This is a genomic window from Pseudomonas sp. JQ36 (assembly GCF_053851495.1).
Map to the genome: position 1 here is coordinate 5,808,015 of NZ_CM132642.1, position 226,497 is coordinate 6,034,511.

Sequence of the window (226,497 nt, forward strand, 5' to 3'; positions counted from 1 at the left end):
GCAAGGATTTCGTCCTGCACCTCGACCCGATCTTCGCCAAGCCATGGCAATACATTCAGGCCAATGCCCGACTGACGTGGAAGCTCGACAAAGAAGGTTTCACCCTGATCGCGCCCTACCTGAAAGTGCTGGGCGAAGAGGGCAAGATTGCCGGCGACTTCCTGATCCGCCTGCATTTCGATCATAGCCAGGAAGACTACATGGACCTGCGCGTCGGGCTGGTCGATGGCGACGGTCGCTACACCACCAAATACCTGCCCGAAGTCTTGAGCCCGGCCCTCGACGAGTGGCTGCGTACGGCGATCCTCAAGGGCGCCGTGGATCAGGGTTTCTTCCAGTACCAGGGGTCGCTGAGCAAAAACGCCAAGGACTCGGATCGCAGCATCAGCCTGTTTTTCAAGGTGCATGACGCCGAGCTGGCGTTCCAGCCGGGTTGGCCGCACGTGAGCAAGGTCAGCGGCGACGTGTTCATCGAAGACAGCGGCGTGCGCATCGTGGCCGAGAAGGGCCAGTTGCTCGACACCCAGGTCAGCAATGTTTTCGTCAATATTCCCCATGTGCCAGCCGGGCAACCTACCCACATGTTCCTCGACGGCGGGTTTGCCGGCGGGTTGGGCGACGGGCTGAAGATTCTGCAGACTGCGCCGATTGGCACGGGCGAAACCTTTGCTGGCTGGGAAGGTGAGGGCGATCTGCAGGGCAAGGTCAAACTCGACATTCCGCTGGAAAAGGGCGATCTGCCGAAGATCCTCGTTGACTTCAAGACCGCCAATGCGCGCTTGAAACTGGCTGAGCCGAAGCTGGAACTGAGTCAGCTCAAGGGCGATTTCCGCTTCGACAGCGCCAAGGGTTTGAGCGGGCAGAACATCGCCGCCAGGGCTTTCGACAAGCCCGTGACCGCACAGATTTTTGCCGATGGCAGCGCCAATAAAATCAAGACTCGGGTCGCGGCTTCCGGGCAGGTCGAAGTCAAGAAACTCACGGACTGGCTGGGCGTGACTCAGCCATTGCCGGTGTCCGGGACCCTTCCCTATCAGTTGCAGGTCAACCTCGACGGCACCGACAGTCAGCTCATCGTCAGTTCCAGCATGAAAGGCGTCGCGGTGGATCTGCCGGCGCCGTTCGGCATGTCGGCCGAGCAGGGTCGTGACACGGTGTTCCGCATGACGCTGCAGGGACCGGAGCGGCGTTACTGGGTCAACTACGATCAACTGGCGAGCTTCATCTTCGCCGCGCCGCCGAGCAATATCGCCGATGGTCGCGGTGAGCTGTTTCTAGGAACCGGCGACGCCGTACTGCCGAATGCCAAGGGCTTGCGCATTCGCGGTGTGCTGTCGGAGCTGGACGTCGCGCCGTGGCAGGATCTGCTCGGCAAATACGCTGGCAACGATCCGGGCGGCAGTGCCAAACAACTGCTCAACAGTGCCGACTTCAAGGTGGGCAAGCTCACCGCATTCGGCTCCACGCTGGATCAGGCCGCGGTTCAGGTCTATCGCAAGCCGTGGGCGTGGAATCTGGCACTCGATAGTCAGCAGGCCAAGGGTTCGGCCAGCCTGCCCGATGTCAAGGGCGCGCCGATCGCGGTCAATCTGCAATACGTGCGCTTGCCGGCGCCGGATCCGACGGTGCAGGCGGACGAGAATTCGCCTGATCCGCTGGTTTCGGTTGACCCGACGAAGATTCCCGCGCTGGATATCACCATCAATCAGTTGTTTCTGGGCCAGGATCTGGTTGGCGGCTGGTCGCTGAAGGTGCGACCGACGGCCAAAGGCATCGTCCTGAATAACCTCGACATGGGCCTCAAGGGCATCCTGTTGCAGGGCAATGGCGGCTGGGAAGGGGCGCCGGGTTCGACCAACAGCTGGTTCAAGGGCCGGATCAGCGGCAAGAACCTCGCCGATGTGCTCAAGGGCTGGGGCTTTGCGCCAAGCGTGACCAGTGAAGAGTTCCACATGGACGTCGATGGCCGCTGGCCGGGTTCGCCGGCATGGCTGGCGACCAAGCGTTTCTCCGGCACGCTGGATGCTTCGCTCAACAAAGGTCAATTCGTTGAAGTGGAGGGCGGCGCGCAGGCGTTGCGGGTGTTTGGCCTGCTCAACTTCAACTCCATCGGCCGGCGCCTGCGTCTGGACTTCTCCGATTTGTTCGGCAAGGGCCTGAGCTATGACCGGGTCAAGGGCCTGTTGGTGGCCAATAACGGCGTGTATGTCACCCGCGAGCCGATTCGTCTGACCGGTCCTTCGAGCAATCTTGAGCTGGACGGTACGCTGGATCTGGTCGGCGATCAGGTCGATGCGAAATTGCTGGTGACCTTGCCGGTGACCAACAACCTGCCGATTGCTGCGTTGATTGTCGGCGCGCCGGCGGTCGGCGGGGCGTTGTTCCTGATCGACAAGCTGATCGGCGATCGTGTGGCGCGCTTCGCCAGCGTCAAGTACACCGTCAAAGGCCCGTGGAAAGAGCCGAAAATCACCTTCGACAAGCCTTTTTGAGTAGCATGAGGCTTCCCCCGTGTAGGAGCTGCCGCAGGCTGCGATCTTTTGATCTGGTTTTTAAAAGCAAAATCAAAAGATCGCAGCCTGCGGCAGCTCCTACAGTGATAAGTGGACTCCCTGTCAGGAAGCGGCCATGTCTTTAGCGGTGATTCAAATGGTCAGCCAGAGCGATGTGCTGGCCAATCTGGCGCAGGCTCGGCGCCTGCTCGAACAGGCTGGGGCCAGCGGCGCGAAGCTGGCAGTGCTGCCGGAAAATTTCGCTGCCATGGGCCGTCGCGACATCGCCGATATCGGTCGCGCCGAAGCGCTCGGCGACGGGCCGATCCTGCCATGGTTGAAACAGACCGCACGCGACCTCAAGTTATGGATAGTGGCCGGCACGTTGCCGTTGCCACCGCTCGGGCAACCGGACGCCAAGTCCCACGCCTGCTCGCTGCTGGTCAACGATCAGGGTGAAACCGTGGCGCGGTATGACAAGTTGCACCTGTTCGACGTCGATGTGGCGGACAATCGCGGGCGGTACCGTGAATCCGATGACTATGCTTATGGCAGTGGCGTGGTGGTCGCGGACACGCCGGTTGGCCGGGTTGGCCTGACCGTGTGCTACGACTTGCGCTTTCCGGAGCTGTACAGTGAATTGCGCGCTGCCGGGGCCGAGTTGATTACCGCCCCATCGGCCTTCACTGCAGTGACCGGTGCGGCGCATTGGGACGTGCTGATTCGCGCCCGGGCCATCGAGACCCAGTGTTACGTATTGGCGGCAGCACAGGGCGGGACCCACCCGGGACCGCGTGAGACCTTCGGTCATGCGGCGATTATCGATCCGTGGGGCCGGGTGCTGGCGGATCAGGATCAAGGCGAAGCGGTGTTGTTGGCCGCTCGCGACAGTGATGAACAAGCGTCTATCAGGGCGCGAATGCCGGTGACGAATCATCGGCGGTTTTTCTCGCAGGGCGCCCAGCGGCCTGCTTCAGAACATGAATTTAAGGCGTAAACCTATGAGCGAGTTGTTGTCCTCAGTCAGTGATCACCTGTTGGCGCCCGGCGGCGTGACCATCGAGAGCCTGCAAGGTGTGCTCGGCGATCTGGCCGGCCCGGGCATCGATGCTGCCGATCTGTATTTCCAGGGCCAGATCTCCGAGTCGTGGTCGCTGGAAGACGGTATCGTCAAGGAAGGCAGCTTCAACCTCGACCAGGGTGTTGGCGTGCGTGCGCAGTCCGGCGAGAAAACCGGTTTTGCCTACAGCAACGCGATCACCCTTGAAGCCCTTGGTGCGGCGGCGCGTGCTGCGCGTTCGATCTCCCGCGCCGGGCAGAACGGCACGGTGCAGGCATTCAGCACTCAGGATGTCGCACAGCTGTACGCGCCGGACAACCCGCTGGAAGTGCTGAGCCGCGCCGAGAAAGTCGAGCTGCTCAAGCGCATCGACGTCGCTACCCGCGCCCTCGATCCACGGATTCAGCAGGTCAGCGTGAGCATGGCCGGGGTCTGGGAACGGATTCTGGTGGCGTCCACCGACGGTGGCCTGGCCGCTGACGTGCGTCCGCTGGTGCGTTTCAACGTCAGCGTGATCGTCGAGCAGAATGGCCGTCGCGAACGCGGCGGACATGGCGGCGGCGGGCGAACCGACTATCGTTATTTCCTCGCCGAAGACCGCGCCATGGGCTACGCCCGTGAAGCGCTGCGTCAGGCACTGGTCAATCTGGAAGCGATTCCGGCACCGGCCGGCACCTTGCCTGTCGTCCTCGGTTCGGGCTGGTCCGGCGTGCTCCTGCACGAAGCGGTCGGTCATGGTCTGGAAGGCGACTTCAATCGCAAGGGCAGTTCGGCCTACAGCGGGCGCATGGGCGAAATGGTTGCCTCCAAGCTCTGCACCATTGTCGATGACGGCACGTTGAGCGGTCGTCGCGGTTCGCTGAGCGTCGACGACGAAGGCACCCCGACCGAGTGCACCACGCTGATCGAGAACGGCGTGCTCAAGGGTTACATGCAGGACAAACTCAACGCGCGCCTGATGGGCGTGGCCCGTACCGGCAACGGTCGTCGTGAGTCCTACGCGCATCTGCCGATGCCGCGCATGACCAACACCTACATGCTCGGAGGCGAGAGCGATCCGGCGGAAATCATCGCGTCGGTGAAGAAGGGCATCTACTGCGCCAACCTTGGCGGCGGTCAGGTCGACATCACCAGCGGCAAGTTCGTGTTCTCCACCAGCGAGGCGTACCTGATCGAGGATGGCAAGATCACCGCGCCGGTCAAGGGCGCGACGTTGATCGGCAACGGCCCCGAGGCGATGAGCCGGGTGTCGATGGTCGGTAACGATCTGGCGCTGGACAGCGGTGTGGGCACGTGCGGCAAGGACGGGCAGTCGGTGCCGGTGGGTGTCGGTCAGCCGACGCTGAAGATCGATGCGATTACCGTGGGTGGCACGGGCGCATAAATAAACCAGCTGTAGGAGCTGCCGCAGGCTGCGATCTTTGCTTTTTCAAGATCAAAAGATCGCAGCCTGTGGCAGCTCCTACAGGGCGAGTATCAACGCAGACCGCGTTGGGTATCGTCCAGCTCACGGATGTACTTGAAGATCTTGCGGCTGGAAGCAGGAGGTTTGTTTTGCGCAACCTCGTGCTGAGCCTGACGGATCAGGGAACGCAGTTGCTGGCGATCGGCGTCCGGGTATTCGACGACGAATTTCTCCAGCACGGCATCGTCACCGGCGATCAGGCGGTCACGCCAGCGTTCGAGGTTGTGGAAACGCTCGTTGTACTGACGGGTGGAGGCATCGAGTTGATCGAGCAGGACCAGAATCGCGTCAGTGTCCTGATCGCGCATCAGTTTGCCGATGAACTGCAGGTGCCGTTTACGCGCGATGTTCGCGGTGTGCTTCGGCGCATCGGCCAAGGCCCGGCGCAAAGCGTCGGTCAATGGCAGTTTTGCCTGCAAGTCGGGCTTGAGTGTTGTAAGGCGCTCGCCAAGGTCAACCAGAGCATGCAGCTCGCGTTTGACCTGAGATTTGCTTTTTTCTCCCGTATCGAGGGAGTCGTCGTAAGAATCAACCATGGTGGCAGTCCGCAAAGAAACGCCGCCATGATAACCAGTCGGGGGCCGCTTGTCCGGCCCGGTCGCTCGATGACCCCAGCCGAAAGCAGAATTTGAGTGGAGATGAGCATGAGTGCAGTTCAAAGCGTCGGCCCGCAAGCATTGCCGGCATTGCAGGAGCAGGTCGAGCAGATCATCGCCGAAGCCAAGCGTCAGGGCGCCAGCGCCTGTGAAGTCGCGGTGTCGCTGGAGCAGGGTTTGTCGACGTCGGTGCGTCAGCGTGAGGTCGAGACGGTCGAATTCAATCGCGACCAGGGCTTTGGCATCACCTTGTACGTCGGCCAGCGCAAAGGCTCGGCCAGCACCTCCGCCAGCGGTCCGGACGCGATTCGCGAAACCGTCGCTGCCGCACTGGCGATCGCCAAACACACCTCTGAAGACGAAGCCTCGGGTCTCGCCGATGCCGCGCTGATGGCCAGGGATGTGCAGGATTTCGATCTGTTCCACGAATGGGACATCACCCCAGAGCAGGCCATCGAGAAGGCGTTGCTCTGCGAAGCCGCGGCGTTCGACGCCGATGCGCGAATCAAGAACGCCGACGGCACTACCCTCAGCACTCATCAGGGCTGCCGTGTGTATGGCAACAGCCACGGTTTCATCGGCGGTTACGCGTCGACCCGGCACAGCCTCAGCTGCGTGATGATCGCCGAAGCCGATGGCCAGATGCAGCGCGATTACTGGTATGACGTCAATCGTCAGGGCAGCCTGCTGGCGGATCCGGTGAGCATTGGTCAGCGTGCCGCGCAACGCGCCGCGAGCCGTCTGGGTGCGCGTCCGGTGCCGACCTGCGAAGTGCCGGTGCTGTTTTCCGCTGAACTGGCGGGAGGTTTGTTCGGCAGCTTCCTGTCGGCGGTGTCTGGCGGCAGTCTGTATCGCAAATCGTCGTTCCTCGAAGGCACGCTGGGGCAGAAGCTGTTTCCGGAATGGCTGACCATCGATGAGCGTCCGCATCTGATGCGCGCCATGGGCAGTGCGTCCTACGACGGTGATGGTCTGGCCACCTACGCCAAACCGTTCGTCGAGAAGGGCGAGTTGGTGTCGTACATCCTCGGCACGTACTCCGGGCGCAAACTCGGCATGCCGAGCACCGCCAATGCGGGTGGCGTGCACAACCTGTTCGTCACTCACGGTGATGAAGATCAGGCGGCGCTGTTGAAGCGCATGGGCCGTGGGTTGTTGGTTACCGAGTTGATGGGCCATGGCTTGAACATGGTCACCGGCGATTATTCGCGTGGTGCGGCGGGGTTCTGGGTCGAGAACGGCGAAATCCAGTTTGCAGTGCAGGAAGTGACCATCGCCGGCAACATGCGCGACATGTTCAAACAGATCGTTGCAGTCGGTAATGATCTGGAGCTGCGGAGCAATATTCGCACGGGTTCGGTGTTGATCGAGCGGATGACTGTCGCGGGTAGCTAAAACCCGGCGGCAACAAAAAAGGCGCGCCATCCCCCCGGATGGCGCGCCTTTTTCATGTCCGCCCTGTAGGAGCTGCCGCAGGCTGCGATCTCTTGATCTTGTGTGTGAAAGCAAAATCAAAAGATCGCAGCCTGCGGCAGCTCCTACAAAGGCGCTCTTGTTTTGGTTCTCATTATCATCTAATAATGAATCTCATCTCCGAACGAGTCCCGGATCATGAGTTCTGCCTTGCACGACCAGCCATACCTCGAAAGCTGGCGCTGGATGAGTCGCCAGATCCGTTGCGCGATGGATCCCGATGAACCACGCCTGATCGAACATTACCTGGCCGAAGGACGTTATCTGGCCTGCTGCACGGCGACTTCCCCGTGGACCATCGCTGAAACCTCCTTCCGTTTGCTGCTCGACACGGCCAGCGACATCGCCTTGCCGTGGCACTGGCGCAGCCTGTGTCTCGATCAAGCCTGGCGCCCGTTGCGTGAAATGGAGCGCCTGTCGCTGTGCAACTGCCGGCTCCAGCGCTGGCAGCGCTACACCTGGCAACTGGCGACCTGCGAGTTGCAACCCTCGATTCCTCTCATTGAATTAGTCCAAGGATTTACCGATGACCAAGACACGTATTGAGCGCGACAGCATGGGCGAACTGCAGGTGCCGGTGGACGCTCTCTACGGCGCGCAGACCCAGCGCGCAGTGGATAACTTCCCGATCAGCGGCAAGCCGATGCCCACTCAATTCATCCGTGCGCTGATCCTTGCCAAAGCCGCCGCCGCGCGGGCCAACGTCGAACTCAACCAGCTCAGCGCCGGCCAGGGCAAAGCCATCAGCGATGCCGCGCAAGGCCTGCTCGAAGGCGATTTCATGCAGCATTTTCCGGTGGATATCTTCCAGACCGGTTCCGGCACCAGTTCCAACATGAATGCCAACGAAGTGATCGCGAACCTCGCCAGCCGTCTGCTTGGCGAGCCGGTCAACCCGAACGATCACGTCAACTGCGGCCAGAGCAGCAACGACATCATTCCAACCACCATCCACGTCAGCGCAGCGTTGGCCCTGCATGAACAGTTGCTGCCAGCGCTGTTGCACCTGGTGCAGGTCATCGAAAACAAAGCCGAACAGGTGCATCACCACGTCAAAACCGGTCGTACCCATTTGATGGACGCGATGCCGGTGCGCATGAGCCAGGTGCTCAATGGCTGGGCGCAGCAGCTCAAAGCCAATATCGGTCATCTGCAGGATTTGCTGCCGAGCCTGCAATCGCTGGCGCAGGGCGGTACGGCGGTCGGTACCGGGATCAATGCTCATCCGGAATTCGCTGCGCGTTTCAGCCGCCAGTTGAGCCAACTGGCGAATGTGCAATTCACTCCGGGCAAGGATCTGTTCGCGCTGATCGGCTCCCAGGACACCGCCGTCGCCGTCTCCGGCCAGCTCAAGGCCACCGCCGTGTCGCTGATGAAAATCGCCAATGACCTGCGCTGGATGAACTCCGGCCCGCTCGCCGGCCTCGGCGAAATCGAGCTGGAAGCCCTGCAACCGGGCTCCTCGATTATGCCGGGCAAGGTCAACCCGGTGATCCCGGAAGCCACCGCAATGGTTGCCGCGCAAGTTATCGGCAACGACTCGGTAATCACCATCGCCGGCCAGTCGGGCAACTTCGAACTGAACGTGATGCTGCCGATCATCGCCCAGAACCTGCTCAGCAGCATTGAGCTGCTGGCCAATGCCAGTCGTCTGCTCGGCGACAAGGCCATCGCCAGTTTCAAGGTTAACGAGTCGCGGCTCAAGGAAGCGCTGTCGCGCAACCCGATTCTGGTCACCGCGCTCAACCCGATCATCGGCTATCAGAAGGCCGCCGAAATCGCCAAGCAGGCTTACAGACAAGGGCGCCCGGTGATCGACGTCGCGCTGGAACATACCGATCTGTCCCGCAGCCAACTGGAAGAGTTGCTCAACCCCGAGAAACTCACCGCCGGCGGCGTGTAAATCCCGCAACCGCTTTGGAGGCTCACCATGGAGCACTGGAAACGCACGATCGAACGGGCCAATCGCTGCTTCATGCTCGGCGAGCTGATTGATGCCCGCGAGGCTTACCTGCAAGCCCTGGCGCTGGCGCAAGTATTGTTCGAGCGCTGGGCAGATGCCGATGAAGCGGTGGCGGCCTGCGTCATCTCCCACCACAACCTGGCGGATCTGCACTTGCGCCTGAATCAGCCGGAGGAGAGCGCCGAGTACCTCTGCGCGATTCATCAGCGGCTGTTGCAGACCATGCAGGACGAGCGCCTGCGCCCGGCCCTGCGGGAAGCGGCGTTGCGCCAGAGCAGCAAGACCTACGTCGAACTGCTGAATTTCATCAGCGAGCACGGCGAATACCCGCGCACCCAGCGCCTGCTGCACCCGGACACCGGCAACGCACGCCGCGCGTCAGCCTCACATCATCATGGAGTCCACTGAAATGGCTTTTACCTTGCCTGCCTTGCCGTACGCCTACGACGCCCTGGAACCGCACATCGATGCGCAAACCATGGAGATCCACTACACCAAGCACCACCAGACCTACATCAACAACCTCAATGCCGCCGTCGAAGGCACCGAGTACGCCGAATGGCCGGTGGAAAAACTGGTCGCCAGCGTTCAGCAGTTGCCGGAAAAACTCCGCGCGGCCGTGATCAATCAGGGGGGCGGGCATGCCAACCATTCGTTGTTCTGGGAAGTCATGGTGCCCAACGGTGGCGGCAAGCCTGACGGCGCGCTGGCCAAGGCGATCGAGGAGCAACTGGGCGGTCTCGACAGCTTCAAGGAAGCCTTCACTAAGGCCGCACTGACCCGTTTCGGCAGTGGCTGGGCCTGGCTCAGCGTCACGCCCGAGAAAAAGCTGATCGTGGAAAGCAGCGGCAATCAGGACAGCCCGTTGATGAGCGGCAATACGCCGATTCTCGGTCTGGACGTCTGGGAGCACGCCTACTACCTGCGTTATCAGAACCGCCGTCCGGAATACATCAATGCGTTCTACAACGTGATCAATTGGCCGGAAGTTGCTGCGCGCTATCAGGCTGCACTGGTTTAAGTCTTCTATAAAAACGATCCAGGGCTGACTATGGGCACTGAAACACTGGCGATTGGCGGTGGGCGCATGTTTCGTTACGCGATCGGGTCGCTGTTGCTGCTGGCGGGCATGACGTTGCTGGCGGCGCACGGGCTGGAATGGCTCGATCTGCAGCCGAAGCTGTCGCGCGCCTTGCAGGGTGGCGCGATCTGCGCCCTCGGTACGGCGCTCGGCGCGGTGCCGGTGCTGGTGATCCGGCGCATGCCGCAGAGGCTCAGCGATACGCTACTGGGTTTCGGCGCCGGCGTGATGCTGGCGGCGACCGCGTTTTCGCTGATCGTGCCGGGCATAACCGCCGCCGAAAGTCTGGGCCTGACACCTTGGGCCGCCAGCGGTCTGATCTGCTTCGGCATCATGCTCGGTGCATTCGGTTTGTATCTGGTGGATCTGAAACTGTCCGGCGCCTCACCGGAAATGCTTGTCGGCACCTTGGAACACCCAGTGATTCCGCCGCGCATCTGGCTCTTCGTCTTCGCCATCATTGCCCACAACATCCCGGAAGGCATGGCGGTGGGTGTGTCGGCTGGCGGCGGCATGCCGGATGCCGACAGTCTGGCGATGGGCATCGCCTTGCAGGATGTGCCGGAGGGATTGGTGATTGCGCTGGTCCTGGCCGGGGCGGGGATGTCGCGGGTCAAGGCGTTCTTGATCGGTGCGGCGTCAGGGCTGGTCGAACCGGTGTTTGCACTGCTCTGTGCCTGGCTGGTCAGTCTGGCGGAGCTGTTATTGCCATTGGGGCTGGCGCTGGCGGCGGGGGCGATGTTGCTGGTGGTGACTCACGAAGTCATTCCGGAATCGCGCCGCCATGGTCATGACAAGCTGGCCAGTCTTGGCTTGCTGATCGGGTTTTGTCTGATGATGGTGATGGATACCGCATTGGGCTGAAAAAAAGATCGCAGCCTCCGGCAGCTCCTACAGGGATCTGGATTCCAGTGTAGGAGCTGCCGAAGGCTGCGATCTTTTGGTCTTTTGACGATCAACCACCCTCATCGAAGTAGTTGTTGATCAACGCCACCAATGCATCCAGCGCTTCCTGTTCCTGATGGCCTTCGGTACTCAGATAGATTTTGGTGCCTTTGCCGGCAGCCAGCATCATCATCGCCATGATGCTTTTACCGTCCACCGTGTTTTCCGGGGTGCGGCCTACTCTGATGGTGCAATCGGGAAACTGGCCCGCCACCCCGACGAACTTGGCCGACGCTCGGGCATGCAGACCCAATTTGTTGATGATTTCGATTTCACGAGCAGGCATCGCGGTGTGAATCCTTTAAGTGAGGTCGCGGTGGCGAACCTGGACGTTCTTCAGGGTTTTCTGCAGGGCCTGACCCAGACGTTCAGTCAGGTAAACGGAACGGTGATGCCCGCCGGTGCAGCCAATCGCAATGGTGACATAGGCGCGGTTACTCGCGGCAAAGCGTGGCAGCCATTTGTTCAAGTAGCCGAAGATGTCCTGGAACATCTCTTCAACCTCCGGTTGTGCAGCCAGGTACTCGGCGACAGGTGCGTCGAGACCCGATTGTGCACGCAGTTCCGGTTTCCAGTACGGATTGGGCAGGCAGCGCACGTCGAACACCAGATCCGCATCCACTGGCATGCCACGCTTGAAGCCGAACGACTCGACCAGAAACGCCGTGCCCGGCTCCGGCTGGTTCAGCAGTCGCAGCTTGATGGTGTCACGCAACTGGTACAGATTGAGATTGGTGGTGTTGACCTTGAGGTCGGCCAGATCGGCGATCGGGCCGAGCAGGGCGGTCTCATCGTTGATTGCCTCGGCCAGCGAGCGATCGGCATTGCTCAACGGATGGCGCCGGCGGGTTTCCGAAAAGCGCTTGAGCAGGGTTTCATCGTCGGCATCCAGATACAACACATCGCACTGGATGTGCCGGGCCCGGACTTCTTCAAGCAGTTCGGGGAAACGCGACAGGTGGCTCGGCAGATTGCGCGCATCGATCGACACGGCCACCAGCGGCTGGGTTAGCTCGGTGTGAATCAGGGCGCGTTCGGCGAGTTCCGGTAGCAGGCCGGCCGGCAGGTTGTCGATGCAGTAGTAGCCGTTGTCCTCAAGGACATCCAGGGCGGTGCTTTTACCCGAGCCGGAACGGCCACTGACGATGATCAAACGCATGATTAATGACCGTTCTGCTCGCTCAGGACGACCTGATACAAGGCTTCGTTGCTCGGTGCGCTGCGCAGTTTTTCGCGCACTTCCTTGCGATCGAGCATGCTGGCGATCTGGCGCAGTAATTCCAGGTGGGCATCGGTGGCCGCTTCCGGGACCAGCAGAACAAACAGCAGGTCGACCGGTGCGCCGTCGATGGCATCGAAATCGATGGGGGCATCAAGGTGCATCAGCGCGCTGATAGGCGATTCGCAGCCTTTGAGGCGACAGTGGGGAATGGCGATACCGTTGCCGAAACCGGTGGAACCGAGTTTCTCACGGGCTACCAGGCTCTCGAAAACATCCTGCATGGCCAGATCCGGCACTTCTTTATGGATGAGGTTGGCAATCTGTTCGAGGGCTTTCTTTTTACTGCCGCCCGGCACGTTCACCAGGGAACGGCCGGGGGTCAGGATACTTTCAAGTCGGATCATGGGTTGGGGGTGTTAACGACCGGTTGCGCCCTGAAGGAGGCTCTGGGTCTTTTCCTTATGCTTTTTGAGTTGGCGATCCAGCTTGTCGGTCAGTGAGTCGATCGCAGCGTACATATCGGTATCTTCTGCGTTGGCGACCACTTCGCTGCCGGGTATATGCAAGGTGGCTTCGATTTTCTGCTTGAGCTTTTCGACACACATCGTGACCTGCACGTTGGTGATCTTGTCGAAATGGCGCTCCAATCGTTCGAGTTTCTCGTTGATGTAGGTGCGCAGAGGTTCGGTCACTTCCAGTTGGTGTCCACTGATGTTGACTTGCATACAGCTTCTCCTTCGTTGCCAGTGCATAAAGCGGCAGGCCGAAGAGCCTGCCACTGGAACGCTGTAACGTGGCTTACATCAACCGCTTGCGTTCGCTCGAAGGCGCGATCCCGAGGGATTCGCGGTACTTGGCGACGGTGCGGCGAGCCACCTGAATGCCTTGTGCCTCCAGTAAACCAGCGATCTTGCTGTCACTCAACGGCTTTTTCTGATTTTCCGCCGCAACCAGTTTTTTGATGATCGCGCGGATCGCCGTGGACGAGCATTCGCCGCCTTCGGAGGTGCTGACGTGGCTGGAGAAAAAGTATTTCAGTTCATAAATACCGCGCGGGGTATGCATGAATTTCTGGGTGGTGACCCGGGAAATCGTCGATTCGTGCATGCCGACCGCCTCGGCGATGTCATGCAGGACCAACGGCTTCATGGCTTCATCGCCGTATTCCAGGAAGCCGCGCTGATGCTCGACAATCTGGGTGGCCACTTTCATCAGCGTTTCGTTGCGGCTTTGCAGGCTTTTGATGAACCAGCGTGCCTCTTGGAGCTGATTGCGCATGAAGGTGTTGTCGGCACTGGTGTCGGCGCGACGGACGAAACCGGCGTACTGCGCGTTGACCCGCAGACGGGGCACCGACTCTTGGTTCAGCTCAACCAGCCAGCGCTCGTTGTCCTTGCGCACAATGACGTCGGGCACCACGTACTCGGCTTCGGTCGATTCGATCTGCGAGCCCGGGCGCGGATTGAGGCTCTGCACCAGTTCGATGACCTGGCGCAGTTCATCTTCCTTGAGCTTCATGCGCCGCATCAGTTGGCTGTAGTCGCGACTCCCCAGCAGATCAATGTAATCGCTGACCAGCCGTTTGGCTTCGTTGAGCCACGGGGTCTTGGCCGGGAGCTGACGCAGTTGCAGCAGCAGGCATTCGCCAAGGTTGCGCGCGCCGATGCCGGCGGGTTCAAACTGCTGGATGCGATGCAGAACGGCTTCGATCTCGTCCAGCTCGATGTCGAGCTCCGGATCAAAGGCGTCGAGAATTTCTTCTAGGGTTTCGTCGAGGTACCCCTGATTGTTGATGCAATCGATCAGGGTCACGGCGATCAAGCGGTCGGTGTCGGACATCGGCGCCAGGTTCAATTGCCACAACAGATGGCTTTGCAGGCTTTCCCCGGCGGAGGTGCGGGTGGTGAAGTCCCACTCGTCGTCATCGCTGCTGGGCAGGCTGCTGGCGCTGGTCTGGTAGACATCTTCCCAGGCGGTATCAACGGGCAGTTCGTTAGGAATGCGCTCGTTCCATTCGCCATCTTCCAGGTTGTCCACCGTCGGGGCGGCTTCCTGATAGGACGGTTCCTGAATGTCGGTGTTGGGTTTTTGTTCGGCGTTGTCGGCCAAAGGATCGGTATTGTCGAAGTCGTCGCCTTCTTCCTGGCGTTCGAGCATCGGATTGGATTCCAGGGCCTCCTGGATTTCCTGTTGCAGGTCCAGGGTCGACAATTGGAGCAGGCGGATGGCCTGTTGCAGCTGCGGTGTCATCGTCAGCTGCTGGCCCATTCTCAAGACTAGCGATGGTTTCATGGCAGGGGCTTAACACCTTATTCGCCGGCGCGCATGCGCCATCCACTACAGGGCGCCGGAGCGCCAAACTTAAGCAAATTATATGCCTGAAACTGTCGTGTTTGCCTAGAGCGCTGTAACAATAAAAGCGTTTTAAATCCTGCTTGAATCGATACAGCGCCCGGGCGGCTCACCGGGCACTGTTCGCTTATAGGCGGAACTCGTGGCCCAGGTACACTTCCTTCACCAGATCGTTGGCAAGGATGGTCGCCGAATCGCCTTCAGCGATCAGTTGACCGTCGTTGACGATGTAGGCGGTCTCGCAGATATCCAGGGTCTCACGCACGTTGTGGTCGGTGATCAGTACACCGATGCCCTTGGCCTTGAGGTGGTGGATGATCTGCTTGATGTCGCCGACCGAGATCGGGTCGACACCGGCGAACGGTTCGTCGAGCAGGATGAATTTCGGTGCGGTCGCCAGGGCGCGGGCGATTTCCACCCGGCGGCGTTCACCACCGGACAGGCTCATGCCGAGGTTGTCGCGGATGTGGCTGATGTGGAATTCCTGCAACAGGCTTTCCAGTTCCTTGCGACGACCGGCCTTGTCGAGTTCCGCGCGGGTTTCGAGGATGGCCATGATGTTATCGGCCACCGACAGTTTGCGGAAAATCGACGCTTCCTGCGGCAGATAGCCGATACCGGCCTTGGCACGGCCGTGCATCGGCTGATGGCTGACGTCCAGATCATCGATCAGTACGCGGCCCTGATCGGCCTGCACCAGGCCGACGATCATGTAGAAGCAGGTGGTCTTGCCCGCGCCGTTCGGGCCGAGCAGGCCAACGATCTGGCCGCTGTCGATCGACAGGCTGACGTCGCGCACAACCTGGCGGCTTTTATAGGCCTTGGCCAGGTGTTGAGCTTTCAGAGTTGCCATTACTGGGTTTTCTCGTCGGTTTTCTTCTTCGGCTGGATCACCATGTCGATACGCGGACGCGCTTCGGTGACTTTGCTGCCGGTAGCGCGACCGGCACTGGCCAGCTTCTTCACCGTGTCATAGACGATTTTCTCGCCCTGAGTGGTGTTGTTGTCCTTGTCGACAACCTTGGCCTTGTCGATCAGCACGACGCGGTTTTGCGCGGCATGGTACTGAATCGTCACACCCCAGCCCTGAACAGGCTTGGTGTCACCCTGGGTTTGCAGTTGCTCGAAGTAGGCAAGGTTGCCGACCGAAGTCACCACGTCGATGTCACCGGTCGGGGTGCGAGTGATGGTCACCGTATTGCCCTTAACGATCATCGAACCCTGGGTAATGATCACGTCACCTTTATAGGTGGCGATGCCGTTCTTGTCGTCCAGCTGGGCGTCGTCGGCCTGAATGCGGATAGGTTGCTGCTGATCGTTCGGCAGAGCCCAGGCGCTCACGCTTCCCAGTGCTGCGCCCAGACTGAGCAAAATAGGGAGGGTTTTAACGAGCCTCATACTGTCCTCTTACGTTCGATAGCAGGTGTATCCTGCTTTCCTTCAAATACGCTTTCATTCCTACACCAGTCGATACACCGCCAGCGCCGTCGATTCTAACGGGTTGCTCGGTCTGCGCATATTGTTGCTGCGGGAACACCGTCATGCGAGTGGAGGTGACCAGCAGATCGCGGTTCTTTTCGTCGGTGCGCTTGATGCGCACGGAATCGATCAGTTCGACCTGCGTGCCGTCCGGATTCACTTCGCCACGCTCACTGGTTACGTGCCACGGAAATTCGGTGCCGCGGTACATGTTCAGGTCGGGTTTGGTCACGAGTGTGATGTCCGTTGCCTTGACGTGCTCGGCCTTGTCGGAGGTCATCTCGTACTGCACTTTGCCGTCTGGCAAGTATTGCAGAGTGTGTGTGTTGGTGGCGTACCAGTCGATAGCGGTGTCTTCGACTTTGGCCACAGGCTTGTCGAGGAAGCGTTCCGGACTGATGTTCCAGTAGCCGACCGCCGCAAACATGGCGGCGATGCAGCCGAACAGCAGGAAGTTGCGAAATTTTTTGCTAAACATGGTTTGGCTCACAGGTACGCGGCGTTGGCCGCATCGAGGCGGCCCTGGGCGCGCAGGATCAATTCGCAGAATTCGCGGGCGGCACCTTCGCCGCCACGGGCCCGAGTGACGCCATGGGCGTGTTCGCGCACGAAATCGGCAGCATTGGCAACGGCCATGCCCAGACCTACGCGGCGGATCACCGGCAGGTCAGGCAAGTCGTCACCGAGGTAGGCGACCTGTTCATAGCTTAGGCCCAGTTGCGCCAGTAGACCGTCCAGAACCACCAATTTGTCTTCGCGGCCCTGAAACAGGTGCGGGATACCGAGGTTCTTCGCCCGACGTTCAACCACCGGCGTCTTGCGGCCACTGATGATGGCGGTCTCGACACCGGCATTCATCAGCATCTTGATGCCTTGGCCGTCGAGGGTGTTGAAGGTCTTGAATTCGCTGCCGTCTTCGAGGAAGTACAGGCGCCCGTCGGTGAGGACGCCGTCGACGTCGAACACCGCCAGTTTGATCGCTTTGCCGCGCTGCAGCAGATCGGTTGTCATTACATCACTCCTGCACGCAGCAGATCGGAGAGGTTGAAGGCGCCGATCGGGCGATCTTCTTCGTCCACGACCACCAGTGCGTTGATTCGGTGGTCTTCCATGATTTTCAGGGCTTCAGCGGCGAGCATCTCTGGTCGTGCGGTCTTGCCGTGTGCGGTCATGACCTGGTCGATGGTGGCGCTGCGGATGTCGATGCTGCGGTCCAGCGTGCGACGCAAGTCACCGTCGGTGAAGATCCCGGCCAGTTTGCCATCGGCTTCGACAATCGCGGTCATGCCCAGACCCTTGCGGGTCATTTCCATGAGCGCGTCCTTGAGCAGGGTGCCGCGCTGCACTTGCGGCAGCTCTAGCCCGGCGTGCATGACATTTTCCACTTTCAGCAGCAGGCGTCGACCCAGAGCGCCGCCCGGGTGCGAAAAAGCAAAATCTTCGGCGGTGAAACCACGCGCTTCGAGCAGCGCCACGGCCAGGGCATCGCCCATGACCAGCGCGGCGGTGGTCGAGGAAGTCGGTGCCAGGTTCAGTGGGCAGGCTTCGTGTTCGACGTGAACGTTGAGATTGACTTCGGCGGCCTTGGCCAGCGGCGATTGCGGATTGCCGGTGAGGCTGATCAACTGGATGCCAAGGCGCTTGATCAATGGCAGCAGGGTGACGATTTCGTTGGTCGAGCCAGAGTTGGAGAGCGCGAGGATCACGTCGTCGCGGGTGATCATGCCCATGTCGCCATGGCTGGCTTCGGCCGGATGGACGAAAAATGCCGGGGTGCCGGTGCTGGCCAGGGTCGCGGCAATCTTGTTGCCGACGTGCCCGGATTTGCCCATGCCGACCACGACCACACGGCCCTTGCTGGCCAGAATCATCTCGCAAGCGCGTACGAAATCGGCGTCGATATGGGGCAACAAGCCTTGTACGGCTTCCACTTCGAGGCGGATGGTGCGTTGTGCAGATTGAATCAGGTCGCTGGATTGGCTCATGTCAGAAATCGTATAGCCCGATGAAAAGGCGGCGATTATAGCGGTTATGTTGAAAAGCCTCACGCAAGTTCGTCGTGCTTTGTCATTCCTTGTCACCAAAACCCCGAAAAAGTGCCATCAGGCCTGTCATATCGTTGAACGCGGAGGGGCAGGGGCCTTGGGCGCTTGGCGTTTGCAGTGATATAGTTCGCCGCCAGTTCGGCCTGCCCGGGAGGTATGTGCTTTCTGCGGAAAGCCAGGCGTCCGAGTGAGAGGCTGCATCGCAAGGAGTTTAGATGAGTGCCGATAACGCCTACGCGGTCGAGCTGAAGGGAGTCTCCTTCAAGCGCGGTGCGCGCAGCATTTTCAATAACGTCGATATTCGCATCCCGCGTGGCAAGGTTACCGGCATCATGGGGCCTTCCGGGTGTGGCAAGACCACCCTGCTGCGTTTGATGGGCGCGCAATTGCGTCCTGCCAGCGGGGAAGTCTGGGTCAACGGTCAGAACCTGCCGACGCTGTCGCGCAGTGATCTGTTCGATGCGCGCAAGCACATGGGCGTGCTGTTTCAGAGCGGCGCGCTGTTCACCGATCTCGATGTCTTCGAGAACGTGGCTTTTCCCCTGCGTGTTCATACCCAACTGCCGGATGAAATGATCCGCGACATCGTCCTGCTCAAGTTGCAGGCGGTCGGTCTGCGCGGTGCGATCGAGCTGATGCCTGACGAGCTGTCCGGCGGCATGAAGCGGCGGGTCGCCCTGGCTCGGGCGATTGCGCTCGATCCGCAGATTCTCATGTATGACGAGCCTTTCGTCGGTCAGGATCCGATCGCCATGGGCGTGCTGGTACGCCTGATCCGTCTGCTCAACGATGCGCTGGGCATCACCAGCATCGTGGTCTCCCACGATCTGGCCGAAACCGCGAGCATCGCTGACTACATCTATGTAGTGGGTGATGGTCAGGTGCTGGGGCAGGGCACGCCGGACGAATTGATGAATTCGGATGAGCCGCGTATTCGCCAGTTCATGACCGGCAACCCCGATGGCCCGGTGCCGTACCATTTTCCAGCGACGGATTACCGCGCAGATCTTCTGGGGAAGCGCTGATGCGCAGAATTTCATTAATAGAACGCGTACGCCGCTTCGGCGAGGCGGCGATCGACGCCGTCGCGGTGTTTGGCCGCGCGACCCTGTTCCTGTTTCACGCCTTGCTCGGTCGCGGTGGCATCAGTGGCGGTTTCGGCCTGCTGGTCAAGCAACTGCACTCCGTTGGCGTGATGTCGCTGGTGATCATCGTCGTGTCCGGGATTTTCATCGGCATGGTGTTGGCGTTGCAGGGCTTCAGTATTCTGTCGAGCTACGGTTCGGAGCAGGCTGTAGGGCAGATGGTGGCCCTGACGTTGCTGCGTGAACTGGGGCCGGTGGTGACGGCGCTGTTGTTTGCCGGGCGTGCCGGTTCGGCGCTGACCGCGGAAATCGGCAACATGAAGTCCACCGAACAGCTTTCCAGCCTGGAAATGATCGGTGTCGATCCGCTTAAGTACATTATTGCCCCGCGTCTATGGGCCGGTTTCATTTCCCTGCCGGTGCTGGCGATGATTTTCAGCGTGGTGGGGATCTGGGGTGGTTCGTGGGTGGCTGTCGACTGGCTTGGCGTGTATGAAGGCTCGTACTGGGCGAACATGCAGAACAGCGTGAACTTCACCAGTGATGTGCTCAACGGCGTCATCAAAAGTATCGTTTTCGCCTTCGTCGTGACCTGGATCGCCGTATTCCAAGGCTATGACTGTGAGCCCACTTCCGAGGGCATCAGTCGCGCCACCACCAAGACCGTGGTATTCGCCTCGCTGGCGGTACTGGGCCTGGACTTTATTCTGACCGCTTTGATGTTTGGAGATTTCTGATGCAAAACCGCACCCTGGAAATCGGTGTCGGCCTGTTCCTGCTGGCAGGGATCCTGGCTTTGTTGCTATTGGCTCTGCGGGTCAGTGGCCTGTCTCCGACTTCGACCACCGACACCTATAAATTGTATGCCTACTTCGACAATATCGCCGGTTTGACGGTCAGAGCCAAAGTGACCATGGCCGGTGTGACCATCGGCAAGGTCACGGCAATCGATCTGGATCGCGACAGCTTTACCGGTCGGGTAACCCTGCAAGTGGACAAAAAGGTCGACAACCTGCCGACCGACTCCACAGCGTCTATCCTGACCGCTGGTCTGTTGGGCGAGAAGTACATCGGTATCAGTGTGGGCGGCGAAGACACCCGTCTGAAGGATGGTGGAACCATCCACGACACTCAGTCGTCTCTGGTACTGGAAGACCTGATCGGTAAATTCCTGCTCAATACCGTTAGCAAAGACGCCAAATGAGGAGCTTTTGAATGATCTCTACCTTGCGACGTGGCCTGTTGGTGTTGCTTGCGGCACTGCCACTGCTGGCGAATGCTGCACCTGGGCAGTCGGCACACGACCTGATTCAGGACACCACGAACCGGATGCTGGCCGATCTGTCGGCCAATAAAGAGAAGTACAAGCAGGATCCGCAGGATTTCTATGCCGCGCTGAACAGCATTGTTGGTCCGGTGGTGGATGCCGAGGGCATTTCCAAAAGCATCATGACCGTGAAGTATTCGCGCAAGGCCACGCCTGAGCAGATGCAGCGCTTTCAAGAGAACTTCAAGCGTGGACTGTTCCAGTTCTACGGCAACGCTTTGCTCGAGTACAACAACCAGGGCATCACCGTAGATCCGGCCAAGGATGAGTCAGGCGATCGCACCAGCGTCGGCATGACTGTCAAGGGCAGCAACGGCGCGATCTATCCTGTGCAGTACACGCTGGAGAAGATCAACGGCGAATGGAAACTGCGCAACGTGATCATCAACGGCATCAACATCGGCAAGCTGTTCCGTGACCAGTTCGCCGACGCGATGCAGCGCAATGGCAACGACCTGGACAAGACCATCAATAATTGGGCTGGCGAAGTGGCCAAGGCCAAGGAAACCACCGAGAAAGCTGCCGAGAAGCCAGCGCAATGAACGAGGCGGCAGTTCGTATGAGTGACGTCGACGAGCTATTGCTCAGCGGAGTGCTGGACTATCGCACAGGTCCCGACCTGCGCAAGGAAGGCCAGCAGCTGATCAAGTCCAGCCAGGCGGCATCGCTGGTGATCGATTGCTCGGCAGTGAAGAAGTCCAGCAGCGTCGGCTTGTCCTTGCTGCTGTGCTTCATGCGCGATGCTCAGGCGGCCGGTAAGGCCGTCAGCATCCGCGCGATGCCGGAAGACATGCGCGAAATCGCTCAGGTCAGTGAACTGACCGAGTTACTGGCGCACCCCTGAACCCGCATCGATAAACAAGCCCCCCGTCAGAGTCCTGCCAATGCGGGGTTCGCAGGCGCGGGGCTTTTTTGTATGATGTCCGACCCGTGCGCACAGGGCGCCGATTGAGGTTGAGCATGCAGGCCGTAGAAGTGAAGAGCTTCCTTGAAGGAAAGCTGCCAGGAACGCAGGTGGAAGTTGAAGGCGAAGGCTGCAACTTCCAGCTGAACGTGATTAGTGATGAACTGGCGGCGTTGAGCCCGGTCAAGCGTCAGCAAAGCATCTATGCCCATTTGAACCCTTGGATCGCCGATGGCAGCATCCACGCGGTCACTATGAAATTTTTCAGCAGCGCGGCCTGGGCCGAGCGCACCTGAGCCCTAGGGCGTCGAGATTCTTATGGATAAATTGATTATTACCGGTGGCGTTCGTCTTGATGGCGAAATCCGTATCTCCGGGGCGAAGAACTCCGCCCTGCCGATTCTGGCTGCCACCCTGCTGTGCGATGGCCCGGTGACCGTTGGCAACCTGCCGCACCTGCACGACATCACCACCATGATCGAGCTGTTCGGTCGCATGGGCATCGAGCCGGTGATCGACGAGAAACTCAGCGTCGAAATCGACCCGCGCACCATCAAGACCCTGATCGCGCCGTACGAGCTGGTGAAAACCATGCGTGCCTCGATCCTGGTACTGGGCCCGATGGTTGCCCGTTTCGGTGAAGCCGAAGTCGCCCTGCCTGGCGGTTGCGCAATCGGTTCGCGTCCGGTCGACCTGCACATCCGTGGCCTCGAAGCCATGGGCGCGGTGATCGACGTCGAAGGCGGCTACATCAAGGCCAAGGCGCCTGAAGGCGGCCTGCGCGGTGCGCACTTCTTCTTCGATACCGTCAGCGTGACCGGTACCGAAAACATCATGATGGCAGCCGCCCTGGCCAAGGGTCGCAGCGTGCTGCAGAACGCTGCGCGTGAGCCTGAAGTGGTTGACCTGGCGAACTTCCTCAATGCCATGGGTGCCAAGGTATCCGGCGCCGGCACCGACACCATCACCATTGATGGCGTCGAGCGCCTGGGTTCGTGCTTCTACAAAGTCATGCCTGACCGTATCGAAACCGGCACCTACCTGGTGGCCGCTGCGGTCACCGGTGGCCGTGTGAAGGTCAAGGACACTGATCCGACCATTCTTGAAGCGGTCCTGGAAAAGCTCCGTGAGTCCGGTGCGGAAATCACCTGCGGTGAAGACTGGATCGAGCTGAACATGCACGGCAAGCGCCCGAAAGCGGTCAACGTGCGCACAGCGCCGTACCCGGCATTCCCGACCGACATGCAGGCGCAGTTCATCTCGCTCAACGCCATTGCCGAAGGCACCGGTGCAGTGATCGAGACGATCTTCGAAAACCGTTTCATGCACGTGTACGAACTGCACCGCATGGGCGCCAAGATCCAGGTCGAAGGCAACACTGCGATCGTCACCGGTACTGAAGTCCTGAAGGGCGCGCCAGTGATGGCCACCGACCTGCGTGCTTCGGCCAGCCTGGTGATCTCGGCACTGGTTGCTGAAGGCGACACCCTGATCGACCGCATCTACCACATAGACCGTGGTTACGAGTGCATCGAAGAAAAACTGCAGATGCTGGGCGCCAAGATCCGTCGCGTTCCGGGCTGATTGCTGCATGCGGACACAGGGACGTGTCCACTGAATTTGTTTCGAGTCGAGCCGGTATCCGGCTCGATGTGTGTCCGGCGCCGATTGCGACCGGGCATGAGTACCTTGATAAGGACTGACGTTTCCCATGTTGACCATCGCACTGTCCAAGGGCCGCATCCTTGACGACACTCTGCCGCTTCTCGCTGAAGCGGGCATCGTGCCGACCGAGAATCCGGACAAGAGCCGCAAGCTGATCATCCCTACCACTCAGGATGACGTACGTCTGTTGATCGTGCGTGCCACCGACGTGCCGACCTACGTCGAGCATGGCGCGGCCGACCTCGGCGTCGCCGGTAAAGACGTGTTGATGGAATACACCGGCCAGGGCCTGTACGAGCCGCTGGATCTGCAGATTGCCCAGTGCAAGCTGATGACCGCCGGCAAGATCGGTGCGCCGGAACCCAAGGGCCGTCTGCGTGTGGCGACCAAGTTCGTCAATGTCGCCAAGCGTTACTACGCCGAACAGGGTCGTCAGGTCGATATCATCAAGCTCTACGGCTCGATGGAGCTGGCGCCGCTGATCGGTCTGGCCGACAAGATCATCGACGTGGTCGACACCGGCAACACCCTGCGCGCCAATGGCCTGGAACCTCAGGAACTGATCGCCACGATCAGCTCGCGCCTGGTGGTCAACAAGGCTTCGATGAAGATGCAACACGCCCGAATCCAGGCGTTGATCGATACCCTGCGCAACGCAGTGGAATCGCGACACCGCGGCTGATGTACCTGCGCGACCCCTGGTCGCGCCGTCTATCCGCCTCATAGCCAGAATTCTCAGGTGCCCAAGCGGATCGAATGATAGTTTCGGGCGCCTGAGTTTTTCGCCATTCCTATGAGGCTCTCGCTATGACCGCACCGACTGCAATTCGCCGACTCAACGCTGCTGACCCGGATTTCGCGCATCATCTGGATCATCTGCTGAGCTGGGAAAGTGTGTCTGACGACTCGGTCAATCAGCGCGTGCTGGACATCATCAAGGCGGTGCGCGAGCGCGGTGACGCGGCGCTCGTCGAGTTCACCCAGAAGTTCGACGGCCTCGAAGTCGCCTCGATGGCCGAGCTGATCCTGCCGCGCGAGCGCCTGGAACTGGCCCTGACCCGCATTACCGTGGCACAGCGCGAAGCGCTGGAAAAAGCCGCCGCGCGGGTGCGCAGCTACCACGAAAAACAGAAACAGGACTCCTGGAGCTACACCGAAGCCGACGGCACCGTGCTCGGCCAGAAGGTCACACCATTGGATCGCGCCGGCCTGTATGTGCCGGGCGGCAAGGCGTCGTACCCGTCGTCGGTGTTGATGAACGCGATTCCGGCCAAGGTCGCCGGCGTGACCGAAGTGGTCATGGTCGTGCCGACCCCGCGCGGTGAAATCAATGAGCTGGTGCTGGCGGCGGCGTGCATTGCCGGCGTTGACCGGGTGTTCACCATCGGCGGCGCGCAAGCGGTTGCCGCGCTGGCTTACGGCACCGAAAGCGTGCCGCAGGTGGACAAGGTCGTCGGCCCGGGCAACATCTATGTCGCCACCGCCAAACGCCACGTGTTCGGTCAGGTCGGCATCGACATGATCGCCGGCCCGTCGGAAATCCTTGTGGTGTGTGACGGCCAGACCGATCCGGACTGGATCGCCATGGACCTGTTCTCCCAGGCCGAGCACGACGAAGACGCCCAGGCGATTCTGGTCAGCCCCGATGCCGAGTTCCTCGACAAGGTCGCCGCCAGCATCGACAAACTGCTGCCGACCATGGATCGCGCAACCATCATCGAAACCTCGATCAATGGTCGCGGTGCGCTGATCCACGTGCGTGACATGGCGCAAGCCATCGAAGTCGCCAACCGCATCGCCCCGGAACACCTCGAATTGTCGGTGGCCGACCCGCAAGCCTGGCTGCCGCAGATCCGTCACGCCGGCGCGATCTTCATGGGCCGCCACACCTCCGAAGCGCTGGGCGATTACTGCGCCGGTCCGAACCACGTGCTGCCGACCTCCGGCACTGCGCGGTTCTCCTCGCCGCTGGGTGTGTACGACTTCCAGAAACGTTCGTCGATCATCTTCTGCTCCGAGGCCGGTGCTTCCGAGCTGGGCAAGACTGCTTCGGTGCTGGCCCGTGGCGAATCCCTCAGCGCGCACGCACGCAGCGCCGAATACCGCATCAAAGATGCAGACTTTCTGCAAGGGCAGGGGGAGTGAACATGAGTAAATTCTGGAGCCCGTTCGTCAAGGATCTGGTGCCGTATGTGCCGGGCGAACAGCCAAAGCTGACCAAACTGGTCAAGCTCAACACCAACGAAAACCCCTACGGCCCGTCGCCAAAAGCCTTGGCGGCGATGCAGGCCGAACTCAACGACAACCTGCGCCTGTACCCGGACCCGAACAGCGATCTGCTGAAAAACGCCGTCGCCAACTACTACGGCGTGCAGAGCAATCAGGTGTTCCTCGGCAACGGTTCGGACGAAGTGCTGGCGCACATCTTCCACGGTCTGTTGCAACACGAGCAGCCGCTGCTGTTCCCGGACATCAGCTACAGCTTCTATCCGGTGTATTGCGGTCTGTACGGTATCCAGTTCGATGCCGTGCCGCTGGACGCGGGGTTCCAGATCAACCCGGCGGACTACGCCAAACCGAACGGCGGGATCATCTTCCCCAATCCGAACGCACCGACCGGTTGCCTGCTGGCACTGGAAGCGGTCGAGCAGATTCTCCAGGCCAGCCCGGATTCGGTGGTTGTGGTGGATGAGGCCTACATCGACTTCGGCGGCGAAACCGCGATCAGTCTGGTGGATCGTTATCCGAATCTGCTGGTGACCCAGACCCTGTCCAAGTCGCGTTCGCTGGCCGGCCTGCGCGTGGGTCTGGCGGTGGGGCACCCGGATCTGATCGAGGCACTGGAGCGAATCAAGAACAGCTTCAACTCCTATCCGCTGGATCGCCTGGCGATTGTCGGCGCGACGGCGGCGTTCGAGGATCGCGAGTACTTCGACAAGACCTGCCGTCTGGTAATCGAGAGCCGTGAATGGGTGATCGCGCAATTGCAGGCCAAGGGTTTTGAGGTGTTGCCGTCGGCGGCGAACTTTATCTTCGCCCGGCACCCGCAACACGATGCTGCGGGGCTGGCGGCCAAGCTGCGCGAGCAGGGCGTGATCGTGCGCCACTTCAAGCAGGAGCGGATTGCGCAATTTTTGCGGATTTCGATTGGTACGCCGGAGCAGAATCAGGCGCTGATCGACGGCCTGGGCGACCTCTGAACCGCCTTCGCGAGCAAGCCCGCTCCCACATTAGGTACGCGGTTAAACTGTGGGAGCTGGCTTGCTCGCGAAGGGGACACCGCCAATACCAGCCGTCTACTCGTGATGCGGTTCGCCAAGGAACGTCAGCGAACTGAACAGCCCGCGACTGTTCACATCAGTGCTGTCCTTCACCGGCACCTCAACCTGCGCTGCAATCACGTTCAACCCTTCATTACGCACCAGCACTTGCGCACGACCGTCCTTGTCCGTCTCGGTGCTCAGGGTGTTCGGCGCATTACGATAGTCGCCAATCAGCATGACGCCCGCTGCCGGTTTGCCATCGAGCAGCACCCGTACCGGCAGTGATTTGCCCGGTCCGACGGTCAGCGGATCAACCTCCGGCAAAATCAGCAACTTGATCTGCTCGAGCTTCGGCAACTTCGCCCCCGGTTGATAAATCGCCAGGCTGTACTTGAACGTCTCGGTGGCTTCGACAGCGCCCGGCACTTTGCTGCGGCCTTCGTTGATCCATTTCTTGTCGGCGGTTTGCGACCACATGCCGTTGTTCAGTGCGACGGCCAGTACTGCCGGCGGCTTGAGAGGCTTGAGACGTGCGTGATCGGCCAGGCGTTCGACGCTGACCGGGATCATCTTGCCACCGGCATCGTAAGCCCAGGCGCCGCTGATTTTCTGCGCCTTGAAGGCATTGTCTTCGGCGCCGTGGCCGTAGATCACTTCGATGTTGCCGCGCCGTTGTTCGGTCCACAGGCCGTGGGCCGAGGCCTGAGTGGCGAACAGGGCGGCGATGATCAGCAGGGTTTTGCCGTATTGCATGGTGACGTCCTTTTACAGGTTGAGTGTCAGGCTGACGGTGAAATTGCGCGGCTCGCCGGGGTTGACCCAGTAGTTGCTGTAGGAGCGCTCGTAGTATTTTTCGTCGAAGAGGTTGTTCAGGTTCAGGCCAACCGTGACGTTGTCGCTGGCCTTGTAATGGGCCAGCAGATCGACGGTGTGATAGGCCGGCATTTCAAAATCACCGCCGGCTTCACCAGAGCGATCGCCGACGTAGGTGAACGCCGCGCCGACGTCCGAGCCGCGCAAATGGCCGTCCTGAAACTCGTAGACGCCGAGCAGGCTGCCACTGCGCTTGGCCACGCCAAGGATGCGGCTGCCGGTCGGGATTGCCGCGTCGCCCTTGGTCACTTCAGCGTCGATGTAAGCGAAGGCACCAATCACCCGCACGGCATCGGTCACTTGCCCGGTCACTTGCCAGTCGAAACCGCGACTGCGCGCCTTGCCCATCGCGCGGCTGGTGTCGGTGCCCGGGTCGAGGGCGAGGACGTTTTCCTTGTCGATGTGGAAGAAAGCGAGGGTGCTGCTCAGGCGCTCGTCGAACAGTTCGTTCTTCATGCCGATTTCGTAACCGACACCTTCTTCGGGATCGAAGGATCTGCCGGAGGCGTCGAGACCGTTATTCGGTTTGAACGAGGTCGAGGCGTTGGCGAACAGGCCGGTGTTCGGCGTCAACTGATAGAGCAGGCCGGCGCGTTGGGTGAGGGCGTCGTGAGTCTGCTGGCTTTTGGCATTGCGGGTGTGATCGTCGATGCGTTGATCAAAGTGCTCGAAGCGTGCGCCGATCATCCCGCGCAGTTTGTCGGTGAAGATGATTTGATCCTGCAGGTTCAGTGCGTGGCTCTCGACGTGTTCGAAGAAGTCAGTACCCGAGCGTGGGCCGTTGGGTTTCGGTTGGCCGTAAATCGGCTTGTAGATGTCGATGGCGTAGGGACCGCCAGCGATGGTAGTGACGCGTTCGTTCTTGCGGAAGTTCTCGTATTCGGTGCCGATCAGCAGTTCGTGCTGCCATGGGCCGAGGTCAAACAGACCGCGCAGCTCCAGTTGGGTGATGCTGTCGTGCCAGTTAGTGTCCCGTTCGCGGTAGCGTCGGTTGACGGTGTGACCATCGGCGTTCAGCGCACGACTTTCAGACGCGTCGCCCCACAGTTTGCCTTCCTTGTAGTGGCTGGCCAGACGCAGTTTCCAGCTGTCGTTGAGGTGATGTTCGAAGGTGGCCTGGAGCAGGTTGTTGTGGTTGTCGATGTTGCCGTCGTTCGGTTCACCGAGGAAGGTCGAGCGCGAAACGCCGCTCCATGTGTTGTTCGGCGCGACGATTCCTCGGTCGAACGTGGAGTTGTGCCGGACGATTTCGCTTTCCACCAACAACGAAGTGTCCGGGCTCAGTTGCCAACTGATCGAAGGTGCGACGAATACCCGCTGGCTGTCGACGTGATCACGGAAGCTGTGGTTGTCTTCGACCGCCAGGTTGATCCGCGTGAGCACATCACCCTGCTCGTCGAGCGGCGTGTTGATGTCCAGTGCCGTGCGATAACGATCCCAGCTGCCAGCGCTGGTCTGCAGAGTGGTGAACGCTTCGGGCTGCGGTTTTTTGGTGACGATGTTCACCGTGCCGCCCGGATCGCCTCGGCCATACAGGCTCGCGGCCGGGCCTTTGAGGACTTCGATGCGCTCCACGTTGGCGGCGTCCGGCGTGCTCGGATAGCCGCGATTGGCGCTGAAACCGTCCTTGTAGAACTCCGAGGTGGTGAAGCCGCGCACGCTGTATTCGTACAGCGTCAGGCCGCCAAAATTGTTCTGCTTCGACACGCCGCCGGCGAAATCCAGTGCGCGTTCGACACTGGTGCTGCCCAGATCCTTGAGCACGCTGGCCGGCACCACGCTGATCGCTTGGGGAATGTCGCGGATGGCGGTGTCGGTTTTGGTTGCGCTGGTGGAGCTCGTCGCGCGGTAGCCGCTGACCGGCCCGCTGGGGGATTCGTAATCGGAAGTGACGCTGATGGCGTCGAGTTCGAGGGGTTGCGGATCTTCGGCGAAGACCGGATCGCCCAGCAGGCCCAGAGTCAGGCCAAGCAGTGAAGCCTTTTTTCGAGACGACATGTTATGTTGTTCCAATCGCTAAATTGAAACAATATAACATGCCTATTGAGAGTGTCTTTCATTCGCGCACTTCGGCGCGAATAAAGTTTTACTCTTGTTCTTTCACCGGAGCCGGCGGCGGACGCAGGCCGATTTCTGCGGTCAGCTTGATCTCTTTGCCGTTGCGCATGACCTGAATCGTGACCTTGTCAGTCGGCTTGATCCGCGCCACCTGGTTCATGGACTTGCGGCCATCGCCGGCCGGTTCGCCGTCGATGCTCAGAATCACGTCACCCAGTTGCAGGCCGGCCTTCTGTGCCGGGCCATCGCGGAAGATCCCCGCCACGACAATCCCCGGACGCCCGGACAGGCCAAACGATTCGGCCAGTTCCTGGGTCAGCGGCTGCACTTCAATACCCAGCCAGCCACGAATCACCTGACCGTGCTCGATGATCGACTTCATCACTTCCATCGCCAGTTTCACCGGGATCGCAAAACCGATGCCCTGTGAGCCGCCGGACTTGGAGAAGATCGCCGTGTTGATACCGGTGAGGTTGCCGTTGGCATCGACCAGCGCGCCGCCGGAGTTGCCCGGGTTGATCGCCGCGTCGGTCTGGATGAAGTCTTCGTAGTTGTTCAGGCCCAACTGGTTACGCCCAGTGGCACTGATGATGCCCATGGTCACGGTCTGGCCGACGCCGAACGGGTTGCCGATGGCCAGCGCGACATCGCCGATGCGGATGCTGTCGGAGCGGCCGACGGTGATCGCCGGGAGGTTTTTCAGGTCGATCTTCAGTACCGCGAGGTCGGTTTCCGGGTCGCTGCCAATGACGCGGGCGAGGGTTTCGCGACCGTCCTTGAGCGCCACCACGATCTGATCAGCACCGGTAGTCACGTGGTTGTTGGTCAGAATGTAGCCTTCCGGGCTCATGATCACCCCGGAACCGAGGCTCGATTCCATACGCTTTTGTTTCGGCGAGTTGTCGCCGAAGAAACGCCGGAACTGCGGATCTTCAAACAGCGGGTGCGCCGGTTTGTTGATGACCTTGGTGGTGTACAGGTTCACCACCGATGGCGCAGCGATGCTCACCGCATCGGCATAGGACACTGGCCCTTGCTGCACGCTGGTGGTTTGTGGGGCCTGTTGCAGGTTGACGTCGAGGCTCGGCAGCCCGACCCACTGCGGGTAACGCTGAATAATCAACAGAGCGATAAGCACGCCGGCCAACAGCGGCCAGCCGAAAAAACGCAGCGCCTTGAGCATTAAGCACGTCCTGGAAAAGTTGCAGGCGGGGTCAGACCGCCCATAATGTCGCGCATTATACGAGGCCGCGCGCGCCTCTGAACGGGATTTTCAGGAGTCTTTCATGGCCGTCGCCCTCAGCACCCTAGTCGAAGAAGCCGACCGTTACCTCGGCAGTGCAAAAATCGCCGATTATTGCCCCAACGGCCTGCAGGTCGAAGGCCGTCCGCAAGTGATGCGCATCGTCAGTGGTGTCACTGCCAGTCAGGCGCTGCTCGACGCGGCGGTGGAGGCCGAGGCCGATCTGATACTGGTGCATCACGGCTATTTCTGGAAAGGCGAGAACCCGTGCATCACCGGCATGAAGCAGCGGCGCTTGAAGACTTTGCTCAAGCACGACATCAGTCTGCTCGCCTATCACTTGCCGCTGGATCTGCATCCGGAGGTTGGCAATAACGTGCAACTGGCGCGGCAACTGGACATTACCGTTGAAGGGCCACTGGATCCGGACAACCTCAAAATTGTCGGACTGGTTGGCTCGTTGAATGAGCCGATGACTGCGCGTGACTTCGCCCGCAAGGTTAAAGAGGTCATGGGCCGCGAGCCGCTGCTGGTCGAGGGCAGTGGGATGATTCGTCGGGTCGGCTGGTGCACCGGTGGCGGGCAGGGCTATATCGATCAGGGTGTGGCGGCGGGTGTTGATCTGTTCCTTAGCGGTGAAGCCTCCGAGCAGACCTTCCACAGCGCGCGGGAAAACGACATCAGCTTCATCGCCGCCGGCCACCATGCCACCGAGCGCTACGGTGTGCAGGCACTGGGCGACTATCTGGCGAAGCGCTTCGCTCTCGAACACATCTTCATCGATTGCCCGAACCCGATCTAAGGCTAAACCTCATTTCAGTGTGGGAACGGGCTTGCTCGCGAATGCGGTGGTTCAATCAGCGGCGATGTTGAATGACACACCGCTTTCGCGAGCAAGCCCGCTCCCACAGGAACAGCATTGCTCGGCCGAACTGGCAGGCATATTCATATGCCCTTTCGATCTAGTGGGCGTCCTGATTAGAAGAGGTCGCTGTGCTAGGATTCCCCGCTCGAACACGGCCCGCTGGCCGTTCATAAGAAAGCTTTCGTGAGTAGCCATGGTCGACAAACTGACGCATCTGAAACAGCTGGAGGCGGAAAGCATCCACATCATCCGCGAGGTGGCCGCCGAGTTCGACAACCCGGTGATGCTGTACTCCATCGGTAAAGACTCCGCCGTGATGCTGCACCTGGCACGCAAGGCGTTCTTCCCGGGCAAACTGCCGTTTCCGGTGATGCACGTCGACACTCGCTGGAAATTCCAGGAGATGTACAAGTTCCGCGACAAGATGGTCGAAGAACTGGGCCTGGACCTGATCACCCACATCAACCCCGATGGCGTGGCGCAGAACATCAACCCGTTCACCCACGGCAGCGCCAAGCACACCGACATCATGAAGACCGAGGGCCTCAAGCAGGCGCTCGACAAGCATGGTTTCGACGCCGCGTTCGGCGGCGCCCGTCGCGATGAAGAGAAGTCCCGTGCCAAAGAGCGCGTGTACTCGTTCCGCGACAGCAAGCACCGCTGGGACCCGAAAAACCAACGCCCTGAGCTGTGGAACGCCTACAACGGCAAGGTCAACAAGGGCGAATCCATTCGTGTGTTCCCGTTGTCGAACTGGACCGAGCTGGACATCTGGCAGTACATCTACCTCGAAGGCATCCCGATCGTGCCGCTGTACTTCGCCGCCGAGCGCGAAGTGATCGAGAAGAACGGCACGCTGATCATGATCGACGACGAGCGTATCCTCGAACACCTGTCCGATGAGGACAAGGCACGCATCGTCAAAAAGAAAGTGCGTTTCCGTACCCTTGGTTGCTACCCGTTGACGGGCGCGGTGGAGTCCGAGGCCGAAAGCCTCACGGACATCATTCAGGAAATGCTCCTGACGCGAACTTCCGAGCGCCAGGGCCGGGTCATCGACCACGATGGCGCAGGCTCGATGGAAGACAAGAAACGTCAGGGTTATTTCTAAGGGGTTGTCATGTCGCACGCATCTGATTTGATCAGCGAGGACATCCTCGCCTACCTGGGCCAGCACGAACGTAAAGAGCTGCTGCGCTTTTTGACCTGCGGTAACGTCGATGACGGCAAGAGCACCCTGATCGGGCGCCTGCTGCACGACTCGAAGATGATCTACGAAGATCACCTGGAAGCCATCACCCGCGACTCGAAAAAAGTCGGCACCACCGGTGATGACATCGACCTGGCGTTGCTGGTCGACGGCCTGCAGGCCGAGCGTGAGCAGGGCATCACCATCGATGTCGCCTACCGCTATTTCTCCACCGCCAAACGCAAATTCATCATCGCCGACACCCCTGGCCATGAGCAGTACACCCGCAACATGGCCACCGGTGCGTCCACCTGTGACCTGGCGATCATCCTGGTTGACGCGCGTTACGGTGTGCAGACCCAGACTCGTCGCCACAGCTTCATCGCCTCGTTGCTGGGCATCAAGCACATCGTCGTCGCCATCAACAAGATGGACTTGAAAGACTTCGATGAAGGCGTGTTCGAGTCGATCAAGGCCGACTACCTGAAGTTCGCCGAAGGCTTGAAGATGAAGCCGACCAGCATGCACTTCGTGCCGATGTCTGCTCTCAAGGGCGACAACGTGGTGAACAAGTCCGAGCGCTCGCCTTGGTACAAGGGTCAGTCGCTGATGGAAATTCTCGAGACCGTGGAAGTGGCGGGCGACCGCAACTTCACCGATCTGCGTTTCCCGGTGCAGTACGTCAACCGTCCGAACCTGAACTTCCGCGGTTTCGCCGGCACCCTGGCCAGCGGCATCGTGCACAAGGGCGACGAAGTCGTGGTACTGCCGTCGGGCAAGAGCAGCCGCGTCAAATCCATCGTCACCTTCGAGGGTGAGCTGGAGCAGGCCGGCCCGGGTCAAGCGGTGACGCTGACCATGGAAGACGAGATCGACATCTCCCGTGGCGACCTGTTGGTGCATGCCGACAACGTGCCGCCGGTCACCGACAGCTTCGAAGCGATGCTGGTGTGGATGGCCGAAGAGCCGATGCTGCCGGGCAAGAAATACGACATCAAACGCGCCACCAGTTACGTGCCGGGCTCGATCGCCAGCATCGTCAACAAGGTCGACGTGAACACCCTCGAAGAAGGCCCGGCGAGCGCGTTGCAGCTCAACGAAATCGGCAAGGTGAAGATCGCGCTCGACGCGCCGATCGCCCTCGACGGTTACGACAGCAACCGCACCACCGGCGCGTTCATCGTCATCGATCGTTTGACCAATGGCACCGTCGGCGCCGGCATGATCGTCGCTCAGCCGGTGGCTCATGGGACTGCCTCGCATCACGGCAAACTGGCTCACGTTGCCACTCAGGAACGTGCCCAGCGCTTTGGCCAGCAACCGGCCACCGTGCTGTTCAGCGGTCTGTCGGGCGCGGGTAAAAGCACGCTGGCCTACGCGGTCGAGCGCAAGCTGTTCGACATGGGCCGTGCGGTGTTTGTGCTGGATGGTCAGAATCTGCGTCACGACCTGAACAAAGGTTTGCCGCAGGATCGTGCCGGCCGCACCGAGAACTGGCGGCGTGCTGCGCATGTGGCGCGTCAGTTCAACGAGGCTGGTCTGTTGACCCTGGCTGCGTTTGTTGCGCCGAGCGCGGAAGGTCGCGAGCAGGCCAAGGATCTGATCGGCAAGGAGCGTCTGCTGACGGTTTATGTGCAGGCCTCGCCGGCGGTGTGTGCCGAGCGTGATCCGCAGGGCTTGTATGCTGCGGGTGGCGATAATATTCCGGGTGAGTCGTTCCCGTACGATGTGCCGCTGAATGCTGATCTGGTGATCGACACGCAATCGCTGTCGCTGGAAGAAAGCGTCAAGCAGGTGTTGGATCTGCTGCGTAAGCGTGGCGCGATTTAAGCTTTAGTCGGAAATTAAAGGCCCGCGGATGAGTGATCATCGGCGGGCTTTTTTATTGTGGGGCATTTGGTTTTCGGCGGTGGCGGCCTTTGGGCCGGCCATGCTTTTGGGGTTTTGGGGGTGTATCCGTTGCTGCGGTAACGGCGGCTTAGGGTTTCGCCCTTACGGCGAGTCACCTTTTCCAAACGCCGAAAAGGTAACCCAAAAGGCTTGCTCCTACGTTCGGCCCACTCGCTGGGGCTCGGGGTTCCTTCGCTGCGGGATTGATCCGGGCGCAGCGCCTCCGGTTTGCTTCGCTGCACCTCCTCTCGCTGTGTTTGGCTTCGCCAAACGGTCGCTGCGCTCCCACCCCCGGATCAATCCCTCCACTCAGCCTTCCGACGTCGCCCGTGGATCAAGATCAAGATCAAGAGCGACAGCCGAGCTTGCGCTCATCCTGGAGTGGGGCGGCATGCGCCGCGTGCGGGTTGTACTTATTTTCCCTGTAGGAGCTGCCGCAGGCTGCGATCTTTTGATCTTGATTTTGTGGGAGCTGGCCTGCGAGCGACCAATCTCCAACTGAACACACCCAATCCAACTGTAGGAGTGAGCCTGCTCGCGATAGCGGTATGTCATTCAACATTGGGAGTGGCTGATCCACCGCTATCGCGAGCAGGCTCACTCCTACAGGGGCTTAGCGTTTGTCTGGGAATTCGCGGTGCATCTGTTCCAGCAGCGCATCTTTGTCCTGCCACAGCTGGTTGATCCAGCCCTGGAATTGCAGACGATATTCGCCGTCCTGGTCGTAGTTCTTGCCGATGAAGGCCGGCGGGATTTTCAGTTCTTCAAAGTGCACCACCACGTCGCGCACGTTGCCGCACAGCAGATCCCAGAAACCCGGACGACCGCCGGGATAGTGGATGGTCACGTTGACGATCGACTCCAGTTGCTCCCCCATCGCGTCCAGCACGAAGGCGATGCCACCCGCCTTGGGTTTGAGCAGGTATTTGAACGGCGATTGCTGCTGCGCATGTTTGCCTTCGGTGAAGCGTGTGCCTTCGACGAAGTTGAAAATCCCCACCGGGTTGTTGCGGAATTTCGCGCAGGTCTTGCGCGTGGTTTCCAGGTCTTTGCCTTTCTTCTCTGGATGCTTTTCCAGATAGGCCTTGGAGTAGCGCTTCATGAACGGGAAGCCCAGCGCCCACCAGGCCAGACCGATCACCGGGACCCAGATCAGCTCCTGCTTGAGGAAGAATTTCAGCGGCTGGATCCGGCGGTTGAGGACGTATTGCAGCACCAGAATGTCGACCCAGCTCTGGTGGTTGCTGGTGATCAGGTACGAGTGTTGGTAGTCCAGACCTTGCAGGCCGCTGATGTGCCAGCGGGTGCGGCGCACCAGGTTCATCCAGCCTTTGTTGTTGCTGATCCAGGCTTCGTGGGTGTGGCTCATCAGCCACAGTGAGGCGCGGCGGGCGAGGTCGAAGGGCAGCACTTTGATCAGCGCCACGCAGAACAGGAACGAGCACAGCAGAATCGTATTGAGCGCCAACAGCAGCGCGGCGATCACGCCGCGAATCGGGGCGGGCAGGAAGTCCAGCATTTACACATCCATAGGTCGGTTGGCGGCTTGAATCGCGGTCAGGGCGATGGTGTAGACGATGTCGTCGACCTGCGCGCCGCGCGGCAGGTCGTTTACCGGTTTGCGCAGGCCTTGCAGCATCGGGCCGAGGCTGACGCAATCGGCGCTGCGCTGCACGGCTTTGTGGGTGGTGTTGCCGGTGTTCAGGTCAGGGAATACGAACACCGTGGCGCGACCGGCGACCTGGCTGTTCGGCGCCAGTTGCCGGGCGACGTCTGCGTTGGCGGCGGCGTCGTATTGCAGCGGGCCGTCGATCAGCAGCGAGTGCTGTTGCTCGTGGGCGAGCAGGGTGGCTTCGCGGACTTTCTCGACTTCTTCGCCTGTGGCCGATTCACCGCTGGAGTAACTGATCATCGCCACTCGCGGGGTAATGCCAAATGCCGCTGCGGAATCCGCGCTTTGCAGGGCGATCTCCGCCAGTTCGGCGGCGCTCGGGTGCGGGTTCATCACGCAGTCGCCATAGACCAGCACTTCCTCGGGGAACAGCATGAAGAACACCGACGACACCAGCGTGCAGCCGGGTGCGGTCTTGATCAGCTGCAGGGCCGGGCGGATGGTGTTGGCGGTGGTGTTGATCACGCCCGAGACCAGGCCGTCGACTTCATCCAGTGCGAGCATCATGGTGCCGATCACCACGGTGTCTTCCAACTGCTGTTCAGCCATCGGCGCATTGAGGCTTTTGCTTTTGCGCAGGGCGACCATCGGCTCGATGTAGCGCTCGCGGATCAGGTCCGGATCGAGGATCTCCATTCCCGGCGGCAACTCGATACCTTGCGCGCGGGCCACCGCTTCGACGTCTTCGGGTTTGGCTAGCAGCACGCAGCGGGCGATGCCGCGCTCCTGGCAGATTGCCGCCGCTTGCACGGTGAGCGGCTCGCTGCCTTCGGGCAGGACGATGCGCTTGTTCGCCGACTGCGCCCGTTGAATCAGTTGATAGCGGAACACCGCTGGCGACAGGCGCATTTCCCGTGGTGTGCCACAGCGCTGGTGCAGCCACTTGGCGTCGAGATGACTGGCGACGAAGTCAGTGATGATCTCCGCACGCTCGCGGTCATCGATGGGGATTTCCTTGTTCAGGCCGTTGAGCAGGTTGGCGGTGTCGTAGGAGCCGGTGCTCACCGACAACACCGGCAGGCCAGCCTGCAACGCGCCTCGGCACAAATCCATGATGCGTGGATCGGGCAGGGTGTCGCTGGTCAGCAACAGCCCGGCCAGCGGTACGCCATTGAGTGCCGCGAGGCTGACCGCGAGGATGATGTCGTCGCGATCACCCGGGGTCACCACCAGCACGCCGGGCTTGAGCAGCTCCACGGTGTTGCGCATGGTCCGTGCGCATATGATGATTTTGGTCATGCGCCGGGTTTCGTAATCGCCGGCGTTGAGTACCTGCGCGCCCATCAGGTCGGCGACGTCGCGGGTACGCGGTGCATTGAGTTCGGGTTGAAACGGAATGCAGCCGAGCAGGCGGAAATCACCGCTGCGTAGTAATGGCGAATGCTCTTTGAGGCGCGTGGCGAAGGCGTCCATGCTCTCGTCGGTCTTGACCTTGTTGAGGATCACGCCGAGGACTTTCGGGTCTTTCGGGCCGCCGAACAATTGCGCCTGCAATTCGACGCGGCCGGAGAGTTCGGCGAGCACTTCGTTTTCCGGCGCGGAGACCAGAATTACCTCGGCATCCAGGCTCTTCGCCAAGTGCAAATTGACCCGCGCGGCGTAGCTGGCGCTGCGGGTCGGCACCATGCCTTCGACTACCAGCACGTCTTTGCCGATGGCAGCTTGCTGATACAAGGCGATGATTTCTTCGAGCAACTCATCGAGCTGACCGTCGCCGAGCATCCGCTCGACGTGGGCCAGACCCAGCGGTTGCGGCGGTTTCAGGCCGTGGGTACGCGCCACCAGTTCGGTGGAGCGCTCAGGGCCGGTGTCGCCCGGGTGCGGCTGGGCAATCGGTTTGAAGAAGCCGACTTTCAGCCCGGCCCGCTCCAGGGTACGCACCAGCCCGAGGCTGATGGAGGTCAGACCCACGCCAAAATCGGTGGGCGCGATAAAAAAAGTTTGCATGCGGATTCTCTAAGGGTGCATGGCAATGGTGGCGATCTATACGTGACCGCCTACCGCAATTCAGTCGCCAAGGTTATCGCTAACCGAGCCTTGTGCGCACCAACCGCAGGCAAAGGGTTGGCCTATTTTTTCAATACGTTGCGCCGGGTCAAGGACCCAGGCGCGCGATTGCCATGGCGGCTGATGACGCAGGTGCTGGGTGTGGCCACAGGAAAGCTCGACGACCCAGTGACCGTCGTCGTCCTGATGGAAGCCGGCGATTGTCGAAACCCGTTTGTCCGGGTTGTGTTCGCTTTCGCGCGATTGCTTCGCTAAACTTGGCCTTTCTATATTCTTTTGCAAAAGGTCTCGCCCCATGCTGATCGCCGCCAATAAGGCTGTCTCCATCGACTATACCCTGACCAACGACGCTGGTGAGGTCATCGACAGCTCCGCCGGCGGCGCACCGCTGGTCTACCTGCAAGGCGCAGGCAACATCATCCCGGGCCTGGAAAAAGCTCTGGAAGGCAAAGCTGTTGGTGATGAGCTGGAAGTTTCCGTTGAGCCGGAAGACGCTTACGGCGAATACGCTGCCGAGCTGGTCAGCACCCTGAGCCGCAGCATGTTCGAAGGCGTTGACGAGCTGGAAGTCGGCATGCAGTTCCACGCTTCGGCGCCGGACGGCCAGATGCAGATCGTGACCATCCGTGACCTGGACGGCGACGACGTCACCGTCGACGGCAACCACCCACTGGCCGGTCAGCGCCTGAACTTCAAAGTGAAGGTCGTTGATATCCGTGACGCCAGCCAGGAAGAAGTCGCTCATGGCCACGTCCATGGCGAAGGTGGCCATCACCACTGATTTTCTGCGCTAAGCTTCGAGTACTGGAGAGGCGCCTGCGGGCGCCTTTTTAGTCCGCGGCTGTCCTTGGCGCTCTCGCCAAGTGGCTGTTTCGAGTAGAACACGGGAATCTGGAGTCCGTCATGAGTGCTTTTCACGACCTTAAGTTGACAGCCCTGGATGGTCAGGAGCTACCGCTGGCGCCTTTCAAGGGCCAAGTCGTGCTGGTGGTCAACGTCGCCTCCAAATGCGGCTTGACCCCACAGTACGCGGCACTGGAAAACCTCTATCAGCAATTCAAAGACAAAGGCTTCAGTGTGCTGGGCCTGCCGTGCAACCAGTTTGCTGGCCAGGAACCAGGTACCGAACAGGAAATCCAGGAGTTCTGCAGCCTGAACTATGGCGTGACGTTCCCGTTGTCGAGCAAGCTTGAAGTCAACGGCCATGATCGTCATCAGCTCTACCGCTTGCTGGCGGGCGAGGGCGCGGAGTTTCCCGGGGATATCACCTGGAACTTCGAGAAGTTTCTGCTCGGCAAGGACGGCCGGGTGCTGGCGCGATTCTCGCCGCGCACGGCGCCGGATGATCCAACGATCGTTCACGCGATTGAAAAAGCGCTGGGCTGAAACAGCAAAATCAAGAGATCGCCGCCTGCTGCAGCTCCCGCAGAGGACTGCTGACGCTGCGATCTTTTCGTTTCTAACCCTTGATCACCCAAATCAATAGTGCTGTTCAAGGCTTGTAACTCTCCATATTATCGCCGTCATAAAGCCATTCCCTGTGGAGCCTTCCAATGCCGGTGCAAGCCCTGTTCAAACCGTTCCACCTTGGTGCCCTCGAACTGCCGACCCGTGTGGTCATGGCGCCGATGACCCGCTCTTTTTCCCCGGGTGGCGTACCCAATTCGAAAGTGATCGAGTACTACCGTCGCCGCGCGGCGGCCGGTGTCGGTCTGATCATCACCGAAGGCACCACCGTCGGTCACATTGCCTCCAATGGCTACCCGAACGTGCCGCAGTTCTTCGGTGAAGCGCCACTGGCCGGCTGGAAAAAAGTCGTCGACGCGGTGCATGCCGAGGGCGGGAAGATTGTTCCGCAACTGTGGCATGTCGGCAGCGTACGTCGTATCGGCACCGAGCCGGACGCCAGCGTGCCGGGTTATGGCCCGACGGAAAAACTCAAGGACGGCCAGGTCGTGGTACACGGCATGACCAAACAGGACATTCAGGAAGTGATCGCCGCGTTCGCCCAGGCCGCCAAAGATGCCAAAAGCATTGGCATGGACGGCGTGGAAATCCACGGCGCCCACGGTTACCTGATCGACCAGTTCTTCTGGGAGGGCAGCAACCAGCGCACCGACGAATACGGCGGCAGCCTGGCCAACCGCTCGCGTTTCGCCATCGAGTTGATTCAAGCGGTACGCGCGGCAGTCGGTGAAGGCTTCCCGATCATCTTCCGCTTCTCGCAGTGGAAGCAGCAGGATTACACCGCGCGTCTGGTGCAGACCCCGGAGGCACTGGGCGAATTCCTCAAGCCGCTGTCCGACGCCGGCGTAGACATTTTCCACTGCTCGACACGGCGTTTCTGGGAGCCTGAGTTCGACGGTTCCGAGCTGAACCTCGCCGGCTGGACGCGCAAGCTGACCGGCAAACCGACCATCACCGTAGGCAGCGTCGGTCTGGACGGCGAGTTCCTGCAATTCATGGTCAACACCGACAAGGTCGCGCAACCGGCGAGCCTGGAGAAACTGCTGGAGCGTCTGAACAACGACGAGTTCGATCTGGTCGCAGTGGGCCGCGCGCTGCTGGTGGATCCGGACTGGGCGCTGAAAGTCCGCGAAGGGCGTGAGCAGGACATTCTGCCGTTCAGCCGTGAGGCGTTGATGACGCTGGTTTAAGTAGCACCTTTGATGGCCCCTTCGCGAGCAAGCCCGCTCCCACATTTTGAATGCATTCCAAAATGTGGGAGCGGGCTTGCTCGCGAAGAGGGCATCAGAGTCGACGACTATCTAAGGCAATGTCTGCGCATTCGGCAACACCTGCTCCCGCAGACACGCCCCACGCAAATGCTTTTCAAACTGCTCGATGATCGCCGCCCACCCCTGGCGACTGGCATGCTGGCGCGCATTCAGGCGCACGCAACGCAAGGTTTCATCCTCTTCCAGCAACCATGCCGCCGCGTCGCAGAACGCTTCTTCATCACCGGGCATCGCCAGCACGCCGTTGTAGCCGTGACGGATGTGCTGCGCTGCTGCTGCCTGATCGTATGCCACCACCCCCAGCCCTGAGGCCAATGCTTCGAGCACCACATTGCCAAACGTTTCGGTCAGGCTCGGGAACAGGAAAATATCGCCGGATGCATAGTGCGCCGCCAGCGCTTCGCCGCGTTGTGAACCACAGAAGATCGCTTCAGGCAGATCCTTTTCCAACGCAAGCCGTTGCGGCCCGTCGCCGACCACGATCAGCTTCAGCTTGCGCTGTGGATAAGTGCTGCGGAGTCTGTCGAAGCATCGCTTGAGCAAGCCCAGGTTTTTCTCCGGGGCCAGACGTCCCACGTGAATCACCGCGAGGTCCTGCTCGGACAGACCCCATTGTTCGCGCAAGCCGTTCAGGCGCTTGGCCGGGTGAAAGAGCTGACTGTCCACACCTCGCGACAGCAAGGCGAGGCGTTCGAATTGCCGGCGCTCCAGTTCCAGGCGCTGACTGACGCTCGGCACCAGGGTCATCGCCGAGCGATTGTGAAACCAGCGCAGATAATGGGTCAGCAAGCGCGTCAGCAAACTCAGCCCGTACTGGTTGGTGTACTGCTGGAAATTGGTGTGAAAACCGCTGACCACCGAGATCCCCAGGCGTCGTGCCGCACGCAACGCCGACAAGCCGAGCGGGCCTTCGGTGGCAATGTACAAAACGTCCGGGCGATGACGCTTCCAGCGCCGCAGCAGCTTGTGCATCGACGACTGCCCCCATTGCAGACCGGGATAACCCGGCAACGGCCAGCCCCGGCACAACAGCAAGGCATCGTCCTCGACCCGCTGCGGATCTCCCGCCTGGCGCGGTCGCACCAGTTCCACCTGATGCCCCCGCGCGCGCAAGCCATCGCACAAGCGGCCAAGGGTATTGGCCACCCCGTTGATTTCCGGTGGGAAGGTTTCGCTGATCAGAGTGATATGCAGAGCTGTCGTCATGACCTCAGTGTCGGCTGAGGCCATGTCGTGCTTGTGACGTTCGGATGATGGATTTGTGACCGGCTCAGCCTTGCGTGACGAGATTCTCCGCACCGCGCTCACGCACCCAGAACAATGTCGCCCCGGCTACAGCGGCCGGCATCATCAGAATGTTCACCACCGGAATCAGCAGCGCCAGATAGACGATCCCGCCAAAACTCATGCTCTGCCAGCGCTTCTGCCGCAGCCAGGCGAGCATTTCGTTCCAGCCCAGTTTGTGGTTGTCCGCCGGGTAGTCGATGTACTGGATCGCCATCATCCACACGCCGAACAGCAGCCACAGCGGGGCGGCGACGATGTTCACCACCGGGATGAACGAGAGGATGAACAGGCCGATCGCCCGCGGCAGGAAGTAGCCCAGTTTGCGCATTTCCCGGGCGAGGGTGCGCGGGACCATTGCGATCAGTTCGCCCCAGCTGAAGGCTGGAAAGTCGTCGGTGCCGCGAACCACCACTTCGACTTTTTCCGCGAGGAAGCCGTTGAACGGCGCAGCGATCACGTTGGCGAGCATCGTGAAGGTGAAGAACACCATCAGCGCCACCAGCACCACGAACAGCGGCCAGAGGATGTAGCTGAGAAAACTCAACCAGTCGGGCAGCGACGGCATCAGGCTGTCGACCCACAGGCTGAACTGATGGCCGGCCAGATAGATCAATCCGACGAACAGTACCAGGTTGATCGCCAGCGGCAGTAACACGAACAGACGCAGGCCGGGGCTGAGAACCAGTTTGAGGCCTTCGCGCAGGTATTGCGGGCCGGACAGAACAGGGGCGGGCATAAGGTGCTCCGAGCAAGGGAAAACGCGCCGACCTTACCGGCTTTGCATCACGTGCGAAAGCGCGGTAGAGCGATCGACATTCACTGTAACAAAGACGTCGATCTGGTCGGAGTCTGCGTATAGAGACCACCTATGAGCTGGATTGTTAATCCGTATTTCCTTAATCTTGCCCCCCTCGATACGCTGCACCCAACTTTTTACAGGACTGTCGAGCTCATGCCTTCCCCAAGGTTATCCACAGTCCTTTTTTATTCCCGCCGGCAGTCCGGCGTTCCGCGCCAGTGTTTCGGCCCGGTCAACAGGAGCAGGTCATGTCTGAAGTCCGTCATTCGCGAGTGATTATTCTCGGTTCCGGCCCTGCCGGTTACAGCGCTGCGGTCTACGCCGCCCGTGCCAACCTCAAGCCACTGCTGATTACCGGCATGCAGGCCGGCGGTCAACTGACCACCACCACCGAAGTCGACAACTGGCCGGGCGACGTGCACGGTCTGACCGGTCCGGCGCTGATGGAGCGGATGCGCGAGCACGCCGAGCGTTTTGAAACCGAGATCGTTTTCGATCACATCAATGCCGTGGACTTCGCCGCCAAGCCGTACACCCTGACCGGTGACAGTGCGACCTATACCTGTGACGCCCTGATCATCGCCACCGGTGCCAGCGCTCGCTACCTGGGCCTGCCGTCGGAAGAAGCGTTCATGGGCAAAGGCGTTTCCGCCTGCGCGACCTGTGACGGTTTCTTCTACCGCAACAAGCCAGTGGCTGTGGTCGGTGGCGGCAACACCGCTGTTGAAGAGGCGCTGTATCTGGCCAACATCGCCAGCACCGTGACCCTGATCCACCGTCGCGAAACCTTCCGCGCCGAGAAGATCCTGATCGACAAGCTCAACGCCCGCGTGGCCGAAGGCAAGATCATCCTCAAGTTAAACGCCAACCTCGACGAAGTGCTGGGCGACAACATGGGCGTGACCGGTGCGCGCCTGAAGAACAACGATGGCAGCTTCGACGAAATCAAGGTCGACGGCGTATTCATCGCGATCGGCCACACTCCGAACACTTCGCTGTTCGAAGGCCAACTGACCCTGAAGGACGGTTACCTGGTTGTGCAGGGTGGCCGTGATGGCAACGCCACTGCAACCAGCGTCGAAGGTATCTTCGCTGCAGGCGACGTAGCTGATCACGTTTACCGTCAGGCCATTACCTCGGCCGGCGCCGGCTGCATGGCGGCACTGGACACCGAGCGTTATCTGGACGGTCTGCAGAACGTTTCGTTCTAAATCGCAGACACAAAAAAACCGGCCCTCTGGCCGGTTTTTTTATGCCTGCATTTTCCGCTGCATCGCCTCACCCCTGTGGGAACGGGCTTGCTCGCGAAAGCAGTGTGTCAGACAAAGAAAAGTCGCCTGACCTGACGCCTTCGCGAGCAAGCCCGCTCCCACAGGGGATGGCGTTGTCTATGGGAATCAGCGGCGGGTCAGCGGCTGTGCTTCGAACTTCACACCCGCCAGACCGTGCTTGATCAGCGCGCGGATATTGCCGTGGTCGCTGCCTTCAGGTGTAGCCACGACCGAGCGGTAATGCTCGCCGAATGCCAGCAGCGCTTCTTCATCGCTCAAGCCTTCCAGCAGTGCCAGACCCAGGGTCTTGCACGAACCTTCGTTCTGCCCGGCAGCGTTCTCCACGCCTCCGTTGTTGAACGCTTGCGGCTGGTAGTCATAACCGGCGGCGATGAAGGCCAGGGTGTCGGCAAAAACGTGTTCGCCGCTCTTGAGGCTGGCGCGCAGGGTGTTCAGATCACTCATTGGGTTTTCCTTTGGCGAACGCCGCCTGTTGTTCGGCGCTGGCTTCTTGCTGGTATTGGTCTTTCCATTCGGCATAAGGCATGCCGTAAACCACTTCACGGGCATCGTCGAGGCTGACCTCGATCTGCTTCTCGTCGGCGGCGGCCTTGTACCACTTGGACAGGCAGTTGCGGCAGAACCCGGCGAGGTTCATCAGGTCGATGTTCTGCACGTCCTTGCGGCTGTCCAGGTGGGCGACCAGTCGGCGGAAGGCGGCGGCTTCGAGTTCGAGGCGTTGTTGCTCGGTCATGGGAGTCTCTGCGAGACAGCTTCAAGCGACGAGCTTCAAGCTGCAAGATGGGTGGCGTTGATACGAAGTTTACAGCTTGCCGCTTGAAGCTTGAAGCTAGCGGCTCGCTGCAAGCGTGATTGACACCGACTCGGCAAATCGCAGTGCATGCGGCTTGTCGACTTCGACTTCGGCGTACAGCACGGCGGTATTGCTCATCACCAGATCCAGCAGTTCCTGGGTCAGGCGTTCGAGCAGCGCAAAACGGTTGCCCTCGACATGGGCGATGATCGCCTTGGTGATGGTGCGGTAGTTCAGCGCGTGATCGATGTCGTTGTCGCGCACCGCTTCCTGCGCGGCGTACTGGATGGTCAGGTTGATCAGCACATCCTGCTTGTTGAGGATCTCGTCCTCGTTGATCCCGATAAAGGTGCGCAGGCGCAGATCCTTGACCCGGATGCGCGCCATTCCCGGTTGAAGTTGTGACATTTACTTGCTCCGTCCAATCAATTGCAGGAACTCCTGACGGGTGTTGCTCGAGTCGCGAAAGGCGCCGAGCATGACCGAGGTGTTCATGGTCGAATTCTGTTTCTCGACACCGCGCATCATCATGCACATGTGCCGGGCCTCGATGACCACCGCGACGCCGGCGGCATCGGTGACCTGTTGCACCGCATCGGCAATCTGCCGGGTGAGGTTCTCCTGAATCTGCAGGCGCCGGGCGAACATGTCCACCAGCCGCGCGATCTTCGACAGCCCCAGCACCTTGCCTGTCGGAATATAAGCCACATGGGCCTTGCCGATGAAGGGCAGCAGGTGATGTTCGCACAACGAGTACAGCTCGATGTCGGCGACGATGATCATCTCGTCGCTGTCGGAGGCAAACAGCGCGCCATTGACGATCTGATCCACACTCTGCTCGTAGCCGTGACACAGGTATTGCATGGCCTTGGCCGCGCGCACCGGGGTGTCGAGCAAGCCTTCGCGGTCGGGGTCTTCGCCGAGGCCGATGAGGATCTCGCGGTAATTCTCGGGCAGGGAACGGCTCATGGGTGATCCTCGCGCAGCAACTTATTTGACGTGCCGTCCGCCGTTGACGGTCAGGGTCGTGCCGGTGACATAGGGGTTGTCGAGCAGATAGCGCAGGCTCTGGTAGATCACTTCGCTGCCGGGCTCGATGCCCAGCGCGGATTTGGCCAGCGCCTTGGCACGGTACGCCGCGTCGTCGTCGGGATTGAACAATAGCAGGGCCGGCGCGATGCCGTTGACCTTGATTGCCGGCGCATAGCGCGCGGCGAAGGACAGGGTCAGGCTGTCGAGCCCGGCCTTGCTGGCGCAATAACCGATGTGCTTGCTGCTGCCCTTGCGCGTGACGTCGTCGCTGATGTGGATGATGTCGGCCGGGGTCGAGCGCTTGAGCAGGTCGGCGCAGTGCAGGTTGATCAGGTACGGCGCGAGCATGTGCACGTTGAGCATGCGCGAGAAGGCCTCGGCTTCACTGCCCGGGGTTTCCTCCAGCCATTCGGAGGCGTTGTGGACGATGGCGCGCAGGCTGTCGGTGTGGCTTTTCAGTTCATCGATGAAGGCAAGGATGGCGGCTTCGCTGGAGAAGTCCGCGAAAATCCCGATTGCGCCCAGATCCCGCAGGGTTTGCACGCCGGGACGTTCGCTGCGGTAAGTGAAGATGACCCGATGGCCGTCTTCAAGCAAACGCTGCGCGCAGTGCAGACCGACACGCTGGCCGGCACCGGTGATTAGGATCGGGGCGGAGGATATGGACATGAACGGCTCGCGTCGCGGTTGGAGCAAAAACTATAACAGCGACGCGGGTTGCCCACCTATCGCAAGACCGGTGTTGTGCTTTTGTGGGAGCCGGGCTTGCTCGCGAAAGCGCTGTGACAGGCGCGGATGCATCAACTGACACGACGCTTTCGCGAGCAAGCCCGCTCACACATGGGCTCTCAACGGTTTTGAGACACCGGTTCAACAGGCAGTCGAGGTGCTGGAACATTGTTCAGCCAACCCGCCAGCAACCGCGTCGACAATGGAATAAAGAAATACACCATCAACGGCGTCAGGCACGCCGTGCTGATCAATACCCGCGGCAGCAGGCTCATCTCGCCGAGCAGCGGCCCGAGGACAAAGTTGAACAGCAGCGACACCGGGAAGAATGCCAGCCAGATCGCCACGGCTTGTTTCCAGCGTGGTGGCCGTTGACCGGCAGCGCCGAACCAGCCCTCGATGCCGCTGACCCGATGCTCCTTGGGATGCTCGAACAGATCGCTGCCCCGCGCCAGCCACGCGGTACGCGAAACCGAGTGCTCCCAGGCGTGCAGGGTCTGCTCGTCGACGAAGCGGAAAATGATCTGGAATTCGTTGTCACCGGGTGGCGGAGCGAGCACGCCGGAACCCAGGTAACCGGGAAAGTCAGTGGCCAGTTGTTCGCCTTCGCGCAGCCAGGCAATCAGGTCCTGATAGCGGCCATCGGCGACGCGACGCGCCACCATTAGCGTGACGGGGGAAGTAGACATTGTGTATCTCCATATTTCGAGTGCGGCGCTCCGGGTAGGAGGTTTCGCATTGCGCAAGCCGGGGTAGGGGCCTGCGCTTTTCAACAAGCAAGGATTATTCCCGATTTTGATGACAGTTTCAGAGACTTTCGTCTCTGTTTATTGGGTTGAACCGACAGAGGGCATCGGATGTAGAATGGGATCCAAATTCAACGAGCGGACAAACCTGCACCATGGCTGTTATCAAGGACGCTAACCCTGCCTCGCAGGCCTCTGTCGCGCTTGAGCGCGAAGAGTTGTTCCCTATTCGGGAGGTGTCGCGGCTGACCGGCGTCAACCCGGTAACGCTGCGTGCATGGGAGCGCCGCTACGGTTTGATCCAGCCGACGCGCACCGAAAGCGGGCACCGGTTGTATTCGATGACCGAAATCGAGCGTGTACGCAGCATCGTCGACTGGATCGATCGCGGCGTGGCCGTGAGCAAGGTCGGCAAGATTCTCGCCAAGACCGAGCCGCTGAAAGTGCTGGCGCATATCATTCCTGATGATCTGGTGCAGGCTGATTACGGGCAGTGGCAGCAACAGGTGCAGGCCGCGATCAGCGCGTTCGATGACCGCGCGCTGGATCAGGTCTACAACCAGATTTTCTCTTCATACGCGCTGCCGGTGGTGTTCCAGGACATCCTCATGCCGTTGTGGCTGCAGATGCTGCAACGCCAGGATGCTTTCGGGCAGACCAGCGAGTGGCTGTTTTTCGACGGGTTCCTGCGGGCGCGGGTGTTGCAGCGGATCGTCGCGCTGCGCGGCACCCAGCCGCGCAAAGTGATTGTCAGCGCGCTGGCCGGTCAGTGTCGTGAACTCGAGCTACTGGTCGCCGCGTTGTTTCTCAGCGGCAATGATGCGGGCGTGCGGGTGCTGACCACCGGTCAGCCATTCGATGAATTGGCGCTGGTGTGCGAGCGGATCAAGCCGCAGGCGCTGGTGCTGTTTTCCAATCACGCCCCCACCGCGGATTTGCCGCGCCGTCTGAATCGACTGGCCTTGAGTCTCGACTGTCAGGTGATGCTCGCCGGCGACGCTGCCGATCTGGCACAGGACAGTCTGGCCGGATCGTCGATCGGTTGTCTGGGCAATGAAGGGGCGACGATGCGTCAGCGCATGACGCAATTTCTCGCGGGTACGCTGGATACCTGAATATCAGGTGTGCAGGGCGGGGTGGGTCAGACGGTGTTGTTGCAGGATGAACTGGCGCAGGCGTTCGGTTTCATCGGCATCGGTCTGGCTCAGCTCGTAGGCGTAAAAACCGTGCTCGGTTTCGCGCTCGAAATTGCCGCGCAGGGAGATCCGCTCATAACCTGAAGGGCTGAACCACAGGGCGAAATGCTTGGGCGGTTTGGTCTTGTTGCGCATTTCCAGCAGCACGCCTTTGTGCGACACCTCGTGCACCCACATCATGCCTGGCTGCCCTTTGGCGTTTTCCAGCGCGACCGGCTCTTCGAGGGTCAGGCGCCATGGGCGAATCATCGGACCGTCTTCGTAAATGCTCGGCACGCCCAGACGCAGGTGCAACGCGTGGAATTCGTCTTCCACCAGATGCAGCGGGAAGGTCATTTGCTGATTTTCGAAGTTGGCCTGGATGGTCACTTGCTCGTGAGCTGCCAGGCGCGTGAGCAGGTCACGGATCTGCGAGCCACCATTGACCAGCAGGCTCGACGTCGCATCCCGCACATTGAGCTGCGGGTTGTGCTGCATGGTCTGGATGAAATCCAGCTCATCCTGGGTCAGGAGGGCGTCGCGTTGCATGGCCTGGCTCGAAAGATATAGTTACAAAGTCATTGGTGATTGTAGTTAATGACACTTAGTTCGCAGATTTGTTTGCGCCGTTCGTCGCTTTCAATGCTTCCAGCTCCGCTTGCAGTGCTGCAACCTCGGCCTCAAGCTGAATTACGCGTTGCTGCGCCTTGACCTGAATCGTGACGTCTTTCTGCACGCCAACGAAATAGGTCTGGCCGTCATCGGCGTTTTTTACCGTCGATAGCGACAATTCATTCCAGAAAGGCGTGCCGTCCTTGCGATAGTTGCGCAATGTTTCGCGACACGCGCCACCGTTGCGCAGCACTTCGCGAATCCTTTCCAGGCTTGCCTGATCACGGTCACCGGATTGCAGAAAGCGGCAGTCCTGATAAAGAATTTCTTCGCTGCTGTAACCGGTCAGACGTTCGAAGGCCGGGTTCACATAGATCAGGATGTTGTCCTGCTCGCCTTCCTTCTCAGCGACGACGATTCCGTCGTTCGACGCGTTGATCACCATTTGCAGCAGACTGGCATTGATCATCTGTGAATCCTTTCAGCATTGTCGATGGCTCGCATTCTAGAAGATCAGCCGGCGCTGTCTATAGGCCATCAGTGCCCATTGAGAGCTGGTCGCAACTTCTCTGTCGGGACTGCTACTATCGCCGCTCTTTTTTTCAGCTTCAGGATCAGATTGATGAAAGTCGCCATCCTCTCCGGCTCGGTTTACGGAACGGCCGAAGAAGTCGCCCGTCACGCGCAGAACCTGCTGAAAGACGCCGGTTTTGAAACCTTCCACAACTCGCGCGCCAGCCTGGCGGACATTCAGGCGTTCGGCCCTGAAGCGTTCCTCGCGGTGACCTCGACCACCGGCATGGGCGAACTGCCGGATAACCTGCAGCCGTTGTATTCGATGATTCGCGATCAGTTGCCAGCCGCGTGGCGCGATTTGCCGGGGGCGGTGATCGGCTTGGGTGATGCCAGTTACGGCGATACGTTCTGCGGCGGTGGTGAGCTGATGCGTGAGTTGTTCGCCGAGCTGGGCGTACGCGAAGTGCAGGAGATGCTGCGTCTGGACGCCAGCGAAAGTGTGACCCCGGAAACCGACGCCGAGCCATGGCTGGCGCAACTGATCGCCACCCTCAAGGGCTGATCGCGCGTTCGCGCAGCAAGGCCAGCCAGGCCTGGGCGGCTTTCGACAGATAGGCACCCCGGCGCCAGATGAACGCGATGTCCCAGCGCAGATACTCTGGCGCGCGCAAGGTCAGGCGCACCACGCCCGGACGCTCCAGTGCCCGGGCCACCACGCTGGGCAGCAACACCACGCCTTGCCCGGCGGCTACCAGCGCCACAAGAAAATCCGCTTGCCCACTGCGCCCGCCTTCTTTCGGGGTAAAGCCCAATTGCTGGCAGGCCTGCAGTAAACGGTCATTGAGCACGAAGCTGCGTTGATACAACAGGAACGGCGTGTCGGCCAGCTCCTCCAGGCCAATCTCCCCACGTGCTGCCAATGAGTGATCCACCGGCAGCAACGCATCGAGTTTTTCATCGCAGAACGGCTGAAAATCGAACTGTGGATCTTTCGGCAACAGGCTGCCACCCAACTCCAGTTCGCCGCTGAGCACCGCCTGCTCGACATTACGGCTGCCACCCTCAAGCAATTGAATGCTGATGTTCGGATAGCGCCGCCGATACTCGGCGAACAACCCGGCGAACAGCGCATCGCTGCCCAGCAGCGGCAGACCGAGGCGCAATTCGCCGCGTGCCAGTTGGCTCAGATCATCCAGTTCGCTGAGCAATTCATTGCGCAGGCGCAACATGCCCTCGGCCCGCTGCAGCACCACGCTGCCTGCGGCAGTCAGGCGCAGTTGCGAGCCGAGCCGTTCGAGCAACGGCGTGCCGAGGCTCTGCTCCAGTTGCGCGACTTGTTTGCTCACCGCCGATTGGCTGATGTGCAGGGTTTTCGCTGCCTGGGTGAAGCCGCCCTGATGCATGACTTCGACAAAACTGCGCAGCTGTTTGAATTCCATCATCCGATTCCATTGTGGAATAGGGCTGAGTCTAACAATTCGCTTCTGGGATGACAGGCCGCTTCGTAAAATAAGCCCCTGTAAGGAGCCCATCATGAACGCCGCATCCCTCAAATACCTGTCCCGTCTATTCGCAGAACTGGCCGTGTTACTCGGTCTCTACCTGCTCGGCTGTCAGATCGCCGCGTGGCTGGCCTGGCCGATTCCCGGCGGAGTCATCGGCATGGCCCTGTTGCTGTTGGCGTTCGCGTTTGGCTGGGTCAAACCGGCGGCGCTGCAACTGGGTGCCGGATTGTTGATGGCCGAGATGCTGCTGTTCTTCATTCCGGCGCTGATGAGTCTGCTCGACTACGGCGCGCTGTTGCGCGATGACGGCTGGCGGATTTTGCTGGTGATCGGCGCCAGCACCCTGATGGTGATGCTGGTGACAGCCTTCACCGTGGAGCTGGCCGTGCGCCTGAGGCGGTCCCATGAAGCTTGAGCTGATGCCGATGTTCTGGCTCGCCTTCACCCTGTTGGCGTACCTGTTCAGTCGCTGGATTTACCGGCGCACCGGGCGTTACTTGCTGTCGCCGCTGATTCTGGTGCCGGCGCTGCTGCTGGCGCTCGCGGTGCCGCTGCACACCGCCTATGCCGAATACGCCAGCAACACGCACTGGCTGATGCTGGTGCTCGGGCCGGTGACGGTGGCCTTCGCCGTGCCGATCTGGCAGCAGCGGCGTCTGCTGGTGCGGCACTGGTCGGCGCTGCTGCTGGGCATGCTCGCCGGCAGCGCGGCGTCGATCGCTACGTCGTTCGGCCTGGCCAGGGCGCTGGCGCTGGATAGCTCGGTGACGATGTCGCTGGTGCCGCGTTCGATCACCACGCCGTTCGCCATGCCACTGGCGCAGGATCTCGGTGGCGTGCCGGAACTGACTGCCGTGTTCGTGATGTTCACTGGTGTGTTCGGCGCGATGCTCGGCGGCGTATTGCTCAAGTGGTTGCCGTTGCGCAGTGCCCTGGCGCGCGGTGCTTTGTTCGGGGTTGGCGCGCACGGTGCAGGCGTCAGTCGGGCGCATGAAGTGGGCGGTGAGGAAGGCTCGGTGGCGGGGTTGGTGATGGTGCTGACCGGGCTGCTCAATCTGTTCGCCGCACCTTTGTTGGCGTCGTGGCTTTGACATGGATCCAAGGAGTTTGCCTGGCTGACCCGCTCAGTCATCAAGCTGGCTGGCAATGCAACTACGCGATCCTCTGCGCCTGACTAGACTGCTCGTACGTGCAGAACAATAAGAACGCAGAGGTGCATACAGTGAGCGTAGCCCCCGTCCAATCGTCCCTTGATGTCAAAGACCAGGTCAGTGCTGCGGAGTGGCAGACCCGGGTCGATCTCGCCGCCTGTTATCGACTGGTAGCGTTGCATGGCTGGGACGACCTGATCTTCACCCATATTTCCGCCAAGGTGCCGGGCACCGAAGACTTCCTGATCAACCCGTTCGGGTTGATGTTCCATGAGATCACGGCATCCAGCCTGGTGAAAGTCGATCAGGCCGGCAACAAGCTCATGGACAGCCCCTACGAAATCAATCCCGCCGGTTACACCATCCACAGCGCCGTGCACGAAGTGCGGCACGATGTGGTTTGCGTGCTGCATACCCACACCGCATCCGGCGTAGCGGTGTCGGCGCAAAAGCAGGGCGTGTTGCCGATCAGCCAGCAGTCGCTGTTTGTGTTGTCGAGCCTGGCCTATCACGGCTACGAAGGCGTGGCGCTGAATCACGAAGAGAAGGCGCGCTTGCAGGCCGACCTGGGCGAGAACAATTTTCTGATGCTGCACAACCACGGGTTGCTGACCTGCGGCGGCACCGTCGCCGACACCTTTCTGATGATGTTCACCTTCCAGCGCGCCTGCGACATTCAGGTCATGGCGCAAACCGGCGGTGCTGAACTGATTGCCATCGAACCGCAGATCCTCGCGGGCGCCAAGGCGATGATCGCCGGCGTGACCAAAAGTGCTCAAGGCATGGGCGGCGCGCTGGCCTGGCCGGCGTTGCTGCGCAAACTCGATAAACAAGACCCCGGATATAAACTCTGATGCCTCTTGCCGAGATTCCTCTGTGTGTCTGGCGCAAACGCAGCCGGACGTTTGTCTTTCGTGGGCAGTCGATCCGCTACTGGACGGCGGGGCAGGGTGAGCCGTTGCTGCTGATCCACGGTTTCCCGACAGCCAGTTGGGACTGGCACTACTTGTGGCAGCCACTGGCCCAGCGTTATCGGGTGATCGCTTGTGACATGCTCGGTTTCGGTGACTCGGCCAAACCGTTGAATCACCGCTACAGCCTGCTGGAGCAGGCCGACCTGCAACAGGCGCTGCTGGCCCATCTTCAGATCGAGCAAGCGGTGCATGTGCTGGCCCACGATTACGGCGACAGCGTTGCCCAGGAACTGCTCGCCCGGCATTACGAACAGCGCATCGAGGTCGCCAGTTGTGTCTTTCTCAATGGCGGACTGTTCCCCGAAACCCATCGCCCGGTGCTGATGCAAAAGCTGCTGCTCAGCCCGCTGGGCTGGATGATCGGCCGGGCGTTCACCCGTGATGCACTGGTGAAAAGTTTCCGGCAGATCTTTGGCCCGCAGACCGGTCCCAGCGAAAGTGAACTGGATGATTTCTGGAGCCTGATCGAGACCCATCGCGGCCCGCGTATCCTGCACAAACTGATCGGCTACATCCCCGAGCGCCGTGTGCAGCGCGACCGTTGGCTGGCGGCCATGCAGCGCAGTGAAGTGCCGTTGCGGGTGATTGATGGCGAAGTCGACCCGGTCTCCGGTGCGCACATGGTTCAGCGTTATCGCGAGCTGATTGCCGATGCCGACACCGTGATGTTGCCGGGCATCGGCCACTATCCGCAGATCGAAGCGCCGGTGCAGGTGCTCAAGCATTACCTGGCGTTTCGTGAACGTCTGGAGTTGCCGCCGCGCAAGGTGGCGTGTTCCTGAGAGATCAAAAGATCGCAGCCTGCGGCAGCTCCTACATTAATTTGTGCAGGAGCTGCCGCAGGCTGCGATCTTTTGATCTTTTGATCTTTTGACGTCCTCATCATCCCCCACCCTTATCGCGCACCATTCAGCCTCAGCCGTATTCGTTGTGACCCCAAGCCCTGTGCCTGACACTCGGACTCAATACTGGCCTGCTGGAGTTCCTGCGATGAATGAGTCCGTACGTTTCGAAGATAAAGTCGTGATCGTCACCGGCGCCGGTGGTGGCCTGGGGCGGGCGCACGCTCTGCTGTTCGCCCGGCACGGCGCCAGAGTGCTGGTCAACGACCTCGGCGGCTCGACCCAGGGCGAAGGTGCCAACGCCTCCGCCGCCGATCGTGTGGTGGCGGAAATTCGTGAAGCCGGCGGTATCGCCGAGGCCAACCATGACTCGGTCACCGACGGCGACAAACTGGTACAGAACGCCCTCGACGCCTTTGGCCGTGTCGACGTGGTGGTGAACAACGCCGGGATCCTGCGCGACAAGACCTTTCACAAGATGGACGACGCCGACTGGGATCTGGTCTATCGCGTCCACGTCGAGGGCGCCTACAAAGTGACCCGCGCCGCGTGGCCGCACTTGCGTGAGCAAAACTACGGCCGGGTGATCTTCACGGCATCGACCTCGGGCATCTACGGCAACTTCGGTCAGTCCAACTACGGCATGGCCAAACTCGGCCTCTACGGCCTGACCCGTACCCTGGCCATCGAAGGTCGCAAGAACAATATTCTGGTCAACGCCATCGCGCCTACCGGCGGCACGCGCATGACCGAAGGCCTGATCCCGCCGCAAGTGTTCGAACAACTCAAACCGGAGCTGGTCAGCCCGCTGGTGGTGTACCTGGCCAGTGAACAGTGCCAGGAAACCTCCGGCCTGTTTGAAGTCGGTGGCGGCTGGATGGGCAAGGTGCGCTGGGAACGCAGCCTCGGCGCCGGGTTCGATCCACGCAACGGTTTCTCCCCGGAAGATGTCGCGGCGCACTGGCAGCAGATCTGCGACTTCGAAGGAGCGGCGCATCCGAAGGACAACATTGAAGCGCTGAAGGAAATGATGGCGAACTTGCAGAAGTATTCGCTGTGACGTGTGTCATGCCCGACAAATGAGCAACCCGATCGGCAAAACCCTCGCCCATAAAAAAGGCCGCTGCAAACGCAGCGGCCAAGGTAAGACGTTGGATCAAGGAGCTACAAATCAACGTCAGTGAACACCGGGGCGATCAATCGATGCATCGACTCATCTGAAATCGGTCAGCGATGGCGCGAGTTGCTCAGCAGCCAAGGCTTGGCGCTTTGCGGCGGGTGCCGTGAAAGCCCGCTCAGAATAAGCACTTGAGCCCAATGGAAAAATAGCGATTCCGGACATGCACTGTTACGGGGCGTGCAACAGTCTTGATCGCGCCACAGGATCCTGCACGGACTGCGAAAAGTGTTCGCGTCCGAAATGTATCGCTTCGCTGTCTATTCTGGATGGCTGAGTTAGTTAGTTTTTATGAAGTTTTTGTGCGGATTATTTGTCTGTGAATTTGTCATTGTTTCACAGGTGTTTTTTGTTTTGGTTAATACCTTGTAATCTATATTTGTTGAAATGAACTGGCGCTTCTTGTTTGTTAAAAATAAAACTATCTTTCGCTATCGCAGTGATGCGGGGTTCCGTTCACTGAACTTGAAAGATAGGACTTGAATATGGATAAGTTATACAAAAGCTTGATGCGAGGTTCTGAAGGTGCGGAAGTAACCTGGAGGGTTGAGTGGGTAAAGGCTGCCGCCGCGCAGGATGATTTGTTCGCTATTGTTGAGGCGATCCCGACAGTTCAGCAGATTGCTCGGCAGGCATTGCAGCAAGAATTGCAGCAACGGCAGAAGAATATCGATATCGATAATGTTTATATAAATATCACCGATCAATCAAATGAGATTGAACGTCGTCCTTCGGGGAAGCTGTCTGAGGTATTGCTTCATTGTCTTGACAATGATGTGGTGCCGAACTATCTGGGAGGCGGCGGGGACGGTGTCTTTCAACTGCCCGATACCTTTAGCGAACAGATGAGAGTCAGGGATTTCAGTATTGTCGAGGCTGAAGAGGTAATTACTTATACGCTGCGAAACATGGAGAGCAGCCTGCGTTCGGAGATAGGCAAATATTGGGCGGCACCCGTAAAGGTCACAACAACTGAAAACACCGGACTGACAAATAAACAGGCCTTGCAGCAGGCTTATAACGTTTTGCTGACAGCGGAGCTTTCTTTAAAAGCCATGGCGGGATTTCTGGATCACGGCATGGCAACGCGCTATTGCTACTTGTTGAATCTGGAAAACGGCGCCGGCGCTTATAACGTTGTGGTGAGTCCTGAATCCGACTATCGCACTTCGCTTGTGCCGGGGTTTGTCCTCGATAATGCGATGCGGGCGGATCCGGAAATGAAACTGATCGATGAAGCCACCGGCTATGTCATTCACACGCCTGGCAACGGCTTCGAATACTTCGCCAGGAATATCGACGTGCACGCAACGTTGCTGGCGCGTGTATCGGCGTCCGGTAGCAAAATCGCTTTCCCTAAAGCCATGCAGAGTGTGTCTGGGTATTGTGTCGACGCTTACTTGAAGGGGCAACTCGATACGCTTGCAAGTCTGATGCGCGATCACAAGGGCCAGACTCAAGCGTTCAGCCAGGTATTGCAGGACAATCAGGTAATGTCGGTGATGCGTGCTGACATCGGTCGTCGATTCGATCAAGTGCAGGCAGAGCTCAAGCGTACCGAATGGCCACTCTGGCTGAAGAACGGTGGTAACGCTCTTCAGCAGCGTTACGTCGAGCTTGAGCACTCGATGGAGAAATATCACTCTGACTACCAATTGGTTTTCGACAGGTATTTCTCTTTTAAAGATTATGTCTTGCGTTGTTTTTCCGAGTGGGCGATGAGCGCGTTGGGTGAGCAGCTGGATGCCGAGACGATACAGGTGCGCAGCGTCCACAAGATGCAGCTGGGCGGCCGCACCCTCGAGCAGATCGATAGCCGGACCCTGACGGAATTCATCATCTTCGGTCTGCATGACGAGGGATATAAAGCCGAAATCAGCATCACCGGGCTGCCGTCCGGCAGCAGACTGTCCGCTGCTGCACTTGAGCAATGGTTGAGCAACATCAACGTGCGCTCGCAATTCGTATCCAGTCTTCCAGCCGATCCATCGCCGGAGTTTGCACAGGCGTATCGTGACCACTTGCACAGCAACATCGAGTTCGCGCTTTTCGTTGCGCGCCATTCGGGCGTTTTCAGTGAAGCCGAAGCGAAGGTCATTGAAAGGGTGTTGGCAGGTGACTCGTCGGTGTCTATCCGCGGATTGAAACTGAGCCTGCAGACTCCGGGGCCCGCCTTGAAAGGTGCGATGGTTTTTCAGGCACCGGAGACTCGGAACTATCTTGTTTATCTGATAACACCTGCAGGCAAATCTGTTTTCATGACGTTTGCGGATGTATTCGCTCTGAACAAATGGTTTGAATCGGCCATGACCGCTGATCGTCAATACGCGGCGTCATTGATTCATCCGGACTATTTGCACGAAGCCGGATCGTTGCGCGGTGTCAGCCGTCACTCCACCCATTATCTGTACAAGCTGGATACTCAATACTCGGACCTTTTCCCCAATGGCACAGCGCCGTTGCTCAATGACGTCAATCTCGCTTTTCAATCTGAGCTGGCGTTACACAAGACCATTGCGCCTGCGCCTTACCGCTACCTCGGAATTGAGCCGCGCAAACGTTACGCTCGATTGAATACCGAACTGAAAGCGCTCTCCACCGTAGAGGCAAGGGACAATGCGTTCCCTTCTTTCGAACGTTTTACCCACGATGCGGTAAAGCAGAACCTTGAAAGTCTGATGCGTTCGCGAGGACAGAGTGTCGAGATCAATCCGGATCAGATTATTGTCCAGACTGACGATTTTCAGAAAAGCGTAACGGATCTGCTCATCGAAGGGCTGTCGTTTGAAGCAGCGAATCCGGCGTATCCGAGCAAGTATGACCCCAGGTATTTTTTGACGGACGGCCATCCGTCGATCGATCAACTGGATATTCGCGATCTGTCCTCGTTATCCAAAACATTCCGTCCTGGCGACAGGTATACGGAAATGCTCAGTACCGACTATCTGGACGGGAAGCATCCTGACTACGCATTCAAGCGCGCCGTTCATGCAAAAAAAGTTCGCTGTCAGATGCATTACGATCTGCTCTCCAACTACATTGATGGCAGGTTTGGCTCTGAAATCTTTGTAGCGCTACAACGGGTTGTCGGCAGTTTGAAAGAGGATGGCTATCACTACCCGATCAATGATTCGTCCGCAGAAGGTGATGAAGGTCTTTACGAATTCAATATCGGGAAAATAGGCTTGACCAAGGCGGGGGATCGTACGGTTGCGGGTGTCTATATCCTTCGGATGAACATTCTCGGCCAGTTCCACGACTGGTTATATACGCCCGATGCGCCGGATGGCGTTGCTTATCGACCCATCAACGATTTCATTCCATCCATTCGTTTCCGCTATGGACCGATGCGCGATTACTACTTTGACCGGGTTGCGATCGTCGATCAAAAAGTAATCAATGACTATTTTGACGATCTTGTGGCAACCGCGGATACCCGACCTCCGGTCAAGACGCAAGAACGCGCCAAGTTGAACAACCTCTTCACGTTCCATGATCGGAGAGTGCGTCGCGCATTGAGCGATATCGACGAGCGAACCACCAGTTTGAAGGAGGTTATCGCGGGACTGTTTTACGATGGCCTGATCAAGGTGGCGAATGTCATCAGTCTCGCCGTGCCGCCTATTGGCTCCGTGGTCGTCGCGGTGCAGATGATGAAAAGTGTTTACGACGGAGCCCAGGCACAACGGCGAGGTGACTACTCGGCGGCTCTGGGATTCGGCGCGGACGCGTTGATCGGACTATTTACGCTCGGCCAGGCGGCCACAGCCGGTGCGAGCGCAGAGGTGATCAAGCAGGTGACCAACGTTCAACGATCGTTTCTCGGTCTGGTCGATGACGCACGGTCGGCGGCGCAATTCGTCGCCGAGGCGGCGGGTCATAAAGCGGCAGATCAACAGTTGATCGATTTCTTCACTGAGTTGATGAAGGATCGGGTAACCGGTATCAGCCAGACCATCGTGCGCTGATCCCCAGGCTGGCGCCTGGAGATCGCCTGACTCAATCGGCTTGCTCATACCCCATTCGCCAGCTCACGGCCCGCGACGCCGCCAGTAACCGCTGCGCCGCCGGGCCGTCTTCATCAGCGTGGAACAGCGAAGTCGGGCCGACGATGGTCAGCACCGCGGCGATCTGCCCGACCGCGTTGAACACCGGGGCTGACAACGCGTCCACCCCAGGCATCAACAACCCGTGCACATGATGCAGACCGCGCTCGCGGATCTGCTCGCACAAACCGTTGTAGGCATTTTGATCGGCCAGTGGGTGACCGGCGACGGCGATTTCCTGCTCGCGCAACTCATCGGTTTCCCGATGCGGCAGAAAGGCACTGAACACCAGTCCGGTGGACGAGCTGAGTAACGGCAACACCGAGCCCAATTGGGTCACCACCGTCACCGCGCGCACCGCCGGTTCGATGTGCACCACGGTTGCGCCCTGATTGCCCCACACCGCCAGAAAACAGGTTTCGTTCAGTTCATCGCGCAATTCGGACAGGGGCAGGGCGGCGACTTTCAGCACGTCCATACTGTTCAGGGCCGCCAGGCCCACACGCAGCGCTTCACGGCCGAGGCCGTAATGGTTAGTGGCGGCGTTCTGCTCGGCAAAACCACTGGCGATCAGAGCCTGAAGATAACGGTGTACCTTGCTCGCCGGCATCTGCACATGCTCTGCCAGACGTGACAGTGAGGTGGAGGGCGACAACTCGGCCAACGCCTTGAGGATGTCGGTGCCGACCTCGGCGGAGCGGACTTTCTGTTTGCCGTTGCTGTCGCTGGTTTTTTCCATGGTGCGGCCGGGATCCGAAAACGAATGGGCGTCTTTATAGCTTGACGCTGAATAGCGAGCAAATTACGTTATGCGTAATCGAATTACGATAATAACAACCCCGGCGTGCGCAAACCTCTGAGCCAGAGCGATGGGCCACTGCCGACTCCCTGTTCAGGAGGCTCCATGAACCTCGATTCAAACGCGTCGGAGCTGGCGTACCAGTCCGGTTTCGGCAACGAGTTCAGCAGTGAAGCGTTGCCCGGCGCCTTGCCCATCGGCCAGAACTCCCCGCAAAAAGCCCCGTACGGCCTCTATACCGAATTGCTCTCCGGCACGGCGTTCACCATGACCCGCAGTGAAGCGCGGCGCACTTGGATGTACCGGATTCAGCCGTCAGCCAATCACCCGGCGTTCGTCAAACTGGAGCGGCAACTGGCCGGTGGACCGCTGGGTGAGGTGACGCCCAATCGCCTGCGCTGGAATCCTCTGGATATCCCGGCCGAGCCGACCGACTTCATCGATGGCCTGATCGGCATGGTCGCCAACTCGGCAGCGGAGAAACCGGCCGGCATCAGCATCTATAACTATTGCGCGAATCGCTCGATGGAGCGGGTGTTTTACAACGCCGACGGCGAACTGCTGCTGGTGCCGCAACTGGGACGGCTGCGCATTGCCACCGAACTCGGTGTGCTCGAAGTCGCGCCGCTGGAAATAGCCGTGCTGCCGCGTGGCCTGAAATTCCGCGTCGAGCTGCTTGATCCGCAGGCGCGCGGTTACGTTGCCGAGAACCACAGCGCGCCGCTGCGCCTGCCGGACCTGGGGCCGATCGGCAGCAACGGTCTGGCCAATCCACGGGACTTCCTGGCGCCGGTCGCCGCTTACGAAAACCTGCAGCAGCCGACCACGCTGGTGCAGAAATTCCTCGGCCAGTTGTGGGGCGCTGAGCTCGATCATTCGCCGCTGAACGTGGTCGCCTGGCACGGCAACAACGTGCCGTACAAATATGATCTGCGCCGTTTCAACACCATCGGCACCGTAAGCTTCGATCACCCGGATCCGTCGATCTTCACCGTGCTGACGTCGCCGACCAGCGTGCACGGGCTGGCCAACCTCGACTTCGTGATCTTCCCGCCGCGCTGGATGGTCGCCGAGAACACCTTCCGTCCGCCGTGGTTCCATCGCAACCTGATGAACGAATTCATGGGCCTGATCCACGGCGAATACGACGCCAAGGCTGAAGGCTTCGTGCCCGGCGGCGCGTCGCTGCACAGCTGCATGAGCGCCCACGGCCCGGATGGCGAAACCTGCACCAAAGCGATCAACGCGGAACTCAAACCGGCGAAGATCGACAACACCATGGCCTTCATGTTCGAGACCAGTCAGGTGCTGCGCCCAAGCCGCTTCGCCCTCGACTGCCCGCAACTGCAATCCACTTACGACGCCTGCTGGGCCACGCTGCCCGCCACGTTCGACCCGACCCGGAGATAACCCATGACTCAGACTTCCATCACCCGCAGCTGGGTTGCCTCGGCCAACGGCCACGCGGATTTCCCGCTGCAGAACCTGCCGCTCGGTGTGTTCAGCACTGGCGGCTCGGCGCCGCGCGCGGGCGTAGCGATCGGTGAACATATCTTCGATCTGCAAGTGGCGCTTGAAGCCGGCCTGTTTGACGGCGCGGCTCGCAGCGCGGTCGAAGCCATGCACGGCGGCCTGCTGAACGCGTTCTTCGACCTCGGTCGCGAAGCCCGCGTAGCCTTGCGCAGCCGCTTGCTGGAATTGTTCAGCGAAGGCAGCAGCCATCGCGGCGCCATCGAAGCCCAGGGCGCGAAACTGTTGCCGCTGGCTGCCGATTGCCAGTTGCACCTGCCGGCGCGCATCAGCGATTACACCGACTTCTACGTGGGCATCGAGCACGCGCAGAACGTCGGCAAACTGTTCCGCCCGGACAACCCGCTGCTGCCGAACTACAAGCACGTGCCGATCGGTTATCACGGTCGCGCCTCCACCGTGCGCGCCTCCGGCACCGACGTGCGCCGCCCGAAAGGCCAGACCCTGCCGGCCGGTGCGAGCGAGCCGACCTTCGGCCCTTGCACCCGACTGGACTACGAGCTGGAACTGGGCATCTGGATCGGTCAGGGCAACGAAATGGGCGAGCCGATCGCCATCGGTGACGCCGCCGAGCACATCGCCGGTTTCTGCCTGCTCAACGATTGGTCGGCCCGCGATATCCAGGCTTGGGAATACCAGCCGCTGGGGCCGTTTTTGTCCAAGAGCTTCATCACCAGTGTGTCGCCGTGGGTGGTGACCGCCGAAGCGCTGGAGCCATTCCGCACGGCGCAACCTGCGCGCCCGGAAGGTGATCCGCAGCCGCTGCCATACCTGTTCGACAAGCGCGATCAGGATGGCGGCGCCTTCGACATCGAACTGGAAGTGCTACTGCTTACCGAGGCCATGCGCGAGCAGAATCTGCCGGCCCATCGCCTGACCCTGAGCAACACCCGTTACATGTACTGGACCGTCGCGCAAATGGTCGCGCATCACAGCGTCAACGGTTGCCAGTTGCAGGCCGGCGACCTGTTCGGTTCGGGCACCTTGTCCGGCCCGGAAAATGGTCAGTTCGGCAGCCTGCTGGAAATCACCGAGGGCGGTAAAAAGCCGATCGAACTGGCCTCCGGTGAAGTGCGCAAATTCCTCGAAGACGGCGACGAAATCATCCTGCGCGCGCGTTGTGCCCGTGACGGTTTTGCCTCGATCGGCTTCGGCGAATGCCGCGGCAAAGTGCTGGCGGCGCGCTGACAGGAGCGGATCATGGATCTCTACACCTATTACCGCTCGACCTCGTCATACCGGGTGCGCATCGCCCTGGCGTTGAAGGGGCTCGACTACACCGCGCTGCCGGTCAACCTGATTGCGCCGTCCGGGGGCGAGCACCGCCAGGCGGCGTATCTGGCGATCAATCCGCAGGGTCGGGTGCCGGCCTTGCGCACCGATGACGGCGAGTTGCTGATTCAGTCGCCGGCGATCATCGAGTACCTGGAAGAGCGTTATCCACAGCTGCCATTGCTGCCCGAAGACCTCGCTGCCCGTGCTCATGTGCGCGGCGTCGCGGCGGTGATCGGCTGCGACGTGCATCCGCTGCACAATGTCAGCGTGCTCAATCGCCTGCGCCAGCTGGGCCACGAAGAGCCGCAGGTGGTGGAGTGGATCGCGCACTGGATCAGTCAGGGGCTGGCGACTGTTGAGCAGTTGATCGGTGACAGCGGTTTCTGTTTCGGTGAATGGCCGTGTGTGGCTGACGTGTATCTGATTCCTCAGTTGTATGCGGCCGAGCGCTTCGGTGTTTCGCTGGAGGCTTACCCGCGGATTTGTCGGGTGGCGGCGTTGGCGGCTGAGCATCCGGCGTTCATCAAGGCGCATCCGGCCAATCAGCCCGATACCCCTTAAGCTTCACCTTGCCCCATGTGGGAGCGGGCTTGCTCGCGAAAGCGGAGTGTCAGGCACCGGGATGCTGACTGATACACCGCTTTCGCGAGCAAGCCCGCTCCCACAGGGGAGATTCGTCCCCCCAAAAAAATCATAAAAACAAAACAGGTATCTTGCGATGCACAACCAGATTGCCAGCTTTCGCGCGGCACTCGACGCCCGTCCTGTGTCCCGCTATCAGTGGTTGCTCCTGATCCTGCTCGCCTTATTGCTGGTCACCGACGGCTATGACGCTCAGGTGCTCGGTTACGTGGTGCCGGCCCTAGCCCAAGACTGGGGCCTGGAGAAAGCCGCGTTCGGGCCGGTTTTCAGCGCCAACCTGTTGGGCCTCACGCTCGGCTCGCTCGCGGTGACGCCGCTGGCCGACCGCTTCGGCGTGCGGCGCATCCTGCTCGCTTGCGTGCTGATCTACGCCAGCCTGACGGTGCTGATGGTGTTCGCCGACTCGCTGAATACCCTGATGATCGCGCGCTTCATCTGCGGCATCGGCATGGGCGGGGCGATGCCCAGTGCCATGGCCTTGATGTCGGAATATTCACCGCCTCGTCTGCGCACCTTGATGGTCACGCTGGCGGCTTGCGGGTTTTCATTTGGTGGTGCAGCGGGTGGTTTTGTTGCTGCGGGCTTCATCGATCGCTTTGGCTGGCAGGCGGTGTTCCTCGCCGGTGGTGTCACGCCATTGCTGCTGTTCCCGTTCCTGTGGTGGATGCTGCCGGAATCGTTGCCGCGTCTGCTGCGCGATGCGCCGCCCTATGCGCGCCTGCGCAAAGTCACCGCGCGAATGCTGCCCGACTGGCAACCGCCGGCCGCTTCCGTCGAACAGAACGAGCGCGAGCAGGGCAGCAAATTGACCGTGGTCGAGCTGTTCCGCAACGGTTATGCGCGACCGACCCTGCTGATCTGGGCAACGTTTTTTGTCAGCCTGATTCTGCTGTATTTCATGATCAGCTGGCTGCCGACGCTGTTGCTGGAAAGCGGCCTGAAACTCAACGAAGCCAACCTGGTGACCTCGATGTTCCTGTTCGCCGGCACCTTGGGCGCGGTGTGCATGGCGTGGTTCGCCGACCGCTTGAAGCGCAAGGTGCGTCTGCTTTGCGCGGTGCTGGCCGGGGCGGCGCTGTGCACGATTCTGCTGGGTTTGAACCACGACAATCCACGCTATCTGGTGGCCTGCGTGTTTGCCGCCGGGTTCTGCATCATCGGTGGGCAACTGACGCTGAACGCCTTCGCCAGTAATTTCTACCCGGCGCATGTGCGGGCCACGGGCACTGGCTGGGCGCTGGGGGTAGGGCGCTTCGGTTCAATCCTCGGGCCGCTGTTTGGCAGCATGCTGCTGGCGATGCACATCCCGGTGGCGCAGATTTTTTTCTTCTGCGCGATTCCGGCGGTCATTGCGGCGCTGCTGATCATTCAGGTGCGCTCGCCCTCAGACACCCCACAATCCCCTTTGGGAGCGAGCTTGCTCGCGAAGAACGATAACGCGGTCTGACAGGAAAATCGGTGGCGCCTGCTTCGCGGGCAAGCCACGCTCCCACAAGGGATCGTTGTGATGCAGAAGGATGGGGTCACGCTGAACCCTGTGGGAGCGTGGCTTGCCCGCGAAGGCGATCCAGGTTTCGATGCATTCATCGCTGACACGACGCTTCGCGAGCAGGCTCACTCCTACAAAAAGCGTTTAGTGGACGACGGAATTGGGTGGCAAGTGGCCGAGGCGTTCAGTCAGACGCAGGCGCTGGATCGGGTCGTCACTAAGCAGCAACGCATGTTCCAGATCGAAGCGCTCGGCGTTCGGGCAATCGAGCCGCTGATACAGGCTGGCGCGGGCCAGATAATCGGCGGCGCTGGCACCGCCCAGTTCCAGCACCCGCTCGGCATCGATCAGCGCGGCGATGTAATCCTCATGCGCCAGATGCAACTGACGCAGGTTGCGTGACAAGCGCTGGAGCATCTGCTGCGGGGTGGCGGTGGCCATATGATCGGCATTGAGTTTGAGGTGCGCGCCGTACTGACGCTGCAACAACTCGCGACAATCATTGGGATACAGCCGCCGACCACCGCAGGGATCCAGCAGATGATCAGCACCGGGCACCCGCAGCAGGAAATGCCCCGGGAAGTTCACCCCGACCAGCGGAATCTCCAGACCACGGGCCAATTCCAGGGCAATCAAGGACAGGGTCAGCGGCTGGCCGCGACGGGTCTGCAACACTTTGTGCAACAGCGCGACCTGCGGGCGCAGCGGCAGAAAGTCATCCTGAGAGAAGCCCAGATCATTCATCCGCCGCAGCAACGGTTGCGCCAGTTCGCTGACTGGCAGCATCGGCAAGCCGTAACTGACGCGCTGTTGCAGCTCCTTGAAGTCCTGTTGCAGCGCTTCGACATCCAGGCCTTTTTCGTGCTCGGCAGCCATCCACAGCGCCGCTTCGAACAGCGCGGGCGGTGAACGGTGCAGACACTCGAAAAAACGTTGGCGCGGGCTCATCGCAATCTCCGGGGAATGCCTCGTTTTAGCCCCGTCTGCGCCATTCGTCCAGTACCGGCCAGGTTATGCCGCAAAGTCGCCGTCGAAGCGGGCGCTTATTCCGGCGCGCTTCAGCAATTTTTGGGCGCAAGCCTATACTGGCGTCTACCAGAAGTGATTCGGGAGCCTGCCGATGTTCGCTCTCATGCAAAGCACTCGCCTGGAATCGCTGCACCTCAGCGTTGACCCGGTCACCGGGTTGAAGGCGGTCATTGCCATTCATAACAGTCGCCTCGGGCCTGCCCTGGGCGGTTGCCGTTATCTTGCCTATCCCAATGACGAATCTGCAGTCGAGGACGCCATTCGCCTCGCGCAGGGCATGAGCTACAAGGCTGCCCTGGCCGGGCTTGATCAGGGCGGCGGAGTGGCGGTGATCGTGCGCCCGGCGCATGTGGAAAACCGTGCGGCGCTGTTCGAAGCGTTTGGCCGCTGCATCGAGCAGCTCGACGGTCGCTACATCACCGCCATCGACAGCGGAACTTCGGTGGCGGACATGGATTGCATCGCCCAGCAGACCCGCCATGTCACCAGCACCACTTCGGCCGGTGACCCGGCGCCGCATGCGGCGATGGGCGTGTTTACCGGGATTCGCGCCACCGCCATGGCGCGTTTGGGCAGCGACAATCTCGAAGGCTTGCGCGTGGCGATTCAGGGCTTGGGCAATGTCGGTTATGCGCTGGCGGAACAACTGCATGCGGCGGGCGCCGAGTTGCTGGTCAGCGACATCGACCACGGCAAGGTGCAACTGGCGATGGAACAGCTCAATGCGCACCCGATCGCCAACGACGCCTTGCTCAGCACACCCTGCGACATCCTTGCGCCGTGCGGGCTCGGTGGTGTGCTCAACAGCCACACGGTGACGCAACTGCGCTGTTCGGCGGTGGCTGGTTCGGCGAACAATCAACTGACGCATCTGGATGTGGCTGATCAACTGGAGCGACGCGGGATCCTGTATGCACCGGATTATGTGATCAACGCGGGTGGGTTGATCTACGTCTCGCTCAAGCATCGCGGCGAAGAGCTGGGGACGATTACTGCGCACCTGTCGAAGATTTCTTCGCGGCTGACCGAGGTGTTTGCCCATGCGCAGGCCGAGAAGCGCTCGCCGGCGCGGGTGGCGGATGAGTTGGCGGAGAAAGTCCTGTATCGCTGAAAAGCAAAAGATCGCAGCCTGCGGCAGCTCTTACAGGGAATACGCATTCATATGTAGGAGCTGCCGCAGGCTGCGATCTTTTCGATTCAAACGTTGTTACCTGGCAGTTTTCGCCGCTTTTGCCGGTTTGACCGGTGCTTCATCGGATTCTGCCGGCCCAGTCTCTTCAGCCACTGGCTCGGCCGGTGCATTGATCAGCTCCGACAGCGCATCAGGCTGGCTCTTGAAAGCTTTGGCGAATACATCGCGGTTCTTCGCCATATAGATCCCGACTTCTTCAACCTGCTGCTCGTTCAGCGACGGCACGGCTTTTTGCAACACCTCGGACAGCATCTCGGCCAGTTCGAGCATTTTGTCATGACGGTCAGCTTCGGCTTTATCCATGAACAAGCGCTCCAGATCTCGGCTGCTGCGGTATACCACTTCGACGGCCATTCACCACCTCACATGCCTTCACATTTGGTTGTCTTTGCGACTACTGTATCTATATACAGCGAAAAGGATAAGCGAATCCCTGCGCTTTGGGTAGCGGCTTTTCACTGTAGACCGGATTCGGCGGTTTTTCTGACCTTGGCCCTCAAACCAAACGACCCGCACACGGCGGGTCGTTGGTTTATTTGATTTCAGAACTTGCCGCTGGCGTAACCCCCATCGATGGGCATGATCACACCCGTGACGTAAGCGGATTGATCGCTGAGCAGCCAGAGCACCGCGTTGGCCACTTCGTCCGCCGTGCCGAAGCGTTTCATCGACGTCACGTTGATTTTGCGCTGGGTGTTTTCCGGTGCGGCTTTCAGGCGTGCCTCGTTGTTCATGCCGCCGAGGATCGGCCCGGGGGCGACCGCATTGACCCGAATGCAGCCGCCTTCTTCCAGCCGCGCGTTTTCGATCGACGCCACCTGGGTCATGCCGTTGATCGCCTGCTTGCTGGCGACATAGGCCACCTGGCCGCCAATCGGCACCACCCCGGCACAGGATGAGGTGTTGACGATCGCCCCGGTGCCGCGGCCCAGCATCAATTGCAGCTCATGGCGCATGCAGTGGTAGGTGCCGTTGACGTTGATGTTCATCACCTTCATCCAGTCATCCGGGCACGATTGCGCGAGCGCCCCGTACTTAGCGGTCACGCCGGCATTGTTGAATGCGCAATCGAGGCGGCCGTAGACCGAACGAATGGTCGCGAACGCCTGCTCGACCTTCGCCGGATCACCGACATCGCAGGCAATGAAGCGACAGTGTTCACCCAGCCGATCGGCCAGCGCTGCGCCTTTTTCTTCGTCCCGGCCGAACACGATCACATCGGCGCCGGCCTTGATCAGGCGTTCGCTGACGGTCTCGCCAATGCCGCTGGTGCCGCCGGTGACCAGACACACTTTTCCCAGAAAATCGTACATATGTCGCATCTCCTTATGCCAACGCGGGGCGTAAATATTTCGGGTTTACGCAGCAATACACCCGATCCAGTCGCGGATTGCTTTTGTCACTGAAGCACTGGCTGTCCCATCGGCATTTGTGGATGTCCGCGGAGCGGCCTTGCAGGGTTTTGTTGATCAGGTCGTTGTCGGCAAACAGCGCCCGCGACATACCCACCCAATCGCATACGCCGTCGGCGAGCAACTGCTCGGCCTTGTCCAGCCCGTCGATGAACCCGGCGTAACCCACCGGCACTGTCGACACCGATTTGATCGCTCGCACCCCGGCCTGCAGGTATTGGTCCATGGTCTCGGAATGCACGATCAACTGGCCGAAAGTCGCGCCCATGCACATCGAACATTCCAGCGCGGCAACGCCGGCCTGACAGAGGGCCTGCACGGTTTCCTTGAGGTCCGGATATTGCAGCCCTTCAGCGCCCAGACGGTCGTCGATGCCCAGGCGAATGGTGACGATCAGTTGGCCCTGGGTGCGCTCGCGGATGGCCCTGACCACGTCGAGCAACAGCCGCGCGCGGTTCTCTTCGCTGCCGCCATAGCGGTCGGTGCGCTTGTTGGTGTGCGGCGAGAGAAAACTGCTCAGCAGGTAGCCGTTGGACGCCTGCAACTGCACCAGTCGCGCGCCGTTGATCCAGGCCAGCCAGGCGGAATGGGCGAACTGCTCGATCACCAGGGCGATGTCGCTTTCGTCCATGATCCGCACGCGATAATCCGGATCAAGTTTCGACACACGCGGGCAGGGCACGCCACTCGGGGTCAGCACGGCAACGCCGGTGTGCGTGGTGGTGCCCTGACCGCCGTAATGCTGCAGTTGCACACCCACCGGCGTGTTGACCTGCTCGGCCATGGCGAACATCGCCTTGAGCGATTCGCCCTGCTGCTGTTCGAACAGGCCGAGCCCGGTGCTCTGCAGACGCGACTGCGGCGAGACCGTGGCGTTGCACAGAAACGCCATGGAGCAACCGCCCTCCATGATGCCCTGATAGAACTCGATCATGGCGGGCGTCACGCACCCGCTGTGATCGGCCAGGTCCACGCCCATCGACGCGAAGAACAGTCGATTGCGCAACTCCAGGCCGCCGGCCAGCCGCAAGGGCTCCAGCACGTGGGGATAGCGCGTCATCATGCTTCCTTCCTTTGTTCGGGCATCGCCGAGGCTTGATCGAAGGTCATCCACAACGGTTGCCCTAGGACGGGCGCCGGAGCCGGGGCGGTTTCTTCGTGGGAGAAGTAAGCGAATTGCTTGAGCACTTCGCGCCACTTGAAGCGCAACGGCGAATCCAGCTCTGCCAGATGCAGTTTGAGCGAGCCGGCCTTTGTCGCGTCGCTGGCGTGCAGCGATTGCAACGGCAGGCTGATCATCCCTTCGTTTTCCAGGTACAGGTAGACGTGTCCGCGCTCGGAAGCCTCGAGCGGGCTGTCGCATTGCACTTGCAGACCGGCCATCGACAGCAGCTCAATGCGGGCGGAGAGGTGACGACCGGAATCCAGGTGCACCAGCACTTCATGGCGTATGCCTTTGAGCGGACGGAACCAGCAGGCCGGGTCGATGTTGATGTTCCGCATGCGCTTGAACACCGGCATCTTGATCACTTCGCCGTGCAGGCGAATGTCGGCCACCAGCTCGCCACGCTGGAAGAATCGCGCACGCTTGTCGACCTTGCGCGCCCGCGGCGGCGCCATACCTTCGTAGTCACCGACCAGCACATCCACCTGAAACGAAGACTCGGTGTAACGGGGAAAACTCGACAGCAGATCAACGATGGAAATCGACACCTCGCCGCGGGCATAACCGCTGTGCTCGTAGAACTGCGCGTACATCGCCTGGCGTGCCGCTTCGATCAGCATCAGGCCCGGCACGTGTTCGTGGTGCTTGCGGTAGAAAAAATAATTGGCGGTGTCGTTGAACAGGGTGAAATAGAGCAGACCCTGCTGCGGGCAGCCGTCCAGCGTTTTCAGGACATCATGCACCTGTCGACGCTGTGCAAGGTTCAGGCCGTTGCCGCAACCGGGCAGTCGAGCCAGTTTGGCCTCGGTGCTTTCCAGCACCCAGACGCCGCTGAGGATCAGATGGTCGGTGGCCTTTTCGTAATTCGTCAGCAGCTCCGGCAGACAGTCCGACAGGCCCGCCTGTTCGAGTTCCTGCAGGTCGATGATCCTTGGCAGCGAGCGCAGCACCAGTCGCTCGCTGTCCAGCCGATAGGCCTGATTGACGATCTCCAGATCCATTGGATCAAGGTTGGCCTGTTGCACGATGGCCGCAGGCAGCCAGGCCGGCAGCAAGTGGTGAGCGTCGTAAATCAGCACGTCGTCATCGTGGCCCTTGTGGACGATGTCTTTGGCAACTTTCCTGTGCATGTCGATCATGATCATCCCTCTGTGTTGAACGTTGGTTGTAAGGCAGTTGCTATCCATGGCGTGAAATCGACCCACACCGAAAGGTGCTGCTCGACGTGTGTCAGCAGCTTCAGTTGAGGTGTTTTTTGTTTTCTTGTTGACGAGTGTCGGGCAGGGTTACTGCACCGTGATGTAGCAGGCGCCAAGGGTTCGGTTGTCCACAACCTGCAGCGGCGCCAGCCATTTGTAGTCGATGCCGCCACGTCTGAGCAGGCGTCCGATGGCAACCGGGGACACCGACACCAGATGTGAAACGCCGCAGGCTCGGGCGTACTCCAGCGTGGCCATGAACAGGCCAACGGTGTTTTCGTCGGACATCACCTGTTCGTTTCTGCCGCCCTCGGCATCGAGGTCCAGTGAGGTGAAGCGCGACAGCTCCCAGATGTCATCGCCGCACGGTGCAGGCTTGTCGCCGAGCAACGAGGTGAACACCTCACTCAGCAGGTACGGCTGGGTGGTGGGCAGCAGGCGGGCGCATCCCTTGATGTTGCCGTCGTGTTCTTCGGCGACGATGTAGTGAGTGCCGCTGTGATCAAATTGGTCGAACTCGAAATCGTCCGGCGTGGATAACTGCCAGCCGAGGCGTTCGACGAACACCTGATAGCGATATTGAGCCAAGCGTTGACGCTTTATTGTCGTCAACTCGTCATAACGTCCTGACAAGTAATCCATCACAGATTCCGTTTAGTGATTGGTTGGGTGGCGATTAAAGTGCACACTGCGTTCGCATACTACCTGTCACCCTTGACAGCTAGCGGAAACATTTGGAAATATGCTAGGCATGTTGGCAAGAGGCCGACAGCAATAACTGTGGGAAAGGAATCTCTATGTCATATTGGCAGGCTGAACTGTTGGAAAACGCCATGTCTGCAACGGATGTCGAGTTGTTGTTCGACAGTATCAAGACCGTCGCCAGGCAGTTGGAGTTTGATTATGTGGCTTACGGGTCACGCCGGCTTTTCCCCATCACCAAACCCTGTCTTTTTCTCGCCAATAATTATTCGCCCGCCTGGCAAGCTGCCTATTCCGCCAACCGTTACCTGGACATCGATCCTTACGTCCAGCGCGCAATGCGCAGCGTGAAACCGGTGCTGTGGGACGCTGAACTCAAGGCTCAGACGCCCGAATTCTGGCAGGAAGCGCAGGCTCACGGGCTCTCGGAGGGCTGGGGGCAGACACTGCTCAACAGCGAAACTCAAGGGCTGGTGACCTTTGCCCGGGGCGGCGAGACGATCACCGCGCTGGAACTCGAAACCAAACAGGCGCAGCTGTCCTGGTTGGCCCAGATCACTCACCTGGGCCTGACGCGCCTGCAAATGCGCGGCGTGGATTCGGTGCTCCCGGTGCCGATAGAACTGTCGCAGAGGGAAAAGGAAATCCTGCAATGGACCGCTGACGGAAAGTCATCGGACGATGTTTCGGTGATCCTCGGCATCAGCAAAAGGACAGTAAACTTCCATATTAACCATTGCCTGAAGAAACTCGGTTGCCAAAACAAGATCGCCGCTGCAGTTAAAGCTTCGCTGATGGGCCTGCTGTGGAAATAATTACCCTGATAATTTATTGGATAACTAACTGGTGAATAACCGGAGTGTTTGTGCGCGAGTTCACAGATTTTTCAGATTGATAATATTTAATTTATAAGCTAATGCTTTTTCAAGCGTAACGAATTCATCAAGAAACTTCAGTTATACCGTCACAAACATTCCTGTCGACGGTGCCTGTTCAACGGTGCGACCAAACGCCACGGCGCAGGTTTCATGCCGGCTCGCCATGATGCGTGGCCTCGTTTCTGCATGGCGCATAGCGCATACGGAAAACCGTCACGTCCAACCGGCATCATCCGCTCGCATCGGGCTAAGGAACATCATCGTGAAAATCAACTGGGCCGAGAAATTGCGGCAAAACGTGCATCAACTGGCCGAGTCCCTGGGCAACCTGTTCGTCGAGACCTTCCATTACCTGGCGCTGTTCGCCATTGGTGCGGTGACCGCATGGGCGGCGGTGATGGAATTTCTCGGCATGCTCGAAGAAGGCCACATCAAGATCGATGACATTCTGTTGCTGTTCATCTATCTGGAACTGGGGGCGATGGTCGGGATTTACTTCAAGACCAACCACATGCCGGTGCGCTTCCTGATCTACGTGGCGATCACTGCGCTGACCCGCCTGCTGATCTCCAACGTCTCGCACCACAACCCGCCGGACATGGGCATCATCTACCTGTGCGGCGGCATTCTGTTGCTGGCGTTGTCGATCCTGGTGGTGCGTTACGCCTCGTCGCAATTTCCGTCGGTGAAGATCGAAAAACCGCAACGCAAACTCGGCGCCGGCTCCGGTGAACACCCCGAGATCGAGAAGGGCGAGCTTTAAAGGCCCATCGACGGCCGAGGCTGGCCGTTGCTCTGCTGCGGTGGCGGGGGCAGCCCGCCGCCGCTGGTCATTGCTTCGAGGATCGCCATGGCACTGTGGCCCTGCTCGATGGCAATGCCGAACTGGATGCTTTGCACCAGCCGCTTGAGCCGTACCGGATCATTGCGCTGTTCGGCGCTGATCATCCGTTTGGCGACGATCCGGCCGCTGTTGGACAGGGTCAGCATGATGCTGCCGTCCAGCCCCTGAATGCTCAGGTTGATCTGATAGTCCGGCGCGAAGGCATCGGTAATGATCTGAAAAGGGTTGTCCATGATGCGTCACCGCCTGATTGAACGTGCAGTTGTTGACCGGCCGTGATCGGGTTGGTTCGCAATACCTGATCATCGGCGATTCCGTGGCCTGTGTTGTTGCTTTATGCAGGAGCTGCCGCAGGCTGCGATCTTTTGATCTTCAATGTTTTGATTTCGGTCACGAAGATCAAAAGATCGCAGCCTCGTTGCACTCGTCAGCTCCTACATAGGTCATAGCAAGGGCTGTGCCGGGAAAATTGTTGGACAATGGATACGGCATAAAAAAGGCGAGCCCATGGCTCGCCTTTGTCATTTGTGGCCCGTTTCAGGGCAGAACCGAATAGATGATCGCCGACAGTGCAATCAGGCCGATCAGCACCACGAACACGTTCGACGCCTGTCCCGAGTACTGGCGCAAGGCTGAAACGCGGCGGATGGCGTACATCGGCATGAGGAACAACAGGCAGGCAATCACCGGCCCGCCGAGGGTTTCGATCATGCCGAGGATGCTCGGGTTAAAGGTGGCCACGGCCCAGCAACTGAGGATCATGAACAGCGCAGTCGCACGGTTCAGCCAGCTCGCCGACATCACCTTGCCACGACCGCGCAGGCTTTTGACGATCATGCCCTGAAAGCCTTCGCTGGCGCCGATGTAGTGGCCGAGGAAGGATTTGGTGATCGCCACCAGCGCAATCAGCGGCGCGGCATAAGCGATGACCGGGGTCTGGAAGTGGTTGGCCAGATACGACAGGATCGAAATGTTCTGCGACTTGGCCGCGGCCAGATCGGCCGGCGACAGCGCCAGCACACAACTGAAGCAGAAGAACATCACCGTCACCACCATCATGCCGTGGGCCATGGCGAGAATGCCGCTGCTCTTGCGTTCGGCCTCGGCGCCATAGCGCTGTTTCTGGTCGACCGCGAAGGCGGAGATGATCGGCGAGTGGTTGAACGAGAACACCATCACCGGGATCGCCAGCCACAAGGTCTTGAGGAACGTCGACAGCGGTATTGGCTCTTGAGCGCTGGCGAAGAACGCGCCGTTCCAGTTGGGGATCAGGCTCAGACCAAGCAACAGCAGCGCGGCCACGAACGGATAGACCAGCACGCTCATGGCTTTGACGATCACGTTCTGCCCGCAGCGCACGATTGCCATCAGGCCGAGGATCAGCGCCAGCGACAGAATTGCCCGAGGTGGCGGGGCGATGTGCAATTGGTGTTCGAGAAAGCTGCTCAAGGTGTTGGTCAGCGCAACGCTGTACACCAGCAGAATCGGGAAGATCGCGAAGAAATACAGCAGGGTGATCAGCTTGCCGGCACCGATGCCGAAGTGTTCTTCGACGACTTCGGTGATGTCGCCCGACCGCCCGGACAGCACGAAGCGGGTCAGGCCCCGGTGGGCGAAAAAGGTCATCGGGAACGCCAGCAACGCCAGAATCAGCAACGGCCAGAAGCCGCCGACACCGGCATTGATCGGCAGGAACAAGGTGCCGGCACCGATGGCGGTGCCGTACAGACCGAGCATCCAGGTGGTGTCGGACTTGCTCCAGCCCTTGTGGGCAATTTCGGTATTGCGTGTGCGATCTACAGCGGGATTTTCGGCAGCAGGTGTACGTACATCGGTCATCGTTTTTGCCTCGTTATTATTTTTGCTCGGGCTCACGGTTGGCAGGCCGCTGTCTGCGGCCTGCCGGGGCGGTCAGGGAACGCGCGTCAGCATTCCACCCAGCTCACGGCCAGGCCGCCCCGTGAAGTCTCTTTGTATTTGTCATGCATGTCGGCGCCGGTGTCGCGCATGGTGCGGATCACCCGGTCGAGGGAAATGAAGTGTTTGCCGTCGCCGCGCAGGGCCATTTGCGTGGCGTTGATCGCCTTCACCGCAGCGATGGCATTGCGCTCGATGCAGGGCACCTGCACCAGGCCGCCGACCGGGTCGCAGGTCAGGCCGAGGTTGTGTTCCAGACCGATTTCGGCGGCGTTTTCCAGTTGCTCCGGGGTCGCGCCGAGCACTTCAGCCAGGCCCGCCGCGGCCATGGCGCAAGCCGAACCGACTTCGCCCTGGCAGCCGACTTCAGCGCCGGAGATCGAGGCATTTTTCTTACACAGAATGCCGACGGCGGCGGCGCCCATGAAGAACGCGACGACGTCATCGTCGGACGCTTCCGGGTTGAATTTCATGTAGTAGTGCAGAACGGCGGGGATGATCCCGGCCGCGCCATTGGTCGGCGCGGTGACCATGCGCCCGCCGGCAGCGTTCTCCTCGTTGACCGCGAGGGCGAACAGGTTGACCCACTCCATCGCCGACAGCGTCGAACTGATCACGTTCGGCTTGCCGATTTCCAGCAGGCTGCGGTGCAGTTTCGCCGCGCGGCGCGGTACGTTCAGACCACCGGGCAGGATGCCTTCGTGGCGCAGGCCCTGCTCAACGCACTCGCGCATCACCGACCAGATGTGCAGCAAGCCGCTACGGATTTCAGCGTCGCTGCGCCAGGCCCGTTCGTTGGCCATCATCAGCTCAGAGACTCGCAGGTTGTGGGTTTTACACAGGCTCAGCAGTTCGGCGGCGCTGGAAAAATCGTACGGCAACACCACGTCGCCGGCCGGTGCCACTCCGGACTCGGCTTCCGCCGCTTCGATGATGAAACCGCCGCCAATCGAGTAGTACGTTTGCGTGAACAGCTCGGCGCTTTCGCCAAAGGCTGTCAGCGACATGGCGTTGGGATGGTAGGGCAGGCTTTCGTCCAGCAGCAGGAGATCGTGCTGCCAGTTGAAGGAAATTTCTCTGTGCCCGGCCAGCAGCAACAGGCCGCTTTCGCGCAGTTGCTGGATGCGTGGGTCGATGGTCGCCGGATCGATGCTGTCCGGCCATTCACCCATCAGGCCCATGACGGTGGCGCGGTCGGTGGCGTGGCCGACACCGGTGGCCGACAGCGAACCGTACAAACGGATTTCCACGCGGCGCACATCGTTGAGCAACCGTTGGTCGATCAGCGCCTGGGCGAAGGTCGCGGCGGCGCGCATCGGGCCAACCGTGTGGGAGCTGGACGGGCCGATGCCGACTTTGAATAGATCGAAAACACTGATAGCCATGCTAAACCCTTACAAGCAATGGAGTAGGAATCGCTGCCATTTTTTGTAGGACAAGCGCAATGTCGGCGATACTGCCTACCTCGGTTCTACGTGACCAACGAAACTTCCTAAGAAAGCCTTTAGCAGGACTAAACGATGAGTCGTCAATTGCACGCCCAGACCTATGTTTGGCTGCAGGTGTTTTCCTGTGCCGCGCGGCACCTGTCGTTCACCCGTTGCGCGGAAGAACTGCACATCACTCCGGGGGCGGTCAGCCAGCAGATTCGCCAACTGGAAGAGCGCCTCGGTTTTCGCCTGTTCCATCGCCGGGCGCGGGGTGTCGAGTTGAGTGCGGAAGGCCAGCGGCTGGCGATTACGGTCAATGAGGCCTACGGCAGCATCGATGCTGAACTGCGCCGACTGGATGCGGGGATGATCAGCGGGATTCTGCGGGTGCGCTCTATTCCGTCGTTCCTCAGCAAATGGCTGACCCCGCGTTTGCCGCGTCTGCAACAGCGTTATCCCGACATCCAGTTGCGCCTGGTGGCCGAGGACAGCAGCGTGCCGTTGCACGAGGGCGACTTCGATCTGGCAATCGATCTGAATGACGGCAGCTACCCGGGGCTGTTATCCACAGCATTGCTCGATGAGCAGATTTTCCCGGTGTGTGCGCCGAGTTTGCTGCGCGGACGTCCGCCGCTGCACGGGCCGGCGGATCTGGTGCATTTCCCGTTGTTACACGACATCACCGCCTGGCGCGGCAGTTATGAATACGCGGAATGGGAGTTTTATCTCAACGCGATTGGCTTTGAAGGCGCCGACGTACGGCGTGGGCACACGTTCAATCGCAATCACCTGACCATCGAAGCGGCGATCGCCGGCATGGGCGTGGCGATTGCCCGGCGCACGTTGCTCAACGATGAACTGGAGCGCGGGACGTTGATTGTTCCATTCGGCCTATCGGTGCCCAACCACAAACGCTACGTTCTGCTGTATGCGCCGGGGGCGTTGAGCCATCCGGGCGTGCGTGCGGTGCATGACTGGCTGGTGGAGGAGGCGGGGATTTTCCGCAGCTTGCACCCGTTGAACGACGGGCAATTGTGAGCAGATTTTGCAGGGTTGCGAGGCGACCCAACTCCCGACCTTACCAGTGACTTGCTCGGTTGTCCGGCTTTTTTTGCGAATGAATATTTATCTTTTTTCAGGGGTTGAAATGTTGGTCGGTCGGGCCGATTGTTGTAACCAGGAGGTCAGGAAATCCAACTCAAGGCCTCTGGCGAGCTAGCTGAAATAAGGGATGAACTATGCAAATCCAAGTCAACAGCGATAACCATATTCAAAGCAGTAAGCGACTGGAGGAGTGGGTACGTACAACTATTGAGAGCACGCTCGAACGTTATGAAGAAGACCTGACCCGTGTCGAAGTCCACCTGAGCGACGAGAACGGCGACAAACCAGGTCCCCATGACTTGCGCTGCCAACTGGAAGCGCGGCCAAAAGGCCATCAACCGATTTCCGTCACCCATAAAGCCGATTCGCTGGAACAGGCGATCGACGGTGCAGCCGAAAAACTGGAACACGCGCTGGAGCACCTGTTTGGCAAACTGCGCGGCAAACCCCGCGCCGCCATCGTGCCGTTCAGCAAGGCGAATGACGCACTGCTGGAGGAAGAGTTTCTCGAGAACGAACAGGCAGCGATCAACAGTTGATGCGCTGATTTTTCAAGCCACCCAATGAGAACGGGCCTGCGCAAGCAGGCCCGTTTTTGTTTGTGTTGCTGAACAGTGTGGCGAGGGAGCTTGCTCCCGCTGGGCTGCGAAGCGGCCCCAATACCTGCAAAGGCGTTCAACAGCCAGACCGTATCAGCAGGATTTACGGCTGCTCCGTAGCCGAGCGGGAGCAAGCTCCCTCGCCACGGTTTTGTTAGAAAGCTACAGACGTTTGTACATACACCGTGCGCGGTTCACCCACGTACTTGCCCTTGTTGTTGTCATCGAACGAGCGGGTGAAATACTGGGTATTGAAAATGTTCTTCACCCCCACCGCCACGTTCAGATCCGACAATTGCGGGCCGAAGTCGTAACCGGCGCGGCTGCTGAACAGCATGTAGCCGGGGATCTTGCCGGTGCTGCCGTCGGCACTTTCCTTGGAGGTGTTGGCGTTGTCGGCGAACTGGTCGCTCTGGAAGCTGCTGTCGAAGTTGAGTTTCCACGGGCCTTCGGTGTAACCGACACCAATCGTGCCCTTGTGTTTTGAAGAGAACGGCACGCGATTGCCTTTGTTCGGCCCGTCTTCGCGGATGGTCGCGTCGACGTAGGCGTAAGTGGCGTACACATCGAAGCCGGCGAGTGCCGGGCTCAAGTCATCCAGCGCATAGTTGACGCTGGTCTCGATGCCTTGATGACGGGTCTCGCCACGGGCAATCACCGAATCGTTGGTCTGGTTGCTTTCGTACTGGTTGTCGAAGTTGATCAGGAACGCGCCAATCTCGGCGCGCAGGGCGCCGTTGTCATAACGGGTACCGAGTTCCCAGGTGCGGGCTTTCTCCGGTTTCACTTCGCCGCTGCTGACGCGGTTGGGCATCTGGCTGTACTGCACGCTGCCAAACGAACCTTCGGTGTTGGCGTACAGATTCCAGCTGTCGCTCAGGTGATACAGCACGTTCAGCGCCGGCAGCGCGGTGTTGTAGTCGCCCTTGTATTTGACGTCGGTCAGGTTGTTGGTCTGCTGCGATTCGATCATCTCGTAGCGCACGCCCGGGGTGATGGTCCATTTGCCGATGTCGATGCGGTCGTCAACGAAGAACGCATTAGCTTCGGTGCCACCGCGGGTGTCACGGTCGTTGCGGCTGTCGGTGGTCGGGTATTGGTTGCTGCTGATCGGCGTGCGATAGCGCAATTCGTGGCCAGCCTCGTTGATGTAGCGGTAACCGACGCCGACTTCATGGCTGGTCGGGCCGAGGTCGAAGCCTTGGGCGAAACGCGTTTCGAAACCTCGCACCCAATATTCGCGCGGTGACAGCGAGAGGAAACTGCCCTGATCCAGATAACCGCTGCGCAGGGTCTTGGTGAAGAAAGTGTTGGCGGTGAATTCGCGACGATCTTCCTGATAGCGATAGCCGAAGTTGAACATTGTGCGGCGACCCCAGAACTGGTCTTTCAGGCGCGTCGACTGATACGGATCGGCGTCGTAATCGGCGACGTTGAGACCACCGGGCATGTCGGCCTTGCCTTCATAATACTGGGCCATGGCGTTGAAGCTGTTGGCGTCGTCGAGCTGGTATTTGCCCTTGAGGATCAGGTCGTCGATTTCGCTGTCGCTGTGTTCACGCCAGTCGCCGCCACGGGTGCCGGAGTACAGCAGCGCGCCGCCCAGACCATTTTCGTTGGTGCCGCCGGCCAGCAGGTTGGCGCTGGTTTTGAAGCCGTCATGACTCGACGACGGGCTGGTCTCAGTCTGGAAGCCACCCTTGACCGTTGGCGCATCGGGAATGGCGCGGGTGACGAAGTTGACCACGCCACCGACGTTCTGCGGGCCGTAACGCACCGCGCCGCCGCCACGCACCACGTCCACGGCATCCATGTTGCCCATGCTGATCGGCGCGAACGACAACTGCGGTTGACCGTAAGGTGCGAACGGCACGGGAATGCCGTCCATCAGCACGGTCGAGCGCGCGGCCAGGCGCGGATTGAGACCGCGAATGCCGAAGTTCAGCGCCATGTCGTGGCTGCCGGTGCCGTTGTTTTCCGGGGCGTTGACCCCGGGGATGCGGTTGAGCACATCGCGCGCCTGAGTCGCGCCCTGACGTTCGAAGTCTTCACGGCGGATCACATCGCGGGCGCCCGGATGCTCGAACACGTTGACCTGCGCCGCGTCACCGAGCCAGTCACCGACGACTTTCGAGGTGTCCAGCTCCAGCGCGGTGTCGCCGACCGGTTGCAGGCTGAACGCATTGTTGCCTTCGGCGCGGGCTTGCAGGCCGGTGCCTTCGAGCAGTGCATCGAGACCTTGTGCGGTGCTGTAACTGCCTTCCAGGCCACGGCTTTGCACGCCGCTGGTGATTTGCGAACCGAAGGAAATCAGCACGCCGGCTTCACGACCAAACTGGTTGAGGGCGTTTTCCAGCGACGCCGGGGCGATGTGGTAAACCTTGGTTTCGGCGGCCAAGGCCGGCAGAGCGCTGAAGCTCAGGCTGGCGCCCAGTACGAGGTTGCGCAGGCTGCGGGCCAGTGGCGTGAGGCGGGTCGGGTGCATGAAGGGTGATCCTGAGAAGGTTGAATCAAGGGGGCTTTCCTTCTCTGTCACGCCAGATCTGAAAAACGGCTCACGGTTTACGAATATTTTTTGCATGACTGATTTTGTGGCGAGGGAGCTTGCTCCCGTTGGGGCGCGAAGCGGCCCCTGTATTGAGGGCCTGCTGCGCAGGCCAGCGGGAGCAAGCTCCCTCGCCACAGTTTTGTTTCAAACCCGGGCTTCGACGCTGACCCAATAGCGGGTAAACCGCCGCACTTTCACCGGCAGACTGATTTGCAGCAGGTCGAGAATCCGCTCGCTGTCGTCCAGTGGATAAGTCCCGGAGATCAGCAGGTCGGCCACTTTCGCATCGCAATGCAACTGGCCGCGACGGTAGCGGCCGAGCTCTTCAAGAAAATCGCCCAGGCGCATGTGCGCGGCAACCAGCATACCGTCGGCCCAGGCGCCGCTGTTGGCGTCCAGTGGCTGGGCGGCGCTGACCGAGGTGGCGCTGAAGCTCAGCTGACGAGCGACGGGCAGCCACATCGGCGCGCCCCCGGGGCGGATCAATTCGACCTGGCCTTCGAACAGCGCTACTTGCGTGCGATCAGCAAATTGCCGGACGTTGAGCCGGGCAGCCCCGGTTCTCAACAGCCCCTGTGCCGTGCGCACTTCAAATGATTGTGCGGTGCTCAGGAGGATCTCGCCTTCCAGCAAACGGATCAGCCGTTGCGTGCTGTCCACGTCCGCCGCACTCGCGGTGTTGAGCTGCAACTGGCTGCCCGCACCCAGTGTAACTTTGCGTCGCTCTCCCAGCGGACTGCGGTAATCGGCGAGCAGCGTCGGCAGCGGATTGTGCTCGCGCATCCCCCAGGTGACAGCAGAACCGGCACCGAGAAGCAGCAGCAATTTGAGCGCCTGACGGCGGCTGGAAGACTTCGGCCCGTTCAACGCGGCATGGGCCAATGGCGACGCCACACCGCGCAATCGCTGGTTGACCCGCTGCATGTGCTCCCACGCGCGACGATGTTCGCTGTGGGCGTCCAGCCATTGCTGCCAGGCTTGTTGCTGACGCGGGGAGAGCGTCCCCTGCTGCATTTCCATCAGCCAATGCACGGCCTGTTCGGCCACTTGCGCGGAGAAATCCGGAGCGCGGTTCATAGGGCGAAGTAGCAGCGCAGGGCGGCTTTGTGCAGATGGCGTTTGACCGTGGCTACGGAGATGCCCAGTTCGGCGGCGATTTGCGGATAAGTCAGGCCATCGACCTGCGCCAGCAAAAAGGCGCGCTTGACCAGACGTGGCAAGCCATCGAGCAACTGATCCAGTTCGATCAGGGTCTGCAGGATGATTGCTTTGTCTTCTTCCGATGGCGCAACCATTTCCGGCATCTGCGCCAGGGTGTCGAGGTAGGCGCGTTCCAGATCCTGACGGCGGTAATGATTGAACAGCACGCGTTTGGCGAGGGTGGTGAGAAAGGCGCGCGGTTCGATGATTACTGCGGGCTCACGAGCGCTGAGCACGCGGATGAACGTGTCTTGCGCCAGATCCGCCGCGCTGTCCGGGCAGCCGAGTCTGCGCCGCAACCAGCCGGTGAGCCAGCTGTGGTGGTCGTGGTAGAGCGATTCGACGGGATGGGCGGACGACAAGGGTATTACTCCGGGCGCACGTTGGATGCGTTAGAGAACAAGAACTGTTCGCATTGTAGGGGCGGGCGAGGGTGTCCGGCAATCAGATGCTTTTGCGTATGAGAATATTTATCATTAATATTGCTCGCCTGTTGGTTCGGCTTGTCGGCCGGACGTTTTTTCGTTTCAGGGTCGAAACATGAAAGGCAAACTCGCCTCACCTCCCATGTCCTATCGTCTGGCCGTTACCTCGCGGGTGCTGGCGGCGGTGTTCGGTGGCTATCTGGTCGCAGCGCTGGCCAGTGTCGCGCTGACGATGTGGTTGCCGTTGAGCCGCGCCGAAGCGGTGGTGACCGGCATGACCATTTCCTTTCTGGTCTATCTGGTCGCGGTGCTGTGGTGCTTTGCTTGTCGCACGGCGTGGTCGGCGTGGGTCGGTTTGCTGGTGCCGAGCGTGATTCTGGCAACGGTGTCCGGCGCCGCACGGGGCTTGGGCTTCGCATGAAAGAGGGCTTTCGCCAGTCGATGGCCTGGCTGCACACCTGGACGGGACTGGTGTTCGGCTGGCTGCTGTTTGCGATTTTCCTCACCGGGACGCTGGCCTATTTCAAGGATGAGATCAGCCACTGGATGCAGCCGGAAATTCCCGCGCGGCCCATCAATGCCGAAGCGAGCCTGAACCTGGCGCAAAGTTACCTGCAACAACACGCCGCCGGTGCCTCGCGCTGGCTGATCGACTTGCCCGACGCCCGTGATCCGGGCCTGACGGTGCGCTGGCAGCAGGCGCCGAACAAACCGGGCGAGCGCGGCAAGTTCGAAGCCAGAACACTCGACGCGCAGACCGGCAGCGAAGTCCAGGCCCGCGAAAGCCTGGGCGGCGAGTTCTTCTACCGCTTCCATTTCCAGCTGCAAATGCCTTATCCGTGGGGCCGCTGGCTGGCGACGATGGCGGCGATGGTGATGTTCGTCGGGCTGATCACCGGCATCATCACCCACAAGAAAATCTTCAAGGACTTCTTCACCTTTCGCCCGCGCAAAGGCCAGCGTTCATGGCTCGACGGGCATAACGCGGTCGGCGTGCTGGTGTTGCCGTTTCACTTGATGATCACCTACAGCAGCCTGGTGATTTTCATGGCGATGGTCATGCCAGCGAGCATTCTGGCGTCCTATAACGGCGACGTGCGCGCCTTTTACGACGAAGTTTTTCCGGCATCGAAGACCCCTGAGCGAGCCAACCGGGCGGCGCCGCTGAGCCCGATGGCACCACTGCTGGCCAAGGCCAGCGAGCAGTGGGCGGGAGGCAGCACCGCGCGGCTGACGGTGAACAACCCAGGGGACGCGAACGCCTCGGTGGTGCTGTCGCGCCGTGGCGACCGCGTCGTCCATGATTTCGGGCGCGCGGTGACGTTCAACGGCGTTACCGGCGAGCGCCTCGGCAGCACTCCGGAGCAGCCCGTGGCGATGGCCGTCGGCGGCACGTTCTACGGTTTGCACATGGGCCACTTTGCCGGGTCGACATTGCGCTGGCTGTATTTCATCTGCGGCCTGGCGAGCACCGCGATGATCGGTACCGGGCTGGTGATCTGGCTTGGCAAGCGCCAGCTCAAACACGTCAAGAGCGGCGTGATGCCGTTCGAATTGCGCTTGGTGGAAGTGCTGAACATCGCCAGCATGGCCGGGCTGGTGGTAGCGGTGGCGGTGTTCTTTTTGGCCAATCGCCTGCTGCCGGCAGACCTGGCCGGGCGCGCCGATCAGGAAGTGAATGCGTTTTTTGTCGCCTGGGCCTTGAGCGTGGTGCATGCAGTGCTGCGCAAAGGGCGAAAGGCCTGGGTCGAACAGCTCGGGCTGGCTGCCGTGCTGTTTATCGCGGTACCACTGATCAATCTGACCACACCGTGGAATCTCGGGGTAACGCTCGCGCAAGGTGACTGGACGCTGGCGGGTTTTGATCTGACGTGCCTGGGCGCGGGCCTGTTCCTCGGCTGGGCCGCATGGAAAATGCAGCGTGCCGGCAGCGCCGTCAGCGTGAAAAAAACACCCTGCGAAAAGCCTCGACCGATCGCGCTTGAGCAGGAGGTCAACTGATGTTGCTGGCGTTGTTGCTGTGCTACGCCGGGTTCAGCGCGTTGTGTCTGTCGATGCCTCGGCACCACGATGAACTGCTCGGCAACAAACCCTCGGCCCGACGCGCACGGGGTTTGAAACTCGCCGGTTGGCTGTTGCTCGGGCTGTCGCTTTGGGCGGCAGTCGCTGCACACGGCTGGAGTTTCGGTCTGGTCGACTGGTTCGCGGTGCTCATGCTCAGCGCCTTGTCGTTGGTGCTGTTGCTGCCGTATCGCCCACGTCTGGCCCTCGCACTGGCCGGGTTGAGCCTACTGGCCAGTCCGGTCGCCGCTTGGGCGCAGGGCTGACATGCTGATCGGTCATCCCCCGGAATCCCGCGACGACGAGCCGCACGGCGCGCGTGCGCATTTTCTCCAGGTGTTCCTGTCGCAGCGCTCGCAGATGGAAGCGCTGGTGAACCGGCGTGTCGGTTGCCGGGCCACGGCGGCGGATCTGGTGCAGGATCTGTTCCTGCGTTTCTGGCGGCGGCCGCTGGTGCAAGTTGAAGAACTCAGCACCTACCTTTTGCGCTGCGCCGGCAACATCGCCATCGACCACTTGCGCAGCGAGGGCACGCGGGTGCGGGTCAATGAGGGCTGGCAACCGGATGCGCCGGACAGCCACGGCAGCGAACCGCAAGCCGCGCTCGAAGCGGGCAATGATCTGCGCCATGTCGAGGCGGCGTTGCGTGCCTTGCCCGAGCGCACCCGGCAGATCTTCCTGCTCAATCGCATCCACGGCCGCAAATACGCAGACATCGCCAAAGCCATGGGCCTGTCCCAAAGCGCCGTGGAAAAACATATGATGCGCGCCCTCGAGGCCTGCAAGGCCAGCCTGCGCGAACCCGCGCCACGCCTGCCAGGGAAAGCACCGTGAAAGTCACCGACCGCGTCACCCCGACGCCTGCTCAGGAACAGGCCGCGCTCGCCTGGCTGAGCTTGTTACACGACCGCCCGAGCACCGGCGATCAACTGACCTTCAGCCACTGGCTGCGCGCCGATCCGGCCCACGCCGAGGCTTACGCCCAGGCGCAAGTGTTGTGGGAGTTGAGCGAAAGCCCGGCGCGCACCTTGGCCGATGAAGAGGCGTTGGCGTTGCAGGGCTACCTCAATGCGATGGATCGTCCGCGTCGTTCAACGCGGCTGCGCTGGTCGGGCGCGCTGGCGATGGCCGCGTGTCTGATGCTGATGATCAGCCTCGGCACAGGCTGGCAGCCGCAGCGCTGGATCGATGATCTGGGTGCCGATTACGTTTCGGCACCGGGGGAAGTCCGCACGGTGACACTGGCCGATCAATCGCAAGTCACGCTGGACGCCGACAGCGCTATCGCGGTGGATTTCAGTCATGGCGAGCGGCATGTGCAATTGCGTCGCGGTGCCGGATTTTTCAGTGTCACGCATACGGGGGATCCGTTTGTGGTCGCGGCGGAGAAGGGCGAGGCGCGGGTGCTCGGCACGCAATTCGAAGTGCGTCTGCAGCCCGATGGTGCGCAGGTCACGGTGCTGTCCGGGCGCGTTGGCGTGACGGCGGATCGCAACGCGCAACAGCAGATTCTGACCGCCGGCCAGCAAGTGGCTTACGGGCAGGGCAGTGCAGAAAAACTGCACGCGGTGGACAGCGAGGCGCAACTGGCCTGGCGTCAGGGCTGGCTGAATTACTACAAGGCGTCACTGGCCGACGTGGTGGAGGATCTGCGGCGCTATTACCCAGGGCGGATTGTTGTGCTCAATGATGAACTGGCAGCGCGCAAGGTCAGCGGCAGTTTTCCGAGCAAGGATCCGCAGGCGGTGTTGAGTTCGTTGCGAGGGGTGCTGGGGTTTGAGCAGCATCAGGTGCTGGGGCATCTGATTATTTTGCGCTAGGTCTACTGGCCTCTTCGCGAGCAAGCCCGCTCCCACAGGGGAATGCATTCCAGAATGTGGGAGCGGGCTTGCTCGCGAAGGCGTCAGAACTACCGACACTGCTCTCGAAAAATATTTTCAAATGAGTGGTGAGGTAAACCACAGCCCCATCCGTGTAGTGACTGAAACTGCGAGCCATTCGCATCCGTTGCGGTTCTACACAGGTCATTGAGCAATGAAGTCCAGGGCAAAATCGGGTTCGGTCAAACAGTGGTTGGGTGTTTCGGCATTGAGTTTTTGCGCATTGGCGCTGTTGCCGATGAGCGTGGCGCTGGCCGCTGAAACCGTCAGCAGCCCGGCGCAGAAACAGTTCAATTTCTCCCTGAGCGCCAAACCGTTGCCCCAGGCCCTGAGCGACTTCAGCCGCGTCACCGGGCAAAGCGTGGTCTACACCGATGAAGCGCCGTACGGCCTCAACGCCCCGGCGGTCAGCGGCCATATGAGCGCCGAACAAGCGCTGCAACGCCTGCTCAGCGGCTCCGGCATGACTTTCCGCCGTACCGACAGCCACACCCTGGCGCTGGAACCGCAACCCAGCGCAGGCGCACTCAATCTCGGCGCGACCACCATCACTTCGATGCGTGACGAATCGATGAGCTATCAGCCGCCGCAGACCAGTTCGGTGATGCGCTCCTCGGCTTCGCTGCAGGAAATCCCGCAGACCGTCAACGTGATCCCGGCCCAGGTCATTCGCGATCAGGCCCCGCGCAATCTCGACGATGCGTTGGCCAACGTCAGCGGCATCACCCAGGGCAACACCTTGGGCAGCACGCAAGACTCGGTGATGACCCGCGGCTTTGGCGACAACCGCAACGGCTCGATCATGCGCGACGGCATGCCGATCGTGCAGGGCCGTGGCATGAACGCGACGGTCGATCGCGTCGAAGTGCTCAAGGGCCCGGCCTCGTTGTTGTACGGCATTCAGGATCCGGGCGGCGTGGTCAACCTGGTCAGCAAGAAACCGGAACTGACCCAATACAACGCGCTGACCCTGCGGGGCTCGACTTACGGCGACGGCAAGAATGGCAGCGGTGGCACCTTCGACAGTACCGGGGCGCTGGGCGAATCCGGGCTCGCCTACCGGCTAGTGCTGGACCATGAAGACGAAGATTACTGGCGCAACTACGGCACCCATCGCGAGACGCTGATCGCGCCTTCGCTGGCCTGGTTCGGCGAGCGCACCAAGCTGTCGTTCGGCTATGAGCATCGCGAATTCCTCACGCCGTTCGACCGTGGCACGGTGATCGATCCGCGCACCAACCATCCGCTGGACATCTCGCGCAACGAGCGTCTGGACGAGCCGTTCAACGACATGGAAGGCCGCTCGGACCTGTACCATTTCGAGGCCGACCACGAACTCAACGACGACTGGAAGGCCCACTTCGGCTACAGCTGGAACCGCGAAACCTACGACGCCAGCCAAGTGCGCGTGACCGCCATCGACACCAAAAAAGGCACGCTGACCCGCAGCATGGACGGCACACAAGGCGCAATCAGCACTGACCGCTTCACCACCGCCAGCCTCGAAGGCAAGGTCAACCTGCTGGGCATGCAACATGACCTGGTGTTTGGCGTGGACGACGAGTACCGCAAGATCTACCGCGCCGACCTGATCCGCCAGAAAAGCCTGAGCACCTTCAGCTATGTCAATCCGGTCTACGCCCGCGAAGTCGAAGGCACCACGGTCAGCCCGGCGGACAGTGCGCAGACCGATCTGCTGCGCAGTGATTCGGTGTTCCTGCAGGACTCCATCCACCTCAATGATCAGTGGATTCTGGTCGCCGGCGGGCGCTTCCAGGAGTACGACCAGTACGCGGGTAAAGGCGTGCCGTTCAAGGCCAACACCGACAGCAACGGGCAGAAATTCGTCCCTCGCGCGGGGCTGGTGTATCGCTACACCGACGAGTTGTCGTTCTACGGCAGCTACACCGAATCGTTCAAACCCAACTCGACCATCGCCCCGCTCAGCGGCAGCAGCACCGTGCTCGACGGCAGCATCGCGCCGGAAGAAGCCAAGTCGTGGGAACTGGGTGCGCGTCTGGATATGCCGGGGCGCATCACCGGCAATATCGCGCTGTTCGACATCAAGAAGCGCAACGTGCTGGTCTCCAATTCTGAAGGCCCGACCACCATCTACAGCGCGGCTGGCGAAGTGCGTTCCCGGGGTCTGGAACTGGACCTGACCGGGCAGTTGACCGATCGCTGGAGCCTGATCGGCGCCTATGCCTACACCGATGCCGAGGTCACCGAAGACCCGGACTACAAAGGCAATCGTCTGCAAAACGTGGCGAAGAACAGCGGCTCATTGTCGGCGGTGTATGACTTCGGCAGCGTGATCGGCGGCGATCAACTGCGGGTCGGCGCCGGGGCGCGCTATGTCGGCGAACGCGCGGGCAACGCGGTGAATGATTTCGACCTGCCGAGCTATACCGTGGCCGATGCGTTTGCCACTTACGACACCAGACTCGAAGGGCAGAAGGTCAAGTTTCAGCTCAACGTGAAGAACCTGTTTGACCGCACTTACTACACCTCGGCGGCGAGCCGGTTCTTTGTGTCGATGGGCGATTCGCGGCAGATTTCGTTGTCGAGCACTTTGGAGTTCTGATTCAGGACCGCGTCATCGTTCTTCGCGAGCAAGCCCGCTCCCACATTGGATGGTGTTATTCACACAATCTGAGTTCACTCTGAACCCTGTGGGAGCGGGCTTGCTCGCGAAGCGGCCGATCAGGCAATAAACATCTCGGATCTAACGCAAAAACGCCTGCCGATAATCCCCAGGTGTCCCGCCCAACACTTGTCGAAACCGGTTGGTGAAATGACTGGCGCTGGCAAACCCGCACGCCAGTCCGATCTCCCCCAGCGGCAACGCCGTCGCGCGCAACAACTCCCGCGCCCGGCTCAAGCGTCGCGCCAGCACGTACTGATGCGGCGGCAGGCCGAAGCTCACGCGAAACATCCGCGCAAAGTGGTATTCCGACAGCGCACACAGCCCGGCCAGTTGCCCGAGGCTGATCGGCTCGGCCAACTGATTGTCGATGAACTCGACCAGTTGCCGCCGCTGATGGGGCGCCAGTCCGCCCTTGAGGCGCAAACCCTGCCGGGCGCCGACCTGGCTGAGCAGGGTATGGCTGATCAATTCGTGGGCAATGCTGCTGGTCAGCAAACGTTCGGCAGGTTCGTCCCAGTTCAGCGTCAGCAACTGGCGAAAGCGTCGGGCCTGCTGCGGATCTTCCAGAAAGGTCTGCTCGCGCAACTGCATCTCTCGCGGCTCACGATCAAGCAAGGTGACACACCCCAACGCAAACTGCTCGGCACTGAAATACAGATGAGCGAGGCGGATATCGCCGTTGATCACCCAGCCGGATTCGTGATCCGTCGGCAGGATGCACAGCTTGTCCGGTCCGCCCTTGTGTCCCGGTTGGCCACGGCGAAAGGTACCCGTGCCACCGGCGATGTAGCAGGAAAGGGTGTGGTGGCTCGGCGCTTCGTATTCCCGGGCATCGTGGTGATTGGTCCACAGGGCCGCAGACAAGCCGTCACCGAGCTCGGCGCTGTGCACCAGGCGTGCATTCGGCGAGCGGTTGAGGGCTTGAAAAACTTGCAGGGTATCGATAGCGGCCATATTCGGTTCTCTCCAACGCCTTGCATCCTACTCCGTAGCCTTCGCGCTGCCGACCTGCCGGGCGACAAAAGCGCAAGATTTTGCAAGCGCCCCGATCCTGGCTGCCCCACCCTGAATCGCTATTAAACACAAACCTGTGGCGAGGGAGCTTGCTCCCGCCGGGCTGCGCAGCGGCTTCATTAATGAGTGCTGTGCACTCAAGCGCGAGCAAGCTCGCTCGCCACAGAGTGCCAGGTGTTCTCAGGAGTTTCGTCATGAATCTTTCGCTGTATCTGCTGACCGTGCTGATCTGGGGCACCACCTGGATTGCCCTGAAATGGCAACTGGGCGTGGTCGCGATCCCGGTGTCGATCGTTTATCGCTTCGGTCTCGCCGCGCTGGTGCTGTTCGTGTTGTTGCTGCTTAGTCGGCGGCTGCAACCGATGAATCGGCGCGGCCATCTGATCTGTGTGGCGCAGGGGCTGTGCCTGTTCTGCGTCAACTTCATGTGCTTTCTGACTGCCAGCCAGTGGATTCCCAGCGGGCTGGTGGCGGTGGTGTTTTCAACGGCCACTTTGTGGAATGCGCTCAATGCCCGCGTGTTCTTCGGTCAGCGCATCGCGCGCAACGTATTGATGGGCGGGGCGCTGGGTTTGTTCGGTCTGGGAATGCTGTTCTGGCCGGAACTGGCCGGCCATCACGCCAGCCCCGAAACGTTGCTTGGTCTTGGCCTGGCGCTGTGCGGCACCTTGTGTTTCTCGGCGGGCAATATGCTGTCGAGCCTGCAGCAGAAGGCAGGCTTGAAACCCTTGACCACCAACGCCTGGGGCATGGCGTATGGTGCGGCGATGTTGTCGGCGTGGTGTCTGGTCAACGGCATTGCGTTCGACATGGATTGGTCGCCACGTTACGTCGGGGCGTTGCTGTATCTGGTGATCCCCGGCTCGGTGATCGGCTTCACCGCGTACCTGACGCTGGTCGGGCGTATGGGGCCGGAACGTGCGGCGTATTGCACCGTGCTGTTCCCGGTGGTGGCGCTGAACGTGTCGGCGTTTGCTGAAGGTTATCAGTGGACGGCACCGGCGTTGCTCGGGCTGGTGTTGGTGATGCTGGGTAATGTGTTGGTGTTTCGTAAGCCGAAAGCGCTGGTGGCGCCGGTGCAGGGGAAGTTGGTATGAAACAACCGATCGCTGAACATCAGCGCTCGACTTTCAAGGTGATGTAAATCATCACCGGGAATATGAAGTCAATGATATGCCGGGCCCAGTCCTTGGCATTCCATGATTGTGAGGTGTCCATGTCAAACCATTCCACACCTACGGTTTGCAGGCACACGTAATAAATGAAGATTGCCGCCAATATGCCCATGATCGAGAACTTTTTTGCCTCGTGGAATACCTCAGCAGGTGCATTGATGTGCCGATAGAGTTGATAGGTGCCTATCAGGCATAACGTCGTATACGTCACTTCCAGCGTGATGATGAACCAATAGATCCGGTGATGAATCATCGGTGAATCGATGGCTCGGTATTTTATGGACTCATTGGCGATGGTGGTGTCCATGCTCAGGATATGAGCCACGTATGTGTAGTTCGAGTCATAGTCGGTAAAGTTATGAATCATCACCAGCACACCAAAGAAGCTGATGTAAGCCATCAATATAACTTTGCTGTAGCGAATAACTTTGTCGGTCGTCAGGTTGGTCACGGGATTAGCTCTCCATAGCAGTGGTCGATCATTCGATTGCCAGGCAGAGCTTATAATGCTGTTGTTTAATTGGCTTTGTTGTTCAATTTCAAGTTGTGTAGGGCGGCAACTAACGGGCAAGTGCGGTTCTGCACTTGCCCGTCATTTTTTTATCCGCGCCAGACTTGCGGATTGACCAGGTCCTGCGGACGTTCGCCGAGCAGCGCACTGCGCAGATTGGCCAGTGCACGATTGGCCATGGCTTCGCGGGTTTCATTCGTGGCGGAGCCGATGTGCGGCAATGTCACAGCATTTTTCAACTGGAACAGCGGCGACTCGGCCAGCGGTTCTTTCTCGTAGACGTCCAGACCGGCGCCGCGGATGCGATTGTTCTGCAGCGCTTCGATCAGCGCCGGCTCGTCGACCACCGGGCCACGGGAAATGTTGATCAGAATCGCACCTGGCTTCATCAGCGCCAATTCGCGGTGGCTGACCAGGTGTCGGGTCTTGTCGCTGAGCGGCACCACCAGGCAGACGAAGTCGGCTTCGGCCAGCAGTTGGTCAAGGCTGCGGAACTGCGCGCCGAGTTGCTGTTCCAGTTCGGTCTTGCGGCTGTTGCCGCTGTAGAGGATCGGCATGTTGAAGCCGAAGTGGCCACGGCGGGCGACGGCGGCGCCGATGTTGCCCATGCCGACGATGCCCAGGGTTTTGCCGTGGACGTCACAGCCGAACAACGGTGCGCCGACGCTGGCTTGCCATTGGCCGGCCTTGGTCCAGGCGTCGAGTTCGGCGACGCGGCGGGCGCTGCTCATGATCAGGGCGAAGGCGAGGTCGGCGGTGCTTTCGGTGAGCACGTCCGGGGTGTTGGTGAGCATGATTCCGCGTTGGTTGAAGTAGTCGAGGTCGTAGTTGTCGTAGCCGACGGAGACGCTGGAGACCACTTCGAGTTTTGCGGCGGTTTCGAGTTGGGCTTTGCCGAGTTTGCGGCCTACGCCGATGAGGCCGTGGGCGTGGGGGAGGGCTTCGTTGAATTGGGCGTTGATGTCGCCGTTCTTGGGGTTGGGGACGATGACGTCGAACTCTTGTTGCAGGCGTTCGATCATGGGTGGGGTGATGCGGCTGAAGGCCAGGACTGTTTTTTTCATTGGGCTTGGGCTCGGCTGTCTTTATTACCAAGCACGCTAACATTTCTTTGTGGGGTTTGGCTTGTCTTGGCGGCCTCTGGGCCGACCATGTTCGTGGGGTTTTGGGGGGTTATCCGTTGCTTCGGGTGTTGCGGCTGGCGGTTTCGCCCTTACGGCGAGTCACTTTGGCAAACGCCCCAAAGTAACCAAAGGTCTTGGCCCCGGCGTACGGCCCTCGCCGTGGCTCGGGTTCCTTCGTTGCGGGGTTCATCCGGGGGCATCGCCTCCGGTTTGCTTCGCTGCACCTCCTCTCGATGCATTTGGCTTCGCCGCATGGCGCTGCGCGCCTACCCCCGGATAAACCCCTCCACTCAGCCTGCCGATGGGGCCGGCACGGCAAGATCAAGTGCTTTCGGCGAGCTGACACTCGGCCATTGAGTGGTGAAGAGCATGCGGTCTGTCTGGACTGCTTTGCTTTTCTGTAGGAGTGAGCTTGCTCGCGAAGGCGGCCTGACAGCCGACCTGGATCTCACTGAATCCACTCCATCCCTGTGGGAGCGGGCTTGCTCGCGAAAGCGGTGTGTCAGTCACCGAAAGTGTTGGATGTGCTGACGCCTTCGCGAGCAAGCCCGCTCCCACAATGGCTCAGCTGTGTGCTGCAGATTGGCTCACTTCCACATTATCCAGCACCCGATTCACCGCCAGCTCGGCCAACCTGTCAGATGGCGAGATCACAAATGAGGCTTACCGGCTCAGTCGGAAGCGTTGGACTTGCTGAAAAGTTTTTCGAGGCAGTAACCGTTTGTGTGCGTCAGACCTTTGATTTTTATGTTTCCTACCGCTTGGTGCCCTGCCGATTGGTCGCCGATGATGGTGTAGTTGAAGGTGGCTTCCAGTGTTCCGGCGTTGGGATCGAAATCAAAAATGATATGACCAACGTCGTCTTTGGCCGGGTGTGCACGACTCATGGAGCCGCCATCGGCTGTTCGGCAACTTTCGATGAACAAAGGAGGTTCTACCCCGCTATTTACTTGAAACTCATACCGTCTGTTTTCAACCAAATAGGGGAAGGTTACGGAAATGGAGTTCCATTGGTTTTCCGTTATTTGGTGTCGTGCAGATACGGCTACGATCTTCTCATTAGTGACGAAAAACTGTGGAATACCTTTGAAATCCGGGAACTTAAAGTTGTTATGGATGATGGCGTTGAGTTCGCCTTCTGCGGTGACGAGGTGGTTTTCGGGGGGGGAGTAAAAAAAATTCATGGCTTTTCTTCCGTGGCGTAAATGAGACGTGCCCCAGGATGTTTCGCCGAAAGAATCTGCCTGTCCACTGTCATATCTGACAGGTGATATTTAAGTGGGGAGTATTCAAAATGCAGGGTTTGGCATTCCTTTGCCGCCCCCCTAAATAACGTCAATTTGCCACTCTTGCCCCAGCCAGGCTGCCGCTTAGCTCGTAGGCGGCCAGTTCTGCCTGGTGCGCGGCAAGGATTTCCGGCAGTGACCCGCGCAAATACTCGACCCAAGTCTTGATCTTCGCATCCAGGTATTGCCGCGACGGGTAGATCGCGTACAGGTTGAGTTCCTGCGAGCGGTAGTTGGGCATCATCCGCACCAGCGTGCCGTTGCGCAGGCCTTCGATGGCAGCGTAGACCGGCAGGACGCCGACGCCCATGCCGCTGATGATCGCGGCTTTCATCGCGTCGGCGGAGTTCACCAGGAACGGCGAGCTGTTGATGGTGACCATTTCCTGGCCGTCCGGGCCGTTGAAGGCCCATTTTTCCAGGGGGATCACCGGGCTGACGAGGCGCAGGCAGGCGTGGTTCAGCAGGTCTGCGGGCTTTTGTGCGCAGCCGTTGGCTTTCACGTAGGCCGGGGAGGCGCAGACGATGCTGTAGGTGATACCCAGGCGTTGCGAGACGAAGCCCGAGTCCGGCAGTTCGCTGGCCAGCACGATGGACACGTCGTAGCCCTCGTCGAGCAGGTCCGGCACGCGGTTGGCCATGGTCAGGTCGAAGGTCACGTCCGGGTGGGTCTTGCGGTAGCGGGCGATGGCGTCGATCACGAAGTGCTGGCCGATACCGGTCATGGTGTGCACTTTCAGCTGGCCGGCGGGGCGCGCGTGGGCCTGGCTGGCCTCGGCTTCGGCTTCTTCGACATAGGCCAGGATCTGTTCGCAGCGCAGCAGGTAGCGCTTGCCGGCCTCGGTCAGGGCGATGCGCCGGGTCGTGCGATTGAGCAGGCGGGTTTGCAGGTGGGCTTCCAGGTTGGAGACCGCGCGCGAAACGTTGGCCGTGGTGGTGTCGAGTTGCACGGCAGCGGCGGTGAAGCTGCCGGCTTCGGCCACACAACTGAAGGCGCGCATGTTTTGCAATGTGTCCATGGGGTGCTCTCAAGGGAGATGGCAAATTGTGACACGAAGTTTCAGGGGCTGAGACCCCCGACCAAGGGATTATCTCGTTAACGGTAACAAAGATTCACAGGAATCCCAGCTTATCGCCACACAGGGCGTTCCATAGAATTGCGCCGTTCCCATGTAGGAGCTGCCGAAGGCTGCGATCTTTTGATTTTGTTTTAAGGGAATCAAGGTCGAAAGATCGCAGCCTTCGGCAGCTCCTACAGAGGGAACACGCCCCCGCCTTATCCTCTTTCAGGAATTCGCAGCTGTGCCGCGTCGCATCAACAGAGCGCTTTTGCCGCTCAGTGTTCTGGCTTTTACCCTGGGTCTCAGCGGCTGCATCTCAACGCAAGGAATCGCCCCGCATAGCAAGGCATTGGAAGCCGACGCACTGGCCACTGACGACGCGATTGCTCACGCCGCCAAAGACGCCAATTGGCCCACCGCACAATGGTGGCAAGCCTACGGCGATCCGCAACTCAATCACTGGATCGACCTCGCCGTGCAGGGCAGCCCGAGCATGGCCATGGCCGCGGCGCGGGTGCGTCAGGCCAAGGCGCTGGCCGGTGTCGCCGAGGCCGCCGAGTCGTTGCAGATCAATGGCGAGTCGACGCTCAAACGCCACAACTGGCCGACCGACCAGTTCTACGGCCCGGGCGAGTTGGCCAACACCACCACCTGGGACAACAACGCCGCGCTGGGTTTCAGCTACGTCCTCGACCTCTGGGGCCGGGAAAGCAATGCCAGTGAGCGCGCGGTGGATCTGGCGCACATGAGCGCCGCCGAAGCGCGGCTGGCGCAGCTGGAGTTGCAGAACAACATCGTGCGCGCCTACATCGAGCTGTCGCTGCATTACGCTCAGCGCGACATCGTCGCCGCGACGCTAAAGCAGCAACAGCAGATTTTGGATCTGGCGCAGAAGCGTCTCGACGGCGGCATCGGCACGCACTTTGAAGTCAGTCAGGCCGAAACGCCGTTGCCGGAGACCCATCGGCAACTGGATGCGCTGGACGAAGAAATCGCCCTGAGCCGTAACCAGATCGCCGCGCTGGCGGGCAAAGGCCCGGGCGCCGGGGCGCAGTTGCAGCGGCCGACTCTGGCGCTGGGTGCTGCGTTGAAACTGCCGTCGGCATTGCCCGCCGAGTTGCTCGGTCAGCGCCCGGACGTGGTCGCCAGTCGCTGGCAAGTGGCAGCGCAGGCACGCGGCATCGATGTGGCGCACGCCGGGTTTTATCCCAACGTCGATCTGGTCGGCAGCCTCGGCTACATGGCCACCGGCGGCGGTGCGCTAGAGTTTTTGACCGGCAAGAAACTCAACTACAACGTCGGCCCGGCGATCTCCTTGCCGATCTTCGACGGTGGGCGTTTGCGCAGCGAATTGGGCGAAGCGTCCGCCGGATATGACATTGCCGTGGCGCATTACAACCAGACGCTGGTCAATGCGCTGAAGAACATCTCCGACCAGTTGATCCGCCGCGAGTCGATGGACAAGCAGCAAGCGTTCGCCGCCGAGTCGGTGGCCACCGCGCAGAAGACCTACGACATCGCGATGATCGCCTATCAGCGCGGCCTCACCGATTACCTCAACGTGCTCAATGCGCAGACCTTGCTGTTCAAACAACAGCAAGTGCAGCAGCAGGTGCAGGCGGCGCGCTTGAGTGCGCATGCCGAGCTGGTGACGGCGCTGGGTGGCGCTCTCGGGGCTGGCAATGATGTGCCCACCACCGAGCAAACGGCAGCCCCGAAAACCCCGGCCCTCCTGCGGTGAACACACAACCCTTGTGGGAGCGGGCTTGCTCGCGAATGCGGTGTGTCAGCCAGCGCATCAGGTGTCTGACACACCGCATTCGCGAGCAAGCCCGCTCCCACAGGTTCTCCGGTTCGACTGAATTCTTGAGCAAAATTTAATGACTCCCTTGCCCGCACCTCTACGCTGGCTCTACTCCCTGGAATGGCGCCGCGGATTTTTCGACTGGGCGCGCAGTGATGGCGTGACCTGGGTGTATATCTTCAAGGTATTGCTCGCCGCGTTCCTCACGCTGTGGCTGGCGATGCGCCTGGAACTGCCGCAGCCGCGCACGGCGATGATCACCGTGTTCATCGTCATGCAGCCGCAGAGCGGTCAGGTGTTCGCCAAGAGTTTCTATCGCTTCTTAGGCACCCTGGCCGGGTCGGCGATGATGGTCACGCTGATCGCGCTGTTCGCGCAGAACACCGAGTTGTTCCTCGGTTCGCTGGCGATCTGGGTCGGCATCTGCTCGGCCGGTGCGGCGCGTTGCCGTAACTTCCGCGCCTACGGTTTTGTCCTCGCCGGCTACACCGCCGCGATGGTCGGGCTGCCGGCGCTGGCGCATCCGGACGGTGCGTTCATGGCCGCCGTCTGGCGGGTGCTGGAGATCTCGCTGGGGATTCTTTGCTCGACAGTGGTCAGCGCCGCAATCCTGCCGCAAACCGCCAGCGCAGCAATGCGCAACGCCTTGTATCAGCGCTTCGGCGTGTTTGCGTTGTTCGTCACCGATGGCCTGCGCGGACGCAGCAAAGCCGACGCCTTCGAGACCAACAACGTGCGTTTCATCGCCGAAGCCGTGGGGCTGGAAGGGTTGCGCAGCGTCACCGTGTTCGAAGACCCGCACATGCGCCGGCGCAACGGTCGCCTCAGTCGCCTGAACAGCGAGTTCATGGGCATCACCACGCGCTTCAATGCGTTGCATCAGTTGCTGGAACGCCTGCGCGTGAATGACGAAGAACACGTGGTGGCCGCGATCAGACCGGGCCTGCAGGATCTGGCCGAAGTGCTCGACGGCTTCAGTGGCCGCGCCCTGACCAGCCCGGACGCCGCACGTCTGGTCACGGCACTGGCGAGCTACAAGGAAGGTCTGCCGGCGCGGGTGCGCAGCCTGCGTGCAGCCTTTCAGGAAACCGGTCCGAGTGAAGCCGAACAACTGGATTTTCACACCGCATACGAACTGCTCTATCGCTTCGTCGACGACCTGCACAGTTATGCACAGACCCACGCCTCGCTGGCTGATCACAGTCACGAGCGTGAGCGCTGGGACGAGCCGTTCACCCCGCAAACCAACTGGTGGGCCGCTGCGGCTTCGGGGATTCGCGCCTCGTTCATCCTGATTGTACTGGGCAGCTATTGGGTCGCCACCGCGTGGCCGAGCGGCGCAACCATGACCCTGATTGCCGCCGCCACCGTGGGCCTGTCTGCCGCCACGCCCAACCCCAAACGCATGGCTTTTCAAATGGCCTGCGGGACTTTTCTCGGGGCGCTGATCGGCTTCGTCGAGATGTTTTTCATCTTCCCATGGATCGACGGTTTTCCCTTGCTGTGCGTGATGCTCGCGCCAGTCATCGTGCTCGGCTCGTTCCTCGCTTCGCGGCCGAAATATGCCGGGGTCGGCCTGGGTCTGTTGATCTTCTTCAGCACCGGTTCGGTGCCGGACAACCTGACCATTTACAACCCCTACAGCTTCATCAACGACTACATCGCCATGGTCATGGGCATGCTGGTCTGCGCCGCTGCCGGCGCGATCATTCTGCCGCCGAACAGCCGCTGGTTGTGGAAGCGCCTGGAGCAGGATCTGCGCGAGCAAGTGGTCTATGCGATCAGCGGCAAGCTCAAGGGCCTGGCATCGAGTTTCGAGAGTCGTACCCGCGACCTGCTGCACCAGGCTTATGGTCTGGCGGCAGGTCAGCCGACGGTGCAGAAGAACCTGCTGCGCTGGATGTTCGTGGTGCTCGAAGTCGGCCACGCGATCATCGAGTTGCGCAAGGAACAGGCGATCCTCCCGGTGCATCCGGCGTATGCCGAGTCGCAGCCATGGCGTCAGGCAATTCGCGTGATGGGGCGGGCGCTGGTGCGGCTGTTTCTGCAACCGAACCCGAGCAATCTTGAGCGCGCACTGGTGGCGGTCGATCACGCCATCAGCCGGGTCGCCGCGACTGACGAGCCATTCGCGCCGCACTTCGACACGTCCGCGTTACGCCGGGTGAAGAGCTATCTGCACTTCATCCGCACCTCGTTGCTCGACCCGCAATCACCACTCGCTGCCTATGCCGTTGCCAAGCCCGAAGGACTTGCCCATGCCTCGTGAAATCGCCTTCCACGGCGTGTACATGCCGACCATGACCCTGATGTTTTTTGTCGCTGCGGCGCTGGCCTGGGCACTGGACCGGTTCCTCTCGGGGTTCGACCTGTACCGCTTTTTCTGGCACCCGGCGCTGCTGCGTCTGAGTCTGTTTACCTGTCTGTTCGGCGCCATGGCGCTGACTGTCTACCGTTGAGAACGTTCTGATGAAAAAGTTTTTCAGCCTGCTCGCGACCCTGCTGGTGCTGGCCCTGGCACTGTGGATCGGCCGGACCCTGTGGGAGCACTACATGAACACCCCGTGGACCCGCGACGGTCGAGTGCGGGCGGACATCATCAACGTCGCGGCCGACGTCACCGGGGAAGTGATCGACGTACCGGTGCGCGACAACCAGTTGGTGAAGAAGGGCGATTTGCTGATGCAGATCGACCCCGAGCACTACCGCATCGCGGTCAAACAGGCGCAGTCGCTGGTCGCTTCGCGCAAGTCGACATGGGAAATGCGCAAGGTCAACGCGCATCGTCGCGCCGATCTCGACAATCTGGTGATCTCCAAGGAAAACCGCGACGACGCCAGCAACATCGCCGACGCCGCGCTGGCCGATTATCAACACGCACAAGCGCAGCTGGAAGCCGCCGAACTCAACCTCAAACGCACTGAAGTGCGCGCAGCGGTGGACGGCTATGTGACCAACCTCAACGTGCATCGCGGTGACTACGCGCGCATCGGCGAAGCGAAAATGGCCGTGGTCGACATGAACTCGTTCTGGGTCTACGGCTTCTTCGAAGAGACCAAACTGCCGCACGTGCGCGTAGGCGATAAGGCCGACATGCAGTTGATGAGCGGCGAAGTGCTGAAGGGCCACGTGGAGAGCATTTCTCGCGGCATTTACGACCGCGATAACCCGGAAAGCCGCGAGTTGATTGCCGACGTGAACCCGACGTTCAACTGGGTGCGTCTGGCGCAGCGGGTGCCGGTGCGCATTCACATCGATGAAGTGCCAGAGGGCGTGTTGTTGGCGGCGGGGATTACTTGCACCGTGGTGGTAAAGCAAGAGTCTGTGGATAACTGACAGACCGCGCCGACTGAATCGCGAGCAGGCTCACTCCTACACTGGATCTCTGCCACACCGAAGATCCCTTGTAGGAGTGAGCCTGCTCGCGATAAGGACAACCCGGTCTTTCAGACCAATACCGAGTAATCACTCAGCGCAAAACGTCTCCTGCAAATGCCGCCACAGCACCCGCCCGTCCTCGCTTCTTTCAAGCACCACCGTCGACCGGCGATCAGTGTGCAACCCGCTCGCATCGCTCTGCTGCTCGCGATAGCTCAGCGTCGCGCCATGCGCATGCAGGGCAATCCCGCGCAGCTCACTGAGCTCGATCCTGAATCCTGGCTTCTTCCCGCCTGCCGCTTGAAACAGCGCGCGCAAGGCTTCGATATCCAGCGCCCGGCCCAGCGGCGTGACCATGGAAAAATCCGCCGAGAACCGGCTCAGCAAAGGCTCCAGTTCCGCTGAATCCTGCTCCACGGCAAACCAGCGTTCGATCACCAGGTGGGCCTGGATCACTTCATCAAAATATTCGTTGTAGTCAATCATGTGGATTTTTCCTGAAGGGGAGGTGGGCTCAACAGGGCGAGCACTTTAGAGGCGTCGAAACGCAGCACGGCGATCATGGGCAGCAAGGTGAGCAGGGCCGCCGCGACAAAGCAGTATTTGAATCCGTTGCCGCCCAATGCGCCCAACAGCGAACTGAGCAGCGCCGCGCCGAGGCAGAAACCGAGCTGGCGATTGATGTTCCACAAAGCACTGGAGTGGCCCATTTTTTCCGGCGCGATGCCGACAAACGCCAGGCTCTGCGAGGTGACGCTGCACAGGCTGCCGCCCAGTCCCATCAAGGCATAGGCAATGATCAGCGGCGTGGCGGCGGGCTGTTCGATGCGCATCAGCAGGACAATCCCCAGGCACTGCAAAAGCATCCCGGTGATCAGCAACGGTTTGGGGCCGATGCGGTTGAAACTGCGTTTGCCGAGCATGATCGCCATCCCCGATGCTGCCGCCCAGGACAGCATCAGCGCACCGGTCTGCGCTGCACCGAAACCGAGGTCGTGCAGGTACAACACGGCAATCATGTTGGTGCCGGTAAACACCCCGGGCACGCACAGGTAGATCAGCATCGCCAGGCGCAGTGACGGACTCTTGAGCAGTTGCAGGTCGAGCACCGCGTCGGGTTTGTGCCAGCCATCACGCAGGTACAGCCATAAGGTCAGGACGCCGAGCAGCAAAACCCCGCCGGCGAGGTGACGGGTAGCGGCGGCGCTCGCCAGACTCACGGCAATCAGCAACAGACTCAGGGCTGACGCCGCCAGCAGCAGGCCACGCAGATCCAGTGTCGGGCGTTCCGTGCCGGGTTGATCCGCTTGCAACCACAGCATACCCAGGCCGAACGCGAGCAGCGCCAGCGGCATGTTCAGGTAGAAAATCCAGCGCCAGGACAACGCCTCGACGATCAGGCCGCCCGCCGCCGGCGACAGGGCTGGCACCATCAGCGCGACCATCAGCACCACGCCGGTCAGGTGCGCGCGTTGTGTTGCGGGATACTGCCGGTAGGCCAAGGCCTGACCGATCGGCAGCAACAAGCCGCCACCGAGGCCTTGCAGCAGGCGCCAGCCAATCAGGCTTTCAATCGACCCGGCCTGGGCCACCAGACCGGAAGCGACACCGAACAGCAGCAACGAGCCAAGAATCAGCCGCCGCTCGCCCAGGCGTGCCGCCAGCCACACGCTCAGCGGAATGATCAGCGTCAGGCCGAGCATGTAGGCGTTGGTGATCCACGCCAGTTGCGTCACCGAGGCCTGTAATTCCCGGGCGATGTCCGGGTAGGCAATGCTCGCGGCGAACATGTTCAGCAGGTCGAGGGCGAACCCGAACAGATACACCAGCGCGACTTTCGAGCGATAGGCCATGGCAGCTTCCCTGTGATGAGACGCGCAGGGTAGTGCGCTTCAGGCGTTAGGAAAACGCTGGTTTGCCTGCTAGTTTGTCAAAATAATTTTGACAGGGAGTGCGCTGAATATGGTCAGCCTGGACCGTTTTGACACCTTCAAAGCCGTGGTCGAGGCTGGATCGTTGACGGCGGCTGCCGAGACGCTGGGCCAAACTCGGGCGGTGGTGAGCTTCAATCTCAAGCGCCTGGAAGAGGAACTGGGCGTCACCTTGCTTACGCGCAACACCCGGCAACTGGCCCTGACCGATGCCGGCGAGCGCTTCTATCGGCGCTGCCTGCGCACCCTCGACGAAGCGCGACTGGCGATCGAGGAGGCGCGCTCCGAGCATTCGCAACTCAAGGGCACGTTGCGCATCACCACCACCGTGGAATTTGCCCTGGCCCAGGTGGTGCCGGCGCTGGAGGTGTTTCGCCAGCAACAGCCGCAACTGAACATTCACTTGTCGACGTCCTCGACTCACGCCGATCTGATCTCCGAACGCTTCGACTTGGCGATCCGCCTCGGCCGCATGCACGACTCCAATCTGCGTGCTGTGCAGTTGTCGAAGTTCGAAGTGTTCGCGGTGGCCGCGCCGCAGCTGGTCGAACGCTTTGCGCCGGTTGCCACGCTGGCGACGCTGGAGTCGATGCCGACGCTGGGCCATGGCCGCGTCCCGGAAATGACTGTGACCGACCCGGCCGGCAGCGAGCATGTCTACCAGCCAAAACCGGGGACCACCGCCATCGTCGCCGACAACTCGGCGACGCTCAGGGCGTTTGCGTTGACCGGGCAAGGCGTGGCGATTTTGCCGCAGTGGTTGATTCAGGAGGATCTGCAGGCCGGGCGATTGGTGCGGTTGTTGGCCGATTACCGCTTTGCCCAGCAGGGTGTTTATGCGCTGTACCCGGATACCCGGCATCTGCCGCTGAAGGTACGGGCGTTTATTGATTTCATGAAGGGCTGGGGCTGAGTGTTGGCTGATCTGGCCCCTTCGCGAGCAAGCCCGCTCCCACATTTGGAATGCATTCTCCTGTGGGAGCGGGCTTGCTCGCGAAAGCGTCAACCCGGTCTCAGAGCTTCCCTCGCAAGCCGAACCGCTTCATCAACGTCGACTCCAGCAACCCCTTGGGCAACAACGTCGCCAGCAACGGCAACGCGCGGCTGCCATTACCAATGCGGATCAATCTTGGTGGCGTGCCCTGCTGCACAGCCTTGAGCAACTCAGCGGCAAACTCACTGGCCGGCGTCGGTTTGTCCTCCCACATTTGGAATGCATTCTCCTGTGGGAGCGGGCTTGCTCGCGAAAGCGTCAACCCGGTCTCAGAGCTTCCCACGCAAGCCGAACCGCTTCATCAATGTCGACTCCAGCAACCCCTTGGGCAACAACGTCGCCAGCAACGGCAACGCGCGGCTGCCATTACCAATGCGGATCAATCTTGGCGGCGTGCCCTGCTGCACAGCCTTGAGCAACTCAGCGGCAAACTCACTGGCCGGCGTCGGTTTGTCCTCCCACATTTGGAATGCATTCTCCTGTGGGAGCGGGCTTGCTCGCGAAAGCGTCAACCCGGTCTCAGAGCTGGCCACGCAAGCCGAACCGCTTCATCAACGTCGACTCCAGCAACCCCTTGGGCAACAGCGTCGCCAGCAACGGCAACGCGCGGCTGCCATTACCAATTCGGATCAATCTTGGCGGCGTGCCCTGCTGCACAGCCTTGAGCAACTCAGCCGCAAACTCACTGGCCGGCGTCGGTTTGTCCTCCCACATTTGGAATGCATTCTCCTGTGGGAGCGGGCTTGCTCGCGAAAGCGTCAAGCCGGTCTCAGAGCTTTCCTCGCAAGCCGAACCGCTTCATCAACGTCGACTCCAGCAACCCCTTGGGCAACAACGTCGCCAGCAACGGCAACGCGCGGCTGCCATTACCAATGCGGATCAATCTTGGTGGCGTGCCCTGCTGCACAGCCTTGAGCAACTCAGCGGCAAACTCACTGGCCGGGGTCGGTTTGTCCTCCCACATTTGGAATGCATTCTCCTGTGGGAGCGGGCTTGCTCGCGAAAGCGTCAACCCGGTCTCAGAGCTTCCCACGCAAGCCGAACCGCTTCATCAATGTCGACTCCAGCAACCCCTTGGGCAACAACGTCGCCAGCAACGGCAACGCGCGGCTGCCATTACCAATGCGGATCAATCTTGGCGGCGTGCCCTGCTGCACAGCCTTGAGCAACTCAGCGGCAAACTCACTGGCCGGCGTCGGTTTGTCCTGCGATGCCTTGGCCCGCGCGCGAATCCCCTCACGCAACGGAAACCAAGGTGACTGCTCGTTGATCAGTTGCTCGGCTTCGTGCCCGGCATTCTTGGCGAAGCTCGACTGGATCGCCCCAGGCTGAACCTCCATCACGCGGATGCCGAACGGCGCCAGCTCCATGCGCAGCGCATCGGTAAGGGCATGCACCGCGGCTTTCGAGGCGCAGTAGGCGCCGGCGAACGGCGTGACCAGAACCCCTGAGACACTGCCGATGTTCACCACCAGCCCCTGGGTCCCGCGCAGTACCGGAAACAGTGCGCGGGTAACGCCGACAATCGAGAACACATTGGTTTCGAACTGACGCTGCATGGCCGGCACGCCGCCGTCGAGCAGCGGCCCCATCGCGCCATAACCGGCGTTGTTGATCAGCACGTCGAGGCCGCCGTGTTGCTGGTTGATGCGCTCAGCGAGTTGTTCCAGCGCCACGCCGTCATTGACGTCCAGTGCGATTGCGCTGAACCCGGCAGCGGCGAGGGCCGCGACGTCTTCAGCCTTGCGCGCGCTGGCCCAGACCTCATAACCGGCGGCTTTGAACGCATCGGCGAGGGCGCGGCCAATGCCGCTGGAGCAACCGGTAATCAACGCAACGGGCATGGCGCATTCCTTGGGCAAAAAAGTAGGGGAGGGGATCAGTCGGAGAAACTGCCCTGCAAGCGCTCGGCACGAAACTCTAGGGTTTGTGGGCGATAACCGGGGCGCAGCGGCGGCATCGGCAGGCAGTCTTCCCAGTCGCCACCGGCCTGCAGTTCGCCGGGGCCGCGATAGCGCGGGGCGGCGTACTGGTTGTCGGCCAGATTGACCGTGTCGCCCGGCGCGTAAGCTGCGATGCGCCAGCGCAGTTCGGTCAGCGGCACGTCATTGCCGTTTTTCATTTTCAATTGCAGCGGCCGATCCGCCGGGCATTGTTCCGGTGCATAGCTGATGCGCATCTCAAGGCGCGCCAGTTGCTTGATCTCGCGGTTGTCCAGCCACACCACCCACATGGCCACCAAGCCCAGACCAATAGCCGCGGCCACAGAGACCGGCACAGCCTTGGCGGGATAGCGCAGCAGCAGGATCAGCCAGGTGATGATCAGCAGGATGCCGATGAACATGAGGAACGCTCCTTGGTTCGTGAGTACCATCCTACCGGAGGGCCGGCGCAATGGACATTCGCACGTAATCCGAATGTACCGTCAGTCGGTACTGTAATTTCTGACAGTTGAATATCGCAAAGCGCGGATGCTCTGATGCCCTGGACCAAGGATAACGCTAGTGCCGGGAGCGAACTGATGAACAAGCATGGCAAAACACCGACGCTTTCAGTAAACGACCCGCGCGGACTGCAGGTGCGGACGGTTGGTTATTGGCGTGCCGACGACCTTTGCCCCGCTCAAACCCGCATCAATCGCACGATGCGTGACGCTGCCGGAAGGGTTGTTGAACAGTGGGATCCGCGCCTGTTGGCACTGCAGACGACCGAGCCGCTGACGCCAGCGAATCTGCGCACCCTTTATTCGTTGATCGGGCGAACGCTGCGCTCCGACAGCGTCGATGCCGGTACGCAGCTGGCGTTGTACGGGCTGGGTGCCGAGACGCTGTACGACTGGGACAGTCGAGAAACCTGGCGCGAGGTGCAACACGACCCTCTGCTGCGTCCGATTGCCGTGTTCGAAGAAGGTGCATCCGAGCCGAGGCGGTGCGTCGAGCGTCTCACTTACGGCCAGCCCGGCGCGGGTGATCCCTCCCGGAATCAACTGGGCCAGTTGATTCGGCACGATGATCCGGCGGGTAGTGTGTGCTCGCAAAGCTTTGCAATCAGTGGGCAATGCATTGAAAACACCCGGCACTTCACACTCGACCCCAGCGTCCCCGATTGGCCGCAAAACGTTGATGACCGCCAGCGCTTGCTGGAACCCGGTGACGGTGCCAAGACCCGCTGGCGCTTTGGGCCGCTGGGGCAGGTACTCGAACAAGTCGATGCACGTGATAATCATCAGAACCGCGAGTTGACGCTGGACGGGGAGTTGCGCGCCTGCCACCTGCAATTGCGGCACCAGACCAAAGCGCAAACGCTGGTGAGCGACATTCGTTACAACGCTGATGGGCAAGTCACTCAGGAACTGGCGGGCAATGGTGTGCTGACGACGCTGACCTATCAGCCCGAGGACGGTCGTCTGCGAACCCGCCATGCGAAGAAAGCCGGGGGCGAGGTATTGCAACATCTGATCTACGACTATGACCCGATGGGCAACTTGCTGAGCATCGAGGACAAGGCTCTGCCGATCCGGTATTTCGCCAACCAGCGTATCGATCCTGTCAGTCGTTTCGACTACGACAGCCTTTACCAGTTCCATGAGGCCACCGGTTGGGAAGCGGGTGCCGCTACTCAGGGGCCGGCGTCCATCGGCCGGGATGATCCGGCAGCAGTGAGCAATTATCGACAGACCTTCGACTACGATGAATCCGGCAATCTGCTGCTGTTGACGCATGTTGGCGCACACAATGGCCGCGAGCTCAAGGCTGCCCGATCGAGTAATCGCTGTTTGCCTTACCGTAATGGCGTGCCACCGACGGAAGAGGAGATTGCCGCGGCGTTCGATCCCCGTGGCAATTTGCGAGCGCTGTACGCGGGGAGTTCATTGACGTGGAATCTGCGTAATCAGTTGCAATCGGTGACGCCGGTCGAACGTGCCAGCGGCCCCAATGACCGTGAACACTATTGCTACGACGGTTCCGGTCAACGTGTGCGCAAGATTCGCTCACTCCAGACGAATGCCCGCGGCGTCACGGCCCAGGTACGCTATTTGCCTGGGCTGGAGCTACGCACCGACACGGCCACCGGTGAACAACTGCAAGTGATTTTCGTCGAGGGCTACATCAGCCGTGTACACGTGCTGCACTGGGAAAGTGCTCCGCCCACCGGTTCCAATGATCATTATCGGTACATGCTGACGGATCATCTAGGATCGACCTGCCTGGAATTGGGCGAGGATGCCCGGCTCATCAGTCAGGAAATATTCTTCCCGTTCGGGGATACGGCGTGGAGCAAGGACACCGAGGCCAGTTACAAAACCCTGCGTTATTCGGGCAAGGAGCTCGATGCCACAGGTCTTTATTATTACGGCTATCGCTATTACATGCCGTGGTTGCAGCGCTGGTTGAATCCTGACCCGAAAGGCTTTATCGACGGGCCGAACCTGTACCAGATGGTGGGTAACTCGCCCATGAACCATGTCGACACCGATGGGGGCGGGAAGACCGCCACATCAGAGTTGGCTGACAGTGTGCAAAAGCAGCAGGCATTAATGAGCACGATAACCTCGGCAGCAGCGGACGTCAGAAACTCATTGCTCAATCACACTCAGGCGCGACACCGGTTTCAGGCCTTGGCCAGGCGCGTCGGAACGCAACTGGCCAGCAGCGCGTTCAGCGCAGGCGCTCAAGCTGCAGGTGGCGCGATTGGCACTGCAGTGGGCGCCGTGTTCGGACCGGTAGCCGGTTCATTGGGGGGCAAGGTTGGCACGAAGGTCGGCGGGAAGTTGGCGGATGCAGCCATCGACAAGGTGGTGGACACCTATCAGTTGAACCGACCTATCCATTTCAAGGGCAGCGAATTGAATCCCAAGGCTCTGGTTGAAAGCGTCGAGCCGAAACAGAAGCTGAGTCTTGCCACAGTGAAACTGCAATTGGCAGCGCATGATCCGCGCACGGCCGACGGTCGATCACGATTGACCAAATTGGCGCGCGCCAAGGTCGAGGACAAAGTGATCGAGGCAGTCTCTGACAAACTGGGAGCGGAAACTCGGGGTCTGTTCCAGACGGGACGGGAATTCATCCATGCAGCGCAGGGATTGAATGCTGAGGCTTTAAGCAACACTTACGAACATCTTTCGGCAGGCATCGACATGGTCGAGTTCAGGACGCAAGCCATCCTTACCGAGCTGGCAACCACCGGCAGCGCGGACCAGGAGCTTTTCGAAGCGGTCTCCGATTTGTCGATGCAAACGTCCAGTACGGTGCAGAGTCTGGAGCGGATTCAGGACTTTATCGGACTGCTCGCACCGGCTCCCTACGCGGGAAGGCGGCAATCGCTGGGGGGACATTTCCGGCCAAGACTGACTCGACAACATTCGTTGAGTTGAAAAAAAAAGCCCCCGCCCAACCCGCTGCGGATAGGGGACGCAGCGGGCTGGACGGGGGCTTCTCATTGCCGGGTGATCACTGCGCGATGGTTTTCACCGACACGCCGCGTTCGATCGGGGTGGAGCGGCCGTAGATATCTTCGAAGCGCTCGATATCGTCTTCACCCAGGTACGAACCCGATTGCACTTCGATGATTTCCAGCGGGATCTTGCCCGGGTTGCGCAGGCGGTGTACCGAGGCGATCGGGATGTAAGTCGACTGGTTCTCGCAGAGCAGGAACACGTTGTCATCGCAGGTCACTTCGGCGGTGCCGCTGACCACGATCCAGTGTTCGGCGCGGTGGTGGTGCATCTGCAGCGACAGGCACGCGCCCGGCTTCACCGAGATGTGCTTGACCTGGAAGCGGCCGCCCATGTCCACCGAGTCGTAGGAACCCCACGGACGGTAAACCTCGCAGTGGTTCTGGGTTTCGCTGCGACCCTGCTCGTTGAGCGTGTTGACCATCTGCTTGACGCCCTGAACCTTGTCCTTGTGCGCGATCATCATCGCGTCTTTGGTTTCGACCACGACGATGTTTTCCAGACCGATCACCGACACCAGTTTGCCGTTGCCGTGGATCATGCAGTTCTTGCTGTCCTGGATTACCACGTCGCCCTTGCTGACGTTGCCGTTGGCGTCTTTCTCGTTGACTTCCCACAGTGACGACCAGCAACCGACATCACTCCAGCCAGCAGTCAGCGGCACCACGCAGGCGCGTTGGGTTTTTTCCATGACGGAGTAGTCGATGGAGTTGTCCGGGCAGCAGGCGAAGGTAGCTTCGTCCAGTGTGACGGTGTCGGCATCCTGCTGGCTGCGCTCGAGGGTCAGCAGGCAGGTGTCGTAGATGTCCGGATCGTGCTTTTTCAGCTCTTCGAGGAAGCGGCTGGCGCGGAACAGGAACATGCCGCTGTTCCAGTAGTAGCCGCCGGATTCAACGTACTCGGTGGCACGTTTGACGTCAGGTTTTTCGACGAAGTGCGAGACGCGGCTGACGCCTTCCGGCAGCAGCGAATCAGCGGTGGATTTGATGTAGCCGTAGCCGGTTTCCGGCTTGGTCGCCGGCACGCCGAACAGCACCATTTCGCCGTTTTCGGCGGCGACGGTGGCCAGGGCGAGGGCGCGTTGCAGGGCTTTCTGGTCTTCCAGCACGTGGTCGGCCGGCAGCACCAGCATCAGTTCGTCACGCCCTTCGTTGACCAGCATCATCGCGGTCAGCGCTACGGCTGGCGCGGTGTTGCGGCCGAACGGTTCCATCAGGATGCGCTGGCATTCGAGGTTACGGTTGGCCAACTGCTCGTTGACGATGAAGCGGTGATCCTTGTTGCAGACCACGATCGGCGTGTCCATGCCTTCGAACACCAGGCGTTCCAGGGTTTGCTGGAACAGCGTGTGTTCACCGGTCAGGGCCAGGAATTGTTTAGGGAATTGCTTACGCGAAAGCGGCCAAAGACGTGAACCGCTACCACCTGACAAGATCACCGGAATCATGTTGTTTACTCCATAAAAATCGATTGGTTAGAGGCACGAACGTTGTGTCGTTTCACTCTTGTTTTTGTCTCGTATCCGAACTGACAACCCGATCAAGGGTGGGAGGGGGCTTGCTCCCGAAGGCGGTTTATCAGTCGACATATCGGTTGAATGTCAGACCGCTTTCGGGAGCAAGCCCCCTCCCACAGTGGGGACGGGGTCAGTCAGGAAAAATGATTAGCGAGTCGACACCGGGCGTTTCACCCAGACTGGCGACAGGCTGCTGCCGGAACCGGTGACGTACAGCACTGCGGCTTCACCACGCTCCAGGGCGACCGGTTTCACGTCGCCGACTTTCTTGTCACCTTCGTACAGCGCCAGGCTGACTTTCACCGGGTTGATTTCACGTTCGCCACGGCCCTTGGCGGCCACGTTCGGCACCACGTCGGTCTTGCCGTCGGCGGTCTTCAGGGTCAGCGGCTTGTCGCTGAGGTTCTGCACGCGCACCAGGGATTTCTGCTTGTTCTTGAACGGCGGCTCTTCGATCAGTTGCGGCGCGCCGGACGCGTTGTTGACCAGGGTGTAGTAGTGGTCACCGGCCAGTTTCACTGGCAGGGTCTGGCTGCCGACTTTGGCGCTGTAGTCGCCGCCTGGCATGAAGCTGAAGTCGCTGCTGGCCAGTGGCGCAACGTCGCTCAGATTGGTGCTGCCGACGGTGGCGCTGACTTCGGCGTTGCTGGCGTTGTAGACCCGCACGAAGGTCGAGCCTTTCGGTGCGGTCGGGCCGTACAGGGCGGCGTCACCACCGGCAAAGGCGGGGACGGACAGCACGCTGAGGCCAGCAACCAGGGCGAAGCTTTTAGCGAGACGACGAGGAGTAGTAGTGAAAGTCATGGTGTTACCTCTCTTTCAGTTTTGCGCCCGATCGGGCGTCTCGGATTTAGTGTTGATGGCTACGTTTTGTTGGCGAGCACCGGCTTGTTTGAGCTCTGCGACCCACTGCGGGTCGGCGTCGCCGATTTCGTTGTTCACAGGCAGATATCGTTCAGGAAACTCCCAGATCAGCACCTGTGGCGGGCTGTTCTTGAAGTCATCGCTTTTCAGGTAGCTGAGCATCGGCAGGATCGGGCCGTGGCCGTCTTCGGCGTAATTGACGACGTCGCTGTGCAGCGCTTGTTTCAGCGCACCGACGAAGTTCCAGTTGGGGTTGGCGCTGTAGCTGGTGCCGATCAGCGCGACCGGTACTTCGCTGCTGGCGAACAGCGCGTCGTCACCGGCAGGTTGCTCGGCCGCCACGGTGTTGCGCTTTTGCAGCGGCTCTTGCGCCGGCATCAGGTTTTCGAACAGCGGATCCAGCGGCAGGAACAGACGCAGGTCGCCCTTGTGCGTGACCTTCTCCGCTGGCGTGGTGACAAAGCGCTGCGGCTCGCCGCTGAGCGGGAACTTGTCGGCGATGGTTTTCGCCAGGGTGTTGGCGGCGATTTCAGCGCCTTCCGGGGTCCAGTGGGTGTCGGTGCGCAGGAACACTTGCTGACCGTTCTGCTTGGCCTGTTGCAGCGGGCCGAGCAGGTCCGGGGCGAGGATCTTGTCTGCCGCGACACGGGCGTGGAAGTCCTGATAAAGGTTGGCGTGAATGCTCGCCGGTTTCACTTCACCCAGATGCTCCGGGTACAGACGAGCCTTGGCTGGCACGATCGCCATCACCAGTTTCACGCCTTTCTCTTTCAGAGTCTGGCGCACGCCTTCGACCAGCGCGTAGTTGCCTTGCAGGTTCAGCTCTTCGTTGACGATCGGGTTGAATTCCTCGTCGCTGTACAGCCACTGATCGCGACCGAGCACGACGCCCGGACGACCTTCGTTGAACAGTTTGAAATCCAGCGCCGCCCAGAGGTTGGTGCCCAGACGCTTGATCGGAAACTGATCGTCGTAGTGGGTTTCCACGGCTTTGGTCCAGCGACCGTTGAGCACCGTTGCATCGGCGTTGGTGCTGAAGCCGAAGAAGCTGCGCACCGACCACAGACCGAGCACCAGCAGGGTCACCAGAAACAGCGCGATGTAGAAGATGCGTAATGAGCGGGTCATGTCAGATCCCTCAGAACTGGAAGTAAAGGAACGGCGAGAAGCTTTGCGCCGAGAGTTTGAGAATCGAGGCGATGAACAGCAGCAGGATCAGCCCGCGCATCACGTAGCGCGACCAGTCCGCCGTCCAGTAAGCCGGTTGCACCTGGGCTTCGACGCCGACGGTGTAGCCAGGCTCATGGATGTTCGCCGGGTTTTCGCCAGGCGCGGCTTTGATCATTCCCGGGGTCGCGGTGGCAGGGCCGTTGGCCTCGACGTTGACTTCAGGTTTGCTCTTCACCGGAGGCTGGTTGGTGTACAGATCACGCAGGCCGAAGAACGCCAGGGTTGCGTACGCCACCACCAGGGTTGCCACTTGCAGACCGGTGAGGCTGGCACGGTTGAGCTCCGACAGCGACCAGTCGCTGAAGCTGAACATCGCGCCGTACATGCGCCCGGCGACGTGCAGGTTTTCGGCACGGAAGATCACCCAGCCCATCACCACCAGCAGGAAGGTCAGCGCCCAGCGGATCGGGTTGAGGCTGCGTGGCGAGGTGTTGAGGCCGAGCATTTTTTCGATCGCCAGCCACATGCCGTGCCAGGCGCCCCAGACGATGTAAGTGATGTTCGCGCCGTGCCACAGACCACCCAGCAGCATGGTCAGGAACAGGTTGCGATAGGTCATCAGCGTGCCTTTACGGTTACCGCCGAGGGTGATGTACAGGTAGTCACGCAGCCAGGTCGACAGGCTGATGTGCCAGCGGCGCCAGAACTCGGTGATCGACTGGCTGATGTATGGCTGCTTGAAGTTTTCCATGAAGCGGAAACCCATCATCAGACCCAGACCGATGGCCATGTCGCTGTAACCGGAGAAGTCGAAATACAGCTGCGCGGTGTACGCCAGCGCGCCAAGCCAGGCATCACCGGTAGTCGGGTTTTGCAGGGCGAAGCAATGATCGGCAACCACGGCGAGGGTGTCGGCGATGAAGACCTTCTTGATGAAACCCTGCATGAACCGCGTGCAACCTTCGGAGAACTTGTCGAGGGTGTGCGTGCGGTTGTTGAACTGGTCGGCGAGGTCGCGGAAGCGCAGGACCGGGCCGGCAATCAGGTGCGGGAAGATCGCCACGAACGCTGCGAAGTCGATCAGGTTGCGGGTGGCCGGGGTGTCGCCGCGATACACGTCGATGATGTAGCTGATCGACTCGAAGATGTAGAACGAGATACCGATCGGCAGCAGCACATGGGTCAGGATGAACGGCTCCAGACCGAACGAGGTCATGATTGCGTTGATGCTGTCCACGCCAAAGTTGGCGTACTTGAAGTAGCCGAGGATGCACAGGTCGACCGCCACGCCGAGCAGCAGCCAGCGCTGTGCCGGTTTGGTGCGCACGCCGGCGGCACCGACTTTCAGGCCGATCCAGTAGTTCCACAGGGTGACGCCGGCGAACAGCGCCAGGAAGTCCACCCGCCACCACGCGTAGAACACGTAGCTGGCGATCAGCAGCAGCAGGTTGCGATAGCGTTGCCCGCTCAGGTAGTACAAGCCGAGAAAGATCGGCAAGAACAGAAACAGGAACACGTTGGATGAAAATACCATCCCGATCTCTCCATGTTTGAACCAACAGTCAAGGGCCAAAGCCCCCCCAAACCCCCCGTGAAAATTCAGGGGGCGACATCACTTCACTGTGGGAGCGGGCTTGCTCGCGAAGGCGGTGTGTCAGTCGACATCAGTTTTGAATGTCAGACCGCATTCGCGAGCAAGCCCGCTCCCACAGGGGATTGCATTCACTCTTACGAACCCTTGTTGCCCTTCTCATGCGACGGGTCGTAGACCTTGGTCAGGTCGCCGCCGAGGCGGAAGGTCTTGAACGGCTGCATGCCGTGCTTCTTCTCGATCACATCCGCCGGGCAGGTGTAGAGGGTGCAGAACGGTTCGAGCCAGGCGAATTTCATGTCCTCTTTCAGGTCGGTCATGTCCTGTTTTTTGCCGTTCTTTTCCTCGAACGCATCCGGGTCTTTCACCCCGGCCAGCACCCGGTCACCCAGACGCTTGAGCGCGCTGTTGTTTTCCTGACGCAGATCGACACCGTTGACCTGGGCGAAGCTGGCGATCATCGCCAGTGGCGGCAGGGCGTAGTTGTGATAGGCGAGGGCGCGTTGCTGGCGCTTGAGCTCGTTAGGCAGGAAGCCGTCGGCGTCGACCTGATTGACCCCGACCTTGTATTCCTTCACCGCCCAATCGAACAGGTCGCGACGGTTGGTGGCGACGGCGGTAGCCATCACCGACCACGCGGCCCAGTACGAGTGGTTGTTGGTTTTTTCCAGCGGCAGGTTGTCCCAGTCGCTGACCACCTGATCGGCCATCTTGCTGAACCACGCTTCGATCTGCTGCGCTTCTTGCTGATGCGTGGCCAGCGGATGCGAGTCGGAGAATTTCAGGCGGATGTACGAAGAGGCCATGCTGCCCAACGCCCATTTGCGCATCGACTTGCCGGTGTGGTTGAAGTCTTTCGACATCAGCGCATCGGCCTTGGCCCACGCGGTCAGCCAGTTCAGCGTGCAGTCGAGCTGCTCCGGACGACCGTCGCGCATGAACTGCATCACCCGTTTGGCGGTGCCGCGCTCCAGCGTGGTGATGTCCTTGGTGGTGTCGCGGAAGGCTTTTTCCGACTGCACGTTCAGCGTCGCGCGGGCCTTGTCCGAGCCTTCGTACTTGCTGCGAAATTGCAGCGGCCCGGTGTACGGCGCCGGCATCGCGTCGCAGCCTTCGCTCTTGTCGCCGCTCTTGAATTTATCCACAGGCGCGAAATAGCCCTGCGGCGGACGCAGTGGTGCGGCGGCCTGAGTGGCCCCGGCGAACATCGCCAGGGTCAGCAGGGATGGCGCAAGCAAGTGTTTGATCGTTCGATTTCGCATAGCAGACCTCATTGCCCGAGCTGAGCGGTTTGTGGCCCAGCGCCCGGGAATACGTTGCGTTTGCAGATTTTCGCTTCGACTTTTTGCGGCGCGGTACCCGCTTCCGGGCCCTGGACTTCGACTGCCAGCAGATTTTGCGAGGCCCAGTCTTCGTCCGTGCGCAGCTCAAAGGCGAAACGACCGTCGGTGTCGGAGGTTTCCGGTTTCTCGATCTTGATGTCCTCGTGGCGACCGTTCATGTACCAGAGGGTGGCTTGCAGGGTTTTCACCGAGGGGTCGGCGAAGCGGATGTCGACCTGATGGCTGCTGTTCTGCAGGTTCAGGTTTTTGCTGTTGACCAGCAGTTCCTGTTTGCCGCCAGGCTTGAGCGTGGTGCTGGCGGACATTTGCGCGTCCTTGCCTTCGCAGCCGTTGTCGAGAAGGGACATCATCTGGCGATAGATGGTTTCCTGGTCGAGGCGGTACAGCGGCGAGAATTCCCAGATCAGAATCTTCGGCGGGGTCTTCTGGAATTCGTCGCTACCCAGGTACTGCAGCATCGAACCTTCGAGACCGCCGCCAGGGAAGGCGACGTTGAGAATGTCTGCACCGATTGCCTCTTCGAGGAAGCCGGCGAAGTTGTAGTTCTTGCCGCTGTGCGAGGTACCGACGAGGGTGATTTGCGGGTTACCGGAATCACCGAACAGGTCGCCGTCACCGGCTTCGCCTTTCGGCTCGGTGGTGAACTGGTCCATGTACTGGATCGCGTAACTGGTGCCGCACAGTTGCCCGGCCATGTTGTGCAGGGTGCCGGTCTTGCCCATGCGTCCGGTGCGTTTGGTTTCGAATTCACGCTTGGGAATATCGGCGAAGGCCGGGATCTGCTTGACCTTCTCGGCGACAATTTTCGCCGTGCGCTGAGCGCCGTATGGGGTCCAGTGCTGGTCGCCACGGAAGTAGAAATCGTGGGCGGGCAGGGTGTCCGGCAGCGATTCGTTGGTCAGCGGCGACAGGTCCGGCACCACATAACCCATCTTGGCGAAACGGCCGAGCATGGTTTTGTAGTTGCCCAGCGCTTTCTCGTAATCGAACGCGGCTTTTTCCTGCGGGTTGAGCTTGTTGCGGTTCACCAGGCCACGGGTCGGCTGGTAAACGATCACCAGCTCAACGCCTTTGGCTTTGAACGCATCGTGCAGCTGTTGCAGACGTTTGTAGCCGGCCGGGGTGGTGTTGAACTCGGTGCGCAGGTCTTCCTGGGTACGGAACAGCCAGTCACCCTGCGCCTGCACCAGCGTGGTGAAGTTCTGCTGATAACGCGTGGTGTAGTTCTTCGCGTCGTGTGCTTCAGGGCACAGGTTGCAGCACGGTTCGGCGCTGAATTTTGGCGGGGTGGCGCCCGCCGCTGCATCGGCGCGAGTACCATTGCTGGCCGCCAGAATGCCCACGGTCAGGGCCGACAGGCTGAGTAATTTGATCAAGTGTGGGTGCATAAAATTATCCTCAGTCCTGCATTTCGGTCTGGCGTTCGACAGGGTCGATCAGCACGGCTTTCTGCTGGCGCACCAGCAAGTCGAGAATTTCATCCTGGCGCTCGCCAAGGATGCCGTTGAAGCTGATGCCGCTGGATTTGGTCGGCGCCAGCATCGATACGCGGTACAGCTCGACGCTCAACGGCGAATCGATCGACAGCGGGCCACTGCCGTTGGCCGCCAGTTCACCGCCAACCACGATCAGCGACACCTGGGCATCGAACGGGTCGAGCTTGATGTCACGGTCGGTGTCGGTCAGGTCTTTGATGTGCCCATAGACGCCGGTCAGGCCGTTGGCCATGGCAACGTTTTCGTAGAGGCGGATGTTCACGCTGTTACGAATGCGGATGCCGTGGCGCTTGTTGCTGATGACTTTGTTGCCCCACAGCAGGTTGTCGGCGGACTCGTAAAGAGTGATGCCGTCCGTGTGGTTCTTGTAGATCTCGTTGTAGGCAATGATGTTGTTGACGCTGTTACGGTCGATCACCAGGCCCGAGAGGTGGTTGTCGTAGCTCTTGTTGTTGAAGATGAAGCTGTCGTTGACCTCACGGGAAATGATGATCCCGTGCTTCTTCTTCGTGCCGTACACAGTGTTCTCGGCAATGATCAGACCGTGGGAACGGTCGTGCGGGTCGATGCCGTAGACGATGTTGTCCTTGTAGGTGTTGCCCTTGACTACGAAGTCGCGGGTCTCGTAGCAGTAGAAGCCGTACCACATGTCGGAGAACTCGGAGCCGACGATCCAGCCGGTCGGCTCGGGACGCTTGAGCACCTTGGCCATGTTTGGCGTATACTGGGAAATACTCACCCCGTACGACTTACTGTTGGCATAGCCGAAGCTGGCCATCTTGCTGTTGACGATGTAGGTCTCGGTGCCGCCCCAGGCCAGCAGGAACGGACGGAATTCCTTCGGCGAACGGAAGGTTGCCGGGCCGTTTTCCTTCTCGCGCCAGCCGGTGACTTTGGTGTCACGCACAAACAACTGACCGTCGTTGACCAGGAACGAACCGGCCTCTTGCGACAGGCGCAGCTCTTGGGTCTGGCCGTCGATTTCGAGGATGCCTTTGCGGCCCACAACGATCGGCAACTTCGCCAGGTACACGCCCGGCGAGGTTTCGCTGAAGTATTGCTTGGGCAGCTTTTGCGCCAGATCCTTGAGGTTCATGTAACCGTCGTCGACGAAGATCGCCTGCGGGATGCCGTGCTGACGCACCACCCATTCGGCCATCTTGTTGTCGCCGCCGATGAAGTCCTTCAGGGCGTCTTCCTGCATCATCCGGCGCACGCTGACTTTGCCTGCTTTGCTGCGGACGATCTTCGCCGCAGCAGCCTCGGCGGTGTAGCCAGAAATGTCCGGCAGTTTCGGCGCGGCCAGGTTCAGCGCCTCGGTCGGCGCGCTGCTGACGGTGTAGGTCTTGGCTTGTTGCAGCTCTTTGGCGGTGGTCACCGGCTTGGCCGGTTCCACCGTGGCGAACGCGCCAGCGGAGGCCAGCAGCATGGCGCCGGCCAACAGGCTGAGCGAGCCTTTCCTTGCATGGTGCATGTCGGGCACTCCCTTGGCGGTTTGCATCAGAAGCGCCAGATCACGTCGATGAACGCGCGGTGCATGTACGAATCAACCTGGCTGCCATAGGCATCGCCCGGCTTGAACACACCGCCACGGAAGCGCACCAGTGCCGAAGGCTCGTCGATCGACTGGCTCAACGCCGCCGGCAACAGGCCTTGCTTGAAGTACTTGGTCACCACCAGATCCATTTCCTGACCCAGGTCCTTGTTGCCATCTTGCAGCGGCAGCGAGGTGCTGGAGAGGATCGCGCCAGTGACGTCGTCGGTGTTGTTTTCCACGGCGTTGATGCCGTTGCTGCCCACTGGCTTGTTGCCGTCCACGCGCCAGAACTTGTGGTAGATCACGCTGGCGTCGTACTGATCGTTGAGCATCCACGAACCGAACAGGGTGGCGGTCTGCATATTGTTCATTTCGCCGCGGAAGGCTTCGCCGAAACGATGCACACGCGAACGGGTACCGGTGTAGTTGGAGCGGTTGCTTTCCAGACCGGTCTGTTCGTAATCGGCGCTGGCGCGGGCATACGCGGCGCCGACCTGCCATTGCGGATCGAGGCGCAGACGCACACCAATGTCGGTGGCCCAGCCATTCACATCATCGCTGCGCTTGGCTTGTGCCGGGCGCGAGCCATCGGCGTTCAGCGCGTTGACCGTGTCGCGGTCGCCGCTCATGCCGGTGATGCTGCCCCAGTAGTTGACGGTGTTGGTGTTGCGCCAGTTGTAGGCGTCGCTGTCCGCCGTCAGGCCGAGCCAGCTGATGTCGCCGTTCTCTTTTTTGTCCAGCAAATCACCGGCGACGCCCGGTTCTGGATAATCCAGTTTGCCGTCGTCGTGAGTGTGATGACCACGAATGCCGACCCAGTTGCCGGGTGTCCACTGGTAGGCGGCATCGGCGTAGGCGTGCAGGCGATCCTTGTCTTTTGGTGCCAGCTCTTTGAGGTCGGTGCGGTATTCGCTGAAGCGTTCGGCGACACCGACGTTGGCGCGCAACAGGGTGGTGTCGAAGGTCCAGTTCAGCGCTTCGATGTTGGTGTCGCGCCATTGGCCGTCGTCATTGCGCAGACGCTGGCGACCGAACTTGAGCATCTCGCCAGGGTAAGGCGTCAGGCCGCTGTAACCGACCCAGAATTCGCGCATCGCCAGATAATTCTTCTTGGTTTTGCGGTCGCTGTTGTCGGTGGTTTGTTCACCGTCGGACTGCTGCAGGGTGTCGGTTTCGATGATGTCGGTCGACGTCACGGCCTGGCCCATGGCGTAGGCACTCCACGCGCCGCTTTCGCCGTAGACCCACGGACGCAAGTCCAGGCCCACACCGTTGACGTCGCCGCCGCTGGCGGTGCCGAGGTCGCGGTCGTCTTCGGACTGGCCGGTGATCTTCACTTCCAGGCCGAAGTTCTTGGTTTCAGTCATCGCGGCCAGTGTCGGGCAAGACCAGATCAGCGCGAACGTGAGGCCAATGCCGGCCTTCACAAAGGGATTCAACTTCATAGGGATTCCTCGCCGTCTTCTTCTTGCAGGGCGTGCAGTTGCAGCGTGTTCTGGTTCAGGGCGCCACGGCTGGCCTGTTCCTGTTGCAGCAGGCGCTGGGCTTCGGCCAGACGATCGGGCGGCAATTGCGCTGCCAGGGTGGTCGCCAGTTCATCGGCTTGCGGAGTGTTCTGCGCCTTGGCCAATTGGCTGAATACGTAGGCGTTGAGCGGGTCGGGCCTGGTGCCCTTGCCTTGGGAAAACAGTTGGGCAATGGCGAAATCGGCGCTGTTCTGGCCGTTGCGCGCGGCGGTCAGCAAGTGGTCGAGAGCCTTCTGCGGATAGACCTTGCCCAGGTAACCACGGCGATAGATCTGGCCGAGGTAGTAGTCGGCGGCGACTTCGCGGCCGACGGCTTTCTGGAAGTGTTCTTCAGCGACTTTGGCGTCGGCCGGCACCAGTTTGCCTTCGTAGTAGAGCTTGCCCAGCAACAGTTCGGCGCGCGGCTGGTCGGCGGCGCGGCCGTTGTCCAGGTACTTCATCATCTGATCGACGTCGCCCAGTTCCGGGAAGTCGTAGAGCAGCTGCGCGAGGGTCACCCACGACGCCGGGTAGCCCGGGGCGATCGGTTCGAGCAGCGACTGCGCGGTCTTCTCGTCGGTCTTGCCCAGGGTCGAATCGGCCAGCACGCGGGCCACCGAATCGACGCGCTGCGCGCTGACCGTGCCACGGCTGTAACCGGCCTGCATCTGCTTGATCAGCTCGGCCTGTTGCTCTGGCTGGGAACGTTTCTGATAGACCGTGGCCAGTTCGACGTAGCAGATGTCGGTGGTGTTGAGCGCGGCTTTGCAGATCTTTTCCACGTCATCCAGATGCTGGTCGTAAGTGCCCTGGGTGCGATACAGCAGCACCTGCGCCAGACCCGCTTCCGGGTAGCCGGATTTGCGCCACTGATCGATTTGCTGCTGTGCGTTGATATTCGGGAAGCTGTGCGGGTATTGCAGGTACAGCATCGCCAGCGGGATCAACGTATTGCCTTCGCCATTGGCGGCGGCTTTTTTCAGCAGGCTTTCGGCTTCGTGGTGCTCGGCCTCGGTGGAACCCGGTTTGGCCACCAGCAGGCGACCGAGACGGGCCTGAGCGCGCGGCGAAACACTGGCGGCGGCACGGTAGGTCGCTTCGGCCTGTTTGATCTGCTCGGGGTCGCGGCTGTCGACCTGGATATCGGCGAGGCCAACTTGCGCCTCGCTGTAACCCAGATCAGCCAGTGCGCGGTAGTTCTGCGCGGCAGTGGCGGTGTCGCCCCGCTTGAGCGCTTCGTTGGCCAGACGCTGGTCGGGCAGGCCGGCGCAACCGGCCAGACTTACCGCCAGTGCAACTGCACACAGCGGACCCATGTGGGAGCGGGCTTGCTCGCGAAGGCGGTGTGTCAGCCCACACTGATTTTGAATGTTGAACCGCATTCGCGAGCAAGCCCGCTCCCACAAGGGCTGCGGCGTGTTCAAAAGAGTAGGAATCGTCACAGGCATGTCCTCGACTTAAAGACCGGCAGCCATGGCTTTGTCGATCAGCCAGTTCAGGTTCGGGCCACGGTCGCTGTTCACTTCCACCGGGCGCCCGGCGAAGCTGCTGTCCAGCGGCTCGTCCGGCTGGATCTGCACGCGGATGTCGGAGGACAGGTCGGCGCTCTTCAGGCTGGTGCTGCTGACGATCTTGCCGGTGCGGGTCTTGTCTTCGCCGGCGATCTGGAAGCTCACGGGCGTACCCGGGCGCACGTCGCCGAACTGGCGATAGGAGAAGCGTGCATCGACGGTGGCCTGTGTATTGCGCGGTACCAGGGTGAAGATCACGTCGCCCTTGCTCGCGTACTGACCGTCAGCCACCAGTTGCTGGGCCACAGTGCAATCGCACGGCGAGGTCAGGGTGCCGGTCATTTGCTTGCCGAACAGTTCTTCCACCTTGGCCGGTGACAGTTGATCTTCTTCCAGATGGCCCTTGAGCACATCGAGCATGCTGGTGCTGAAGGTCGCCAGCGGGGCGCCTTTGGCCGCTACGCCGTCGGACTTGACCAGACTCTGCACGGTGCCGTCACGCGGCATGGTGATGTTCATTCCCGGCACGCTGACCAGACCTGCCTGCGCATGGCTGACGAAGTACATGCCGTACACCGACTTGAACACGAAACCGAACGCGACCAGACCGATGGCGAAAATACCGGCGCTGAAGGTCACGGCTTTCAGACGCCCGAACGGGGTCATGCCGCTGCCGCCGTCCTTGACCTTGCGCGCCTTGGTGAAGTTGTCGCGCTGCAGGGTCGCCAGCACTTCACCCATGCTGACGATGTCGCCGGCCAGGTGCGAAGTGATCAGGTGACGCAAGGTCGAGATGTCCTGCGGTTCCAGATTCTGGAACTGGCAACCGGCGCGGCCGCTCTGGCGGTCGTAGGAGCGCACTTGCAGTTCGACGTCCATGGCCAGGCCGAGGTTGTCGATGACGAATTGCAGACGTGCCTTGTACACCTCGCCGATGGTCAGCGGCAGTTGCCCGGCGTTGAACGCCAGACCACCGGCGGACAGGTCGAGGACCCGCGCTTCGACCGGCGTCCGGTCGGGGCCGAAGAAACGCAGTTTGGCCGGGATTTTCACTCGGGCGTGCTGACGCTGGGCTTCGGATTCATGCACTACGTTGGCGTTGACGGCGGTATTCATAGGGGCGATTTCCTTGTTAATTCAATAGGGGCGGGTCAGACCATCATCAGCAGCACGGCGACGAAAATGCTGCCGGCGGAGAAGGTCATGGTCCGAGACGACCAGGTGTTGAACCAACGTTGAAAGCTGGCGAGATCACGGGTCAGGGAAGTGGGTTGGCGCGTCCAGGATTGTTGGTCGAGGCGGAAGAACACGTAGATCTTCACCAGCGCACCGACGATCTGGTTGTAATACAGAATCACGGGATAGGCCGGGCCGATCCGGTGACCGGAGCACGACAGCAACAGGGTCAGAATCAGGCGGGTGATACCGATCCACAGCAGGTAGGCGAGGATGAACGCGCCGCCGTACTTGAAGCTGGCGATGAGGGCCACGGTCAGACCCAGCAGCGAGGTCCACATCGATACGCGCTGATCGAACAGCACCACCGAGGTGAAGGCGCCGAGGCGTTTTACACCCAGGCCCAGCGCTCGCGAGTTCTGGCGCAGGTTGTTGCCGTACCAGCGGAACATCAGTTTGCGGCTGGCCTTGATGAAGCTCTTTTCCGGCGGATGCTCAACGGTGTTGATCGCGGCGTCCGGCACGTAGAAGGTGTCGTAACCCAGGCGCATCAGGCTGAACCAGCTCGACTTGTCGTCGCCGGTGAGAAACTTGAAACGGCCCAGGCGCCAGTGTTGCAGCGAGTCGCTTTCGACGTCGGCGATGAATTCCGGATCGGTCACCACCGTGGCGCGGAACACCGACATGCGCCCGGTCATGGTCAGCACGCGCTTGGACAGGGCCATCGAGCACATGTTGATGTGACGCTGGGCGAAACGCAGCTTGTGCCATTCGCTCATGATGTAGCCGCCGCGCACTTCGCAGAACTCGTTAGTGGTCAGCCCGCCGACATTGCCGAACAGCTGGAACCACGGCACGGTCTTGCGCACGGTGCCTTCGCCGAGCACGGTGTCGCCGTCGATCACGGCCACCACGGCACGGTCGTCCGGCAGGTGACGGGAGATCGCGCGGAAACCATAAGCCAGGCCATCGCGTTTGCCGGTGCCGGGAATGCGCACGAAGTCGAGCTTCACCCGGTCTGGCGGATTCATCCGCGCCCACAGCGCTTTCACCAGCAGCTCATCGGACATTTCGACGATCGAGCAGACCACGGTGGTCGGCAGGTCGCAGTCGATGGCTTCGCGGATCACCGAGCTGTAGACCTGCGCGGTGGTCAGCGCGTCGATACGGAAACTGGTGACCATCAGAAACACATGCGACGGGTCCGCCGCTTTACCCAGCTTGCGCACTTTGCGGCGCAGGTGCGGGTAAACGATGTAGAGAAAAATCATGCCGCGCACAAAGTGCGTTGCACCCATCGAGTAGCGCCAGATACCCACGGCGCCAATCAGGAAAATAAAGTCCTTCGACTCGGAGTCGAACGTGGACGCGGGCAGCATCAAGGCCAGGCCCAATAGCAGGCTCAGAAACAACAGCCAGCCGGCGGATTGCAGAAAGAAATGTTTGAGCTTGGTCATCGACGTCATCCAAGGTAAGAGAGGCTTCGAGCTGCAAGCTTCAAGCTGCAAGCGAAACGCTTTGCTTGCAGCTCGAGGCTTGTCGCTTGGCGCTGCTTTACCAGCAGATACCTTCAGTGCGAGTACCTGGGTTGGTCGCTTTGGCCATGAAGCCGACCAGGTCGATGACCTGTTTGCCCTGCGGTGCTTCCTGGGCGAGCGCGCGGAACTTCTCGTCGCGGTTGCCGAGGATGATCACGTCGGAGTTGTCGATCACCGAATCGAAGTCCGAGTTGAGCAGGGACGACACGTGCGGGATTTTCGACTCGATGTAGTCCTTGTTCGCGCCGTGAACGCGGGCGTACTCGACGTTGCTGTCGTAGATGCTCAGGTCGTAGCCCTTGCCGATCAGCATTTCGGCCAGTTCCACCAGCGGACTTTCGCGCAGGTCGTCGGTACCGGCCTTGAAGCTCAGACCGAGCAGGGCGACTTTGCGTTTGTCGTGGCTTTCAACGATGTCGAAGGCGTTCTGCACTTGCGATTCGTTGCTGCGCATCAGCGAGTTGAGCAGCGGCGCTTCGACGTCCAGCGAACCTGCGCGGTAGGTCAGGGCGCGCACGTCTTTGGGCAGGCACGAACCGCCGAAGGCGAAGCCCGGGCGCATGTAGTACTGGGACAGGTTGAGGGTCTTGTCCTGGCAGACCACGTCCATCACTTCACGACCATCGACGCCGACCGCTTTGGCGATGTTGCCGATCTCGTTGGCGAAGGTCACTTTGGTCGCGTGCCAGACGTTGCAGGTGTACTTGATCATCTCGGCGACCGCGATGTCCTTGCGGATGATCGGTGCGTCGAGTTCTTCGTACAGCGATTGCAGAACGTCGCCCGAGGCCTTGTCGAACTCGCCGATGACGGTCATTGGTGGCAGGTCGTAGTCCTTGATCGCGGTGGATTCACGCAGGAATTCCGGGTTGACCGCGACGCCGAAATCGACACCGGCCTTCTTGCCCGAGCAGTCTTCAAGGATCGGGATCACCACGTTGGCGACGGTGCCCGGCAGCACGGTGCTGCGTACCACGATGGTGTGGCGGGTGGATTTTTCACGCAGCACGAAACCGATCTCGCGGCACACGGCCTCGATGTAGTTCAGTTCCAGATCGCCGTTCTTCTTGCTCGGCGTACCGACGCAGATCATCGACAGGTCGGTGTCACGAATCGCTTCGGCGAAGTTGGTCGTACCGCGCAGACGACCGGTCTCGATACCCTGAGCCAGAAGTTCGCCCAGACCCGGTTCAACAATCGGCGACTTGCCGGCGTTGATCATGTCGATCTTGTCTTTGGCAACATCGACGCCAACCACGTCATGGCCCCGTGCAGACAGGCAACCGGCACATACTGCGCCAACGTAACCCAAACCAAATATGCTGATGCGCATCGCAATTACCTCTGTGTTTTATCAAGCCGTTAGATGGCCGGAGTTAATGGTGTTCAGCGGTCATAGTGCACTCGAAAGTGCGGCAAACAGGCGCCACAATGCCGTGTGCAGGCATACTAAGTTCCGAGTGTCTAAATAAGTGCACTCAAGATGTGCGCAACTAGGCCTGGTTGTTATGACTTGCCCTGTTATGCAGCGGATCTTCTTGCTGGAAGACTCTTGTGCATGTGTTCAGTCCACCTGATGTCGGGCGAAAAGCCCGTAGATCAAGCGGTTGGGTGCTCAGGCGAGCACAATTACAGGGGCGCAGCCTTGGCCTTGTAGAGGATGTTTATGGTGCGTATCACCTATCCATCGTTAGTTGATCAGATGAGTGAACCATCTAGGCAAGTTGCTGTGACAACTTGGTTACATGGTTCTCCGCTCTGCGTAAGTTATCTCGTACAAACTCGGCGAGAATCGTTACCGGTGGTATGAGCTATGCATTTGGACATAGTTCCTACCCGCTCATCGCGAAAGCTGAAATTTTTTGAAATATTGCTAAAGATGGCACTGGTCTCAATTTGATAGCACTTTCGATTTGGGCCTTTATTAATCGGCGCGTAATCGAGCTCGATAGTTTTGTGCCACTACCGTAAAAAAATTTACGTGCCACTACTGAAAAAAAGTGCGGGTGTCGAGTGAAACTAAAATTAGAAATGCCGGGGACGATTTTATGGCGCCAATAAAACGGCGAAATGTGGCGAGGAATTGTTGACGTCGTGCGAGCTGCACGACTCTTTATATACAGAGTCGTGCAATGGGCATGCTTTATTCCGGAGCGTGGTCGCGCAGAAACACCAGATTGTCCGGTTTCGACTGCTCGGCGCTGAAGCGATAACCCTGCACATCGAATTGCTTGAGCAGGGCAGGATCGTTGATTTTTTCCTGAATCACGAAACGGATCATCAGGCCACGGGCTTTCTTCGCATAGAAGCTGATGATCTTGTACTGGCCGTTCTTCAGGTCCTTGAACTCGGTGTTGATGATTCGCGCGTTCAGCGCGCTGCGTTTGACCGCCGAGAAGTATTCGTTGGACGCCAGGTTCAGCAGCACGTCGTCACCTTGCTCGGCCAGCGCTTCGTTGAGCCATTCACTGATGCGGGTGCCCCAGAACGCGTAAAGATCCTTGCCACGGGCGTTGGCCAGTTTGGTGCCCATTTCCAGACGGTACGGCTGCATCAGATCCAGCGGACGCAGCAGGCCATAGAGGCCGGAGAGCATGCGCAGGTGCTTTTGCGCGTAGTCGAACTGGGCTTCACTGAACGATTGCGCGTCGAGGCCGGTGTACACGTCACCCTTGAACGCGAGCAGGGCCTGCTTGGCGTTTTCCGGGGTGAAGGCGGGCGTCCAGCTGCCGAAACGCGCGGCGTTGAGGCCGCCGATCTTGTCGGACACGTGCATCAGTTCGCTGATCTGTGCCGGGCTCAGTTCGCGCAGTTGCTGGATCAGCTCCTGGGAATGATCGAGGTATTGCGGCTGGGTGAAGCGCTGGGTCGCCGGCGGTGTTTCGTAATCGAGGGTCTTGGCGGGGGAAATCACCATCTGCATGAAGTCGTCTCCTTTAATCGTGGGGGCGATTCTAGGGGGTTGGCCGAGTGGACTCCAGCTATCAAGTCCATAGGTGATCGACGGCTCGCCACATTTCCCTGTGGGAGGGGGCTTGCTCCCGAAGAGGCCGTGTCAGTCGCCATATTTGCTGATTGGCACACCGCATTCGGGAGCAAGCCCCCTCCCACAGGGAATCGGAGTGGCTGCGGGGAATCCTGCGGGATCAGCTATAGTGCCGCGCGGGTTTGGTTATGGAGACACCTCTTTGCGTATTGTTCTTTTATTCACTGCGTGGCTGTTGAGCTGCGGGGCCATGGCGGCGCCGGGCGATGTGGCGACGCTGGATCGCAGCACCTGGCCGGAGCAACTGAGCAGCCCGACGCTGTTCGACGTCGCCTCGCGCGCGGAAATCCTCATGTTCGCCCGCGGCCTGCTCGGTACCGAGGCGCTGGACGAGGCCGCGCTGGCCCAGCGCCTGGGGCTGCGCACGGTCAATGTCGACGCGATCAGCCGCCTGCGGCAGCGGCTCTGGGAACGTCTGTTGGCCAACTACAACTTCGCCCAGCAGAGCTGCGATCAGGATGCCTCGTTCTGCTTCCTCGTCGAGGATCTGCAAACCCTGCGCGAGCAGGCCGCCAAGTTCGTGGTCAGCGATGACAGCTATTACACCAGGTGGGCCGAGCCGAGCCGGTTGTTTCATCTGCAGTACCTGGACGAGCTGATGCGCAAGGCGGCGCTGTCGCCGCAGACCAGCAGCGAATTCGATCGTTTTGGCGACTACGAGCGCAGCGGCGAAGAGATGCACGATCGGCTGTTTCTGCTGAGCTTCGACAGCGCCGCCAATCTACAGCCGGATAACACCGACTGGATCGCCGACTACCTGCGCAAATCCAACCTCAGCGGCACGTTCTTCCTGTTGGGCAAGGATGTGCAGGCGCGACTGGCCGATCGCTCGGTGAGCAACCTGCAATCGGAGTTCTCGAAACAGTGTGTGGGCGTGCAGGGTTGGGAGTTCCGTTCCCACAGCTATTGGCAGGACTGGCAGGACTCGGTGCGCCGCAGCGCCGATCTGGTGAAGAACAAGTTGCCGGAAAACTACGTGCCACTGTTCCGGCCGCCCGAGGGGCAGCGCCGCAGTGATGCCGGCAGCTTCTTGCGCAATCAGGGCCTGCAAGTGGCGCTGTGGGACATCGACGCCCAGGATGGCGCCGGCAAGCTCAAGGGCGCACAGAGCGCGCAGCGGGTGCTGACCCTGATGCTGTTGTGGCGTCACGGGGTGATCAATTTCAACATGAAACAGGATGCGGTGAAGACCGCGTTGCCGTGGCTGATCACGCAAACTGCGCAAAGCGGCATCGGCTTTGAGGACTGTCAGGACGGGTTTCGCTGACAAACGAAAAAAGCCCGGAAACATTGGGCTTGGGGCGATTTTTTTAGAGAATTCGATGCAGGCGGACTTCCGACTTTAGCGGGGTCTGGACGGTCCGCCAAGGGCTTTTCGTCACTCTGCAAAATAAACTTAAAAAAACCGTCAAAGTGCTTTTTTATGTCATGGGTTTTGGAGTATTACGAAGACAGACCGCCGAAACCTGCAACACAGGTGGCGTCTTCCAAGACTCCTTTTGTGTGCAGCTCATCCAGGCCTTCGTGGATGAATTCGGCAGTCACTTCGAGGCGCAGCACCGCCCAGGTATTGCGTCGAATGGCTCCCACAAAGGTGACCGAGTATGGATGATCACGGACGTAGCCCTTCTTCCAACCAGCCAATCCTTTATGTACTCGATACCAACGTATTGATTCACGATCCAAATGCCCTGCTGAATTTCGAAGAACACCACGTCGCGATCCCGATGACCGTGCTCGAAGAGCTGGACAAGCTCAAGAGCGGCCATCACAGCGTTGCTGCCGAATGCCGCCAGGCGATCCGGCTGATCGACAAGACCCTGGGCGATGCCTCCCCCGAGGACGTCGAACTGGGTGTGCCGATCCAGCGCGGCAAGGGCGGGCCGAAGGGCTTGCTGTCAATTCTGATGAGCAAACAGGCCGAGTCGAACCTGATTCTGCCCGAGCATCTGAACGACAACAAAATCATCAACCAGCTGATCGACCTGCACACCCGTGACCCGAAGAAGGCCGTGGTGCTGGTCACCAAAGACATCAACATGCGCCTCAAGGCGCGCGCCTGCGGGATCGCGGCCGAGGATTACAGCACCGACCAGTTGGTCGATGACGTGTCCCTGCTGCCCAACGGCTACCACAACATGACTGGCTCCTTCTGGGACCGCGTGAGCAAGGTCGAAACCCGGCAGGATCACGGCCGCACCTGGCATCAGGTGCAGTTGATCGATAACCTGCCGGCGGTGCACATCAACGAGTTCATCATTGACGAACAAGGCTTTGTCGGCTGGATCAAGGAAATTCAGGAAGACAAACTGCTGATCCTCGACCTGCATCAGGAACCGCTGCTGCACCAGGAAGCCTGGGGTCTCAAGCCACGGGACATCTATCAGAGCCTGGCGTTGTATGCGTTGCTGGATCCGGACATTCATCTGGTCAATCTGTCGGGTGCCGCCGGTTCCGGTAAAACCATTCTGGCGCTGGCTGCAGCGATCGAGCAGACCATGGTCAGCAAGCGTTATCGCCGGATCATTGCGACCCGCAGCGTGCAGGGCCTGGACCAGGAAATCGGCTTCCTGCCCGGCACCGAAGCGGAAAAAATGGAGCCTTGGCTGGGCGCCATCACCGACAACCTCGAAGCCTTGCACATGGATGACGAAAACACCCATGGCAGCGTCGATTACATCCTCAGCAAAGTGCCGTTGCAGTTCAAATCGCTCAACTACATTCGCGGTCGCAGCTTCCAGCAGAGCCTGATCCTGATCGACGAATGCCAGAACCTCACGCCGCACCAGATGAAAACCATCATCACCCGGGCCGGCGCCGGTTCCAAAGTGGTGTGCCTGGGCAACCTGGCACAGATCGACACCCCTTACCTGTCCGCGACCAGTTCCGGGCTGACCTACCTGACCGAACGCTTCAAGGATTTCCCCAACGGGGTGCACATCACCCTGCAAGGGGTGCCACGCTCGATTCTGGCCGAATACGCCGAATCGCATTTGTAACCCTTCCAACAAAACCGGGCGGCCTGACAGCCGCCCGTTTTTTATGGATGAACCCATAACCCAATGTGGGAGCGGGCTTGCTCGCGAATGCGGTGTGTCAGCCACCATCGATGTAGCCTGATGCACCGCCTTCGCGAGCAAGCCCGCTCCCACAGGGGACAGTGGTGAATTCATAATCAGTGATGCGGAAATTTGACCCGCAGGTTTACAATCCCCGCTCCTGATCAGGAGTAATCCCGTGCTGACTCATCTCGATTCCCAAGGTCGCGCCAACATGGTCGACGTCACCGAAAAAGCCGTGACGTTCCGTGAGGCGACGGCCCAAGCGCTGGTGCGCATGCTCCCCGAAACCCTGCAGATGATCGTTAGCGGCGGCCATCCTAAGGGCGACGTGTTTGCCGTGGCGCGCATTGCCGGCATTCAGGCGGCGAAGAAAACCAGTGATCTGATCCCGCTGTGTCATCCGCTGATGCTGACCGGGGTCAAGGTCGAACTCAGCGCTGAGGGCGACGACAGCGTGCGCATCGTCGCCCGCTGCAAACTGTCCGGGCAGACCGGCGTGGAAATGGAAGCGCTGACCGCCGCCAGCGTCGCCGCGCTGACCATCTACGACATGTGCAAGGCCGTGGATCGCGGCATGGTTATCGAAAGCGTGCGTCTGCTGGAGAAGGTCGGCGGCAAGAGCGGGCACTTTCAGGCGGAGCAGCCATGAAGCTGACGGTTAAATTCTTTGCTCGTTATCGTGAAGCGCTGGGCGTGGACTCGGTCGAGGTTGAAGGCGATTTCGCCACGGTCGACGCTGTGCGTGCGCTGCTCGCGCAACGCGATGGCGCCGAAGTGCTGAGCGAACAGAACCTGATGTGTGCGCGCAACGAAGACCTGTGCCAGCTCGACGAGCCGGTGAGCGATGGCGACGAAGTGGCGTTTTTCCCCACCGTGACCGGAGGCTGAGGCATGGCGATTCGGGTGCAGTCCACAGCGTTCGATCCCGGCGCTGAAGTCAACGCGATGCACGCGGCGAATGTCGGTGTCGGCGCGGTGGTGAGTTTTGTCGGTTACGTGCGCGACTTCAACGACGGGCTGGATGTGGCGGGGATGTTCCTCGAGCATTATCCGGGCATGACCGAAAAAGCCCTCGGCAAGATTGCCCTCGAAGCCGAGCAACGCTGGCCGCTACTGAAGCTGGAAGTGCTGCACCGCATCGGCGCGCTGGAGCCGGGCGAGCCGATCGTGTTTGTCGGCGCGGCCAGCGCCCATCGCCAGGCGGCGTTCGACGCCTGCGCTTTCGTCATGGATTACCTGAAAACCCGCGCGCCGTTCTGGAAGAAAGAAAACACCAGCGATGGTCCGCGTTGGGTTGAAGGGCGTGACAGTGATCATGCCGCTGCGGATCGCTGGAAGAAGTAAAACCCGCGTCGTCCTCAAGTCAGTCATCGCGAGCAGGCTCACTCCTACAGTTGGAATGCGTTCCCCTGTAGGAGTGAGCCTGCTCGCGATGGCGTCATTCGCCACACAAAAATATCCTGACTGCCTGCCCGATTGACGGTTTGTACGTAAAAGTCCAGTATGGATTTACAAGTACAAAATTCCCGCTCCAGCTCTTTTCTTCTGTCTTGCCAAACCAACAACAACCCGCGAGAGAACGAACATGAAGAAACTCCCCCTGATCACCGGTCTGGCCCTGAGCCTGTTGGCGTGCACCAGCTCGTTTGCCGCCGAGAAGACCCTGCGCATCGGCATCGAGGCTGCGTATCCACCGTTCGCCTCGAAAACCGACAAGGGCGAAATCGTCGGTTTCGACTACGACATCGGCAATGCCCTGTGCGCGCAGATGAAGGTCAAGTGCGTGTGGGTCGAGGGTGAGTTCGATGGTCTGATCCCTTCGCTGAAAGTGAAGAAAATCGACATGGCGCTGTCGTCGATGACCATCAACGAAGACCGCAAGAAGTCGGTGGATTTCACCCACAAGTACTATTTCACGTCGTCGCGACTGGTGATGAAGGAAGGCGCTACGGTCGATGATCAATACGCCAGCCTCAAGGGCAAGACCATCGGCGTGCAGCGCGCCACCACCACCGATCGTTATGCCACCGAGGTGTTCGAGCCCAAGGGCATCAACGTCAAGCGCTACGGCAATAACGAAGAAATCTACATGGACCTGGCGGCCGGGCGGCTCGATGCGATTTTCGCTGACACCATTCCGCTCAATGATTTCCTGTCGATGCCACGCGGCAAAGGCTATGCGTTTGTCGGGCCGGAGCTGAAGGATCCGAAGTACGTGGGCGAGGGCGCGGGGATTGCGGTGCGCAAGGGTAATACCGAGCTGGTCAGTGAGTTGAACACGGCCATCGACGGGATTCGGGCGAGTGGCGAGTATCAGAAGATTTCCGAGAAGTACTTCAAGTCCGACATCTACGGCGACTGATAGTCCGCTATCGCGAGCAGGCTCACTCCTACATTTGGAATGCGTTCCCCTGTAGGAGTGAGCCTGCTCGCGATGGCGTCAGAGAAATCACCGCAAACCTCTAGCCCTTCAATTCCTTCAAATGCTTGTACACCGTCGCCCGCCCCATGTTCAGCACATTGGCCACATAGTTCGAGGCGCTTTTGCCCTTGAACGCGCCTTCGGCGTGCAGCGCCAGCACCAGTTCGCGCTTGTGATCGCGGGTCAGCAGATTCAGGCTCAACTGGCGCTCGCGCAGCCAGGCGTGGAGGAAGGTGTTGATGCGTTCCTGCCAGTCATCGCGAAACAGTGAGTCCGGTTGCGGGATCAGTTTGCTCGGCGACAGGAAAAGATCCAGCGCAGCCTTGGCATTCTCGAACAGCGAAATATTCAGGTTGATGCACAGCACCGCCAGCGGCCGCTCTTCGCGGTCGCGCAGCACGGTGCTCAGGCTGCGGATCTTCTGGCCGTCCCAATTGAGCTTTTCGTACGGGCCGATGTTGCGCTCACTGACCTCCTCGCTGAGCATGTCTTCAAGCGATGAGTCGTCGCCGATCTCGCGCTTGGACAGGTTGTTGGCGATGTAGTCGACCTTCTGTGTGCGCAGGTCGTGCAGCACCACTTCGGCGTGGGGAAAGAACAGCGTGGCGATGGCGTCGGCGATGGCACGGAAGTTATCCAGGGCCGGATCGAATTCGGGGGCGGTCATGATTGTGGAGCTCCAGGCAGCGTCAGCGCCCCCGTGCACGGGGGCGCTGCGAGTGTGCCGCAATCCGTTGGGCGCGTCATCCGCAGGGGCCGTCAGCGCAGGCGTGAAGGGGAGAGCATGGCGCTCGTCAGGCCGAACTGTTGCAGCGGCTCGGGAAGCGGCTGACCACGCACCAATGCCGCGCTGGCCTGGCCCATGGCCGGTGAAGTCTGAATGCCGTAACCGCCTTGGGCCGCAACCCAGAACAGCCCCGGCACCTGCGGGTCGAAACCGCTGAGCAGATCACCGTCGGCGACGAAGCTGCGCAGTCCGGCCCAGGTGCGGGTCGGGCGGCGGATGGTCAGGGTCGTGGCCTCTTCGATCTGATAGATGCCCATGGCGATGTCCAGCTCTTCCGGTTGCACGTCATGCGGTTCGACCGGATCGGCGTTGGCCGGGGAGCCGAGGAACATCCCGGCGTCGGGCTTCATGTAGAACGATTCGTCGAGGCTGACCAGCATCGGCCAGTGATGAATGTCGACGCCCTCGGGCCCGGCAAAAATGAACGCCGCGCGGCGTTTCGGTTGCAGGCCCAGCGCCTGGGCGCCAGCCAGCTCGCCGATCTGGTCGGCCCAGGCGCCGGCGGCGTTGATGATGATCGGGGCGCTGAACGTCTGGCTTTTGGTTTGCACTTGCCATTGGCCGTCAGCGTCACGACTCAGGCCCAGCACTTCGCAATCGGTATGTACTTGGCCGTTGTTGCGGCGGATACCGCGCAGGTAGCCTTGATGCAAAGCGTCGGTGTCGATGTCGCTGGCGGTGGGGTCGTAGATCGCGCCGTGGACTTTTTCCCGACGCAGGATCGGCAGACGGGCGCAGGCTTCGTCGGCGCTGAGCAGCTGCATTTCTGGCACTGTGGCTTTGGCGCTGAGGTACTGGTTGTTCAGCTCGGCGGCGTCACCGCTGAAGTCCACGGTCATTTCGCCGCGCGGTGTCAGCAATGGGTGCTCGCAAAAGCCGCTCGGCGGCTGGTCGAAAAACTCACGGCTGGCCAGTGTCAGCGCGCGCACCTGCGGCGTACCGTAGGCGGCGGTGTACAGCGCGGCAGAACGCCCGGTGGAGTGATAGGCCGGGTGCGATTCACGTTCGAGCACGATCACTTTGGCGTGGGGCGACAGCCAGAAACCGGTGGAAGCACCGGCAATCCCGCCGCCGATGATGATGAAGTCTGCCTGGCTCATGAAAGGTCTCCAGTTGCTCGCGATATTGGAAAATACGCTGATCCCCTGTGGGAGCGGGCTTGCTCGCGAAGGCGGTGTGTCATTCGGCAAATACGTCGCCAGATACGGCCTCTTCGCGAGCAAGCCCGCTCCCACAATGGGATTTGTGGTGTTAGTGGGTTAAGAGATAAACCGCATTCGCCAGCGCGATGTCTTCCAGGCCCAGGCCAATAGAACGGAAAAATACGTGACGGTCGTAACCGGGGCGCGGCACTTTCTCGCTGAGCAGGTCGGCAAGGTCGCCGATGATCGAATCCTTGCTCCAGCCATGCTGCTCGGTCGCGATCAACATCTCACCGGCCGAGCCCGGCGTGGTCAGACGATAGTCACAGAACACCTGCATGTCGCCCAGGCTCTGCGGCGGCACCTCATGGGCGCGTGGCGCGTTGGTGCTGATCGAGGTGATCAGCGCCGGTTTGCTCAAGGTGGCCGGGTCGATGACCGGGCCGGCGGACGAGGTGCAGAGCATGATCACGTCCGCGTCTGTGAGGGCGACATCGCGGCTGTCGGCAATCTTCACCCCCGGGTAGATTTCCTTCAGCAGCGCCCGGGTTTCAGCGTCTTCAGACAGACTCGGCGAATACACGCTGATGCTCTGCCAGTCGCGCAGACCTTTCACGTAATGCAGATGCGCCTGAGCAACCTTGCCGCTGCCGATGATTGCCAGCCGCGAAGCATTCAGCGGGGCGAGGGCATCGACTGCAACGGCGGTGGTCGCGGCGGTGCGCGCGGTGGTCAGTTCACCGGCATCGCACAGCAACAACGGTTGGCCGGTTTTCATCGACATCAATAGTGTCCACGCCGTGACCAGCGGCCCTTGCTTGCGGACGATGTACGGCGAAGTCTTGACCCCGTACACGCCATCTTCGGCCAGCACCCCCAAATAGTTGATGAAGTCGCCGGCGCCCTGCGGGAACTCCACCAGTTGCTGCGACGGTTGCACAGCGTGGCCGGCGGCGAGGTCGCGAAACAGTTTGCGCAGGATCTGCGGCACGTCGATGCGTGCCAGCAGCTCGCGGGCTCGGGTGTGGTCGATCACGTAGGGTGTACTGGACATGTGAGGCTCCGCAGTCTGGATCTAAACTAATTTGTCCATTATGGACTTTTAGTTGTCTATCGCAAGCGCCTGTTGAAAACGCCGGGCAAAAAAAAGCGCAGTCCGTTGCCGGCTGCGCTTTTTGTTTTCGGGGCGTTTACTGCGGCTGTGGACGCTTGCGCTCCACCGCGCGCAACAAATGCGTCGGCGGTGTTTCACAGCTGATCTTGCGACCGAGTTTCTCTTCGATCGACGGCAACTGGTAGGAGTCGTCTTCGCCGGCGAAGCTGATCGATACGCCGTCAGCGCCTGCGCGACCGGTACGGCCGATGCGGTGCACGTAATCGTCCGGGACTTCCGGCAGGGTGAAGTTGATCACGTGACTGATGCCGTCGATGTGGATGCCGCGACCGGCGACATCGGTGGCCACCAGCACGCGGATCTTGCCTTCGCGGAAGCCTTCGAGGGTCTTGATGCGCTTGTGCTGCGGCACGTCGCCGGACAGTTGCGCGGCGTTGATGCCGTCGCGCACCAAGCGCTCTTCGATGCGGCGCACTTCGTCCTTGCGGTTGGCGAAGACGATCACGCGTTCCCAGCCGTTATCGTTGACCAGGTTGTAGAGCAGTTTGTATTTGTCGGCCGCGGCCACCGCATAGATGTGCTGCTCGACGTTTTCGTTGGCCACATTGGTGATTTCGATTTCGACGATCGCCGGATCGGTGGTCCATTGCTTGGCCAGGTTCATCACGTCTTCGGTGAAGGTCGCGGAGAACAGCAGAGTCTGACGCTCGGACTTCGGCGGAGTCTGGCGAATGATCTGCCGCACTTGCGGGATGAAGCCCATGTCGAGCATCCGGTCGGCTTCGTCCAGCACCATCACTTCGACCATGTCCAGGTGCACGTCGCCGCGCTGGTTGAAGTCGAGCAGACGGCCCGGAGTGGCGACGAGGATGTCGCAGTGGCGTGCTTCGAGGTGCTTGAGCTGCTTGTCGAAGTCCATGCCGCCGACAAACGTCATCACGTTGAGGCCGGTGTACTTGGTCAGGTCGGCAGCATCCTTGGCGATCTGCACCACCAGCTCACGGGTCGGCGCGATGATCAGCGCACGGGGTTCGCCCATGTAGCGTTCTTTCGGCGGCGGAGTCTGCAGCAGCTGAGTGATGATCGAGATCAGGAACGCGGCGGTCTTGCCGGTGCCGGTCTGCGCGCGACCGATGGCGTCTTTGCCGGCAAGGGTGAAACCCAGCACCTGCGCCTGGATCGGCGTGCAATACGGAAAGCCCAGGTCCTGGATGGCGTGCATCAGTTCCGGAGCGAGTTTGAAATCGTGAAAGCGGGTTTTGCCTTCCTGGGGTTCGACAACGAAATCTTCGAGTTTCCAGGGAATGACCGGTGCCTTGGGCTTCGGTTCGCGGCGCGGCCGGGGCGGTTTCGGCGCTTCGGCGCGGACCGGTTCGGCGGCGATAGCGGCTTGCGGCTCGGGCTGGGGTGTCGCTACCGGAGCCGGACGTTCAGCCTTGGGCGCATCGCTGCGAGGGCCGGGGGCGTGCGACGGCGCACTGGGGACTGGCGCGAGCTGCTCAGCCTCGCTTTTACCGAACATTTTCTTGAGTGCTTTGAGCACGGTCATCTCATCAATTGGTTAAGGAATGTACGCCGGCCAGTGTAATGCAAGAAACGGGCGCGGCGTAGTGGGATGATCAAAGGGGCGTTCGCGCTGAAACGATCAACGCAGGCGTTCGCCCAGCCAGACGCCGATATCACGAATTTCTTCGGGTAACACTTCGTGCTCCATTGGGTATTCCTGCCATGTCACGGTGACACCATGGTGCTTCAGGTACTCATAAGCGCTGCGGCCCATGGAGTTTTGCACCACGTTATCGAACTGCCCGTGCAGGCACATCACCGGAATCCGCTGCTGACTGGCGGACAATTGCAAATCATCACTGAACGTCGGCGCATACGTCGACAACGCCAACACGCCACCCAACGGTCCCTGCCATTTCAAAAATGCAGTGTGCAAGACCACCGCGCCACCCTGGGAAAAACCGGCGAGGAAAATCCGCGAGGCGTCTATTCCGCTGGCGCGCTCGTTTTCGATCAATTCGATGATGCGATCGGCGGACGCTTCCAGCTCATCACGATCAATCGCGCGGGCCGGGCTCATAGCTTTAATGTCGTACCAGCTCGGCATGGCATATCCGCCATTTATCGTCACTGGGCGAGTCGGCGCCTGCGGCAGCACGAAGCGCGTACTCAGCAGGCTTTCCTGCAGCGCTTCAGCCACCGGGAGGAAGTCGTAGCGGTCGGCGCCGAGGCCGTGCAGCCAGATCACGCAGGCGTCTGCGGGCTTAACAGGCTGAAGAATCAAGGGCTCGGTCATGTCTGCTCCAAATATGTGCGGGCGCTCTCATTGAGTGCGTGATTCGAGTGCGCGTCCGGTGGATCCGTTAAGAAGATGTCGCAAGGTTACAAGTTTTGCTATTGACCTGTCGCCGAATCGATTCGGCAAGCGGTGTGGTACGGGCTTTGCTATGGAAGGTTCTGTACGAAGCTTCCTACGCGTGGCGGTAACACTATCAGTGTACGACCCGCGACGGGATTGCAAAGAATCCGGTTATGGATGTTCGCCAATGGCCACTACGGGCTTAGCGAACGTGAAAGGGCTACAGCCCGTTCGGCCGATTGGTGAGAAGTGAGTTGTCCATGATGTGGATTTTCTCCTACTAGACTCATAGCGAAGGTCTTACGTCGGTTGACCCCAAAAAAAGCCAACACGGGTCAACAACGCCTCAAAAGGGTGCGGCAGGACTCAAGCTCCGACACAACAAGAGCAAAACTGGAGGTTTGAATGAAGATGTTGAAATCCACTCTGGCGATCGTGACTGCAGCAACAGTTCTCGGCGTCAGCGGGTTCGCTCAGGCGGGTGCAACCCTGGATGCCGTGCAGAAGAAAGGTTTCGTGCAGTGTGGCGTGAGCGACGGTCTGCCGGGCTTCTCGGTACCGGACGCAACCGGCAAGATCCTCGGGATCGACGCTGACGTCTGCCGCGCTGTGGCCGCTGCCGTGTTCGGCGACGCGACCAAGGTCAAATTCAGTCAGCTGAACGCCAAGGAGCGCTTCACCGCGCTGCAATCGGGCGAGATCGACATCCTGTCGCGCAACACCACCATGACCAGCTCCCGTGACGCGGGCATGGGCCTGAAATTCCCGGGCTTCATTACCTACTACGACGGCATCGGCTTCCTGGTGAACAACAAGCTGGGCGTGAAAAGTGCCAAAGAGCTGGACGGTGCAACCATCTGCATCCAGGCCGGTACCACCACCGAGCTGAACGTTTCCGACTACTTCCGCGGCAACGGTCTGAAATACACCCCGATCACTTTCGACACCTCCGATGAAAGCGCCAAGTCGCTGGAATCCGGTCGTTGCGACGTGCTGACCTCCGACAAGTCCCAGCTGTTTGCCCAGCGCTCCAAGCTGGCATCGCCGAAGGACTACGTGGTTCTGCCGGAAACCATTTCCAAAGAACCGCTGGGCCCGGTCGTGCGTAATGGCGACGACGAATGGCTGGCCATCGTGCGCTGGGTTGGCTACGCGCTGCTCAACGCTGAAGAAGCCGGTATCACTTCGAAGAACGTCGAAGCCGAAGCCAAGTCGACCAAGAACCCGGACGTCGCCCGTATGCTCGGTGCTGACGGCGAGTACGGCAAAGACCTGAAACTGCCGAAAGACTGGGTTGTGCAGATCGTCAAACAAGTCGGCAACTACGGCGAAATCTTCGAGAAAAACCTCGGCAAGAGCACCCCGCTGGAAATCGACCGCGGCTTGAACGCCCTGTGGAACAACGGCGGCATTCAGTACGCACCACCAGTGCGCTAATGGTTCTATCGCCCGGCGGGCCAACCGCCGGGTGATGTTCTTGTTCCATTTTTTCCGGGGCACTTCATGCAAAATTCAATCGGCGCACCAAAGCAGAGGCTCAGCCTCAGCGATCCGCGAGTGCGTGCGTGGCTGTTTCAGATCATCACCGTCGTGGCGGTGGTCGCCATGGGCTGGTATCTGTTCGACAACACCCAGACCAACCTGCAGCACCGGGGCATCACCTCCGGTTTCGACTTTCTGGAGCGCAGTGCCGGGTTCGGCATCGCTCAACACCTGATCTCTTACACCGAAGCGGACAGCTACGCCCGGGTGTTCGTGATCGGCCTGCTCAATACCCTGTTGGTGACCTTCATCGGTGTGATCCTGGCGACTCTGCTGGGCTTCATCATCGGTGTGGCGCGGCTGTCGCCGAACTGGATCATCAGCAAACTGGCGACCGTGTATGTGGAAGTGTTCCGCAACATTCCGCCGCTGCTGCAGATCCTGTTCTGGTACTTCGCGGTGTTCCTGACCATGCCGGGACCGCGCAACAGCCATAACTTCGGCGACACCTTCTTCGTCAGCAGCCGTGGCCTGAACATGCCGGCCGCGCTGGCGGCTGATGGTTTCTGGGCTTTCGTGATCAGCGTCGTGGTGGCGATCGTCGGCATCGTGCTGATGACCCGCTGGGCCAACAAGCGCTTTGAAGAAACCGGCGTACCGTTCCACAAGTTCTGGACCGGTCTGGCGATTCTGCTGGTGATCCCGACCTTGTGCGCACTGATCTTCGGCGCTCCGCTGCACTGGGAACTGCCCGAGCTCAAAGGTTTCAACTTCGTCGGCGGCTGGGTGTTGATCCCGGAACTGCTGGCGCTGACCCTCGCCCTGACCGTGTACACCGCAGCGTTTATCGCCGAGATCGTGCGCTCCGGGATCAAGTCGGTCAGCCACGGCCAGACCGAAGCGGCGCGTTCGCTCGGCCTGCGCAACGGTCCGACCCTGCGCAAGGTGATCATTCCGCAAGCCCTGCGGGTGATCATTCCGCCGCTGACCAGCCAATACCTGAACCTGGCGAAGAACTCGTCGCTGGCCGCCGGTATCGGTTACCCGGAAATGGTTTCGCTGTTCGCCGGCACCGTGCTCAACCAGACCGGTCAGGCGATCGAAGTCATTGCCATCACCATGAGCGTGTACCTGGCGATCAGTATCAGCATTTCCCTGCTGATGAACTGGTACAACAAGCGCATTGCGCTGATCGAGCGGTGAGGAAACGCGCATGACAACCCATACTTTCAAACCCGACATGCCACCGCCGGCCAAGGTCTTCGGCCCGATGGCGTGGATACGCGCGAACATGTTCTCCAGCTGGCTCAACACCCTGTTGACCCTGTTTGCGTTCTACCTGATCTACCTCGTGGTACCACCGATCCTCAGCTGGGCGATTCTCGATGCCAACTGGGTCGGCACCACCCGCGCCGATTGCACCAAGGACGGCGCCTGCTGGGTGTTCATTCAGCAGCGTTTCGGCCAGTTCATGTACGGCTACTACCCGACCGGCCTGCGCTGGCGCGTCGACCTGACCGTGTGGCTGGCGGTGATTGGCGTAGCGCCACTGTTCATCTCGCGCTTCCCGCGTAAAGCGGTGTACGGCCTGAGCTTCCTGGTGATCTACCCGATCGTCGCCTGGTGCCTGCTGCATGGCGGCGTGTTCGGTCTCGACGCCGTGGCGACCAGCCAGTGGGGCGGCCTGATGCTGACCCTGGTCATCGCCACCGTGGGTATCGCCGGCGCCTTGCCGCTGGGGATCATTCTGGCGCTGGGCCGTCGCTCGAACATGCCGGCGATTCGTGTGGTCTGCGTGACCTTCATCGAGTTCTGGCGCGGCGTGCCGTTGATCACCGTGCTGTTCATGTCCTCGGTGATGTTGCCGCTGTTCCTCCCCGAAGGCATGAACTTCGACAAACTGCTGCGGGCGCTGATCGGGGTGATCCTGTTCCAGTCGGCCTACGTCGCCGAAGTGGTGCGCGGCGGCCTGCAAGCGATCCCCAAAGGTCAGTACGAAGCGGCTGCGGCGATGGGCCTCGGCTACTGGCGCGCCATGGGTCTGGTGATTCTGCCGCAAGCCCTGAAGCTGGTGATTCCGGGCATCGTCAACACCTTCATTGCGCTGTTCAAGGACACTAGCCTGGTGATCATCATCGGTCTGTTTGACCTGCTCAACAGCGTCAAGCAAGCCGCTGCCGACCCGAAATGGCTGGGCATGGCCACTGAAGGCTACGTGTTCGCCGCCCTGGTGTTCTGGATTTTCTGTTTTGGTATGTCGCGCTATTCCATGCATCTGGAACGCAAGCTCGACACTGGCCACAAGCGTTAGGAGTTCTCTGTAAATGAGCGAAGCAATCAAAAAGCCTGTCGGCCCTGAAGGCATTATCCAGATGCAGGGCGTGAACAAGTGGTACGGCCAGTTCCACGTGCTCAAAGACATCAACCTCAACGTCAAGCAGGGCGAGCGTATCGTCCTGTGTGGCCCGTCGGGTTCCGGCAAATCGACCACCATCCGCTGCCTCAACCGTCTGGAAGAACACCAGCAGGGCCGCATCGTTGTCGACGGCGTGGAACTGACCAACGACCTCAAGCAGATCGAAGCGATCCGCCGCGAAGTCGGCATGGTGTTCCAGCACTTCAACCTGTTCCCGCACCTGACCATCCTGCAGAACTGCACACTGGCGCCGATGTGGGTGCGCAAGATGCCCAAGCGCAAGGCCGAGGAAATCGCCATGCATTATCTGGAGCGCGTACGCATTCCGGAGCAGGCGCATAAATTCCCGGGGCAACTGTCCGGCGGTCAGCAACAGCGTGTGGCGATCGCTCGTGCGCTGTGCATGAAACCGAAAATCATGCTGTTCGATGAACCGACTTCAGCGCTCGACCCGGAGATGGTGAAGGAAGTACTCGACACCATGATCGGTCTGGCTGAAGACGGCATGACCATGCTTTGCGTGACCCACGAAATGGGCTTTGCCCGTACCGTGGCCAATCGCGTGATCTTCATGGACAAGGGCGAAATCGTCGAACAGGCGGCGCCGAACGACTTCTTCGACAACCCGCAGAATGACCGCACCAAGTTGTTCTTGAGTCAGATCCTGCATTGATTGCCTGAGAAGCTCGCCTGACAAAAAGCCCTGCCGGTATGCCGACAGGGCTTTTTTCATGGGGGCGAATCAGCCCGCATTTGTTTTGCGTTCAAGTGCCAGGTGCACGGCACGCAGCGCGTTGAGTCGGCCGTGCCCGTAGTAGTGACTGTGGCCGTTTTCGTCGTACTGGCCGCGCGGCCCGTCATCGGGGTGGCCGATCTTGTCGCAGCAATCGGCAAGTATCTGGCGTACCGCAGAGCGATCAAGCTCGGGATTGACGCCGAGCACCAGCGCAGCGATGCCCGCGGCACCGGGGCAGGCGCTGGAGGTACCGCTGAAGGCGTCGGTGTAGGCCGGCAATGTGGCGGCGGCAAACTTTGCGCTCAAATCAGTGGTGCGGATTCCCCGGGTCTGCGGGAGCGAGGTTGCAGGCTTGAACTTCGGGTCGGGGTGTTGCTGATCTCCGCTGGGAAAGCAGCACCAGAGTGACTTGCCATAATCACTGTAGGCACTGCGCCGGTTCTGATCGTTGCAGGCACCTACCGCAATGACATGGGGGTGGCTGGAATAGCCATCGTTATCGGCGCACTCGTTACCGTTTCCCGCGCCAAAAAAGATCACACAGCCCTTGCCATTGCGGCCCTTGGTGGCGGCGTATTCGATTGCCAGCCGTGTGCTGGCGGCCAGGGGAAACACTTGCGTGTGACGCGGGTCCGCCGGGTCGGCCCAATGCCCTTCAGCCGGCCCCCAGCTGCAGGAAATGACGTCGGCTCCCTGATCGGCAGCCCAGAAAAAGGCGTCGGCCTCCGCGCGGGCTCCCAAGGGTTTGGTGAGTTTCAACGGCATCAGGCTGGCTTTGGGGGCGACACCGCTGGCGCCGTCCTCACCATTGGCGCAAGCCACCCCGGCAGCGGCTGTACCGTGGCGTTCCAGGGCGTTCAGTGGGCGCGGGCCGCCTTTGGCGTTACGTCGGTCAAAGTTCTTTGCACCGACAACTTTGCCTTCTCCGGAAAATTCGGGATGGTCAATATCAAACGCGTCATCGATGACTGCGATGACGATGCCTTCGCCCTGCGCGAGCTCATGTGCGGCTTCGACGTTGGCGCTGGCATCGATTTCAACCTGATAGGTCACGGTGGTTTTCTTCAGGTGCCACTGATTGGCATGGATCGCTCGACGTTGACCCTGGCGCAGCAGCTCCGGGTGGCAGTACTCGATCTCGTCGCGTTCCAGCCATTTACTCGTGAGATTGCAGATCTCGATGCCACGGGTGGCGGGGTGATGCACAAAAAAGGCATTTTTTGCATACGGCACTTGTTGCTTGATCATCAGGCCCAGCTCTTCAAGCATGACCATGCACTCAGTGGCTTTCAGTGAGTCGATGAACTTCAAAAAGATATTTTCGGTATAGAGCACCGGCTCCTGAGTGATGGGATCCACCAGCACGCTGCCCGCGAAGCGCACGTCGGGCAATTCGCGTAACAGCGCCTTGCGTTGCGAGGCGTCCGAGTGCCCAGGCAGTTTGAAAATCTGCACATCAGCGTCCTCGACATGCAGCAACAGCTCGCAGCCTTCCAGCGCTGCGTGAGCAGAATCGCAGCAAAGCGTTTGGGCCAACTGCGTTCCCGCGTGGCTGCGGACTGCGAGCAATTGGCGATTTTTCTGCAGGACAAAAGGGCGGTCGTGCTGCTTGCCGAAATTGACTTCTACCATGAGCGGTGCAACTTCCTTTGGATAATGACGGGGCAAAACGCCCCTGGTTCAATTTCCAAAGTCTGCAGTCCAGCGTCGGCAAGTGATGTCGGCAGCGTTCCTGCAGACTGTGGGAAATCACTTCGCCTGTCAGCGGTTTTTACAACTCGACAAGTAGGATTGATGTCCCGTTTGTTCCTTCCTGCGTGGGGTTGTGTGGGACACCGCCGCTGACTAAGATGTCAGGAAATTCATCCTATGATTGGATGAAAGGGCGAATTCCATGACAGACATCTCACCTTTGATCAAGCGATCCCTGGTCGATCAGGCCTTGGATCAGTTGCGTCAGCGCATTACCGATGGTGTGTGGCAGGTCGGCGAACGGCTGCCAACCGAGCCTGAGTTGTGCGCCGAACTGGGCATCAGCCGCAACACCGTGCGCGAAGCCATGCGCGTGCTGGCGTTTTCCGGGTTGATCGAAATCCGGCAGGGCGACGGCAGTTATCTGCGCGCGGTGGTCGATCCGATGGACACGCTCAAGGCGTTGTCCCGCTGCTCGCTGGAGCAGGCGCGTGAGACCCGGCACATCCTCGAAGTCGAAGCGATTGGGCTGGCCGCGTTGCGTCGCACCGATGAGGATCTGCTAGCCCTGCGCGAAGCACTCGGCACCAGTGGCAGCCACTACCACGGCGATCTCGACACTTACATTGCTTGCGATCTGGTCTTCCACCGCCGTCTGGTGGACGCCGCGCACAACCCGACCCTCAGCGAGTTGTATCGCTATTTTTCCAGCATCGTCGGCGCGCAATTGCGCCAGACGCTGAACATCGTCCCGCGCCGTCAGGAAGTATTCGACCTGCACATCGAGTTGCTCGATGCGGTCGAACAACGCGACCCGGAACGGGCCAAAGCCATATCGAGGCAGTTGATCAATGAACCTTGAAAGCGAGAAAAATCTCTCAACCCACAAGCGCACGGCAGAACTCGAAGAACTGCTGATCGACGCCGAGGCTGACGATGAACAAGTACAGCAAAGCCATCCGCTGGTACGCCGGCCGTGGCTGTTGCTGCTGGGGCTGATTCTGGTCGCACTGAACCTGCGCCCTGCGCTGTCGAGCATGGCACCGCTGCTCAGCGAAGTGTCGAAAAGCCTTGGTCTGTCTGCGGCTCAGGCCGGTCTGCTGACCACGTTGCCGGTGTTGTGCCTGGGCTTGTTCGCGCCGCTGGCGCCGATTCTGGCGCGGCGTTTCGGCGCCGAGCGGGTGGTGCTGGGGATTCTGCTGACCCTGGCCGCCGGCATAATTGTGCGCAGCAACTTCGGTGAGATCGGGCTGTTTGCAGGTAGCGTGCTTGGTGGCGCGAGCATCGGCATTATCGGCGTGCTGCTGCCGGGCATCGTCAAACGCGACTTCGCCAGACACGCCGGGACCATGACCGGCGTCTACACCATGGCCCTGTGCCTGGGCGCCGCGATGGCGGCGGGTTCGACCGTGCCGTTGAGCGAGCACTTCGACCACAGCTGGGCACTGGGCCTGGGCTTCTGGGTGATCCCGGCGCTGGTGGCGGCGTTGTTCTGGCTGCCGCAAGTCGGGCAGAAACACGGCGCGCACAACGTCGCCTATCGGGTAAAAGGTCTGCTGCGCGATCCGCTGGCCTGGCAAGTGACTTTGTACATGGGCCTGCAATCGTCGCTGGCGTACATCGTGTTCGGCTGGTTGCCGTCGATCCTGATCGGCCGCGGGCTGACCCCGACCCAGGCCGGTCTGGTGCTGTCCGGTTCGGTGATCATCCAGCTCGCCAGCTCCCTCGCGGCGCCGTGGCTGGCGACCCGGGGCAAGGATCAGCGCCTGGCGATCGTGGTGGTGATGGCGCTGACCCTCGGTGGCCTGTTCGGTTGCCTGTATGCGCCAATCGAAGGACTGTGGGGCTGGGCGATTCTGTTGGGGCTGGGGCAGGGCGGTACGTTCAGCCTGGCGTTGACCTTGATCGTGCTGCGCTCGCGGGATTCGCATGTGGCGGCTAACCTGTCGAGCATGTCCCAGGGCTTCGGTTACACCCTGGCGTCGATGGGGCCGTTCGCGGTCGGCGTGGTGCATGACTGGACCGGCGGCTGGAATGCCGTGGGCTGGATCTTCGGCATCATCGGCACCGGCGCGATCATTGCCGGGCTGGGTGCGGGTCGAGCGCTGTACGTGCAAGTGCAAAGCGAAAAAATCTAAAGGCACTGATTTTCAAATGTGGGAGCGGGCTTGCTCGCGAAAGCGGTGGGTCAGTCAATATTGATGGCGACTGATTCACCGCTTTCGCGAGCAAGCTCGCTCCCACAGTTTTTGCGGTGCTTTAAATCTTGCGCGGTATTCGCTTTGCGAATGCCGATAGTGTTTCTTCGATTTGCAGCTTATCGTGCTGGCATTCTGTCCATTTCCAGGAGTTTGCCCATGAGCGAAGCTCACGCCGCGTTGATCACCCGCTTCTACCAGGCGTTCCAGCGCCTCGACGCCGAGGCCATGGCCGCCTGCTACACCGACGATGTGGTGTTCAGCGATCCGGCCTTCGGTGAACTGCGCGGGCGCGATGCCGGCGACATGTGGCGCATGCTCACCACCCGCGCCAAGGACTTCTCCCTGACCTTCGACAATGTCCGAGCCGACGAGCGCAGCGGCGGCGCGCACTGGGTGGCGACTTACCTGTTCAGCCAGACCGGCAATGTGGTGATCAACGATATCCAGGCGCGTTTCGTCTTTCGTGACGGCAAGATCTGCGAGCACCACGACCACTTCGACCTGTGGCGATGGTCGCGTCAGGCACTGGGCTTCAAGGGGCTGCTGCTGGGCTGGACGCCTCTGGTGCGCAACGCCGTCCGCGCGCAGGCGCTGAAAGGTCTGAAGGCATTTCAGGCTACTCGCTGATAAGATCGCGGCCTGTTTCCTACACATCCAGATCCCGAAGTGACCAGCCTCAGCGAAAAACCGGTTGAAGTCGTCGCGCCAGTGAGCAAGTCCTGGTTCGTCTACCTCGTGCGCGCGGCCAATGGCTCGCTGTACTGCGGGATCAGCGACGACCCGGTGCGCCGTTTCGCCAAGCATCAAAGCGGCAAGGGCGCGCGGTTCTTTCTGTCCAGCCCGGCGATGGCACTGGTCTACACCGAGCGTTGTCGCGACAAGAGTGATGCGTTGCGCCAGGAACGCTTGATCAAGAAGCTGCGCAAGAGCGCCAAGGAATGCCTGGTCGCGTCTTATCAATCTGACTGATCGGTTCCCATCAGGCAGATCTGTAGGCTGCTAATCAAATGCACGCTAAGCTGCGGACTCACTTTCTGTGCGGCGGAGCCGAGCATGTCCGAGTTGATTCTGCATCATTACCCGACCTCTCCATTTGCCGAAAAGGCTCGTCTGCTGTTGGGCTTCAAAGGCTTATCCTGGCGCTCGGTGCACATTTCGCCGGTGATGCCCAAGCCGGATCTGACCGCGTTGACCGGTGGCTATCGCAAGACCCCGGTGTTGCAGATCGGCGCCGACATCTATTGCGACACATCGTTGATCGCCCGTCGTCTGGAGCAGGAAAAAGCCCTGCCAGCGTTTTTCCCGGAAGGCCAGGAAATGACCAGCGCCAGCTTCGCCGCGTGGGCCGATTCGGTGGTGTTCCAGCACGCGGTCAGCCTGGTGTTCCAGCCGGAATCGGTGGCGGTGCGTTTCGGCAAGTTGCCGCCGGAAGCGATCAAGGCGTTTATCGCTGACCGTGCCGGCTTGTTCAGTGGCGGCAGCGCCACGCGGCTGTCGGCCGAACAGGCCAAGCACCAATGGCCAACGATCATGGCGCGGCTGGAGCAGCAGTTGCAGCGCGAGCAGGGTGACTTCCTGTTCGGCGAACCGTCGATTGCCGACTTTGCCCTGGCGCATCCGCTGTGGTTCCTCAAGGCGACGCACGTCACTGCGCCGTTGGTCGATGAATATCCGGCCGTGACTGCCTGGCTGGGCCGTGTGCTGGGCTTTGGTCATGGTGCCGCGAGTGAGATGACTGCCGAGGAGGCGCTGCAAGTGGCGCGCAGTTCGACGCCGGCGGCGTTGCCGGATGAGCAGTTTGTCGATCCGAACGGTTTCAAGGCCGGGCAGCAGGTGGCGATTGCCGCGACAGATTACGGGGTTGATCCGGTGGTGGGTGAGTTGCTGTTTGCTGGCCGCGAAGAGCTGATCTTGCGCCGCGAAGACCCGCGTGGCGGCGTGGTGCATGTGCACTTCCCGCGCTTTGGTTTCCGCATCGAAGCTCGCTGATCTCGCAAGTCAGATACAAAACCTGTGGGAGCGGGCTTGCTCGCGAATGCGGTGAATCAGTCGCGATCATTATTGACTGGCACACCGCGTTCGCGAGCAAGCCCGCTCCCACAGTTGTTATTTCAGGGCGGCGAGGATCTCGTCCGGGTCGAACCCGCGAATCAACGTGCCATTCACGTCGATCAGCGGAATCCCGCGCCCACCCAGTGCCTCATACGCCTTGCGCGCCTCGGCATCCTTCTCGATATCGAATTCCTTGAAAGGAATCCCCTTGCTGTCGAGAAAGCGCTTGGTCTGCTTGCAGTAGCCGCACCAGTCGGTGGCATACAGCACGACACGGGCCTGCGCCCGCGTCTGCTCCGAGACCATCTGCGACGGGTTGAACACCCGCTCGATCTTGCCCCAGTTCTGATAGATCACGACTACCAGCAGAACCAGCGCAACCTTCTTCAGCACATTGCCCAGCATCAGTTACGGCGCTTGAGCTGATCGGTGAGCGAGGTCGGCAGGCCCTTGATGATCAAGGTGCCGGCCTCCTCGTCGTACTCGATCTTCGAGCCCAGCAGATGCGCTTCAAAGCTGATCGACAGGCCTTCGGCGCGGCCGGTGAAGCGGCGGAACTGGTTAAGGGTGCGTTTGTCTGCGGGAATCTCCGGCGACAGGCCATAGTCCTTGTTGCGGATGTGATCGTAGAAGGCTTTCGGCCGTTCTTCGTCGATCAGCTCCGACAGCTCTTCCAGGCCCATCGGCTCGCCGAGCTTGGCCTGACTGCTGGCGTAATCGACCAGGGTCTTGGTTTTCTCGCGGGCGGAGTCTTCCGGCAGGTCTTCGCTTTCGACGAAGTCGCTGAAGGCCTTGAGCAGCGTGCGCGTCTCGCCCGGGCCATCGACGCCTTCCTGGCAGCCGATGAAGTCGCGGAAGTATTCCGAAACCTTCTTGCCGTTCTTGCCCTTGATGAACGAGATGTACTGCTTGGACTGCTTGTTGTTCTGCCACTCGGAGACGTTGATCCGCGCCGCCAGGTGCAATTGGCCGAGGTCGAGGTGACGCGACGGCGTCACGTCCAGCTCATCGGTCACCGCCACGCCTTCGCTGTGGTGCAGCAGGGCGATCGCCAGGTAGTCGGTCATGCCCTGCTGATAGTGAGCGAACAGCACGTGGCCGCCGACCGACAGGTTCGACTCTTCCATCAACTTCTGCAGATGCTCGACCGCAACCCTGCTGAACGCGGCGAAATCTTTGCCACCGTCCATGTATTCCTTCAGCCAGCCGCTGAACGGGAACGCACCGGATTCCGGATGGAACAGGCCCCAGGCTTTGCCCTGTTTGGCGTTGTAGCTCTCGTTGAGGTCGGCGAGCATGTTCTCGATGGCCGCGGACTCAGCCAGTTCGGAGTCACGGGCGTGCAGAACTGCGGGCGTGCCGTCGGGTTTTTTGTCGATCAGGTGGACGATGCAATGACGGATCGGCATGGGCTTCTCGGCTGGTGGAAGGGAGGAGGGCAGGCTCCCCCGAAAAAGCGCCCAGTGTACCGCAACCACTGGTTTTGGCGCGGGGTGAAGGGCAAATCCAGGGCGGGTGGGTGCCCTTATGCAGTTTTTTACCGATTTAGAGCAATAAAGCTGACCAAATGGGTAGCTAGAGGCGGATATTTCCCCGTCTCTGTGCTAGTTTTGCCCGGTCTTACGCGAAGTCACTGCGTTAAGCGTGCAATCAGCATTTGTCAGGTCGAACCAAACCCTGATTTCGGCATCTATAACCCGACTCGTCGTGGTTATCGCCGAGGGTGCCAGATCCAGAAGATCGGGCTCGATGGCTGACACTGCACTCTGCAATCCATATGAATTTGATAGGGAAGGAACACTACATGGCTCTTACTAAAGACCAACTGATCGCCGACATCGCTGAAGCTATCGACGCGCCGAAAACCACCGCGCGTAACGCTCTGGACCAACTGGGCCAAATCGTTGCTGATCAGCTGGAAAATGGCGGCGAAATCACCTTGCCAGGTATCGGCAAGCTGAAAGTGACCGAGCGTCCTGCCCGCACTGGCCGTAACCCTTCGACTGGCGCTGCCATCGAAATCCCTGCCAAGAAAGTGATCAAGCTGGTTGTGGCCAAAGGCCTGACCGACGCTGTGAACAAGTAAGACGCAGCGATAAAAAAACCGTGCACCGGAGCGATCCGGGCACGGTTTTTTTGTGTCTGCGATTTGGCGATGCACCTCGAACCTTTGTAGGAGTGAGCCTGCTCGCGATAGCGGTGTGTCAGTCACCTTGATGTCGGCTGATACACCGCTTTCGCGAGCAAGCCCGCTCCCACAAGTAGCTCAGTGTCAGCGAACCCAGCGCTCGCGACGCCAGATCTGCTGCTCGGACTTGGTCTGGAAGGTCCACGCCACAAAGCGGCTCTGTTTCTGCCCTTGCGACATTTCCACCACCTGGCTTTCCAGCACGCCGGCCTTTTTCAGGGCGGTTTCGATGGCGGGCAGGTTCGAGGCTTTCGACACCAGGGTGCTGAACCACAACACCTTGTGCTGGAAGTTCGCGCTTTCGGCGATCAGTTGGGTCACGAAACGCGCTTCACCGCCTTCACACCACAGCTCGGCGGACTGGCCACCGAAGTTCAACACCGGCAGTTTGCGTTTCGGATCGGCCTTGCCCAGTGCGCGCCATTTGCGCTCGCTGCCCTTGGTCGCCTCTTCCATCGAGGCGTGGAACGGCGGGTTGCACATGGTCAGGTCAAAGCGCTCGCCCGGTTCCAGCAGGCCGATCAGGATGTGCTTGCGGTTTTCCTGCTGGCGCAGCTGGATCACCTTGTTCAGCCCGTTGGACTGGACGATGGCTCGGGCGGCAGCCACGGCGGTCGGGTCGATTTCCGAACCGAGGAAGTGCCAGCGGTATTCGCTGTTGCCGATCAGCGGATAAACGCAGTTGGCGCCCATGCCGATGTCCAGCACGTTGACGATCGCGCCGCGCGGCACCTTGCCGTCGTTCATGCTGGCCAGCAGGTCAGCGAGGAAGTGCACGTAATCGGCGCGGCCCGGAACCGGTGGGCAGAGATAATCCGCCGGGATGTCCCAATGCTCGATGCCATAGAACGCCTTGAGCAGCGCCCGGTTGAACACCCGCACCGCGTCGGGGCTGGCGAAGTCGATGCTTTCCTTGCCGTACGGGTTGGTGATCACGAATTTCGCCAGTTCCGGCGTGGTCTTGATCAGCGCCGGGAAGTCGTAGCGACCCTGGTGGCGATTGCGCGGGTGCAGGCTGGCCTTTTCACGCGGCTCGACGGCTTTGGCCGGGGTCGCGGCATCAGGCTTCTTGCGCGCAGGTTTGGGTGTGCGGGGGGCGTTCATGGGTGTGATCGATTCGGGTATGGCTGAAAGTGGCGGGTATTGTCCCACATCTCAAGGCAACACCGTTCAAACTGTGGGAGCGGGCTTGCTCGCGAAGGCGGTTACACATCCGGCAGATGTGTCGACTGACACCCCGCATTCGCGAGCAAGCCCGCTCCCACAGGGGATTTGTAGCGATTCTTGAATAAAAAAGGGAGGCCGTTGCGGGCCTCCCTTATTCATTGCGGCTTGCCTTACAGGCTGGAAATCCGCGCGTGCTGCTCGGCCAGCTTGCCCAGGGCCTGTTCAGCCTCGGCCAGTTTGGCGCGTTCCTTCTCGATGACTTCGGCCGGGGCCTTGTCAACGAAACCGGCGTTGGACAGCTTGCCGCCAACCCGCTGGACTTCGCCCTGCAGACGCAGGATTTCCTTGTCCAGACGTGCCAGCTCGGCGCCCTTGTCGATCAGACCGGCCATCGGCACCAGCACTTCCATCTCGCCCACCAGTGCGGTGGCGGACAGCGGCGCCTCTTCGCCAGCGGCCAGAACGGTGATCGATTCCAGACGCGCCAGCTTCTTCAGCAGCGCTTCGTTCTCGGTCAGACGACGCTGGTCCTCAGCGCTGACGTTCTTCAGGTAGATCGGAAGCGGTTTGCCCGGGCCGATGTTCATTTCGCCACGGATGTTACGCGTGCCGAGCATCAGACCCTTGAGCCATTCGATGTCGTCCTCGGCGGCCGGATCGATGCGCTCCTCGTTGGCCACCGGCCAAGGCTGCAGCATGATCGTCTTGCCCTGAATACCGGCCAGCGGCGCGATGCGCTGCCAGATTTCTTCAGTGATGAACGGCATGAACGGATGCGCCAGGCGCAGCGCCACTTCCAGTACGCGCACCAGCGTGCGACGGGTGCCGCGCTGGCGCTCGATCGGAGCGTTTTCGTCCCACAGCACAGGCTTGGACAGTTCCAGATACCAGTCGCAGTACTGGTTCCAGATGAACTCGTACAGCGCTTGCGCGGCGAGGTCGAAACGGAACTGATCCAGTTGACGGGTCACTTCGGCTTCGGTGCGCTGCAGCTGCGAGATGATCCAGCGATCCGCCAGCGACAGCTCATAGGCTTCGCCGTTCTGGCCGCAGTCTTCGCCTTTGTCCAGAACATAACGCGCGGCGTTCCAGATCTTGTTGCAGAAGTTGCGATAGCCTTCGACGCGGCCCATGTCGAACTTGATGTCGCGACCGGTGGACGCCAGCGAGCAGAAGGTGAAGCGCAGGGCGTCGGTGCCGTAGCTGGCGATGCCGTCGGCGAACTCGTCGCGGGTCTGCTTCTCGATCTTCTTCGCCAGTTTCGGCTGCATCATGCCGGAGGTGCGTTTCTGCACCAGGGCTTCCAGCTCGATACCGTCGATGATGTCCAGCGGGTCCAGGACGTTGCCCTTGGACTTGGACATCTTCTGGCCCTGGCCATCACGCACCAGACCGTGCACGTAAACGGTCTTGAACGGTACTTGCGGCGTGCCGTCCTCGTTCTTGATCAGGTGCATCGTCAGCATGATCATCCGGGCAACCCAGAAGAAAATGATGTCGAAACCGGTGACCAGCACGTCGGTGGAGTGGAATTTCTTCAGGAACTCGGTCTTTTCCGGCCAGCCCAGGGTGGAGAACGTCCACAGGCCCGAACTGAACCAGGTGTCGAGTACGTCGTTGTCCTGTTGCAGCGCAACGTCCGGGCCGAGGTTGTGCTTGGCGCGCACTTCGGCTTCGTCGCGACCGACGTAGACCTTGCCCGACTCGTCGTACCAGGCCGGAATCCGGTGGCCCCACCACAGCTGACGGCTGATGCACCAGTCCTGGATGTCGCGCATCCACGAGAAGTACATGTTTTCGTACTGCTTGGGCACGAACTGGATACGGCCGTCTTCAACGGCAGCAATCGCCGGCTCAGCCAGAGGCTTGGTCGACACGTACCACTGGTCGGTCAGCCACGGCTCGATGACGGTGCCGGAACGGTCGCCTTTCGGTACTTTCAGGTTGTGGTCGTCGACGCTGACCAGCAGGCCGGCGGCGTCGAACGCAGCGACGATCTGCTTGCGCGCTTCGAAACGCTCGAGACCGGCGTACTCGGCCGGGATCTTGCCGTCGATGCTGTCATTCAACGTGCCGTCGAGGTTGAACACCTGGGCTGCGGGCAGCACGTTGGCGTTCTTGTCGAAGATGTTCAGCAGCGGCATGTTGTGGCGCTTGCCGACTTCGTAGTCGTTGAAATCGTGGGCCGGGGTGATCTTCACGCAGCCGGTGCCGAATTCTGGATCGCAGTAATCGTCGGCGATGATCGGGATGCGGCGGCCAACCAGTGGCAGCTCGACGAATTTGCCGATCAGGGCTTTGTAGCGCTCATCGTTCGGGTTAACCGCGACGGCGGAGTCGCCGAGCATGGTTTCCGGACGGGTAGTCGCGACGATCAGGAAATCGTTGCCTTCAGCGGTTTTCGCGCCGTCGGCCAGCGGGTACTTGAGGTTCCACAGGAAACCTTTCTCGTCGTGGTTTTCCACTTCGAGGTCAGAAATCGCCGTGTGCAGCTTGGTGTCCCAGTTGACCAGACGCTTGCCGCGGTAGATCAGGCCGTCTTCGTGCAGGCGTACGAAGGCTTCCTTGACCGCTTCCGAGAGGCCGTCGTCCATGGTGAAGCGCTCGCGGCTCCAGTCCACGGACGAGCCGAGGCGGCGGATCTGGCGGCTGATGTTGCCGCCGGACTGATCCTTCCACTCCCAGACTTTCTCGAGGAATTTCTCGCGACCCAGGTCATGACGGTTCTGGCCGGTGGCTTCCAGTTGACGCTCCACCAGCATCTGCGTGGCGATACCGGCGTGGTCGGTGCCCGGCTGCCACAGGGTGTTGCGACCCTGCATGCGGCGGAAACGGATCAGGGCGTCCATGATCGCATTGTTGAAACCGTGACCCATGTGCAGGCTGCCGGTGACGTTCGGCGGCGGGATCATGATGGTGTAGGAATCGCCCGCGCCTTGCGGTGCGAAATAGTTCTCGGACTCCCAGGTGTTGTACCAGGAAGTTTCAATGGCGTGCGGCTGGTAGGTCTTATCCATGCGCGGCGGGACCCTATTGGCATTTATTCAGGAAAAGCCGGGAAGTATAGCGGGGCATGGGGCCGAGGGCGAGCGGGGGAGGTAGTGCGCGGTTCAAATGTGGGAGCGGGCTTGCTCGCGAATTCGGTGTGTCAGCCAGCGATGATGGTGCCTGACATACCGCATTCGCGAGCAAGCCCGCTCCCACAGGGGATTTGTGGTTATTCGTATTGGCTCAAAAGCCGTTCCATCCGCGCCTCGAGGCGGCGTTTGATTTCGGTTTCGATGTGCGGCGCGAAGTCGTCGATCACATCCTGCATGATCAATTGCGCAGCGGCGCGCAGTTCGCTGTCCAGGTGCAGCAGGGCGTCCGGGCCTTTATCCACAGGTGCAACAGCAGGTGCCGGGGCCGGAGCCGGCGCAGGTGGCGGTTCGATGGTCGGCGGCGTGGCGTCGACGGCCTCGAACAACATCGGAATCTGTTCCTGTTCGCCATCCTCGACCGTGTCGGTCAGCAAGGGTGGTTGCAGGTTGTCATCGCCGAGCAACTGGCGGATCGATTCAAGATCGTCCAGCAGGTGCGCAGGCTTTTGCAGCGGTTTTGGAGTGTCCATCGGCGTACTCAGAGTCGCTGTAAACGGTGGTCTTGCAGAGGATAGCCCTGTTCGCGGTAGAAACGGAAACTCTCCCGTGCCGCCGCGCGAATCGTCGGATCTTCCACCACCACTTCCGCCACACGGGCGAATTTACTGGCGAAGGCCGGGACTTTCAGGTCGAGGTTGACCAGCAAGTCCTGATGCTCGCCGCAGTCAGTGCCCGTTCCCAGCACGATCAAACCGTCCGGTTCGCTCTCGGCAGGGCCGTGGGGCACGAAGGTTTCGCCCTTGAACGCCCACAGACGCGCATCAAGATCCTCACGCTGAGCAGCATCGCTGCAATGCAGGTAGATGCGATGGCCCATGCGCCAGGCTTTCTCGGTGAGCTTGCAGGCAAAGTCCAGACGAGCCGAAGGATCGGCGCTGGGCAGGATGTAGAAGTCGACTTTGGTCATTGCGGTTCCTGAGCCTTGAACGGCGTCACCGCAAAGTGACGCCGCCCAGGTTCATCGGTTTCAGGCTTTGGCGCGGTCCAGCAGGTATTGGGTCAGCAGCGGCACCGGACGGCCAGTGGCGCCCTTGTCCTTGCCGCCGCTGGTCCATGCGGTGCCCGCGATGTCCAGGTGCGCCCAGTTCAGGTTCTTGGTGAAGCGCGACAGGAAGCACGCGGCGGTGATGGTGCCGGCCTTTGGCCCGCCAATGTTGGCGATGTCGGCGAACGGGCTGTCCAGTTGTTCCTGGTATTCGTCGAACAGCGGCAGCTGCCAGGCGCGGTCGTCTGCGGTTTTACCGGCGCTGAGCAGTTGCTCGATCAGTTCGTCGTTATTGCCCAGCAGGCCGGAAGTGTGGGCGCCCAGTGCAACCACGCAGGCACCGGTGAGGGTGGCGATGTCGATCACTGCTTGCGGCTTGAAGCGCTCGGAGTAGGTCAGGGCGTCGCACAGCACCAGACGGCCTTCGGCGTCGGTGTTGAGGATTTCCACGGTCTGGCCGCTCATGGTAGTGACGATGTCGCCCGGACGCGAGGCGTTGCCGCTCGGCATGTTTTCGGCGCAAGCGAGGATGCACACCAGGTTGATCGGCAGCTTCAGTTCAAGCACCGCACGCAGGGTACCGAACACGGAGGCCGCGCCGCCCATGTCGTACTTCATTTCGTCCATGCCGGCGCCAGGCTTGAGGCTGATGCCGCCGGTGTCGAAGGTGATGCCTTTGCCGACCAGCGCGTAAGGCTTCTCGGACTTCTTGCCACCGTTGTATTGCATGACGATCAGGCGCGGCGGCTGGGCGCTGCCCTGGCCGACGGCGTAGAACGAGCCCATGCCCAGGGATTTGATCTTCTTCTCGTCGAGGACGTCGACTTTCAGATCCTTGAACTCTTTGCCGAGGTTCTTGGCTTGCTCGCCAAGGAAGGTCGGGTGGCAGATGTTCGGCGGCAGGTTGCCCAGATTACGGGTGAAGGCCATGCCATTGGCGATGGCGGTGGCATGATTCACCGCGCGCTGTACTTCGGCCTGCGCAGCCTTGATGGTCAACAGGGTGATTTTCTTCAGGGCGCGCGGTTCGGCTTTCTGGCTCTTGAACTGGTCGAAGGTGTATTCGCCGTCCACCAGGGTTTCGGCCAGCAGGCGGGTCTTGCCGTAGCTGTCGCGGTTCTTGACGATGATTTCATCCAGGGCCAGCACGGCGTCGCTGCCGCCCAGACCTTTCAGGGTATTGAGGATGCCGGCAACGATTTTACGGAACGGACGGTCGCCCAGTTCTTCATCCTTGCCCACGCCGATCAGCAGCACGCGCTCGGCTTTCAGGTTCGGCAGGCTGTACAGCAGCAGGCTTTGACCGACCTTGCCGGCCAGATCGCCACGCTTGAGCACGGCGCTGATCGCGCCACCGCTCAGTTCGTCGAGCTGTCTGGCGGCCACGCCGAGTTTGCGGCCTTCGCCGACGGCAACCACCAGGGTGGCGGTTTTCAACGTTTCTGGGCTAACGCTTTTTACAACCAGTTCCATGTCCGGATCCCTGAATGAATGGTCAACACACAGGCGTTCGACGGTGTCCGCAGTCGCCTGCTTATAGATAGAAGAGACGCAGGCCAGTGCCTGCGACAAAGGCGGCAGTTTGAACCTCGCTCCCTGCGCCTGACAACCCTCGGCGGCACGATCTTCAACCGATTACACGCTTGGGTGAGTGTGCGCAGTGACAGGCGCCCTCAATCACAGGATAATGCCGCATCTTTTTTTCGACGGCTCTGCCTTGCGGGCCGGTCGAGACGTTTGCTTGTTTGGCCGCCTTAGCCTGACAACCCTGGAGTGTCTGGTTTGATCGTCTTCCGTTATCTGTCCCGTGAAGTGATGTTGACCCTGAGCGCCGTCAGCGCCGTGCTGCTGGTCATCATCATGAGCGGTCGCTTTATCAAATACCTTGCCCAGGCCGCTGCGGGCCAACTCGATCCGGGATCGCTGTTCCTGATCATGGGTTACCGTCTGCCGGGTTTCATGCAACTGATCCTGCCGCTGGGTCTGTTCCTCGGGATCCTGCTGGCTTACGGCCGGCTGTACCTCGAAAGCGAAATGACCGTGCTCTCGGCCACCGGCATGAGTCAGCAGCGTCTGCTGCGCATGACTCTGTTCCCGGCGACGCTGGTGGCACTGGTGGTGGCGTGGCTGAGCCTGAGTCTGGCCCCGCAAGGCGCCAACCAGTTCCAGCTGCTGCTGAACAAGCAGGACGCCCTGACCGAGTTCGATACCCTCGAACCTGGCCGTTTCCAGGCGTTGCGTGACGGGACACGGGTGACCTACACGGAAAGCCTGACCGACGACCGCGTCAACCTTGGCGGCGTATTCATCTCGCAGAAGAACCTCGGCTCCGATCAGAAGGACCGCGGGATTTCCGTGCTGGTGGCCGAGAAGGGCCGCCAGGAAGTCCACTCGGACGGCAACCGCTACCTGATCCTGCAGAATGGCTATCGCTATGACGGCAGCCCGGGTCAGGCCGATTACCGCGCGATCAAATACGACACCTATGGCGTATTGCTGCCAAAACCTGATGCCAGTGACGAAGTCACCGACCGTGACGCGATCCCGACTTCGACCCTGCTGGGTGCTGACGACGAGCGCTCCAGGGCCGAACTGCAATGGCGGATTTCGCTGCCGTTGCTGGTGTTCATCGTGACCCTGATGGCGGTGCCGCTGTCGCGGGTCAATCCGCGTCAGGGCCGTTTCCTGAAGCTGCTGCCGGCGATTCTTCTTTATATGGCTTACCTGACCATCCTGATTGCCGCCCGCGGCGCCCTCGAAAAAGGCAAGATCCCGCCGGCTCTTGGCCTGTGGTGGGTGCACGGGATCTTCCTGGCCATCGGTCTCGGCCTGCTGTACTGGGAACCGATGCGCCTGAAGCTGGCCAGCCGTCGCAGCGCAGCGCTGGAGGTGGCCCGTGGTTAAACTCGACCGCTACATCGGCAGCAGTGTGTTCATGGCGATCATCGCCGTGCTGGCGATCATTCTGGGTCTGGCGACCCTGTTTGCCTTCATCGACGAGATGAGCGACGTCAGCGATACCTACACGCTGACCGATGTGCTGAGCTTTGTCCTGCTCACCGCACCGCGTCGCCTGTATGAAATGTTGCCGATGGCCGCGCTGATCGGCTGTCTGATCGGCCTCGGCAGTCTGGCCAGCAGCAGCGAGCTGACCGTCATGCGCGCCGCTGGCGTGTCCATCGGGCGTATCGTCTGGGCCGTCATGAAACCGATGCTGGTGCTGATGCTGGCCGGCGTGCTGATCGGCGAATACGTGGCCCCGGCCACCGAAAGCATGGCCCAGGCCAATCGCTCGCTGGCGCAAGGCAGCGGCGACGCGCAGAGCGCCAAGCACGGCATGTGGCACCGTCAGGGCGAGGAGTTCATCCATATCAACGCCGTGCAACCCAACGGCCTGTTGTATGGCGTGACCCGCTATCACTTCGACAAAGAGCGCCACCTGCTCAGCTCCAGCTTCGCCAAACGTGCGGAATTCGACGGCAAGCGCTGGCTGCTCAGCGACGTGACCACCACGGTGTTCCACGAGCGCAGCACCGAGGTGCTGAATGCGCCGAGCGAGGAGTGGGACGTGTCGCTGAGCCCGCAATTGCTCAACACGGTGGTGATGGCGCCTGAGTCGCTGTCGATTTCCGGTCTGTGGGGCTACATCCACTATCTGGCGGATCAGGGCCTGAGCAACGGTCGCTACTGGCTGGCATTTTGGGTCAAGGTGTTGCAGCCACTGGTCACCGCCGCGCTGGTGCTGATGGCGATCTCCTTTATCTTCGGCCCGTTGCGCTCGGTGACCCTCGGTCAGCGGGTGTTCACCGGTGTGCTGGTTGGCTTCACCTTCCGCATCGTCCAGGATCTGCTCGGCCCATCGAGCCTGGTATTCGGCTTCTCGCCGCTGTTCGCGGTGCTGGTGCCGGCCACGGTCTGTGCGCTGGCGGGTGTCTGGTTGCTGCGACGGGCCGGTTGATGGCCGCGTTGTTGCCAGTGCTTTAACCGCGAAAACGCCTCGGTCGACAGACCGGGGCGTTTTCGTATGCAATCCGGGTGACAGGCGAACGTGACGCTTGCGCCGTGTATCAGGTACAATTCCCGGCTATTTTTCGGCGGGCCAAGCCTGCAGCCTTTTTGAGTGTTGATCCGTGAGTGATTTGAGTCATATCCGCAATTTCTCCATCATCGCCCACATTGACCATGGCAAGTCGACGCTGGCTGACCGTTTCATCCAGATGTGCGGTGGCCTGGCCGAGCGTGAAATGGAAGCCCAGGTACTGGATTCCATGGATCTGGAGCGCGAACGCGGGATCACCATCAAGGCCCACAGCGTTACCCTCTATTACAAAGCCAAAGATGGCGTCACCTACCAGCTGAACTTCATTGACACCCCGGGCCACGTCGACTTCACCTACGAAGTCAGCCGTTCCCTGGCCGCGTGTGAAGGTGCGTTGCTGGTGGTCGATGCCGGTCAGGGTGTTGAAGCCCAGTCCGTGGCCAACTGCTACACCGCCATTGAGCAAGGCCTCGAGGTCATGCCGGTGCTGAACAAGATCGACCTGCCACAGGCCGAGCCGGACCGCGTCAAGGACGAGATCGAGAAGATCATCGGTATCGACGCCACCGACGCCGTCACCTGCAGCGCCAAGACCGGCCTGGGTGTCGACGAAGTGCTCGAGCGTCTGGTCGCGACCATTCCTGCGCCGACCGGCAACATCGAAGATCCGCTGCAAGCGCTGATCATCGACTCCTGGTTCGACAATTATCTGGGCGTTGTTTCCCTGGTGCGCGTGCGTCATGGCCGTGTGAAGAAGGGTGACAAGATCCTGGTGAAATCCACCGGCAAGATCCACCTGGTCGACAGCGTCGGTGTATTCAACCCGAAGCACACCGCTACCGCTGACCTCAAGGCTGGCGAAGTGGGCTTCATCATCGCCAGCATCAAGGACATTCACGGTGCACCGGTCGGTGACACCCTGACCCTGAGTTCGACCCCGGATGTCCCGGTTCTGCCCGGTTTCAAACGCATCCAGCCACAGGTTTACGCCGGTCTGTTCCCGGTCAGCTCCGACGACTTCGAGGACTTCCGCGAAGCGCTGCAGAAACTGACCCTGAACGACTCGTCGCTGCAGTACACCCCGGAAAGCTCCGACGCCCTGGGCTTCGGCTTCCGTTGCGGGTTCCTCGGCATGCTGCACATGGAGATCATCCAGGAGCGCCTCGAGCGCGAGTACGACCTGGATCTGATCACCACCGCGCCAACGGTAATTTTCGAGCTGGTGCTGAAAACCGGTGAAACGATTTACGTCGACAACCCGTCCAAACTTCCGGATGTGTCGGCCATCGAAGACATGCGCGAGCCAATCGTGCGCGCCAACATCCTGGTTCCGCAGGAACACCTGGGCAACGTCATCACCCTGTGCATCGAGAAACGCGGTGTGCAGGTCGACATGCTGTTCCTCGGCAATCAGGTGCAAGTCACTTACGACCTGCCGATGAACGAAGTGGTCCTGGACTTCTTCGACCGTCTCAAATCCACCAGTCGTGGCTATGCTTCGCTGGATTACCATTTCGATCGTTACCAATCGGCTAATCTGGTGAAACTGGACGTGCTGATCAACGGTGACAAGGTCGATGCCCTGGCGTTGATCGTGCACCGTGACAATTCGCACTTCAAAGGTCGCCAGTTGACCGAGAAGATGAAGGAACTGATTCCTCGTCAGATGTTCGACGTGGCGATCCAGGCGGCCATTGGCGGTCAGATCGTTGCCCGGACAACCGTCAAGGCACTCAGAAAGAACGTATTGGCCAAATGCTACGGCGGTGACGTAAGCCGTAAGAAAAAGCTGCTTGAAAAGCAAAAGGCCGGTAAGAAACGCATGAAGCAGGTCGGCAACGTGGAAATTCCACAAGAAGCCTTCCTTGCCGTGCTCAGGTTGGAATAGTCAGGTCCTATGTCACTAAATTTCCCGCTGTTGCTGGTCATCGCCGTGTTCGTCTGCGGCCTGTTGGCGTTGCTCGATCTGCTGTTCCTGGCGCCGCGTCGGCGTGCTGCCATTGCCTCTTATCAAGGCAGTGTCAGCCAGCCCGAGCCCGTGGTGGTCGAGAAGCTGAACAAAGAGCCGTTGCTGGTTGAATACGGCAAGTCGTTCTTTCCGGTGCTGTTCATCGTGCTGGTGCTGCGTTCGTTCCTGGTGGAACCGTTCCAGATTCCGTCCGGCTCGATGAAACCGACTCTGGATGTGGGCGATTTCATTCTGGTGAACAAGTTTTCTTACGGGATCCGCCTGCCGGTGATCGACAAGAAAATCATCGAAGTCGGTGATCCACAGCGTGGCGATGTGATGGTGTTCCGCTACCCGAGCGACCCGAACGTCAACTACATCAAGCGTGTAGTCGGCCTGCCGGGCGACACGGTGCGTTACACCGCCGACAAGCGTCTGTTGGTCAATGGCGAGTCGATTGCCGAGCAACTGGTCGGCTCCGAGCCGGGCACGCTGGGCAGCGCGGAGCTCTACAAGGAAAAACTCGGCGCCGCCGAGCACCTGATCCGCAAGGAAATGAGCCGCTACCGCGCAACCCCGGACCGTACCTGGACCGTGCCGGCCGGCCATTACTTCATGATGGGCGACAACCGCGACAACTCCAACGACAGTCGCTACTGGGATGATCCGAACATTCCCAAGGATTTGCTGGGCATGGTTCCCGACCAGAATATCGTCGGCAAAGCCTTCGCTGTCTGGATGAGCTGGCCGGAACCGAAACTCAGCCACCTGCCGAATTTCTCGCGGGTTGGCCTGATCAAGTAATCAATCACGGCGCTGTTGACCACAGCGCCGAATGCATTTCTGGAGTCGACACAAATCGGCACCAGGGCATGAAGCCACGATATTCAGGACGTCATTTTTGAACACAGCGTTAATTGTCCCAGGCCTGCGCCGTACCCCGGCGATGGCAGTGGAATCCAGCCACGAACTCAGCGTGGGTAAACCGTGAGCGTTTCTCTAAGCCGTCTCGAGCGCCAGCTCGGTTACACCTTCAAGGATCAGGAGCTGATGCTGCTGGCCCTCACGCACCGCAGCTTTGCCGGGCGTAACAACGAACGCCTGGAATTCCTCGGCGATGCCATCCTCAATTTCGTCGCCGGCGAGGCGCTGTTCGATCGCTTCCCGCTGGCCCGCGAAGGCCAGTTGTCGCGTTTGCGCGCACGTTTGGTGAAGGGTGAGACACTGGCCGTGCTGGCCCGTGGTTTCGACCTGGGCGACTACCTGCGTCTGGGCTCGGGCGAACTGAAAAGCGGTGGCTTCCGTCGCGAATCGATTCTGGCCGATGCCCTCGAAGCGCTGATCGGCGCGATCTACCTCGATGCCGGCATGGACGTCGCCCGCGAGCGGGTACTGGCCTGGCTGGCCGGCGAGTTCGAAGGCCTGACGCTGGTCGACACCAACAAGGATCCCAAGACCCGTCTGCAGGAACACCTGCAATCACGTGGTTGCGAACTGCCACGCTACGAAGTGGTGGATATCCAGGGTGAACCGCACTGCCGTACCTTCTTCGTCGAGTGCGAAGTGGTCTTATTGAATGAAAAAAGCCGAGGTCAGGGTGTGAGCCGTCGTATTGCCGAACAGGTAGCGGCCGCCGCAGCACTGATTGCCCTGGGCGTGGAGAATGGCAATGACTGATACAAACGCAACTCGCTGTGGCTACGTTGCCATCGTCGGCCGTCCCAACGTCGGCAAGTCGACGTTGCTCAACCACATCCTCGGCCAGAAGCTCGCGATCACCTCGCGCAAGCCGCAGACCACCCGTCACAACATGCTCGGGATCAAGACCGAGGGTGACGTGCAGGCGATCTACGTCGACACCCCCGGCATGCACAAGGGTGGCGAAAAGGCTCTGAACCGTTACATGAACAAAACCGCTTCGGCAGCGTTGAAAGACGTCGACGTGGTGATCTTTGTGGTCGATCGCACCAAGTGGACCGAAGAAGACCAGATGGTCCTGGAGCGCGTGCAGTACGTGACCGGCCCGCTGATCGTCGCGCTGAACAAGACCGACCGCATCGAAGACAAGGCCGAGCTGATGCCGCACCTGTCGTGGTTGCAGGAACAGCTGCCGAACGCGCAGATCATCCCGATTTCCGCGCAGCACGGGCACAACCTCGACGCGCTGGAAAAGGTCATCGCCGATCATCTGCCGGAGAACGATCACTTCTTCCCGGAAGACCAGATCACCGACCGCAGCAGCCGCTTCCTCGCTGCCGAACTGGTGCGTGAGAAAATCATGCGCCAGATGGGCGCCGAGCTGCCGTACCAGATCACCGTCGAGATCGAAGAGTTCAAGCAGCAGGGCAAGACCCTGCATATCCATGCGCTGATCCTCGTCGAACGTGACGGCCAGAAGAAGATCATCATTGGCGACAAGGGCGAGCGCATCAAACGCATAGGCACCGAAGCGCGCAAGGACATGGAGCTGCTGTTCGACTCCAAGATCATGCTCAACCTGTGGGTCAAGGTGAAGGGCGGCTGGTCCGACGACGAACGTGCTCTGCGTTCGCTGGGTTACGGCGACCTGTAAATAGCGGTTTTCCGAGGCACCGGAGAACCCCCTGTGGGAGCGGGCTTGCTCGCGAATGCGGTGTAGCATTCAGCATTGATGTTGACTGTTACACCGCATTCGCGAGCAAGCCCGCTCCCACATTTGGTTTTGGGTTGTTTACAAAGCTGCGTTTCTTCATCGAGAACTCCATGTCGCAAACCCCACCTCCCGCCCAACTCGCCTACGTCCTGCATTCGCGCGCCTACCGCGAAACCAGCGCGCTGGTCGACTTCCTCACGCCACAAGGGCGGCTGCGGGCGGTGTTGCGCAGTGCGCGGGGCAAGGCCGGGACACTGGCGCGACCGTTCGTGCCGCTGGAAGTCGAGTTTCGTGGCAAGGGTGAGTTGAAGAACGTCGGGCGCATGGAAAGTGCCGGTAATGCGACGTGGATGGTCGGCGAGGCGTTGTTCAGCGGTCTCTACCTCAATGAGTTGTTGATCCGTATGCTCCCCGCCGAAGACCCGCATCCGGCGGTGTTCGATCACTACGCAGCGACTTTACTGGCTTTGGCCGAAGGGCGGCCGCTGGAGCCGCTGTTGCGCTCATTCGAATGGCGCCTGCTGGATGATCTCGGTTATGGCTTCGCCATGAACACCGACATCCACGGCGAACCTGTCGCCCCGGATGGTCTCTATCGTCTGCAAGTGGACGCTGGCCTTGAGCGCGTTTACCTGCTGCAACCTGGGCTGTTCAACGGTGTTGAGTTGCTGGCCATGGCCGAAGCCGACTGGTCAGCCCCCGGCGCACTCTCAGCCGCCAAACGTCTGATGCGTCAAGCATTGGCCGTTCACTTGGGCGGTCGTCCGCTTGTCAGTCGCGAACTGTTTCGCAAGCCCTGATCACCCCGTATGCTGTGCGCCGAATCTCTAAATTCAGGAGCGCATCCGTGACCACCAGCAATCGCATTCTTCTTGGCGTGAACATCGACCACGTCGCCACCCTGCGTCAGGCCCGTGGCACACGCTACCCGGATCCGGTCAAGGCAGCGCTGGACGCGGAAGAGGCGGGCGCCGACGGCATCACCGTGCACCTGCGTGAAGACCGCCGGCACATCCAGGAACGCGACGTGCTGTTGCTCAAGGATGTGCTGCAGACCCGCATGAACTTCGAAATGGGCGTCACCGAAGAAATGATGGCGTTCGCCGAGCACATCCGTCCGGCGCACATTTGCCTGGTCCCGGAAACCCGTCAGGAGCTGACCACTGAAGGCGGTCTTGATGTAGCGGGGCAGGAAGAGCGGATCAAGGCAGCGGTCGAGCGCCTGTCGAAGATCGGCAGCGAAGTGTCGTTGTTCATCGATGCTGACGAACGCCAGATCGCTGCGTCGAAACGCGTTGGTGCACCGGCGATCGAACTCCACACCGGGCGTTACGCCGATGCCGAAACCCCGACCGAAGTTGCTGAAGAATTGAAGCGTGTGGCGGACGGCGTGGCGTTTGGTCTGGCGCAGGGCCTGATCGTCAATGCCGGGCATGGCCTGCATTATCACAACGTCGAAGCCGTGGCGGCGATCAAGGGCATCAACGAACTGAATATCGGCCATGCGCTGGTGGCGCATGCGTTGTTCGTGGGCTTCAAGTCGGCTGTTTCCGAGATGAAAACGCTGATTCTGGCGGCCGCCAAGCACTAAGCAACACCCCAGAACCCAATGTGGGAGCGGGCTTGCTCGCGAAGGCGGTGTATCAGTCAAAGAATATGTCGACTGACACACCGCCTTCGCGAGCAAGCCCGCTCCCACATTGGATTTATGCTGTTAGTTAGAGCGGGGCAGGCTCTTGAGCCGGTTTTGACTTGTCGATCCCCGGCACATGCAGGTTGCCCTCAGCCACCTGATCGCCTTCAAGCTGCGGCTGGGTCACCCAGGTCAGGATGTCGTAGTAGCGACGGATGTTCGCCACGAAATGCACCGGCTCGCCGCCTCGGGCGTAGCCATAGCGGGTCTTGCTGTACCACTGCTTCTGCGACAGCCGCGGCAAAATCTTCTTCACATCGAGCCATTTGTCGGGGTTCAACCCTTCCTTGGCCGTCAGCTTGCGCGCGTCATCCAGGTGACCGCTGCCGACGTTGTACGCCGCCAGGGCAAACCAGGTGCGATCCGGCTCCTTGATCGAATCGTCGAGCTGATCCTTCATGTAGGCCAGGTATTTGGCGCCGCCCATGATGCTTTGTTTGGGATCGAGTCGGTTCGACACGCCCATCGCCTGAGCGGTGTTCTGGGTCAGCATCATCAAACCGCGTACGCCGGTTTTCGAGGTGACCGCCGGTTGCCACAGCGATTCCTGATAACCGATGGCCGCCAGCAGGCGCCAGTCGACTTTCTCTTTCTTGGCGTAAGTCTTGAAGTGCTGTTCGTATTTGGGCAGGCGCTGCTGCAAGTGCTGGGCGAAGGTGGTGGCGCCCATGTAGCCGAGGACATCGACGTGGCCGTAATAACGGTCTTTCAGGCGCTGCAGGGTGCCGTTTTTCTGCACCTTGTCGAGGTAGGCGTTGATCTCGTTGAGCAGGCTGTTGTCTTCGCCGGCGGCCACCGCCCAGCTCTGGCTGCGCGCATCGCCGAGGTCGAAGGCCACACGGATGTTGGTGAAGTACACCTGGTTCATCGCCACTTCGTTGGAGTCGACCAGCGTCAGATCGATCTGGCCTTCATCGACCATGCGCAGCAGGTCGACCACCTCAACGGCGTCGGACTCTTCGTATTCGATGCCCGGAAACTTCTTTTTCAGCTCCGCCAGTTGTTCGGCGTGGGTGCTGCCCTTGAGCACCATGATCTTCTTGCCGACCAGATCACCTGGATCGGTAGGGCGCGACTGGCCGTTGCGGTAGATGATCTGCGGGGTGACTTCGAGGTAGGAGTGGGAAAACCGCACCTGCTTCTTGCGATCCTCGCTGCTGACCAGACCTGCCGCCGCCAGCACCGGGCCGTTCGGCTTGCCGATCTGGTTGAACAGGTCGTCGAGGTTGTCGGCGGTCTCGATCTTCAGCTCGACCCCCAAATCGTCGGCGAAGCGCTTCACCAGCTCGTATTCGAAGCCGGTTTCACCGCTGCGATCCTGAAAGTAGGTGGCGGGGCTGTTACGGGTAATCACCCGCAGCACACCATCCTCCTTTACGCGCTCGAGTGTGTTGGGTTTATCAACACAGCCACCGAGCATCAGGAAGAGTCCGGTTGCGATCAGCCATTTGGCGTACCGCGGACGCAAAGCCGTTGGGAAAAACATCTGCGCAGTATACGCAAACGGCTGCGGGCGCCATATCTCGACAGCGAGGGGCTTGTCTGCTAGAGATCACAAAACTGCACGAAACCCCGCAGGAATGGGGCTAAACGGCATTTTGTGACAGAAAAAATAAGCGCTGCCCGCGCACCCTCGGAATTTGACTTCAAAGGCAGAAACACAGATTGATATCCGAGTGCAACCGTGCGTAGCGTTTCGGGTGATGTTGAGGGCGGTTTAGGCTAGAATGCACGGCCTCAAAGCACACCCCTTCCCGAGGCTGTCCCGAAGATGTTGATCCTGCGCGGCGCTCCTGCCCTTTCTGCCTTTCGCCACAGCAAACTCCTTGAGCAACTGAGCCAGAAGGTTCCAGCTGTCAGTGGCCTGTATGCTGAATTCGCTCACTTCGCCGAAGTCACCGGCGTCCTGACCGGCGACGAACAGCAGGTGCTTGCGCGCCTTCTGAAGTACGGCCCAAGCGTTCCGGTACAAGAGCCGACCGGTCGTCTGTTTCTGGTGTTGCCGCGTTTCGGCACCATCTCGCCATGGTCGAGCAAGGCCAGCGACATCGCCCGCAACTGCGGCCTGAGCAAGATCCAGCGCCTGGAACGCGGCATCGCGTTCTACGTGGCCGGCCAGTTCAGTGACGCCGAAGCCCAGCAAATCGCCGACGTGCTGCATGACCGCATGACCCAGATCGTTCTGGGCAATCTGGAACAGGCCGCCGGTCTGTTCAGCCACGCCGAGCCGAAGCCGCTGACCGCGATCGACATCCTTGGTGGCGGTCGCGCCGCGCTGGAAAAAGCCAACACCGAGCTGGGCCTGGCCCTGGCCGAAGACGAGATCGACTACCTGGTCAACGCCTTCAACGGTCTCAAGCGCAACCCGCACGACATCGAACTGATGATGTTCGCCCAGGCCAACTCCGAGCACTGCCGCCACAAGATCTTCAACGCCAGTTGGGATATTGATGGCGAGAGCCAGGAAAAAAGCCTGTTCGGCATGATCAAGAACACCTATCAGATGCACAACGAAGGCGTGCTGTCCGCTTATAAGGACAACGCTTCGGTGATCGTCGGTAACGTCGCCGGCCGCTTCTTCCCGGATCCGGAAACCCGCCAGTACGGCGCGGTGCAGGAGCCGGTGCACATTCTGATGAAGGTCGAAACCCACAACCACCCGACCGCAATCGCCCCGTTCCCGGGCGCATCCACTGGTTCCGGCGGCGAGATCCGCGACGAAGGTGCAACCGGTCGTGGCGCCAAGCCAAAGGCCGGCCTGACCGGTTTCACCGTGTCCAACCTGCAGATTCCGGGCTTCGAACAGCCGTGGGAAGTGCCGTACGGCAAGCCTGAGCGCATCGTTACCGCGCTGGACATCATGATCGAAGGCCCGCTGGGCGGCGCCGCGTTCAACAACGAATTCGGTCGTCCGGCCCTGACTGGCTACTTCCGTACCTTCGAACAATCGATCAGCACCCCGCATGGTGATGAAGTTCGCGGTTACCACAAGCCGATCATGCTCGCGGGCGGCATGGGCAACATCCGTGAAGAACACGTCAAGAAAGGCGAGATTCTGGTCGGTTCCAAGCTGATCGTGCTCGGCGGCCCGGCGATGCTGATCGGTCTGGGCGGCGGCGCCGCTTCCTCGATGGCCACCGGCACCAGCTCGGCGGATCTCGACTTCGCTTCCGTTCAGCGTGAAAACCCTGAAATGGAGCGTCGCTGCCAGGAAGTCATCGACCGTTGCTGGCAGCTGGGCGACAAGAACCCGATCAGCTTCATCCACGACGTGGGCGCGGGCGGTCTGTCCAACGCCTTCCCGGAACTGGTCAACGACGGCGACCGCGGGGGCCGTTTCGAACTGCGCAACATTCCAAACGACGAGCCGGGCATGGCCCCGCACGAAATCTGGTCCAACGAATCCCAGGAACGTTACGTTCTGGCGGTCGGCCCGGCCGACTTCGAGCGCTTCAAGGCGATCTGCGAACGTGAGCGTTGCCCGTTCGCCGTGGTCGGCGAAGCCACTGCCGAGCCACAGCTTACTGTCACGGATAGCCACTTCGGCAACAACCCGGTGGACATGCCGCTGGAAGTGTTGCTGGGCAAGGCGCCGCGCATGCACCGTTCGGTGGTTCGCGAAGCCGAGCTGGGCGACGATTTCGATCCGTCGAACCTCGACATCAGCGAATCCATCGAACGCGTCCTGCATCACCCGGCCGTGGCGAGCAAAAGCTTCCTGATCACCATTGGCGACCGTACCATCACCGGCCTCGTGGCCCGTGACCAGATGGTTGGCCCATGGCAGGTGCCGGTGGCCGACGTCGCCGTCACCGCCACCAGTTTCGACGTCTACACCGGTGAAGCGATGGCCATGGGCGAGCGGACTCCGCTGGCGCTGCTGGACGCTCCGGCGTCGGGCCGCATGGCCATCGGCGAAACCCTGACCAACATTGCCGCTTCGCGCATCAACAAGATCTCCGACATCAAGTTGTCGGCGAACTGGATGTCCGCTGCCGGCCACCCGGGCGAAGACGCGCGTCTGTACGACACCGTGAAAGCGGTCGGCATGGAACTGTGCCCTGAGCTGGGCATCACCATTCCGGTGGGCAAGGACTCGATGTCCATGGCCACTCGCTGGAACGACAACGGCGAAGAAAAAACCGTGACCTCGCCGATGTCGCTGATCGTGACCGGTTTCGCCCCAGTGGCTGACATCCGTCAGACCCTGACCCCGGAACTGCGCATGGACAAGGGCACCACCGACCTGATCCTGATCGACCTCGGTCGCGGTCAGAACCGTATGGGTGCCTCGATCCTTGCCCAGGTGCACGGCAAGCTCGGCAAGCAGGCTCCGGACGTCGATGACGCCGAAGACCTGAAAGCCTTCTTCGCGGTGATCCAGGGCCTCAACGCCGACGGTCACCTGCTGGCGTACCACGACCGTTCCGACGGTGGTCTGCTGACCTCCGTGGTGGAAATGGCTTTTGCCGGCCACTGCGGTCTGAGCCTGAACCTGGACAGCGTTGCCGAAAACTCGGCAGAAATCGCTGCGATCCTGTTCAACGAAGAACTGGGTGCGGTGATCCAGGTTCGTCAGGACGCCACGCCAGACATCCTCGCGCAGTTCAGCGCTGCCGGTCTGGGCGACTGCGTGTCGGTGATCGGTCAGCCGATCAACAATGGCCAGATCAACATCACCTTCAACGGTGACACGGTGTTCGAAGGTCAGCGTCGTCTGTTGCAACGTCAGTGGGCCGAGACCAGCTATCAGATCCAGCGTCTGCGCGACAACGCCGACTGCGCCGAGCAAGAGTTCGACGCGCTGCTGGAAGAAGACAACCCGGGCCTGAGCGTCAAGCTGAGCTACGACGTCAACCAGGACATCGCCGCGCCTTACATCAAGAAAGGCATTCGCCCACAGGTTGCCGTGCTGCGTGAGCAGGGCGTCAACGGTCAGGTGGAAATGGCCGCCGCGTTCGACCGCGCCGGTTTCAACGCGATCGACGTGCACATGAGCGATATTCTCGCCGGCCGCGTCGACCTGAACGAGTTCAAAGGCCTGGTGGCCTGCGGTGGTTTCTCCTACGGCGACGTACTCGGCGCCGGTGAAGGCTGGGCCAAGTCGGCGCTGTTCAACAGCCGTGCCCGCGATGCGTTCCAGGGCTTCTTCGAACGTAACGACAGCTTCACCCTCGGCGTGTGCAACGGTTGCCAGATGATGTCCAACCTGCACGAGCTGATCCCGGGCAGCGAGTTCTGGCCGCACTTTGTGCGCAACCGCTCCGAGCAGTTCGAAGCGCGCGTGGCGATGGTACAGATCCAGGAATCGAACTCGATCTTCCTGCAGGGCATGGCCGGTTCGCGTATGCCGATCGCCATCGCGCACGGTGAAGGCCATGCCGAGTTCTCCAGCGAAGAAGCCTTGCTGGAAGCTGATCTGTCGGGTTGCGTGGCGATGCGTTTCGTCGACAACCACGGCAAGGTCACCGAAGCCTACCCGGCCAACCCGAACGGTTCGCCGCGCGGGATTACCGGTCTCACCAGCCGCGACGGTCGTGTGACGATCATGATGCCGCACCCGGAGCGGGTGTTCCGCGCGGTGCAGAACTCGTGGCGTTCGGAGGACTGGACCGAGGATGCTCCCTGGATGCGCATGTTCCGTAATGCTCGTGTCTGGGTGAACTAAGCGTCGTGTACAAGCTCGGGTTTTTTGTTCCTGACAGTCATGTCGAGGTGGTCAAGGACGCTGTATTCGCTGCCGGTGGTGGGCGGATCGGTGACTATGACCACTGTGCTTGGCAGGTGCTTGGGTCTGGTCAGTTTCGGCCTTTGCACGGCAGTCAGCCGTTCATTGGTGAGGCGGGGCAGGTTGAGCGGGTTGAGGAGTGGAAGGTTGAGCTTGTGGTTTGTGACGCGTTGATTGGTGATGTGGTGGCTGCTCTCAAGTTGAGCCACCCTTACGAGACGCCGGCTTATGAGGTGTGGCGGCTGGAGGATTTCTGATCTTTCTGCCGCTGGAACGGGAAACCCGCAGATGAGTGATTGTCTGCGGGTTTTTTGTTGGCAGCGATTTGCTTTTCTGTAGGAGTGAGCCTGCTCGCGATGGCGCCCTGACAGGCGACCATGTTCTGGCTGACTGTGTGAATATCCGTTTCTTCGGGTGCGGCGGCTGGCGGTTTCGCCCTTACGGCGACTCACTTTTTTTACAAACGCCTAAAAAAAGTAAGCAAAAAAACGCTTGCTCCTACGTTCGGCCCGCTCGCTGGGGCTCGGGGTCCCTTCGCTGCGGGATCGATCCGGGCGCAGCGCCTACGGTTTGCTTCGCTGCACCTCCTCTCGCTGTGTTTGGCTGCGCCAAACGGTCGCTGCGCTCCCACCCCCGGATCAATCCCTCCACTCAGCCTTCCGACGTCGCCCGTGGATCAAGATCAAGAGCGGTACTCGAGCTTGCGCTCATTGTTTTGAGTGGGGCGGCTGCGCCGCATGGGGCACACACAAATCAAAACTGTGGGAGCTGGCTTGCCAGCGATGGCGGCCTGATAGCCGACCAATTTCTACCTGAATACACCGGGTTCAACCTGTGGGAGCGGGCTTGCTCGCGAAGGCGTCCTGACTGCTGACGGATCCATTGCGGATGTACTCAACCTCTGTGGGAGCCCTGCTTGCCAGCGATGGCGGCCTGACAGCCGACCGATCTCTACCTGAATACACCGGGTTCAACCTGTGGGAGCGGGCTTGCTCGCGAAGGCGTCCTGACTGCTGACGGATCCATTGCGGATGTACTCAACCTCTGTGGGAGCCCTGCTTGCCAGCGATGGCGGCCTGACAGCCGACCGATCTCTACCTGAATACGCCGGGTTCAACCTGTGGGAGCGGGCTTGCTCGCGAAGGCGTCCTGACAGCTGACGGATCCATTGCGGATGTACTCAACCTCTGAGGGAGCCCTGCTTGCCAGCGATGGCGGCCTGACAGCCGACCGATCTCTACCTGAATACGCCGGGTTCAACCTGTGGGAGCGGGCTTGCTCGCGAAGGCGTCCTGACAGCTGACGGATCCATTGCGGATGTACTCAACCTCTGTGGGAGCCCTGCTTGCCAGCGATGGCGGCCTGACAGCCGACCAATCTCTACCTGAATACGCCGGGTTCAACCTGTGGGAGCGGGCTTGCTCGCGAAGGCGTCCTGACAGCTGACGGATCCATTGCGGATGTACTCAACCTCTGTGGGAGCCCTGCTTGCCAGCGATGGCGGCCTGACAGCCGACCAATCTCTACCTGAATACGCCGGGTTCAACCTGTGGGAGCGGGCTTGCTCGCGAAGGCGTCCTGACAGCTGACGGATCCATTGCGGATGTACTCAACCTCTGAGGGAGCCCTGCTTGCCAGCGATGGCGGCCTGACAGCCGACCGATCTCTACCTGAATACGCCGGGTTCAACCTGTGGGAGCGGGCTTGCTCGCGAAGGCGTCCTGACAGCTGACGGATCCATTGCGGATGTACTCAACCTCTGTGGGAGCCCTGCTTGCCAGCGATGGCGGCCTGACAGCCGACCGATCTCTACCTGAATACACCGGGTTCAACCTGTGGGAGCGGGCTTGCTCGCGAAGGCGTCCTGACAGCTGACGGATCCATTGCGGATGTACTCAACCTCTGTGGGGAGCCCTGTTTGCCAGCGATGGCGGCCTGACAGCCGACCAATCTCTAGCTGATGCGGTACTCACCTGTAGGAGCTGCCGAAGGCTGCGATCTTTTGATCTTGCCTTTGATTGTGGAAAGCCAAAGTCAAAAGATCGCAGCCTTCGGCAGCTCCTACAGTGGGATGTTTTGTGTTTAAAAATGTGTGGAATCAGAAGAACCTTCCCACAAGGTTTTCAGGTTGTCCCTCGGACGTCCGATCTCTAGGCTTCGTCTGTCGCTGCCAATTCAGCGACCGGGCGTGAGATCCCCGGAATGCTTGCAACTAGCGCCAACACCACGATAATTGGCGCCAGCTCAATCTGCTGCCTGCTTTATGGCGGCTGTGTGCGGGCAGACTTCGGTCTGGCCGGTTGCCTGCTCCGGTGGATCTCACCCTGCACATAGCTGCCACCTCTTTGCCGCGTGAGATCCGGCGAACGATGGCATCTTCACACGCCATAGCAGGAGTTGAATTTTGGACAAACTGATCCCTGATCCACCCCACAAAACCACACCCCCACCCGCCGACGCCATCCGGGTTGAAGACCTGACGAAAGACCGTGAAGCCATCAAGCGCGCTGTCGATTTCTACTTCACCCCGCAATCCGCTGAGGCGCATCAGCCCAGCACAATGTTCATGGTCAACCCAAGCATCGACACCGAAACCCTGCTAGCCCACGCCTACTAATCGTTGGCCTGCGCCAGTGCCATGGCCAACAACTTCGCCAGCGAACTCAGCGGCCTGCAACGCAGCACCGCACTGGCGATCCAGCAAATCGTCATGCTCGCCGAACTCGCGGTAAATCGTGCCCTGGATCGGGTCGATCCACAAATCTGACTCCCGCGTCATCGTTCATCGCCAGCAGGCTGGCCCAACAGGTGAACGCATTCCCCTGTAGGCGTGAGCCTGCTCGCGATGACGGCCGAACAATCGACCAGTCTGTAAATGAGCAGCGTTCCTTCAGAGTCACCCTTTCTTACGGTTCAAACGATCTGACAAGGCTGATAAAAAATTCATCCCAGGTCAGTTGTTGGTCTTTGTCGTCGTCATATCGTTCATAAAGCAGAGTCAGCTCATCAGTGAGTGTGGCGGGGGCACTGGAGCCGTCCATTGCGTTGAAAAGCTCATTGAACGACACCTTTCCATCTTTGTTTGCGTCGTAGCGATTGAAGTCCCGGTCGAACTGTTCGATCACCTGCCAACGGATCGCTTTTCTGCCAATCACGTCGTTCACGTAATCTGAAAGGAACTCGAACCAGGTGATATCAGCGTTATTGTCGACATCGAGTTTTTTGACCAACGCCGCCAGCGTTTCAGGTGAGGTGAACCGCTCCATCGCCTGCTCATACTCGAGAACGGTCAGCCTCCCATCATGGTTGTCGTCATACCTGATGAAGTCGTTTCGCAGGTTTTCCAGTTTTTCTACGGTAATGGCCATCTTGTCGCCTCCTATGAATTCAGAGTTCAAGGCGCCAGCCTTCTCTCCAAGAGGCAGGTTAGGAACAAGGCGTAACAGAGCACAACTGTCAGAGCTGACAGTTGACAGGGATGCTTGGATTCAATATCCAAGGGCGCCTCATCGGAGGCCGCTCATCCGAACCACCGCTTACCTGTAATTTCTGACAGTGGTGCGATTCGGCAAACTTCTGTCTGATGAGACTTCCAACCACAACAGGTAAGAAGGATTTTGCGATGTCTACTGAAAAAAACACTGTGCCAGTGATTACTTCCGCGAAAAACAGCCAAGGCGAGGAGGTTCCAGACGGTGGCACCACTCGGGGCACTGTTGTGCGGTTGAGCGGCTTGGCGTCTGCTGACGATGAGCTCGAAATTTTTGACGCTGCTACTAGGAAGGGGCAAGTAGTCGCTACCGCTGCAGGCACTTGGCTCTTTGACTTGACGGATTTGTCAGTGAGCAGGCATGCGATTACTGCCAAAGGATGGGCTGGTATCTCCGCACCGCGTACGTTCATCGTCACCGTCAAGTAAACATCCGATAAAAAAGCCGCTGAGCTCCCAGCCCAGCGGCTTTCCGTTTATCAGTGAGGCTGTTGAGTTTCGCTGTGGGTTATACCTTGGCGCTGACCTCACTCCGATTAACCAACGCCTCAATCGCCCCACTCAAACTCGCCGCTTTCTCGCCAATCAACAAATGCCAGACCCCACCCTCCAACGGGCTGACACCCTGGCAACCCAGCTCTTTCAACTGAGCCTCGGACAACGCTTTACCATCGACCAGTTGCAGGCGAATGCGGGTCAGGGCGATGCAGTCCAGTTGCAGCACATTCTCGCTACCGCCCAACGCCGTCAGCCATTGTTGGGCTTCCGGTGCAGCGACCATTGCAGCTTTCGATTCCTCGACCACCACCGCAGGCGCAGCCACCAACGCACGCCCAAGCGTCGGCATGGCGAGGCGGATTTCGTCGGCGATGCTGTCGGCCAATGGCCCGACCACCACCTGCAAGCTGCCGCCCTTGCCCGGGCGTACCACGGCCATCGCACCCAGAGCCTTCAAGTCAGCGTCGGAAGCCTTGTTGCGATCGACCATTTCCAGGCGCAGACGAGTCGTGCAGGCGCCAACGGTGAGCAGGTTCTCGGCACCGCCCAAGGCTTTGATGTAAGCCGCAGCGCGCTCGTTCTCGGTGAGAACTGCCTTGTCAGCCGCCGCCACATCCTCACGCCCCGGCGTCTTCAAATTGAAGCGGCGGATACAGAAATCAAACACCGCGTAATACACCACGGCGTACGCCAGTCCGACCGGAATCACCAGCCAGCCATTGGTCGAGCGCCCCCAACCCAGCACCATGTCGATGAAGCCGCCGGAGAAGGTAAAACCGAGGTGGATGTTCAGCGCATTGGTGATCGCCATCGACAGGCCGGTCAGCAGCGCATGCAGCAGATACAACAACGGCGCCAAAAACATGAAGGCGAATTCAATCGGTTCAGTCACCCCGGTCAAAAACGACGTCAAAGCCATCGACAGGAAGATCCCGCCCATGACTTTACGGCGTTCGGGCAACGCGTTGCGGTACATCGCCAGGCACGCGGCGGGCAGGCCGAAGATCATCATCGGGAACATGCCGGTCATGAACTGGCCGCCCTTTGGATCGCCGGCGAAGTAGCGTGACAGGTCGCCGGTGACCAGTGCGCCGGTGGTCGGGTCGGTGAAGTTGCCGAACACGAACCACGCCATGTTGTTGAGGATGTGGTGCAGGCCGGTGACGATCAGCAAGCGGTTGAACACGCCAAACACGAACGCACCAATGCTGCCGCTTTCCATCATCAGAGTACCGAAGCTGTTGATGCCGTGCTGGATCGGCGGCCAGATGTAGCCAAACACCACACCCAGCCCGACCGCTGCGAACCCGGTGACAATCGGCACGAACCGGCGGCCGCCGAAGAACGCCAGATACTCCGGCAGTTTGATGTCCTTGAAGCGGTTGTACAGCGCGCCCGCCATCAGGCCACTGACGATACCGGCTAGCATGCCCATGTTGATGCTCGGGTCGAGCACCTTGAGCGTGGAGATCATCACCAGGTAACCGATCACTCCGGCCAGGCCTGCGGTGCCGTTGTTGTCCTTGGCGAATCCGACGGCGATGCCGATGGCGAAGATCATCGCCAGGTTGGCGAAGATCACCTGGCCGGCATCGTGAATGATCGCGATGTTCAGCAGGTCGGTGTCACCCAGACGCAGCAACAGGCCGGCAATCGGCAGGATCGCGATCGGCAGCATCAGCGCACGGCCGAGGCGTTGCAGGCCTTCGATGAAGAGTTGGTACATGGTGTTTCTCCCTGCTCTTTATAGAGAGCTTGTTGTTAGTGCAGAGGCCAATGCTGGTGGCAGGCGTGACGAACCGCAGCGGCGCTGTTGAGTTTCAACAGGTCGCGGCTGAGGCGTTGGCATTCGGCCTCGTGCAACTGGCGCACGCGATCCTTGATTTCACCGATTTGCACCGGGCTCACCGACAGCTCGGTCACGCCGAGGCCGATCAGCACTGGTGTCGCCAGTGGATCGGAGGCGAGGGCACCGCACACGCCAACCCAGCGTTTGTGCACCGCCGCACCTGCGCAGGTCATGGCGATCAGCCGCAGCAACGCCGGGTGCAGGGCATCGACCCGAGCGGCCAAACCTGCGTGGTCGCGGTCCATGGCCAGGGTGTATTGCGACAGATCGTTGGTGCCGATCGACAGGAAGTCGGCGTGCTCGGCCAGTTGTTCGGCTTGCAGCGCGGCGGCGGGGACTTCGATCATCACGCCGATTTCCGGGCGCTGATTGATGCCCAACTCCAGGCACAGCGCATCGACCCGTTGACGGATGTGCAGCAGTTCGTCGACTTCGGTGACCATCGGCAACAGGATCCGGCAACGGCGCAGCGGGCTGACTTGCAGCAGTGCGCGCAGTTGCTGATCGAGGATTTCCGGACGGGCCTGAGCCAGACGAATGCCACGCAGACCCAAGACCGGGTTGGCTTCGGCGGGCAGCGGCAGGTAGTCCAGTTGCTTGTCGCCGCCGACGTCGATGGTGCGGATGATCACCGAGTGCTCGCCCATGGCATCGAGCACGGCTTGATAGGCGATGCGCTGCTCTTCGACGTCCGGCGCGGTTTGCCGGTCGACGAACAGGAACTCGGTACGCAGCAGGCCGACGCCATCGGCGCCGTTGGCAAAGGCGTCTGCCGCTTCATGGCTGGAGGCGACATTGGCGACCACTTCGATGGCCACGCCATTGCGGGTTTCAGCGGGCAGATGCGCCTTGGTCTGTTGCGCATCGCGGCGTTGCTGACGGTCGATTTGCGCCTGCTGCACTTCGGCCAGGCGTTCGGCGTTCGGCGTCAGTTCGAGGCGACCGCCATCGGCATCCAGCACCACCGACTGACCTTGTGCTTGATCGAGTAAAGCGGCGCCCAGTGCAACCAGGCACGGCAGACCTTTGCCGCGCGCCAGAATCGCCACGTGCGAAGTCGCGCCGCCCTCGGCCATGCACAACCCGGCGACACCTTGCGCGCTGAGTTGCAGCAGATCCGACGGCGTCAGCTCATGCGCAGCGACGATGGCGCCGGCCGGCACCTCGTAATGCCAGGCTTCGCCAAGCAGGGCGCGCAGCACCCGTTGCTTGAGGTCGCGCAGGTCGTTGGCGCGTTCGGCCAGCAGCGCGCTGCCGGTGTGTTGCAGTACTTCGCACTGCACGTCGATCGACTGACTCCAGGCGTGGGTCGCCGCCGTGCCTTGGTCGATGGAATGCTGCGCGGCGTCGAGCAGGGCCGGGTCTTCGAGCAGTGCCAGATGCGCGGCGAAGATCGCTTCTTCGTCGGTGCTCTTGTGCTTTTTCGCTTGGGCGAGAGTAGCGTTGATTTCGCCGCGAACCTGATTCAGCGCGGCTTCAAGTTTCTGCAGTTGCTCAAGCGGAGCATGATTGCCCGCATCTGCCGGCAGGCTGATCGCGTTCAGGCGAAACAGCGGCCCGCCCACCAGTCCTGGTGCGGCGCACACACCTTGCAGCACGCCAGTCTCGGCCGGACGCTTGCTCGGTGCGGCGTTGACCTGTGCAGCGGCGTGATGATCATCCGGCAGGGCGGTCGCCAACGCATTCAGCAATGCTTGCAGTGCAGCTTCGGCGTCCGGCCCCTGACAGCTGACGTGTACTTCATCCTGCTCGCCGATGGCCAGTCCCATCAAGCCGATCAGGCTGTTGCACGGCGCCGATTTACCGGCGAAGTGCAGCTGCGACTGGCTCTTGAAGCCTTGTGCGGTCTGGCGAATCAGTGCGGCAGGGCGCGCATGCAAGCCGCCGCGATGCGCCACCAACACCTGACCATGAACCTCTGGGCCGCCAACCGCTTGGGCAGTCGCCGCAGAGCTGTTGCGCGCAATGATGTGCAGCAACGGCTCGCCGACCTTCACCGCTTTGAGTGTGATCGGGCGCACCTGGAAATCCTGGCTGTTGGTCAGGATCAACAGGCTGACCAGGCTTTTGCATTGCTGGGCGACCTGGTCCAAGTCGTAGCGCAACAACGGCTGACCGTTGCTGACCCGCGTACCTTCCTTGACCAGCATCGAGAAGCCTTCGCCGTTCAGTTCAACGGTGTCGAGGCCCAGATGCAGGAGGATTTCCGCGCCGTTGTCGGCGCGCACGGTCAGGGCGTGGCCGGTACGGGCGACGTGGATGATCTCTCCAGCGCAGGGCGAATACAGGGTGTCATTCAGCGGGTCGATGGCGATGCCGTCACCCATCGCGCCGCTGGCGAACACCGCGTCCGGGACTTTGGCGAGCGTGAGCACCGGGCCGCTGAGCGGGGCGCTGAGGGTCAGCTCTTTATTGTTGTTGTGCATGGCTCGGTCTCATCAGTAATTTCGCTTTCCCCTGTAGGAGCTGCCGCAGGCTGCGATCTTTTGATCTTGTTTTTTTAACGTCAAAATCAAAAGATCGCAGCCTGCGGCAGCTCCTACAGAGTTGTGCATCAATCAACGGTTTTCGCGTCCGTCGACAGGGTTGTGCATCGTTCAGCAGTGGTTAATGCGTACGGGTCACTTTGCTCAGGTGGCGCGGCTGATCCGGGTCCATGCCGCGGGCCACGGCCAGGCCGGCGGCCATCACGTAGAAGCTCTGGATCGCCAGGATCGGATCGAGGGCCGGGTGTTCGGCGCGGCTCAGGGTCAGGTCGCGTTCGAGGATGTCGTCCGGCGCGGCCAGCAGCACGCGAGCGCCGCGTTGACGCATCTCTGCCGCAAGGCTGATCAGACCGGCCTGTTCGGCACCGCGCGGGGCGAACACCAGCAACGGGTAATGCTCGTCGATCAGCGCCATCGGGCCGTGACGGACTTCGGCACTGCTGAACGCTTCGGCCTGAATCGCCGAGGTTTCTTTGAATTTCAGCGCGGCCTCTTGGGCGATGGCAAAACCGGCGCCACGGCCGATGACCATCAGACGCTCACAATCGCGCAAGGCATCGATGGCGGTGCTCCAGTCCTGCTGCGCCGCGTCGCGCAGGCCTTCGGGCAGGGCGTTGTGCGCTTCCAGCAGTTCACGGTCTTCTTTCCAGTGCGCGATCAGGCGGGCGCTGGCGCTGAGGGTGGCGATAAAACTCTTGGTCGCGGCGACGCTGCTTTCGGTGCCGGCGAGCAGCGGCAGGCTGAATTCGCATGCCGCTTCCAGTGGCGAATCGGCGGCGTTGACCATCGATACGCTCAGTGCGCCACGCTTGCGCAGCAGACGCAGGCTGTTGACCAGATCCGGACTTTGCCCCGATTGCGAAAACGCGAACGCCACCTGACCGCTGACCTTCAGCGGTGCCTGTTGCATGGTCACCACCGACATCGGCAACGACGCCACCGGTACGCCCAGTTGCTGCATGGTCAGGTAGGCGAAGTAGCTCGCTGCATGGTCGGAGCTGCCGCGCGCAACGGTCATCGCCACTTGCGGCGGCTGACGGCGCAGGCGCCCGGCGATCTCGATCATCTGCGGGTCGAGCTGTTGCAATTGGGCTTGCACGGCCTCGAACGAGGACAGCGCCTCTTCAAGCATTTTTGAAGTCAATGTCTTCTCCTTCGACCATGACGGCGGTCAGTGTGAGTGAGCGATCCAGCCGCACGCAGTCGGCCCAGGCCCCCGGTTGCAGGCGCCCGCGTTCAGTGATGCCGAGGTAGTCGGCGGGAAATTGCGACAGACGCTGCGAGGCCTCGGCGATCGGCAATCCGATCTTCACCAGGTTGCGCAGGGCTTGATCCATGGTCAGGGTGCTGCCGGCCAGCGTGCCGTCGGGCAGGCGCACGCCGCCCAGGCATTTGGTCACGGTGTGGCTGCCGAGCTTGTATTCACCGTCGGGCATGCCGGCGGCGGCGGTCGAATCGGTGACGCAGTACAGGCATGGGATCGAACGCAGGGCCACGCGGATCGCACCGGGATGCACGTGCAGCAAGTCCGGGATCAGCTCGGCGAATTTGGCATGGGCCAATGCGGCGCCGACGATCCCCGGCTCGCGGTGATGCAGCGGGCTCATGGCGTTGTACAAATGGGTGAAGCTGGTGGCGCCGGCATCCAGGGCGGCGACGCCTTCCTCATAGCTGCCGAGGGTGTGGCCGATCTGCATGCGGATGCCGCGGCTGCTCAGTTCACGAATCAACCCGTCGTGACCGGTGATTTCCGGAGCGATGGTGATCACCCGGATCGGTGCCAGCGCGAGGTATTCCTCGACTTCGGCCATTAACGCGGTGTGGGCAAAGTTCGGTTGCGCGCCAAGTTTGCCGGGGTTGATGTACGGGCCTTCGAGGTGCACACCAAGCACCCGGGCGGCACCTTGCGGCCGCTGTTCGCAGAACTCGCCGACCTCTTTCAGCACGCTGGAGATCTCGGCACTCGGCGCGGTCATGGTGGTGGCCAGCAGCGAAGTGGTGCCGAAGCGCACGTGGGTGCGGGTGATGGTTTCGAAGGCGCTGGCGCCTTCCATGATGTCTTTGCCACCGCCGCCGTGGACGTGCAGATCGATGAAACCCGGCAGCAGGTAGGGCAGGTCATTGTCGGCCGGGTCGCAGGGCACGCCTTCGATCGACACGACTTTGCCGTGTTCGTGAATCAGCCGGCCGCGAACCCAGCCGTGAGCGGTGAGGATGTTGTCTTCGGACATTTCGGTTCTCGCTTATGGCCGCTCTTAACGACGCAGCTCTGCAACAAAGTCGTAGTAGTCGTTGCGGCAATAGGTGTCGGTGACTTCGATCGGCGTGTTGTCTTCCAGATAGCCGACCCGGGTCATCAGCAGCATGGCGGTGCCGGGGGCGATGCCGACCAGCGCGGCGAACTCGTTCGAGGCGTTGATTGCCTGGATGTGCTGCAGGGCGCGGACGATCGGTTTGCCGATGCCGTCGAGGTATTCGTAGAGCGAATCGCCGACCAGGTGCGGCTTGGGCATGATCGAGGCGGGCAGGGTGCTCATCTCGATGGCCATCACGGTGTCGTCGGCCTTGCGCAGGCGTTTCATGCGCGCGACCTTGTCGTTCGGCGACAGGCTCAGGCGGATCAGTTCTTCGTGAGTCGGCAGGGTGATTTCGCGCTCCAGCCACTGCGAGCTGGGGACGAAACCCTTGAGGCGAAGCATTTCGCTGAAGCCCGAGAGGCGTGACAGCGGTTGTTCCAGACGGGGGGTGATGAAGGTGCCGGAACCTTGCAGGCGGCGGATCAGACCTTGATCGAGCAGCACTTCCAGCGCCTTGCGCGCGGTGACCCGGGAGATCCCCAGTTGCTCGCTGAGGTTGCGCTCTGACGGCATTGCCTGCTCGGCCTTCCACTGCCCGGAATGGATCGCCGATTCCAGATTGCGCGCCAGCTGCAGGTACAGCGGCGTCGGCTGGGAGTCATCTGGGCGTAGGGCCTGGAGGTCGTTCATGTAGGTCATTTCCGACGCGAGTATAGGATTGTTGTGGCTCGCTTGTGGGGCGGAAATTAATACCACTTGAATACCATGTCAACGCGTTGAATCGGCCTGTAGCCCAATGAAATGGCGGGTTTTTGGAGGTGTGGTTTTAAGTGGTATTAGTGGTGGGCTTTAAAAAGCAAAAGATCGCAGCCTGCGGCAGCTCCTACAGTGGGAAGTGGTATCAACCCTGTAGGCGCTGCCGCAGGCTGCGATCTTTTGATTTATTTTTTTGTGGGTGACCGGTGGTCGCTGATTAAGGGCGAATCTCGATCATCGTACCGTCCGGCACCAGACCCCAGACTTCACGCATGTCCATGTTGCGCATGGCGATGCAGCCGTCGGTCCAGTCCAGGGTGTGGAACAGATCTTCCGGGGTTTCTTCCGAATCCGGGGTGCCGTGGATCATGATCATCCCGCCAGGCTCGACGCCTTCGCGGCGGGCACGGGCCGAATCGCTGATGTTCGGATAGGAAATGTGCATCGCCAGATTGAATTTTTCACTGACCTTGCGCCAGTCGATCCAGTAGAAACCTTCGGGTGTGCGTTTGTCGCCTTCAATCAGTTTCGGACCTTTTTTCGCGCCCTTGCCCAGGGAAATGCGATAGGTCTTGATCGGCTTGCCGCCGGAAATCAACTGCAGTTGATGAGCCGATTTGAGCACCAGTATCTTTTCGATCAGCGGGGTATCCGACGGCGTCACGGTGGTCACGAATGACGCTTGGGACACGGTGACGAATGACAGGCAAAACAGGGCAAGCAACCAGCGCATTGAAACGATTCCCCAAGGAGTGACGCAATGTTAAGTGTAGGAGCTGCCGAAGGCTGCGATCTTTTGATCTTTTGATCTTTTGATCTTTTGATCTTTGGATTCTTTGAGTCAGCTAATGGCAGGCTGGACCAGCGGCGGAATCGATTCCGAACGAACCGGATACGCCTCGACCCGACGATCCGCGAAGAAGCATTCTAAGGTACGCCCCACGGTGCGGAAAGCCAGCTCGTCCCACGGGATGTCGGCTTCGTCGAATAGTTGTACTTCAAGGCTCTCGGGCCCGGCAGCAAAGTCCAGATCGGCCAGTTCGGCGCGGAAAAATACGTGCACCTGACTGATGTGCGGCACATCGATCAAGGTATAGATGCTCAGGTTGCGTACCCGGGCGCAGGCTTCTTCGGCGGTTTCGCGGATCGCGGCCTGCTCGATGGTTTCGCCGTTTTCCATGAAACCGGCAGGCAACGTCCAGTAACCGAGGCGTGGCTCGATGGCGCGACGGCAGAGCAGCACTTTACTGCCCCAGGTCGCAACGCAACCGGCAACGATATTGGGGTTTTGATAGTGAATGGTCTGACAGCTGTCGCAGACAAATCGCAGCCGCGAGTCGCCTTCGGGAATGCGCTGGGTCACCGGGTTGCCGCACTGGCTGCAAAATTTCATGCTGGGGTTCCTGAATGCTGCGCCTATCTTGGCGTGCAGCGGTGCCGGTCGGCAAGTTGTCGTTTCGCGACATGGCCCGGCGAGGGGCTTGGGCGGCTGCAATGATTGGTGCATGATGCAGGGTAAGGCACAGATCGAGAACACTCATGCTGGACGAGCTACTGCATAGGGTAAGCAACCACACACCGCGCACGCTGGAGACCGATAAACGTTTCCCCGAGGCCGCTGTTCTGGTGCCGATCACCCGCAGTGACGAACCCGAGCTGGTGCTGACCCTGCGCGCCAGCGGCCTCTCGACCCACGGCGGCGAAGTGGCTTTTCCCGGCGGACGCCGGGATCCGGAAGACCCCGACCTGATCTTCACCGCCCTGCGCGAAGCCGAGGAAGAAATCGGCCTGCCGCCGGGGTTGGTCGAAGTCATCGGCCCGCTCAGCCCGCTGATTTCCCTGCATGGCATCAAGGTCACGCCGTATGTCGGGGTGATCCCGGACTTCGTCGAATACCAGGCCAACGATGCCGAGATCGCCGCGGTATTCAACGTGCCGCTGGAATTCTTCCGCAAAGACCCGCGCGAACACACGCACCGTATCGATTACCAGGGCCGCAGCTGGTACGTGCCGAGTTATCGTTATGGCGAATTCAAGATCTGGGGTTTGACCGCTATCATGATCGTCGAACTGATCAATCTGCTCTATGACGAACAGATCAGCCTGCATCATCCGCCCAAAAGCTATATCAACACCTGAAGCCATCGCTCGAATGGCCCGTCATCGTGAGCCCTGAGGAAAACAAGATGAAATACCGCCTGGGCGACGCCCGCGTCGACACCCATCCACAGAGCTGGGTCGCGCCCAATGCCGTGCTGGTGGGCAAGGTCAAGCTCGAAGAGGGCGCCAATGTCTGGTTCAACGCCGTGCTGCGCGGTGACAACGAGCTGATCCTGATCGGCAAGAACAGTAACGTCCAGGACGGCACGGTGATGCACACCGACATGGGCTATCCGCTGACCATCGGCACGGGCGTGACCATCGGCCATAACGCCATGCTCCACGGTTGCACTGTGGGTGATTACAGCCTGATCGGCATCAACGCGGTGATTCTCAACGGCGCGAAAATCGGCAAGAACTGCATCATCGGCGCCAATTCGCTGATCGGTGAAGGCAAGGAAATTCCCGATGGCTCGCTGGTGATGGGCTCACCGGGCAAGGTCGTGCGTGAACTGACCGAGGCGCAGAAGAAAATGCTTGAGGCCAGTGCCGCGCACTACGTGCATAACTCGCAGCGCTATGCGCGAGATCTGGTCGAGCAGGAAGAATGAGTACTCCCGAAAGACCGGTTGCTTCGCCGTGCGTGAATATCTGCGCACTGGATGAGGATGACATATGTACTGGCTGCCAGCGCACGGTCGCTGAGATCACCCGCTGGGGGCGGATGACCAACGATGAGCGGCGGGTAGTGCTCGGGTTGTGTCATGAGCGGGCGAAGGCGAGTGGGTTGGTGTGGATGATTCCCGGAAAATCAGGCGCCTGACAGCCCGCCTTCGCGAGCAAGCCCGCTCCCACATTTGAAATGCATTTCCCTGTGGGAGCGGGCTTGCTCGCGAAGAGGCCAGAACAGTCGCCACTTCTTATTGGCCCCACACCAAGCCCTGAAGTAACCTGTGCGCCAATTTCTCAGGTCGCCACCATGATTTTCCTCATCGCCTACATCAGCAGTGTCGTGCTGATCAACTTCGCTTTTTCCACCGCGCCACACCTGGACATCATCTGGTCGGCCTGGGGCGGGTTGGTGTTCGTGTTGCGCGACATGGTGCAAACCCGTTTCGGCCACGGTGCGTTGGTGGCGATGCTGGCGGCGCTGGTGCTCTCATACGTCACTTCTGATCCATCCATCGCCTTGGCCAGCGCCACAGCGTTCGCGGTGTCCGAGATCATCGACTGGCTGGTGTTCAGCGTCACCAAGCGGCCGTTGCGCGACCGCCTGTGGATCAGCTCGGCGCTGAGCATTCCCCTCGATACCTTCATCTTCTTCGGCATGATCGACCTGATGACGCCACCGGTGATCATCACCGCATTGGCCTCGAAGTTCGCCGGCGTCACTGCCGTCTGGCTGATCATGGCCTGGCGCGAGCGCAAACAGGCTGTCGCCAGCTGAGCCAAACCCTGCGGTTCATGTAAAATGCCGCGCTTTCTCCCCATGGAAAGCGCGGCTGGCGTTGCTTTCCTCGATGATCCGCTTCTTTGAGGACCTGAGATGACCCGTATCGGAACTCCATTGTCGCCGACCGCGACCCGCGTATTGCTGTGTGGCTGTGGTGAGTTGGGCAAGGAAGTGGTGATCGAGCTACAACGCTTGGGCGTTGAAGTGATTGCCGTCGACCGTTACGCCAACGCGCCGGCGATGCAGGTGGCGCATCGCAGCCACGTGATCAACATGCTCGACGGCGCCGCGCTGCGTGCAGTCATCGAAGCCGAGAAACCGCACTTCATCGTGCCGGAAATCGAAGCCATCGCCACCGCCACGCTGGTCGAGCTGGAAGCCGAAGGCTTCACCGTGATCCCGACCGCCCGCGCCGCGCAACTGACCATGAACCGCGAAGGTATCCGCCGCCTGGCCGCTGAAGAGCTGGACTTGCCAACCTCGCCGTACCACTTTGCCGACACCTTCGAGGATTACAGCAAAGCCGTTCAGGATCTGGGCTTCCCGTGCGTGGTCAAGCCAGTCATGAGCTCTTCGGGCAAAGGCCAGAGCCTGCTGCGCAGCGCCGATGACGTGCAGAAAGCCTGGGAGTACGCGCAAGAAGGCGGTCGCGCCGGCAAAGGTCGGGTGATCATCGAAGGCTTCATCGATTTCGACTACGAAATCACCCTGCTGACCGTGCGCCACATCGGCGGCACCACGTTCTGCGCACCGGTCGGTCACCGTCAGGAGAAGGGTGACTATCAGGAGTCCTGGCAGCCGCAGGCCATGAGCCCGATTGCCTTGGCTGAGTCCGAGCGCGTGGCCAAAGCCGTGACCGAGGCCTTGGGTGGTCGCGGCCTGTTCGGTGTCGAGCTGTTCATCAAGGGCGATCAGGTGTGGTTCAGCGAAGTCTCGCCGCGCCCGCATGACACCGGTCTGGTGACCCTGATTTCTCAGGACCTGTCGCAGTTTGCCCTGCACGCGCGCGCCATTCTCGGTCTGCCGGTGCCGCTGATCCGTCAGTTCGGCCCTTCGGCTTCGGCGGTGATTCTGGTGGAAGGGCAGTCGACCCAGACGGCGTTCGCCAATCTAGGCGCAGCGCTGAGCGAGCCGGACACGGCGTTGCGTCTGTTCGGCAAGCCTGAGGTCAATGGTCAGCGCCGGATGGGCGTGGCGTTGGCGCGGGATGAGTCGATTGAGGCGGCGCGTGCGAAAGCGACTCGTGCTGCTCAGGCTGTTGTTGTAGAGCTGTAAACCGAGGCGCGGCATTCGCGAGCAAGCCCGCTCCCACAGGGAAATGCATTCCAATGTGGGAGCGGGCTTGCTCGCGAAGCTTTTGATCTCCTGTCAGGCAACCTGATTCAGATCGTTATTCCTCGTTTCCTTAAGGCACAGCACAGCAATCAGGCTGAGCACCGCTGCCGCCGACACATACCCGCCGACATAACTCAAACCACCCAGCGCCACCAGTTTCTGCGCGAAGAACGGAGCCGCCGAGGCGCCGACGATCCCGCCGAGGTTGTAAGCGGCCGATGCGCCGGTATAGCGCACGTGCGTCGGAAACAGCTCTGGTAGCAGCGCACCCATCGGGGCAAACGTCACGCCCATCAAGAACAGCTCGATGCACAGGAACAGCGCCACGCCCCAGGTCGAACCCTGCGTCAGCAACGGCTCCATCAGGAACCCCGACAGAATCGCCAGCACACCGCCGACGATCAACACCGGTTTACGCCCGTAACGGTCGCTGGCCCACGCGGATAAAGGCGTCGCCGCGGCCATGAACAGCACGGCAAAACACAGCAGTCCAAGGAACGTCTCACGGCTGTAGCCGAGGGTGGATACGCCGTAGCTCAGGGAAAACACCGTCGAGATGTAAAACAGCGCGTAACACACCACCATCGCCGCCGCGCCGAGCAGGGTTGGCGCCCAGTACTGGCTGAACAGCTCGACCAGCGGCACCTTCACTCGCTCCTGACGGGCGATGGCGTTGGCAAATACCGGCGTTTCGTGAAGTTTCAAACGCACATACAGGCCAACCATCACCAGTGCCGCGCTGAGCAGAAATGGAATACGCCAGCCCCAACTGCGGAACTGTTCGTCATTGAGGGTCATGGCCAAGGTCAGGAATAACCCATTGGCCGCGAGAAAACCGATCGACGGGCCAAGCTGCGGGAACATGCCGAACCACGCCCGTTTGCCCTTGGGCGCGTTCTCCGTCGCCAATAGCGCCGCGCCACCCCATTCACCACCCAATCCCAGACCCTGACCGAAACGCAGCACGCACAACAGAATCGGGGCCCAGGCGCCAATGCTGTCGTAACCCGGCAGCACGCCGATCAGCGTGGTGCACACGCCCATCAGGAGTAGCGAGGCGACCAGTGTCGATTTGCGCCCGATGCGGTCACCGAAATGGCCGAACAGCGCCGAACCCAGCGGCCGGGCGAGGAAGGCGATGCCGAAGGTGAGAAACGCCGAGAGCATCTGCGCGGTGCCGGAAGTCTGCGGAAAGAACACCGGCCCGATCACCAGCGCAGCGGCGGTGGCGTAGACATAGAAGTCGTAAAACTCGATGGCGGTGCCGATGAAGCTCGCCGTTGCCACGCGGGTGGCGGAGTTGGTCGGCTGGGCAGGCGCGGTGGCGCTGTAAGCGGTACTGGTCGTCATGCGGTGATCCCTGACAGTCATGGCTCCGTTGGAGCGAATTATTATGGTTGAACACCCAGGGATGTGGGATGAGACGCGAGCGCTGTTTCGAGTAGGAACAGTCGTCGGGGTAGTGCGGAAAATGGCCGAAACCGCTTTAGTGCGGGGTAAGCACAGGGCTCGGCAGCGCTTGGGTAAGCGGCTCGATTATAGGAAGGGGGCTAACGAATGAACAAGAGCAAAGATCGCTGCTGTCGGGCTTTCTGTGGCGAGGGAGCTTGCTCCCGCTCGGGCGCGAAGCGACCGCATGAATCTGTGGGTAAATCAAAAGCCAGGGCTGCTTCGCAACCCAGCGGGAGCAAGCTCCCTCGCCACAGCAGCTCTTAGACCTTGGCAGGCACAGCGCTCGTATGCCAGATCAACACCTTGCTCACCCGGTTGTCCTCGGTCTCGAGGATCTCCAGGCGATAACGCCCGATCTTCAGGCACACCGCGCTGTCCGGAATGGTCTCCAGCGCCTCGGTCACCAGGCCGTTGAGGGTTTTCGGACCGTCGCTCGGCAAGTGCCAGCCCAGGCATTTGTTCAACTCGCGGATCGACGCGGTGCCGTCGATCACCATGCGCCCGTCGGGCTGCGGATGGATGTGCGGGTTGTCGAGGCTGTGCTCGCTTTCGAATTCGCCAACGATCTCTTCGAGAATGTCTTCCAGGGTAACGATGCCCAGCACTTCGCCGTACTCGTCCACCACCATGCCCAAGCGGCGCTGCTGCTTGTGGAAGTTCAGCAGTTGCAGTTGCAGCGGCGTGCTTTCCGGAACGAAGTACGGCTCGTAGCTGGCCGCCAGCAGCGCTTCGCGGGTCAGTCGGCCATCGTTGAGCAGATGGCGGATCTGCCGGGTGTTGAGCACCGCTTCGACCTGATTGATGTCGCTATGGAACACCGGCAGGCGCGTGCGTTTGTTCTGGCGCAGTTGTTCGATGATCGCTTCGATCGAGTCGTCGAGGTTGATGCCGTCGACATCGCTACGTGGCACCAGAATGTCGTTGACCGTGATGTTGTCCAGCGCGTGGATTCCGGAAACCGGGTGGGCGCGAGACGGGTGTTCCGGGTCGTCGTCAGGGCCTGCAGGTTCTTCGTCTTCACTTTGCTGCACCACCTGGGGTTTGCGCGCGAAGGGACGCAGCAGCAAACCGCTGATGCGGCTCAGCAGCCAGGCCAGCGGGTAAAGGATTTTCAGCGGAACGGCCAGCAGGGTGTTGCCGAACGACAGCACCGCATCCGGGTAGCGCTGGGCCACGGTGCGCGGAAAGTAATCGGCAAACACCAGCAATACGGCGCCGGCGCCGAGGCAGGCGGCCCACGGGCCGTTTTCTTCGCAGAGGAAGATTGCCAGCAGAGTGGAAATGACCACCGCAAGGGCGCGGCACAGGGTGTTGCACAGGATCAGACTGTCGAGCGGGAAGCTCAGCTTCGCCAGCGGTTTATCGCTGGCGCGCGAGGCGGTGCGTTGCGCGAGCAAGTGCTGCTGCGCGATTTCGACGGCGGTAAACAGCCCCGACCATAAGATCAGCAGGACAAATACCGCGAGCATCGGCCCTATGGGCAAACCGTCCATTTATGCCGCCCGTCAGATGTGCAGGATGTATTCACGAACCAGCTTGCTGCCGAAATACGCCAACATCAGCAGGCAGAAACCGGCGAGGGTCCAGCGAATCGCCTTGTGGCCGCGCCAGCCGAGGCGATTACGGCCCCACAGCAGCACGCTGAACACGATCCAGGCCAGACACGCCAGCAAGGTCTTGTGCACCAGATGCTGGGCGAACAGGTTCTCGACGAACAGCCAGCCGGAGATCAGCGACAGCGACAGCAGCGTCCAGCCGGCCCAGAGGAAACCGAACAGCAGGCTTTCCATGGTTTGCAGCGGCGGGAAGTTCTTGATCAGGCCTGACGGGTGCTTGTGCTTGAGCTGGTGATCCTGCACCAGCAGCAGCAAAGCCTGGAACACCGCGATGGTGAACATGCCGTAGGCGAGGATAGACAGCAGAATGTGGGCGAGGATGCCCGGCTCTTCGTCGATGATCTGCACCGTGCCGGCCGGGGCGAACTGCGCCAGCAGCACTGTCGCCGCGCCGAGCGGGAACAGCAGTACCAACAGATTTTCCACCGGGATCCGCGAGCAGGCCAGCAGCGTCAGGGCGATGACGGCCGCGGCGATCAGGCTGGCGGCGCTGAAGAAGTCCAGGCCCAGGCCGATCGGCGTCAGCAGGTGAGTGAGCAGGCTGGCGCTGTGGGCCAGCACGGCAAGGATGCCGAGCGTAACCAGCAGGCGCTTGTTCGCCTTGGCGCCGGAGGCCAGGCGGGTGCCCTGATAAAGGGTCGCAGCGGCATAAAGAAGCGCGGCGGCGATGGTAGTCAGCAAACTGGGTGACAAGGGGAGCATAAATCCTGTTAGGCAGGCCCGAAAGGCGCTGAGTTTGGCATAGAACCGCCACACCACGAAAGTGCGAGGTGTCCGCCCGACGCAGTCTTCGCTATAATCCGCGACCTGCCCACGCCGCAGGCTCGCCGAGCACATGTTGAATCCGGTCTGGGCCGCCATTATCCCGGTCTACACAGGGCCTGAAAGGATCGCGCAATGTTTGAAAACTTAACCGACCGTCTCTCGCAGACGCTGCGCCATGTCACCGGCAAGGCGAAGCTGACTGAAGACAATATCAAAGACACCCTGCGCGAAGTGCGCATGGCGTTGCTCGAAGCCGACGTCGCCCTGCCGGTGGTCAAGGACTTCGTCAATTCGGTCAAAGAGCGCGCTGTCGGCACCGAGGTGTCGCGCAGCCTGACGCCGGGCCAGGCATTCGTGAAGATCGTCCAGGCCGAACTCGAAAGCCTGATGGGCGCGGCCAACGAAGACTTGAACCTGAGCGCCGTGCCGCCCGCCGTCATTCTGATGGCCGGTCTGCAGGGTGCCGGTAAAACCACCACCGCCGGCAAACTCGCGCGCTTCCTTAAAGAACGCAAGAAGAAGTCGGTGATGGTCGTGTCGGCGGACATCTACCGTCCGGCTGCTATCAAACAGCTGGAAACCCTGGCCAACGACATCGGCGTGACGTTCTTCCCGTCCGACCTGAGCCAGAAGCCGGTCGACATCGCCAACGCGGCTATTAAAGAAGCAAAACTCAAATTCATCGACGTGGTCATCGTCGACACCGCCGGTCGTCTGCACATCGACGAAGAGATGATGGGCGAGATCAAGGCGCTGCACGCCGCGATCAACCCGGTGGAAACCTTGTTCGTGGTTGACGCCATGACCGGTCAGGACGCGGCCAACACGGCCAAGGCCTTCGGTGATGCGCTGCCGCTGACCGGTGTGATCCTGACCAAGGTCGACGGCGATGCCCGTGGCGGTGCCGCACTGTCGGTGCGCGCGATCACCGGCAAGCCGATCAAGTTCATCGGTATGGGCGAGAAGAGCGAAGCGCTCGATCCGTTCCACCCTGAGCGTATCGCTTCGCGGATCCTCGGCATGGGCGACGTGCTCAGCCTGATCGAACAGGCTGAAGCGACCCTCGACAAGGACAAGGCCGACAAACTGGCCAAGAAGCTGAAGAAGGGCAAGGGCTTCGACCTCGAAGACTTCCGCGATCAACTGCAACAGATGAAGAACATGGGCGGCCTCGGCGGGCTCATGGACAAATTGCCGAGCATCGGCGGCGTCAACCTGTCGCAAATGGGCAATGCCCAGAACGCGGCAGAGAAGCAGTTCAAACAGATGGAAGCCATCATCAACTCCATGACCCCGGCCGAGCGCCGCGACCCTGAGCTGATCAGCGGTTCGCGTAAACGCCGGATCGCCATGGGTTCCGGCACTCAGGTGCAGGACATCGGCCGCTTGATCAAGCAGCACAAGCAGATGCAGAAGATGATGAAAAAATTCACCGCCAAAGGCGGTATGGCGAAAATGATGCGCGGCATGGGCGGTATGTTGCCCGGCGGCGGCATGCCAAAAATGTAAAGATCTCGCCGGTCGTCGCACCGGCGCAGCCCCTGCAAGGACGCAGGATCAACAGCAAACCCGCACTCGGCGGGAGCTGACTGGCCGTTTTCATCGACGGCTCTATATGCAAATCCGCACGGCATGCCATAGGCGCCGGAAAAAGTCATTTGCAAAAGTCCGGATATTCCTTAGAATATGCGGCCTTTCGGGCACCCATGCCCGCTGTGCATTTAGATTTGCAGCACCGACTACAGGAACGATGTTCACATGCTAACAATCCGTCTTGCCCTTGGCGGCTCCAAAAAGCGCCCGTTTTACCACCTGACCGTAACCGACTCGCGTAACCCGCGTGACGGCTCCCACAAAGAACAGGTTGGCTTCTTCAACCCTGTTGCCCGTGGTCAGGAAATCCGTCTGTCCGTGAACCAAGAGCGCGTAGCCTACTGGCTGAGCGTTGGTGCACAGCCATCTGAGCGTGTTGCTCAGTTGCTGAAGGAATCTGCCAAGGCTGCAGCCTGAGCAGTATGAGCGCGACGCCAGAAAAAGCTGATGACCTGATCGTTGTCGGCAAGATTTTTTCGGTTCACGGCGTTCGCGGCGAGGTGAAGGTCTTTTCCTTTACCGATCCGATTGAAAACCTGTTGGACTACCGCAACTGGACGCTTCGGCGCGAAGGCGTGGTGAAACAGGTCGAGCTGGTCAGCGGCCGATCCACTCAAAAGGATCTGGTTGCCAAGCTCAAAGGCCTCGACGATCGCGATGAAGCCCGTCTTCTGAGCGGTTATGAGATTTGCATCTCGCGAAGCCTTTTGCCCAACCTGACAGGCGACGAGTACTACTGGTACCAGTTGCAGGGGCTGAGCGTCATCAACCAGGACGAGCAATTGTTCGGCAAGGTTGATCACCTGTTGGAGACCGGCGCGAACGATGTATTGGTGGTCAAGCCCTGCGCGGGCAGCCTGGATGATCGCGAGCGGTTGTTGCCCTATACAGAGCAATGCGTGCTGGCAATCGACCTGGATGCAGGCGTGATGCGGGTGGAATGGGACGCGGACTTCTAAGCAATGGCCAGCCTGCGCGTAGACGTCATTACGCTGTTCCCCGAGATGTTCTCGGCCATCAGTGAGTACGGCATTACCAGTCGTGCGGTCAAACAGGGGCTCTTGCAGCTGACCTGTTGGAATCCGCGGGATTACACGACGGATCGGCATCACACTGTGGACGATCGCCCGTTTGGCGGTGGTCCGGGCATGGTGATGAAGATCAAGCCCCTGGAAGATGCTCTGGTTCAGGCCAAGGCAGCAGCCGGGGAGGCGGCGAAGGTGATTTACCTGTCCCCCCAAGGCCGTCAACTGACTCAGTCGGCGGTACGCGAGTTGGCAAAATCGGATGCATTGATCCTGATTGCCGGCCGCTATGAAGGCATTGACGAGCGCTTTATTGAGGCTCATGTCGATGAAGAGTGGTCGATTGGTGACTATGTACTGTCTGGCGGCGAGCTGCCGGCCATGGTCATGATCGATGCGGTTACACGACTGCTGCCCGGAGCTTTAGGGCATGCGGATTCCGCTGAGGAAGATTCCTTTACGGATGGTCTGCTGGATTGCCCGCACTACACCCGACCTGAGGTGTATGCGGATCAGCGTGTTCCCGACGTGTTGCTAAGTGGCAATCACGCGCATATCCGGCGTTGGCGTTTACAGCAGTCCCTTGGTCGGACCTATGAACGACGCGCCGATCTTCTGGAAAGCCGCTCGCTTTCTGGAGAAGAGAAGAAGCTGCTCGAGGAATACATCCGCGAGCGGGACGATAGTTAACAACGTATCGATGGTAGATCAGTTGATTTACCTTAGGAGCACAGCATGACCAACAAAATCATCCTTGCACTCGAAGCAGAGCAGATGACCAAAGAAATCCCTACCTTTGCCCCAGGCGACACCATTGTCGTTCAGGTGAAAGTGAAGGAAGGCGATCGTTCCCGTCTGCAAGCGTTCGAAGGCGTTGTAATCGCCAAGCGTAACCGCGGCGTGAACAGTGCGTTCACCGTTCGTAAAATCTCCAACGGTGTTGGCGTAGAGCGTACTTTCCAGACCTACTCCCCGCAGATCGACAGCATGGCTGTCAAACGTCGCGGTGACGTACGTAAAGCCAAGCTGTACTACCTGCGCGACCTGTCGGGTAAAGCAGCTCGCATCAAGGAAAAACTGGCTTAAGTCCAGCTTCCGATGCAGAAAAAAGCAGCCTACGGGCTGCTTTTTTGTTGCCCGCAATAAACTGCCCTCACTATGTAGGAGCTGCCGAAGGCTGCGATCTTTTGATCTTGCTGTTTTCGGGAGCCCCCGATTTACGAGCAATAACCCATGACCACCCGCGACCAGGAAATCCAGCGCCGCACCGAACTCTCGGTGACCCGCGTGACCAAAGCCGTCTTCCCGCCGACCACCAACCACCACAACACCCTCTTCGGCGGCACCGCGCTGGCGTGGATGGACGAAGTGTCGTTCATCACCGCCACCCGCTTCTGCCGCCTGCCACTGGTGACTGTTTCAACCGACCGCATCGACTTCAATCACGCGATCCCGGCCGGCTCCATCGTCGAGCTGGTCGGTAAAGTGATCAAGGTCGGCAATACAAGCCTCAAGGTCGAGGTGGAAGTGTTTGTCGAGAGCATGAGTTGTGATGGCCGCGAGAAGGCGATTCATGGGCAGTTCAGCTTTGTCGCTATTGATGATGACAAGCGGCCGGTGCCGGTGCTGCCTGGGTTTGCAGCCTGATCCGAAACCGAGTCGTGGCCTTCGCGAGCAAGCTCGCTCCCACAGTGTCCGGGGTGAACACAAAACCTGTGGGAGCGGGCTTGCTCGCGAAGGCGTCAGCTCAGGCACCGCTGCTCTCAGGCTGAATCAACGCCAACAACGTCCACCCGGCTCCCGGTTTCAAAACGGCCTCCGGCGTCACCACATGTACCCAGCCGCTGTCATCGCGCATGAACAGCAGCGTCGCCCGATTGCCATGCAATGCCTGGTAATCCTCCCAACCGAACCCGTCCGTCAGCGTCGTGCTGTACAGTTCGGCGCCGATACTGATCAGGCTGGCCAGCTTGGCGTAGGTCAGCGCCTCGCTCCCCAGCTGATTGCCGCGATGTTCCAGGCTTGCCCGATGCTTGTCACTGCGACGACTTTCCTGACCGCTGGCCAGACCGAACAAACGCTGATGACCGAACTCGTGGCGAAAACGCATCGCCGCCAGGGTGTTCAGTTCGCCCGACGGCGATAGCGCCAGCAGATGCCCCAGCCCCACCAGATCCAGATGCGCATCGGCATGCTGCGAAGCCGGGTTGCCAAAGTACGTCGGCAAACCCTCCATGCGCGCCGCACGAATATTCTCCCAGCTCGAATCGGTCAACAGCACGCGGCTGCCCAGTTGCTGCAACGATTTGCCCAACAGACGCGCCGGGCCGTTGGCGCCGACGATCAGGAAGCCGCTCGGCGCCGGTTCAGCGACGTTCAGCAAGCGTGCCAGTGGTCGAGCGGTTGCACTTTGCAGCACCACGGTGCCGATGATCACCGCGAAAGTCAGCGGCACCAGCAGCAGCGCACCTTCGTGTCCGGCCTGATCCAGGCGAATCGCGAAAATCGCCGACACCGCCGCCGCCACGATCCCGCGCGGGGCGATCCAGCACAGCAAGGCGCGTTCACGCCAGCTCAGGCTGGAACCTGCGGTGCTCAACAGCACGTTCAACGGGCGTGCGATCAGTTGAATCACCAGCAACAGAATCAGCACCAACGGCCCGAGGCCGATCAGGGCATGCAGATCCAGCCGCGCCGCCAGCAGGATAAACAACCCGGAAATCAGCAGCACGCTGAGGTTTTCCTTGAAGTGCAGGATGTGCCGCACATCCACGCCCTTCATGTTTGCCAGCCACATGCCCATCAGCGTTACCGCGAGCAAGCCGGACTCGTGCATCACCTGATTGGACGCAATGAAAATCCCCAGCACCGCCGCCAGCGAGGCGAGGTTGTGCAGGTATTCCGGCAGCCACTGGCGACGGATGACGGTGCCTAGCACCCAGCCGCCGACCACCCCGAATACGCTGCCGCAGACAATCACGCCGCCGAAGGTCAGCAGGCTCTGTTCGAGGCCGTTGCCCTCTGAGCGGGCAATGATGAAGCTGTAGACCACCACCGCGAGCAGGGCGCCAATCGGGTCAATGACGATGCCTTCCCAGCGCAGGATGTTGGCGATCGAGGCTTTCGGCCGCACCACCCGCAGCATCGGCACGATTACCGTCGGCCCGGTCACCAGCGTCAGGCTGCCGAACAGGATTGCCAACAACCAGTCGAAGCCGAGCAGGAAGTGCGTCGCGACGGCGATGACTACCCAGGTGACGAGCGCACCAAGGGTCACCAGCCGATGCACGACGCTGCCGATCTCGCGCCATTCCGACAGGTGCAGAGTCAGACTGCCCTCAAACAGGATCAACGCTACCGCCAGCGACACCAGCGGCATCAGCAACGGGCCGAACATTTCCTGCGGGTCGAGCCAGCCGAGCACCGGTCCGGCGAGAATCCCGGTCAGCAACAGAAACAGAATCGCCGGCAGCTTCAGGCGCCACGCCAGCCACTGGCAACCCAGCGCCGCGGCGCCGATCCCGCCAAATGCCAAGAGAATTTGCTGCTCGTTCATTGATGCTCCCTGTTCCTTGAATTAGCGGGCTATGAAAGACTAGCGGCCATTCCTACAGTTCACTCTACATTTGCGCACAGCCCCGGAGGTTGTGTGTCTTGAGCGCCCATGCCTGCCATCGACCATCCACTGATTGACCAATTCCTCGACGCCCTGTGGCTGGAAAAAGGCCTGTCCGATAACACTCGCGGCGCCTACCGCAGCGATCTGGCGCTGTTCAACGGCTGGCTGCAGGAGAAAAACCTCGAGCTGATCAATGCCGGTCGCGAGTTGATCCTTGATCACCTGTCCTGGCGCCTGGAGCAGAACTACAAACCGCGCTCCACCGCCAGATTTCTCTCCGGTGTACGTGGCTTTTATCGCTATCTGCTGCGGGAAAAGCTGATTACGGTCGATCCGACCTTGCGTGTCGACATGCCGCAACTGGGCAGGCCGCTGCCCAAGTCGTTGTCGGAAGCCGACGTCGAAGCGCTGCTCAAGGCGCCGGATCTGAGCGAAGCCATCGGCCAGCGTGATCGCGCCATGCTTGAGGTGTTGTACGCCTGTGGTCTGCGGGTGACCGAACTGGTGAGCCTGACCCTGGAGCAGGTCAACCTGCGTCAGGGCGTGTTGCGGGTGATGGGCAAGGGCAGCAAGGAGCGCCTGGTGCCGATGGGCGAGGAGGCGATTGTCTGGGTCGAACGCTACATGCGCGATGGCCGCAGCGAGCTGCTCGGCGGACGGCCCAGCGATGTGCTGTTTCCCAGCCAGCGCGGCGAGCAGATGACCCGCCAGACTTTCTGGCACCGGATCAAGCATTGGGCCAAGGTCGCCGGGATCGGCAAGTCGCTGTCGCCGCACACCCTGCGCCATGCGTTTGCCACGCACCTGCTCAACCACGGCGCGGATCTGCGGGTGGTGCAGATGTTGCTGGGGCACAGCGACCTTTCCACTACGCAAATCTACACCCACGTCGCCCGCGCGCGGTTGCAGGATCTGCACGCCAAACATCACCCAAGAGGCTGATTGCCCCCTCTGTAGGAGCTGCCGAAGGCTGCGATCTTTTGATCTTGCTTGTGATTCCAAAAGCAAAGTCAAAAGATCGCAGCCTTCGGCAGCTCCTACATGTCTTGTGTCAGGCGCATTCGGCCCTGCGAGCCTTATGTGGTAGGCTTTGCCGGTTTGCACGATGGACGGTTATGACCCGGTGTTCCGGCACGGGCGTTCTGACCGTTTCATTTGTCCGCCTTCAGGAGTTCTCATGCGTCTGACCCAGATTTTCGCCGCCGCAGCCATTGCGTTGGTCAGCACCTTTGCCGTCGCCGATGACGCGGCCGACAAAGCCATTCGTCAAAGCCTGGAAAAACTCGAACTCGAGGTTCCGGTCGAAAGCATCAGCACCAGCCCGTTGCCGGGCATGTATGAAGTCAAGCTCAAGGGCAGCCGCGTGCTGTACGCCAGCGCCGACGGCCAGTACATCGTTCAGGGCTATCTGTTTCAGCTCAAGGACGGCAAACCGGTCAACCTGACCGAGAAGACCGAACGCCTGGGCATCTCCAAGCTGGTCAACGCCATCCCGGTGGCCGAAACCGTGGTTTACCCAGCCGTGGGCGAGACCAAATCGCACATCACCGTGTTCACCGACACCACCTGCCCGTACTGCCACAAGCTGCACGCCGAAGTGCCCGAGCTGAACAAGCGCGGCATCGAAGTGCGTTACGTGGCGTTCCCGCGTCAGGGCCTCGGTTCGCCGGGTGACGAGCAACTGCAAGCCGTGTGGTGCTCGACCGACAAGAAAGCCGCCATGGACAAAATGGTCGATGGCAAGGAAATCAAGGCCGCCAAGTGCACCAACCCGGTTTCCAAGCAGTTCGCTTTGGGCCAGTCGATTGGCGTGAACGGCACACCGGCCATCGTTTTGGCCGACGGACAAGTCATTCCGGGCTACCAGCCGGCGCCACAAGTCGCCAAACTGGCACTGGGCGCCAAGTAATTCGCATCGTCACGGTCAGCCTTTGACGATCATGGTCCGGCGGTAACTTCGCCGGGCCATTAATAGAGAGCCGCGAACACGCGGTTGTTTTCCGGCCGACCTTGCGTCGGCCGTTTCATGGGGAGTTCACAGTGAATCCGGTCAAAGTAGGCATCTGTGGGTTAGGGACCGTCGGTGGCGGTACCTTCAACGTACTTCAGCGCAACGCCGAGGAAATTGCTCGTCGTGCCGGGCGTGGGATCGAAGTGGCACAAATTGCCATGCGCACGCCAAAGCCTCAGTTCCAGACGACCGGTATTGCGATTACCAACGATGTCTTCGAAGTGGCCACGAACCCTGAGATCGACATCGTCATAGAGCTGATGGGCGGCTACACCGTTGCCCGCGAGCTGGTACTCAAGGCCATCGAGAATGGCAAGCATGTGGTCACCGCGAACAAGGCACTGATTGCCGTTCACGGTAATGAGATTTTCGCCAAGGCACGCGAGAAAGGCGTGATCGTGGCATTCGAAGCGGCCGTGGCCGGTGGCATTCCGGTGATCAAGGCGATCCGTGAAGGCCTGTCCGCCAACCGCATCAACTGGGTCGCCGGGATCATCAACGGTACCGGTAACTTCATCCTCACCGAAATGCGCGAGAAGGGTCGCACCTTCGAAGACGTGCTGGCCGAAGCGCAAGCACTGGGCTACGCCGAAGCCGATCCGACCTTCGACGTCGAAGGCATCGACGCCGCGCACAAGCTGACGATTCTGGCGTCGATCGCGTTCGGCATTCCGCTGCAATTCGACAAGGCTTACACCGAAGGCATCACCAAGCTGACCACCGCTGACGTGAATTACGCCGAAGCGCTGGGCTACCGCATCAAGCACCTCGGTGTGGCCCGCAGCACCGCTGCCGGCATCGAGCTGCGCGTACACCCGACGCTGATCCCGGCCGATCGTCTGATCGCCAATGTCAACGGCGTGATGAACGCCGTGATGGTCAACGGTGACGCCGCCGGTTCGACGCTGTTCTACGGCGCCGGTGCCGGCATGGAGCCGACCGCTTCGTCGGTGATCGCCGACCTGGTGGACGTGGTTCGCGCCATGACTTCCGATCCGGAAAACCGCGTGCCGCATCTGGCCTTCCAGCCGGACTCGCTGTCGGCGCACCCGATCCTGCCGATCGAAGCTTGCGAAAGCGCCTACTACCTGCGCATCCAGGCCAAGGACCATCCGGGCGTACTGGCTCAGGTGGCGAGCATCCTCTCGGAGCGCGGCATCAACATCGAGTCGATCATGCAGAAGGAAGTCGAGGAACACGACGGTCTGGTACCGATGATCCTGCTGACCCACCGCGTGGTCGAGCAGCGTATCAACGATGCAATCGCCGCCCTCGAAGCCCTGGCCGGTGTGAATGGTCCGGTTGTACGGATCCGCGTCGAGCACCTGAACTAAACAGAAGCAGCTGCAAGCGTCGAGCTGCAAGCGGCAAGAGAAAAACGGTCTGGTTTTTACTTGCAGCTTGTAGCTCGTGGCTTGAAGCTCAAACCGAAGGTTTGCCCTTATGCGTTATATCAGTACCCGCGGCCAGGCACCGGCCCTGAATTTCGAAGACGTCCTGCTGGCCGGTCTGGCCACCGACGGCGGTCTGTACGTCCCGGAAAACCTGCCACGTTTCACCCAGGAAGAAATCGCTTCCTGGGCCGGCCTGCCGTATCACGAGCTGGCTTTCCGCGTCATGCGCCCGTTCGTGACCGGCAGCATCCCGGACGCCGATTTCAAAAAGATCCTCGAAGAAACCTACGGCGTGTTCTCGCACAGCGCCGTTGCCCCGCTGCGTCAGCTTAACGGCAACGAATGGGTGCTGGAGCTGTTCCACGGCCCGACCCTGGCGTTCAAAGACTTCGCCCTGCAACTGCTCGGTCGTCTGCTCGATTACGTGCTGGAAAAACGCGGCGAACGCGTGGTGATCGTCGGCGCCACCTCGGGTGACACCGGTTCGGCCGCCATTGAAGGCTGCAAACACTGCGAAAACGTCGACATCTTCATCCTGCACCCGCACAACCGTGTGTCCGAAGTGCAGCGTCGGCAGATGACGACGATTGTCGGCGAGAACATCCACAACATCGCCATCGAAGGCAACTTCGATGACTGCCAGGAAATGGTCAAGAACAGCTTCGCCGACCAGAGCTTCCTCAAGGGCACACGTCTGGTGGCGGTCAACTCGATCAATTGGGCGCGGATCATGGCCCAGATCGTCTACTACTTCCACGCAGCCCTGCAGTTGGGCGGCCCGGCGCGTTCGGTGGCGTTCTCGGTGCCGACCGGCAACTTCGGCGACATCTTCGCCGGTTACCTGGCGCGCAACATGGGCCTGCCGATCAACCAGTTGATCGTCGCGACCAACCGCAATGACATCCTGCACCGCTTCATGAGCGGCAATCAGTACGTCAAGGAAACCCTGCACGCCACGCTGTCGCCGTCGATGGACATCATGGTCTCGTCGAACTTCGAACGTCTGCTGTTCGACCTGCACGGTCGCAACGGCGCGGCCATCGCCGGTTTGATGGATTCGTTCAAGCAGGGCGGTGGTTTCAGCGTCGAGCAAGAGCGCTGGACCGAAGCCCGCAAGCTGTTCGACTCGCTGGCCGTGGATGACGCGCAAACCTGCGAAACCATCGCCGAAGTCTACGCGCAGTGCGGCGAAGTGCTGGACCCGCACACCGCCATCGGCGTCAAGGCCGCGCGCGAATGCCGCCGCAGCCTGGACATCCCGATGGTGATCCTGGGCACCGCACATCCGGTGAAATTCCCGGATGCCGTGGAGAAAGCGGGTGTAGGAAAAGCTCTCGAACTGCCTGCACATCTTTCTGATTTGTTTGAGCGAAACGAGCGCTGCACCGTTCTGCCAAACGAGCTGAAAGCCGTACAGGCCTTTGTCAGCCAGCATGGCAACCGTGGCAAGCCGCTGTAAGCCGAAAAAGCTGTCACATTTTGAAGCCCGTCTCCTGACGGGCTTTTTTGTTTCTGCTGCCACACTGCTCGGGTTTTCGCCCATGAAGGACGGGTGAGTCGATCACGAAGGAAGTGGCAATGCTGTTTGAGAGAGGATGGAAATACACCCTGAAGCGGGTTTTTCTGTTGTGCCTGTTGGTTGGCTGGCGCGTGGGCGTTGCGGCGCATCTGGCGCATGATGAAGAGCAGTTGAACATCGGCACCGTTGTGCTGAGTGAAGCCGAGCAGCAATGGGTTCGCGATAACCCGACGGTGATCGTGGCGGCGGAGCAGTACCCGTTGTACCTGTTTCTGGATGAGCATGGTCATTGGAGCGGCTTGAACAACGATGTGCTCAAACGCATCAGTGCCATGACCGGGTTGCAATTCGTTTACCGGGAGTCGTTTTCCACCGCGCAGATGCTCGAGCGCCTGGAGACCGGCGCCGCAGACATGAGCACGACCCTGGCGATGAATGATGAGCGCCGTTTGAGTCTGGATTTCAGTCATGCCTTTGGCGGTGCCGGCTGGGTATTTGTCGGCCGCGCCGGCGAGCCTGGAGTGCAATCGCTGGAGCAGTTGGCCAAACGGGTGCTGGTATTGCCGGGGCGGCACGCGCTGGAGGGGGTGATCCGACGCGATTATCCGTCCATCGAATTACGTTCGGTGAAAACCTATGCCGAGGCACGGGCGCTGGTCGAAAGCGGTGAGGCCTATGCCACCATCGAAAATGAAATCGGTGCGCAGCTCTATCCCTCGGGCTTGCTGAAGGTTGGCGAATTGCTGGAGGGAAAATGGGAGGCGGATCTTCTGGCTGTGCGCAAGGGCCAGCCGCAATTGCTGAGCATCCTGAACAAGGCGCTTGAAGCGTTCCCGGCTTCCGAACTCCGGGCCATTCGCCTGAACTGGCTGGGCGGCATCGGGCCGAAACCAGCCGCTGTGGGCTGGCAACACTGGTCCCGGCCGAGCTACTGGGGCGTGTTTGTGGTGGGGGCTTTTTTCGGGTTGTCGCTGTTATGGCATCGGCGCATGGCGGCGCTGATCAAACAGCATCGGGACGTGCAGAGCCAACTCGGCGATCAATTGGTTTTCCAGCGCGCGCTGATAGACGCCATGCCTGACCCGGTGTTCGTCCGCGACCTGGAAGGACGCCTGATCCTCTGTAACAAAAGCTACGAAGAGGCGTTGTCGATCCGTTTTGAACAGGTGCAGGGATGCCGACTGATCGACGTCGATGCCTTGCCGCGTGCCACCGCCGGCATGCTGCATGAGGAGTTCATGATTCAGCTGAGAACCCGCCGAACCCGTTTCAGCAGACGCCGCCTGCAATTCAAGCATGGCAATCGGGACATCTATCAATGGACGGTGCCGTTTTACAGTGCCAATGGGGAGTTGCGAGGCCTGCTCGGCGGGTGGACGGACATCACCCGGCGTGAGGCGGCAACGGGGGGACATCCGCATTGATATAGGGAAATTTCCTATATCACGCGCCTCCTTTTCCGATGGGGGACTGAAGGAGGCTGCCCTAAAGTGGACAGCAACTGCGGACGAGTCCGCGATTGCCGTTTCAGAGGTCGTCCATGCGCTCGCTCAAAGTACTGATTCTCGAACCCGATCCTTATCGAATGATGGCGTTGCACCAGATGCTCAATGCGTTCGGTATCTATGACGTACTCACGGCGCCATCGCTGGCCTCGGCACGTTGCTCGCTGGAGCGTCGCACCCGGGTCGACATAGCGATTTGCGATCCGCAGTTGAAAGGCGGGGAAGGCCTGGCGCTGATCCACCATCTGGCGGCCGAAGGGGAGGCCAATGCGCTCATTCTACTGGGGCGTGTAGCGCCGGGCTTGCTGAGCGATCTCGAAAGCCTGCTGCAAACACACGAGGTGACGCTGCTGGGCCGCCTGCAAACGCCGGTTTCGGCCGTGCTGATGCGCGGGCTGCTGGACAGCTACCTGCAAGCGGCAGCCCATCCGGCGGGGGCTTGAGCCGACGGTTATGTTTCTGTCATCTTCACCGTGCATGCTCTGACAGACCGCTAACTGCTCCGGGAGCAGCGCGGTATTCAGAACTTTCTTCTCGGGCCGGTGGTCATTTATTGTGAACACGCCCCAGGCACAATGTTTTCGGACTATTGAGTGGAGATCGAGATGGAAAGTATCAGTCTATTGCTCGGTGAGGCTCTGAGCCCGTATCAGGTGACGTTGACTCCGTGTGGCGCCCATGGCGAATGCCTGGTAACGCTCAAGAACGGCAACGGCGCCCTCGTGGTGGAGCGCGAATTCAATCAGGCGCAGTTGACCGACAAACGCCTGCTGACCGATGTGGTCGATGGTTTGCACCGTGACGTCCTGATCGCCGAAGGGCGACTGGAGCCCTGTGTCATCGCGGCCTTGCGCAATGCGGCGCTGGATAAGTGTGCGGCGTTGTAAAGATGAAATATTTTTTGTGGGAACCTTCCTGCATCCCCGTCAGTCAGACCCCATAACAGCAGGATCAAGCATTGTGCTCCGGTGCTTGTCGCTTGCTGCTACGGGTCTTTAAGAAGACCGCGTTTAACCCCGAGTTGTCTCCCCACTGCTCGGGGTTTCTTTTTGCCCGCAGGTTTTATTGCGCGGTCTGTTGCTCGAAAAAAATCCGCGCCTGTTGCAGGTAATCCGTGCGCATTTCAGGGTCCAGCCAGTCGGCATACGACTGGTTCAATTGCTCGTGGGGCAGGGTACGCAGCAGTTGGTTGATCTCACTGATTGCCTGACGGCCCTGGGGCGTATCGGAACATCCGACATAACCCGACAGATACTTGCCGGTGCCGCGAATCGGAAAGAACACCAGTTCGTCTTCGGCAATTTGCGCCTGATGCGCCTGATAGCGGATCTCCGGCCAGTAACCCAGCACCACCTGCAGACGCCCCAGACGCTGCATCGACAGCAGGCTGCTCAGGGCGTCGTTGCCGTAATGCGGCGTGAGCGCACCGTCGGGTGCCTGCTTGAGCAGCGCGTCGAGATACTCGCCGTAACTGCGCTCGGCGACGACTCCGACCTTGATCTCGCCATTGGCCAGAAATGCCGGCAGATCGACTTCGCCGTCGATCAGGTACGGCGCCAATACGTCGCGATCCTTCTGACGCACCACCAGACCATTACTGACAGCACGAAACGCCGGGACAGAGAAAGTGATCCATTGCGTGCGCTCCTTGCTCCAGATCAGCGACGGATCGCAGGTGAAGGACGGCTCGTGCAGCATCTGCATGCCCCGGGCGCGATTGACCCGCATCAGCGTGTGTTCGTATTGCGGCATGCCGGCGATCAGCATCGGCATCAGTTGATCGATGACGCCCTGGCCCTTTTTCGGGCCTTCGAAGATGGTCAGGGGCGGCAGATCGCGCAACAGCCAGACCAGCGTGGGTTTCGCTTGCGCCCAGGCGGGCAGGGCGAGCAGAAACAACAGGCCGAACAGCCGCCAGGTCCACCAGTGGTGGGCGCGGTTGGCGGCCGATGTCCGGTGATGTTTCAGGTTAGATAGCTCCGTCCGCGCGCAACCGGGCGATCTGCTGTTCGTCGTAGCCAAGATCGTGCAGTACCTGCGCATTGTGTTCACCGAGCTGCGGCCCGACCCATTCGGAAGTGCCCGGTGTCTCGGAGAGTTTCGGCACGATGCCCGGCATCTTGAAAGGCTTGCCGTCCGGCAGCTTGGCCTGCAGGAACATTTCCCGGGCGAGGTACTGCGGATCGCTGAACATGTCTTCGGCACTGAAGATCCGGCTGGCCGGCACTTCCGCCTGGTTGAGCAGGTCGAGCACGCTTTGCAGCGGCAACGAATTGACCCAGCGGTCGATCACGCCATACAACTCGTCGCGGCGACTGTCGCGCCCGTCGTTGCTCGCCAGTGTCGGGTCGTTGGCCAGATCCTCGCGGCCGATGATCAGCATGAAGCGTTTGAAGATCGCGTCGCCATTGGCGCCGATCTGCACATGCTTGCCGTCGGCGCTGGTGTGGATCGATGACGGCGTGATGCCCGGCATGATGTTGCCGGTGCGCTCGCGGATGAAGCCGAACACGTCGAACTCCGGCACCATGCTTTCCATCATGGCGAAAATCGCCTCGTACAACGCCACATCGACCACTTGGCCGAGACCGCCGTTGACCTCGCGATGACGCAGCGCCATCAGCGCGCCGATGACGCCCCACAGCGCGGCAATCGAATCACCGATGGAGATCCCGGTGCGCACTGGTGGCCGGTCTTCGAAGCCGGTGATGTAGCGCAAGCCGCCCATGGACTCGCCGACCGCGCCGAAGCCCGGTTGATCTTTCATCGGCCCGGTCTGGCCGAAACCGGACAGACGCACCATCACCAGTTTCGGGTTCAGCGCATGCAGGGTTTCCCAGCTCAGCCCGAGTTTTTCCAGCACGCCGGGGCGAAAGTTCTCGATCAGGATGTCGGCTTCGCCCAGCAGTTTTTTCAGAATCGCCAGGCCCTCGGGGTGCTTGAGGTTCAGGGTCAGCGACTTCTTGTTGCGCGCCTGGACGAACCACCACAGCGAGGTGCCTTCATACAATTTGCGCCACTTGCGCAGCGGATCACCGCCGTCGGGCGATTCGATCTTGATCACTTCGGCGCCGAACTCGCCGCAAATGCGCGAGGCAAACGGCCCGGCAATCAACGTACCCAATTCAATGACTTTCACACCGCTGAGCGGTTTGTTGGCGAACGGCATATTGAATCCTGTAGGACAAGGCTGAGCGGATACAGCGTTTTAACATAGCCGGCTGTCAGACGCCGCAGGTTGATCGCCATCAATTCGATGATTGCCTACGGCATCGGTTAGACTTGCCGACTTTCCTCGTATCAAGAAGCCCGTTCATGGCCCAGCCGTCTACCACGTACAAATTCGAATTGAACCTCACCGACCTCGACCGCAGCGTCTACGAGAGCGTCAAGCAGACCATCGCCCGTCACCCTTCGGAAACCGAAGAGCGCATGACCGTGCGGCTGCTGGCCTACGCCCTCTGGTACAACGAACTGCTGTCATTCGGCCGTGGTCTGTCGGACGTGGATGAACCTGCACTGTGGGAAAAAAGCCTGGATGACCGCGTCCTGCACTGGATCGAAGTCGGCCAGCCAGATGCTGATCGCCTGACCTGGTGCTCGCGTCGCACCGAGCGCACCAGCCTGCTGGCCTATGGCAGCCTGCGCGTGTGGGAGGGCAAAGTGGTGCCGGTGGCGAAGAACCTGAAAAACGTCAACATCGCCGCCGTGCCGCAGGAAGTGCTGGAAACCCTGGCCAAGGACATGCCGCGCGTCATCAAGTGGGACGTGATGATCAGCGAAGGCACGATCTTCGTCACCGACGACCGTGGTCAGCACGAAGTCCAGCTGGAATGGCTGGCCGGTGAACGCGGCTGATCCTGCGCCGCTTACTGATTAATCCCACGTATTCAAGAGAAGTTTCCGTTAGCCCATGCGTATTGATCCTCGACCGTTGCCTGCCACGCTGCCGTTTCTCGGTGACCTGCCACCTTTGCTGACCCGTTTGTACGCGGCGCGGGGTGTGCAGTCCGAGGCGGAGCTGGATAAAAGTCTGGCGCGGCTGATTCCGTTCCAGCAGCTCAAGGGCATCGAGGCAGCGGTAGATCTGCTGGTGACGGCGCTGGAGCAGCGTCAGCGGATTCTGATCGTCGGTGACTTCGACGCCGACGGCGCGACGGCCAGTACGGTCGGCGTGCTCGGCTTGCGTCTGCTGGGCGCGGCGCATGTCGATTATCTGGTGCCGAACCGCTTCGAATACGGCTATGGCCTGACCCCGGAAATCGTCGAAGTCGCCCTGACCCGCGAACCGCAGTTGTTGATCACTGTCGACAACGGCATCTCCAGCGTCGAAGGCGTGGCGGCGGCGAAGAAGGCCGGGCTCAAGGTGTTGATCACCGACCACCACTTGCCCGGCGATGAACTGCCGCTGGCCGATGCGCTGGTCAACCCGAACCAGCCCGGCTGCGAGTTTCCGAGCAAGGCGCTGGCCGGGGTCGGGGTGATTTTCTACGTGTTGATGGCCTTGCGTGCACGCCTGCGCAGCCTCGGCTGGTATGAGAGCAGCCCGCAGCCGAACATCGGCGAACTGCTCGATCTGGTGGCGCTGGGCAGCGTTGCCGACGTGGTGCCGCTGGACGCCAACAACCGGATTCTGGTGCATCAGGGCCTTGAGCGGATTCGCGCCGGGCGTGCACGACCGGGGATCAAGGCAATTCTTGAAGTGGCCAAGCGTGACGCGGCGAGGATTACCTCCACCGACCTGGGTTTTATCGTCGGCCCGCGCCTGAATGCGGCGGGGCGCCTGGATGACATGAGCCTCGGGATCGAATGCCTGCTCACCGCCGACGCCAATCTGGCGCGGGAAATGGCTGCGCAACTGGACGGCATGAACCAGGATCGCAAATCCATCGAGCAGGGCATGCAGCGCGAGGCGCTGGCGCAGCTCAAGGACTTGCCAGTGGAATCGATGCCGTTTGGCCTGTGCCTGTTCGATCCCGAGTGGCATCAGGGCGTGATCGGCATTCTCGCCTCGCGGATGAAAGAACGTTATTTCCGTCCGACCATCGCCTTCGCCGACGCCGGTGACGGTTTGCTCAAGGGCTCGGGGCGTTCGGTGCAGGGTTTCCATATTCGCGATGCCCTGAGCGTGGTGGCGGCGCAGCATCCGAACCTGATTGCCAAGTACGGTGGCCACGCGATGGCGGCCGGCCTGACCTTGCCGCAAGAGAATTTTCCGCTGTTCGCCGAGGCTTTTGACGCTGAAGTGCGTCGGCAACTTCGCGAAGAAGACCTGACCGGGCGCATGCTCTCGGACGGCACGCTGGCGGTCGAGGAATTCCATCTGGAACTGGCTCGCGCCCTGCGCCATGCCGGGCCTTGGGGTCAGCACTTCCCGGAGCCGCTGTTCCATGGCGTGTTCCAGTTGGTCGAGCAGCGGGTGGTCGGCGAGCGGCACCTGAAAGTGGTGCTGAAGAGCGAGTGCGGGTCGGTGAAGCTGGATGGCATCGCTTTCGGCATTGACCGTGATGTCTGGCCGAACCCGACCATTCAGTGGGTCGAGCTGGCCTACAAGCTCGACGTCAACGAGTTCCGGGGCAACGAGACGGTGCAACTGATGATTGCCCACATCGAACCGCGCTGACGCCATTCGCGAGCAGGCTCGCTCCGACAGGTACAGTGTTGCCCTGGTGGGAGCGGGCTTGCTCGCGAAGGCGCTCTTTCACACACAGAATTACTCTGAACCCTCCCTCATCCCCGGTTGTCGACTAGGCTCTAAGCACTGCTTGATTGGCCTTGTGACGTCTTGTCGAATTTTTTGCCCGCGGGGGCGGGTGCTGCACCTTTTTCCTGTCACTCGTCGACTTTTCAAACAGAACCCTGGAGCCTGCCCACTGATTTGAGAGGTGCCCCATGAGTCTGCTGCTCGAACCCTTTACCCTTCGCCAACTGACCCTGCCCAACCGCATCGCCGTGTCGCCGATGTGCCAGTATTCCAGCGTCGACGGTCTGGCCAACGACTGGCATCTGGTGCACCTGGGCAGCCGCGCGGTGGGCGGTGCCGGCCTGATTTTCACCGAGGCCACGGCGGTCACCGCCGACGGGCGAATCACCGCCGAAGACCTCGGTTTGTGGAACGACGAACAGATCGAACCGCTGCAACGCATCACCCGTTTCATTACGGCTCAGGGCGCTGTCGCCGGCATTCAACTGGCTCATGCCGGGCGCAAGGCCAGCACCCATCGGCCATGGATCGGCAAACACGGCAGCGTCAAACCGGAGGATGGCGGCTGGATTCCGGTCGGGCCGTCGCCGATTGCTTTCGATCCGCAGCACACGCAACCGAAACAGCTGGATGAAGGTCAGATCGCCGAAGTCATCCAGGCCTTCGTTGCTGCGGCCAAACGCGCGTTGACCGCAGGTTTCAGCGTGGTTGAAGTGCATGCCGCCCACGGTTATCTGCTGCATCAGTTTCTGTCGCCATTGAGCAACCAGCGCCGCGATCAGTACGGTGGTTCGTTCGAAAACCGTATTCGGCTGGTGCTGCAAGTCACCGAGGCCGTGCGCGAGGTCTGGCCGCAAGAGTTGCCGGTGTTTGTCCGGGTATCGGCCACCGACTGGGTGGAGGACGGCTGGAACCCGGATGAAACTGTGGAGCTGGCGCGCCGCCTCAAGGCCTTGGGAGCGGATCTGATCGACGTCTCCTCCGGTGGTACCGCCGCCAACGCCGAGATTCCTGTGGGGCCGGGTTATCAGACACGGTTTGCCGAACGTGTGCGCAAGGAGTCCGGCATCGCCACCGGCACCGTCGGCATGATTACCGAGCCGGCGCAGGCCGAGCACATTCTGCGCACCTGTCAGGCCGACATCATCTTCCTCGCCCGTGAACTGCTGCGTGACCCGTACTGGCCGCTGCATGCCGACGATGATCTGGGCGGGCGCAAAGCGGTGTGGCCGGCGCAGTATCAGCGCGCGACCCATCGTGATCAGCCGATCCACGAGTCTGACCTGCGCGATTGATTTCAAGCCGGCGCAACGTCTATAAAACCCGCCACTGAACCGGCGGGTTTTTTCTTGCCTGCCATTTGCCAAGGAAGTCGAGCATGTTGATCGAACGAGAACTGACCGGACACGATTTGCCGTTGCTGGCGCAGATCGACCGTAGCGAGCTGGTGGAGGAATGTTATCGGCTGGAAAAAGGTGAGCTGATTCTGTACCCGGTGCATTTCGACATGCGCGGATGGCCGGAAGGCGAAGCTGAGGAAAACGCGCTGGCGCTGGAGACGTGCTTGCGGCGCGGTGGCTGGTTGTACGGGATTTTCGATGGGCAGGTGCTGGTCGCGGCGGTGGTTGTGGATAACCGGGTTATTCACAATCAGGGACTGAGCATGCGTCAGCTGAAGTTTCTGCACATCAGCCGTGATTACCGCGGGCAAGGGCTGGGGGCGAAGTTGTTTGCGCTGGCCTGTGAGCAGGGGCGGCGGTTTGGTGCCGAGGCGTTGTATGTTTCAGCGACTGAATCTCGCAACACTGTGGAGTTTTATCAGCGTCAGGGTTGCCGGTTGGTTGATCAGGCGGATCCGGAGTTGTTTGATCAAGAACCCAGAGACATTCATCTGTATTGCCCACTGACCTGACGCAGTTTCTTCAATATCCGATGTTGAATGTTCTGACGCATTCGCGAGCAAGCCCGCTCCCACCCTGGTTCTGTGTCGGTCGCAAACTGTGTGATCGACCGGGATCCAGTGTGGGAGCGGGCTTGCTCGCGAAGAGGCCGGAACAGGCGCCTCAAATCATCAAGGATACTTGCGCTTGTCCGGTGCCGGCGGGAAGTACTGGTACAACCAAGTCTCGCTCAGCGTGCGGTCATTGGTGCGGATGAACAGGCGCAGTTCCACCGGCTCGACGCTGTCGCTGGTCGGGTACCAGTCGAACAGGATCCGGTATCCCTTGATGTCATCAAGCACCAACACGCTGAAGTCCTGCACCTTGCCGTGGGAGCAAGTGACCACCGGTTCGATCCCGGTGCCCTGCGGCAGGCGATCCAGGCCGCCACCGGTGAAGTCCACGGCAAAGCGACGGGCCCAGACCGGCGGGTAATGCTCGCCCGGTGCCCAGCCTTCGACGAAGCCACCCATGCCCGACCGGGTCGCATGCACCCGCGCCAGTGGCGTGCCGACCGGTGGCAGGGCGCTCCAGTAAAGCTTGTAGCCATAGTTAAGCGAGTCGCCGGCAGCCACTGGCTTCTTCGGCGTCCAGAACGCGACGATGTTGTCGAGGGTTTCGCCGGTGGTCGGAATTTCCAGCAGATCAATCGAGCCTTCGCCCCACGCGGTGGTCGGTTCAACCCACAGGCTCGGACGCTTGCTGTACCAGTCGACGGTGTCCTGATAATTGGCGAATTCGTGGTCGGTCTGCACCAGTCCGAAGCCTTTCGGATCGGTGTCGGCGAACGCGTTGAACTGCAGGGTCGCCGGGTTGTTCAGCGGACGGCAGATCCACTCGCCGTTGCCGCGCCACATCGCCAAGCGATCGGAGTCGTGGATTTGCGGGTGAATGGTGTCGCACATGCGCCGTTCGTGGGTACCGCAGCTGAACATGCTGGTCATCGGCGCGATGCCCAGTTGTTCGATGGCGGTACGCGCGTTGATGTGGGCGTCGATCTCCATCACTACGCGCTCGGCCTGGCAGTCGATGTCGAAGCGGTAGGCACCGGTGGCGCTCGGCGAGTCGAGCAGAGCGTAGACCACAAAACGGGTGGCGTTCTGCTCCGGAGTCTCGAACCAGAACTTGGTGAAGTCAGGGAATTCTTCGCGCTTTTTCGCATAGGTGTCGACGGCCAGACCACGGGCCGAGAGGCCATATTGGCCAGTCGCATCCACCGCACGGAAATAACTGGCGCCGAGGAACGACACCACGTCATGGCGATCCAGCTCCGGCGCCTTGAACAGCTTGAAGCCGGCAAACCCCAGGTCGCCCTTGAGCTGCTGGGTGTCGACCGAGGTGTTCTCGTAGTTGAACAGTGTCGGACGGAAATGCACCTCGCGCGCGGTACGGGTCTTGGGATCGACGCTGTACATGCGCACCGGCTGGCGGAAACCCATACCGACGTGGAAGAACTGCACGTCGAGCTGACCCTTGTTCTCCTTCCACAGCGAATGATCGCCGTCGTAGCGGATCGCGTTGAAGTTCTGCGGGGTCATGGTCGCCAGAGTCGGCGGCAGCACCTGTTTGGTGTCCTGATAGGCCGAGCCGGCCAGTTGCTTGGCCTGACGCTTGAGCGCTTCGAAGTCGAAGGCCTGCGCTTCACCATCGGCGGCGCCACCATCGGCGGCGCCACCATTGGCGGCCCAGGCACGGGCGGCCAGCAGGCCGGAAGCCGAGAGACCGGTGTAAGCCGCAATGGCCATCGACGCTTTGAGCAAATTCCTGCGGTGCATAAATACAACCTGTCGTGAGCAATCCCGCGCCGTTCCTGGCACGTGCTGGATCAGAAATTACGGTTCGGACAAGCCTTCGGCCAAACGCAACGGACTATAAACAGATGCCGGCTAGCTTAAACGGTTCGCTCGCCAAGCAAAATTCGTTGATACACCGTGACAGAGTGTCAATGAAACAAGACATGTCGGTTAAAAATCTGACAGGGCATTCTGATTTATGCGGCATATCTGCTTTTTTCGACTAATTACTCTAAAAACCGCTTTTCAGCGCCGATTTAATTTCTATTCTATGGGCATGACCGGTGTTGACCGGTAGGGCACACGGCGCTGCTGTAAGGGGCAGGGCGATGTGGTGGTTTAGCAATTCTTTGAAGTATTGAAGGACATCGTCCATGGCAAAAATACAAGGTATCGCCGAAATGCTCGGCATCTTCCCCTGCCTCGGCAGCGGCCGTAGAAGGCGTCGATTGAGTTCTGAAGAGCTGAAGCTGGTGGAGCGTTATCGCGAGTTGTCGGAGAGTGACCGGATAGCGATGAGGTATCTGGTGGATGCGATGAGGAGCGTTTCGCGGTTTTAACGCTGGACCTGTGGCGAGGGAGCTTGCTCCCGCTGGACTGCGCAGCAGTCCCCTGCTTTTTGTAGACGGGCAGCTGCGCGACCCTGCGGGACGGTGCGACGATTCGACAAGCTCCCTCGCCGCAGGTTTTTTATTGAATGGACTTCAGCTACACGTACCCAAAACCGGATACGGTCGCTGTCCATGCATCAAATCCGGCACATCCCGCCATTTGACCCATGCCTGCTGTTGCCAGTGCAGCAGCGGTACGGTAACGCCTGCCCAATGCATTGAGCTCAAGCTCGGGTGGTTTTCCACAGGGCTTGATTGAGTTTCGCGCAGCATCGGGATGACTTCATGGCTCAGCCATTGGCGCAGGTTGCGGTTTTCCGGAACGAAGTGATGAACGAGCAGTGCGAACAGGCCGGATTCGCTGACCATCGCGCAATCGATAATTTCGCCATCCCGACGCAGGAGGACATGGCGGCGCTGATCGGGATCGAGTTTCAGGGTGAGGCGTTCGTTTAGCGGATAGCCCATCAGGCGACCGAGATCCTGAACACAAAACCAGGCTTCGTGTTCCTGCATGAAGGCGTGGAGGAAGCGGTTGTGGCGGGTGAAGATGGTGGGGGTGAAGTGCGTGGACGGTGGATTGTGGATTTGCGTAGACATGTAGTGACTTCCGGTTTGAGTAGGAAAGTCGCCATCAACTCTTCGACAAGTTGGGTGGCGAACCGCGTGGCGTTCGAAGTCGGGATACTTCCCGTCAAACGCGGCAAAGCCGGAAGGCCCGCGCCACACGGCCCGCCATAAAGCAAAACTGAAGCTGCGAAACAGCCACAATTCAATGGAGGGCATGCAAGCACCGCGTTGACAGTTTCCGGCTTCGACCCCGGGTCGCTGAATGAACAGCGACGGGATAAAGCCTATCGGTCAGGCGCTTGCGGCGACAAGTCTACCCTTTCGCCCCACATCGTAGGAAATGGGGCTTTTTCAGGCAGGCTGTGTCTGTAGGAAATGCCTGTTTTTTTAGATTCCGCTGCTAAACCATCCCTGCACCGAAGATTTTCCTTTATGAGTTAGCAATCGGGAAAAGGGAGAAGCAATTCTGTGAGCAAAGATGAAGCGAAGGGTAAAAAGAGAAAGGTGATCGATCTGGATCGCTTCGAAGCTGTTAGAGGTAAAGCCGATATCAAATGGCGTACTGATGAATTGATGACAGTGCTTCGAGGAGACCCCGGAATCAAATCTCGATTCCGGGGTGATTCTTCTTAGCGACTCACCTTCCAAGCATCCCCAGCCGGCGCCTTCCCATGGTCATACGGCTTGCCGATCCACATGTAAACCAGCCCCAGCCCAATCACGATCACCGTGCTCAGCACCATCGCATAGTTCACGTACCACGCCGCATCCGGCGTACGTGGCCAGGCCATGTTGATGATTGCGCCAACGCCGTACACCAGCGCGCCGATGTTCACCGGCCTGCCCCATGCGCCGAGGGTGAATTTGCCGCTGGGTTTCCAGCCTTTCATACGCGCGTACAAAGCGGCCAGCACGATCATCTGGAACGCGAGGTAGATGCCGATGGCGGCGAAGCTGACGATGGTGGCCACGGCGTCTTGCAGGAAGAAGCCGAGGGCGATGATCAGGGCGGGCAGGACACCGGACACGAACAGTGCGGCAACTGGCACCTGGGTGGTAGGAGAAATCTTTTTCAGCAGTCGGCTGCCGATGACCATTTCGTCGCGAGCGTAGGAGTACAGCAGACGACTCGCCGCAGCCTGTAGGCTGATGACACAGGAGATGAAGGAAATCATCACCACGCCCATCACCACTTTCGAGCCGATCGGGCCGAAGGCGTTGTTGAGGATGGTGGTGACCGGGTCTTTGTCGGTGCCGTTGATCACCGCTTGCATGTCCGGCACGGCGAGGATCAGCGCCAGGCAGGCGAACATCGCCGCGATGCCGCCGATGTAGATGGTCATGCGCATGGCCACCGGGATTTTTGCGCTGGGGTTCGGGGTTTCTTCGGCGACGTCGCCGCAAGCCTCAAAGCCGTAATAGAGGAACATCCCCGCCAGCGAGGCGGTGAGGAACGCCGGCAGGTACGAGCCATCAACGCTGATGTCGAAGGTGTTGAACAGCACGCTGATCGGCTGATGACGCTCGAAGATCAGCAGGTACACGCCGACGATCACTGCGCCGACCAGTTCGCAGAGGAAGCCGAACATGGCAATGCGCGCCAGCACTTTGGTGCCGCTCAGATTGACCAGCGTGGCGAACAACGTCAGCACCAGCGCGATGACGATGTTGGTGTTGTTGCTCGGCTCAAACCCGAGCATCGCCGCCAGATACGGGCCGGCACCGACGGCCACCGCCGCGATGGTCACGCACAGGGCGATGGAGTAGATCCAGCCGACCATCCACGCCCATTTTTTGCCGACCAGACGTCGCGCCCATGGATAAACGCCGCCGGAAATCGGGAACTGCGAGACCACTTCGCCGAAGATCAGGCACACCAGCAACTGGCCGCAACCGACCAGCAAGTAAGCCCAGAACATCGGTGGCCCGCCGGCCGCGAGGCACAGGCCGAACAGGGTATAAACCCCCACGACCGGTGACAGATAGGTGAACCCTAAAGCGAAGTTTTCCCACAGGCTCATGCTGCGGTTGAAGTTCGAGGTGTAGCCGAGTTTGCGCAGTTGTTCGGCATCGCTGTCGGCAACGGCGGCCGAGAGTTCGGGTGAGGCACTCATGGGTGTTTGCTCCGGGAAATCGGCAGATTTCGGATGGCCGAATCCGTGGCGGGGCTTTGCGGGCGCCGCCCGGGTCGGTAGTTATTGTTTTGGGATCCTGGTGGTGCGTAATGCCGGTTTTCTTCCTGAAACCGAGGTGACGCCTTCGCGAGCAAGCGCGCTCCCACCTTGGAATGCGTCCCCCTGTGGGAGCGGGCTTGCTCGCGAAGCTTTTAAAGGCTTAGTGCTTGAACATCACATGCCGAACCGTGGTGTAGTCCTCCAGCCCGTACATGGACATGTCCTTGCCATAACCGGACAATTTCTGCCCGCCATGGGGCATTTCGCTGACGAGCATGAAGTGTGTGTTGACCCAGGTGCAGCCGTACTGCAATCGCGCGGACAAGCGATGAGCGCGTCCGACATCCGCCGTCCACACCGAGGACGCCAGGCCGTAGTCGGAATCGTTGGCCCACTCCAGCGCCTGCGCTTCATCGGTGAACTTGGTTACCGACACCACCGGCCCGAACACTTCACGGCGAACGATTTCGTCATCCTGTTGCGCGTCGGCCAGCACCGTCGGTTCGAAGAAGAAGCCGTCGCCTTCCACAGTCTTGCCACCCGTGATCAAGCGAATGTGCGACTGCGCCACGGCGCGTTCGACGAACGCGGCCACGCGGTCGCGATGTTGCGCGGTGATCAGCGGCCCCAACTCGGTCGACGGATCATCCTGCAAGCCGTACTTGATTGTGCTGACCGCTGCGCCGAGCTTCTCGACGAACTGGTCGTAGATGCCTTGCTGCGCGTAGATCCGGCACGCGGCGGTGCAGTCCTGCCCGGCGTTATAGAAACCGAAGGTGCGGATGCCTTCGACGGCGGCATCGATGTCGGCGTCGTCGAAGATGATCACCGGTGCCTTGCCGCCCAGTTCCATGTGCATGCGTTTGACGCTGTCGGCGGCGCTGGAAATGATGTTCGAACCGGTGGCGATGGAACCGGTCAGCGAGACCATGCGCACTTTCGGGTGCGTGACCAAAGGGCTGCCGACGGTAGGACCACGACCAAACACCAGATTGAGTACACCGGCCGGGAAAATTTCCGACGCCAGTTCGGCCAGACGCAACGCGGTCAGCGGGGTTTGTTCCGACGGCTTGAGCACCACGGTATTACCGGCGGCCAGCGCCGGGGCGATTTTCCAGGCGACCATCATCAGCGGGTAATTCCACGGTGCAATGGAGGCGATCACGCCCACCGGATCGCGGCGGATCATCGAGGTGTGGCCGGGCAGGTATTCACCACCGGCCGAACCGCTCATGCAACGGCTGGCACCGGCGAAGAAACGGAACACGTCGGCAATCGCCGGGATCTCGTCGTTCAGTGCGGCGCTGTAGGGTTTGCCGCAGTTGTCGGATTCGAGTTTCGCCAGTTCCTCGCAATGGGCTTCAATGGCGTCGGCGAGTTTGAGCAGCAACAGCGAACGGTCTTTCGGCGTGGTTTGCGACCACTCGGCGAAGGCGTTGTCGGCGGCGCGCACGGCGGCGTCGACCTGGGCCTCGCTGGCTTCGTTGATCTCCACCAGTACGCTGCCGAGTGAAGGATTGAGCACCGGTTGCGCCGGGCCTTCGCCGTTGACCAGGTGGCCGTTGATCAAGAGTCTGGTTTGCATGTTGTTGTCCTCTTCGAAGCAATTGTTATTTTTCTGAAGAAACCGGGTTCCATTGTGGGAGCGGGCTTGCTCGCGAAGGCGGTGGGTCAGCCGACATCAATGCTGAATTTGATTGCCTCTTCGCGAGCAAGCCCGCTCCCACATTTCGATCCGGTTTCTTCAGTTATTCGGTTATTTGCCGCCGCTGCCGGCCACGCTCTCGCCACCGCGTGTCAGGTAGTACGCGCCAAGGATCGGCAACATGGTCACCATCATCACCAGCATGGCGACGACGTTGGTCACCGGCACATCCCGTGGGCGGCTGAGCTGGTTGAGCAGCCACAGCGGCAACGTACGTTCGTGGCCGGCGGTGAATGTGGTGACGATGATTTCGTCGAACGACAGCGCAAACGCCAACATGCCGCCCGCCAGCAACGCCGAGCCGAGGTTCGGCAGGATGATGTAGCGAAAGGTTTGCCAGCCATCGGCACCCAGATCCATCGAGGCTTCGATCAGGCTGTGCGAGGTACGGCGCAGACGGGCGATGACGTTGTTGTAGACGATCGCCACACAGAAGGTCGCGTGGCCGACGATGATGGTGAACATCCCCGGCTCGATCCCCAGCGTCTTGAACGTTGCCAGCAGTGCGATCCCGGTGATGATCCCCGGCAATGCGATCGGCAAAATCAGCACCAGTGAAATGCCTTGCTTGCCGAAGAAGTCGCGGCGGTACAACGCTGCCGAAGCGAGCGTACCGAGCACCATCGCGATCAACGTGGCGATGGCTGCGATCTGCAATGAGAGCTTGATCGCCTCCAAAACATCCGGCCGCGAAAACGCCACGCTGAACCAGTGCAAGGTGAAGCCCTTGGGCGGAAAGCTGAACGCCGCTTCCTCGGTGTTGAAGGCGTAAAGAAAGATGATCAGGATCGGGAAGTGCAGAAACACCAACCCGCCCCAAGCGGCAATGCGCAGGCCCAGTGAAGCGCGCTCAGAGTGCATCGAAGGCCCCCAGACGTTTGACGATGGACAGGTAAACCGCGATCAACACAATCGGCACCAAGGTGAACGCCGCCGCCATCGGCATGTTGCCGATCGCACCTTGCTGCGCGTACACCATGCTGCCAACGAAATAGCCCGGCGGTCCGACCAATTGCGGCACGATGAAATCGCCCAGGGTCAGGGAAAAGGTGAAGATCGAGCCGGCAGCAATTCCCGGAATCGACAGCGGCAGAATCACTTGCATGAAGGTCTGACGAGGCTTGGCGCCAAGGTCGGCTGAGGCCTGCAACAGCGATGGCGGCAAGCGCTCCAACGAGGCCTGAATCGGCAGGATCATGAACGGCAGCCAGATGTAGACGAACACCATGAACCGGCCCAGATGCGAGGTCGACAACGTGCTGCCGCCCACCCCGGGAATGCCGAGGATGAACTGCAACACCGGCTCCAGCCCCAGATGCTGGACGAACCATTGCGCCACACCGCCCTTGGCCAGCAGCAACGTCCAGGCGTAGGCCTTGACGATGTAACTGGCCCACATCGGCAGCATCACCGCGATGTAGAAAAACGCCTTGGTCTTGCCCGTGGTGTAGCGCGCCATGTAATAGGCAATCGGGAACGCGACGATAGCGCTGGCGATCGACACGACGATGGCCATGCTCAGCGTGCGCAGGATGATGTCGAAGTTCGACGGCTGAAACAGCGCGGCAAAATTCGCCAGCGTCAGGTCAGGTGTGACCGCCATGGTGAAGTCGTCGAAGGTGTAGAAACCCTGCCAAAGCAGCACCAGCAGCGAGCCGAGATAGATCGCTCCGAACCACAGCAGTGGCGGTATCAGCAGCATCGACAAGTACAGGTTCGGCTTGCGATAGAGCAGGTTGGAAAAACGGCGCAAGGGCGGTGCTTGAGTCATCGTGAGCGTGCTCATTTCACGCCTCGCTCGCGACGGTGTCGTGCAGTGGAATCATCGCTTCCCGCGCCCAGCGTGCGCTCAAGCGCTGGCCGGTCTGGTGTTGTGCGCTGCTGTCGATCCACTGATTGTTGGCGTGGCTGATGCTCAGGGTCTGGCCGTTTTCCAGCGTCAGTTCATAGCGTGTGGCGCTGCCTTGATACTGGATGTCATGGAGCAATCCGCTGACTTCGATTTCGTGGCTGGCGAGTGGGCCTTCGGCGAAACGCACGTGTTCCGGGCGAATCGAAAACGGCTGCGGATGGCCGCTGAGCTGGCGCGCCAGATCGCCGCGAATCACGTTCGAAGTGCCGACGAATTCGGCGACGAAGGTGGTGGTGGGTTTCATGTACAGATTGCGTGGAGTGTCGACCTGTTCAATGCGGCCTTTGTTGAATACCGCGACACGGTCGGACATCGACAGTGCTTCGGTCTGGTCGTGGGTGACGAAGATAAAAGTGATGCCGAGTTGGCGTTGCAGCTTCTTCAGTTCGCTTTGCATCTGCTCGCGCAATTTCAAATCGAGCGCGCCCAACGGCTCATCAAGCAACAGCACCCGTGGGCGGTTGACCAAAGCGCGGGCGAGGGCGACACGCTGGCGCTGACCGCCGGACAACTGCACCGGTTTGCGTGCGCCATAACCGCCGAGGGCGACCATGTCCAACGCCTCTTCGGCGCGCTTGTGGCGCTCGGTTTTGCTCACGCCTTTGACCTTCAATCCATAGGCGACGTTGTCCAGCACGTTCATGTGCGGGAACAGCGCGTAGTCCTGGAAGACGGTGTTCACATCACGTTGATACGGCGGCAGACCGGCGGCTTCCGCGCCGTGAATACGGATCGAACCGGCGCTCGGCTGTTCGAAACCGGCGATCAGGCGCAGGCAAGTGGTCTTGCCCGAGCCGGAAGGGCCGAGCATGGAAAAGAACTCGCCGTCCTGGATATCGATGGAAACCCGGTCAACGGCCTTCACCTCGCCGAACTGCCGGGAAACGTTGGTGAACTGGACTGCAAGCGTCATGGTGCGGTGCTCCAAAAAGGCGTGGGCCGTCGCAGCGGCCCTGCCTGGACTTCTGAAAAAGCTGAATCCTGTTTCTTTTGTGGCGAGGGAGCTTGCTCCCGCTGGAGTGCGCAGCACTCCCAAATTGGCCACATGCGATTTGAATGGCAGACCGCATTGCCAGGTCTTGGGGCGGCTTCGCCACCCAGCGGGAGCAAGCTCCCTCGCCACAGGTGAGCGGCGTGTCAGCGGCCGCCCATGATCGCAATGTAGTCCTGGGTCCAGCGGCTATAAGGCACGAACTTGCCGCCCTCGGCCTGCGGGGTTTTCCAGAAGGCGATCTTGTCGAACTGGTCGAAGCCATTGGTCTTGCAACCCTCGGCGCCGAGTAGTTCGCTCTCCTTGCACGCCGCCGGCACGGCTGGCAGCGAACCAAACCACGCCGCCACGTCACCCTGGACTTTCGGCTGCAGCGACCAGTCCATCCACTTGTAGGCGCAGTTCGGGTGCTTGGCCTCGGCGTGCAGCATGGTGGTGTCGGCCCAACCGGTGGCGCCTTCTTTGGGGATAGTCGAGGCGATCGGCTGTTTCTCGTTGATCAGACCGTTGACCTGATACGGCCAGGCGCTGGACGCCACCACGCCTTCGTTCTTGAAGTCGCTCATTTGTACCGTGGTGTCATGCCAGTAGCGGTGGATCAGCGGCTGCTGCGCGCGCAGCAGATCGAGCACGGCTTTGTACTGCGCTTCGGTGAGTTGATACGGATCATTGATCCCCAGCTCCGGTTTGGCGGTCTTCAGATACAACGCCGCGTCGGCGATGTAGATCGGGCCGTCATAGGCCTGCACGCGGCCCTTGTTCGGTTTGCCGTCGGGGAAATTCTGCGCGTCGAACAGTACGTTCCAGCTGGTCGGCGGCGTCTTGAACACGTTGGTGTTGTACATCAGCACGTTCGGGCCCCACTGATACGGGGTGCCGTAGGTCTGGTTGTTGACCACGTACCACGGCGCATCTTTCAGACGTGGGTCGAGGGTTTTCCAGTTCGGGATCAATGCTGTGTTGATCGGCTGCACGCGCTTGCCGACGATCAAGCGCAACGAGGCATCACCCGATGCGGTGACCAGATCGTAACCGCCCTTGGCCATCAGGCTGACCATCTCGTCGGAGGTGGCGGCAGTCTTCACATTGACCTTGCAGCCGGTTTCCTTCTCGAAACCGCTCACCCAGTCGTAGGCCTTGTCGCTCTCGCCACGTTCGATGTAACCCGGCCAAGCCACGATATCCAGCTGACCTTCGCCGGCGCCGACGGCTTTCAGCGGCTCGGCGGCTTGCAAACTGGCGCTGGCGAGCAGTGCCGTGGTGATTGCACTGAACATTGCGGTCTTGTGCACGAACATGGTTGAACCCTCTTCTTTAAATTATGGTCGGGGCAGTTGTGAACGCGGTGAAGCCATGCCGTTTTGCGGCTTGTTATTAGCGTAGTCAGAGATGCTGGCCGTGGCGGGCCATGATGTGCCGCACTACGCTGTAGTCCTGCAACGAATCACTGGATAAGTCTTTGCCGTATCCCGAGCGTTTCAGCCCGCCATGGGGCATTTCGCTGACCAGCATGAAATGGCTGTTGATCCAGGTGCAGCCGTACTGCAAGCGGGCGGCGACTTGCATTGCCTTGTCCAGATTCTGCGTCCACACCGACGAGGCGAGGCCGTATTCGGAGTCGTTGGCCCAGTCCACGGCCTGCGCGAGTTCGTCGAAGCGGGTCACGGTGACCACCGGGCCGAACACTTCGCGCTGGACGATTTCATCAGTCTGTTTGCAACCGGCCAGCAACGTCGGCTGGTAGAAGAACCCGGCGCCGGAATGCACTGCCGCGCCAGTCACGCGTTCGATGTGCGGCTGGCCGAGGGCGCGTTCGACGAAACTGGCGACGCGGTCGCGTTGGCGGGTGCTGATCAGCGGGCCGATCTCGTTATCGGCATCGCGTTTGCCGGCGAAGCGCAGGCTGCTGACCGCTGCGCCGAGTTCGGCCACCAGTTTGTCGTGAATGCCGGCTTGCGCGTAGATCCGGCACGCGGCGGTGCAGTCCTGCCCGGCGTTGTAATAACCGTAGGTGCGCACGCCGTCGACCACCGCTTGAATGTCGGCATCATTGCAGACGATCACCGGGGCTTTGCCGCCGAGTTCCAGGTGTGTGCGTTTCAGGGTTTTCGCCGCGGCCTGGAGGATTTTCTGCCCGGTGACGATATCGCCGGTCAACGAGACCATGCGCACCTTGGCGTGGCCGACCAGATGACTGCCGACGCCTTCACCGCCGCCGCAGATGATGTTGATTACCCCGCGTGGCAGGATCTCGGCGAGTGCTGGCGCCAGTGCGAGGATCGACAGCGGCGTGTGTTCGGACGGCTTGAACACCAGGGTGTTGCCGGCGGCGAGGGCCGGGGCGATTTTCCACGCGGCCATCATGATCGGGTAGTTCCACGGCGCAATCGACGCCACCACGCCAATCGGATCGCGGCGCACCATGCTGGTGTAACCCGGCAGGTACTCGCCGCTGAGCTGGCCGGTCTGGCAGCGCACGGCACCGGCAAAGAAACGGAACACGTCAACGGTGGCGGTCAGATCGTCCTGCCGCGCCAGGTGCAGCGGCTTGCCGCAGTTCAGCGCTTCGAGGCGGGCGAGGTAGTCAGCGTGTTTTTCCACCGCGCTGGCGATTTCCAGCAGCAGGTTGGAACGTTGTTGGGGCGTGGTGCGCGACCATTCGGCAAAGGCGCGGTGGGCGGCGAGAATCGCCGTTTCGACCTGCTCGGTGCTGGCCTCGGCGATGTGGGTGAGGACTTCACCGGTGGCCGGGTTGAGGATCGGTTCGACAAAACCTTGCCCGGCGACCAGTTCGCCGTCGATCAACAACGCGGTACACATCGGGGTCTGCACGCCAGCCATTTTCCGCGATCTCTTTTCTTGTGTGGTCATTGTGGCTCCCGTGCCCGGGAGCCGACCGTCTTATAGATGCAGCAAGACTAGTGCGCGGCTCCGAGGTCGACAAATTCTAAATACTGAAGGTGGCATTCGATTAAATAGATGGCTTGCGTCCACCGTGCGGCTGCTCGCGGGCCACGGTCAGAAATGGATCGACCAGCGCCGGGCGCGCGGTCCCTCGGCGCCAGGCCAGGCCGACGTCGAGGGTCTGGTTGAGGTCGGCAATCGGCCGCGCTTCGATGATGTCGCCCTCCAGTGACCATGGGCGATAGGTCATGTCCGGCTGGATCGACACACCCAAACCCGCCGCCACCAGACTTCGCACGGCTTCGGTGGAAGCGGTGCGCAGAGTGATCTTCGGTTGCAGCCCGGCGCCGCGCCACAGCCTTTGGGCGTTGCGATCCATTTCATCAACATTCAGTTGAATCAGCGGTTCGCGAGCGACGTCGGCGAGGTTGATGCTGTCGTGTTCCAGCAGTGGATGCTGGGCCGGCAGCCACAGACGATGCGGCGAGTGAGTCAGCACTTCGGTCTGCAGGGCGTGGCGGTCTTCAAGGTTGGAGAGGATCAGCACGCCGACATCGATCTCGCCGCTGACCAGCAAATGCTCGATGTACGGCCGCTCGTCCTCCATCACCCGAATCTCGACGTTGGGATAGGCGCGCTGGAATCGGGTAAGCAAATCGGCGAGGTAATAACCGGCGACCAGGCTGGTCACCCCGACGATCAACTGCCCGGCGACCTGATCGGTGCTCTGTTGCAGGCTGCGTTTGGCGTTGTCCACAGTCGCCAGAATCAGATGCGCCTGCCGCAGGAATTGATGGCCCTGATGCGTCAGCGTCATGC

208 protein-coding genes and 6 pseudogenes (2 of these 214 running past the window's edge) are annotated in these 226,497 nt (G+C 60.5%); 108 read left to right on the forward strand and 106 right to left on the reverse strand.

The genetic code is table 11. The features are described 5' to 3' along the window. From ACS4NR_RS26130 to tldD, 3 genes are all read left to right on the forward strand, one after another. Positions 1-2,492: the 3' portion of a YhdP family protein gene (locus ACS4NR_RS26130; protein WP_456018695.1), read on the forward strand. It extends 1,312 nt beyond the left edge of the window; 2,492 of the gene's 3,804 nt are visible here — the last part of the coding sequence; the start codon falls outside the window, past its left edge; it ends in the stop codon at positions 2,490-2,492. A 136-nt stretch (positions 2,493-2,628) separates the two neighbouring features. Continuing rightward, a complete protein-coding gene (locus ACS4NR_RS26135) occupies positions 2,629-3,489 on the forward strand; it encodes a carbon-nitrogen hydrolase family protein (RefSeq protein WP_456018696.1) in 861 nt (286 codons plus the stop codon). Positions 3,490-3,493: 4 nt separating this feature from the next. Next, the gene (gene tldD / locus ACS4NR_RS26140; RefSeq protein WP_007961588.1) at positions 3,494-4,936 is read left to right on the forward strand and encodes a metalloprotease TldD; all 1,443 of its coding nucleotides are present in this window, start codon (positions 3,494-3,496) and stop codon (positions 4,934-4,936) included. 92 nt (positions 4,937-5,028) lie between these two features. Here tldD and yjgA read toward each other — a convergent pair whose 3' ends face one another. Further along, the gene (gene yjgA, locus ACS4NR_RS26145) at positions 5,029-5,553 is read right to left on the reverse strand and encodes a ribosome biogenesis factor YjgA (RefSeq protein WP_003221672.1); all 525 of its coding nucleotides are present in this window, start codon (positions 5,551-5,553) and stop codon (positions 5,029-5,031) included. A 108-nt stretch (positions 5,554-5,661) separates the two neighbouring features. Between yjgA and pmbA the strand changes: the two genes are divergently transcribed. From pmbA to ACS4NR_RS26175, 6 genes are all read left to right on the forward strand, one after another. Then, complete coding sequence (gene pmbA / locus ACS4NR_RS26150) at positions 5,662-7,008, forward strand: metalloprotease PmbA (protein ID WP_456018697.1); 1,347 nt, start codon at positions 5,662-5,664, stop codon at positions 7,006-7,008. A 216-nt stretch (positions 7,009-7,224) separates the two neighbouring features. Beyond that, positions 7,225-7,632 carry a FagA protein gene (locus ACS4NR_RS26155; RefSeq protein ID WP_456018698.1) on the forward strand — a complete coding sequence of 136 codons (408 nt, stop codon included), beginning with the start codon at positions 7,225-7,227 and terminating at the stop codon, positions 7,630-7,632. After that, on the forward strand, positions 7,613-8,989 hold the full coding sequence (locus ACS4NR_RS26160; RefSeq protein ID WP_456018699.1) for a class II fumarate hydratase: 1,377 nt from the start codon (positions 7,613-7,615) through the stop codon (positions 8,987-8,989). Before ACS4NR_RS26155 ends, ACS4NR_RS26160 begins: the two co-directional genes overlap by 20 nt. A gap of 27 nt (positions 8,990-9,016) precedes the next feature. After that, entirely contained in the window at positions 9,017-9,457 is a 441-nt protein-coding gene (locus tag ACS4NR_RS26165) for a hypothetical protein (protein WP_007967199.1), read from the forward strand. A gap of 1 nt (position 9,458) precedes the next feature. Beyond that, positions 9,459-10,070, forward strand: coding sequence for a superoxide dismutase (locus tag ACS4NR_RS26170; protein ID WP_007967201.1), 612 nt, complete (start codon positions 9,459-9,461; stop codon positions 10,068-10,070). A gap of 30 nt (positions 10,071-10,100) precedes the next feature. Then, positions 10,101-10,994, forward strand: coding sequence for a ZIP family metal transporter (locus ACS4NR_RS26175; protein WP_456018700.1), 894 nt, complete (start codon positions 10,101-10,103; stop codon positions 10,992-10,994). A 91-nt stretch (positions 10,995-11,085) separates the two neighbouring features. Here the strand turns inward: ACS4NR_RS26175 and ACS4NR_RS26180 are convergent, their stop codons facing one another. The 10 genes from ACS4NR_RS26180 to ACS4NR_RS26225 all read right to left on the reverse strand — a co-directional run bounded on the left by ACS4NR_RS26180 (position 11,086) and on the right by ACS4NR_RS26225 (position 18,113). Continuing rightward, the gene (locus ACS4NR_RS26180) at positions 11,086-11,361 is read right to left on the reverse strand and encodes an HPr family phosphocarrier protein (protein ID WP_095139492.1); all 276 of its coding nucleotides are present in this window, start codon (positions 11,359-11,361) and stop codon (positions 11,086-11,088) included. Positions 11,362-11,376: 15 nt separating this feature from the next. Next, a complete protein-coding gene (gene rapZ, locus ACS4NR_RS26185) occupies positions 11,377-12,234 on the reverse strand; it encodes an RNase adapter RapZ (protein WP_095139493.1) in 858 nt (285 codons plus the stop codon). A 2-nt stretch (positions 12,235-12,236) separates the two neighbouring features. Then, entirely contained in the window at positions 12,237-12,701 is a 465-nt protein-coding gene (gene ptsN, locus ACS4NR_RS26190; protein WP_095139494.1) for a PTS IIA-like nitrogen regulatory protein PtsN, read from the reverse strand. Positions 12,702-12,713: 12 nt separating this feature from the next. After that, complete coding sequence (hpf, locus tag ACS4NR_RS26195) at positions 12,714-13,022, reverse strand: ribosome hibernation-promoting factor, HPF/YfiA family (RefSeq protein WP_025109458.1); 309 nt, start codon at positions 13,020-13,022, stop codon at positions 12,714-12,716. A gap of 73 nt (positions 13,023-13,095) precedes the next feature. Next, positions 13,096-14,589 (reverse strand): RNA polymerase factor sigma-54, encoded by a 1,494-nt coding sequence (locus ACS4NR_RS26200; protein ID WP_027610846.1) that lies wholly within the window; start codon positions 14,587-14,589, stop codon positions 13,096-13,098. 187 nt (positions 14,590-14,776) lie between these two features. Further along, the gene (gene lptB, locus ACS4NR_RS26205; RefSeq protein ID WP_095139495.1) at positions 14,777-15,502 is read right to left on the reverse strand and encodes an LPS export ABC transporter ATP-binding protein; all 726 of its coding nucleotides are present in this window, start codon (positions 15,500-15,502) and stop codon (positions 14,777-14,779) included. After that, positions 15,502-16,047, reverse strand: coding sequence for a lipopolysaccharide transport periplasmic protein LptA (gene lptA, locus ACS4NR_RS26210; RefSeq protein ID WP_103485943.1), 546 nt, complete (start codon positions 16,045-16,047; stop codon positions 15,502-15,504). Before lptA ends, lptB begins: the two co-directional genes overlap by 1 nt. Then, entirely contained in the window at positions 16,034-16,606 is a 573-nt protein-coding gene (gene lptC, locus ACS4NR_RS26215) for an LPS export ABC transporter periplasmic protein LptC (RefSeq protein WP_095139497.1), read from the reverse strand. Before lptC ends, lptA begins: the two co-directional genes overlap by 14 nt. Before the next feature lie 8 nt (positions 16,607-16,614). Continuing rightward, the gene (locus tag ACS4NR_RS26220; protein ID WP_007967216.1) at positions 16,615-17,139 is read right to left on the reverse strand and encodes a KdsC family phosphatase; all 525 of its coding nucleotides are present in this window, start codon (positions 17,137-17,139) and stop codon (positions 16,615-16,617) included. Beyond that, positions 17,139-18,113 (reverse strand): KpsF/GutQ family sugar-phosphate isomerase, encoded by a 975-nt coding sequence (locus tag ACS4NR_RS26225; RefSeq protein WP_456018701.1) that lies wholly within the window; start codon positions 18,111-18,113, stop codon positions 17,139-17,141. The genes ACS4NR_RS26220 and ACS4NR_RS26225 overlap by 1 nt, the downstream gene beginning before the upstream one ends. A 275-nt stretch (positions 18,114-18,388) precedes the next feature. On the opposite strand from ACS4NR_RS26225, the gene ACS4NR_RS26230 reads away from it, so the two are divergent. The 10 genes from ACS4NR_RS26230 to hisC all read left to right on the forward strand — a co-directional run bounded on the left by ACS4NR_RS26230 (position 18,389) and on the right by hisC (position 26,354). After that, positions 18,389-19,198 (forward strand): ATP-binding cassette domain-containing protein, encoded by an 810-nt coding sequence (locus ACS4NR_RS26230; RefSeq protein WP_095139498.1) that lies wholly within the window; start codon positions 18,389-18,391, stop codon positions 19,196-19,198. Beyond that, the gene (gene mlaE, locus ACS4NR_RS26235; protein ID WP_003221704.1) at positions 19,198-19,995 is read left to right on the forward strand and encodes a lipid asymmetry maintenance ABC transporter permease subunit MlaE; all 798 of its coding nucleotides are present in this window, start codon (positions 19,198-19,200) and stop codon (positions 19,993-19,995) included. The genes ACS4NR_RS26230 and mlaE overlap by 1 nt, the downstream gene beginning before the upstream one ends. Further along, positions 19,995-20,462 (forward strand): outer membrane lipid asymmetry maintenance protein MlaD, encoded by a 468-nt coding sequence (gene mlaD / locus ACS4NR_RS26240; RefSeq protein WP_007967220.1) that lies wholly within the window; start codon positions 19,995-19,997, stop codon positions 20,460-20,462. Before mlaE ends, mlaD begins: the two co-directional genes overlap by 1 nt. Positions 20,463-20,473: 11 nt before the next feature. Further along, positions 20,474-21,127, forward strand: a complete 654-nt coding sequence (locus ACS4NR_RS26245; protein ID WP_095139499.1) for an MlaC/ttg2D family ABC transporter substrate-binding protein — start codon at positions 20,474-20,476, stop codon at positions 21,125-21,127. Further along, a complete protein-coding gene (locus tag ACS4NR_RS26250; RefSeq protein ID WP_115986702.1) occupies positions 21,124-21,429 on the forward strand; it encodes an STAS domain-containing protein in 306 nt (101 codons plus the stop codon). The genes ACS4NR_RS26245 and ACS4NR_RS26250 overlap by 4 nt, the downstream gene beginning before the upstream one ends. Before the next feature lie 116 nt (positions 21,430-21,545). Further along, entirely contained in the window at positions 21,546-21,785 is a 240-nt protein-coding gene (locus ACS4NR_RS26255) for a BolA family protein (RefSeq protein ID WP_007953556.1), read from the forward strand. A 22-nt stretch (positions 21,786-21,807) separates the two neighbouring features. After that, the gene (murA, locus tag ACS4NR_RS26260) at positions 21,808-23,073 is read left to right on the forward strand and encodes a UDP-N-acetylglucosamine 1-carboxyvinyltransferase (RefSeq protein WP_115986701.1); all 1,266 of its coding nucleotides are present in this window, start codon (positions 21,808-21,810) and stop codon (positions 23,071-23,073) included. Between the two features lie 127 nt (positions 23,074-23,200). Then, a complete protein-coding gene (hisG, locus tag ACS4NR_RS26265; RefSeq protein WP_007912384.1) occupies positions 23,201-23,836 on the forward strand; it encodes an ATP phosphoribosyltransferase in 636 nt (211 codons plus the stop codon). A 125-nt stretch (positions 23,837-23,961) separates the two neighbouring features. Further along, entirely contained in the window at positions 23,962-25,299 is a 1,338-nt protein-coding gene (gene hisD / locus ACS4NR_RS26270) for a histidinol dehydrogenase (RefSeq protein ID WP_456018702.1), read from the forward strand. Positions 25,300-25,301: 2 nt separating this feature from the next. Beyond that, complete coding sequence (gene hisC, locus ACS4NR_RS26275) at positions 25,302-26,354, forward strand: histidinol-phosphate transaminase (RefSeq protein WP_456018703.1); 1,053 nt, start codon at positions 25,302-25,304, stop codon at positions 26,352-26,354. A 96-nt stretch (positions 26,355-26,450) separates the two neighbouring features. On the opposite strand, the gene ACS4NR_RS26280 is transcribed toward hisC, so the two are convergent. The 3 genes from ACS4NR_RS26280 to algW form a co-directional block, all read right to left on the reverse strand. Next, positions 26,451-27,170, reverse strand: a complete 720-nt coding sequence (locus ACS4NR_RS26280; protein WP_456018704.1) for a DUF4198 domain-containing protein — start codon at positions 27,168-27,170, stop codon at positions 26,451-26,453. 12 nt (positions 27,171-27,182) lie between these two features. Then, positions 27,183-29,288, reverse strand: coding sequence for a TonB-dependent siderophore receptor (locus ACS4NR_RS26285; protein WP_456018705.1), 2,106 nt, complete (start codon positions 29,286-29,288; stop codon positions 27,183-27,185). Positions 29,289-29,376: 88 nt separating this feature from the next. Continuing rightward, a complete protein-coding gene (gene algW, locus ACS4NR_RS26290; RefSeq protein ID WP_095139505.1) occupies positions 29,377-30,531 on the reverse strand; it encodes a Do family serine endopeptidase AlgW in 1,155 nt (384 codons plus the stop codon). 103 nt (positions 30,532-30,634) lie between these two features. Here algW and ACS4NR_RS26295 point away from each other — a divergent pair, with 103 nt between their 5' ends. The 3 genes from ACS4NR_RS26295 to cysN all read left to right on the forward strand — a co-directional run bounded on the left by ACS4NR_RS26295 (position 30,635) and on the right by cysN (position 34,475). After that, the gene (locus tag ACS4NR_RS26295; protein ID WP_456018706.1) at positions 30,635-31,393 is read left to right on the forward strand and encodes a Nif3-like dinuclear metal center hexameric protein; all 759 of its coding nucleotides are present in this window, start codon (positions 30,635-30,637) and stop codon (positions 31,391-31,393) included. 256 nt (positions 31,394-31,649) lie between these two features. Further along, the gene (gene cysD, locus ACS4NR_RS26300; RefSeq protein WP_456018707.1) at positions 31,650-32,567 is read left to right on the forward strand and encodes a sulfate adenylyltransferase subunit CysD; all 918 of its coding nucleotides are present in this window, start codon (positions 31,650-31,652) and stop codon (positions 32,565-32,567) included. A gap of 9 nt (positions 32,568-32,576) precedes the next feature. Then, the gene (gene cysN / locus ACS4NR_RS26305) at positions 32,577-34,475 is read left to right on the forward strand and encodes a sulfate adenylyltransferase subunit CysN (RefSeq protein WP_095139507.1); all 1,899 of its coding nucleotides are present in this window, start codon (positions 32,577-32,579) and stop codon (positions 34,473-34,475) included. Positions 34,476-35,148: 673 nt separating this feature from the next. Here the strand turns inward: cysN and ACS4NR_RS26310 are convergent. From ACS4NR_RS26310 to ACS4NR_RS26320, 3 genes are read right to left on the reverse strand one after another with little or no spacing between them, the layout of a single operon-like run. Beyond that, positions 35,149-36,054, reverse strand: coding sequence for an acyltransferase (locus tag ACS4NR_RS26310; RefSeq protein WP_047597834.1), 906 nt, complete (start codon positions 36,052-36,054; stop codon positions 35,149-35,151). Beyond that, a complete protein-coding gene (gene pta / locus ACS4NR_RS26315; protein ID WP_456018708.1) occupies positions 36,055-38,154 on the reverse strand; it encodes a phosphate acetyltransferase in 2,100 nt (699 codons plus the stop codon). A gap of 60 nt (positions 38,155-38,214) precedes the next feature. Next, positions 38,215-38,541 (reverse strand): DUF3565 domain-containing protein, encoded by a 327-nt coding sequence (locus tag ACS4NR_RS26320; RefSeq protein ID WP_456018709.1) that lies wholly within the window; start codon positions 38,539-38,541, stop codon positions 38,215-38,217. On the opposite strand from ACS4NR_RS26320, the gene ACS4NR_RS26325 reads away from it, so the two are divergent. The 3 genes from ACS4NR_RS26325 (at position 38,510) to ACS4NR_RS26335 (ending at position 40,871) form a co-directional block, all read left to right on the forward strand. Then, on the forward strand, positions 38,510-38,995 hold the full coding sequence (locus tag ACS4NR_RS26325; RefSeq protein WP_064586001.1) for an FKBP-type peptidyl-prolyl cis-trans isomerase: 486 nt from the start codon (positions 38,510-38,512) through the stop codon (positions 38,993-38,995). The two genes, ACS4NR_RS26320 and ACS4NR_RS26325, sit on opposite strands and share 32 nt — an antisense overlap. A gap of 122 nt (positions 38,996-39,117) precedes the next feature. Continuing rightward, entirely contained in the window at positions 39,118-39,600 is a 483-nt protein-coding gene (locus tag ACS4NR_RS26330; RefSeq protein ID WP_095139510.1) for a glutathione peroxidase, read from the forward strand. Between the two features lie 167 nt (positions 39,601-39,767). Next, positions 39,768-40,871 carry an NADH:flavin oxidoreductase gene (locus ACS4NR_RS26335; protein ID WP_456018710.1) on the forward strand — a complete coding sequence of 368 codons (1,104 nt, stop codon included), beginning with the start codon at positions 39,768-39,770 and terminating at the stop codon, positions 40,869-40,871. A gap of 111 nt (positions 40,872-40,982) precedes the next feature. Here the strand turns inward: ACS4NR_RS26335 and ACS4NR_RS26340 are convergent, their stop codons facing one another. Together ACS4NR_RS26340 and cysZ are read right to left on the reverse strand one after the other, a co-directional pair. After that, a complete protein-coding gene (locus ACS4NR_RS26340; RefSeq protein ID WP_456018711.1) occupies positions 40,983-42,182 on the reverse strand; it encodes a glycosyltransferase family 4 protein in 1,200 nt (399 codons plus the stop codon). Positions 42,183-42,222: 40 nt separating this feature from the next. Continuing rightward, complete coding sequence (gene cysZ, locus ACS4NR_RS26345) at positions 42,223-42,975, reverse strand: sulfate transporter CysZ (protein ID WP_456018712.1); 753 nt, start codon at positions 42,973-42,975, stop codon at positions 42,223-42,225. A gap of 311 nt (positions 42,976-43,286) precedes the next feature. Here cysZ and trxB point away from each other — a divergent pair, with 311 nt between their 5' ends. Next, complete coding sequence (gene trxB / locus ACS4NR_RS26350) at positions 43,287-44,249, forward strand: thioredoxin-disulfide reductase (RefSeq protein WP_095139527.1); 963 nt, start codon at positions 43,287-43,289, stop codon at positions 44,247-44,249. Between the two features lie 186 nt (positions 44,250-44,435). On the opposite strand, the gene ACS4NR_RS26355 is transcribed toward trxB, so the two are convergent. From ACS4NR_RS26355 to ACS4NR_RS26380, 6 genes are all read right to left on the reverse strand, one after another. Then, positions 44,436-44,774, reverse strand: a complete 339-nt coding sequence (locus tag ACS4NR_RS26355) for a HopJ type III effector protein (protein WP_248738293.1) — start codon at positions 44,772-44,774, stop codon at positions 44,436-44,438. Next, a complete protein-coding gene (locus ACS4NR_RS26360) occupies positions 44,767-45,063 on the reverse strand; it encodes a DUF1244 domain-containing protein (protein WP_456018713.1) in 297 nt (98 codons plus the stop codon). The genes ACS4NR_RS26355 and ACS4NR_RS26360 overlap by 8 nt, the downstream gene beginning before the upstream one ends. A 96-nt stretch (positions 45,064-45,159) precedes the next feature. After that, positions 45,160-45,531, reverse strand: coding sequence for a dihydroneopterin triphosphate 2'-epimerase (gene folX / locus ACS4NR_RS26365; RefSeq protein ID WP_041073935.1), 372 nt, complete (start codon positions 45,529-45,531; stop codon positions 45,160-45,162). After that, on the reverse strand, positions 45,532-46,092 hold the full coding sequence (folE, locus tag ACS4NR_RS26370; RefSeq protein WP_095139529.1) for a GTP cyclohydrolase I FolE: 561 nt from the start codon (positions 46,090-46,092) through the stop codon (positions 45,532-45,534). It lies immediately after the preceding gene. Between the two features lie 21 nt (positions 46,093-46,113). Beyond that, the gene (folM, locus tag ACS4NR_RS26375) at positions 46,114-46,824 is read right to left on the reverse strand and encodes a dihydromonapterin reductase (RefSeq protein WP_456018714.1); all 711 of its coding nucleotides are present in this window, start codon (positions 46,822-46,824) and stop codon (positions 46,114-46,116) included. Positions 46,825-47,003: 179 nt separating this feature from the next. After that, complete coding sequence (locus tag ACS4NR_RS26380) at positions 47,004-47,573, reverse strand: antibiotic biosynthesis monooxygenase (RefSeq protein WP_095139531.1); 570 nt, start codon at positions 47,571-47,573, stop codon at positions 47,004-47,006. 212 nt (positions 47,574-47,785) lie between these two features. Here ACS4NR_RS26380 and ACS4NR_RS26385 point away from each other — a divergent pair, with 212 nt between their 5' ends. Beyond that, a complete protein-coding gene (locus tag ACS4NR_RS26385) occupies positions 47,786-48,745 on the forward strand; it encodes a MerR family transcriptional regulator (protein ID WP_456018715.1) in 960 nt (319 codons plus the stop codon). Positions 48,746-48,748: 3 nt separating this feature from the next. Here ACS4NR_RS26385 and ACS4NR_RS26390 read toward each other — a convergent pair whose 3' ends face one another. Both ACS4NR_RS26390 and ACS4NR_RS26395 read right to left on the reverse strand, forming a co-directional pair. Beyond that, on the reverse strand, positions 48,749-49,354 hold the full coding sequence (locus ACS4NR_RS26390; RefSeq protein ID WP_027610872.1) for a hypothetical protein: 606 nt from the start codon (positions 49,352-49,354) through the stop codon (positions 48,749-48,751). 55 nt (positions 49,355-49,409) lie between these two features. Next, positions 49,410-49,886, reverse strand: a complete 477-nt coding sequence (locus ACS4NR_RS26395; protein ID WP_456018716.1) for a PAS domain-containing protein — start codon at positions 49,884-49,886, stop codon at positions 49,410-49,412. Positions 49,887-50,039: 153 nt separating this feature from the next. Between ACS4NR_RS26395 and ACS4NR_RS26400 the strand changes: the two genes are divergently transcribed. Further along, complete coding sequence (locus ACS4NR_RS26400; RefSeq protein WP_166496201.1) at positions 50,040-50,495, forward strand: flavodoxin; 456 nt, start codon at positions 50,040-50,042, stop codon at positions 50,493-50,495. Here the strand turns inward: ACS4NR_RS26400 and ACS4NR_RS26405 are convergent. Next, positions 50,485-51,372, reverse strand: a complete 888-nt coding sequence (locus ACS4NR_RS26405) for a LysR family transcriptional regulator (protein WP_456018717.1) — start codon at positions 51,370-51,372, stop codon at positions 50,485-50,487. The two genes, ACS4NR_RS26400 and ACS4NR_RS26405, sit on opposite strands and share 11 nt — an antisense overlap. Positions 51,373-51,466: 94 nt before the next feature. Between ACS4NR_RS26405 and ACS4NR_RS26410 the strand changes: the two genes are divergently transcribed. The 6 genes from ACS4NR_RS26410 to ACS4NR_RS26435 all read left to right on the forward strand — a co-directional run bounded on the left by ACS4NR_RS26410 (position 51,467) and on the right by ACS4NR_RS26435 (position 59,550). Further along, positions 51,467-51,853: a CidA/LrgA family protein gene (locus ACS4NR_RS26410; protein WP_027610876.1), complete on the forward strand. Its 387-nt coding sequence runs from the start codon at positions 51,467-51,469 to the stop codon at positions 51,851-51,853. Beyond that, complete coding sequence (locus ACS4NR_RS26415) at positions 51,843-52,529, forward strand: LrgB family protein (RefSeq protein WP_095139538.1); 687 nt, start codon at positions 51,843-51,845, stop codon at positions 52,527-52,529. The genes ACS4NR_RS26410 and ACS4NR_RS26415 overlap by 11 nt, the downstream gene beginning before the upstream one ends. 131 nt (positions 52,530-52,660) lie before the next feature. After that, entirely contained in the window at positions 52,661-53,443 is a 783-nt protein-coding gene (locus ACS4NR_RS26420; RefSeq protein WP_456018718.1) for a class II aldolase/adducin family protein, read from the forward strand. Beyond that, the gene (locus tag ACS4NR_RS26425; RefSeq protein WP_443532133.1) at positions 53,443-54,345 is read left to right on the forward strand and encodes an alpha/beta fold hydrolase; all 903 of its coding nucleotides are present in this window, start codon (positions 53,443-53,445) and stop codon (positions 54,343-54,345) included. The genes ACS4NR_RS26420 and ACS4NR_RS26425 overlap by 1 nt, the downstream gene beginning before the upstream one ends. A gap of 208 nt (positions 54,346-54,553) precedes the next feature. Further along, positions 54,554-55,465: an SDR family oxidoreductase gene (locus tag ACS4NR_RS26430; RefSeq protein ID WP_456018719.1), complete on the forward strand. Its 912-nt coding sequence runs from the start codon at positions 54,554-54,556 to the stop codon at positions 55,463-55,465. Positions 55,466-56,067: 602 nt separating this feature from the next. Then, on the forward strand, positions 56,068-59,550 hold the full coding sequence (locus tag ACS4NR_RS26435; protein ID WP_456018720.1) for a dermonecrotic toxin domain-containing protein: 3,483 nt from the start codon (positions 56,068-56,070) through the stop codon (positions 59,548-59,550). Between the two features lie 31 nt (positions 59,551-59,581). Here the strand turns inward: ACS4NR_RS26435 and ACS4NR_RS26440 are convergent, their stop codons facing one another. Beyond that, positions 59,582-60,367, reverse strand: a complete 786-nt coding sequence (locus tag ACS4NR_RS26440; protein WP_456018721.1) for an IclR family transcriptional regulator — start codon at positions 60,365-60,367, stop codon at positions 59,582-59,584. A gap of 165 nt (positions 60,368-60,532) precedes the next feature. On the opposite strand from ACS4NR_RS26440, the gene hmgA reads away from it, so the two are divergent. The 4 genes from hmgA to ACS4NR_RS26460 all read left to right on the forward strand — a co-directional run bounded on the left by hmgA (position 60,533) and on the right by ACS4NR_RS26460 (position 65,321). Continuing rightward, a complete protein-coding gene (hmgA, locus tag ACS4NR_RS26445) occupies positions 60,533-61,837 on the forward strand; it encodes a homogentisate 1,2-dioxygenase (protein ID WP_456018722.1) in 1,305 nt (434 codons plus the stop codon). Between the two features lie 3 nt (positions 61,838-61,840). Continuing rightward, entirely contained in the window at positions 61,841-63,145 is a 1,305-nt protein-coding gene (gene fahA, locus ACS4NR_RS26450) for a fumarylacetoacetase (RefSeq protein WP_456018723.1), read from the forward strand. A 12-nt stretch (positions 63,146-63,157) separates the two neighbouring features. Further along, positions 63,158-63,793, forward strand: a complete 636-nt coding sequence (gene maiA, locus ACS4NR_RS26455) for a maleylacetoacetate isomerase (RefSeq protein WP_095139546.1) — start codon at positions 63,158-63,160, stop codon at positions 63,791-63,793. Between the two features lie 157 nt (positions 63,794-63,950). Next, on the forward strand, positions 63,951-65,321 hold the full coding sequence (locus ACS4NR_RS26460) for an MFS transporter (RefSeq protein ID WP_456018724.1): 1,371 nt from the start codon (positions 63,951-63,953) through the stop codon (positions 65,319-65,321). A 186-nt stretch (positions 65,322-65,507) separates the two neighbouring features. On the opposite strand, the gene ACS4NR_RS26465 is transcribed toward ACS4NR_RS26460, so the two are convergent. Further along, positions 65,508-66,311: a SirB1 family protein gene (locus ACS4NR_RS26465; protein ID WP_097090414.1), complete on the reverse strand. Its 804-nt coding sequence runs from the start codon at positions 66,309-66,311 to the stop codon at positions 65,508-65,510. 172 nt (positions 66,312-66,483) lie between these two features. On the opposite strand from ACS4NR_RS26465, the gene ACS4NR_RS26470 reads away from it, so the two are divergent. Then, a complete protein-coding gene (locus ACS4NR_RS26470; RefSeq protein WP_204896154.1) occupies positions 66,484-67,503 on the forward strand; it encodes a Glu/Leu/Phe/Val dehydrogenase in 1,020 nt (339 codons plus the stop codon). Positions 67,504-67,683: 180 nt separating this feature from the next. Here the strand turns inward: ACS4NR_RS26470 and ACS4NR_RS26475 are convergent. From ACS4NR_RS26475 to ACS4NR_RS26495, 5 genes and pseudogenes are all read right to left on the reverse strand, one after another. Beyond that, positions 67,684-67,938 (reverse strand): annotated as a pseudogene (locus tag ACS4NR_RS26475) (YebG family protein); the annotation flags it as partial. Between the two features lie 188 nt (positions 67,939-68,126). Next, complete coding sequence (locus tag ACS4NR_RS26480) at positions 68,127-68,897, reverse strand: SDR family NAD(P)-dependent oxidoreductase (RefSeq protein ID WP_456018725.1); 771 nt, start codon at positions 68,895-68,897, stop codon at positions 68,127-68,129. 13 nt (positions 68,898-68,910) lie between these two features. Beyond that, complete coding sequence (locus ACS4NR_RS26485; protein ID WP_456018726.1) at positions 68,911-70,059, reverse strand: oxidoreductase; 1,149 nt, start codon at positions 70,057-70,059, stop codon at positions 68,911-68,913. Further along, positions 70,056-71,300, reverse strand: a complete 1,245-nt coding sequence (locus ACS4NR_RS26490) for an AfsA-related hotdog domain-containing protein (protein WP_456018727.1) — start codon at positions 71,298-71,300, stop codon at positions 70,056-70,058. Before ACS4NR_RS26490 ends, ACS4NR_RS26485 begins: the two co-directional genes overlap by 4 nt. A 147-nt stretch (positions 71,301-71,447) precedes the next feature. After that, entirely contained in the window at positions 71,448-72,002 is a 555-nt protein-coding gene (locus ACS4NR_RS26495) for an acyl-homoserine-lactone synthase (RefSeq protein WP_204896157.1), read from the reverse strand. Positions 72,003-72,157: 155 nt separating this feature from the next. Between ACS4NR_RS26495 and ACS4NR_RS26500 the strand changes: the two genes are divergently transcribed. After that, on the forward strand, positions 72,158-72,877 hold the full coding sequence (locus ACS4NR_RS26500) for an autoinducer binding domain-containing protein (protein ID WP_166496214.1): 720 nt from the start codon (positions 72,158-72,160) through the stop codon (positions 72,875-72,877). A gap of 325 nt (positions 72,878-73,202) precedes the next feature. Then, positions 73,203-73,703 (forward strand): phosphate-starvation-inducible protein PsiE, encoded by a 501-nt coding sequence (locus tag ACS4NR_RS26505; protein WP_095139556.1) that lies wholly within the window; start codon positions 73,203-73,205, stop codon positions 73,701-73,703. Here the strand turns inward: ACS4NR_RS26505 and ACS4NR_RS26510 are convergent. The 3 genes from ACS4NR_RS26510 to ACS4NR_RS26520 all read right to left on the reverse strand — a co-directional run bounded on the left by ACS4NR_RS26510 (position 73,700) and on the right by ACS4NR_RS26520 (position 77,086). Further along, positions 73,700-74,017 carry a DUF3509 domain-containing protein gene (locus ACS4NR_RS26510; protein ID WP_095139557.1) on the reverse strand — a complete coding sequence of 106 codons (318 nt, stop codon included), beginning with the start codon at positions 74,015-74,017 and terminating at the stop codon, positions 73,700-73,702. The genes ACS4NR_RS26505 and ACS4NR_RS26510 overlap by 4 nt on opposite strands. Before the next feature lie 304 nt (positions 74,018-74,321). Further along, positions 74,322-75,623, reverse strand: coding sequence for an HAAAP family serine/threonine permease (locus ACS4NR_RS26515; RefSeq protein WP_456018728.1), 1,302 nt, complete (start codon positions 75,621-75,623; stop codon positions 74,322-74,324). An 86-nt stretch (positions 75,624-75,709) separates the two neighbouring features. Next, on the reverse strand, positions 75,710-77,086 hold the full coding sequence (locus tag ACS4NR_RS26520) for an L-serine ammonia-lyase (protein ID WP_095139559.1): 1,377 nt from the start codon (positions 77,084-77,086) through the stop codon (positions 75,710-75,712). Positions 77,087-77,221: 135 nt separating this feature from the next. Here ACS4NR_RS26520 and ACS4NR_RS26525 point away from each other — a divergent pair, with 135 nt between their 5' ends. Continuing rightward, entirely contained in the window at positions 77,222-78,169 is a 948-nt protein-coding gene (locus ACS4NR_RS26525) for a LysR substrate-binding domain-containing protein (protein WP_007914183.1), read from the forward strand. A 200-nt stretch (positions 78,170-78,369) separates the two neighbouring features. Next, positions 78,370-78,774 (forward strand): HPF/RaiA family ribosome-associated protein, encoded by a 405-nt coding sequence (locus ACS4NR_RS26530; RefSeq protein WP_027610895.1) that lies wholly within the window; start codon positions 78,370-78,372, stop codon positions 78,772-78,774. 214 nt (positions 78,775-78,988) lie between these two features. Here ACS4NR_RS26530 and fecA read toward each other — a convergent pair whose 3' ends face one another. From fecA to ACS4NR_RS26545, 3 genes are all read right to left on the reverse strand, one after another. Continuing rightward, positions 78,989-81,319, reverse strand: coding sequence for a TonB-dependent Fe(3+) dicitrate receptor FecA (gene fecA, locus ACS4NR_RS26535; RefSeq protein WP_456018729.1), 2,331 nt, complete (start codon positions 81,317-81,319; stop codon positions 78,989-78,991). A 207-nt stretch (positions 81,320-81,526) separates the two neighbouring features. Next, positions 81,527-82,459: a DUF4880 domain-containing protein gene (locus ACS4NR_RS26540; RefSeq protein WP_456018730.1), complete on the reverse strand. Its 933-nt coding sequence runs from the start codon at positions 82,457-82,459 to the stop codon at positions 81,527-81,529. Continuing rightward, a complete protein-coding gene (locus ACS4NR_RS26545) occupies positions 82,456-82,944 on the reverse strand; it encodes a sigma-70 family RNA polymerase sigma factor (RefSeq protein ID WP_202370135.1) in 489 nt (162 codons plus the stop codon). Before ACS4NR_RS26545 ends, ACS4NR_RS26540 begins: the two co-directional genes overlap by 4 nt. A 178-nt stretch (positions 82,945-83,122) precedes the next feature. On the opposite strand from ACS4NR_RS26545, the gene ACS4NR_RS26550 reads away from it, so the two are divergent. From ACS4NR_RS26550 to ACS4NR_RS26575, 6 genes are all read left to right on the forward strand, one after another. Then, a complete protein-coding gene (locus tag ACS4NR_RS26550; protein WP_456018731.1) occupies positions 83,123-83,428 on the forward strand; it encodes a DUF3649 domain-containing protein in 306 nt (101 codons plus the stop codon). Then, entirely contained in the window at positions 83,425-85,008 is a 1,584-nt protein-coding gene (locus ACS4NR_RS26555) for a PepSY-associated TM helix domain-containing protein (RefSeq protein WP_456018732.1), read from the forward strand. Before ACS4NR_RS26550 ends, ACS4NR_RS26555 begins: the two co-directional genes overlap by 4 nt. After that, positions 85,008-85,334 carry a DUF3325 domain-containing protein gene (locus tag ACS4NR_RS26560; protein WP_456018733.1) on the forward strand — a complete coding sequence of 109 codons (327 nt, stop codon included), beginning with the start codon at positions 85,008-85,010 and terminating at the stop codon, positions 85,332-85,334. The genes ACS4NR_RS26555 and ACS4NR_RS26560 overlap by 1 nt, the downstream gene beginning before the upstream one ends. A 1-nt stretch (position 85,335) precedes the next feature. Then, a complete protein-coding gene (locus ACS4NR_RS26565; RefSeq protein ID WP_003221797.1) occupies positions 85,336-85,902 on the forward strand; it encodes an RNA polymerase sigma factor in 567 nt (188 codons plus the stop codon). Continuing rightward, on the forward strand, positions 85,899-86,888 hold the full coding sequence (locus tag ACS4NR_RS26570) for a FecR family protein (RefSeq protein WP_456018734.1): 990 nt from the start codon (positions 85,899-85,901) through the stop codon (positions 86,886-86,888). Before ACS4NR_RS26565 ends, ACS4NR_RS26570 begins: the two co-directional genes overlap by 4 nt. Before the next feature lie 214 nt (positions 86,889-87,102). Next, entirely contained in the window at positions 87,103-89,532 is a 2,430-nt protein-coding gene (locus ACS4NR_RS26575; RefSeq protein ID WP_456018735.1) for a TonB-dependent siderophore receptor, read from the forward strand. A 141-nt stretch (positions 89,533-89,673) separates the two neighbouring features. Here ACS4NR_RS26575 and ACS4NR_RS26580 read toward each other — a convergent pair whose 3' ends face one another. Beyond that, positions 89,674-90,549, reverse strand: coding sequence for a helix-turn-helix domain-containing protein (locus ACS4NR_RS26580; protein WP_456018736.1), 876 nt, complete (start codon positions 90,547-90,549; stop codon positions 89,674-89,676). A gap of 254 nt (positions 90,550-90,803) precedes the next feature. On the opposite strand from ACS4NR_RS26580, the gene ACS4NR_RS26585 reads away from it, so the two are divergent. Beyond that, complete coding sequence (locus ACS4NR_RS26585; RefSeq protein WP_166496226.1) at positions 90,804-91,706, forward strand: DMT family transporter; 903 nt, start codon at positions 90,804-90,806, stop codon at positions 91,704-91,706. Positions 91,707-91,725: 19 nt separating this feature from the next. Here ACS4NR_RS26585 and ACS4NR_RS26590 read toward each other — a convergent pair whose 3' ends face one another. From ACS4NR_RS26590 to ACS4NR_RS26605, 4 genes are all read right to left on the reverse strand, one after another. After that, positions 91,726-92,235, reverse strand: a complete 510-nt coding sequence (locus tag ACS4NR_RS26590; protein ID WP_456018737.1) for a DUF2165 family protein — start codon at positions 92,233-92,235, stop codon at positions 91,726-91,728. A 149-nt stretch (positions 92,236-92,384) separates the two neighbouring features. Further along, positions 92,385-93,359, reverse strand: a complete 975-nt coding sequence (locus ACS4NR_RS26595; RefSeq protein WP_456018738.1) for a 2-hydroxyacid dehydrogenase — start codon at positions 93,357-93,359, stop codon at positions 92,385-92,387. 731 nt (positions 93,360-94,090) lie between these two features. Next, entirely contained in the window at positions 94,091-94,603 is a 513-nt protein-coding gene (locus ACS4NR_RS26600) for a hypothetical protein (protein ID WP_456018739.1), read from the reverse strand. A gap of 151 nt (positions 94,604-94,754) precedes the next feature. Next, complete coding sequence (locus ACS4NR_RS26605) at positions 94,755-95,723, reverse strand: LysR family transcriptional regulator (RefSeq protein ID WP_027610909.1); 969 nt, start codon at positions 95,721-95,723, stop codon at positions 94,755-94,757. A gap of 283 nt (positions 95,724-96,006) precedes the next feature. Between ACS4NR_RS26605 and ACS4NR_RS26610 the strand changes: the two genes are divergently transcribed. The 4 genes from ACS4NR_RS26610 (at position 96,007) to ACS4NR_RS26625 (ending at position 100,905) form a co-directional block, all read left to right on the forward strand. After that, positions 96,007-97,506 carry an efflux transporter outer membrane subunit gene (locus tag ACS4NR_RS26610; protein ID WP_456018740.1) on the forward strand — a complete coding sequence of 500 codons (1,500 nt, stop codon included), beginning with the start codon at positions 96,007-96,009 and terminating at the stop codon, positions 97,504-97,506. Positions 97,507-97,645: 139 nt separating this feature from the next. Continuing rightward, positions 97,646-99,838, forward strand: coding sequence for an FUSC family protein (locus tag ACS4NR_RS26615; protein WP_456018741.1), 2,193 nt, complete (start codon positions 97,646-97,648; stop codon positions 99,836-99,838). Further along, on the forward strand, positions 99,828-100,028 hold the full coding sequence (locus ACS4NR_RS26620; protein ID WP_003221811.1) for a DUF1656 domain-containing protein: 201 nt from the start codon (positions 99,828-99,830) through the stop codon (positions 100,026-100,028). Before ACS4NR_RS26615 ends, ACS4NR_RS26620 begins: the two co-directional genes overlap by 11 nt. Positions 100,029-100,038: 10 nt before the next feature. Beyond that, complete coding sequence (locus ACS4NR_RS26625) at positions 100,039-100,905, forward strand: efflux RND transporter periplasmic adaptor subunit (RefSeq protein WP_047292653.1); 867 nt, start codon at positions 100,039-100,041, stop codon at positions 100,903-100,905. A 129-nt stretch (positions 100,906-101,034) separates the two neighbouring features. Here the strand turns inward: ACS4NR_RS26625 and ACS4NR_RS26630 are convergent, their stop codons facing one another. Both ACS4NR_RS26630 and ACS4NR_RS26635 read right to left on the reverse strand, forming a co-directional pair. After that, a complete protein-coding gene (locus ACS4NR_RS26630) occupies positions 101,035-101,433 on the reverse strand; it encodes a nuclear transport factor 2 family protein (RefSeq protein WP_115986618.1) in 399 nt (132 codons plus the stop codon). Further along, positions 101,430-102,800: an MFS transporter gene (locus tag ACS4NR_RS26635; RefSeq protein WP_456018743.1), complete on the reverse strand. Its 1,371-nt coding sequence runs from the start codon at positions 102,798-102,800 to the stop codon at positions 101,430-101,432. The genes ACS4NR_RS26630 and ACS4NR_RS26635 overlap by 4 nt, the downstream gene beginning before the upstream one ends. A 109-nt stretch (positions 102,801-102,909) precedes the next feature. Here ACS4NR_RS26635 and ACS4NR_RS26640 point away from each other — a divergent pair, with 109 nt between their 5' ends. Continuing rightward, positions 102,910-103,791: a LysR substrate-binding domain-containing protein gene (locus tag ACS4NR_RS26640; RefSeq protein WP_456018744.1), complete on the forward strand. Its 882-nt coding sequence runs from the start codon at positions 102,910-102,912 to the stop codon at positions 103,789-103,791. Positions 103,792-103,891: 100 nt separating this feature from the next. Here ACS4NR_RS26640 and ACS4NR_RS26645 read toward each other — a convergent pair. The 6 genes and pseudogenes from ACS4NR_RS26645 to ACS4NR_RS26670 all read right to left on the reverse strand — a co-directional run. Then, positions 103,892-104,080 (reverse strand): annotated as a pseudogene (locus tag ACS4NR_RS26645) (SDR family oxidoreductase); the annotation flags it as partial. Between the two features lie 61 nt (positions 104,081-104,141). Further along, positions 104,142-104,330: pseudogene (locus ACS4NR_RS26650) on the reverse strand (SDR family oxidoreductase); the annotation flags it as partial. Positions 104,331-104,391: 61 nt separating this feature from the next. Beyond that, positions 104,392-104,580, reverse strand: a pseudogene (locus ACS4NR_RS26655) (SDR family oxidoreductase); the annotation flags it as partial. Positions 104,581-104,641: 61 nt separating this feature from the next. Next, positions 104,642-104,830, reverse strand: a pseudogene (locus ACS4NR_RS26660) (SDR family oxidoreductase); the annotation flags it as partial. 61 nt (positions 104,831-104,891) lie between these two features. Then, a complete protein-coding gene (locus tag ACS4NR_RS26665) occupies positions 104,892-105,716 on the reverse strand; it encodes an SDR family oxidoreductase (RefSeq protein ID WP_456018745.1) in 825 nt (274 codons plus the stop codon). A gap of 35 nt (positions 105,717-105,751) precedes the next feature. Beyond that, on the reverse strand, positions 105,752-106,216 hold the full coding sequence (locus ACS4NR_RS26670; protein ID WP_095139579.1) for a multidrug transporter: 465 nt from the start codon (positions 106,214-106,216) through the stop codon (positions 105,752-105,754). A 177-nt stretch (positions 106,217-106,393) separates the two neighbouring features. Between ACS4NR_RS26670 and ACS4NR_RS26675 the strand changes: the two genes are divergently transcribed. Then, positions 106,394-109,246 (forward strand): RHS repeat domain-containing protein, encoded by a 2,853-nt coding sequence (locus tag ACS4NR_RS26675; protein WP_456018746.1) that lies wholly within the window; start codon positions 106,394-106,396, stop codon positions 109,244-109,246. Positions 109,247-109,322: 76 nt separating this feature from the next. Here ACS4NR_RS26675 and ACS4NR_RS26680 read toward each other — a convergent pair whose 3' ends face one another. From ACS4NR_RS26680 to yaaA, 13 genes are all read right to left on the reverse strand, one after another. Continuing rightward, the gene (locus tag ACS4NR_RS26680) at positions 109,323-110,774 is read right to left on the reverse strand and encodes a mannose-1-phosphate guanylyltransferase/mannose-6-phosphate isomerase (protein WP_095139581.1); all 1,452 of its coding nucleotides are present in this window, start codon (positions 110,772-110,774) and stop codon (positions 109,323-109,325) included. 216 nt (positions 110,775-110,990) lie between these two features. Continuing rightward, positions 110,991-111,647, reverse strand: a complete 657-nt coding sequence (locus ACS4NR_RS26685) for an alginate O-acetyltransferase AlgF (protein ID WP_007914291.1) — start codon at positions 111,645-111,647, stop codon at positions 110,991-110,993. 15 nt (positions 111,648-111,662) lie between these two features. Continuing rightward, on the reverse strand, positions 111,663-112,835 hold the full coding sequence (locus tag ACS4NR_RS26690) for an alginate O-acetyltransferase (protein ID WP_095139582.1): 1,173 nt from the start codon (positions 112,833-112,835) through the stop codon (positions 111,663-111,665). A gap of 10 nt (positions 112,836-112,845) precedes the next feature. Then, positions 112,846-114,411 (reverse strand): MBOAT family O-acyltransferase, encoded by a 1,566-nt coding sequence (locus ACS4NR_RS26695; protein WP_166496238.1) that lies wholly within the window; start codon positions 114,409-114,411, stop codon positions 112,846-112,848. 194 nt (positions 114,412-114,605) lie between these two features. Next, positions 114,606-115,730, reverse strand: coding sequence for a mannuronate-specific alginate lyase (locus ACS4NR_RS26700; protein ID WP_095139585.1), 1,125 nt, complete (start codon positions 115,728-115,730; stop codon positions 114,606-114,608). Between the two features lie 8 nt (positions 115,731-115,738). Continuing rightward, complete coding sequence (locus tag ACS4NR_RS26705) at positions 115,739-117,199, reverse strand: alginate O-acetyltransferase (protein WP_456018747.1); 1,461 nt, start codon at positions 117,197-117,199, stop codon at positions 115,739-115,741. Positions 117,200-117,209: 10 nt separating this feature from the next. Beyond that, positions 117,210-118,781, reverse strand: coding sequence for a mannuronan 5-epimerase AlgG (gene algG / locus ACS4NR_RS26710; protein ID WP_095139598.1), 1,572 nt, complete (start codon positions 118,779-118,781; stop codon positions 117,210-117,212). Between the two features lie 26 nt (positions 118,782-118,807). After that, on the reverse strand, positions 118,808-120,289 hold the full coding sequence (locus ACS4NR_RS26715; RefSeq protein WP_456018748.1) for an alginate export family protein: 1,482 nt from the start codon (positions 120,287-120,289) through the stop codon (positions 118,808-118,810). Next, the gene (gene algK / locus ACS4NR_RS26720; protein ID WP_456018749.1) at positions 120,286-121,791 is read right to left on the reverse strand and encodes an alginate biosynthesis TPR repeat lipoprotein AlgK; all 1,506 of its coding nucleotides are present in this window, start codon (positions 121,789-121,791) and stop codon (positions 120,286-120,288) included. Before algK ends, ACS4NR_RS26715 begins: the two co-directional genes overlap by 4 nt. Positions 121,792-121,806: 15 nt before the next feature. Next, a complete protein-coding gene (locus tag ACS4NR_RS26725; protein WP_095139589.1) occupies positions 121,807-122,976 on the reverse strand; it encodes an alginate biosynthesis protein Alg44 in 1,170 nt (389 codons plus the stop codon). 35 nt (positions 122,977-123,011) lie between these two features. Continuing rightward, the gene (alg8, locus tag ACS4NR_RS26730; protein WP_177440034.1) at positions 123,012-124,493 is read right to left on the reverse strand and encodes a mannuronan synthase; all 1,482 of its coding nucleotides are present in this window, start codon (positions 124,491-124,493) and stop codon (positions 123,012-123,014) included. A 97-nt stretch (positions 124,494-124,590) separates the two neighbouring features. Beyond that, positions 124,591-125,907, reverse strand: coding sequence for a nucleotide sugar dehydrogenase (locus tag ACS4NR_RS26735; RefSeq protein WP_095139591.1), 1,317 nt, complete (start codon positions 125,905-125,907; stop codon positions 124,591-124,593). A gap of 810 nt (positions 125,908-126,717) precedes the next feature. After that, the gene (gene yaaA, locus ACS4NR_RS26740) at positions 126,718-127,497 is read right to left on the reverse strand and encodes a peroxide stress protein YaaA (protein WP_456018750.1); all 780 of its coding nucleotides are present in this window, start codon (positions 127,495-127,497) and stop codon (positions 126,718-126,720) included. A gap of 313 nt (positions 127,498-127,810) precedes the next feature. Here yaaA and ACS4NR_RS26745 point away from each other — a divergent pair, with 313 nt between their 5' ends. Further along, complete coding sequence (locus ACS4NR_RS26745; RefSeq protein ID WP_456020412.1) at positions 127,811-128,887, forward strand: polysaccharide deacetylase family protein; 1,077 nt, start codon at positions 127,811-127,813, stop codon at positions 128,885-128,887. 176 nt (positions 128,888-129,063) lie between these two features. On the opposite strand, the gene ACS4NR_RS26750 is transcribed toward ACS4NR_RS26745, so the two are convergent. Further along, the gene (locus ACS4NR_RS26750) at positions 129,064-129,210 is read right to left on the reverse strand and encodes a hypothetical protein (RefSeq protein ID WP_456018751.1); all 147 of its coding nucleotides are present in this window, start codon (positions 129,208-129,210) and stop codon (positions 129,064-129,066) included. Between the two features lie 14 nt (positions 129,211-129,224). Between ACS4NR_RS26750 and ACS4NR_RS26755 the strand changes: the two genes are divergently transcribed. The 5 genes from ACS4NR_RS26755 (at position 129,225) to ACS4NR_RS26775 (ending at position 133,044) form a co-directional block, all read left to right on the forward strand. Further along, the gene (locus tag ACS4NR_RS26755; protein WP_095139594.1) at positions 129,225-130,619 is read left to right on the forward strand and encodes a PhoH family protein; all 1,395 of its coding nucleotides are present in this window, start codon (positions 129,225-129,227) and stop codon (positions 130,617-130,619) included. 238 nt (positions 130,620-130,857) lie between these two features. Beyond that, the gene (gene moaC, locus ACS4NR_RS26760) at positions 130,858-131,331 is read left to right on the forward strand and encodes a cyclic pyranopterin monophosphate synthase MoaC (protein WP_095138249.1); all 474 of its coding nucleotides are present in this window, start codon (positions 130,858-130,860) and stop codon (positions 131,329-131,331) included. Beyond that, positions 131,328-131,570 (forward strand): molybdopterin converting factor subunit 1, encoded by a 243-nt coding sequence (gene moaD / locus ACS4NR_RS26765; protein WP_166496244.1) that lies wholly within the window; start codon positions 131,328-131,330, stop codon positions 131,568-131,570. The genes moaC and moaD overlap by 4 nt, the downstream gene beginning before the upstream one ends. 3 nt (positions 131,571-131,573) lie before the next feature. Further along, a complete protein-coding gene (moaE, locus tag ACS4NR_RS26770) occupies positions 131,574-132,026 on the forward strand; it encodes a molybdopterin synthase catalytic subunit MoaE (RefSeq protein ID WP_054049707.1) in 453 nt (150 codons plus the stop codon). A gap of 241 nt (positions 132,027-132,267) precedes the next feature. Beyond that, positions 132,268-133,044, forward strand: coding sequence for an ABC transporter substrate-binding protein (locus tag ACS4NR_RS26775; protein ID WP_204894939.1), 777 nt, complete (start codon positions 132,268-132,270; stop codon positions 133,042-133,044). Positions 133,045-133,144: 100 nt separating this feature from the next. On the opposite strand, the gene ACS4NR_RS26780 is transcribed toward ACS4NR_RS26775, so the two are convergent. The 5 genes from ACS4NR_RS26780 to ACS4NR_RS26800 all read right to left on the reverse strand — a co-directional run bounded on the left by ACS4NR_RS26780 (position 133,145) and on the right by ACS4NR_RS26800 (position 138,449). Then, positions 133,145-133,771, reverse strand: a complete 627-nt coding sequence (locus tag ACS4NR_RS26780; RefSeq protein WP_095138253.1) for a helix-turn-helix transcriptional regulator — start codon at positions 133,769-133,771, stop codon at positions 133,145-133,147. Positions 133,772-133,863: 92 nt separating this feature from the next. Further along, positions 133,864-134,991, reverse strand: a complete 1,128-nt coding sequence (locus ACS4NR_RS26785; RefSeq protein WP_456018752.1) for an NAD(P)/FAD-dependent oxidoreductase — start codon at positions 134,989-134,991, stop codon at positions 133,864-133,866. 151 nt (positions 134,992-135,142) lie between these two features. After that, entirely contained in the window at positions 135,143-136,087 is a 945-nt protein-coding gene (locus tag ACS4NR_RS26790; RefSeq protein WP_456018753.1) for an ornithine cyclodeaminase family protein, read from the reverse strand. 136 nt (positions 136,088-136,223) lie between these two features. Continuing rightward, positions 136,224-137,696 (reverse strand): ATP-dependent RNA helicase RhlB, encoded by a 1,473-nt coding sequence (rhlB, locus tag ACS4NR_RS26795; RefSeq protein ID WP_095138256.1) that lies wholly within the window; start codon positions 137,694-137,696, stop codon positions 136,224-136,226. A gap of 96 nt (positions 137,697-137,792) precedes the next feature. Further along, positions 137,793-138,449 carry an alpha/beta hydrolase gene (locus ACS4NR_RS26800; protein ID WP_095138257.1) on the reverse strand — a complete coding sequence of 219 codons (657 nt, stop codon included), beginning with the start codon at positions 138,447-138,449 and terminating at the stop codon, positions 137,793-137,795. Between the two features lie 468 nt (positions 138,450-138,917). Between ACS4NR_RS26800 and ACS4NR_RS26805 the strand changes: the two genes are divergently transcribed. From ACS4NR_RS26805 to ACS4NR_RS26820, 4 genes are all read left to right on the forward strand, one after another. Next, positions 138,918-139,949, forward strand: coding sequence for an amino acid ABC transporter substrate-binding protein (locus ACS4NR_RS26805; protein ID WP_095050968.1), 1,032 nt, complete (start codon positions 138,918-138,920; stop codon positions 139,947-139,949). A gap of 66 nt (positions 139,950-140,015) precedes the next feature. Beyond that, positions 140,016-141,197 (forward strand): amino acid ABC transporter permease, encoded by a 1,182-nt coding sequence (locus ACS4NR_RS26810; RefSeq protein ID WP_456018754.1) that lies wholly within the window; start codon positions 140,016-140,018, stop codon positions 141,195-141,197. Between the two features lie 10 nt (positions 141,198-141,207). Continuing rightward, on the forward strand, positions 141,208-142,305 hold the full coding sequence (locus ACS4NR_RS26815) for an amino acid ABC transporter permease (protein ID WP_007965184.1): 1,098 nt from the start codon (positions 141,208-141,210) through the stop codon (positions 142,303-142,305). A 13-nt stretch (positions 142,306-142,318) separates the two neighbouring features. Beyond that, complete coding sequence (locus tag ACS4NR_RS26820) at positions 142,319-143,083, forward strand: amino acid ABC transporter ATP-binding protein (protein WP_003221897.1); 765 nt, start codon at positions 142,319-142,321, stop codon at positions 143,081-143,083. A 69-nt stretch (positions 143,084-143,152) separates the two neighbouring features. Here the strand turns inward: ACS4NR_RS26820 and ACS4NR_RS26825 are convergent, their stop codons facing one another. Further along, complete coding sequence (locus ACS4NR_RS26825) at positions 143,153-144,814, reverse strand: S8 family peptidase (protein ID WP_456018755.1); 1,662 nt, start codon at positions 144,812-144,814, stop codon at positions 143,153-143,155. Between the two features lie 226 nt (positions 144,815-145,040). On the opposite strand from ACS4NR_RS26825, the gene ACS4NR_RS26830 reads away from it, so the two are divergent. From ACS4NR_RS26830 to ACS4NR_RS26850, 5 genes are all read left to right on the forward strand, one after another. Beyond that, entirely contained in the window at positions 145,041-145,700 is a 660-nt protein-coding gene (locus ACS4NR_RS26830) for a FadR/GntR family transcriptional regulator (protein ID WP_097086330.1), read from the forward strand. Further along, the gene (locus ACS4NR_RS26835) at positions 145,690-146,976 is read left to right on the forward strand and encodes a CynX/NimT family MFS transporter (protein WP_115986584.1); all 1,287 of its coding nucleotides are present in this window, start codon (positions 145,690-145,692) and stop codon (positions 146,974-146,976) included. Before ACS4NR_RS26830 ends, ACS4NR_RS26835 begins: the two co-directional genes overlap by 11 nt. Before the next feature lie 219 nt (positions 146,977-147,195). Further along, the gene (locus tag ACS4NR_RS26840; protein WP_027610944.1) at positions 147,196-147,666 is read left to right on the forward strand and encodes a nuclear transport factor 2 family protein; all 471 of its coding nucleotides are present in this window, start codon (positions 147,196-147,198) and stop codon (positions 147,664-147,666) included. Between the two features lie 39 nt (positions 147,667-147,705). Continuing rightward, on the forward strand, positions 147,706-148,008 hold the full coding sequence (locus ACS4NR_RS26845; RefSeq protein ID WP_166497866.1) for a GIY-YIG nuclease family protein: 303 nt from the start codon (positions 147,706-147,708) through the stop codon (positions 148,006-148,008). A gap of 84 nt (positions 148,009-148,092) precedes the next feature. Next, positions 148,093-149,028, forward strand: a complete 936-nt coding sequence (locus ACS4NR_RS26850; RefSeq protein WP_456018756.1) for a glutathione S-transferase family protein — start codon at positions 148,093-148,095, stop codon at positions 149,026-149,028. 117 nt (positions 149,029-149,145) lie between these two features. On the opposite strand, the gene ACS4NR_RS26855 is transcribed toward ACS4NR_RS26850, so the two are convergent. Together ACS4NR_RS26855 and yejK are read right to left on the reverse strand one after the other, a co-directional pair. After that, positions 149,146-149,496, reverse strand: coding sequence for a glutaredoxin family protein (locus tag ACS4NR_RS26855; protein ID WP_083366937.1), 351 nt, complete (start codon positions 149,494-149,496; stop codon positions 149,146-149,148). Next, positions 149,496-150,500, reverse strand: coding sequence for a nucleoid-associated protein YejK (gene yejK, locus ACS4NR_RS26860; protein WP_095138266.1), 1,005 nt, complete (start codon positions 150,498-150,500; stop codon positions 149,496-149,498). The genes ACS4NR_RS26855 and yejK overlap by 1 nt, the downstream gene beginning before the upstream one ends. A 395-nt stretch (positions 150,501-150,895) precedes the next feature. Between yejK and ACS4NR_RS26865 the strand changes: the two genes are divergently transcribed. Next, complete coding sequence (locus tag ACS4NR_RS26865; protein WP_003221909.1) at positions 150,896-151,177, forward strand: HU family DNA-binding protein; 282 nt, start codon at positions 150,896-150,898, stop codon at positions 151,175-151,177. Positions 151,178-151,363: 186 nt separating this feature from the next. Here ACS4NR_RS26865 and rlmF read toward each other — a convergent pair whose 3' ends face one another. The 5 genes from rlmF to ACS4NR_RS26890 form a co-directional block, all read right to left on the reverse strand. Then, on the reverse strand, positions 151,364-152,383 hold the full coding sequence (gene rlmF / locus ACS4NR_RS26870) for a 23S rRNA (adenine(1618)-N(6))-methyltransferase RlmF (RefSeq protein WP_041064757.1): 1,020 nt from the start codon (positions 152,381-152,383) through the stop codon (positions 151,364-151,366). Positions 152,384-152,616: 233 nt separating this feature from the next. Next, complete coding sequence (locus tag ACS4NR_RS26875) at positions 152,617-155,463, reverse strand: valine--tRNA ligase (RefSeq protein WP_456018757.1); 2,847 nt, start codon at positions 155,461-155,463, stop codon at positions 152,617-152,619. A 200-nt stretch (positions 155,464-155,663) separates the two neighbouring features. Continuing rightward, positions 155,664-156,056 carry a DNA polymerase III subunit chi gene (locus ACS4NR_RS26880; RefSeq protein WP_115988151.1) on the reverse strand — a complete coding sequence of 131 codons (393 nt, stop codon included), beginning with the start codon at positions 156,054-156,056 and terminating at the stop codon, positions 155,664-155,666. 8 nt (positions 156,057-156,064) lie between these two features. Beyond that, positions 156,065-156,493: a DNA polymerase III subunit chi gene (locus ACS4NR_RS26885; protein ID WP_456018758.1), complete on the reverse strand. Its 429-nt coding sequence runs from the start codon at positions 156,491-156,493 to the stop codon at positions 156,065-156,067. A 60-nt stretch (positions 156,494-156,553) separates the two neighbouring features. Beyond that, positions 156,554-158,044: a leucyl aminopeptidase gene (locus tag ACS4NR_RS26890; RefSeq protein ID WP_456018759.1), complete on the reverse strand. Its 1,491-nt coding sequence runs from the start codon at positions 158,042-158,044 to the stop codon at positions 156,554-156,556. Between the two features lie 309 nt (positions 158,045-158,353). Here ACS4NR_RS26890 and lptF point away from each other — a divergent pair, with 309 nt between their 5' ends. From lptF to pdxJ, 8 genes are all read left to right on the forward strand, one after another. Beyond that, complete coding sequence (lptF, locus tag ACS4NR_RS26895) at positions 158,354-159,475, forward strand: LPS export ABC transporter permease LptF (RefSeq protein ID WP_115986568.1); 1,122 nt, start codon at positions 158,354-158,356, stop codon at positions 159,473-159,475. Next, entirely contained in the window at positions 159,468-160,529 is a 1,062-nt protein-coding gene (gene lptG, locus ACS4NR_RS26900) for an LPS export ABC transporter permease LptG (RefSeq protein WP_166497861.1), read from the forward strand. The genes lptF and lptG overlap by 8 nt, the downstream gene beginning before the upstream one ends. 172 nt (positions 160,530-160,701) lie before the next feature. Next, the gene (gene lepA, locus ACS4NR_RS26905; protein WP_003221926.1) at positions 160,702-162,498 is read left to right on the forward strand and encodes a translation elongation factor 4; all 1,797 of its coding nucleotides are present in this window, start codon (positions 160,702-160,704) and stop codon (positions 162,496-162,498) included. A 9-nt stretch (positions 162,499-162,507) separates the two neighbouring features. Beyond that, positions 162,508-163,362: a signal peptidase I gene (lepB, locus tag ACS4NR_RS26910; protein WP_095138273.1), complete on the forward strand. Its 855-nt coding sequence runs from the start codon at positions 162,508-162,510 to the stop codon at positions 163,360-163,362. Between the two features lie 183 nt (positions 163,363-163,545). Beyond that, positions 163,546-164,235: a ribonuclease III gene (gene rnc, locus ACS4NR_RS26915; protein WP_024011703.1), complete on the forward strand. Its 690-nt coding sequence runs from the start codon at positions 163,546-163,548 to the stop codon at positions 164,233-164,235. Next, entirely contained in the window at positions 164,228-165,130 is a 903-nt protein-coding gene (gene era, locus ACS4NR_RS26920; RefSeq protein ID WP_003221935.1) for a GTPase Era, read from the forward strand. Before rnc ends, era begins: the two co-directional genes overlap by 8 nt. A gap of 170 nt (positions 165,131-165,300) precedes the next feature. After that, positions 165,301-165,990, forward strand: coding sequence for a DNA repair protein RecO (gene recO, locus ACS4NR_RS26925; protein WP_456018760.1), 690 nt, complete (start codon positions 165,301-165,303; stop codon positions 165,988-165,990). A gap of 47 nt (positions 165,991-166,037) precedes the next feature. After that, complete coding sequence (pdxJ, locus tag ACS4NR_RS26930) at positions 166,038-166,781, forward strand: pyridoxine 5'-phosphate synthase (protein WP_456018761.1); 744 nt, start codon at positions 166,038-166,040, stop codon at positions 166,779-166,781. A gap of 127 nt (positions 166,782-166,908) precedes the next feature. Here the strand turns inward: pdxJ and mltF are convergent, their stop codons facing one another. Next, positions 166,909-168,369 (reverse strand): membrane-bound lytic murein transglycosylase MltF, encoded by a 1,461-nt coding sequence (mltF, locus tag ACS4NR_RS26935; protein WP_095138274.1) that lies wholly within the window; start codon positions 168,367-168,369, stop codon positions 166,909-166,911. Between the two features lie 285 nt (positions 168,370-168,654). Between mltF and purL the strand changes: the two genes are divergently transcribed. The 3 genes and pseudogenes from purL to ACS4NR_RS26950 all read left to right on the forward strand — a co-directional run bounded on the left by purL (position 168,655) and on the right by ACS4NR_RS26950 (position 175,378). Continuing rightward, a complete protein-coding gene (gene purL, locus ACS4NR_RS26940) occupies positions 168,655-172,551 on the forward strand; it encodes a phosphoribosylformylglycinamidine synthase (RefSeq protein WP_095138275.1) in 3,897 nt (1,298 codons plus the stop codon). 5 nt (positions 172,552-172,556) lie between these two features. Continuing rightward, on the forward strand, positions 172,557-172,868 hold the full coding sequence (locus tag ACS4NR_RS26945; protein WP_150370326.1) for a Nif3-like dinuclear metal center hexameric protein: 312 nt from the start codon (positions 172,557-172,559) through the stop codon (positions 172,866-172,868). 2,147 nt (positions 172,869-175,015) lie between these two features. Beyond that, positions 175,016-175,378: pseudogene (locus ACS4NR_RS26950) on the forward strand (DUF6124 family protein). Positions 175,379-175,517: 139 nt separating this feature from the next. Here ACS4NR_RS26950 and ACS4NR_RS26955 read toward each other — a convergent pair. Continuing rightward, the gene (locus tag ACS4NR_RS26955) at positions 175,518-175,979 is read right to left on the reverse strand and encodes an EF-hand domain-containing protein (protein ID WP_456018762.1); all 462 of its coding nucleotides are present in this window, start codon (positions 175,977-175,979) and stop codon (positions 175,518-175,520) included. A 254-nt stretch (positions 175,980-176,233) separates the two neighbouring features. Between ACS4NR_RS26955 and ACS4NR_RS26960 the strand changes: the two genes are divergently transcribed. Continuing rightward, on the forward strand, positions 176,234-176,530 hold the full coding sequence (locus ACS4NR_RS26960) for a hypothetical protein (protein WP_456018763.1): 297 nt from the start codon (positions 176,234-176,236) through the stop codon (positions 176,528-176,530). Between the two features lie 79 nt (positions 176,531-176,609). On the opposite strand, the gene nagE is transcribed toward ACS4NR_RS26960, so the two are convergent. The 7 genes from nagE to ACS4NR_RS26995 all read right to left on the reverse strand — a co-directional run bounded on the left by nagE (position 176,610) and on the right by ACS4NR_RS26995 (position 185,380). Next, positions 176,610-178,325, reverse strand: coding sequence for an N-acetylglucosamine-specific PTS transporter subunit IIBC (nagE, locus tag ACS4NR_RS26965; protein ID WP_456018764.1), 1,716 nt, complete (start codon positions 178,323-178,325; stop codon positions 176,610-176,612). Positions 178,326-178,360: 35 nt separating this feature from the next. Next, the gene (gene ptsP / locus ACS4NR_RS26970) at positions 178,361-180,874 is read right to left on the reverse strand and encodes a phosphoenolpyruvate--protein phosphotransferase (protein ID WP_456018765.1); all 2,514 of its coding nucleotides are present in this window, start codon (positions 180,872-180,874) and stop codon (positions 178,361-178,363) included. A 181-nt stretch (positions 180,875-181,055) separates the two neighbouring features. Continuing rightward, entirely contained in the window at positions 181,056-182,078 is a 1,023-nt protein-coding gene (locus ACS4NR_RS26975) for an SIS domain-containing protein (RefSeq protein WP_456018766.1), read from the reverse strand. Beyond that, on the reverse strand, positions 182,059-183,165 hold the full coding sequence (gene nagA, locus ACS4NR_RS26980; RefSeq protein ID WP_456018767.1) for an N-acetylglucosamine-6-phosphate deacetylase: 1,107 nt from the start codon (positions 183,163-183,165) through the stop codon (positions 182,059-182,061). The genes ACS4NR_RS26975 and nagA overlap by 20 nt, the downstream gene beginning before the upstream one ends. Positions 183,166-183,189: 24 nt before the next feature. Beyond that, positions 183,190-183,921: a GntR family transcriptional regulator gene (locus ACS4NR_RS26985; RefSeq protein WP_456018768.1), complete on the reverse strand. Its 732-nt coding sequence runs from the start codon at positions 183,919-183,921 to the stop codon at positions 183,190-183,192. Between the two features lie 283 nt (positions 183,922-184,204). After that, positions 184,205-184,720 carry a L,D-transpeptidase family protein gene (locus tag ACS4NR_RS26990; protein ID WP_095138283.1) on the reverse strand — a complete coding sequence of 172 codons (516 nt, stop codon included), beginning with the start codon at positions 184,718-184,720 and terminating at the stop codon, positions 184,205-184,207. Positions 184,721-184,828: 108 nt separating this feature from the next. Further along, positions 184,829-185,380, reverse strand: a complete 552-nt coding sequence (locus ACS4NR_RS26995) for an NUDIX hydrolase (RefSeq protein ID WP_007967805.1) — start codon at positions 185,378-185,380, stop codon at positions 184,829-184,831. A gap of 146 nt (positions 185,381-185,526) precedes the next feature. On the opposite strand from ACS4NR_RS26995, the gene ACS4NR_RS27000 reads away from it, so the two are divergent. From ACS4NR_RS27000 to purT, 5 genes are all read left to right on the forward strand, one after another. After that, entirely contained in the window at positions 185,527-186,126 is a 600-nt protein-coding gene (locus tag ACS4NR_RS27000; RefSeq protein ID WP_007967803.1) for a CoA pyrophosphatase, read from the forward strand. 47 nt (positions 186,127-186,173) lie between these two features. After that, positions 186,174-186,698: a gamma carbonic anhydrase family protein gene (locus tag ACS4NR_RS27005; protein WP_456018769.1), complete on the forward strand. Its 525-nt coding sequence runs from the start codon at positions 186,174-186,176 to the stop codon at positions 186,696-186,698. Continuing rightward, entirely contained in the window at positions 186,695-186,910 is a 216-nt protein-coding gene (locus ACS4NR_RS27010) for a DUF1289 domain-containing protein (RefSeq protein WP_095138285.1), read from the forward strand. Before ACS4NR_RS27005 ends, ACS4NR_RS27010 begins: the two co-directional genes overlap by 4 nt. Before the next feature lie 156 nt (positions 186,911-187,066). Beyond that, the gene (locus ACS4NR_RS27015; RefSeq protein ID WP_095138286.1) at positions 187,067-187,534 is read left to right on the forward strand and encodes a VUT family protein; all 468 of its coding nucleotides are present in this window, start codon (positions 187,067-187,069) and stop codon (positions 187,532-187,534) included. A gap of 99 nt (positions 187,535-187,633) precedes the next feature. Then, the gene (purT, locus tag ACS4NR_RS27020; protein ID WP_041063124.1) at positions 187,634-188,815 is read left to right on the forward strand and encodes a formate-dependent phosphoribosylglycinamide formyltransferase; all 1,182 of its coding nucleotides are present in this window, start codon (positions 187,634-187,636) and stop codon (positions 188,813-188,815) included. Between the two features lie 93 nt (positions 188,816-188,908). On the opposite strand, the gene ACS4NR_RS27025 is transcribed toward purT, so the two are convergent. From ACS4NR_RS27025 to ACS4NR_RS27035, 3 genes are all read right to left on the reverse strand, one after another. Continuing rightward, a complete protein-coding gene (locus ACS4NR_RS27025; protein ID WP_456018770.1) occupies positions 188,909-190,225 on the reverse strand; it encodes an MFS transporter in 1,317 nt (438 codons plus the stop codon). Between the two features lie 362 nt (positions 190,226-190,587). Next, entirely contained in the window at positions 190,588-191,820 is a 1,233-nt protein-coding gene (locus ACS4NR_RS27030) for a transporter associated domain-containing protein (RefSeq protein ID WP_456018771.1), read from the reverse strand. A 12-nt stretch (positions 191,821-191,832) separates the two neighbouring features. Continuing rightward, the gene (locus ACS4NR_RS27035; protein ID WP_027610969.1) at positions 191,833-192,645 is read right to left on the reverse strand and encodes a cytochrome C assembly family protein; all 813 of its coding nucleotides are present in this window, start codon (positions 192,643-192,645) and stop codon (positions 191,833-191,835) included. Between the two features lie 195 nt (positions 192,646-192,840). Here ACS4NR_RS27035 and ffh point away from each other — a divergent pair, with 195 nt between their 5' ends. The 6 genes from ffh to ACS4NR_RS27065 all read left to right on the forward strand — a co-directional run bounded on the left by ffh (position 192,841) and on the right by ACS4NR_RS27065 (position 196,973). Beyond that, the gene (gene ffh / locus ACS4NR_RS27040; RefSeq protein WP_007967791.1) at positions 192,841-194,217 is read left to right on the forward strand and encodes a signal recognition particle protein; all 1,377 of its coding nucleotides are present in this window, start codon (positions 192,841-192,843) and stop codon (positions 194,215-194,217) included. A gap of 249 nt (positions 194,218-194,466) precedes the next feature. Beyond that, positions 194,467-194,718: a 30S ribosomal protein S16 gene (gene rpsP / locus ACS4NR_RS27045; RefSeq protein WP_003185073.1), complete on the forward strand. Its 252-nt coding sequence runs from the start codon at positions 194,467-194,469 to the stop codon at positions 194,716-194,718. A 5-nt stretch (positions 194,719-194,723) separates the two neighbouring features. Beyond that, positions 194,724-195,260: a ribosome maturation factor RimM gene (rimM, locus tag ACS4NR_RS27050; protein ID WP_003221979.1), complete on the forward strand. Its 537-nt coding sequence runs from the start codon at positions 194,724-194,726 to the stop codon at positions 195,258-195,260. Between the two features lie 3 nt (positions 195,261-195,263). After that, the gene (gene trmD, locus ACS4NR_RS27055) at positions 195,264-196,016 is read left to right on the forward strand and encodes a tRNA (guanosine(37)-N1)-methyltransferase TrmD (protein ID WP_003221981.1); all 753 of its coding nucleotides are present in this window, start codon (positions 195,264-195,266) and stop codon (positions 196,014-196,016) included. A 45-nt stretch (positions 196,017-196,061) separates the two neighbouring features. Then, positions 196,062-196,412, forward strand: coding sequence for a 50S ribosomal protein L19 (gene rplS, locus ACS4NR_RS27060; RefSeq protein WP_003175895.1), 351 nt, complete (start codon positions 196,062-196,064; stop codon positions 196,410-196,412). A gap of 147 nt (positions 196,413-196,559) precedes the next feature. Continuing rightward, positions 196,560-196,973, forward strand: a complete 414-nt coding sequence (locus ACS4NR_RS27065) for an acyl-CoA thioesterase (protein WP_007908981.1) — start codon at positions 196,560-196,562, stop codon at positions 196,971-196,973. A 100-nt stretch (positions 196,974-197,073) separates the two neighbouring features. Here ACS4NR_RS27065 and ACS4NR_RS27070 read toward each other — a convergent pair whose 3' ends face one another. After that, positions 197,074-198,882 (reverse strand): cation:proton antiporter, encoded by a 1,809-nt coding sequence (locus ACS4NR_RS27070; protein WP_456018772.1) that lies wholly within the window; start codon positions 198,880-198,882, stop codon positions 197,074-197,076. Positions 198,883-198,990: 108 nt separating this feature from the next. Here ACS4NR_RS27070 and xerD point away from each other — a divergent pair, with 108 nt between their 5' ends. The 7 genes from xerD to ACS4NR_RS27105 all read left to right on the forward strand — a co-directional run bounded on the left by xerD (position 198,991) and on the right by ACS4NR_RS27105 (position 206,261). Beyond that, entirely contained in the window at positions 198,991-199,887 is an 897-nt protein-coding gene (gene xerD, locus ACS4NR_RS27075; RefSeq protein ID WP_007967784.1) for a site-specific tyrosine recombinase XerD, read from the forward strand. A 235-nt stretch (positions 199,888-200,122) separates the two neighbouring features. Then, a complete protein-coding gene (gene dsbC, locus ACS4NR_RS27080; protein WP_456018773.1) occupies positions 200,123-200,854 on the forward strand; it encodes a bifunctional protein-disulfide isomerase/oxidoreductase DsbC in 732 nt (243 codons plus the stop codon). A 131-nt stretch (positions 200,855-200,985) separates the two neighbouring features. After that, positions 200,986-202,290, forward strand: a complete 1,305-nt coding sequence (locus tag ACS4NR_RS27085; protein WP_007908972.1) for a homoserine dehydrogenase — start codon at positions 200,986-200,988, stop codon at positions 202,288-202,290. A 109-nt stretch (positions 202,291-202,399) separates the two neighbouring features. Next, positions 202,400-203,809 (forward strand): threonine synthase, encoded by a 1,410-nt coding sequence (gene thrC, locus ACS4NR_RS27090; protein ID WP_027610971.1) that lies wholly within the window; start codon positions 202,400-202,402, stop codon positions 203,807-203,809. Positions 203,810-203,928: 119 nt separating this feature from the next. Next, positions 203,929-205,293 carry a transporter substrate-binding domain-containing protein gene (locus ACS4NR_RS27095; RefSeq protein ID WP_456018774.1) on the forward strand — a complete coding sequence of 455 codons (1,365 nt, stop codon included), beginning with the start codon at positions 203,929-203,931 and terminating at the stop codon, positions 205,291-205,293. 116 nt (positions 205,294-205,409) lie between these two features. Then, positions 205,410-205,817, forward strand: a complete 408-nt coding sequence (locus ACS4NR_RS27100; RefSeq protein ID WP_095138296.1) for a response regulator — start codon at positions 205,410-205,412, stop codon at positions 205,815-205,817. Positions 205,818-205,979: 162 nt separating this feature from the next. After that, a complete protein-coding gene (locus ACS4NR_RS27105) occupies positions 205,980-206,261 on the forward strand; it encodes a DUF3509 domain-containing protein (protein WP_456018775.1) in 282 nt (93 codons plus the stop codon). 175 nt (positions 206,262-206,436) lie between these two features. On the opposite strand, the gene ACS4NR_RS27110 is transcribed toward ACS4NR_RS27105, so the two are convergent. Both ACS4NR_RS27110 and ACS4NR_RS27115 read right to left on the reverse strand, forming a co-directional pair. Then, the gene (locus ACS4NR_RS27110; protein ID WP_456018776.1) at positions 206,437-207,396 is read right to left on the reverse strand and encodes a TIGR02285 family protein; all 960 of its coding nucleotides are present in this window, start codon (positions 207,394-207,396) and stop codon (positions 206,437-206,439) included. Beyond that, positions 207,344-208,543, reverse strand: a complete 1,200-nt coding sequence (locus tag ACS4NR_RS27115; RefSeq protein ID WP_095138297.1) for a CaiB/BaiF CoA transferase family protein — start codon at positions 208,541-208,543, stop codon at positions 207,344-207,346. The genes ACS4NR_RS27110 and ACS4NR_RS27115 overlap by 53 nt, the downstream gene beginning before the upstream one ends. Before the next feature lie 146 nt (positions 208,544-208,689). On the opposite strand from ACS4NR_RS27115, the gene ACS4NR_RS27120 reads away from it, so the two are divergent. The 4 genes from ACS4NR_RS27120 to ACS4NR_RS27135 all read left to right on the forward strand — a co-directional run bounded on the left by ACS4NR_RS27120 (position 208,690) and on the right by ACS4NR_RS27135 (position 212,990). Then, positions 208,690-209,232, forward strand: a complete 543-nt coding sequence (locus tag ACS4NR_RS27120; protein ID WP_003222001.1) for a YaeQ family protein — start codon at positions 208,690-208,692, stop codon at positions 209,230-209,232. 55 nt (positions 209,233-209,287) lie between these two features. Next, positions 209,288-210,997: a single-stranded-DNA-specific exonuclease RecJ gene (recJ, locus tag ACS4NR_RS27125; RefSeq protein ID WP_166496643.1), complete on the forward strand. Its 1,710-nt coding sequence runs from the start codon at positions 209,288-209,290 to the stop codon at positions 210,995-210,997. A gap of 269 nt (positions 210,998-211,266) precedes the next feature. Next, a complete protein-coding gene (locus ACS4NR_RS27130) occupies positions 211,267-212,373 on the forward strand; it encodes an NADH:flavin oxidoreductase/NADH oxidase (protein WP_095138300.1) in 1,107 nt (368 codons plus the stop codon). 83 nt (positions 212,374-212,456) lie between these two features. After that, positions 212,457-212,990 carry a GNAT family N-acetyltransferase gene (locus ACS4NR_RS27135; protein WP_456018777.1) on the forward strand — a complete coding sequence of 178 codons (534 nt, stop codon included), beginning with the start codon at positions 212,457-212,459 and terminating at the stop codon, positions 212,988-212,990. 159 nt (positions 212,991-213,149) lie between these two features. Here the strand turns inward: ACS4NR_RS27135 and ACS4NR_RS27140 are convergent, their stop codons facing one another. Then, positions 213,150-214,793: a glucan biosynthesis protein D gene (locus ACS4NR_RS27140; RefSeq protein WP_456018778.1), complete on the reverse strand. Its 1,644-nt coding sequence runs from the start codon at positions 214,791-214,793 to the stop codon at positions 213,150-213,152. Positions 214,794-215,185: 392 nt separating this feature from the next. Here ACS4NR_RS27140 and ACS4NR_RS27145 point away from each other — a divergent pair, with 392 nt between their 5' ends. Beyond that, complete coding sequence (locus ACS4NR_RS27145) at positions 215,186-215,371, forward strand: hypothetical protein (RefSeq protein ID WP_003222012.1); 186 nt, start codon at positions 215,186-215,188, stop codon at positions 215,369-215,371. Between the two features lie 144 nt (positions 215,372-215,515). On the opposite strand, the gene ACS4NR_RS27150 is transcribed toward ACS4NR_RS27145, so the two are convergent. After that, complete coding sequence (locus ACS4NR_RS27150) at positions 215,516-216,022, reverse strand: BRO-N domain-containing protein (RefSeq protein WP_456020413.1); 507 nt, start codon at positions 216,020-216,022, stop codon at positions 215,516-215,518. A gap of 438 nt (positions 216,023-216,460) precedes the next feature. Between ACS4NR_RS27150 and ACS4NR_RS27155 the strand changes: the two genes are divergently transcribed. Beyond that, on the forward strand, positions 216,461-216,625 hold the full coding sequence (locus ACS4NR_RS27155) for a hypothetical protein (RefSeq protein WP_160056119.1): 165 nt from the start codon (positions 216,461-216,463) through the stop codon (positions 216,623-216,625). Here ACS4NR_RS27155 and ACS4NR_RS27160 read toward each other — a convergent pair. The 8 genes from ACS4NR_RS27160 to ACS4NR_RS27195 form a co-directional block, all read right to left on the reverse strand. Continuing rightward, positions 216,622-218,106, reverse strand: coding sequence for an APC family permease (locus ACS4NR_RS27160; RefSeq protein ID WP_456018779.1), 1,485 nt, complete (start codon positions 218,104-218,106; stop codon positions 216,622-216,624). The genes ACS4NR_RS27155 and ACS4NR_RS27160 overlap by 4 nt on opposite strands. Before the next feature lie 220 nt (positions 218,107-218,326). Further along, complete coding sequence (locus tag ACS4NR_RS27165) at positions 218,327-219,751, reverse strand: gamma-aminobutyraldehyde dehydrogenase (protein ID WP_456018780.1); 1,425 nt, start codon at positions 219,749-219,751, stop codon at positions 218,327-218,329. Positions 219,752-219,922: 171 nt separating this feature from the next. After that, a complete protein-coding gene (locus tag ACS4NR_RS27170) occupies positions 219,923-220,732 on the reverse strand; it encodes an ABC transporter permease (RefSeq protein ID WP_456018781.1) in 810 nt (269 codons plus the stop codon). After that, complete coding sequence (locus tag ACS4NR_RS27175; RefSeq protein ID WP_456020414.1) at positions 220,722-221,642, reverse strand: ABC transporter permease; 921 nt, start codon at positions 221,640-221,642, stop codon at positions 220,722-220,724. Before ACS4NR_RS27175 ends, ACS4NR_RS27170 begins: the two co-directional genes overlap by 11 nt. A 16-nt stretch (positions 221,643-221,658) precedes the next feature. Next, positions 221,659-222,696, reverse strand: a complete 1,038-nt coding sequence (locus ACS4NR_RS27180) for an ABC transporter ATP-binding protein (RefSeq protein WP_095138308.1) — start codon at positions 222,694-222,696, stop codon at positions 221,659-221,661. 224 nt (positions 222,697-222,920) lie between these two features. Beyond that, positions 222,921-224,072 (reverse strand): putative ABC transporter substrate-binding protein YdcS, encoded by a 1,152-nt coding sequence (ydcS, locus tag ACS4NR_RS27185; protein WP_456018782.1) that lies wholly within the window; start codon positions 224,070-224,072, stop codon positions 222,921-222,923. Positions 224,073-224,157: 85 nt separating this feature from the next. Next, positions 224,158-225,615, reverse strand: coding sequence for a gamma-aminobutyraldehyde dehydrogenase (locus ACS4NR_RS27190; protein WP_166496657.1), 1,458 nt, complete (start codon positions 225,613-225,615; stop codon positions 224,158-224,160). Between the two features lie 130 nt (positions 225,616-225,745). Further along, positions 225,746-226,497: the 3' portion of a LysR family transcriptional regulator gene (locus ACS4NR_RS27195; RefSeq protein WP_007967749.1), read on the reverse strand. Its footprint extends 163 nt past the window's final position; the window shows 752 of its 915 coding nt (coding positions 164-915); its start codon lies beyond the right edge, outside the window; the stop codon is at positions 225,746-225,748.

Excerpts from the sequence above, each read along its gene's own strand:
- ACS4NR_RS26135 (WP_456018696.1), top strand. The coding sequence starts at position 2,629 with ATGTCTTTAGCGGTGATTCAAATGGTCAGCCAGAGCGATGTGCTGGCC.
- tldD (WP_007961588.1), top strand. The coding sequence starts at position 3,494 with ATGAGCGAGTTGTTGTCCTCAGTCAGTGATCACCTGTTGGCGCCCGGC.
- yjgA (WP_003221672.1), bottom strand. The coding sequence starts at position 5,553 with ATGGTTGATTCTTACGACGACTCCCTCGATACGGGAGAAAAAAGCAAA.
- pmbA (WP_456018697.1), top strand. The coding sequence starts at position 5,662 with ATGAGTGCAGTTCAAAGCGTCGGCCCGCAAGCATTGCCGGCATTGCAG.
- ACS4NR_RS26155 (WP_456018698.1), top strand. The coding sequence starts at position 7,225 with ATGAGTTCTGCCTTGCACGACCAGCCATACCTCGAAAGCTGGCGCTGG.
- ACS4NR_RS26160 (WP_456018699.1), top strand. The coding sequence starts at position 7,613 with ATGACCAAGACACGTATTGAGCGCGACAGCATGGGCGAACTGCAGGTG.
- ACS4NR_RS26165 (WP_007967199.1), top strand. The coding sequence starts at position 9,017 with ATGGAGCACTGGAAACGCACGATCGAACGGGCCAATCGCTGCTTCATG.
- ACS4NR_RS26170 (WP_007967201.1), top strand. The coding sequence starts at position 9,459 with ATGGCTTTTACCTTGCCTGCCTTGCCGTACGCCTACGACGCCCTGGAA.
- ACS4NR_RS26175 (WP_456018700.1), top strand. The coding sequence starts at position 10,101 with ATGGGCACTGAAACACTGGCGATTGGCGGTGGGCGCATGTTTCGTTAC.
- ACS4NR_RS26180 (WP_095139492.1), bottom strand. The coding sequence starts at position 11,361 with ATGCCTGCTCGTGAAATCGAAATCATCAACAAATTGGGTCTGCATGCC.
- rapZ (WP_095139493.1), bottom strand. The coding sequence starts at position 12,234 with ATGCGTTTGATCATCGTCAGTGGCCGTTCCGGCTCGGGTAAAAGCACC.
- ptsN (WP_095139494.1), bottom strand. The coding sequence starts at position 12,701 with ATGATCCGACTTGAAAGTATCCTGACCCCCGGCCGTTCCCTGGTGAAC.
- hpf (WP_025109458.1), bottom strand. The coding sequence starts at position 13,022 with ATGCAAGTCAACATCAGTGGACACCAACTGGAAGTGACCGAACCTCTG.
- ACS4NR_RS26200 (WP_027610846.1), bottom strand. The coding sequence starts at position 14,589 with ATGAAACCATCGCTAGTCTTGAGAATGGGCCAGCAGCTGACGATGACA.
- lptB (WP_095139495.1), bottom strand. The coding sequence starts at position 15,502 with ATGGCAACTCTGAAAGCTCAACACCTGGCCAAGGCCTATAAAAGCCGC.
- lptA (WP_103485943.1), bottom strand. The coding sequence starts at position 16,047 with ATGAGGCTCGTTAAAACCCTCCCTATTTTGCTCAGTCTGGGCGCAGCA.
- lptC (WP_095139497.1), bottom strand. The coding sequence starts at position 16,606 with ATGTTTAGCAAAAAATTTCGCAACTTCCTGCTGTTCGGCTGCATCGCC.
- ACS4NR_RS26220 (WP_007967216.1), bottom strand. The coding sequence starts at position 17,139 with ATGACAACCGATCTGCTGCAGCGCGGCAAAGCGATCAAACTGGCGGTG.
- ACS4NR_RS26225 (WP_456018701.1), bottom strand. The coding sequence starts at position 18,113 with ATGAGCCAATCCAGCGACCTGATTCAATCTGCACAACGCACCATCCGC.
- ACS4NR_RS26230 (WP_095139498.1), top strand. The coding sequence starts at position 18,389 with ATGAGTGCCGATAACGCCTACGCGGTCGAGCTGAAGGGAGTCTCCTTC.
- mlaE (WP_003221704.1), top strand. The coding sequence starts at position 19,198 with ATGCGCAGAATTTCATTAATAGAACGCGTACGCCGCTTCGGCGAGGCG.
- mlaD (WP_007967220.1), top strand. The coding sequence starts at position 19,995 with ATGCAAAACCGCACCCTGGAAATCGGTGTCGGCCTGTTCCTGCTGGCA.
- ACS4NR_RS26245 (WP_095139499.1), top strand. The coding sequence starts at position 20,474 with ATGATCTCTACCTTGCGACGTGGCCTGTTGGTGTTGCTTGCGGCACTG.
- ACS4NR_RS26250 (WP_115986702.1), top strand. The coding sequence starts at position 21,124 with ATGAACGAGGCGGCAGTTCGTATGAGTGACGTCGACGAGCTATTGCTC.
- ACS4NR_RS26255 (WP_007953556.1), top strand. The coding sequence starts at position 21,546 with ATGCAGGCCGTAGAAGTGAAGAGCTTCCTTGAAGGAAAGCTGCCAGGA.
- murA (WP_115986701.1), top strand. The coding sequence starts at position 21,808 with ATGGATAAATTGATTATTACCGGTGGCGTTCGTCTTGATGGCGAAATC.
- hisG (WP_007912384.1), top strand. The coding sequence starts at position 23,201 with ATGTTGACCATCGCACTGTCCAAGGGCCGCATCCTTGACGACACTCTG.
- hisD (WP_456018702.1), top strand. The coding sequence starts at position 23,962 with ATGACCGCACCGACTGCAATTCGCCGACTCAACGCTGCTGACCCGGAT.
- hisC (WP_456018703.1), top strand. The coding sequence starts at position 25,302 with ATGAGTAAATTCTGGAGCCCGTTCGTCAAGGATCTGGTGCCGTATGTG.
- ACS4NR_RS26280 (WP_456018704.1), bottom strand. The coding sequence starts at position 27,170 with ATGCAATACGGCAAAACCCTGCTGATCATCGCCGCCCTGTTCGCCACT.
- ACS4NR_RS26285 (WP_456018705.1), bottom strand. The coding sequence starts at position 29,288 with ATGTCGTCTCGAAAAAAGGCTTCACTGCTTGGCCTGACTCTGGGCCTG.
- algW (WP_095139505.1), bottom strand. The coding sequence starts at position 30,531 with ATGCTCAAGGCGCTGCGTTTTTTCGGCTGGCCGCTGTTGGCCGGCGTG.
- ACS4NR_RS26295 (WP_456018706.1), top strand. The coding sequence starts at position 30,635 with ATGGCCGTCGCCCTCAGCACCCTAGTCGAAGAAGCCGACCGTTACCTC.
- cysD (WP_456018707.1), top strand. The coding sequence starts at position 31,650 with ATGGTCGACAAACTGACGCATCTGAAACAGCTGGAGGCGGAAAGCATC.
- cysN (WP_095139507.1), top strand. The coding sequence starts at position 32,577 with ATGTCGCACGCATCTGATTTGATCAGCGAGGACATCCTCGCCTACCTG.
- ACS4NR_RS26310 (WP_047597834.1), bottom strand. The coding sequence starts at position 36,054 with ATGCTGGACTTCCTGCCCGCCCCGATTCGCGGCGTGATCGCCGCGCTG.
- pta (WP_456018708.1), bottom strand. The coding sequence starts at position 38,154 with ATGCAAACTTTTTTTATCGCGCCCACCGATTTTGGCGTGGGTCTGACC.
- ACS4NR_RS26325 (WP_064586001.1), top strand. The coding sequence starts at position 38,510 with ATGCTGATCGCCGCCAATAAGGCTGTCTCCATCGACTATACCCTGACC.
- ACS4NR_RS26320 (WP_456018709.1), bottom strand. The coding sequence starts at position 38,541 with ATGGAGACAGCCTTATTGGCGGCGATCAGCATGGGGCGAGACCTTTTG.
- ACS4NR_RS26330 (WP_095139510.1), top strand. The coding sequence starts at position 39,118 with ATGAGTGCTTTTCACGACCTTAAGTTGACAGCCCTGGATGGTCAGGAG.
- ACS4NR_RS26335 (WP_456018710.1), top strand. The coding sequence starts at position 39,768 with ATGCCGGTGCAAGCCCTGTTCAAACCGTTCCACCTTGGTGCCCTCGAA.
- ACS4NR_RS26340 (WP_456018711.1), bottom strand. The coding sequence starts at position 42,182 with ATGGCCTCAGCCGACACTGAGGTCATGACGACAGCTCTGCATATCACT.
- cysZ (WP_456018712.1), bottom strand. The coding sequence starts at position 42,975 with ATGCCCGCCCCTGTTCTGTCCGGCCCGCAATACCTGCGCGAAGGCCTC.
- trxB (WP_095139527.1), top strand. The coding sequence starts at position 43,287 with ATGTCTGAAGTCCGTCATTCGCGAGTGATTATTCTCGGTTCCGGCCCT.
- ACS4NR_RS26355 (WP_248738293.1), bottom strand. The coding sequence starts at position 44,774 with ATGAGTGATCTGAACACCCTGCGCGCCAGCCTCAAGAGCGGCGAACAC.
- ACS4NR_RS26360 (WP_456018713.1), bottom strand. The coding sequence starts at position 45,063 with ATGACCGAGCAACAACGCCTCGAACTCGAAGCCGCCGCCTTCCGCCGA.
- folX (WP_041073935.1), bottom strand. The coding sequence starts at position 45,531 with ATGTCACAACTTCAACCGGGAATGGCGCGCATCCGGGTCAAGGATCTG.
- folE (WP_095139529.1), bottom strand. The coding sequence starts at position 46,092 with ATGAGCCGTTCCCTGCCCGAGAATTACCGCGAGATCCTCATCGGCCTC.
- folM (WP_456018714.1), bottom strand. The coding sequence starts at position 46,824 with ATGTCCATATCCTCCGCCCCGATCCTAATCACCGGTGCCGGCCAGCGT.
- ACS4NR_RS26380 (WP_095139531.1), bottom strand. The coding sequence starts at position 47,573 with ATGTCTACTTCCCCCGTCACGCTAATGGTGGCGCGTCGCGTCGCCGAT.
- ACS4NR_RS26385 (WP_456018715.1), top strand. The coding sequence starts at position 47,786 with ATGGCTGTTATCAAGGACGCTAACCCTGCCTCGCAGGCCTCTGTCGCG.
- ACS4NR_RS26390 (WP_027610872.1), bottom strand. The coding sequence starts at position 49,354 with ATGCAACGCGACGCCCTCCTGACCCAGGATGAGCTGGATTTCATCCAG.
- ACS4NR_RS26395 (WP_456018716.1), bottom strand. The coding sequence starts at position 49,886 with ATGATCAATGCCAGTCTGCTGCAAATGGTGATCAACGCGTCGAACGAC.
- ACS4NR_RS26400 (WP_166496201.1), top strand. The coding sequence starts at position 50,040 with ATGAAAGTCGCCATCCTCTCCGGCTCGGTTTACGGAACGGCCGAAGAA.
- ACS4NR_RS26405 (WP_456018717.1), bottom strand. The coding sequence starts at position 51,372 with ATGGAATTCAAACAGCTGCGCAGTTTTGTCGAAGTCATGCATCAGGGC.
- ACS4NR_RS26410 (WP_027610876.1), top strand. The coding sequence starts at position 51,467 with ATGAACGCCGCATCCCTCAAATACCTGTCCCGTCTATTCGCAGAACTG.
- ACS4NR_RS26415 (WP_095139538.1), top strand. The coding sequence starts at position 51,843 with ATGAAGCTTGAGCTGATGCCGATGTTCTGGCTCGCCTTCACCCTGTTG.
- ACS4NR_RS26425 (WP_443532133.1), top strand. The coding sequence starts at position 53,443 with ATGCCTCTTGCCGAGATTCCTCTGTGTGTCTGGCGCAAACGCAGCCGG.
- ACS4NR_RS26430 (WP_456018719.1), top strand. The coding sequence starts at position 54,554 with ATGAATGAGTCCGTACGTTTCGAAGATAAAGTCGTGATCGTCACCGGC.
- ACS4NR_RS26435 (WP_456018720.1), top strand. The coding sequence starts at position 56,068 with ATGGATAAGTTATACAAAAGCTTGATGCGAGGTTCTGAAGGTGCGGAA.
- ACS4NR_RS26440 (WP_456018721.1), bottom strand. The coding sequence starts at position 60,367 with ATGGAAAAAACCAGCGACAGCAACGGCAAACAGAAAGTCCGCTCCGCC.
- hmgA (WP_456018722.1), top strand. The coding sequence starts at position 60,533 with ATGAACCTCGATTCAAACGCGTCGGAGCTGGCGTACCAGTCCGGTTTC.
- fahA (WP_456018723.1), top strand. The coding sequence starts at position 61,841 with ATGACTCAGACTTCCATCACCCGCAGCTGGGTTGCCTCGGCCAACGGC.
- maiA (WP_095139546.1), top strand. The coding sequence starts at position 63,158 with ATGGATCTCTACACCTATTACCGCTCGACCTCGTCATACCGGGTGCGC.
- ACS4NR_RS26460 (WP_456018724.1), top strand. The coding sequence starts at position 63,951 with ATGCACAACCAGATTGCCAGCTTTCGCGCGGCACTCGACGCCCGTCCT.
- ACS4NR_RS26465 (WP_097090414.1), bottom strand. The coding sequence starts at position 66,311 with ATGAGCCCGCGCCAACGTTTTTTCGAGTGTCTGCACCGTTCACCGCCC.
- ACS4NR_RS26470 (WP_204896154.1), top strand. The coding sequence starts at position 66,484 with ATGTTCGCTCTCATGCAAAGCACTCGCCTGGAATCGCTGCACCTCAGC.
- ACS4NR_RS26480 (WP_456018725.1), bottom strand. The coding sequence starts at position 68,897 with ATGTACGATTTTCTGGGAAAAGTGTGTCTGGTCACCGGCGGCACCAGC.
- ACS4NR_RS26485 (WP_456018726.1), bottom strand. The coding sequence starts at position 70,059 with ATGATGACGCGCTATCCCCACGTGCTGGAGCCCTTGCGGCTGGCCGGC.
- ACS4NR_RS26490 (WP_456018727.1), bottom strand. The coding sequence starts at position 71,300 with ATGATCGACATGCACAGGAAAGTTGCCAAAGACATCGTCCACAAGGGC.
- ACS4NR_RS26495 (WP_204896157.1), bottom strand. The coding sequence starts at position 72,002 with ATGGATTACTTGTCAGGACGTTATGACGAGTTGACGACAATAAAGCGT.
- ACS4NR_RS26500 (WP_166496214.1), top strand. The coding sequence starts at position 72,158 with ATGTCATATTGGCAGGCTGAACTGTTGGAAAACGCCATGTCTGCAACG.
- ACS4NR_RS26510 (WP_095139557.1), bottom strand. The coding sequence starts at position 74,017 with ATGGACAACCCTTTTCAGATCATTACCGATGCCTTCGCGCCGGACTAT.
- ACS4NR_RS26515 (WP_456018728.1), bottom strand. The coding sequence starts at position 75,623 with ATGACCGATGTACGTACACCTGCTGCCGAAAATCCCGCTGTAGATCGC.
- ACS4NR_RS26520 (WP_095139559.1), bottom strand. The coding sequence starts at position 77,086 with ATGGCTATCAGTGTTTTCGATCTATTCAAAGTCGGCATCGGCCCGTCC.
- ACS4NR_RS26525 (WP_007914183.1), top strand. The coding sequence starts at position 77,222 with ATGAGTCGTCAATTGCACGCCCAGACCTATGTTTGGCTGCAGGTGTTT.
- ACS4NR_RS26530 (WP_027610895.1), top strand. The coding sequence starts at position 78,370 with ATGCAAATCCAAGTCAACAGCGATAACCATATTCAAAGCAGTAAGCGA.
- fecA (WP_456018729.1), bottom strand. The coding sequence starts at position 81,319 with ATGCACCCGACCCGCCTCACGCCACTGGCCCGCAGCCTGCGCAACCTC.
- ACS4NR_RS26540 (WP_456018730.1), bottom strand. The coding sequence starts at position 82,459 with ATGAACCGCGCTCCGGATTTCTCCGCGCAAGTGGCCGAACAGGCCGTG.
- ACS4NR_RS26550 (WP_456018731.1), top strand. The coding sequence starts at position 83,123 with ATGAAAGGCAAACTCGCCTCACCTCCCATGTCCTATCGTCTGGCCGTT.
- ACS4NR_RS26555 (WP_456018732.1), top strand. The coding sequence starts at position 83,425 with ATGAAAGAGGGCTTTCGCCAGTCGATGGCCTGGCTGCACACCTGGACG.
- ACS4NR_RS26560 (WP_456018733.1), top strand. The coding sequence starts at position 85,008 with ATGTTGCTGGCGTTGTTGCTGTGCTACGCCGGGTTCAGCGCGTTGTGT.
- ACS4NR_RS26565 (WP_003221797.1), top strand. The coding sequence starts at position 85,336 with ATGCTGATCGGTCATCCCCCGGAATCCCGCGACGACGAGCCGCACGGC.
- ACS4NR_RS26575 (WP_456018735.1), top strand. The coding sequence starts at position 87,103 with ATGAAGTCCAGGGCAAAATCGGGTTCGGTCAAACAGTGGTTGGGTGTT.
- ACS4NR_RS26580 (WP_456018736.1), bottom strand. The coding sequence starts at position 90,549 with ATGGCCGCTATCGATACCCTGCAAGTTTTTCAAGCCCTCAACCGCTCG.
- ACS4NR_RS26585 (WP_166496226.1), top strand. The coding sequence starts at position 90,804 with ATGAATCTTTCGCTGTATCTGCTGACCGTGCTGATCTGGGGCACCACC.
- ACS4NR_RS26595 (WP_456018738.1), bottom strand. The coding sequence starts at position 93,359 with ATGAAAAAAACAGTCCTGGCCTTCAGCCGCATCACCCCACCCATGATC.
- ACS4NR_RS26600 (WP_456018739.1), bottom strand. The coding sequence starts at position 94,603 with ATGAATTTTTTTTACTCCCCCCCCGAAAACCACCTCGTCACCGCAGAA.
- ACS4NR_RS26605 (WP_027610909.1), bottom strand. The coding sequence starts at position 95,723 with ATGGACACATTGCAAAACATGCGCGCCTTCAGTTGTGTGGCCGAAGCC.
- ACS4NR_RS26615 (WP_456018741.1), top strand. The coding sequence starts at position 97,646 with ATGACTCCCTTGCCCGCACCTCTACGCTGGCTCTACTCCCTGGAATGG.
- ACS4NR_RS26620 (WP_003221811.1), top strand. The coding sequence starts at position 99,828 with ATGCCTCGTGAAATCGCCTTCCACGGCGTGTACATGCCGACCATGACC.
- ACS4NR_RS26625 (WP_047292653.1), top strand. The coding sequence starts at position 100,039 with ATGAAAAAGTTTTTCAGCCTGCTCGCGACCCTGCTGGTGCTGGCCCTG.
- ACS4NR_RS26630 (WP_115986618.1), bottom strand. The coding sequence starts at position 101,433 with ATGATTGACTACAACGAATATTTTGATGAAGTGATCCAGGCCCACCTG.
- ACS4NR_RS26635 (WP_456018743.1), bottom strand. The coding sequence starts at position 102,800 with ATGGCCTATCGCTCGAAAGTCGCGCTGGTGTATCTGTTCGGGTTCGCC.
- ACS4NR_RS26640 (WP_456018744.1), top strand. The coding sequence starts at position 102,910 with ATGGTCAGCCTGGACCGTTTTGACACCTTCAAAGCCGTGGTCGAGGCT.
- ACS4NR_RS26665 (WP_456018745.1), bottom strand. The coding sequence starts at position 105,716 with ATGCCCGTTGCGTTGATTACCGGTTGCTCCAGCGGCATTGGCCGCGCC.
- ACS4NR_RS26670 (WP_095139579.1), bottom strand. The coding sequence starts at position 106,216 with ATGTTCATCGGCATCCTGCTGATCATCACCTGGCTGATCCTGCTGCTG.
- ACS4NR_RS26675 (WP_456018746.1), top strand. The coding sequence starts at position 106,394 with ATGAACAAGCATGGCAAAACACCGACGCTTTCAGTAAACGACCCGCGC.
- ACS4NR_RS26680 (WP_095139581.1), bottom strand. The coding sequence starts at position 110,774 with ATGATTCCGGTGATCTTGTCAGGTGGTAGCGGTTCACGTCTTTGGCCG.
- ACS4NR_RS26685 (WP_007914291.1), bottom strand. The coding sequence starts at position 111,647 with ATGACTTTCACTACTACTCCTCGTCGTCTCGCTAAAAGCTTCGCCCTG.
- ACS4NR_RS26690 (WP_095139582.1), bottom strand. The coding sequence starts at position 112,835 with ATGACCCGCTCATTACGCATCTTCTACATCGCGCTGTTTCTGGTGACC.
- ACS4NR_RS26695 (WP_166496238.1), bottom strand. The coding sequence starts at position 114,411 with ATGGTATTTTCATCCAACGTGTTCCTGTTTCTGTTCTTGCCGATCTTT.
- ACS4NR_RS26700 (WP_095139585.1), bottom strand. The coding sequence starts at position 115,730 with ATGCGAAATCGAACGATCAAACACTTGCTTGCGCCATCCCTGCTGACC.
- ACS4NR_RS26705 (WP_456018747.1), bottom strand. The coding sequence starts at position 117,199 with ATGCACCCACACTTGATCAAATTACTCAGCCTGTCGGCCCTGACCGTG.
- algG (WP_095139598.1), bottom strand. The coding sequence starts at position 118,781 with ATGCACCATGCAAGGAAAGGCTCGCTCAGCCTGTTGGCCGGCGCCATG.
- ACS4NR_RS26715 (WP_456018748.1), bottom strand. The coding sequence starts at position 120,289 with ATGAAGTTGAATCCCTTTGTGAAGGCCGGCATTGGCCTCACGTTCGCG.
- ACS4NR_RS26725 (WP_095139589.1), bottom strand. The coding sequence starts at position 122,976 with ATGAATACCGCCGTCAACGCCAACGTAGTGCATGAATCCGAAGCCCAG.
- alg8 (WP_177440034.1), bottom strand. The coding sequence starts at position 124,493 with ATGACCAAGCTCAAACATTTCTTTCTGCAATCCGCCGGCTGGCTGTTG.
- ACS4NR_RS26735 (WP_095139591.1), bottom strand. The coding sequence starts at position 125,907 with ATGCGCATCAGCATATTTGGTTTGGGTTACGTTGGCGCAGTATGTGCC.
- yaaA (WP_456018750.1), bottom strand. The coding sequence starts at position 127,497 with ATGCAGATGGTGATTTCCCCCGCCAAGACCCTCGATTACGAAACACCG.
- ACS4NR_RS26745 (WP_456020412.1), top strand. The coding sequence starts at position 127,811 with ATGGCGGCGCCGGGCGATGTGGCGACGCTGGATCGCAGCACCTGGCCG.
- ACS4NR_RS26755 (WP_095139594.1), top strand. The coding sequence starts at position 129,225 with ATGGATGATCACGGACGTAGCCCTTCTTCCAACCAGCCAATCCTTTAT.
- moaD (WP_166496244.1), top strand. The coding sequence starts at position 131,328 with ATGAAGCTGACGGTTAAATTCTTTGCTCGTTATCGTGAAGCGCTGGGC.
- moaE (WP_054049707.1), top strand. The coding sequence starts at position 131,574 with ATGGCGATTCGGGTGCAGTCCACAGCGTTCGATCCCGGCGCTGAAGTC.
- ACS4NR_RS26775 (WP_204894939.1), top strand. The coding sequence starts at position 132,268 with ATGAAGAAACTCCCCCTGATCACCGGTCTGGCCCTGAGCCTGTTGGCG.
- ACS4NR_RS26780 (WP_095138253.1), bottom strand. The coding sequence starts at position 133,771 with ATGACCGCCCCCGAATTCGATCCGGCCCTGGATAACTTCCGTGCCATC.
- ACS4NR_RS26785 (WP_456018752.1), bottom strand. The coding sequence starts at position 134,991 with ATGAGCCAGGCAGACTTCATCATCATCGGCGGCGGGATTGCCGGTGCT.
- ACS4NR_RS26790 (WP_456018753.1), bottom strand. The coding sequence starts at position 136,087 with ATGTCCAGTACACCCTACGTGATCGACCACACCCGAGCCCGCGAGCTG.
- rhlB (WP_095138256.1), bottom strand. The coding sequence starts at position 137,696 with ATGACCGTGCTCAAAGCACTCAAGAAAATGTTCGGTAAAAGCGAGGCT.
- ACS4NR_RS26800 (WP_095138257.1), bottom strand. The coding sequence starts at position 138,449 with ATGACCGAGCCCTTGATTCTTCAGCCTGTTAAGCCCGCAGACGCCTGC.
- ACS4NR_RS26805 (WP_095050968.1), top strand. The coding sequence starts at position 138,918 with ATGAAGATGTTGAAATCCACTCTGGCGATCGTGACTGCAGCAACAGTT.
- ACS4NR_RS26810 (WP_456018754.1), top strand. The coding sequence starts at position 140,016 with ATGCAAAATTCAATCGGCGCACCAAAGCAGAGGCTCAGCCTCAGCGAT.
- ACS4NR_RS26815 (WP_007965184.1), top strand. The coding sequence starts at position 141,208 with ATGACAACCCATACTTTCAAACCCGACATGCCACCGCCGGCCAAGGTC.
- ACS4NR_RS26820 (WP_003221897.1), top strand. The coding sequence starts at position 142,319 with ATGAGCGAAGCAATCAAAAAGCCTGTCGGCCCTGAAGGCATTATCCAG.
- ACS4NR_RS26830 (WP_097086330.1), top strand. The coding sequence starts at position 145,041 with ATGACAGACATCTCACCTTTGATCAAGCGATCCCTGGTCGATCAGGCC.
- ACS4NR_RS26835 (WP_115986584.1), top strand. The coding sequence starts at position 145,690 with ATGAACCTTGAAAGCGAGAAAAATCTCTCAACCCACAAGCGCACGGCA.
- ACS4NR_RS26840 (WP_027610944.1), top strand. The coding sequence starts at position 147,196 with ATGAGCGAAGCTCACGCCGCGTTGATCACCCGCTTCTACCAGGCGTTC.
- ACS4NR_RS26850 (WP_456018756.1), top strand. The coding sequence starts at position 148,093 with ATGTCCGAGTTGATTCTGCATCATTACCCGACCTCTCCATTTGCCGAA.
- ACS4NR_RS26855 (WP_083366937.1), bottom strand. The coding sequence starts at position 149,496 with ATGCTGGGCAATGTGCTGAAGAAGGTTGCGCTGGTTCTGCTGGTAGTC.
- yejK (WP_095138266.1), bottom strand. The coding sequence starts at position 150,500 with ATGCCGATCCGTCATTGCATCGTCCACCTGATCGACAAAAAACCCGAC.
- ACS4NR_RS26865 (WP_003221909.1), top strand. The coding sequence starts at position 150,896 with ATGGCTCTTACTAAAGACCAACTGATCGCCGACATCGCTGAAGCTATC.
- rlmF (WP_041064757.1), bottom strand. The coding sequence starts at position 152,383 with ATGAACGCCCCCCGCACACCCAAACCTGCGCGCAAGAAGCCTGATGCC.
- ACS4NR_RS26875 (WP_456018757.1), bottom strand. The coding sequence starts at position 155,463 with ATGGATAAGACCTACCAGCCGCACGCCATTGAAACTTCCTGGTACAAC.
- ACS4NR_RS26880 (WP_115988151.1), bottom strand. The coding sequence starts at position 156,056 with ATGGACACTCCAAAACCGCTGCAAAAGCCTGCGCACCTGCTGGACGAT.
- ACS4NR_RS26885 (WP_456018758.1), bottom strand. The coding sequence starts at position 156,493 with ATGACCAAAGTCGACTTCTACATCCTGCCCAGCGCCGATCCTTCGGCT.
- ACS4NR_RS26890 (WP_456018759.1), bottom strand. The coding sequence starts at position 158,044 with ATGGAACTGGTTGTAAAAAGCGTTAGCCCAGAAACGTTGAAAACCGCC.
- lepB (WP_095138273.1), top strand. The coding sequence starts at position 162,508 with ATGTCACTAAATTTCCCGCTGTTGCTGGTCATCGCCGTGTTCGTCTGC.
- era (WP_003221935.1), top strand. The coding sequence starts at position 164,228 with ATGACTGATACAAACGCAACTCGCTGTGGCTACGTTGCCATCGTCGGC.
- recO (WP_456018760.1), top strand. The coding sequence starts at position 165,301 with ATGTCGCAAACCCCACCTCCCGCCCAACTCGCCTACGTCCTGCATTCG.
- mltF (WP_095138274.1), bottom strand. The coding sequence starts at position 168,369 with ATGTTTTTCCCAACGGCTTTGCGTCCGCGGTACGCCAAATGGCTGATC.
- purL (WP_095138275.1), top strand. The coding sequence starts at position 168,655 with ATGTTGATCCTGCGCGGCGCTCCTGCCCTTTCTGCCTTTCGCCACAGC.
- ACS4NR_RS26955 (WP_456018762.1), bottom strand. The coding sequence starts at position 175,979 with ATGGCCATTACCGTAGAAAAACTGGAAAACCTGCGAAACGACTTCATC.
- ACS4NR_RS26960 (WP_456018763.1), top strand. The coding sequence starts at position 176,234 with ATGTCTACTGAAAAAAACACTGTGCCAGTGATTACTTCCGCGAAAAAC.
- nagE (WP_456018764.1), bottom strand. The coding sequence starts at position 178,325 with ATGTACCAACTCTTCATCGAAGGCCTGCAACGCCTCGGCCGTGCGCTG.
- ptsP (WP_456018765.1), bottom strand. The coding sequence starts at position 180,874 with ATGCACAACAACAATAAAGAGCTGACCCTCAGCGCCCCGCTCAGCGGC.
- nagA (WP_456018767.1), bottom strand. The coding sequence starts at position 183,165 with ATGTCCGAAGACAACATCCTCACCGCTCACGGCTGGGTTCGCGGCCGG.
- ACS4NR_RS26985 (WP_456018768.1), bottom strand. The coding sequence starts at position 183,921 with ATGAACGACCTCCAGGCCCTACGCCCAGATGACTCCCAGCCGACGCCG.
- ACS4NR_RS26990 (WP_095138283.1), bottom strand. The coding sequence starts at position 184,720 with ATGCGCTGGTTGCTTGCCCTGTTTTGCCTGTCATTCGTCACCGTGTCC.
- ACS4NR_RS26995 (WP_007967805.1), bottom strand. The coding sequence starts at position 185,380 with ATGAAATTTTGCAGCCAGTGCGGCAACCCGGTGACCCAGCGCATTCCC.
- ACS4NR_RS27000 (WP_007967803.1), top strand. The coding sequence starts at position 185,527 with ATGCTGGACGAGCTACTGCATAGGGTAAGCAACCACACACCGCGCACG.
- ACS4NR_RS27005 (WP_456018769.1), top strand. The coding sequence starts at position 186,174 with ATGAAATACCGCCTGGGCGACGCCCGCGTCGACACCCATCCACAGAGC.
- ACS4NR_RS27010 (WP_095138285.1), top strand. The coding sequence starts at position 186,695 with ATGAGTACTCCCGAAAGACCGGTTGCTTCGCCGTGCGTGAATATCTGC.
- ACS4NR_RS27015 (WP_095138286.1), top strand. The coding sequence starts at position 187,067 with ATGATTTTCCTCATCGCCTACATCAGCAGTGTCGTGCTGATCAACTTC.
- purT (WP_041063124.1), top strand. The coding sequence starts at position 187,634 with ATGACCCGTATCGGAACTCCATTGTCGCCGACCGCGACCCGCGTATTG.
- ACS4NR_RS27025 (WP_456018770.1), bottom strand. The coding sequence starts at position 190,225 with ATGACGACCAGTACCGCTTACAGCGCCACCGCGCCTGCCCAGCCGACC.
- ACS4NR_RS27030 (WP_456018771.1), bottom strand. The coding sequence starts at position 191,820 with ATGGACGGTTTGCCCATAGGGCCGATGCTCGCGGTATTTGTCCTGCTG.
- ACS4NR_RS27035 (WP_027610969.1), bottom strand. The coding sequence starts at position 192,645 with ATGCTCCCCTTGTCACCCAGTTTGCTGACTACCATCGCCGCCGCGCTT.
- ffh (WP_007967791.1), top strand. The coding sequence starts at position 192,841 with ATGTTTGAAAACTTAACCGACCGTCTCTCGCAGACGCTGCGCCATGTC.
- rpsP (WP_003185073.1), top strand. The coding sequence starts at position 194,467 with ATGCTAACAATCCGTCTTGCCCTTGGCGGCTCCAAAAAGCGCCCGTTT.
- rimM (WP_003221979.1), top strand. The coding sequence starts at position 194,724 with ATGAGCGCGACGCCAGAAAAAGCTGATGACCTGATCGTTGTCGGCAAG.
- trmD (WP_003221981.1), top strand. The coding sequence starts at position 195,264 with ATGGCCAGCCTGCGCGTAGACGTCATTACGCTGTTCCCCGAGATGTTC.
- rplS (WP_003175895.1), top strand. The coding sequence starts at position 196,062 with ATGACCAACAAAATCATCCTTGCACTCGAAGCAGAGCAGATGACCAAA.
- ACS4NR_RS27065 (WP_007908981.1), top strand. The coding sequence starts at position 196,560 with ATGACCACCCGCGACCAGGAAATCCAGCGCCGCACCGAACTCTCGGTG.
- ACS4NR_RS27070 (WP_456018772.1), bottom strand. The coding sequence starts at position 198,882 with ATGAACGAGCAGCAAATTCTCTTGGCATTTGGCGGGATCGGCGCCGCG.
- xerD (WP_007967784.1), top strand. The coding sequence starts at position 198,991 with ATGCCTGCCATCGACCATCCACTGATTGACCAATTCCTCGACGCCCTG.
- dsbC (WP_456018773.1), top strand. The coding sequence starts at position 200,123 with ATGCGTCTGACCCAGATTTTCGCCGCCGCAGCCATTGCGTTGGTCAGC.
- thrC (WP_027610971.1), top strand. The coding sequence starts at position 202,400 with ATGCGTTATATCAGTACCCGCGGCCAGGCACCGGCCCTGAATTTCGAA.
- ACS4NR_RS27095 (WP_456018774.1), top strand. The coding sequence starts at position 203,929 with ATGCTGTTTGAGAGAGGATGGAAATACACCCTGAAGCGGGTTTTTCTG.
- ACS4NR_RS27100 (WP_095138296.1), top strand. The coding sequence starts at position 205,410 with ATGCGCTCGCTCAAAGTACTGATTCTCGAACCCGATCCTTATCGAATG.
- ACS4NR_RS27105 (WP_456018775.1), top strand. The coding sequence starts at position 205,980 with ATGGAAAGTATCAGTCTATTGCTCGGTGAGGCTCTGAGCCCGTATCAG.
- ACS4NR_RS27115 (WP_095138297.1), bottom strand. The coding sequence starts at position 208,543 with ATGCCGTTCGCCAACAAACCGCTCAGCGGTGTGAAAGTCATTGAATTG.
- ACS4NR_RS27120 (WP_003222001.1), top strand. The coding sequence starts at position 208,690 with ATGGCCCAGCCGTCTACCACGTACAAATTCGAATTGAACCTCACCGAC.
- recJ (WP_166496643.1), top strand. The coding sequence starts at position 209,288 with ATGCGTATTGATCCTCGACCGTTGCCTGCCACGCTGCCGTTTCTCGGT.
- ACS4NR_RS27130 (WP_095138300.1), top strand. The coding sequence starts at position 211,267 with ATGAGTCTGCTGCTCGAACCCTTTACCCTTCGCCAACTGACCCTGCCC.
- ACS4NR_RS27135 (WP_456018777.1), top strand. The coding sequence starts at position 212,457 with ATGTTGATCGAACGAGAACTGACCGGACACGATTTGCCGTTGCTGGCG.
- ACS4NR_RS27140 (WP_456018778.1), bottom strand. The coding sequence starts at position 214,793 with ATGCACCGCAGGAATTTGCTCAAAGCGTCGATGGCCATTGCGGCTTAC.
- ACS4NR_RS27145 (WP_003222012.1), top strand. The coding sequence starts at position 215,186 with ATGGCAAAAATACAAGGTATCGCCGAAATGCTCGGCATCTTCCCCTGC.
- ACS4NR_RS27150 (WP_456020413.1), bottom strand. The coding sequence starts at position 216,022 with ATGTCTACGCAAATCCACAATCCACCGTCCACGCACTTCACCCCCACC.
- ACS4NR_RS27160 (WP_456018779.1), bottom strand. The coding sequence starts at position 218,106 with ATGAGTGCCTCACCCGAACTCTCGGCCGCCGTTGCCGACAGCGATGCC.
- ACS4NR_RS27165 (WP_456018780.1), bottom strand. The coding sequence starts at position 219,751 with ATGCAAACCAGACTCTTGATCAACGGCCACCTGGTCAACGGCGAAGGC.
- ACS4NR_RS27170 (WP_456018781.1), bottom strand. The coding sequence starts at position 220,732 with ATGCACTCTGAGCGCGCTTCACTGGGCCTGCGCATTGCCGCTTGGGGC.
- ACS4NR_RS27175 (WP_456020414.1), bottom strand. The coding sequence starts at position 221,642 with ATGACTCAAGCACCGCCCTTGCGCCGTTTTTCCAACCTGCTCTATCGC.
- ACS4NR_RS27180 (WP_095138308.1), bottom strand. The coding sequence starts at position 222,696 with ATGACGCTTGCAGTCCAGTTCACCAACGTTTCCCGGCAGTTCGGCGAG.
- ydcS (WP_456018782.1), bottom strand. The coding sequence starts at position 224,072 with ATGTTCGTGCACAAGACCGCAATGTTCAGTGCAATCACCACGGCACTG.
- ACS4NR_RS27190 (WP_166496657.1), bottom strand. The coding sequence starts at position 225,615 with ATGGCTGGCGTGCAGACCCCGATGTGTACCGCGTTGTTGATCGACGGC.